Raw genomic sequence first — 226,366 nt, 5'->3', positions numbered from 1 at the left:
CTGCCGGCCGACCTGTCCAACACCCTGTCCTGGCTGGCCGAGGCCAAGTCCAAGCAGGGCTTGCTGAGCGAGGCCATGGCCCTGTACCAGCGCGAGGAAGAACTGCTGCGCCCATTGCACACCGCGGCGCCCAACGACGCCCTGTGGACCTACCGCATGGCCAACGCGCTGACTTACCAGAGCGAGCTGAAACTGGCGCTAGGCAGCCAGGCCGAAGCGCGCGCCAACTTGCTGAAGGCCGAAAGCCTGCTGCTCGAAGTGGTCAAACAGGACCCCAGCAACCGCCACTGGCAAACCGGCTTGTACACGGTGCAGCTGAAACTGTTCGACCTGGACAGCGAACTCGGCCAGCCAGCCGAGGCCCTGCCCCGCCAGCTGGCCCTGCTGGGCAAGCTGGCCGGCTTGCGCAGCGGCGACGGCAAACCGGCGCCAGCGGGCCTGCAGCAGCTGATCGCCGTGGCGCAGCAATCGCTGGCGACCAGCCAGCTCAAGCTGGGCCTGTGGGCCGATGCGCGGCGCCAATTGGCCGACAGCACGGCCGTGCTGGAGCAGCTGTACGCCGACAGCAAGAGCGCCACGCAGGCGGCGCCCCGGCTGGCCAACGGCCTGCTGCTCCAGGCCCAGCTTGAGCGCGCCACCGGCCATGCCGATGCCGCGCAGCGCGCCTGCGTGCAGGCCCAGCAGGTCCTGGCCGGGCGCGCCGAGCAAAGCGACGACTTTTCGCTGCTGGCGCCCCTTGTCCGCGCCCATCTGTGCACCGGCGACCAGGCCCGCGTGGCCCAGCAGCAGAGCCGGCTCGAACGCATGGCCTACAAGGAAACGTATTACCTGCTGGCGCTGGCGGCGGCCCCGCCCCGCCCCGGCCGCCCGTGACCGGCCCTGTTGACCTGTTTTTCACTGAAGTTGTAGCAAGCGGATGTGCGTCTGCGCATTCATTTACCGAGTAGTACTTATTGCAGTTACTTAAGGAGTTCACCATGCTGAAAAACATCATCGCTACCCTGACCCAAACCAACGCTGCTCCAGCCGCACCGGCTGTCCGCGTGCTGTCGGCAAGCGAAATCGCCGCTGTCGCCGGCGGTCCTGAAATGGGCCACGACGTCAAGCCTAACGCACTGATCGCCCCGCCAGCGCCAGCAGCATAAGTACCTGCCGGGCATACGCTACTGAAGTAAGCCGGTCCGGCCTTGAGCCGGACCGGCGTTTACCCGTTTCCCCTATGACATTCCCCGCATGAGCAGCCTGTTCCGCGAACAGGCCATCCACCACAAGTCGCACCGATTACATGGCGCCGTCGTCCTGGCACGCACCTGGAGCTATCCAGCGCTGACGCTGTTCTTTTGCGCGATCATCGCTGCCATCGCCGCGTTCGCCCTCAACTTCGGCTTCACCCGCAAGGAAACCGTGAGCGGCATGCTGGTGCCCGAGCGCGGCAGCGTGCGCCTGGCCACGCCGCAGGCCGGCGTCATCAGCCGCCTGTACGTCAGCGAAGGCCAGGCGGTGCGCGCCGGCGACCCGCTGTACCTGCTGTCCAGCGAACGCACCAGCGCCAGCGGCGCCACCCAGGCCGCCGTCAACCAGTCGCTGCAGGCGCGCATCGCCCATTTGCAGCAGGAACTGGAACAGCAGGGCCAGCAGCGCGGCAACAAGGGCGAGGAACTGACCCGGCGCCTGGCCAATCTGCACGCCAGCCTGCGCCAGATCGACAGCGAACTGGCGCTGCGCCGCAAAAAAGTACAGATCATGCGCGAAGTGAGCCGCAACGTCGCCGATCTCGCGCGGGACGGCGCCGTCCCGCGCAACGCGGCCAGCGACAAGGCCGCCGAACTGGTCGAGCAGGAAGCGCGCATTGCCGCGCTGGAAGTGACCCGCCTGGCCACTCAGCGCGATATCGGCGCGCTGGCCGCCAGCCGCGCCGACCTGCCGCTGCAAAGCGGGCGCGAAGCGTCGCAGCTGCAGCGCGACATCGAGGCGCTGAAGCAGGCCGCCAGCGAAAGCGAAGCGCGGCGCGAACTGCTGGTGCGCGCCGAACAGCCCGGCCGCGTGGCGGCCATCGTGCTCGACCAGGGCCAGGCCGTGACCGCCGACCAGCGCGTGGCCAGCCTGCTGCCGCAGGACAGCGTACTGGAAGCCGAGCTGTACGTACCGACCCGCGCCGCCGGCTTCATCCGGCCCGGCACCGAGGTGCTGCTGCGCTACGACGCCTTTCCCTATCAGAAATTCGGCCAGTTCAAGGGCCGCGTGCGCGAAATCTCGCAGGCCACGGCGCCGTTCGGCGAGCTGCAGCGCGCCGGCGCCGGCACCGCGGGCGCCTCGGGCGCGCCCGCGCTGGGCGCCGCCGAACCGGTCTACCGCATCCGCGTCCGGCTCGACGCGCAACAGATTGCCGCCGCCGGCCAGCGGCGCGCCCTGATGCCGGGCATGCAGCTGGGCGCCACGCTGGTACTGGAACAGCGCACGCTGGCCGAGTGGGCGCTGGAACCGCTGCTGGGCATCCGGGGCCGGCTATGACGGGCACCAAGCAAGAAGGAAGAAGGCTAGCTGAATGATCAACCTGGGATGGCGCCGCAAGGCGCCGGTCTTCCTGCAAACGGAAGCGACTGAATGCGGCCTGGCCAGCCTGGCCATGGTGGCCGACTACCACGGCTACCGCACCGGCCTGGCCGCGCTGCGGCTGCGGTTTCCAATTTCGCGCAAGGGCGCCACGCTGGAGAGCCTGATGCGCATCGCGCGCGCGCTCAAGCTGGAGAGCCGGCCGCTGCGGCTGGAGCCGGCCAACCTGCCGGAACTGGCCCTGCCCTGCATCCTGCACTGGGACCTGGACCACTTCGTGGTGCTGGTGTCGGTCTCGGCGCGCCGCGTGGTGATCCACGACCCGGCCGTGGGCCGGCGCAGCATGACCCTGGCCGAGTTCGGCAAGCATTTCTCCGGCGTGGCGCTGGAGCTGCGCCCCGCCACCGACTTCCGCCCGGCGCGCCAGGAACTGCAGTTCACGCTGCGCGGCCTGATGGGCCATATCACCGGGCTGCGGCGCGGCATGAGCCAGATCCTGCTGTTGGCGCTGGGGCTGGAGTGCATCGCCATCGGCCTGCCGTTTTTCCTGCAATGGGTGGTCGACCAGGCGCTGCTGTCGGCCGACCGCGACCTGCTGGCTACGCTGGCGCTCGGTTTCGGGCTGCTGGTGGTGATCCAGGCCGCCATCACCGCCGTGCGCGGCTGGTTCGTGGTGGCCCTCAGCGCCAGCATGAACTTCCAGTGGTTCGGCAATGTGTTCTCGCACATGATGCGGCTGCCGCTGGAATATTATGAAAAACGCCACGTCGGCCGCATCATCGCCAGCTTCGGCTCGATCGCCGCGATCCAGAAGACGCTCACCACCGGCTTCGTGCAGGCGCTGGTGGACGGCGTGATGGTGCTCGGCACGCTGACCATGATGATGCTGTACAGCCGCACCCTGGCCGCCGTGGCGGTGGGTGCCGTGGCGCTGTACGCGCTGCTGCGCTGGAGCCTGCTGCACGCCCTGCGCGACGCCACCGCCGAACAGATCATCCACGCCGCGCGCCAGACCACGCACTTTTTCGAAACCACCAACGGCATCCAGAGCGTGCGCCTGTTCGGCAAGGGCGAGCAGCGCCGCGCCGGCTGGCTCAATATCCTGGCCGAGCAGTTCAACGCCGAACTGCGCATGCAACGCCTGCACATCAGCCACGACACCGCGCGCACCCTGTTGTTCGGCGCCGAGCGCATCCTGGTGGTGTGGCTGGCCGCGCGCGCCGTGCTCGACCACGAGTTTACAGTCGGCATGCTGTTCGCGTTCATCGCCTACCAGGACCAGTTCTCGCAGCGCCTCGGCGCGCTGATCGACAAGCTGGTGGAGTTCCGCATGCTGCGCCTGCACGGCGAGCGCGTGGCCGATATCGTGCTGACGGAAACCGAAGCCGAAGGCCCGCACGACGCCGACGAACCGGACCTGCCGCCCGGCGCGCCCAGCCTGGAATTGCGCGGCGTGGGCTTCCGCTATTCGCCCACCGAACCGCTGGTGTTCGAACACGCCGATCTGAAAATCCAGGCCGGCGAATGCGTGGCCATTACCGGCGCGTCCGGCTGCGGCAAAACCACGCTGATCAAGATATTGCTGGGCTTATTAACGCCGGAACACGGCGAAGTATTGGTCGGCGGCGTGCCGATTAAAAGACTGGGATTAACCAATTACCGCCAGATGATAGGCACCGTCATGCAGGAGGACCGCATGTTTTCCGGCTCGGTGGCGGAGAATATCAGTTTCTTCGATCCGGAACCGGATTGGGCGCGCATCCGCGCCTGCGCGCAGCAGGCGGCGGTGCACCACGAAATCGAGAATATGCCGATGGCTTATAACACCATTACCGGCGATAACGGCGTGGGCATCAGCGGCGGCCAGAAACAGCGCATATTACTGGCGCGCGCTTTATACCGCCGCCCGAAAATCCTGGTGCTGGATGAAGCCACCAGCGAACTCGACATCGCAAACGAAAAAAGCGTCAACGCCACCATCCAGGCGCTGGGCCTGACCCGCATCATCGTGGCCCATCGCCCCGAGACCATCGCCATGGCCGAGCGCGTGATTGTCGTCAAGAACGGGCGCCTGGAAGCAGAAGCATGCCAGATTCTGGCAGCTTCGTGCTGACTTCAGGCACGCCGGGCGGCTTTGGCGGCGCCGTTGCGGCGGCGGCGCCCCATGCCCATCACGGCCAGGCCGACGCCGGCCAGCACCAGCTGGCCTGGTTCCGGGGCTGCATTACGGTCGTCCGCATTGCTGAATGAAATAAATTGGCCATTGCCGATTTTGAATTGCGCCTGCCGCACGCCATCGCAGCAGCTTTCAAGACCGTAAATGGGCAAGGTATGATTTCCCTTGGCCAGCTGATTAACTGTGAAATCCGGATGGCGCGCAGTATTCGAATAGCCTGGATCCCGGAAATCGCTGTTGAGATAATCGTTCTCCCACACCGTCCAGGAAAATAGCGCAGCGGCCGCCGAAATCCGGCCAGGCAAGGAACGTCCAGTTCGCGGTGCTTGCCACGTTAAAAGTAGTGGCGGCTTTCCCTGCATGGTTTTCCGTGCCGCCAAATAAAGCGGCATGCGTCAGCTGGTCGTTGGAAGTTGCATAAGCGCCGGCATAGCCGGCGCCCTTCAAGGGCGATGGCGGCCGCCAGGAGGTGCCGCTTGATAGTGGAATGATAGTGCCATGACTGCAATCGTGGTTACCATAAAGCAAATCCACCATTGCTCGATGCATGCGCATTTTGTGCCACGCAACAAACAACACGTTCCCTTGGTTTTGCAAAAAGAGTAAGATAAGGACTCACTGTTCAGGAGGACGGCCATGAAGCAATCGATCAAGGCGGCTTTGATTTCGGGCCTGCTGTTTCCAGGGCTGGGGCAGATACTGGTGCTCAAGCGCTTCGCGCGCGGCTGCATTTTCCTGCTGCCCACGCTGGCCGGCGCGCTGTACATATTGCGCGTGGTCATGGCGCAGGTGAACGTGCTGGCCGGGCAGCTGGCCAACGGCACCCTGCCCTTCGACGTCACGATGATCGCCCAGCAAATCGCCGCGTCGCGCACCGAGGGCCCGGCCATGACGGCCGCCACGCTGGCCTGCGTGCTGTGCTGGTCGGCCAGCATACTCGACGCGATTTTGTTCGGCAACGACCAGCACTACCACCATCCCCATCCACAGCAAGGACAGCCATGAGCCATTCCCGGTTGGCGGCGGCACTGGCCGCAGCGACGGCATTGGCCCTGCCCGCGCACAGCGTGCAGGCGCAGGGCGGCGGCATCCAGCGCACCGTGGTGCAGAAAGGCGACGTGTCAGTGCCGGGCCGCGAAGCGGTGGTGGCCACCGTGGAAGTGGCGCCGGGGGTGCTGGGCGGCCGCCATACCCATCCGGGCGACGAAATCAGCTATGTGATGGAAGGCGAAGGGGAGCTGCTGATCGACGGCCAGCCGCCGCGCAAGCTGAAGCCCGGCGACGCCTTTATCCTGCCGGCGGGCACCATCCATGACGCCCGCAACACCGGCAGCGTGCCGATGAAGCTGGTGGGCGTGTTCATGGTGGAAAAAGGGAAGCCGCTGGCTTCCCCCGCAAAATAGGCGGCCGGGCCGCCTGGCCCGGCTGGCCCGGGGTAGCTTAGGTCAGCTTGGCCGCGTGCTCGCGCGTGGCGTGGAACTGCAGCTTCGGCCAGCGTTCCTGCGTCAGGCGCAGGTTGACGCTGGACGTTGCCAGGTAAGCCATGTTGCCGGCCGCGTCGTAGGCCACGTTGTGGCCCAGCGCCGCTTCGAAGTCCACCAGGGCTTTCTTGTCGTCCGACGACACCCAGCGCGCGCTGCTGATGCTGGTGCCCTCGAACACGGCGTCCACGCCGTACTCGTTCATCAGGCGGCTGGCGACCACCTCGAACTGCAGCACGCCGACCGCGCCCAGCACCAGCTCGCCGCCCTGCACCGGCTTGAAGACCTGCACCGCGCCCTCTTCGCCCAGCTGCTGCAAGCCCTTGTGCAGCTGCTTGATCTTCAGCGGATTGCGGATGCGTACCTGGCGGAAGAAGTCCGGCGCGAAGTACGGAATGCCGGTAAAGGTCAGCAGCTCGCCTTCCGAGAAGGAATCGCCGATCTGCATATTGCCGTGGTTCGGCAGGCCGATGATGTCGCCCGCGTACGCCTCCTCCACCTGCTCGCGCGACGATGCCATGAAGGTCACCACCGACGACACTTTCACTTCGCGCCCCAGGCGCAGGTGCTTGACCTTCATGCCGCGCTCGAAACGGCCCGAGCACACGCGCAGGAAGGCGATGCGGTCGCGGTGCGCCGGGTCCATATTGGCCTGGATCTTGAACACGAAGCCGGTGAACGGCTGCTCGGTCGGCTCGACCACGCGCACGGTGGCGTCGCGGCCGCGCGGCGCCGGAGCCCAGTCCACCAGCGCCGAGAGGATCTCGCGCACGCCGAAGTTGTTGATGGCGGAACCGAAGAACACCGGGGTCTGCACACCGGCCAGGAACTCTTCCAGGTCGAACGGGTGCGAAGCGCCCTTGACCAGTTCCACTTCCATGCGCAGCTGATCCATTTCCAGCGGGAACATTTCCTGCAGGCGCGGATTGTCGATGCCCTTGATGATTTCCACCGCCTGGTCGGCGCTCTCCGAACCGGCGCGGAACAGCAGGATCTCGTCGTTCAGCAGGTGGTACACGCCGCGGAAGTTCTTGCCCATGCCGATCGGCCAGGTCACCGGCGCGCACTGGATCTTCAGCACCGACTCCAGCTCGTCGAGCAGTTCCAGCGGATCGCGACATTCGCGGTCCAGCTTGTTCATGAAGGTCACGATCGGCGTATTGCGCATGCGGCACACGTCCAGCAGCTTGATGGTCTGCGCCTCCACGCCCTTGGCCGCGTCGATCACCATCAGCGCCGAGTCCACCGCCGTCAGCACGCGGTAGGTGTCTTCCGAGAAGTCCTGGTGGCCGGGGGTGTCGAGCAGGTTGATGATGTGGTCGCGGAAGTCGAATTGCATCACCGAGGACGCCACGGAAATGCCGCGCTGCTTCTCGATCTCCATCCAGTCCGAGGTGGCGTGGCGGCCGCTCTTGCGCGCCTTGACCGTGCCGGCCATCTGGATCGCGCCCGAGAACAGCAGCAGTTTTTCGGTCAGCGTGGTCTTACCCGCATCCGGGTGGGAAATGATGCCGAAGGTGCGGCGGCGCTTGGTTTCGCGCGCGATCAGTGCAGGCGTCTTGCCGCCGGCGGCTGCCGGGGCGTCGTCTGGAGTGTCTGGAATGCTGTTGTCGATGTCGTTGGCCATGTTCGCGACCATAACAATGGCCCCGCATAAAAACCTGCTATTTTACACGGGGCCGCCCGCCGGGGCCATCCCTGCTTGGCCGATTGCTTATTCGATTGCCTAGTCGATCTTGATCCTGCGCCAGCCGGCGCGGTGCGCGGCGGTCGATTCCAGCTCCACCAGCGGCCGGGTCAGCGTTTCGCCCTTGGCGGTGGTGGTGATCATCTTCAGCTCGCCCTTCGGCAGGCGCACAATGATGAAACCCACCGCCGCCGAGGTGTTCGACAGCGTGCTGCCGGCGATGGTGCCGAGCGCCGCGTTGCCGTTGCACACGTTCACCGCATAGGCGTTGCTGGTGCCGCCCACCGAACACGACGAGGACGAGGTCGGCAGGTTGGTCACCACGTTGGCCACCCCGCTGACCACTTTCGGGTCCAGGTTCATGCGCTCGCCCTGGTTCAGCGACCAGTCGAAATACCAGCCGTCCTGGGTCACCAGGTTGACCGGGTTGCTGGTGATGGTATAGGTGTTGGTGTTGCTGCTCGAACCCTGCAGCGACAGGGTCTGCTTCACCATGCCGGTGCCGCGCGCCGTGATGCAGGGCGTGCTGGAGCAGGTGTCGGCGTCCTTCACCAGGTACAGGCTTTGCAGGTCGATATTGACGGTGTCGGGCACGTCCAGCAGGCGGCCGGTGCCGAACAGCACCACGCGCTGGGCGAAGGAGGTCACCTCGCCGCTGGCCTCGTCGGTGCTGCTGGCCGCGCACAGCGTGACCTCGGGCCGCGTGGTGATCGGCTGCAGCGCGCCGGCGTCCGACATCATGCGCTTGGTCAGCGCGTTGACGTCGAAGCGCCACAGCTGGCCCTGGTTGTCGCCGCCGTACACATAGGTCACGGCCGGGTCGGTGGCCGGATTGTTGGTGATGGCGGTGATCTTGGCCAGGCCGGACGGCGTGGTGGTGTCGCCCGAGCCGGTGTCGATCTTCTGCAGGATGGCGCCGGTGGCCACGTCGATGATGAACAGGATGCCCCTGCCGCTGCCGCCGGCCACGCCGTCGATGCCCGGCACATTGTTGTAGCCGGAGGTGACGAACACCACCCACTGGCCGCGCCAGGTGCCGAACTGCGGGTTGCCGAAACTCAGGCCCAGGTCGGGGTCGGCGTGCGCGCAGACGGTACTGTCGGCGCAGGTTTCCCACAGCGCGCGCGGCGCGGTCGGATCGGTCACGTCCAGCGCGTAGTAGCCGCGCCCGCCGCCGTTCAGGCCGGCCACCAGCACGGTCTTCCACGCGCCGCCGATTTCCACGTCCGCCACTTCGGGCGAGCCGTCGGTGGTGAACTGGTGGTTGGTGCCGTAGGTGGTGCTGGCCAGCGCGTGCAGCTTTTTCATCGTTATGCGCGGCACATAGGCCCACAACTCGTGGCCGTCCGAGGCGCGGAAGGCATGCAGCATGCCATCGTTGGCGGCGGTGAACACGGTCGGCACGCGCTCGGCGGTCCACTTGGCGCGGTAGGCTTCATAGCTGGCCGACGGGTAGCCCTTACGCGGCTCGCGCAGGTAGGCCGGCTTGGACGAGGCGATGTCGCCCAGCACGATGGGCACCGGGCCGGACTGGCCGGCCGGGGTGTGCGGGGTCAGGCTGTAGGCGCGGAAGATCTCGTCGTTGGCGTAGGTTTGCTCGCCGCGCAGCCAGTTGACCAGGTTGGCGCCGTTGTTGACGATCACGCGGTCGTCGGCCGACAGCAGGGTGCACTGCGCCAGCGCCAGGCACTTGTTGCTGAACCAGCTCTGCATCAGCGTCGAGGCGCCCATATTGGCGTAGCGGAACTCGGTCAGCGTGGTGGTGCCGGCCGGGTCCAGCATGTAGATGCTGCGCCCGCCCGCCGAGGCCGGCGTGCCGCCGGTGCCGGCGATGGCCTGCGGGCCGACGGTGTCCGAACTGATCCACACCGGGGTGGTGCCGACGATGCCGGTGGCCGGGTCGATTTTCTTGTCCGACAGTTCGCCGTACCATTTCACGGTGGTGAAGGTGTCCGAGAAGATGTCGTTGTCCTGCAGCGAAATATTCGGCGTCGAGGTCGCCGCAGCGGCAGCCGCGCCCACCGACACCTGCATATTGGCCAGCGCCGAGGCCAGGCCCTGCACCACTTCCTTCGGCTCGTTGGCGCTGAAATACTTGCCGTGGCCGGCGATCGCCGCATGCCACAGGTCGTCCACCCGTTCCTGCACGGTGCTGGCGGTGCTGCTGGTCTGCGGGTCCGGCCACACGTAGGGGCCGTTGTTGTTCCACGGGCAGCCCGAGGCGGCGGCGGTGATCAGGTTGTAGAAGTCGCCGCCCGGCCGGGGCGCGGTGTCGTAGTTCGGCTCGTAGGTCATCACGCCGTCCATGCCCAGGCCCAGCGTGTAGGTGTTCATGTGCAGGTGGGTGTTCTCGCCGCCGGCCGCCGGCACTTGGCCGGGCTTGCTCATGTCCGGTTCCAGCGACGGGCGCAGCGACACGGTGCCGGTGCTGGAGCCGCCGTTGTACCAGTGCAGCGCCACGTCCGAGATCGACGGCTGGCTCTGGGCGCGCGTATCGACGCAGCCGCGCGCCTGGGTGCAGAAGCGCGACGGGTTGTCCACGTTGTCGTTGTTGACCACGTTGGCGGTGGTGCTGCCGTTCCAGTAGCCGTCGGTGGTCAGTATCAGGAAATTGGGCTGGCAAGGGAACTGCACCACTTCCTGCCCGGCCGCGTATTCGTAGGGGCTGAGGTTGGCGTACATGCGGCCGACGTTGTCCATCGCCGCGCGGATCGGCGTCGAGCCGCTGGTGGTGGTGCCGTACAGCGTGCTGTACCAGGTGGTGCGCGCGCTGCCGGCGAAGTCGGCCGGTTTCATGTCGATGGCGCCGCCGGCGGCGGACTGCGACAGGCGCACGAAGCCGGCGCGGTAGTTGCTGTTGAGCGCGGCGAACGCGATGCCGACCGAGGTCTTCATCATTTGCAGGCGGCTCTTGTAGTAGCTGTACCAATTGGCGAAGTTGGTCATCTCTTCGGCGTAGGTGCAGGTGGCGCCGGCGCAGTCGACGCGGTCCGCCGACTTCGGATAGGTGGCGCCGCTGGTGAGGTTGACGCGCTCAAAGGTGCTGGGCGGCTCGGTGCCGGACGAGATGGCGGCGGTGGTGGTGGGAATGGCCTCGCTGACGGCGTTGACGGCGGCCACGTAGCCGCTGCCGGCGGCGAAGCTGAAGCTGACGCCGCCGCCGCTGACCGTGCCGGCCGACGGCGTGTTGGAGTTGCTGGTGGCGGCGGTGTCGACCAGGCAGATCCTGGTGTTGCCGCTTTGCGCCGCGCAGGTGGGCGTGACGCTGTTGCCGGCTGCGTAGGCGCGGATGGTGCCGCTGTTGCCGATGTCCGAAATGATGCTGGCTGCGACCTGCGCGGCGCTGCGGTTCCTGCCCAGCGACAGATCGCTCACCAGCGTGCTGCCGCCCCAGCTGAGGCTGGAGAGCCGGGGCGTGCCGGAATTGGCGGTGCTGCCGGACACGGTGACCATGGCGGTGGGCGACACGCGCGCCACGGCCGGCGTCACCGTCACGCTGGGCGCGTTGACGGTGATGCCCCAGCCGGCGCGGCTGTTGTCGGTGATCGGCAGGCAGCTCGCCTGCGACTTGGTGCCGCTGCAGACCACGGCGATCACCGCCACCACGTTCTCGGCCGTGAGGGTGATGCCATAGCTCGAGCAGGCCGGCACCGTGGTCTGGCCGATCGGCGTTTTCACGCAAGCGTAGTACTGGTTGGTCAAGCCGGTCCTGGCGATGATGCTGGCGGCCAGCGCGCTGGCCATGGTTTGCTGCTTGAGCGCGGTATTGGTGCCGTTGGGCGCCGTCACGGTGCCGTTGGTGATGGTGCGCGCGGTGCTCGGGTCCGGTATCGTGACGCTGGTGATGGTCATCGAGGCGCTGCTGGTGGAGGCGCCGATGGCGATGGTGCCGAAGGCGGCCACGCCGCCGCTCGCGGTCGAGTAGCGCGGATAGATGTAGCTGCCGACGCGCTTGGCTTGGCAGTTGATCAGCGCGGTCTCCCGGCACCAGCGCACCTTCACCGGCACCGGATAGCCGCTCGGCGCCGTGGCGCCGGCCGCCGTGGAGCGGCAGTTGGTCATGGTCTCGTCGGTGCAGAACTCCGCCACGCCGATGTTGTAGTAGTACGGGCTGGTCGAGATCGCCACCGCGCTGCGGTAAGTGTTGTTCGGATAGGTGTAGGTGGCGCTGTTGAGGCGGCAGTCGCTGCTGTCGTTCGGGTCGCACCACTTCAGGTCGGGGAATTCGGTCAGCAGGTTGATCTCGGTGTCGCTGCTGGCGTACAGGTTGCGGTTGTAGACGCCGAAACCGTCGCTCACCACCCGGGTCCAGCCGGTGGTGTTGGCCGAGTTCTGCTCATTGTAGTACGTGCCGTCGGCCTTGATCGGCGGCTGGTAGCGGATCTTGGGGTTGTAGTACTGGCGGTTGAACTCGGCCGCCATGAAGGGCGGGTGGCCGACATTGCAGGCCGTGGTGCCGCTCGACAGCTTGGCGCTGGAACGGCACAGGTTGTCGTTCACATAATCCGGCGTGTAGTGCTGCTCCATCGAACCGGAATTATCGAACAGCAGCATCAGGTTGGGCTTGACGGTGCCGGTGCCGGCGATGTTCAGCAGCGGCACCTGCGCGATCTGCGTGGTGCCGGCCCAGGCGGCCGGGGACAGCATGGCCAGCAGGCAGGCCAGCTTGAAGGTGAGCTTGTTCATATATCGGTCCAATCTATCGGTGCTAGCTAAGCGGGCCTCACGGGCCCATCATCACCACGGACTGCGTCACGACGTTGCCGCCGCGCGCGCCGTAGATGCGCGCAGTGATCACGTAATGCAGTTCGGGCATGGTGGCGTACTCGGAACGGTCGGTCGACAGGCTGTTGCCCAGGCCGGCGGGGCTGGCCACCTTCTGCTTGGCGGCCGACAGCGTGCAGTTATTGGCCGGGGCCGACGCGTTGTAGGCGCCCGGCAGCATGCACATGCGGTGGATGACGTACTGCACCGTGTTGTTGGCGCCGTCCTGCACGGTGGCCGAACCGGTCCAGAAGTCCGGGTGGTTGACGCCCCGGTTGGGCGCCATGCTGGCCACATAGCCGGCCGCAGGAATGTCGGCCACCAGGTTGGCCTTCGGCTGCGTGGCCAGGAACTGGAATGCCGTGTGCAGGCCCAGGTCGGCCGCCTTGGCCAGCGCCGAGTCATAGGCCAGGTTGCTGGTGGTCATGGTGGTGGAATTGGTCGAGCGCAGCAGGTATATGCTGCTGAGCATCATCACCGCCAGCATGATCAGCATCACCGGCAGCGCAATGCCGCGCTGCCGCGCCGGGCCCGCTTGCCGTTTCAGCGCTTTGGGTCTCAATTTTCCCACGTCGGCCTCCAGCCCGCATTGCGGATAGGGATGATGGTTTCGAACACCCGGTAGCGGTAGCACTTCCAGCTGATGCTGTCGCCCGCCTGCGCCACTTCCACCGTCACCGGCACGGCCGCCACGCTGGCCGGGCTGGCGGCGGCGAACACCACCGGCTTGTCGGTGGTGGCGCTGCACTGGCCGTCGGTGGTGGACGGCTTTTCCGGTATCTTGCTGCGCGCCACCACCGCCACCCGGATCGCGGCCACCCGCTGGTAGTCGCCGGGGCTGCCGGTGACGGCGTCGCCGTCGGCGTTGACCATGGTGTTCGACCACTGCGCCACCTGCAGGCCGGTGGCCGGGTTGAAGGCGCCGGCGGCGAAGCCGTACTGTGCCTTGAGCGCCACGATGCCCTCCACCACCGTCGAGCGCGCCGCCGCGGCGCCGGCCAGGTTGGAGGCGCGCAGCATCAGCACGCTGTTCTGCACCGACCAGGTGTGCAGCGCCAGGTTGCGCGCCGGCCCCAGGTTGTAGACCCGCGCCAGGTTGGCGCTGAACGCCGCGCCCAGGCCGTTGCGGTTGTAGCGCGCCTCGGGCACGGCGCTGAAGGTGAGCGTGGTGCCGAGCGGATCGGCGGTCAGCTGGGCCAGCGCGCAATTGCCGCCGCGCGGCTCGGGCACCACGATGATGGCGTCGCCGTTCAGGAAGCCGAACGGCGCGGCGGTCGAGATGCTGAGGGTGTCGGCGCCGCCGTAGGCGTCGCTGACCTTGACCGAGCCGACGCCGGACGGCGAGCTGCCGCTGTTCAGGCTGAGTTCGTCCGAACCGTTGGCGTTGTTGCGGATCACCACCGCCGCCAGCGGCGTGATAGCCACCCCGCCCCGGTCCGCCGCCGCCAGCGCGTAGCCGGCCGTGTCGGAAAACACGGTGTTGCAGCCGGCGATCAGATCGTCGTTCATGCCCCAGCCGGCCTGGGCGGCGTCCTCGCTGATGGAAAACAGCGCCAGCATGCCGTTCTGCATCTGGTCCGAACCGCCCAGCGACACCGACTTGTTCTGTTCGGAGCTGACGATCAGCCGGGTGGCGAACATGATGGCCAGCATGCCGACCGTGACGGCCACCATCAGTTCCACGATGGAGAAGCCGCGCGCGGCGCGCCGGCGGCCGGCGGGCGGGCGGAATGCGGTCGGGCGGCGCATCAGGTAGCCCTCGCGATGTAGGACGTGAGCACGTGGCGGTTCTCGGCGGCCCCGGTCTTGCGGGTCCAGCGGATGCTGATCTCGACCATGGTGGTGGTGGCGCTCTGCTGCACCAGCCGCACCGACACGATGGCGCCCGGGATCTGCGCCTTGGTTTCGGCCAGCCAGGGCGCCACGGCGGCGCCGGGGGTGCCGTTCTCGGCCAGCGCATAGCTGGCCAGGTTGGGCTGGTCGTTGCTCATGATGCCGAACAGCCGTTCGCCGGCGATGGTGGCTTCGGCGCGCATGCTGGCGTCCGACAGCGCAGAGTAGGACCGCGCCTGCAGGCCCACCGTGCCGAGCAGGCCGATGGCCAGGATGACGATGGCGATCAGCGCTTCCAGCATGGCCACGCCGCGCTGCCGGCGGGCCCGGATAGGGAGTCGATAAGTTCTCATGGCGCGCTCACGGTGGGCAGGCGCGCGAATCGGGCGCGCTCAGCACTGGGTTGCACTTGATGGCCAGGCCGGCCAGCGACACGGCCACCGCCACCGGCTGGAGTTCGCTGGCGTTCTGCCCGGCCGGGTCGAGCCGGATGCGGGTCAAACGGTCTTCATAGCCGGTGTCGACCCAGCCCAGGGACGTGAAATACACCGCCGAGGTGCCCTCCGGTTCCAGGCGCGGCACCAGCAGGTCGCTCTGCGGCAGCGCGTCGGCCGGGCGCAGCACCGACTTGTAGCCGTTCGCGCCTTCCGGGTCGAGCGGCGCCGCGTCGGTGGTGGTGGACCAGGTGCCGCTGCTGGCGTTGCACGGCACGCCAGGCGCCGGGAAGCACAAGTCGACCTGCCAGTCCATCTGGCCGTTGTTCACGTTCGGCGTCAGCACGATGCGGCTGGCGGCGTTGTGCAGCACGGCCTGGCGGCGCGCCATGGCGAAGCCCTCGGCATAGAACTCGCCGGCCGAGATCACCTTGTTGCCGCTGATCCAGTTCACCATGCTGGGGATGCCGATCGCCGCCAGCACGGCCAGGATCACCAGCCCCACCATCAGCTCGATCAGCGTGGTGCCGCGCTGGCGCGGCAGGATGCTCAGTTGCTGCATAAGCCACCCGCCCGGTCTATCCAGCAGCTGGTGCTGGTGCCCCAGGCCGGCGTGGCGGTGGTGGCGCGGCCGCCGTTCTGGTTCACCGTGTAGGAAAAGCCGGCCGCCTTGCCCTTGCCGGTGGCCGTGATGGTGTAGGCCGAGGCGGTGGCGTTGGACAGGGAGTAATCGAAATTGGCGGTGGAGGCCGGGAACGTGCTGACGTTCTGGAAACCGTCGTAGGTGCGGGCGTTGGCCCAGAACTGCTCGGCCGCCGGCTGCGCGCCGCCCAGCGAGGTGAACGCTTCGGTCAGCCGGGCACGGGTCACGTAGGTGGTGTACGCAGGCAGCGCCACCGCCGCCAGGATGCCCACCACCGCCACGGCTATCATCACCTCGATCAGCGTAAAGCCCTTGTGCGTGCGTTTCATCGTGGTGCGCTCCCGGTTATGTTGTCGTACGTCATGACAGCATGGTAGCGTCCCTAGCTTGCATTTCCCTGAAGAAATACTGACAAATTCCTGACAAGCGCACACTGGGCGGCAAACCAGCACGCAACCGGCACACTGCCAGCATGCTAACGCGCCGGAAACCTTACCGAAAACAGCGCGCCCCGCCCGCCTGCCGGGCTGTCGATGGTGATGCGGGCGCCGTGCGCGGCGGCGATGTCGCGCACGATGGCCAGGCCCAGGCCGCTGCCGGCGATCTTGTCGTCCAGCCGCACATAGCGCCGGAACACCGCCTCGCGCAGCGCCGGGGCGATGCCGGGGCCGGAATCCTCCACCTCCAGCACGGTGCCGCCGGTCAGCGCGCCGCCGCCCGGCTCGCCGGGCAGGCAGCGCACCGTCACCGTGCCGTGCGCGGGGGTGTAGCGGATGGCGTTGTCGACCAGGTTGTCGATCAGGTCGCGCAGCAGGAAGCGGTCGCCCTGCACGGCGGCGTGCTGCAGCTCGAAGCCCAGGTCGATCGCCTTGCGCGCGGCCTGCTCCACGAAGTGCTGCACCGTTTCCTCCACCAGCGCGTCCAGCGCCAGCGGCTCCAGCCGGGTCTTCTCGAAGTGGCTGGGTTCGGCGCGCGCCAGCGCCAGCAGCTGGTTGGTCTGCCGTATCATGCGCTCGGTGGACTGCAGCATCAGGCGGATCGAATGCGCGGTCTCCGGTTCGGCATGGCGGTGGCCCAGCCATTCAAGCTGGGTCTGCAAGCCGGCCAGCGGCGTGCGCAGCTGGTGTGCCACGTTGGCCAGGAAATCCTGCTGCGCCTGCGCGCCTTCGCTGACGCGGGCCAGCAGGCCGTTGAAGGCGTGCACCACCGGCGCCAGTTCGTAAGGCACGTCCTCCTGCTGGATCGGCGCCAGCTGGTCGCCCGCGCGCGCGTTCAGGCCGGCGCGCATGCGGTCCAGCGGGCGCAAGCCGTTGGTGACCGAAAACCAGATCAGGCCGACGCAGGCCAGCGTGAACAAGCCGTCCAGCAGCACCAGCGCGCGGAAAATCGCCTGCCGCACTTGGGTGCGCTGGCGCAGCGTGCGCGCCACGCCGACATAGGCCGGCCCGGCCTGGCCGTCGGCGGCCGCCACGCGCCGCGCGCCGATGCGCACCGCCTCGCCGCGCATGGCGCCGTCGTAGGCCAGCGCCGCGCCGCCACCGGGCTGGCGCAGCGCCGGGAAGTCCGCGTCTCCTGCCACCACCCGGCCCGCGCTGTCGCGCACCACGAAATAGACCGCGTCGGCGTCACCGTTGCGCAGCACCTGCTCGGCCTGCGGCGGCAGATCGATGCGCCAGGCGCCGCCGGCGGCGGACAGGCGCGCGCCTAGCGCGCCGGCGGCGTCGGACAGGCTTTGGTCGAAAGCGGTTTGCGCCGGCAGCCAGGCCAGCATATAGGTCAGCGCGCCGCCCGCCAGGTTGATCAGCAGGATGGGCGCGATCAGCCATTTGAGCAGGCGCAGCCGGATGCTAGGCATGCGGCGCCAGCTCCAGCATGTAGCCGAAGCCGCGGATGGTGCGGATGGTCACCCCGGCGTCGGCGATCTTCAGCCGCAGGCGGGAAATGTAGACTTCCACCGCGTTCTGCGTCATGTCTTCGCCCCAGGGCAGGATGGCGTCGATGATCTGCTGCTTCGAGACCACCCGCGCGCCGTGCTGCAGCAGGTATTCCAGCACCGCCCACTCGCGCGCCGACAGCTCGATGAAGCGGTCCTTGACGCGGGCGCGCTTGGTGTCGCTGTCCAGCGCCAGGTCGCCCATGGCCAGCGCGGCGGCCTTGGGCGCGTGGCGGCGCGCCAGCGCGCGCACCCGCGCCACCAGCTCCGGCGTGGCGAATGGTTTGACCAGGTAGTCGTCCGCGCCCAGTTCCAGGCCGCGCACACGGTCCTCGATGGCGTCGCGCGCCGTCAGCAGCAGCACCGGGATGGCGCTGCCGCGCGCGCGCAGGCGGCGCACCACTTCGAAGCCGTCGATGCCGGGCAGGCCGATGTCGAGCACCAGCACCGCCAGCTCGGGCTGGGCCGCCAGGGTGCCCGAACCGGCTCCCGTGCCCGCGCGCTGCAGCAGCGCGTCGGCCTCGGTGCCGCTGCGCAGCACGTCCACCACCATGCCGTGGCCGCTCAGCACGCGGTGCAGGCCGTCGGCCAGCACTGCGTCATCTTCCACCAGTAATACGTGCATAGCCTGCCTCATGATGTCGCGCGGTCAAGGCCGCGCCTGCAGGCACTATAAGGGCAAGCAGGGCCGATGTACAGCCGTGCCAGAGGGGGGAGCGCTCAGCCTATGGTGCGGCGGCGGGTGCGGACCCGGCTGCCGGTGCCGTCGGCCATGCTGTAGGGTTTGACGACGGACAAGCGGTACATCAGCACGTCGCCCGCCACGCACACCAGCAGCGGCACCATCAGCATCATGGCGTCGATGCGCTCCATGTTGGCGGCGAAGCACACTTCGAAGAACAGCAAGGCGATCACGGCGCAGGTACAGGCGGCCAGCGACAGGAAGCACAAGGCTTTCACCTGCTTCGACTTGCGCTTTCCCGAGGCCACGAAGTAGGCCGCGCTGACGCAATGCACCAGCAGCAGCAGGGTGCTCCCCAGGTAAAAATACAGCTTGGCGTCGATGGCGTCGATGACGGCTCTCCCTTCTTGTCACTTCTTCATCAAAGGCAATTCAAATTCCCACATGGAAAATTCTACCAAGAATGACACGTTTCGCGTCGGAAAATCTCTCAAATAGTCACAACCGGGCCGATTTAGTTCACGGCCTTGTCACATTTGGCAGGCATTATTGCGGGATGGCAATTTTACGGCTCGAAACATTGATGAATACCCTATTTCGCCCCGCCATCGCGCTGATGCAGCGCCTGCGCCTGTTTCCCAAGTTCGTGCTGGTGACGCTGATCTTCCTGCTGCCGCTGCTGCTGGTGACCACGCTGCTGATGCGCGAGCTGCACAAGTCGCTGGACGTGACGGAGCGCGAGCAGCTGGGCGTGGCCTACATCGGGCAATTGCAGCAGGTCAGCCAGCTGGCCCAGCAGCACCGCGCGCTGGAACGCCTGCGCCTGGCCGCGCGCCAGCCGCTGGACGGCGCCGCGCTGCGCGCCGACATCGACGGCCGCTTGAAGCGCCTGGACGGCTGGCAGCAGGAGCAGCCGAGTGCGTCCGGCCTGGCCGCGCTGCCGGAATGGGGCGCCGTGCGGCAAGCGTGGAAAGCGCTGGCCGAGCGCCAGGCCAGCGCCGACGCCAAGGACAGCATCGCCCTGCACGGCGCGCTGCTGGCCCGGCTGGCCAAGCTGAGCGCGCTGGTGGCGGACCGCTCCAGCCTGAGCCTGGACCCCGAAGTGCAAACCCACTACCTGATCGCCGCCTTCCAGAAGACCTTGCCGGAAGTGGCCGAAGACCTGTCGGTGATCGCCGCGCGCGGCGGCGCCTATATCGACACCGGCCTGTTCGAGGGCAATGAAGACCAGCTGCTGAATGCCACCGCCATGCTGGCCCGCCACCAGCTCGAGCGCCTGCCGGCGCAGGCCGACGCCATCCTGCTGCACAACCCGCAGCTGAAAGCGGCGCTGCAGCCGCACCTGGCGGCCATCCCCGCCGCGCTGGCCTTCCTGGAACGCAACAAGAACGAAGTGAGCAACTCCTATAACCAGACCAGCGGCAAGGAATTCAGCGCCGCCGGCAACGAGGCGATCGGCAAGCTGTACGGCTTTGCGGCCGCCTCCGCCAAGGCGCTGGACCAGCTGCTGGCCGAGCGCCTGGCGCGCGACCAGCTGCGCCGCAACCTGATGCTGGCCGCGGTCGGCGCCGCGCTGGCCGTGGCGGCCGTGCTGTTCGCCGGCTTCTACCTGTCCTTCGCGCGCGACGTGGGCAGCCTGAACCGTGCCGTTCAGGCCGCCGCCGCCGGCGACCTGGCGCTGGAAATCAGCTCCCCCGCGCGCGACGAAATCGGCAGCCTGGTCAATTCCTTCGGCGGCATGACGCAAGCGCTGGTGATACTGGTGGACGACATCCGCAGCGGCGCCGGCCGCATCGCCGACGGCGCCGACGAACTGGCCAGCGGCAACACGGCGCTGTCCGGCCACACCGAAGCGCAGGCCGACGACCTGTCCGCCACCGTGGCCTCGATGCGCGCGCTGACCGCCACCGTGCAGCGCAACGCCGCGCACGCGGAAAACGGCCGCAAGCTGGTGCAGACCGCCTCCGACATCGCCCTGCAGGGCGGGCGCAGCGTGGCCGCCGTGGTCGACACCATGGCCGGCATCCGCGCCAGTTCGGACAAGATCAGCGACATCATCGGCGTGATCGACGGCATCGCCTTTCAGACCAACATCCTGGCCCTGAACGCGGCGGTGGAAGCGGCCCGCGCCGGCGAGCAGGGGCGCGGCTTCGCGGTGGTGGCGGGCGAGGTGCGCAGCCTGGCGCAGCGCTCGGCCGCCGCCGCGCTGGAGATCAAGAAGCTGATCGTCGATTCGGTCAAGGAAGTGGAAGCCGGCAGCGCGCTGGTGAACTCGGCCGGCGCCACCATGACGCAAGTGGTGCAATCGGTGCAGCAGACCGCCGCCATCATCGAGCAGATCAGCGCCGCCGAGGCGGTGCAGCGCAGCGAGATCGAACAAGTCGATCACGCGCTGGCCCGCATCGACGACATGACGCGCCAGAACGGCGCGCTGGTGCTGCAAGCCTCTGTAGGAGCGGACCGCCTGCACGAAGAGGCGGCCCAGCTCGGCCAGGCCGTGAGCCGCTTCCGCCTGGACGGCCAGCCGGCCGCCGCCCGCCCGCCGGTGCTGGACACCGTGGCCCCGCCCCTCGCGTGGAGCGCCAATAAACCGACCATCGTGTCCCGCAAGCGCGAGCGCCTGCTCGGCTGACTGCCGCTAACCGCCGGCTAGCTGCCGGCGAACGGCGTGCCGATCAGGCCGACCGCCAGCTCCAGCCACACCAGCGCCATCAGCGCCGCCAGCGCCATGCCCAGCACCAGCCGGCGCTGCGCGGTGCGCAGCAGCCGCGCAGCCGCCACGTAGGCCAGGCCGGCGCCGGCCAGCAGCACGCCGGCGATGACGAAGTCCGCCCCCGTCCACACCACCTCGTCGGTGAACTGCATCGCCGCCAGCGGCACCAGCAATATCAGCGCGGTTCCCAGCGCCACCAGCAGCACCTGCCGCCCTGCCCCCTCCCTCAGCGTGCCCATCTGCGTCCTCCTTTTTGATTGAACCGGCACCATCTTAAGGCCGCTGCATGAAGGCAGCATGCGCTCCGTGTGAAGCCGCGCGGGGCATCCTGCAGCCTGCCGCTCATTATTGCAGTAGGACTAGGCTGACAAGGCGCCATGCATCGAGCCTACACGGGGGCGCTGCCCCGTCTTATGTTCGTAAAGTACATACAGACTTAAAGTACTAACAACGCGATGGATAAAGTGGAGCGAGAACAGAAGCCCACCCGGACTGAGCAGCACCGGCATCCAGCGCTACTTTGTACTTAGCCTGTGAGGAATAAAATGAACAACACTCAACTTAGCGATACCGTCACACAGTCGCTCTCCCAGACGATGCCCGTAGGCTCGCGGGAATTCAAAGTTGCGTCCCGGCCGGTTGTCAGCTATAGCGGTACACAGCAGAACGAACTGCTGGCCGCCTTGCCTCGTGAAGTCCTGGAATCCCTGTTTGAACACCTGGAACTGGTGACCTTGCCGTTCGGCAAGGAATTATTCGAATTCGGCAGCAAGCTGGAAAACGTGTATTTCCCGACCACTGCCATTGTTTCCCTGCTGTATGTAATGGAAGACGGCGCCACCACCGAGATCGCAGTGGTCGGCCATGAAGGCGTGGTGGGCGTGTCGATGTTCCCCGGCGAGCGCGCCATGTGCAGCGCCGTGGTACAAAGCGCCGGCTACGGCTACCGCCTGAAGGCGCAGCACCTGCGCGAAGCGTTCAACCAGGGCGGCGCCCTGCCCCAGCTGCTGATGCGCTACAACCACGCGCTGTTCGCGCAAATGGCGCAGAACGCCGTCGGCGGCCGCCACAGCTCGATCGAGCAGAAACTGTGCCGCTGGCTGCTGGACCGCCTGGACCGCTCGCTGAGCAATGAGCTGAAAGTGACCCAGGAAATGATCTCCATCATGCTGGGCGTGCGGCGCGAAAGCATCACCGCCGCCGCCGGCAAGCTGCAGGACGACGGCCTGATCACCTACCGCCGCGGCAACATCACCGTCATTGATCGTTCAGGCTTGGAACGCTACGCGGGCGAGTGCTATAAGGTGGCGAAGACAGAGTACGATCGCCTGCTGGTGGACGTGGCGGGCTGCTAGGCTCGCGCTGCTCCGTGACATCGACCTTGGCGCGCAGCGGAATATGCACTTCGATACAGGTTCCCTTGTCGCTGCGGCCGCGCCGTATCGTCAGCGTGCCGCCCAGCAGCAGTGCCCGCTCGCGCATGCCCAGCAAGCCGTGCGACATCGGCTTCACCAGCGTGTTCGATTCGATGCCCACGCCATCGTCGATCACGCGCAGCACCAGCAAGTCTTCACTGCACTGCAGCGTCACGGTCACCTTGGTGGCGCGCGCGTACTTGCGGATATTGGTCAGCGATTCCTGCACGATGCGGAACAGTGCAATGGCCAGGCTGGAATCGCGCCCCTTGGCCACGCCGTCGATGTGGCTGGCGATGTCGGTTTCGCACGGCAGCGCGGACATGCGGCTGAACTCTTCGCAATAACTCTCGATGGCCGCGCACAGGCCCAGGTTGTCCAGCAGGCTGGGGCGCAGATTCTCGATGATGCGGCGCTTCATTTCCACCGCGTCGAGCAAGGTGGCGCGCGCCCGCTTGAGCTGGGAAGCCAGTTCCGGATTGGTCTTTTGCAGCTGGTGCATGACGGCGCCCAGGTCCATGCTGATGGAGGTCAGGTGGGCGCCCATCTCGTCGTGCAGTTCGCGCGACAGCCGCACTTTTTCCTCCTCGCTGATGCTGATCAGGTGGCGCGACAGCACCGACAGCTGCTCGGTGCGCTGCGCCACCATGGATTCGAGGTTGTCGTTGGACACCTGCAAGGCGTGCTCGACCGCAGCCTGGTTGCGGAAACTGCGCCGCACCAGCTGGTAGAACATGATCAGCACAAAGATCGCCACCGCGTTGATGCCGGTGCCCAGCAGCACGGCCTTCTGGTACTCGTGGTAGAAGCTGGCGCTGCGCGCGGCCAGCGTTTCATTCTGTTCCTGCACCATGATCACCACCAGCAGGCGCAGCTCGTCCATCGAGGCGCGGTCGTCGGAGACCTTGGCGATGTTGACGATCTCTTCCAGCCCGCCGTGGCGGTAGACTTCGATCGATTCGCTCATCAGGGCCAGCTTGCGGCGCACGATGGTGTGCAGCTGGGCCAGGTTTTTCAGCTGCGACGGGCTGTCGGCCAGCAGCAGTTCCAGTTCCTTGAATTCGGTTTCCGTTTCCACCGTGACGGTGCGGGTCGGCCCCAGGTAGGATTCCTTGCCGGACACAAAGTAGCCCCGCATGCTGCTCTCGGCGTCGAGCACCAGCACGTTCAGGTATTGCAGCCGCTCGGCCACCCGCGAGGACTGGCTTAACAGGAAGTTGGCGCCCTTTAGCGACTGCAGGTTATGGAACAGGCTGAAGCCGTTCACGATCAGTATCAATGCGCATGTTACGCACAGTACGGTCTTGTACAGCGGCAGTCTGTGGTGGGGCGCCGCGTCGACGGTGAAATACATCCTGATAGGCATCCTTTGCTAGATGAGCAGCCGTTATGGCTGGGCCATTATAGACCCTGCCGTTTTTTGCTGCGCCGCATCAGTTTCCTAACGTGCGCGCCTGGGCGGCGCTCTGCGTTAATCCAGCAGGTTGTTCTTCATTGCATAATAGGTCAGATCGCTGTTCGATTGCAGGCCCATTTTTTCCATGATGCGGGTACGGTAGGTACTCACCGTCTTGATGCTCAGCGACAGGGCCACGCCGATGTCGCTCACGGTGGCGCCGCGCGCCAGGCGCAGGAACACCTGGAACTCGCGGTCCGACAGCTCGGTGTGCAGCGCCGTGTTGGGATCGCGGTCGAAGCTCTGCGCCAGCAGCTCGCCCACCTGCGAGCTGACATAGCGGCGCCCCTGATGCACGGTGCGCACCGCCGTGATCAGCTCGTCCGCCTCGCATTCCTTGTTCAGATAGCCGTTGGCGCCCATCTTGAACAGGTTCAGCGCGTACTGCTGCGCCGGATAGCCCGACAGGATCAGCACCGGCAAATCCGGCTGGCCCTGGCGGATGGTGCGCAAAGTATCAATGCCGGACTGGTCCGGCATGGCGATATCCAGCAGCAACACGTCGCAAATCTCGCGGCGGGCGATGTCCAGCGCTTCGCGCCCGGTGCTGCCTTCCGCCACCACACTGAAATCGTCCTCGGACGAGAAAATCTGCTTGAAGCCGGCCCTAACTATTTGATGATCGTCACATATGGCAACGCGTATCATGTGTTCCCTCGTGTCTTCCTTGCATGGGAAAGTCCCGCGCTTCCGCTAACAAAATAATAATCTTATTATTGTAGCACTACTATTGTATGCGAAAAAAAAGGCGCTAGCGGCGCGCCCCTGGTGCCACCCGCCACCGAGCCGCCCGGCCGACCAGCGAACTGATCAGCTAAGCAGGCCGAGGATGGCAAGCAGCTCGCTGCGTATCATGTCCCGGTCCAGCGGCGCCGGCGCCGGCACGGCCGGCGCTGCGCGCTCATATTCAGCATCATACCCTGCCTGCGCCGGATCGGCGCTGCGGCTATCGAGTTTGTTGCGCGCCCCGCTGATGGTGAAACCTTGTTCGTATAACAGTTCCCGTATACGGCGTATCAGCAGCACCTCATGATGCTGGTAATAGCGCCGGTTGCCGCGCCGCTTGACCGGCTTGAGCTGGGTGAATTCCTGTTCCCAGTAGCGCAGCACATGCGGCTTCACGCCGCACAGCTCGCTCACCTCGCCTATCGTGAAATAGCGCTTGGCTGGAATCGGCGGCAACACCACCAGTTCGGACTTGCCTGGCCTATCGTTCATACTGCGGCCTCACTCAGGCGGCACGCGCCATGGGACTGCTTTCCTCGACCATGCTCTTCAGTTTCTGGCTGGCGTGGAAGGTGACGACGCGGCGCGCCGTGATCGGGATTTCCTCGCCGGTCTTCGGGTTGCGCCCCGGGCGCTGCGGCTTGTCGCGCAGCTGGAAATTGCCGAAACCGGACAGCTTGACGGCCTCGCCGCGCTCGAGCGCATTGCGGATCTCGTCAAAGAAGGTTTCCACCATGTCCTTGGCTTCACGCTTGTTCAGTCCAACCTGCTCGAACAGCAACTCTGCCAGCTCCGCCTTGGTCAGCGTGGGCATGTCCTTTTCCGCTTCCTGGCGCACCTTGGCCACCAGCATCGCGCTGTGCAGCTCGGCATCCAGAGCGGACTCGAGTACGGCGGTATCAACGTCGTTGTTATTAATTTTGCTGCCCTGCCTATAAAAAGAACAGGAATCCGGCGAACGCCGGATTCCGGGGTGGCATATTGCCCGTTGTGACTTACGGCCCGCTTAAGAACGCAGTTTGGCGCCGTGCTTTTGCTGCGCCGACTCGGCCAGCGCACTCATCACAGCGTCCACCACATCGTCCTGCAGGGTATTTTGAGTATCTTGCAAGCTAAAGCGGAAAGCAAGCGATTTCTCGTCCGCTTCCAAGCCCTTGCCGCGATATTCATCAAACAAAACAATGGCTTGCACCAGCTTGCCGTGCGGGTGGGCAGCCTGCGCGGCGGCGAAAGCGTCGAGCAGATCCTGCGCCGGCACGGCCTGCTTGACCACCAGCGCCAGGTCGCGCGTGGCGCCCGGGAACTTGGAGATTTCGCTGTACTTCGGCACATTGCGTTGCTGCAATGCAACGGCATCAACCTCGAACAGCACCGGCGCCTGCGGCAGGTCGTATTTCTGCAGCCAGCGCGGGTGCAGTTCGCCGATAAAGCCGATCACTTTGCCGTCCAGCTCGATATTCGCCGAGCGGCCCGGGTGCAGCGCAGGGTGCGCGGCCTTGGTGAAGCGCAGCGTCTGCGGCGCGAACAGCTGCTCCAGGTCCGCCTTCACGTCGAAGTAGTCGACCAGGCGGCTGTCCTGGCCCCACTGCTCGTCGGCCACCGGGCCGTAGGCCAGCGCGGCCACGCGCTGCGGCTGGCTGTAGCCGGCCACGCTCAGCGGGCCGTCCTGCACCGACGCGTCGCGCTGGTAGATGGCGCCCAGCTCGAACACGCGCACGCGGCTGGCTTTGCGGTTCAGGTTGTAGCGCACATTGGCCACCAGGCTGCCGATCAGCGAGGAACGCATCACGCTCAGCTGGCTGGCGATCGGGTTTTGCAGCTTGATCGGGTTGTCGTTGGCGCTGAAGTCCAGTTCCCACTGGGCTTCCACGAAGCTCATGTTGACCACTTCCTGGTAGCCCAGGTCGGCCAGCTGGTGGCGCACGGCGAACAGCGAACGGGTGTTCTCGGGCGCGATGCGCATGGTGTTCGGCGCCACCGGCGCCACCGCCGGGATGTTCTCGAAGCCGTACACGCGGGCCACTTCCTCGATCAGGTCTTCCTCGATTTCGATGTCGAAACGGTAGGACGGCGCGGTCACACTGAACACGCCTGCCTCGAGCGTGAACGGCAGGCCCAGGCGCGTGAAGATGTCGGCCACCAGCGCGTCGGTCAGCGGCACGCCGATGACTTTCTGGGCGCGCGCGGTGCGCATCTGCACCGGTTTCGGCTGCGGCAGGTTGGCGATCTGGTCGTCCACCGGGCCCACTTGCGTGGCCGGGGTGCCGCAGATCTCCACCAGCAGCGAGGTGATGCGCTCGATGTGCTCGACGGTGGTGGCGTAGTCCACGCCGCGCTCGAAGCGGTGCGCCGCGTCGGTCGAGAAGTTGTACTTGCGGGCCCGGCCCTGGATGGCGTTCGGCCACCAGAACGCCGCTTCCAGGTAGATCGATTCGGTGTCCAGCGAGACGGCGGTGGCGTCGCCGCCCATGATGCCGGCCAGCGATTCGAGTTCCTTGTCGTCGGCGATCACGCCCACCCACTCATCGACGGCCACGGTGTTGCCGTTCAGCAGCTTGAGCGTTTCGCCGGCCTTGCCCCAGCGCACGTCCAGGCCGCCATGGATCTTGGCCAGGTCGAACACGTGCGACGGGCGGCCCAGCTCCAGCATCACGTAGTTGGAAATGTCCACCAGCGCCGACACCGGGCGCTGGCCGCTGCGCTCGAGGCGCTGCTTCATCCATTCCGGCGTGGCGGCCTTCGCGTTCAGGTTGCGGATCACGCGGCCGGAGAAGCGGCCGCACAGGTCCGGCGCCGAGATCTTCACCGGCAGCACTTCGTCCATCGTCACCGGCACGGTGCGGAAGGACGGCAGGGTCAGCGGCACGCCGGTCAGCGCCGACACTTCGCGCGCCACGCCCAGCACCGACAGGCAGTCCGCCTTGTTCGGGGTCAGCTTGATGGTGAATTTCAGGTCGTTCAGCGCATAGTAGTCGCGGAAGTTCTGGCCCACCGGCGCGTCGTCCGGCAGTTCCAGCAGGCCCGAGCCCTCTTCCGACAGCTTCAGTTCCTTGGCCGAGCACAGCATGCCCTGCGACTCCACGCCGCGCAGCTTGCCCACCTTGATTTCGAACGGCTTGCCGTCCGCGCCGGGCGGCAGCAGCGCGCCGGCCATGGCGCACACCACCTTCAGGCCCGGGCGCACGTTGGGCGCGCCGCAGACGATGTTGAGCAGGGTGCCGGTGCCGACGTCCACCTGGCACACGTTCAGGCGGTCCGCGTCCGGGTGCTTGGCCATTTCGCGCACGTGGCCCACCACCACGTTGGAGAACGGCGGCGCCACCGCTTCGACTTCTTCCACTTCCAGGCCGGACATGGTCAGCATGTGCGCCAGTTCATCCGACGTCATTTTCGGATCGACGAGAGTGCGCAGCCAATTTTCAGAGAATTGCATATTCGTGGTGCCTCAGTTGAACTGTTTCAGGAAACGCAGGTCGCCTTCGTAGAACAGGCGCAGGTCGTTGATGCCGTAACGCAGCATGGTCAGGCGCTCCAGGCCGGAGCCGAACGCGAAACCGATGTAGCGCTCGGGATCGAGGCCGAAGTTGCGCACCACCGACGGGTGCACCTGGCCGGAGCCGGACACTTCCAGCCAGCGGCCCTTCAATGGACCGCTGCCGAAGGCGATGTCGATCTCGGCCGACGGTTCGGTAAACGGGAAGTACGAGGGGCGGAAGCGCACCTGCAGGTCGTCGGTCTCGAAGAAGGCCTTGACGAAGTTCAGGTACACGCCCTTCAGGTCGGCGAAGCTGATGTCCTCGGCGATCCACAGGCCTTCGACCTGGTGGAACATCGGCGAGTGGGTGGCGTCGCTGTCGACGCGGTAGGTGCGGCCCGGCGCGATCACCTTGATCGGCGGCGTGTGGCTGCGCGCGTAGCGCACCTGCATCGGGCTGGTGTGGGTGCGCAGCAGCAGCGGCTTGCCGGTGCTGTCGTTGCCGTCCACGTAGAAGGTGTCCTGCATCGAACGGGCCGGATGGTTTTCCGGGCTGTTCAGGGCGGTGAAATTGGTCCAGTCGGTTTCGATCTCGGGGCCGCCGGCCACGTCGAAGCCGATCGAGCGGAAGATTTCCTCCACGCGCTCCCAGGTGCGCATGACAGGATGCAGGCCACCGCCGGCGCGGCCGCGGCCTGGCAAGGTGACGTCGATTTCTTCCGCGTTCAGGCGGGCTTGCAGCTGGGCTTCGGCCATGGCGTCGCGGCGCGCGGTCAGCGCGGCCTCGATCTGCACTTTGGCGGCATTGATCAGCGCGCCCTGCGCCTTCTTCGCGTCCGGGTCGAGCTTGCCCAGGCCCTTCATCATTTCGGTGATCTGGCCGGTCTTGCCCAGATACTTGGCTTTGGCGTTTTCAAGTGCGGCGGCGTCCGCGGCGGCGATAAAGTCAGCACGTGCCGAGACGACCAGTTCTTCCAGGGAGTTCATGCAATATTCCTGTCTTGGAAATTAAAAACGGGGCACAGGTTCACACCTTGCCCCGCTCTCATGCGCTGCCGGAAGCAGCGCTACGCATCAAACGCTGATATTAGGCAGCGATTTGTGCTTTGACGGTGTTGACAATCGCGGCGAATGCCGGCTTGTCCATCACAGCCATATCGGCCAGAACCTTACGGTCCAGCTCGATGTTCGCCTTCTTCAGGCCGTTCATGAACACGCTGTACGTCACGCCATGCTCACGGGAAGCGGCGTTGATACGGGCGATCCACAGGCGGCGGAAGACGCGCTTCTTGTTACGGCGGTCGCGGTATGCGTACTGGCCAGCGCGCATGACTGCTTGCTTGGCAATACGGTATACCTTGCTACGACGACCACGGTAACCCTTGGCCAGGTTCAGTACTTTTTTATGACGGGCACGCGCAGTAACCCCACGTTTTACTCGAGGCATATTAGCTCCTTAAATGAGTGTGAGATTAAGCGGTAGGCATCATACGCATGACGGACGTGACATCCGACGCGTTGATGTTACGGGTACCACGCAGCTGACGCTTGTTTTTGGTGGTTTTCTTGGTCAGGATGTGGCGCTTGAAAGCCATACCCGATTTAACAGTACCACCTGGACGCACGCGAAAACGCTTTTTCGCGGAGCTTTTGGTCTTCATTTTTGGCATAACACATCTGCCCTCTTACGGGCAGCTCCAAATTAACAGGATTGCAGGTGGCAGCACTACGCTGCGCTTAGAGGCCTGCTTTCACTTGTTGATGCAGCGGTCCGTCTTGCTGTTGGCCACTACATTTTGCGGAACGCGATTATACCCTAAGGTGTCCGCAATTCCGCAAATTCTTGTTTACTTCTTCTTTTTCGGCGCCAGGACCATGATCATCTGGCGGCCTTCCATCTTCGGGAACTGCTCGACCTGGCCGTACGGCTCCAGGTCAGCCTTCAGACGCTCGAGCATGCGGAAACCGATATCCTGGTGCGCCATCTCACGGCCGCGGAAACGCAGCGTGATCTTGGTTTTGTCGCCTTCATCGAGGAACTTGATGAGGTTGCGCAGCTTGATATTGTAATCGCCGTCATCGGTGCCCGGACGGAATTTGACTTCCTTCACGGAGATGACTTTTTGCTTGAGCTTCGCTTCGTGGGCTTTCTTCTGCTCCGAATACTTGAACTTGCCGTAGTCCATCAGACGGCAGACTGGCGGGACCGCCGTAGGGGCGATCTCCACCAGGTCGACGTTCGCCTCTTCCGCCAGGCGGAAGGCTTCGGCCAGGCTCACGATACCGAGCGGTTCGTTTTCAACCCCGCTCAGACGCATTTCGGGAGCGGTGATTTCGCCATTGATGCGATGCGACTTGTCAGTAGCTATTGTAGTTTCCTTTAAAAATCTGATGATCGGCCGGTATGCGAGTTTCCTCGGAGTCAGGCTTTGTCGGCGACGTCTTTAAGGAGTCGCTCAACCAGGGAGTCGAGGGACATTACGCCCAGATCGACATTCCCACGCGCCCGCACGGCCACAGTGTTGGCATCCCGCTCCTTGTCGCCGACGACCAGAATGTACGGCAGTTTTTGGACGGAATGTTCACGTATTTTATACGTAATCTTCTCGTTGCGCAAATCGGTCTGCACGCGGAAGCCCTGTTGGCGCAGCTTGGCGGCCACATCGTTCACATAATCGGCCTGCGCGTCGGAGATGTTAAGCACCGACACTTGCACCGGCGCCAGCCACATCGGCAGCGCGCCGGCGTAGTTTTCGATCAGGATGCCGATGAAGCGCTCCAGTGAGCCGACGATGGCACGGTGCAGCATCACCGGCACCTGGCGCGAGTTGTCGGCCGCCACGTATTCGGCGCCCAGGCGCTGCGGCATGAAGAAGTCGACCTGCATGGTGCCGACCTGCCACGGGCGGCCCAGCGAATCCTTCAGGTGGTACTCGATTTTCGGGCCGTAGAAGGCGCCCTCGCCCGGCAGCTCGGTCCACTCGACGCCGCAGGCGCGCAGGCCGGAGCGCAGCGCTTCCTCCGCCTCGTCCCACACCTCGTCGGTGCCGATGCGGCTGTCGGGGCGCAGCGCCAGCTTGACGTCGATGTTGGTGAAGTCGAAGTCGGCATACACCTCCATCGCCTGGGTGTGGAAAGCCACCACCTCCGGCTCGATCTGCTCCTGCATGCAGAAGATGTGGCCGTCGTCCTGGGTGAAGCCGCGCACGCGCATGATGCCGTGCAGCGCGCCGGACGGCTCGTTGCGGTGGCACTGGCCGAACTCGCCGTAGCGCAGCGGCAGGTCGCGGTAGGAGCGCATATTGCTGTTGAAGATCTGCACGTGGCCCGGGCAGTTCATCGGCTTCAGCGCGTAGGAACGGTTTTCCGATTCCGTCACGAACATGTTCTCGCGGTAGTTGTCCCAGTGGCCGGTCTTGCCCCACAGGCTGGCGTCCAGGATCTGCGGCGCCTTCACTTCCTGGTAGCCGTTGACCTGGTATTTGTTGCGCATGTACTGCTCAACCTGTTGCCAGATGGTCCAGCCTTTCGGATGCCAGAACACCAGGCCCGGCGCCTCGTCCTGGAAGTGGAAGAAGTCCAGCTGCTTGCCCAGTTTGCGGTGGTCGCGCTTTTCCGCCTCTTCCAGCTGGAACAGGTACTGCTCCTGGTCTTCCTTCTTGGTCCAGGCGGTGCCGTAGACGCGCTGCAGCATCTCGTTTTTCGAGTCGCCGCGCCAGTAGGCGCCGGCCAGCTTCATCAGCTTGAACACTTTCAGCTTGCCGGTCGACGGCACGTGCGGGCCGCGGCACAGGTCGGTGAACTTGCCTTCCGAGTACAGCGACACGTCCTGGTCGGCAGGAATCGAGGCGATGATCTCGGCCTTGTAGTGCTCGTTGATCGACTTGAAGTAAGCCACGGCCTCGTCGCGCGGCAGCACCTGGCGGGTGACCGGCTCGTCCTTCTTGGCCAGCTCGGCCATTTTCTTTTCGATCGCCACCAGGTCGTCCGGGGTGAACGGGCGCTTGTACGAGAAGTCGTAGTAGAAGCCGTTTTCAATCACCGGGCCGATGGTCACTTGCGCATCGGGGAACAGCTCCTTGACGGCGTAGGCCAGCAAGTGGGCGGTGGAGTGGCGGATCACGTCCAGGCCTTCGGGGTCGCGGTCGGTGACGATGGCGACGTCGGCGTCCTTCTCGATCAGGAAGGAGGTATCGACCACCTTGCCATCAACCTTGCCGGCCAGCGCGGCCTTGCCCAGGCTGGTGCTGATATTGGAGGCCACCTGGGCCACCGTGACGGGCGCATCGAACTGACGCACGGAACCATCGGGAAGTCGGACTGCAACCATCATGCTCTCCAGTCGGCACAAATGCCGGATAGTGGGTAAACGAAATAAACGAAATTGGGAAACTGCGTATTGGGAACTGCGGACGAAAAAAAACGCGGGCTAGCCGCGTTTTTCTTCAATGTGATAGCGTGAGAAAGCCGGTGACTAGCGTTACTTACTAACCTTGGTAGTAGTTCGCGGTGTCATAACCGGATTGCCTTTCTCGCTCTTACATAATGTTGGTGGTGGGCGGTGAGGAATTCGAATCCCCGACCCCTTGGATGTCGACCAAGTATTCTAACCAGCTGAACTAACCGCCCTTTGGTACTGCCTGCACTACTACTTTACTGCTGAAAACCATCTTACTACATGTTCTGGTGGGCGGTGAGGAATTCGAATCCCCGACCCCTTGGATGTCGACCAAGTATTCTAACCAGCTGAACTAACCGCCCGAAGACCAGCATTATAGAGAGTGGAAATCGACTCCGCAAGGGGCAAATGTGAAAACATTGCTCTACCCCACTATGCTATATTCAGTTGTTGCACAGAAAACCAAGAACATGAAACAGTTGTTAATTTTCCTGGCCGCGGCGCTGTTCAGCCTGGGCGCCGCCGCCAGCGGGCACGGCACGCCGGCCGACGCCCTCGCCCTCATCAACAAGACCGCCGCCTACCTGGTCGACCAGGGGCCGGCCAAGACTTTCTTCGAAGCCAGCAATCCCAGGGGCCGCTTCATCCACCGCGACCTCTACATCGTTATTTACGACAAGCATGGTAAGGTAATGGCGCACGGGGCCATTCCACGCCTGGTGGGCCTCAATGTATACGACTACCGCGACGAGGAAGACAAGTACTTCGTGCGCGAGATCCTGGACAAAGCCCGCAAAGGCCAGCAAGGTCCGGTCGACTATAAATGGGTACATCCGCTGACGCGGCAGATGCAGGCCAAGTCGGCCTGGTTCCGCCAGGTGGGCCAGTACGTCATCACTTGCGGCACCTACAAATAATCGCGCACCATGCATACCGACACCGATACCGCCCGCCTGCACGCCCACCGCGCCGGCGACGCCAAGCACAAACACTTCGTGGGGGACCGCAGCCTGAAGGTGCTGGGCTGGGCGGTGGCGCTGACCCTCGGCTTCGCCGGGGTGGAAGCGGCGTCCGGCTTCCTGGCCAATTCGCTGGCGCTGATTTCGGACGCCGGCCACATGGTGACCGACGCCGCCGCGCTGGGCCTGGCCCTGCTGGCGCAGCTGATCGCCAAGCGGCCGCCGTCGGCGCGCTACTCCTTCGGCTACGGCCGCGCCGAGGCGCTGGCCGCCTTCGTCAACGGCCTGCTGATGCTGGGCGTGGTGGGCTGGATCGTGGCCGAAGCCATCCAGCGCTTCAGCGCGCCGCAGCAGGTGCGGGGCGGCATGGTGTTCGTGGTGGCGGGCATCGGCCTGTGCGTCAACCTGGCCGTGGCCTGGGTGCTATCGCACGACAAGCAAAGCATGAACACGCGTGCCGCGCTGGTGCACGTGATGGGCGACTTGCTGGGCTCGATCGCCGCGCTGGTGGCCGGCGCGGTGATCTGGCACACCGGCTGGACGCAGATCGACCCGCTGCTGTCCATCCTGGTGTCGCTGCTGATACTGAAGTCGACCGCGGCGCTACTGCGCGAGTCCTATCACCACCTGATGGAAGGCGTGCCCCTGCAGGTCGATTATTTGCAGGTGGGCGCCGACCTGGAACAGGTGGCGGGCGTGCTGTCGGTGCATGACCTGCACGTGTGGTCCATGTCACCCGGCCAGCCGGCGCTGATCGGCCACATCGAAGTGGACGACCTGCAGCACTGGCCGGCCATCCTGGCCGCCATCAAGGCCATGCTGCTGGAACGGCACGGCATCGACCACGTGACGCTGCAGGCCGAGCTGGCGCAATGATGGCGGGTTACGGCTTCGCCTGACCCGCCACCGCGTCAGGAACGGCGCGCTTCCAGCACGCCGCTGACTTCGGCGATCGCCGACAGGGCTTTCTGCAGCTGCGCGGTGGAGCCGATTTCAGCGGTGAAGGTCATGCGCGCCTGCCCTTTCGCGCTCTGCGTGTTGACGCCGATCACGTTGAGCTTCTCGCGCGAGAAGATCTCGGAGATATCGCGCAGCAGGCCCTGGCGGTCGCCCGCCAGCACGAAGATGCCGACCGGGTACACCGTCTCGTTGACCGCGCGCCCCCATTCGGTGACGATGACGCGCTCCGGCGCCTTGGCGCGCATTTCGGCGAAGTTCTTGCAGGTGGCGCGGTGGATCGACACGCCCTTGCCGCGCGTGACGAAGCCGACGATGCTGTCCGGCGGCGCCGGCTTGCAGCACTTGGCCAGCTGCGTCATCAAGCCGTCCGTGCCCACCACCAGCACACCCGACTTGGCGCCCTGCTCCACGCTGGAGGCGCGGCTCTTGCCGAGCACCACCGCGTCCTCCACTTCAACCGGCTCGCCCGTGTCGTGCAGCGCCTGCTCCACGTGGCGCAGGCTGAACTCTTCCTTGCCCACCGAGATGAACAGGTCGTCCACCTTGGCGAAGCCCAGCTTGTTCGCCAGCGCCTCCAGGTTGACGGCGGTCTTGCCCTCCCGCTGCAGCGATTTCTCCACCATGGCGCGGCCATGCGACAGCGTTTCCTGCTGGTCGATGGCGTGGAACCAGGCCCGGATCTTGGAACGGGTGCGGGTGGCAACCGTGTATTCCGGGTTGAGCCAGTCGCGCGACGGTCCGGCCGTGCCGGGCGCGCCCTTGGCGGTGATGATTTCGCAGGTCTGGCCGTTCTTCAGCGGCGTGTTGAGCGGCACCATGATGCCGTCCACGCGCGCGCCGCGGCAGCGGTGGCCGACGTCGCTGTGCAAATGGTAGGCGAAGTCGATCGGCGTGGCGCCCACCGGCAGTTCCAGCACGCGCGCCTGCGGCGTGAGCACGAAAATGCGGTCGTCCAGCGAGGCCGACTTGAGTTTTTCCACCCACTCGCGCTGCACCTCCTCCTGGCCCACCACGGTGTCGGCCACGTCCGATTTCCAGGCCAGCAGCTGGCGCAGCCAGGCGATCTTCTCGTCGTACTTCTGGCCCTGGAAGTTGGAGCCGCCCTCCTCCTTGTAGCGCCAGTGCGCGGCCACGCCGTACTCGGCGAAGTTGTGCATTTCCTGGGTGCGGATCTGCACTTCCAGCGGGCGGCCGTCGTCGGCCGTCACCACCGTATGCAGCGAGCGGTAGCCGTTCGGCTTGGGCCGCGAAATATAGTCGTCGAATTCCTTCGGGATCGGGGTCCAGATATTGTGCACCACGCCCAGCACGGTGTAGCAGGTCTTGACGTCGTCGACGATGACGCGGAAGGCCCGCACGTCGTACAGTTCCGTGAAGTCCAGCTCCTTGCCGCGCATCTTGCTCCAGATCGAGTAGATGTGCTTGGGCCGGCCGAACACCTCGGCCTTGATGCCGGCGCTGTTCAGCTCATTCTGCAGGCGCGTGATGGAGGACGACACGAAGCCCTCGCGCATCATGCGCTTTTCTTCCAGCATCTTGGCGATGCGCTTGTACGCCTCCGGCTCGATGAAGCGGAACGACAAGTCTTCCAGCTCCCATTTCAGCTGCCAGATGCCGAGCCGGTTGGCCAGCGGCGCGTACAGGTCCAGCGTTTCGCGGCCATAGCTGTGGGTCACCTCGTCGAAACGCTTGATCTCGGCGAAGTAGCGCAAGGTCGTCACGCAGGAAGCCAGGCGCACCAGCACCACGCGCATGTCGCTGGCCATGGCCAGCAGCATCTTGCGCAGCGTTTCAACTTGCGCCACGGCCTGCTGGGCCGCGTTCTTGCCGCGCCCGGGCGCGCCGGCGGGCTGGGTCTGGGTCAGCTCGCGCAGCCGGATCAGCTGGCGCACGCCGCTGACCAGCTCGGCCACGGCGGGGCCGAAGCGGGGTTCGATATTCGGGGCCTGGGACGGGTCGAGCAGGGTTGCTTCGAACATCAGGCCGGCGATGCGGGTTTCCGCATCGATGCGCAGGAAGGCCAGCGTGCTCGCGACGCCGACGGCGAACTCGAACGCACTCTGGCCGCTGCTGCAGGTCTTGTCGCCATACGCTGCGCTGGCCAGGTCAAGCGCGGCCAGCACCCGCGCGCCGTCTTCGGCCGACAGGCCTTGGACCAGCTGGTCCGACGTTGCGCTGTTGAGCGCTGCGATAGAAACCATGTTACCTCTCAGTTACCGCTTACTTCAGTTAAAACCGGTGCCGCTGCCGCTGCGCGGCAGCGGCGCAATCTCACAATATCATTAACGCTGTGCCGCCACCACCACCACTTCGACCAGGCAGGCCGGGTTGGCCAGCGTGGCTTGCACGGTGGCGCGCGGCGGGGTGTGGCCCTGGGCGACCCAGCTGTCCCACACTTCGTTCATGCCCGGGAACAGGGCCATGTCCTTGATGTAGATGGCGGTGCTCAGGATGCAGGTCTTGTCGCTGCCGGCTTCGGCCAGCAGGCGGTCCACGGCGGCCAGCACTTCCTGGGTCTGGCCCACGATGTCCTTGCTGGTGTCTTCGGCGATCTGGCCGGCCAGGTAGACGGTGCCGTTGTGGATGGCAACTTCGGACAGGCGTTTGCCAACGTGCAGGCGGGTGATTTCCATACTATGTTCTTTCTAAAGGTTTATAGGTCAAGTAAAAACTTCCTGGCAATGGCGATCTGGTCGTCATGCAGGAAGGTGGGAGCGTGACCGACGTCCGGTATCTCCACCAGCGTGGCTTTTGGCCCGCGCTGCGTCATGCTCAATGCCGTCGCCGGCGACAGCAAATCGGATTGGGCGCCGCGCACCAGCAGGGTCGGGCAGCGGATCGCGTCATAGGCGGCCCACAGCATGGCCTCGTCGGCGCGCGCCGATTCCGGCGTGGCCGAGCGGAACGGCTGGGCCAGTCCCATATCATAGTGGCGCACCCACTGGCCGTCCTTGTCCTGGCGCAACACATCGGCGGCCAGCTTGTGCCATTCTTCCTCGGTGTGCGGGCCGAACGGCAGCGACACGTCGCGCACGAATTTGGCGCCCAGTTCAAAGGTGGGGAAGCGCAGGTCCTGGCCGATGTAGTCGCCGATGCGCTGCAGCGCTTCCGGGTCCAGCACCGGGCCGATGTCGTTGAGCACCAGCTTGCTGACCGGGCTGTCCGGCAGCGAGGCCAGGCCCATGCCGATCAGGCCGCCCATCGAGGTGCCGAACCAGTCCACGGTCTGGCGCGGGCCGCGCGCGGTCACGCGCGCCACCAGGGTCACCATGTCGGCCACGTATTGCGGCAGGCGGTACAGTTCGGGATTGCGCAGGCGGCCGGAGCGGCCGCGGCCCACCACGTCCGGCGCCACCACGCGGTAGTGGCCGGCCAGCGCGCGCGCCATGTTGTCGAAGTCGTCGGAAACGCGCGTCACGCCATGCACGCACACCAGCACGTCGGGATTGTCCTCGTCGCCCCACTCCTTGTAGGCCATCCGGTGCAGTCCGCTGGGCGAAATGCACTGTACAGACTTTATTTTTGCCTCGATCATGCTGATTCCTTTTTTTCAACGTACGACATTTTACCCGGCGTTGCGCTTAAAATCTTGAAGAAGTGTAGCGCACGCATTTCCCATCCGACAACCCGCAACTTCCGATTCACTCTATAAAGGAATTCCATGGCCAGCACCCTCCTCCGCGGCAAGACCGCACTCGTCACCGGTTCCACGTCCGGCATCGGCCTGGGCATGGCGCGTTCACTGGCGGCCGAAGGCGCCAACATCCTGTTCAACGGCTTCGGCGACGCGGCCGAAATCGCCCGGCTGCAGGCCGATACGGCGCGCGAGTTCGGCGTGCAGACCGCTTACCACAACGCCGACATGTCGAAAGCGGCCGAAATCGAGGCGCTGTTCGCGTTCGCGGCCGACAAGTTCGGCGGCCTGGACGTGGTGGTCAACAACGCCGGCATCCAGCACGTGGCCAACGTGGAAGACTTCCCGGTCGAAAAATGGGACTCCATCATCGCCATCAACCTCACTTCGGCCTTCCACACCTCGCGCCTGGCGCTGCCGTACATGCGCAAGCAGAACTGGGGCCGCATCATCAACCTGGCCTCGGCGCACGGGCTGGTGGGCTCGGCCGGCAAGTCGGCCTATGTGGCGGCCAAGCACGGCCTGGTGGGCCTGACCAAGGTGACCGCGCTGGAAACGGCGCAGACCGGCGTCACCGCCAACGCCATCTGCCCCGGCTTCGTGCTGACCCCGCTGGTGCAGAAACAGGTGGACGCGCGCGCGCTGAAGGACGGCCTGAGCAACGACGAGGCCAAGAAGGCGCTGCTGGCCGACAAGCAGCCGTCCGGCGAGTTCGTCACGCCCGAGGAACTGGGCGCGCTGGCCGTGTTCCTGTGCAGCGACGCGGCCAAGCAGGTGCGCGGCGTGGCCTGGAATATGGACGGCGGCTGGGTCGCGCAATAACAGCGCAGTAAAGCCGCGGCAAGGCTGCAATAAGGGGAAGGCGTAAGCCGCGCCATTGTGGATTGCCGCAATGTGGTTAACCGCAATAGTGATTGCCACAATAGTCCACACAGTTATTTTCCCTCATGATCGGCCCCATTCGATTCATCAATGGGGGAGACGATCATGAAAAAACCGTTCTACAAAGTCCTGTATGTGCAGGTCTTGTTCGCAATTCTGTGCGGCGTGCTGCTGGGCATTTACCTGCCCGGCGACGCCGTCGCCATGAAGCCGCTCGGCGACGGCTTCATCAAGCTGATCAAGATGATCATCGCCCCGGTGATCTTCTGCACCGTGGTGTCCGGCATTGCCGGCATGCAGGACGTCAAGAAAATCGGCCGCGTCGGCGGCAAGGCCCTGCTGTATTTCGAAGTAGTGTCGACCTTCGCGCTGGTGATCGGCCTGTTCGTGGCCAACCTGCTGCGCCCGGGCGACGGCTTCAACGTCGACCCCGCCACCCTGGACACCAAGGCCATCGCCCAGTACACGGAAAAAGCCAAGCACCAGTCCACCACCGACTTCGTGATGAACATCATCCCGAACACCGTGGTCGACGCCTTCGCCAAGGGCGACATCCTGCAGGTGCTGCTGATCTCCGTGCTGTTCGGTTTCGCGCTGTCGCTGATGGGTGAAAAAGGCCGTCCGCTGGCCAAGCTGATCGACGAACTGGCGCACGCCATCTTCGGCATCGTCAACATCGTCATGAAAGTCGCCCCGATCGGCGCGTTCGGCGCCATGGCCTTCACCATCGGCAAGTACGGCATCGACTCGCTGCTGCCGCTGGCCAAGCTGATGGGTTCGTTCTACCTGACCTGCATCCTGTTCATCTTCATCGTGCTGGGCTCGATCGCCAAGTTCACCGGTTTCTCGATCACCCGCTTCATCAACTACGTGAAGGAAGAACTGCTGATCGTGCTGGGCACCAGCTCGTCGGAAAGCGCGCTGCCTTCGCTGATGCGCAAGCTGGAAAAACTGGGCTGCGCCAAGCCCGTGGTGGGCCTGGTGGTTCCTACCGGCTACTCCTTCAACCTGGACGGCACCAACATCTACATGACCATGGCCGCCCTGTTCGTGGCGCAAGCCACCAACACCGACCTGACCCTGGGCCAGGAGCTGACCATCCTGGCGGTGGCGATGCTGACCTCGAAGGGCGCCTCCGGCATCACCGGCGCCGGCTTCATCACCCTGGCCGCCACCCTGGCCGTGGTGCCGACCATCCCGGTGGCGGGCATGGCGCTGATCCTGGGCATCGACCGCTTCATGAGCGAAGCCCGCGCGCTGACCAACTTCATCGGCAACGGCGTGGCCGCCGTGGTGGTGTCGAAGTGGGAAAACGAGCTGGACATGGAAACCATGCACCGCGAACTGGCCAACCCTTCGCCGATGGGCGAGGCGCACGCCGCCGAGCCTGCAGCTGCCCCGGCCGCAGCCAAGGCAGCGTAACAGCCGGCTAGTCCGCGCCAACGGCGGTGCGCTTCCTGCGCACCGCCGTCAGTCCAAACAAGCCCCCGGCCATCAGCAGTAGCGACGCCGGCTCCGGCACCCCCACCCTCACCTCATCGATCGCGCTGCCGCTGAAGCCGCTTTGCCTGTTGGCGGTGGAAAAGGCGTAATAGCGCACCTCGTCGAAGCCGGCCCCGTCGGCCAGCGCCAGCACCGCGCCATGCGGCTGGCTGAAATTGCCCGCCCCCGTCTGCACGCTGTCGTTGAAGGTCTTCCAGTAGCCGTTCAGGTTGAGGTAGCTGCTGTCGGCCGCGAACTCCACTTTGTAGAAGTCCAGGCCGCTCGCCAGGCGGATGCTGATATAGGCGTTGTTGCCGGACGAGGCCATATAGTTGCCGCTGAACGCCGGGCTCAAATCGGTCGGCGCGCCGTAGCAGTGCGCGCCCGCGTAGCCGCAGCCGTTGTTGTTGGCCGAGCCCGTATAGCTGAACAGCAGGCCGTCCTCCACGTAGCCGCTGGCCATGGCCGTGTTGCGTTCGAAATGGGCGGCGTTGGTGACCGTTTTCACGGCCGTGCCGCTGCCCAGCGTGGCGATCACGGCGGCCCCGGCGCTGCCGGGCAGCAGCATGGCGGCGGCCAATGCCAACGCCGGCGCCAATGCCGGCGCGCGTTGCAAGATGCTCTTCATCGTCGCCCCCGTCATTGCTTGATCATGTCCACCGCGTCCCAGGAATAGCCGGGACTGAGGTAGGTGACGCCGCTGGAGCCGCTGATGGCGGTCAGGGTCAGCACGTTCTGGCCCACCTGCAGCTCCGAAGCCGGCACCGTGAAGGTGTACATGGTGTTGTTGCCGCGATACGTGCCCACCGTCAGCGTGCGGGTGGACGGCTGCGTGGACGGCGACGGGTTGGCCGGGATCCAGCCGTTGACCTGCGGCTTGGGCCGGCCGCCGGCGAACGCGGCGGTGATGCCCAGGCGCAGCTGGTAGTCGGCGATCTGGCTCTGCGTCAGGTTGAACTTGATGGTCAGCGTGCCGTTCACGTTCTTCCACTGGTAGGCCGGGAAGCCGGTGGCGGCGCTGGAGGCGCCGACCTGGTAGTCGCCCGGCACCCAGGACGCCATGCGCACGTCGGACGGGTGCATGGTGGTGACCTTGTCGCCGTTGATGAACTCGGCCGGCGTGCCGTCCCAGTCGCCGATGCGCCACAGCGGCGCCGCCGCGCTCGGGTCGCCGGCAATGGCGATGGTGTTCAGCGCCACCGTGCCGCCTGCCGTCACCGTCACGCTGCGCGTGTCGACCGCGTATTCGTTCTTGTAGATCTTCATCGTGTAGGTGCCGGGCAGCATGCCGGTGCTGTCGAAGTGGCCTGTGGCCGGATCGGCCTTGGCCCAGTATTGCGCGGTGGCGTTGGCGAAACCCACCGTGTACTCGTAGCCCGCGTTGCGCCCCGTGATGCCGACGCCGGCCACCCGCCCGCGCCCCGCCGGGCCGACATAGCCGGCCAGGCCCAGGCCGCTGAAGAAGGACGTGTCGACCGCCGAGGGAGCGCTGCCGTTGTTGAACACCAGGGTGTAGCTGTTGAGGATATTGGTGCGCAGCGTTTCGGTCTGGGCTTCGCCGTAGTTGATGATATAGGTCAGCTCCTGGTTGGTGGCGGTGGCCTGGTTCAGCAGGCTGCGGTAGAACGGCCCGCCGGAATTGCCCTCGTTGTTGTCGCGCACCACCCACATGCCGGCGGTGGCGCTGGTGGCGCCGATGTACTGCCAGTCCTTCAGGCGCATATTGGAATAGTGCTTGGAGCGGGTCTGGCCGTTCGGCAGGCCGAACACGTCGCCCGACTCCACCGTGGTGGTGGTGCCGCGCAGGTCGGACGGCACCGGGCCGTTGGGCAGCGCCGCGACCGGCACGCGCAGGATGAAGCGCGCCAGCCCCAGCGTGCTCGGCTCGGTGGTGAAATAAGTGCCCATGTAGATGTTGTTGACGCCCTTCTTCACCATGTAATAGTGGGTCAGGTTGCCGGCCACCACGGTGACCTTGATGTAGTCGGCCCCGATCGCCTCGGCGTTGACGCTGACGGCCGACACGCCGGTGTACAGGAAGTCGAAGCCGGAATTGACCTGGCTGCCGCGCGACTGGTCCTGGTACTGCACGCCGTTGTAGACCATGGATGCGATATCGCCGGCCGACTGGGTGCTGACGCCGTTGTCCAGGCGGCGGATCTTGAACACCAGGCCGGCGCCGGTGTCGATGGTGTAGAAATTGGCGTCCGAGCTGAGGCCGAAGCTGCTCGCCTCCTCCGCGGCCAGCGCCAGGCGGACGGCGGAGCGGGTCTGGCTTTGCTCGGCCACGGGGTCGCTGCCGCCGCAGCCGGCGGCCAGCAGCAGCACGGCCAGGCTGGCCGCAGGGGTTTTCAGGATAGGCATGGTGTCTCCAATTGTTAATTTTTAGTAGGAGAGCCAAGTATCAATTTGTCCTTTAAGAAAGGTCAACCGCGCACGCCGGACTATGCCGAAAGAATCACCGGGTTGATTGGCGCGGCCCGTTCCAGCGCCGCAAACGCGGCTGGAACGCCACGTTTTGCGGGCCGCGCCGGGATGGGTTAGAGTATTGCCATGAACAACACCATGACCATCACCGTCGCCCGCGCCACGCTGGCCGAGCTCCAGCCCACCCAATCGCTGCTGTACGAATATTTCGACGCCATCGGCGTGGTCGTGCGCGACGCGCCGGAAGACATCGTCGCCTTCCTGTGCGAACCGCACTCGGCGCTGTGGCTGGCCTACGCGGACGGCCAGCCGGCCGGCTGCGTGGCCCTGCGCGCGCTGCCGCTGGACGGCGTGGCCGCCGCCACCGAGTGCAAGCGCCTGTACGTGCAGCCCGCCTTCCGGGGGCGCGGCATCGCCGAAGCGCTGCTGGACGCCATGGAAGCGCACGCCGCCGCCAGCGGCGCGGCCTGGATCTACCTCGACAGCAAGGACGACCTGGCCCACGCGCTGCGGCACTACCAGCGCCGCGCCTACCAGCCCTGCGCGCGCTACAACGACAACCCGCAAGCCACCATCTTCATGCGCAAGCGGATCGCGTAAAAAAAAAGCACGCCGCAGCGTGCTCTTCAGAGTGCGGGCCGGATTACAGCGCCGAGAAGTCCAGCTCGGTGCCGGTGGCGGCCGCGATCTGCTCCTTGGTGACGCCGGGCGCCAGTTCGGTCACTTTCAGGCCGGCAGGCGTCACTTCCATCACGCCCAGGTCGGTGATCACCAGGTCCACCACGCCCACGCCGGTCAGCGGCAGGTCGCATTTCTTCAGCAGCTTGTGCGAGGTGCTGCCGTCCTTGGCGGTGGCCACGTGCTCCATCAGCACCACCACTTTCTTCACGCCGGCCACCAGGTCCATGGCGCCGCCCATGCCCTTCACCATCTTGCCGGGGATCATCCAGTTGGCCAGGTCGCCCTGCTCGGACACTTGCATCGCGCCCAGGATGGCCAGGTTGATCTTGCCGCCGCGGATCATGCCGAAGGAGTCGGCCGAGCTGAAGTAGGCCGAGCCGGGCAGCGCCGTCACTGTCTGCTTGCCGGCGTTGATCAGGTCGGCGTCGATCTCTTCTTCGGTGGGGAACGGGCCGATGCCGAGCAGGCCGTTCTCGGACTGCAGATACACTTCGATGTCGTCCGGCACATAGTTCGCCACCAGCGTGGGCAGGCCGATGCCCAGGTTCACATAAAAGCCGTCCTGCAGCTCCTTCGCCGCGCGCGCGGCCATTTCATCACGAGTCCATGCCATGTCCGTCTCCTCAGTTGGCGCGCACGGTGCGCTGTTCGATACGTTTTTCCGGCGCCGCGTTGACCACGATGCGGTGCACGAAAATACCCGGGGTATGCACCGCGTCCGGATCGATCTCGCCCACTTCCACCAGCTGCTCGACTTCCACGATGGTGATCTTGCCGGCGGCGGCCACGTTCGGGTTGAAGTTGCGCGCCGTCTTGCGGAACACCAGGTTGCCGGCCTTGTCGGCCTTCCATGCTTTCACCAGCGACACGTCGGCCACCAGCGAGCGCTCCATCACGTACTGCTCGCCGTCGAATTCGCGGATTTCCTTGCCGTCGGCCACGATGGTGCCGACGCCGGTCTTGGTGAAGAAGGCCGGGATGCCGGCGCCGCCGGCGCGCAGCTTCTCGGCCAGCGTGCCCTGCGGCGTGAATTCCAGCTCCAGCTCGCCGGCCAGGTACTGCCGCGCGAACTCCTTGTTCTCGCCAACGTAGGAGGCGATCATCTTGCGGATCTGGCGGGTCTCCAGCAGCTGGCCCAGGCCGAAGCCGTCCACGCCGGCGTTGTTCGAGATCGCGGTCAGCTGCTTGACGCCGCTGTCGCGCAGCGCGCCGATCAGCGCTTCGGGGATGCCGCACAGGCCGAAGCCGCCGACGGCAATGGTTTGCCCATCCTGCACAATGCCGGCCAGGGCGGCGGCGGCATCGGGATACACTTTATTCATACATCTCCCTTATGTTTTAATAAGCTTGCACTGTTGTTCACATGGGGTATCAGCATAGAATACGCCTAGTGAAACCACAATACCGTAGAACTACCGGCCCGCAACGATGAACGCTCCGCTCGCAATCGACTACGAAACCATCTTCCTGCATGCGCCGGTGGGGATGTGCATCTCGGAGAACCGCACCATCCAGTCCTGCAACGAGGCGCTGGCCGGCATGTTCGGCTATGCGCGCGCAGCGCTGGTGGGCAAATCGTTCTGCCTGCTCTACCCGTCGCCGGACGAATTCATCCGCACCGGCGACCGCATCATCCCCATCATGAACGCCAAGGGCCGCTATTCGGACGAGCGCATCATGCGCCGCGCGAACGGCGAACTGTTCTGGTGCCACGTCACCGGCCACGCGCTGAAGGCGCGCGAGCCGCTGGGGCCGGGCATCTGGACCTTCGAGGACGTGAGCGAAAAGCGTCCCGTCACGGCCGAGCTGACCCCGCGCGAACGGGAGATCGCCGCCCTGCTGGTGGAAGGCAAGACCAGCAAGGTCATCGCGCGCCAGATCGACCTCAGCCCGCGCACGGTGGAAATGCACCGCGCCAAGCTGATGCGCAAGTTCGAAGCGGCCACCTCGTCCGAGCTGGTGCACAAGCTGGTCGGCGTTCAGCTGTAAGCCGCAAGCATGAAAAAAAAGCGGCCCGGGCCGCTTTTTTACATCGCCGTCATGCCGTCGTCGGCCGAGATCACCGCGCCGTTGATGAAATGCGAGTCCTCGCCGGCCAGCAGCAGCAGCAGGCCGTCCAGGTCTTCCGGCTTGCCGGGGCGGCGGCGCGGCAGCATGTCGATCAGCTTGCGGCCCTGCTCGCTGGCGAAATAATCCTCGTTGATCTCGGTCGAGATGTAGCCGGGGCAGATGGCGTTGGTGTTGATGCCGTATTTGCCCCATTCCACCGCCATGGCCTTGGTCATCTGCACCACGCCGGCCTTGCTCATGCAGTACACGCCGATCTGCGGCAGCACCCGCAAGCCGGCCACCGAGGCGATATTGATGATGCGGTGCTGCTTCTTCGGGTCGCCCTTGGCGCGCGCGATCATGCGCTTGGCCGTTTCCTGGGCCACGAAGAAGGCGCCGCGCAGGTTGGTGTCCATCACAAAGGCGTAATCCTCCGGCGTCACGTCCACCAGCCGTTGCGTGGTGGAGACACCGGAATTGTTGACCAGGATGTCGATCTGGCCCGCTTCGGTCTCGGCGTGCGCGATGGCCGACTTGATGCTGGCGTAATCGGTCACGTCCAGCGCCACCACGTGCGCCGCGCCGCCGTCCGCCTCGATCTCGGCGCGCAGCTCCTTCAGGCGCTCGATGCGGCGCGAGGCCAGCACCACCTGCGCCCCCGCTTGCGCCAGCACCTTGGCGAAGCGTGCGCCAAGGCCGCTGGAGGCGCCCGTCACCAGCGCAATTTTGCCTTCAAAGTTCACTTCTATGCCCACGGCGCGGCTCCTGTATCGGTTATTAGCATGTACGTAATCATTACACAAAATGCCAGTATTAGATTGCGGCGTCTAAGATTGTCCCGCAAAATGGCGCCCATCTTGCTAAACTGGCGAAAAAGAAGCACACTCGTGCTAATTTCTCGCCTCATTCTTATAAGAAGCTACAGACCATGACACAAGCAAACACCCTGCTCGAACAGTACGGCCCGCGCGACGCGATGGAATACGACGTCGTGATCGTCGGCGGCGGCCCTGCCGGCCTGTCGGCCGCCATCAAGATCAAGCAGCTGGCTGCGGAAAAAGGCCAGGAAGTGTCGGTCGTCGTGCTGGAAAAAGGCGGCGAACTGGGCGCCCACATCCTGTCCGGCGCCGTGATGGACCCGCAAGCGCTGACCGAACTGATCCCCAACTGGAAGGAACTGGGCGCGCCGCTGAACACGGAAGTGACCGAAGACCGCTTCCTGTTCCTGACCGAAAGCAAGGCCTTCCAGGCCCCCAACCTGCTGCTGCCGAACTGCTTCCAGAACCATGGCAATTATGTCATCTCGCTGGGCAACGTGGTGCGCTGGCTGGGCCAGCAGGCCGAGGCGCTGGGCGTGGAAATCTTCCCCGGCTTCGCCGCCGCCGAGGTGCTGTACAACGACGACGGCTCCGTCAAGGGCATCGCCACCGGCAATATGGGCGTCAAGCGCGACGGCGAAGCCGGTCCCGACTTCCAGCTGGGCATGGAACTGCACGGCAAGTACACGCTGTTCGCCGAAGGCGCGCGCGGCCACCTGGGCAAGCAGCTGATGGCCAAGTTCGACCTGAACAAGGGCAAGGACCCGCAGTCGTACGGCATCGGCATCAAGGAACTGTGGGAAATCGACCCGGCCAAGCACAAGCCGGGCCTGGTGATCCACACGGCCGGCTGGCCGCTGGACAGCAAGACCTATGGCGGCTCCTTCCTGTACCACCTGGAAAACAACCAGGTCATGGTCGGCTACGTGGTCGGCCTGAACTATGAAAACCCCTACCTGTCGCCGTACGAGGAATTCCAGCGCTACAAGACCCACCCGGCCATCCGCACCTTCTTCGAAGGCGGCAAGCGCATCTCCTACGGCGCGCGCGCCATCACCGCCGGCGGCCTGCAGTCCCTGCCCAAGCTGGTGTTCCCGGGCGGCGCGCTGATCGGCTGCGACGCCGGCTTCCTGAACATGAGCCGCATCAAGGGCTCGCACGCGGCCATCAAGACCGGCATGCAGGCCGCGCAAGCGGCCTTCGACGCGCTGGCCGCCGGCCGCCAGCACGACGAACTGGCAGCCTACCCCACCGCGTTCGAGCAGTCCTGGCTGCACGAGGAACTGCACGTGGCGCGCAACGTCAAGCCTTGGCTGAGCAAGGGCCTGTACCTGGGCGCCGTGATGACCGGCATCGACCAGCTGATCCTGCGCGGCAAGGCCCCGTGGACCCTGCGCCACAGCCACGGCGACCACGAATGCCTGAAGCCGGCCGCCAACTTCCAGCCCATCGTCTACCCCAAGCCGGACGGCAAGCTGACCTTTGACCGCCTGTCGTCGGTGTTCATCTCGAATACCAACCACGCCGAAGACCAGCCTATCCACCTGACGCTGAAAAACGCCAGCGTGCCGGTGGACGTGAACCTGGCCAAGTACGCCGGCCCGGAGGCGCGCTACTGTCCGGCCGGGGTGTATGAATTCATCAAGACCGACGACGGCAAGGACAAGCTGCAAATCAACGCCCAGAACTGCGTGCACTGCAAGACCTGCGATATCAAGGACCCGACCCAGAACATCGTCTGGATCACGCCGGAAGGCGGCGGCGGCCCGAACTATCCGAACATGTAACCCTAGCCAACTGGCAATAAAACAACAGCGCAGCCCCGCCGGGCCTGCGCTGTTGTGCTTTTAGGAACATAATCGGCAAGCCCGAAGCGAGCATTTCCGATAAAAGAAATTATTTTCACGAAATTTCTCTAAAGCATTTAATGCCCGCTTCCAAACGGTCGTCTTGTACTTGGGAGAGCGCAGAAAAGTACCGCTGCTCTGAATCGAACCCACCTACCAGGAGTTATTCATGCTGAGTCTTCACACCAACGCTGCGGCCCTTTCCGCACAAAACTCGATCACCCGCACGCAGGACAACCTGTCCACGTCGATGACCCGTCTGAGCACCGGCTACCGCATCAATTCGGCAATGGATGACGCAGCTGGCCTGCAGATCGCCACCCGCCTGAAAGCCCAGACCAGCGGTATGGCCGTGGCAATGCGCAACACCCAGAATTCCATCTCCATGATGCAGACCGCCGAAGGCGCGCTGGACGAAACCACCAACATCCTGGTCCGCATGAAAGACCTGGCCACCCAGTCCGCCGACGGTTCCTCGACCGACGACGACCGTACCGCGATGCAGTCGGAATTCGACGCGCTGACCATGGAACTGAGCAACATCCTGTCGAACACCTCGTTCGGCGGCACCACCCTGCTGAGCACCAAGGCCGATTCCAAGTTCAACGCCAAAGTGACCTTCCAGATCGGTTCGTCCAAAGGCGAAACCATGGACGTCGACCTGACCGCCACCGGCGACAGCTCGCTGACCGACATGCACGCCGCCATCGTGGCTGCAGCCGCCAACTACAAATCGGACGGCACCGCCACCGCCGCTGCCGGCACCGAGATCGCCACGTCGGCCGCCGCCAACACCAACATCGACACGCTGAAAGACGCGATCGACTCGGTCGCCAAGACCCGCTCGGCCCTGGGTGCTGCTTCGAACCGCCTGGACCACGTGTACAACAACTTGTCGAACATCTCGACCAACACCAAGAACGCAACCGGCCGCATCATGGACGTGGACTTCGCTTCCGAATCCGCTTCGATGACCTCGAGCCAGATGCTGCTGCAAGCCGGCACCGCGATGCTGAAGCAAAGCAACAGCCAGTCCTCGCTGGTTCTGTCCCTGCTGCAATAATAACCAGGGCATCCCGGGCGCCCGCGCGCCCGGGAGCACAAGAGCCAACCGGACACCCGGTTGGCTTTTTTCGTTTAAGGTCAGTGTAAAATCGCGTTATGGCAATAGACCGACTCAGTCCGATCAGCTCCTCGCTCAACATCCCCGACCGGGTGGCGCGCGAGCAGCCCGGCCAGCCCCAGCCCATCCCGCCGGTCGCCAACGTGCCGGGCGAGGAAGCCAGCTTCTCCCTGCCGCCGGGCCTGTCCCAGGCGCTGAACGGCGTGGCCGACGCGCAGGAAGCCCTGCTGGCCCAGCAAGGCCTGAAGTCGCTCGCCAACGCGGTGCACGCGCAGGCCGCCAATCTGGCCGACCCGGCCGCGCTGCGCCCCGATCAATTGCAGATGTCGCGCCAGCTGGTCTGGCAGCAGCCGGACGCCAACACCATGGCCATGTCGTGGGCGGTGATGGTGCGCACCTACGGCGAGCAGCGCGCCGCGCTGATGGAACAGGCCCATGGCCGGCACCTGCCGTCCGGCCTGTTCATGACCGAGCACGGCCAGTCGGCCATGCGCGAAGGCCGCGTCACGCCGCAGATGCTCAGCGAGCTCGAGTCGTGGCGCTTCGCGGTGTACGCGTGGGGGGCGGAAAAGCTGGTGCTGCGGGTGGTCTCGCGCGACCCCGGCCAGCCCGACGAGCCGCGCCGGCGCCGCGCGCGCGTGGCGATCCGGCTGGAACTGCACATCGACGGCATGGGCAAGGTGCTGGTGCAGATGGAGCCGGCCGGCGACGGCGTGGTGCTCGAGATCGGCGCCAACCAGAACGCCACCATGCAGTTCATGCGCGCCATGCTGCCGGAACTGGCCGCCATCGTCAGCCGCAACGGCCTGTCGTTGGTGCGCTGCCACCTGATGCGCGAACTGGCGCCGGTGCGCGACGAATACAACAATCCGACCCGGGTCCAGACCGCCATGCTGACCCAGGCCATCTTCAAGGCCATGGCCGAGACTGCCGTGCTGCTGTCGCAGCCGCAGCAGCCGGCCGACCTGTTCTCCGAGTCTGCTTGACCTCGCCTGGCCCGGAACCCATGCGCGGCCCGGGCGCCCTGGGCTAGCCCACCGTGCCGATGATGCTCACTTCGCGGTTTTCCGGCACTTCATTGTAGGACAGCACGTGCAGCCCCGGCGCGAACAGGCGCGCGTAGCGCGCCAGCAGCGGCCGGATCTGCGGCAGCACCAGCAGCAGCGGCGGCGTGGCCTGCTGCTTCATCTGCTCGCGCGCCACCGGCATGTTGACCTGCAGCTGCGCCAGCAGGTGCGGATCGATCGGGTAATTGTCCAGCACCACCTTGCCGCTTTGGCGGGCCTGGTTCAGCGAACCCAGCAGCATATTCTCCAGCTCGCCGCCCAGGTTGAAGGCAAGCATCTCGGCGCGCTGGCCGAACAGGCCGGTGACGATCTGGCGCCGCAGCGCGCAGCGCACCTCGGCCGCCAGCAGGATCGGGTCCTTGGTGGTTTCCGAGCTGTCGAGCAAGGTGGTGGCGATCGGCACGATGTCCTTCAGCGACACGTTCTCGGCCAGCAGCACGCGGAACACGCGCAGCAGCTGGGTGTGCGTGAGCGCCTTGTCCAGCGAGGCGGCCAGCTTGGGCGACAGCGCCCCCAGGCGCTCCAGGATGGCCGGCACGTCCTCGTGGCGGAACAGCTCCGGCAGGTATTCGCGGATCAGCTTGGAGACGTGGGTGGCGATGGCGCTGGGCGCCTCCACCACCTGGTAACCGAGCCCGAGCGCATTGGCCTTCTCGCCGCTCTCGATCCAGATCACCGGCATGCCGTAGGCCGGCTCCACGCCGGGAATGCCGTCCAGCTTGCCGTACACGGTGGGCGACGGGATCGCCATCAGGCGGTCGGCGAACACTTCGGCCTGCGCCACCACGCTGCCGCTGAGCACCACCGCGTACTGCGACGGCTTCAGGCCCAGGTCGTCGCGCACGGCCACCGGCGGCAGCACCATGCCCATCGACTCGGACAGGCTCTGGCGCACGCCGCGGATGCGCTTGGTCAGCGGCTCGCCGTGCGCCTTGTCGATCAGGCCCACCAGCTTGTAGCCCAGGGTCAGCTGCAGCGGCTGCACGGCCGGCAGGCTCTGCCATTCCAGCTCGGGCGCCTTCTCCTCGCGCAGCGCGGCCTCGATGGCCTGGATGGCGCTGGTGTCGGGCGCCTTGACCTTGCTGCTCAGGCGCCAGGCCACATAGCCCAGCACGGCGGCGAAGGTCATGAACATCAGCCACGGCATGCCCGGCACCACGGCCAGGATGGCCATCAGGCCGGCCGCGCCGCCGATCACGCTCGGCGAGGTCAGCAGCTGGTGCTTGACCGTGTCCTCGAAATCGCCCGAGTCGCTGATGCGGGTCACCAGGATGGCCGAGGCGGCCGACAGCAGCAGCGCCGGGATCTGCGCCACCAGGCCGTCGCCGATGGTCAGCAGCGCGTACTGACGGAACGCGTCGCCGAAGGACATGTCCTGCATCAGCGCGCCGATCGCCACGCCGCCCACCATGTTGATGATCAGGATCAGGATCGAGGCCACCGCGTCGCCGCGCACGAACTTGGAGGCGCCGTCCATGGCGCCGTAGAAGTCGGCCTCGTTGGCCACGTCCTTGCGGCGCAGCTGGGCCTGCTCCTGGTTGATCAGGCCGGCGTTCAGGTCGGCGTCGATCGCCATCTGCTTGCCCGGCAAGGCGTCCAGCGTGAAGCGCGCCGAGACCTCGGAAATCCGCTCGGCGCCCTTGGTCACCACGATGAAGTTGATGATCATCAGGATCACGAACACCACCAGGCCGACCACGAAATTGCCGCCGATCACCACATTGCCGAAAGCCTCGATCACGCGGCCGGCCGCATGGGTGCCCTCGTGGCCGTGCAGCAGCACCACCCGGGTCGAGGCCACGTTCAGGGTCAGCCGCATCAGGGTGGTGGCCAGGATCACAGTCGGGAACACCGAGAAGTCCAGCGGCCGCTTGGCCGACACGCTGACCAGGATCACGATCAGCGCCAGCACGATGTTGAAGGTGAACAGCACGTCCAGCAGGATCGGCGGCAGCGGCAGGATGATCATCCCGAGGATGGCCATCACGAACAGCGGCGTGGCGAACTTGTGGCGGCGCATCTCTGCGACGATACGGTTCAGGAGATTCATCAGGGTCTTACCTCACTCATGGAAGATGGCACGTCGACGTCAACCGGCAATCCGGGTTCGGCGCTGCGGCGGCCGGCGCGGAAGGCTTTGATCTGCAGCACGTAATTCAGCACCTGGGACACGGCCTGGTACAGCTGCACCGGGATCTGCTGGTTGACCTGGCTGGTATTGTAAATGGCCCGCGCCAGCGGCGGCAGGGGCAATACTTCGATTCGGTGTTCCTGCGCGATCTGGCGGATGAACAGCGCCATCTCGTCGACGCCCTTGGCCAGCACATAGGGCGCCTCGGCGCGCTGCTCGTCGTACTTGAGCGCCACCGCGTAGTGCTCCGGGTTGACGATCACCACGTCGGCGTTGGGCACGGTCTTGCGCGCGGCGCGCTGGGCCAGCGCGCGCTGCAGCTGGCGCACCCGCTGGCGCACTTCGGGCCGGCCCTCGCTGCTCTTGTATTCTTCCTTCAGGTCCTGCTTGCTCATGCGCTGGTTCTTGGCGAAAAAGAAGGCCTGCGCCGGCACGTCGACGATGGCGAACAGCACGAACACGGCCACCAGCGCCATCAGCCCGTCCAGCATCAGCGCCGAGCCGTTCAGCAGCGCCTCGTTGAGCGGCATGCCCTGCAGCCGCGTGTAGTCGCGCACGCTGGAGGTGGCCACGTGCACCAGCACCCAGATCAGCACGCCGGACTTGGCCAGCGACAGGCCGAACTCGAAGGCGTGCTTGCCGGAGAACAACCGGCCCAGGTTGGTCACCGGGGAAAAGCGCTCCAGCTTGGGTTCCCAGTGCTTGCCGGTAAACACCCAGCCGCCCGGCACCAGGCCGCCCAGCACGATGGCCAGCGGCACCGCGAACAGCGGCAGCACCATCTTGATAAGCAGCCACATCGACGACATGAAGATGGTCGACATGGTGTTCTCCAGCGCGCCCTGGCTGTCGTACTGGGCGAAGCTCTGGTGGAACAGCTCGCGGAAATCCATCAGGTAGGACGGCAGCAGCCAGACGAACAGCTTCAGCGTGACCAGGATGCCGAGCGCGGTGGCCAGGTCGCGCGACCGCACCACCTGCCCTTCCTCGCGCGACTTCTTCAGCTTCTGCTGTGAAGCCTTTTCCGACTTGTCGCCGGTGCTGCTCTCAGCCATGGGCCACCTGCATCTGCTGCCGTATCATTTCCAGCACCCGCCCGGTCATGCGGATGTAGTGCTCCGGGATGAAGCGCACCACCTGGCCCAGCATCAGCAGGCCGAAAATGGTGATCACCGAAAAGCCCAGCGCGAACAAATTGAGCGTGGGCGCCACGCGGTTCAGGAACCCGAAGCCGATCTGCACCACCATGGTGGCGAACACGATGGGCACCGCCAGCAGCATGGCGGCGGCGAAGATCCAGGCCACGTTCCAGGCCACCGTCTGCAGCAGCAGCGGGTGGTAGCCGCCGCCCAGCGGCCAGGCCTGGAAGCTGCCGCCGATCACGCCGGCGATCACCAGGTGGCCGTCGATGGCGAAAAACACGATGATCACCAGCATCGACAGCAGCGCCGACACCACGTCCGACGACTGGCCGTTGACCGGATCGTTCATGACCGCCATCGAAAAGCCGATCTGGCTCGACACCACGTAGCCCAGCACCATCATCACCGACACGCTGAAATAGAAGGCCAGCCCCAGCACGCCGCCGATCACGGCCTGCTCCAGCGTGGCCACCGCGCCCTGCAGCGAAATCGGGTCGATCGCCAGCGCGTTCTGGGTCAGCGGCAGCATCAGGATCGACAGCACCAGCGCGGTCAGGATGCGCACCGTCACCGGCACCATGGCCTCGCCCAGCACCGGCGCCGCGCTCAGCATGGCCAGCACGCGCACGAAGGGCCACCACCAGGCGTTGAGCAGCGGCAGCAGCTGGGCCAGTACGGATTCCATGGCCGCCGCCCTACCCTACCAGGGTGGCGGCGCGGGTGAAGATGGACACGCAATAGTCCATCAGGTAACCGGCCATCCAGCGCCCGGCCAGGATCAGCGCCAGCAGCGTGACGAGCAGGCGCGGCAGGAAGCTCAGCGTCTGCTCGTTGATCTGGGTGGCGGCCTGCACCAGCGCCACCAGCAGGCCCATGATCAGGCCGGGCACCACCAGCACCAGCACCAGCAGCATCACGATGTGCAGCGATTCGACGATCAGGTCGACCGCGATGTCGGGCGTCAGCATAGCTCTTCCCCGCCCTAATACGCCTGGATGCTCGTGACGAGCGTGTTGACGGTCAGCGTCCAGCCGTCGACCAGCACGAACAGCAGCAGCTTGAACGGCAGCGAAATGACCAGCGGCGAGAGCATCATCATGCCCATGGCCATCAGCACCGACGACACCACCAGGTCGATGATCAGGAAGGGGATGAACAGCAGGCAGCCGATCTGGAACGCGGTCTTCAGCTCGGACAGCACGAAGGCGGCCAGCTTGACGGTGAAGGCGTGGTCGGCCGGCTTGGCCACGTTGCTCTCGCCGGCCAGGTGGGCGATCTGCTTGAGCGCGGACTTGCTGGTCTGGGCCAGCATGAAGCGCGAAACCGGCTGCTCGGCGATCTTCAGCGCCTCCTGCAGGCCGATCTTGTCCTGGTCGTAGGGCACGAAGGCGTCCTTCCACACCTGGTCGCCGATCGGGCGCATCACCAGCAAAGTGAGGATCAGCGCCACCCCGGTGATCACGCGGTTGGGCAAGCCCTGCTGCAGGCCCAGGGCCTGGCGCAGCAGCGACAGCACGATGACGAAGCGGGTGAAACTGGTCATCATCATGACCATGATGGGCAGCAAGCCCAGCAAGGTCATGATGATGAGGATCTGCGTCTTGACCGTCAGTTCGGTCTTGGCGCCGGGCACCACGTTGGCCAGCAGGTCGACCGCGTGGGCCGGCGCGCTCGCCAGCAGCGACAGGGCCAGGGCCGCCGCGCCTGCGGCAGCGAGCGTCCTGCGGGCAAGCAGGGTCATGGCGTCATCATGTCGAGGTTCAGGCCGTCCAGGTCGATCACCTTCAAACCGTAGTTTTCGCCCGCCACCACCACTTCGGCGCGGCCGATGGGGGTGCCGTTGACCTTGATGATCAGTGGCTCGCCGGCCAGCACATCCAGCTCCACCACGCTGTCCGGGCCGATCGCCATCAGGTCCTGCAGCGAGATGCGGGCCGAGCCCACCTCCAGCGTCAGCGTGACGGGGATCTTGCGCATCATCTGCGGCAGGTCGCGCCGGCCACCGGCGCCGCGCGCCGGGGCCACGTCGGCCAGGTCGTTGCTGACCTGGTCGATGATCATTTCTTCCGACAGGTCCTCCAGCAGCGCGTCGCTGGTGCTGTTTGCGTTGATGTTCATCATGGATTTACTCGACATCTTCAAAAGAGGTTAAACAGAGCTTGCCCTTGTGCTCGCTCACGGCGGCCGTGAACAGGCGCGAATCGTCGAGCAGGACTTCGGCCCGGTGCATGCTGATGGGAATCACGTCGCCGATGCGCAAGTCGAACAGGTTGCCCAGTTCCATTTCCTTGCTCACCAGGCGGCCCTGCAGGCCCACCTGCAGGCGCGCGCCCAGCGGCGCCTGGTTGCGCCCGGCGCGCCGGGCCGGATCGCGCTCGGGCTGCAGGCCGCGCAGCACGCTGGCCATCAGGTTCTTGTCGAGGGCGAACAGGAAGCGGCCGCTGAGCGGCTGGCCGCCTTCGCTGTCGGGGTCGCTCACCGTCACGCTGATGACCCAGCCGCCCTTGTGCGGCAGGCCGCCGCCGGCCGGCTTGAAGCCGTCGTCGTCGCCCGGCTGGGCGGGGGCGGCCGGCGCCGGCAGGTTCGATTCGATGCGGCCGGCCAGGGTGCCGGCCAGCTGCTGGCCCAGCACCACGGCCAGGCGCTCCTCGGTGGCGGTGATGCGCACGGCCGACTCGTCGGCCGCGGCGTTGCTCTTGGCGCGGCCGTAGCGGTAGTTCAGCACCGCCAGCAGCACCTTGCGCTCGAGCGAAAAGGCGATCTGGCCGGCCGGCGCCGAGAAATTGGTCCAGCGCAGCGCGGTTTCCTCGCCGTCCAGGCGGGAAAAGGCCACGCTGTCGACCTGGAAGGTGCCCCAGTAGCGGCGGTTCACATTGAGCCGCATGGCCTGGCCCAGGTCTTCCTTCAGCTGGGCGGCAAAGGCAGGCAGCCTGTGCACCGGCCTGCCCAGCAGGCAGGGGTCCAGAACTTGATGTTGCGCAGTCTGTTTTATGATGGTCATGTCAGTGGTCTGGTCGGTACGCTGTGAGTGCGCTGGCGATACGCCGATTGTTGCACAACCGCATGCCATATCCTAGCTTAAAAAGCGCCTCCTTAGCTAGGGCGATCTGGCCGCGCAGCGGAGCCGAAGCTTACAACAATTCCCCTGTTATTGCTACGCGTCAATAAAGCAGCGATAAAACGTTTTCTCCCTCTGGGGGCTTTACAGGGAAGTTGCCAGCGGGTAAGCTTATTCGTAGCATGACGGCGTTGCAGCCGCGATGCAACAAAAAACCGCGAAAGTGATGCTTAGTGCATGATTAAAAAGGAAATTCTGTCGTTTTCCTGCGCCACTTGCTGGTCCATCCGCGGCTTTTTTGTTGTTTCGATGCACGTCGATACGCCGAACTAATTTCCAGCATGTATCATTCCCCTGAGTCCGCTTTGAGACGCGTCGCAACCGGCGAATTTCCGCCGGGCACTGTCCGAATATGGCCGACATGGGGCTATGGTAGCCATGTGTGAGCAACGTTGCAATTAAGTGGAGGTTTCATGGCTAATGAATTTGCCAGCCTGATCCAGGCGGATCTGGCTTCCCTGACGAACGCGGCGGCCGACCTGTCGGCCAGCGCGATCGCGCCAGCGGCCCAGTTCGGCGCCCTGGCGGGCCATGCCGGCCAGGCCGGCAATGCGTCCTTTTCCTTTGCCCAGTCGATGCGCGACGCGGTGACCCGCGTCAACAACGACGACGCGATGGCGGCCCAGAAAATGGCCGACGTCGACGCCGGCCGCAGCGACGACCTGGTGGGCGCCATGCTGTCCAGCCAGGAAGCGAGCCTGTCGTTCTCGATGCTGATGCAAGTGCGCAACAAGGTCATGGGCGCGGTCGATGAACTGATCAAACTGCCGCTTTGATCGTTACCGCAGTATTGAACGCTGACATGCAGCGTACCAACGCCGGCCCGCGCCGGCTGCAGTTCCCCGTTCCGGCTTCAACCTTTCCACGCGAAAGTTCACAGTGATCAACACCATCAAGTCCGCCTTCGGGCGCTGGCGCTCCGGCGACGGCGCGAGTCCCTCCCTCCCCCCCGCCTTGCTCAAAAACCTCACTCCCATCTTGCTACTGGCGGTCGGCCTGACGGCGCTGGTGCTGATGGTGCTGTGGAAAGACCAGTCGGCCTACAAGCCGGTCTTCGGCGCGCGCGAGAAAGTGGTGGCGGCCGACATGATGACCGTGCTGGACGGCGAACAGATCCCCTACCGCGTGCACCCGGACAGCGGCCAGGTGCTGGTGCCCGAGTCCATGCTGGGCAAGGTGCGCATGCTGCTGGCCTCGAAAGGCGTGACGGCCCAGCTGCCGGCCGGCCTGGAGCTGATGGACAAGAACGACCCGCTGGGCGTGTCCCAGTTCGTGCAGGACGTGCGCTTCCGGCGCGGCCTGGAGGGCGAGCTGGCGCAGTCGATCATGACCCTGGACGCGATCGCCTCGGCGCGCGTGCACCTGTCGATCGCCAAGTCGACCTCCTTCGTCACCAGCGACGGCGACAAGTCGTCGGCCTCGGTGGTGATCGCCACCAAGCCGGGCCAGAAACTGTCGCCGGAAACCATCGCCGCCGTGGTCAACATGGTGGCCGGCAGCGTGGCCAGCCTGAGCCCGGCCCGCGTCAGCCTGGTGGACCAGGCCGGCAACCTGCTGTCGTCCCACGTCGACCTGGCCGACGGCTTCGATTCCTCGGCCGCCACCAATGAAAACGGCAAGCGCCTGCAGGACGACATCCGCAACAACATCCGCGGCCTGCTGGGCCCCATCGTCGGCGAAGACAATTTCCGCCTCAGCGTGACGGCCGCCGTGAACAACAACAAGGTCGAGGAAACGGTCGAGAAGTACGGCGAGACGCCGAAAGTGACCAGCGAGGCCATGCGCGAGGAGCAGGACCGCAACCGCCTCGTGATGGGCGTGCCGGGCACCTTGTCGAACCGCCCGCCCGCCGCCGAGGCGCCCAAGACCAACCCGGCCGACCCCAACCAGCAGCCGGACGGCTCGGCGCGCAAGAACGCCACCACCCGCCAGTACGCCTACGACCGCAGCATCGTGCAGACCAAGCACGCGCGCGGCACGCTGGAAAAGCAGAGCATTGCCGTGGTGCTGGCGCACGCCGCCGCGCCGTTCCCGAAAACCGGCTGGACCGCGGCCGAACTGGCCAATATCGACAAGGTGCTGCGCAACGGCCTGGGCATCAACGAGGAGCGCGGCGACACGCTGATGGTGACCGCCATGAACTTCCCGGCCAAGGCGCCGGTGGTGCCGTGGTGGCAGGAACGCGACACCGTGGTCGACTTCAGCTCCTGGCTGAGCTACGCGGTGGGCGCCATCCTGGCCTACTTCCTGCTGCTGCGTCCGCTGCTGCGCCTGCTCACGGCGCGCTTCGCGCCGGCCGCGCCGGCCCCGGCGGCACTGCGCGGTGCGGCGGCCCGCGCCGGCAGCGCCGAGGCCAGCGTGGTCGGCGGCCATGCGCCGGGCGACAAGGCGGCCGCGGGCGCGCCGGCCCTCGGCTCGCCGGAGGCCGCGCAAGAAGGCAAGGCGGCGCAGCTGGAAGAACAGGCCGCCAAGCCGGGCATGCCGGTGGTGCCGCTGCTGGAGAACTACGACCTGCCGCCGACCGGTTCCTCGGTCGACGTGATGGTCGATCACCTGAAGATCCTGGCTGAAAAAGAGCCGGAACGCGTAGCCGAAGTCGTCAAACAATGGATGCAGAAAAATGGCCGAACTCAATAACGATATGCCCGACGGTTTGGGCCTGACCCCGGTCGAGCAGGCCGCCATCGTGCTGCTGAGCATAGGCGAAGAGCCGGCCGCGGCCGTGCTGCGCTGCCTGTCGCGCGAGGAATTGCTGGAAGTGACGCAAGTGATGTCGCGCATGAGCGGCATCAAGGTGGAAGCCGTGAAGACCGCCATGCAGTCCTTCTTCGACGACTACCGCGAGCAGTCCGGCGTGCACGGCGCCTCGCGCGCCTACCTGAAGCGCTCGCTGGACCTGGCGCTGGGCAACGACATCGCGAACACCGTGCTCAACAACATCTACGGCGACGAGCTGCGCCCGAAAATGGCGCGCCTGCAGTGGGCCTCGCCGAAATGGCTGGCCGAGTACATCGCCAACGAGCACGTGCAGATGCAGGCCGTGTTCCTGGCCTTCCTGCCGCCCGCGCTGGCCGGCCAGATCATCGACGCGCTGCCGGTCGACGGGCGCGACCTGGTGCTGCTGAACCTGGCGCGCCTGGACGAGATCGACCGCGACCTGCTGCAGGAGCTCGACGAACTGGTCGACCGCTGCCTGGGCAGCTTCGACTCGCAAAGCACCAGCGTGGAAGGGATACGCCAGACCGCCGAGATCCTCAACCGCCTGCCGGGCAACCGCGCCCAGATCGTCGAGCTGCTGCGCGCGCACGACCCGGAAGTGGTGAACCAGATCGAACTGTCGATGTACGACTTCCTGATCCTGTCGACCCAGACCGAGGCCACGCTGTCGCGCCTGATCGAGGAAGTGCCGCTGGAGCAGTGGGCCATCGCGCTCAAGGGCGCCGAGCTGGCGATCCGCGACGCGGTGCTCAAAACCATGCCGAAACGCCAGGCGCAAGCCTTCGAGGACATGATGCGGCGCGCCGGCCCGGTGCCGATGTCGCGCATCGAATCGACGCGCCAGGACATCATGGCCACCGTCAAGGCGCTGGCCGACGCCGGCGAAGTCGAAGTGCAGCTGTTTGCCGAAACGGTGGTGGAATGATGAAGCAGTTCCGTCCCTACCGCTTCCCGCCGCTGTCGCAGTTCGCCCCGCCGCCGACCCGCGGCGGCGGCGTCGGCATGACCACCGACAGCGCCCAGTGGCAAGCTTCCGTCAGCGAAGGCTTCGAACAGGGCCAGCGCGACGGCTACGAGATCGGCCTGCAGCGCGGCCAGGAGGACGGCTTCGAGGCCGGCCGCAACGCCGGCTTCGAGCAGGGCCGCGAGGAAGGCCGCAACGAAACCCTGGTCGGCTTCGACACCATGGCGCGCCCGGTCGAGAGCATGCTCAAAGGCCTCAAAAAACTGCGCGCCGACTACCGCGCGGCGCAGCGCAAGGAAGTGGTGGACCTGGTGGCCAAGGTGGCGCGCTCGGTGATCCGCGCCGAGCTGGCGCTGCAGCCGGTGCAGATCATGGCGCTGGTCGACGAGACGCTGGCCTCGATGCCGCCCACGCGCGAAGACATCGACGTCTACCTGAACCCGGAAGAACTGAAGCGCATCGCCGACCTCGATCCGAAGCGCACCAAGCGCTGGAACCTGATCCCCGACCCGCGCCTGGACATCGGCGAATGCCGCATCCGCGCCGGCGACAACGAAGTCGATGCCGGATGCCATCAGCGTCTTGCTGCTGTCATGGAACAGGTCGATAATCAACTGCAGGCCGCCGACAGCGGCGACGAGTCCGAGAGCGAAGAATGATAGCTGATGCCTTGCGCAAGCTGGAGCTGGACGCGGTCCCCATGGCCACCCCGACCGGGCGCCTGGTGGGCGCGTCCGGCCTGCTGCTGGAAGCCATGGGGTGCCCGCTGCACACCGGCCAGCGCTGCCAGATCGAAACCGTCAACGGCGAATGGCTGGACGCGCAGGTGGTCGGCTTCCGCGACAAGCTTTCATTCCTGATGCCGTTCAAGAAGGCCATCGGCCTGACCACCGGCGCGCGCGTCATGCCCTCGCCCGACAAGGTCAGCCTGAGCATCGGCCCCGGCTGGCTGGGGCGCATGGTCAACGGCCTGGGCGAGCCGATCGACGGGCTGGGCAAGCTGGGCGGCGATTTTCCGCTCGACTACACGCCGCCGCGCGTGCATCCGCTGCGCAAGAAGCCGGTCACCGAGCCGCTCGACGTGGGCGTGCGCGCCATTAACAGCATGCTGACCCTGGGCAAGGGCCAGCGCGTCGGCCTGATGGCCGGCTCCGGCGTCGGCAAGTCGGTGCTGCTGGGCATGCTCACGCGCCAGACCGTGGCCGACGTGGTGGTGGTCGGCCTGATCGGCGAGCGCTCGCGCGAGGTGCGCGAATTCGTCGACATGTCGCTCGGGCCCGAGGGCCTGCGCAAGGCGGTGCTGGTGATCGCGCCGGCCGACGAATCGCCGCTGATGCGCATCATGGCCACCGAGCTGTGCCATTCGATCGCGGCGCACTACCGCGACCAGGGCAAGAACGTGCTGCTGCTGGTCGACTCGCTGACGCGCTACGCGATGGCGCTGCGCGAACAGGCGCTGGCGCTGGGCGAGCCGCCGGCCACCAAGGGCTATCCGCCGTCGGTGTTCTCCAACCTGCCGCAGCTGGTGGAATCGGCCGGCAACGGCGAGAACCCGAACGGCAGCATGAGCGCCATCTACACCGTGCTGGCCGAAGGCGACGACCAGCAGGACCCGGTGGTCGACACCGCGCGCGCCATCCTGGACGGCCACATCGTGCTCACGCGCGAGCTGGCCGAGCGCGGCCATTATCCGGCCATCAACATCGGCGCCTCGATCAGCCGCTGCATGAACCAGGTGATCGGCAAGGAGCATGTGCTGGCCGCGCGCGCGCTGAAAGCGTCGATGGCGCGCCACGACCGGGTGCGCGACCTGATCCCGCTGGGCGCCTATGTGCCCGGCGCCGACCCGGTGACGGACAAGGCGGTCAACCTGCATCCCCATATCGAAGAATTCCTGTGCCAGGGCACCAAGGAAGCGGCGCCCTACACCGCGTGCGTGGAAACCCTAGAAAGGCTGATGGCATGAGCGATTCGAAACCCCAGTCCCACATGATACGCAACCTGTCCACCCTGGTGGACCTGCGCTCGAACGAAGTGACGCGGCTGCAGACCGAGATGGCGGCCAAGGAATCGGTGCGCGAGCGCTACCAGAAGAACCTGGACCGGCTGACCGGCTTGTACCAGAACAGCGGCGCCAGCGGCAAGCTGCCGATGGCGCTGGCCTCCAACTGCGGCGACTACAAGCAGGCCGTGATGCAGATGGCCGACAGCCACCGCCTCGACCTGTCCATGCACGAGGCCGACATGGCCGTGTCGCAGCGCGCCCTCACCGCCGCCTACGTCAAGCGCGAAGTGCTGGACCAGGTGCTGCAGAAGAAACAGTTGGCCGAAGTGCACCAGGAACGGGCCAAGGAACGCAAGCAGCATGACGAACTGGCAACGCAACTGTGGTTGCGCAGTCAAAAACCCGGATAAACCATAAAAATTTCATAGGGAAACATTTTCGGTCGCCTGTTAGCACTGTACACTTCCCTCTAATTTCTCTGGAGCACATCATGGCAACCTCAGTCCCCGGCAGCGGCAGCGCCGACTACCCAGCATATATGGCAACGCAGCTGGCGACCCGTTACACGGAAGCTTCGCAATCGCTGCTGGACGACAAGACCAAGCTGGCCTCCAGCGGCGCCAGCGGCATCAGCAAGCTGAGCTCGGCGATGAGCACCTTCAGCAGCGCCTTGCTGGCCATGACCACCAAGAAGAGCGTGCTGGCCAACACGGCCGGCTTCAGCACCGACGTCGGCAGCGCCACCGCCGGCCCGGCCGCGGCCGCCGGCACCTACAATTTCTACGTCGAACAGCTGGCCACGGCCGGCCAGATCGCCTATGGCGGCATCACCGACACGGCGGCCGCCGGCAGCGGCAGCCTGAACGTGGTGCTAGCCGACGGCACCAACTTCAACGTCAACCTGGTCAACGCCGACAAGAACCTGGACGGCAACCTGACGGCGCAGGAAGTGGCCACCGCCATCAACCTGGCGGCCGACAACAATTCCACCGTCACCGCCTCCACCATGACGGTCAACGGCTCGACTACGCTGGTGCTGACCTCGAACGCCACCGGCGAAGACAACGCCGCCACCATCGACGCCACCAACGTCACCAGCGCCAGCCTCAAGGCCGAGCTGGAAGACGTCAGCAAGCAAACCCAGCTGGTAACCGCGCAGGACGCCGTGGTCTGGGTCGGCGCGCCGGACGGCAACCCGGCCAGCCCCAACCGCATGCAGCAAGCGTCGAACACCTATGCCGTGGTGAACGACGTCAAGATGACCTTCACCAAGGCCCAGGGCGTGGGCGACGCGCCGGTGACCCTGACGGTCAAACCCGACAGCGCCGGCACCAAGGCCAATGTGCAAGCCTTCGTGGACGCCTACAACCAGCTCAACAAGGTGCTGGACGAGCTGACCTTTGTCGGCGACACCCCGAACAACAAGGCCCCCGGCCCGTTCGCCAACGACGCCGGCCTGAAGGCGCTGCGCGGACGCATGCAGGACATGCTGCGCGCGCAAACCGACGGCGTCAGCCTGCCGGTGTTCGGCATCACCGCCCAGCGCGACGGCACCCTGGCCGTCAACGCCGACCGCCTGGCCAAGAGCATCGCCGTCAACCCGGAAGCGCTCGACAAGATCTTCGGCACGAGCAGCCTGAGCAACACCTCCGCGCTGCTGGGCGGACTGGACAAACTGCTCGACACCTGGACCAACAGTGTGGACGGCTACATCGGCGTGCGCCGCGAGGCCAACGAGCGGCTGCAGAGCACGCTGACCGACCGCCAGAACGCGCTGGACAACCTGTTCAACAATTCCTACAAGCGCTATCTGCAGCAGTTCACCACGCTGCAGCAGCTGCAAAACCAGATGTCGCAGAACACCGGCCTGTTCGACGCCCTGTTCTCCAGCAGCAAAGACAGCTAAGCCCGCACGCAACCTTATCCGAGAATCATGATGAACCAGGAAGCCTATAGCAGTTATCACTCCGTCAATCTGGACGCGCAGACGGCGCGCGCCTCGCCGATCGAGCTGGTGCTGGTGCTGACCGACGGCCTGCTGGAAGAGCTGGCGCGCGCGCGCGGCCACGTGGTCGGCAAGCGCTACGAACTGAAGGCCCTCAGCCTGAACAAGTGCACCGAGATCATCAATGGCCTGTCCAGCTCGCTCGACTACGACCAGGGCGGCGAAGTGGTGGCCAACCTGGGCCGCCTGTACGACTACTGCGTGGCGCGGCTGTACCGCGCCGGCGTGGACATGGACCCGGCCATCCTGGACGAGGTGGTCGGCTTGCTGACCACCATCAAGCAAGGCTGGCTCGGCGTGCAGGCCAAAAATGGATAGGCAACAGCAACTGCTGCAACTGGCGCAGAAAATGAGCGCGGCCACAGCCGCCTCGGACTGGACGGCGCTGTCGGCGATCAACACGCTAATGGCCGCCGCGCTGCCGGCCATGGCCGCGCAAGGCCCGTGGAACCCGGCCGAGCGCGCCGCGCTGGCCGCGCTGCGCCAGCTGCACCGGCAAGCCGAGCACTGCGCCAAGCTGGCCAGCGACCAGCTGTCGGCCAAGCTGAGCGAGCTGCAGGCCCGCAAGGAAGGCTGGATGGCCTACGCCATGACCAACCCCGACCACGAAAACATCGACGAACTACGCAACCGCAGCGAAGCTGCCGACACCGGAACCACTGCATGACTATGATTTCCTCTTCCGCGCCCGGCGCGCCCGTCCCTGTCCCGTCCGCGCCCGACGGCGCGCCGCCCGCTGCCGCCGAGTCCGGCGCCGCGGCGGGCGCGCTGCCGCTGTTCGCGCAGATTTTCGGCCAGGCCGATCCGGCCGCGCCGCTGGACGGCGCCCCCGACGACGAGAGCGCCGGCCTGGACAACGACACCGGCGCTGGCACTGACGCGGCCGATGCGGCCGGCGCCGCCAACGCGCTGCTGGCCCTGCTGCTGCCGACCGCCGCGCCGGCCGCCGCCCCCACCGCCGCCCCCGCCGGCCAAGCGAGCGTGGCCGCGCTGAACGCCGCCGCCAGCTACGGCCCCTACACCAGCACCGCCGCGCCCACCGGCGCGCCCACCGGCGCGCCGGTCAACGCGGCTGCCAATGCCGCCGTCAGCGCCGCGCAGGCAGCCTACGCGCCGACCGGCGCCCCCGGCACCGCCGCCCCTGCCGCCATCGCTTCCGCCCAGGCAGCCGGCCAGTCCAGCTATGGCGCCGCAGTACAGATTTCAGCACAGCAAGCCGCGCGCGAGGAGCGTGCCGCTTACGCGGCCGCCACCGCCGCCCCGACCGGCGCTCCAAGCTCCGCGCCTGGCGCTCCCGCCGGCCTTGCGCAGCCAATCCCTGCCCCGGCTATTTCCAGCGCCCTGCAGCAAGCGGCCGACCAGCTGCTGCAAGGCCAGCGCCGCAGCGGCCAGCGCGCCGAGCTGGCCACCATCAGCGGCGCGGCCCTGGCCGCCGGCGCGGCGCCGGGCGCCGCCATGGCTGCGGCCGGCGACGGCGCCAGCTTCAGCGCCGTCCATCAACTGAACCTGAATCTGGCGGCCGCGCCTGCCACGGCAGGCGCCCAGCCGGCAGCGGCCGGCGGCGACGCGCTGCGCCTGGCCGGCACGCCGGAACAATGGCAGCAGCCGCTGCGCGACGCGCTGGGCGACCGCCTCCAGCTCAGCCTGCAGCGCAATAACGATCACGCGGTGATCCGCCTGGAGCCGCCGAATATGGGCACGGTCGAGATTTCGATCCGCCATAGCGCCGGCGCGCTGCAAGTGAACCTGTCGGCCAACAACGCCGAAGTGCTGCGCCAGCTCAACAGCATCGGCGACAGCGTGCGCCAGGACCTGTCCCAGCGCAGCTTCGGCGACGTGGCCGTCACCGTGTCGGCCGCGCCGCGCGGCGGCAACCAGTCCTCGCTGGCCGACGGCGGCGCCGGCCGCCAACAGGGCCAGGAACAGCAGCAGCGCGCCCCGGGCCGCGCCCTGGGCGACGACGAGCAGGCCGCCCCCACCTTTGCCATGACCACCGAGCGGGAGTAAGTAATAGATGAACAAGAAACTGGTAATAGCCATGGTGGGCGTGCTGCTGCTGGGCGGCGGCGTGGCCGGCGGCGCGGTGTGGTACATGGGCAAGCAGGCGGCCGCGGGCCCCGAGGGCAAGACCGTCAAGCACGAAGAACCGAAGGTGGATACCGAGCCGCCCAAGTACATCACGGTGGACAAGGTGATCGTCATGCTCAAGCGCAGCGAGGGCGAGGCGGTGACCCATTACCTGTCGGCCGACCTGGTGGTGGCCACCACGGCCAAGCAGGAAAAGGAATGCAAGGAACATCTGCCGCTGTTGCGCAGCGTGGCCGTCAAGGCGCTGTCGGCGCTGCCGATGTCGAAGGCGGCGACGATGTCGATCGACCAGTTCGCCGACGAACTGAACAAGGCTTTCGACGAGACCTACGCCAAGGACAAGCGCGAACGGCCATTCTCGGAAGTGATGATCGGGAAACTGATCCTGGAGTGATGCGGTGGATATGAGTGGGGCGGGCATGGCATACATAGAGCAATACGCAGACAGCTACGCCGAGAGTTACGGCGTCGCCGGCAGCGCGCCGGTGGTGCACAGCGTGGCCGAGGAGCAGAAGTACCTGCTGTCGTATGCGCCGCTGGTCAAGCGCATCGTGCGCCAGCTCAATTCGCAGATCGCCGGCGCCATCGACCGCGACGACATGGAGCAGATCGGCCTGATGGGCCTGCTCGAAGCGCTGCGCCGCTACGGCACCCCGGACGCCGCCTTCGGCAGCTACGCCAGCCTGCGCATCCGCGGCGCCATCCTCGACGAGCTGCGGCGCCAGGACTGGCGCCCGCGCGCGGTGCGCCAGCACAGCCACAAGCTGCGCGACGCGGTGCGCGAGCTGACCCGCAAGCTGGGGCGCGAGCCGGACGAGCGCGAAATCATCGCCGGCCTGGGCATCACCGCCGAGGCCTACCAGGCTTACCAGCTCGACGAGAGCGCCGAGCTGATGGCCAGCTTTGACGAAGTGCTGCAGGATACCGTCAGCCCCGGCAGCGACGTCGCGCCCAGCCCGGAGGAACAGCTGATGGTGCGCCGTTCGCTGGCCCAGGCGCTGGGCGGGCTGGACGAGCGCGAACAGCGCGTGGTGCAGATGTACTACGAGTTCGAGCTCAGCTACAAGGAAATCGCCGCGGTGCTGGACCTGACCGACGCCCGCGTCTGCCAACTCAACAAGGCGGCGCTCAACAAAATGAAAGCGGTGCTGCAAAGCGCCTGATAAGTAAATGACGCAGAAAGGCGTATCATGCAGCAACTAATCGGCATCATCATTGTCCTGGGCAGTGTGTTCGGCGGCTTCTTCATGATGGGTGGCGTATTCCACCAGATCTGGCAGCCGATCGAACTGTTCGTCATTGCCGGCGCCGGCCTGGGCGCCATCGTCATCGGCAATCCGGCCCACGTGCTGAAGGAAATGGGCACCCAGCTCAAGAAGATCATTACCCGCAAGAAGTACGACTCGGAATTCCAGCGCCAGTTGCTGCTGCTGATGTACGAGCTGCTGCAGCTGGCCGCCGGCGGCCTGAAGGCGCTCGACGCCCACGTCGAGGCGCCCAAGGACAGCCCGCTGTTCCAGCGCTACCCGCTGGTGCTGGAAGAGCCCAAGCTGCTCGCCTTTATCGTCGACAACTTCCGCCTGATGGCCATGGGCAAGATCAACGCGCACGAGCTGGAAGGCGTGCTGGAGCAGGAACTGGAAGCCATCCACGAGGAACTGAACCAGCCTGCCAAGTCCATCGCCAAGATCGGCGAGGCGATGCCGGGCTTCGGCATCCTGGCCGCAGTGCTGGGCATCGTGATCACCATGAACACCGTGTCCGAAGGCGCCACCTCGGGCGAAATCGCGGAACACGTGGGCGCGGCCATGGTCGGCACCTTCATCGGCATTTTCCTGTGCTACGGCGTGCTGGACCCGATCGCCAACGTGATGAAGCAGCTGGTCAACCAGGAAGCGTCCAACAAGGAATGCGTGAAGGTGGTGCTGGTGACCCACGTGGCCGGCAAGCCGCCGCTGCTGGCGATCGACGCCGGGCGCCGCCTGGTGCCGCTGAACATCAAGCCGAGCTTCGCCCAGCTGGAGCGCTGGATCAACGAGCTGGAAGGCCGCGACAGCGAGCCCGAGTCCGGATCGCGCCGTGGAGGTGGCCGTGCTAAAGCCGCATGAGAAGCATGAGGAAACCATCATCAAGCGCGGCGGCGGCAAGCACGCGCACGATGACCACGGCGGCGCCTGGAAAGTAGCCTTCGCCGACTTCTGCCTGGCGCTGATGTGCTTGTTCCTGGTGCTGTGGCTGATGGCGGCGCGCAACACCGAATCGCTGCAGCACATCATGACCGAGCAGGACGGCAACAAGACCGACCAGGGCAAGGGCGTGATGCCGGAGCAGGTGGGCGGCCCGCGCGGCAGCCTGATCGAACGCTTCCCGATGCCGCGCACCGGCAAGAACGATTCGCCCGGCCAGGCCCTGGCCAGCGGCGAGAGCGCCTCGGAAGTGCAGGACAAGGTCAGCTATGAAACCCCGGGCGAGCTGCACAAGCTGGCCAAGGCGCTGGCCAAGCTGAGCGCGGAAACCGGCCTGGCGGCCAACCTGGAATCGGTGATCACCCCGTACGGCTTGCGCGTGATGCTGCACGACACCGACAAGCAAGGCATGTTCGTGCGCGGCTCGGCCGTGCCGACCGACCGCTTCCGCGCCCTGCTGCGCAGCATGGGCCCGCTGTTCGAGCGCATGCAGAACCAGATGCTGGTGGTCGGCCACACCGATTCCACCCAGTACGCCGACACCGGCTATTTCGCCTATTCGAACTGGACCCTGTCGTCCAACCGCGCCATGGCGGCGCGCTCCATGCTGCTGTCGGGCGGCATGCGCAAGGACAGCGTGCTGCAGGTGGTGGGCATGGCCGACCGCGCGCCGATCGACACCCAGAAGGCGGACGCCGGCGTCAACCGCCGCATCGAGCTGCTGATCCTGACCGCCGGCCAGGCCCAGGCGGTGTCGGCCATGTTCGGCATGCCGGGCAGCAAGAACATGCTGGGCGGCGAAGTCGACACTGCCCTGCCGGACGCCGAGTCCTTGCAGAAGCTGCGCAACAAGCTGGGGCCGGAGGGCAAATACGGGACCGGGCGCAATGGGAACTGAACATTTACTTCGCGCGCGGGCGTAAGGCGGGTTACTATGCAAACTTCCAAGACCAGAGGTCAACGTATGAGAATTTCGACTGGCAGCGTGGACGGCGCGGCCGTCCAGCGGGTAGCCGACAGCGCGCCGGCCGAGGCCGCGCACGCGCCTGCGGCGGCGCCGGCCGCGCCGGCATTGCAGTCGGCGGTGCTGCAGCCGGCACTGGCCGCGCTGAAGGACATGCCCGAAGTGGACCACGAGCGGGTGGCCATGCTGCGCGACGCGCTGGCCAAGGGCGAGCTGCCGTTCGACGCGGACAAGCTGGCCGGCCTGATCCAGCGCTTCCACGGGAGCGACAAGTGACATCTGCAGCATCCGCAGCGGCCCATACTGTTGCGACGCAGCAACAGCCGCCGCAGCCCAATCGCCAGCAATCGATGCAGGTACTGCTGGACGGCATCGGCGCCGACATGGCGGCCTACGCCGAGCTGCAGGCTTTGCTGGAACAGCAATTCGACGCGGCCGTGCGCCACCAGCGCGCCGCCCTGGAGCAGATCGCCGCAGCCGTGTCGGCGCTGGTCGAGGCCATGGAGGCGCGCCGCGTGCAGCGCGTGGCCTGCGCCGTGCACCTGCTGGGTCCGGCGCCCTCGATGGCGCAGATGTTTACCCTGCTGAAACCCGAACCGCGCACCCGCCTGGAGCAGCAATGGCAGGAACTGGAGCTGCGCGTGCTGGAATGCAAACGGCTGGGCAAGCGCAATAGCGACTTGCTGGTTGACCAATACACCATCATGCAGCGCGTGCTGCACGGCGAGGACCAGATTTATGAGCCGGCCTGACCTGCTGCGCCCCCTGCAGGCAACCGCTGCCACGGCGGCCACCGCCAGCAATATGCGCCCCACCGCCAGCCTGTCGCCGATGGCCGGCGGATCGTCTGCTGGCGGCTTCGGCGCGGCCTTCCGCCAGGTGCAGGGCGACGTCGCCGCCCTGATCAGCGGCGGCTGGACCAATAGCGGCGGCAGCGGAAACAGCGGCGACGCCCTGCCCTCGCAGGCGCTGAGCACGGCCGCGGCGGCGCTGCGCGCGCGCGCCGCCGGCGTCATCGACGGCCCGGCCGGGGACGGCAATGGCGCCACCACCGCCGAGCAGCAGGAATTCCTGGCCACCATCCAGCCGTGGGCGGCCGACGCCGCCAAGCGCCTGGGCGTGGCGCCCGAACTGGTGGCCGCGCACGCGGCGCTGGAATCGGGCTGGGGCCAGCGCCCGGTGGGCAGCAGCAACAACCTGTTCGGCATCAAGGCCGGCGGCCAGTGGCAAGGCGCGGTCGCGGCCGCCACCACCACCGAGTACGAACAGGGCCTGGCCTTGAAAAAAGTGGAACGCTTCCGCAGCTACCCGGACCAGGCGGCCGCCTTCCACGACTACGCCAATTTACTGATCGACAATCCGCGCTACCAGCAGGCGCTCAATACCGGCAACGACGCGCGCGCCTTCGCCAGCGGGCTGGCCCGGGGCGGCTACGCCACCGACCCGGCCTATGCCGACAAGCTCAGCAAGCTGGCCGGCAAAGTCCAACAGATGAAAAATCACCTGGGCGACTGAATGGACACGGGCAAATCGGCCGGTTCCACCGTTCCAGCGCCCGTCACCCGCGCCTTGATGATGTTGCCGTTGTTGTTGCGCACCCGTATCAGCGCGCCGCGCGCCCCCGGGTCCATCGCCTCGCCCGCCATGCTCACCTCGATCTGCTCGTTGCGCGCCACGATGCGCACCGCCTCGCCGCGCTTGACCAGCAGCTGGGCCGTGAGCATGTTCTGGCGCAGCAGCTCGCCGCTGCGCAGCGCGCGCCGCGCCGCCATGCCTTCGAGCAGCGCCAGGTCGGACACGGTGTCGCTCACCAGGCTGATGTCGCGCCGCTCGAGCGCCACGTCGGCCGCGTCCACAGGCCTGCCGCTGGCCACGTCGGCCGCCATCACCGCCACCCGCGCCGTCAGCTTGGCGCGCACCACAAACTCGTATTTCCAGCCCGCCTCGCCGGGGCAGCTCGCCACCAGGCGCATACGGGTGAGCTGGCGCGCGTCCAGCACGCCCACCGCCACCGGCGCCGGGCACACCGGCAGCACGCGGCTGGTGCGCACTGCGGCCACCTCCAATTCAGGCTCCACCAGGCCGTTGCCGTCGGCCTGGCGCAGCAGTGCGTCGCGCGCGGTTTGTTCCACCAGCGCCACAGTCTGCTCCGCAGTCGTGGCCGCTTCGCCAACAATTGGCACGATGATCGCCAACGCGGCAAAAATCGGATGTAAAATGGGATTGTTGAACATGGGCAATACCTTTACTATGATGGCTGCGGCGCGCGCAGTGCGCCCGGTCGCCATTTTACATGGGCAACGTACTTACGACAGGAGGGAATCAATGGGCATCAACTTCAAAGACGCACTCGGCTTGCATGGCGACGCGCTCCATTTGCGTGCCGAGCGCACGCGCATCCTGGCGTCCAATATCGCCAACGAGAACACACCCGGCTACCAGGCCCAGGACATGGACTTCGCGGCCACCCTGGCGCAGAGCCAGGCGCTGCAAACGGGCGAGCCGGAACTCGATTCGGACGGCAATGCGCTGTACCGCGTGCCCTACCACCCTACCCGCGACGGCAACACCGTCGAGATCGGCGTCGAGCAGGCCGCCTTCTCGCAGAACGCCAGCGACTTCCAGACCAGCTTGACCTTCATCAATATGAAGCTCAAGGGCCTGGCCAAAGCGATTAATGGCCAATAACCCGGTCAATAAGGTTTTCCCATGAGCTTCAAAGACATATCCCAGATCGCCGGCTCGGCGATGGCGGCGCAGACCGTGCGCCTGAACACGGTGGCCAGCAACCTGGCCAACGCCGATTCGGTGGCCGGCAACGAGAACGAAACCTACCGCGCCCGCAAACCGGTGTTCGCGGCCGTGATGAACGAAGGCGCCAACGCCGACAACGGCGGCCGGGTGCAGGTGCTGGACGTGGTCGAGAGCAGCGAGCCGCTGCGCAAGGTGTACGAGCCGGGCAACCCGCTGGCCAACGCCGACGGCATGGTGTACTACCCCAACGTCAACCAGGTGGCCGAGATGACCGACATGATGTCGGCCTCGCGCGCCTTTGAAACCAATGTGGAAGTGCTGGGTCGCATCCGCTCCATGCAGCAGTCGCTGCTCAAACTCGGTGAAGGTTAAGCCATGCAAACCAATTTCTTCGCAAATACCCCCGCCGGCTCGACGCCTGGCAGCAATCCACTGGCCAACGGCAGCGAAACCAGCCAGATGTTCACCAAGCTGCTGGTGGCCCAGATCCAGAACCAGGACCCGCTGTCGCCCACCGACCCCAGCCAGTTCATCAACCAGCTGACGCAGCTGTCGCAGACCGAGGCGCTGCAAAACGTCGGCAATCTGACCAGTGCCAACGCTAGCATCCTGCAAAGCATGCAAGTGCTGGCGCTCGGCGCGCAGGTCGGTTCAGACGTGCAAGTTACCGCTACCGAAGTGCAACTCGACGGCGCCAAGGTGAAAGGCGAAGTCACGCTGGAGGCCAGCAGCAGCAAGACCACGCTGGTGCTCACCGGCCTGGACGGCCGCGAACACAAGGTGGAACTGGGCTCCCAGTCGGGCGGCGCGGTGCCGTTCGCGCTGGATCCGCAAGCCATGGGCCTGCCGGCTGGCACCTACAAGATGCGCGTCGAAACCAGCACCAAGGAAGATCCAGCCATTGACGTGATCGGCCGCCTGAACAGCGTGCGCCTGGGCTCCGGCGGCGCCGTGGTGCTGAATGTGGCCAACGTGGGCGAAACCTCGCCGGCCAAGATTACCGCATTCAACGGCGCCTCCGGCACCAAAACCGCAAGCAACTAATTTACGCAGCACACCTTAGAAAGGTATCCGCCATGAGTTTCGATATCGCACTGTCCGGCATCCAGGCCATCAACGAGCAACTGGGCACCATCTCCAACAACATCGCCAACGCGGGTACCTATGGCTTCAAGTCGAGCCGGGCCAACTTCGCCTCGCAGTACGCCGGCACCCAGGCCGCCGGCGTGCAGATCGGTTCCGTGACCCAGAGTATCGGCCTGAACGGCGGTGTGGTGGCCACCGGGCGCGGTTTGGACGCGGCCATCAACGGCCGCGGCTTCTTCGTTGCGAAAGACGCGCAGGGTCAGATGAATTTCACCCGCGTAGGCATTTTCGACGCCAACACCGACGGCTTCCTGGTGGACTCCTCGGGCCGCAAAGTGCAAGGTTTCAGCATGAAGCCGCCATCGACCGCCCTGGGCCCGATGGGCGACCTGAGCGTGCCAACCGGCCAGATCCCTGCCGTCCCGAGCAGCAAGCTGACCTACGTCAGCAATATGTCCGACGACTGGAAAGTTCCGACAGGCACCTTTGCCGCCCCCGACCTGACCGCCAGTCCGCAGACCTTCCCACCAGTGGACTCGTACAACATGTCGCGCGTGTCGGTGCTGTATGACAGCAAGGGCAACCAGCACACGCTGACCCAGTACTTCATCAAAGCGTCGCCGAACACGGTCTCCATTCGCTACATGCTGAACGACCTGGAAGTGGGTACCGGCAATACACTAACCTTCGATGCAAAAGGCCAGCTCGATACGACCGACCCGGCGACCATCAAGTTCGAACTCCCGGACGCCGGGCCGCAAATCTACGATCCGGTAACGAACGCCTATGTCAGCACCGGCGCGGCCGACATCGGCATCGACATCGATTACACCGGCACCACCCTGCTGGCCGGCGAGGCTACCAATTCCACCAACAAGGCCGACGGCTATGCTTCGGGCACCTACATCGGCGTCGAGCTGGCCAAGGATGGTTCGCTGATCGCCAAATACAGCAACGACCAGCGCCAAGCCGTCGGCAAGGTGGCGCTCGCCACTTTCCCGGCCGAAGGTGAATTGACGGCGATCAGCGACACCAGCTGGATGGCGTCCAACACCTCCGGCACGCCGCTGTACAGCACCCCCGGCACCGGCATGACCGGTGCCCTCAGTACTACCTCACTGGAGCAGTCCAACGTCGACATCACTTCCGAGCTGGTGGGCCTGATGACTTCGCAGCGCAATTACCAGGCGAACTCCAAGGTCATCCAGACCGAGAACGCCATGATGCAAGCGCTGATGCAAGCGCTGTAACCGGGCCGCCTGACACATGGACGCACTGATCTATACCGCCATGAGCGGCGCCGAACGGGCGCTGCGCGGGCAACAGGTCCACGCCAACAACCTGGCGAACATGGACACCACCGGCTTCCGGGCCAACCTGGAAATATCCACCGCCCGTCCGCTGAGCGGCTACGGCTACGACGACCGCCACATGGCCGACATGCAGGCCAACGCGGTGACTACCCGCGGCGGCACGCTGAAGTCGACCGGCCGCGAGCTGGACGTGGCCATTTCCGGCGACGGCTTCTTCGCCGTGCAGGGCCCCACCGGCGAAGCCTACACGCGCGCCGGCGCCATCACGCTGGACGCCGACGGCGCCATGACGGTGGGCGGCATGCCCATCCTCGGCGACGGCGGCCCGATCACGCTGCCGCCGCACACCAAGGTACAAATCGGCCAGGACGGCACCGTCTCGGTGCAGACGCCCGGCACCGCGCAGATGCAGGTGGTCGACAAGCTCAAGCTGGTGAAGGCCGAGGCGTCCGAACTGACCAAGAACGAAGCGGGCCTGCTGGTGGCGCGCGACGGCCAGCTGCTGGCCACCGACGCCACCGTCAAGGTCAGCGCCGGCCACCTGGAAGGCAGCAATGTGTCGGCGGTCGAGGAAATGGTCGCCACCATGAGCTTGAACCGTACCTTTGAAATCCAGATGAAGCTGTTCAAAGCCAGCGACAGCATGGCCGAAGCCGGCAACCGCCTGATCGGCGGCTGACCCCAACACACCAGGAGCAATCATGAATCCAGCAATGTGGATCGCCAAGACCGGCGTGCAGGCGCAAGACGCGAAACTGCAAACCATCGCCAACAACCTGGCCAACGCCAACACGGTGGGCTTCAAGCGCGACCGCGTGGCCTTCCAGGACCTGTTCTATTCGATCGAACAGCAGCCGGGCGCGCAGCGCGCCGACAACAACACGCTGGCCCCGTCCGGCGTGCAGCTGGGTAACGGCACGCAACTGGTGGGCACGCAGAAGATCTTCACCAACGGCACCCTGCAGAACACCGGCAGCGCCTACGACGTGGCGATCCAGGGCAACGGCTTCCTGGCCGTGCGCCGCCCGGACGGCGAAACCGCCTACACCCGCGCCGGCCAGCTGCAGCCGAATGAAAACGGCATCCTGGTCAACAGCAGCGGCCTGCCGGTGATCCCGCAGATCACGCTGCCGGCCAACGCCACCGCCATGACGATTTCGGAAAACGGCGTGGTCTCGGTGGTGGTGCCCGGTTCGGCCACCGCCAACGTGATCGGCCAGCTGACGCTGACCTCCTTCATCAACCCCACCGGCCTGCAGGCGCTGGGCGAGAACCTGTTCGCCGAAACGGCCGCCAGCGGCGCGCCGACCGAGGGCAATCCTGGCACCGACCAGTTCGGCAAGCTGAAACAGGGCTCGCTGGAAGGCTCCAACGTGCAGGTGGTGGAGGAAATGGTGGACATGATCGCCGCGCAGCGCACCTACGAGATGAACACCAAGGTGCTGACCGCCGCCGACAACATGCTGCAGTACCTGTCGCAGGCGGCACGCTGATGAAAACCGCCCTGCCCGCCGCCCTGGCGCTGCTGCTCGGCGGCTGCGCCGCCGTGCAGCCGCCCGTGGTCCGGCCGGGCCCCTTCGACGACGCGCCCACCATGGCGCGCGCCGCCACGCCGCGCGGCACCTCGGGCGGTGTCTACGCCGTCGACGCCGGCCTGTCTCTGACCTCGGACAGCCGCGCCTTCCGCGTCGGCGACGTGGTCACCGTGCTGCTGGAAGAAACCACCCAGGCCTCGAAGAGCGCCGGCACGTCCTTCAAGAAGGATTCCGGCATCAACGTGGCAGCGCCCAGCCTGCTGGGCAAGATCCGCCCGAAAGCGGGCATCGACCTGAGCGCCGGCCGTTCCTTCGAGGGCGACGCCACCAGCACCCAGCAGAACGCGCTGTCCGGCGCCATCACCGTGATCGTGCAGGAAGTGATGCCGAACGGGCTGCTGCGCCTGGCCGGCGAAAAAATGCTGACCCTGAACCAGGGTGAGGAATTCGTGCGCCTGCGCGGCTACGTGCGCGCGGCCGACATCGACGCCGACAACCGCGTCTCCTCGCTGCGCATCGCCAACGCCCGCATCGCCTATTCGGGCCAGGGCACCCTGGCCGACGCCAATTCCCCCGGCTGGCTGACACGCTTCTTCGCCAGCCCCTACATGCCTTTCTAAGGTGGCACCATGCGCCGTACTTCATTCCTTTCCACCGGCACCGCTGCCGCCCTGGCCTGCGCCGCGCTGCTGAGCGCGCTCCCCATGCAGGCGGCCCAGGCCGCGCAAACCCTGCGCAACCTGGTCAGCATCGAGGGCGTGCGTGAAAACCCGCTGGTGGGCTACGGCCTGGTGGTGGGCCTGAACGGCAGCGGCGACTCGACCCAGGTCAAGTTCTCCAGCCAGTCCGTGATCAATATGCTCAAGCAGTTCGGCGTCAAGGTGCCGGACGGCACCGACGCGAAAAGCAAGAACGTGGCCACCGTCATGGTCAGCGCCGTGTTCCCGCCCGGCTACCGCCGCGGCCAGGCGATCGACATCACGGTTTCCTCGCTGGGCGACGCCAAGAGCCTGCGCGGCGGCGCCCTGCTGCTGACGCCGCTGCGCGCGGCCGACAATGAAGTGTACGCGCTGGCCCAGGGCAACGTGGTGGTGGGCGGCCTGTCGGCCGCCGGCAAGAGCGGCTCGTCGGTGACGGTCAACACGCCGACCTCCGGCCGGGTGCCGAACGGCGCCACCATCGAGCGCGAAATCCTCACCGACTTCGCCACCAGGCCCACCGTGCGCCTGTCGCTGCGCCATCCGCATTTCCAGACCGCCACCAATATCGTGGAGTCCATCAACAAGAAGTTCGGCGACGTCGCCAGCACCACCGACGCCACCAGCGTCGACGTGGTGGCGCCGGAAAATCCGACCCAGCGCGTGGCCTTCATGGCCAAGCTGGAAAGCCTGCCGATCGAGGTGGGCGACGACAACCCGAAAGTGGTGTTCAACTCGCGCACCGGCACCGTGGTGATCGCCGACGGCCTGCGCGTGCGCGCCGCCGCCGTCACCCACGGCTCGCTCAAGGTGGTGATTTCGGAAAGCAGCAAGGTCAGCCAGCCGAACGCCTTCGCCCAGGGCACCACCCAGGTCACGCCGCAATCGAACGTCAGCGTGGACCAGGGTTCGGGCCAGATGTTCAAGTGGCCGGCCGGCGCCAAGCTGCAAACCATCATCGACACTGTCAATTCGCTGGGCGCCTCGCCGGACGACATCATGGCCATCCTGCAGGCGCTGGACCAGGCCGGCGCCATCGAAGGCGAACTGGTCGTCATTTAAGGAAAGCATACCGCCATGCAACGTCTCGACCCCATTTTGCCGCGCCAGCTCGACCTCGGCCCCTCGGCCAAGCAGGAACTGGCCCCGGTGGCCAGTGCGGCAACCGAGCCGGCCGACCCGGCCGACGCGCATTACCGCGCCAAGGCCACCGAGGCGGCCGTCAAGTTCGAATCGTTCTTCATCGGCGACATGCTGCACCGCATGCGCACCTCGACCGAGGCGCTGAAGGACGAGGAGCGCAAGGACAGCATCAACCGCGACATGCTGGACATGGCCGACAACCTGGTGGCCGACCAGATGGCTGGCCAGCGCGCCTTCGGCGTGGCCGACGCCATCCTGCGCCAGCTGCTGCCGTCCGCCGCACCGGTGGCGCCGCACGTGCCCGGCGCGCCGATGCCGCTGGCTCCAGCCACAAATAACGCCAAAACCATTTAATGCGGCGCAGAAAGTGGTCGCCTTTATCAGTTAACGGACCAGTGAAGATGCTTTAAAGCAACTGGTCCACGCCTACACCAGGAAAGACCAGCACCAATGAGCATACTCAGCAACGCGCTATCCGGTTCGATCGCCGCCCAAACAGCGCTCAATACCACCAGCCAGAACATTGCCAATCTGCAAACGAAAGGCTATACCCGCCAGGGGGTGCTGCTCAATGCCATGGCGCCGGGCTTGGGCTCCAAACTGGCCGGCAACGGCGTGGAAGTGGGCGGCCTGCTGCGCTTTTCGGATTCCTACAAGAACCAGCAGATGTGGCGCGCGGCGTCCGACCTCGGCTCCCACAGCCAAACCCAGCCGTACCTGTCGCAGATGGAACGCGTAATGGGCGACGACAAGTCCGGCCTGAGCAACGGCGTGGACGAATTCTTCAAGGCCCTCAACGCGGCCGGCGTTGACCCGACCTCGACCCCGCTGCGCCAGCAGGTGGTGACGGCGGCCAACTCCATGTCGCAGCATTTCAACAGCATCTACAACGTGACGGCCAACCAGCGCCTGTCCGTGCGCCAGCAGCGCGACGCGCTGATGCCCTCGATGAACCAGAGCATGGCCGGCATTGCCGCCTTGAACGCGCGCATCACCGGCGCGTCCGCCGTGGGCACCAACGTTTCGGCCCTGATCGACGAGCGCGACATGGCCATCGACCAACTGGCCTCGATGGTGGCGATCGAAGTGATCGACCAGCCTGACGGCTCGCGCAGCGTCTCGCTGCGCACCGGGCAGCCGCTGGTGGTGGGCAACCTGTCGAGCAGCGTCTCGATCGACGGCACCAGCGGCGAGCCGGTGCTCACGCTGACCTTCGGCCACTCCAAATTTTCGCTGGACGACACCAAGGTGGGCGGCCAGATGGGCGGCCTGGCCGATTACGACAAGAATATATTGGTGCCGCTGCAGAAATCGATTCAAGACATGGCCGAGCAACTGGCCGACAAGATGAACAGCCAGCTGGCCCTCGGCTTCGATTCGGCCGGCAACCCGGGCAAGCCGCTGTTTTCCTTCGACTCGGCCAGCACCACCGGCATGCTGCAGATCGACCCGGCCTTCCTGGCCGGCGACCTGGCCTTCTCGGCCGACGGCACCCCGGGCGACAGCGCCAACCTGCAGCTGCTGATCGACATCAAAAACCAGCCGGTGACCCTGACCTCGATCGGTTCGGTGCTGCTGGGCGACGCCGACACCCAGCTGGTGGGCAAGCTGGGCATCGACAGCCAGCAGAACCAGGCGCTGCTGAAAACCGCCACCACCATCCGCCAGCAATCCGAGGATGACTGGAAGTCGACCAGCGGCGTGAACCAGGACGAGGAAGCGATCAACCTGGTGGAATTCCAGAATATGTACCAGGCGAACATGAAGGTGATCGCCGTGGCCAACAGCCTGTTCGACGCCACGCTGGCGATGTTCAACTAAGAGGATCGCCATGCGCATCGCCACTTCCCAATCGCAAGCCACGATGAACCGCTCGCTGACGATGAACCAGGACGCCCTGACGCGCCTGTCCCAGCAGATGGCCTCCGGCTCCCGCATCCAGGTGCCGTCCGACGACCCGGTGTCGAACGTGCGCATCTCGCGCCTGAACCGCGAGGAAGCCATTGTCGGCCAGTACCGCGAGAACATCGACGCGGTCCAGATCCGCCTGCAGAAAAACGAAACCTACCTGAGCAGCGTGGTGCGCGACATCAATGAAGCGCGCGACCTGTTCGTGTGGGCGCTGGACGGCGGCAGCACCACGCCGGACGACTTGCAGTCCATGGTGACGTCGCTGCAATCGCTGCGCGAAAGCATGCTCTACAGCGCCAACGTGAAGGACCAGGAAGGCAAATACATCTTCTCCGGCACACTCACCAGCACCCCGGCGATCACCTTCGACGCCGGCGCCGCCGCCGGCGCGCGCTATACCTACACCGGCAACAACGGCAAGCAGCAGGTAGTGGTCGGCAACGGCATCGCGCAGACCGCGAATGTGGACGCGCAAGGCCTGGAAACCTATCTGAACCAGATCGACGCCGTGCTCGACGGCCTGACCGTGCCGGGCGTGTCGCCCAACGACCCGACCTTCCGCACCCTGCTAACGGACGCGCTGACCGGCTCGGACGACACCTTGACGCTGATTTCGAGCAAGATCGCCGCTTTCGGCGGCGCGCAGAACATCCTCGCCACCCTGCACGACAATCACACCAATGTCAGCCTGTCGAATCAGATGGCGCTGACCGATATCGGCAAGCTGGACTACGGTCTGGCCGCCACCGAGCTGAACGGTTACACTATTGCATTACAATCCACTTACAAGGCCTACGCTAAAGTAAGCAATCTGTCGCTGTTTAACGTCCTCTAACTAACGCCGTCCAACTCGCATGCAAATCGCTCCGCGCCCCAGTTCCAGCGGTCTTGCCGCAGGCAATACCAGCTCCACCAGCAAGGTCGACGAGACCAAGCTGGCGGCGCCGGTAGGCACGCCTGAGCCTGCCGCTAGCGGCGCCGCCGCGCCGGCGCCGCGGCGCGGCGTCAGCAACTGGGACCAGCCGCTGCAGAGCGATATCTCGGGCGCCCAGCAGGCGGTCGATTTCCTGGAGCAGAGCGCGGCCCAGCTGCGCATGCTGAAGGCCGAACTGAGCGCCAAGCTGGCCAGCCGCGCCGGCCGCGACGGCCAGGTGGAGGCGCGCGTGCGCCAGTTCAACGACACCTGGCGCAACCGCCAGGACGCGTCCGGCGGCACGCTGGACAGCCAGCTCGGCTACAACTCCAGCCAGTCCCTGCAGCGCTTCAAGGTGCGCGGCATGAACATGGCCAACCTGCGCAGCGGCGCGCGCGAAACGCTGGCCATCGCGGTCGGCGGCGGCGCGGCCGGACTGCGTTCGGTGGCGCTGGAACCGGGCCTGTCGGACCAGGAGATCGTGCAGCGCTTCAACCAGGCGCTGGTGCCGGCCAATATCAGCGTCGGCCTGGGCGACAATGGCGACCTGGAGTTCGCGGTGCCCGAATCGGCCTGGGCCAGCGTGCGCGACACCATGGCCATCCAGGGCGGCGGCATCCGCTTCCCCACCGGCCAGCTGCACCGCGTGCGCACCGAGCCGGAAGCGCCAGCCATCGCGCCGGAAACTTGGAGCACCAGCGACGCCGAAGCCATCCGCCAGACGCTGGCGCAAGTGATCCAGGCGCTGAGCCACGTGGAAGCGGCGCTGGCCAAGGTCAACCTGGCCCTGAGCGACGCCAGCGCGCGCGCCGCGTCGGCCATGCCGCAGGTGAGCGCGGCCGGCATGGACCAGGCGGCCCAGAACTTCGTGACGGCGGCCAACGAGCCCAGCTACGCTTCCCTGCTGAGCCTGACCTCGGCGCTGACCGGCATCAACCGCGAACGCGTGATGGCGCTGCTGGGCCTGCGCTAAGCTTACCAAGCCCGGCCTCCAGCCCGGCCCTCCGCAGCAACCGCTTCCCCTACCGTTCCAGCAGCGGCATGCCGCGCCGCGCCAGCGCGACGAACTCGTCCGGCGCCAGCGCGTGCGCGAACACATAGCCCTGCGCATAGTCGCAGCCGGCCTGCACCAGCAGCGCGTGCTGGGCCGCCGTTTCCACCCCCTCTGCCACCACCTTCAGCCCCAGCTTGTGCGCCATCACGATGATGGCCTCGCACAGCGCCAGGTCGCCCGAATCGCCCGCCATGTCCTGCACGAAGACCCGGTCCAGCTTGAGGAAGTCGATGTCGAACTTCTTCAGGTGCGTCAGCGAGGCGTAGCCGGTGCCGAAATCGTCCAGCGCCACCTGCAGGCCCATGGCGCGGTAGCTGCGCAGGCGCTGCAGCACTTCGGCCGCGCCGTCCAGCAGGATGCCCTCGGTGACGTCGATGACGATGCTGCGCGGCGCCAGCTGCAGCCCGGCCACGTAGGCCGGCCAGCCCTGGCACCAGGCCGGATCGCCGCGGAACTGTCCCGGCGACTGGTTCACGCTGATCTGGAACGGCCGGCCCAGCTCGCTCTGCCACTGCCGGGCCTGGTCGGCGGCGCGGCGGAACACCCAGTCGCCGATTTCGCTGATCAGGCCGCTGTGCTCGGCGTGCGCGATGAACTCGCGCGGCTGCAGCAGGCCGCGCTCCGGGTGGCGCCAGCGCAGCAGCGCCTCGGCGCGCTCGATGGCGCCGCTGGCCAGGTTGACGATGGGCTGGTACACCAGCTCGAACTGCCCGGCCGCCAGCGCGCCGCGCAGGTCCGCCGCCAGCCGTTGGCGCTGTTGCGCGGCCAGCTGCAAGTCCTGCGTGAAATAGTGGTAGCGGTTGCGCCCGGCCTGCTTGGCCGCGTACATGGCCTGGTCGGCGTGCTTGAGCAGCTCTTCCGGCGCCTGCGCGTCGGCCGGGTAGAAGGCGATGCCGATGCTGGCCGACACCAGGCCGCTGTCGCCGTCCAGCTCGAACGGCCGGGCCAGCGCGCCGACGATGTCCTGCGCCACCCGCTCGACGCTGGCCAGCTGCTCCAGCCCGGCCAGGATCACGGTGAACTCGTCGCCGCCCAGGCGCGCCAGCGTGTCCGAGGCGCGCACGCAGCCGGCGATGCGGCCGGCCGCCTGGACCAGCAGCGCGTCGCCCTTGTCGTGGCCCAGGCTGTCGTTCACCTGCTTGAACTGGTCCAGGTCGATGAACAGCAGCGCCAGTAGCATGCCTTCGCGCTTGGCCTTCTTGATTTCCTGGCCCAGACGGTCCTGGAACATGTGGCGGTTGGGCAGCGCCGTGAGGGCGTCGAAATTGGCCTGCTGCCAGATCAGGTCGGACGATTCCTTGCGCTCGGAAATGTCGGTCACCAGCGCCAGCGCGCCCAGGTAGCCGCCTTCGGCGTCGAAGATCGGGTTGGTGGCCAGCGTGGTCCACAGCGCGCTGCCGTCGCTGCGGATGAATTTGAATTCGTGGCGCTCGCGGATGCCCTGCTGGCGCCGCGCGATGTTGCGCTCGAGGATGGCGCGGCCCTCGTCGTCCATGAACGCCACCAGCGGCTGGTCGACCATGTCCTCGATCGCGTAGCCCAGCATGCTGGCCATCTTGGGATTGACGAAGGAGGTGCGCGACTGCGCGTCGATCTCCCAGATGCCCTCGTCGGCGCTGTGCACGATGCGGCGGAAGCGTTCCTCGCTGCGCTCGAGCGCGGCCAGCTTGCCTTCGGCCAGCTCCAGCACCACGCGGAAAGCCTGGCCGCTGCCGTCGGCGCTGGCGCGCAGCGTGACCGGGTAGCCCTGCTCGCCTGGCCGGCCGCGCGTCATCTGCAGGTCGCAGCGCTGCGCCGTGCTGGTGTTGAGCGCGCTTTGCACGAAGGCGTCGAAATCGGCCGCGAAGCGCGGCGCCACGTAGTCCCGGAACTTGGCGCGCGCCGGATTGCTGCGCGGCAGACCCAGCAGGTCGGCGCCGACCAGGTTCATCTGCAGCACCGTGGTGTCGAAGGCGAGCACGAAATAGCCCACCGGGGCCAGCAGGTAGATGTCGTTGAAATAGCCCTGTTCCTGCTCGTAGCGCAGGCGTTCCGGGCTGAGCGCCACCTCGTCCGCGCCGGGCGGCGGCGCCGCCAGTGGCGCGAGGGCCGGCAGCGGGGCTTGTACCGACGCGTGCAAGCCGGCCAGGCCCCCCAGCAGGGGGCCGCTCACCGGTGCGGCCTCGGCGGCCCCGGCGGCGGAAGCTTGCATATCCTTATCCATGTCACCCTTGGTCACTATGGCCAGGCAGTGGCCGAACGCGATTCTAGACTAACATGTCTCTATTGCAATGTCGAGCGCCTGGCTGGCAACTAGCGCGCGTGGGCCCGGTTCAGGTGGCGCTCGGCGCGCCGCTGCAGCGTTTCAAAGCCCAGGCTGAGCAGCCAGTAGATGGCGGCGGCCGCCAGGTACAGCGGCAGCGGCTGGAAGGTGGTGGCGATCAGTTCCTTGGTGGTGAGCATCAGCTCGGTCATGGTGATGACCGACACCAGCGAGGTGTCCTTGATCAGGCTGATCAGGGTATTGCTCATGGACGGCACCGCCACCCGCAGCGCCTGCGGCAGCACCACGTGGTACAGCGTGCTCCAGTAACCCAGGCCCAGGCTGTAGCTGGCCCACCACTGGCCGCGCGCCACGCTCTGGATGGCGCCGCGCAGGCTCTCGGACAGGTAGGCGCCCGCGTTCAGGCTCAACGCCAGGATGCCGGCCGTCACCGGCGTGAATTCGATGCCCACGCTGGGCAGGCCGTAATAGATGACGAACATCTGCACCAGCAGCGGCGTGCCGCGCATCACGCTCACGTACAGCCCGGCCGGCCAGGCCAGCAGCTTCCACGGCAGGATGCGCGCCACGGCGGTGGGAAAACCCAGCAGCAGTCCGCCCAGCATGGACGCCACCGCGTACACCAGGGTGTAGCCGGCGCCGGTCAGCATCACCGGCGCCGCTTCCCGGAACAGCTCCTGCAACTCCTGCAGCCCCATCGCTTACGGCGCCTTGCTGACGTCCACGCCGAACCATTTCACGGAAATGGCTTTCAGGCTACCGTCGGCGGCGGCCTCGGCCAGCGCCTTGTCGATCGCGGCCTTGAACTGCGGATTGCCCTTCTTGAAGGCGGCCGCCACTTTCTCCACCTTGCCCACCTTGGCGCCGGCCTTGATCGGCAGGTCCGAGGTTTTCAGCAGGTAAGCCGTCATCAGGCTGTCGTTCAGCGCGGCGTCGACGCGGCCCACGGCCAGGTCGCGCAGGTTTTCCGGCGCGGCCGGGTAGCTGCGCACCTCGATGCCGGGCACGGCCTTGGCCTGCTGCTCGTACACGCTGCCCTGCCCCACGCCCAGGCGCTTGCCCTTCAGGTCGGCCAGGGTGTTGTACTGCGCCTTCTCGTCCTTGCGCACCACCAGCTGCGGCATCGAGTATTCATACGGCACCGAGAAATCGAAGGCTTGCTCGCGCTTCGGGTTCACCGTCACCTGCGACACGATGACGTCGTACTTGCCGGCCTGCAGGCCGGCCAGGATGCTGGCCCATTCCGAGGTGACGAACTCCGTCTTCACGCCCAGCTTGGCGGCCAGCAGCTTGGCCACGTCCACGTCGAAACCGGCCAGTTCGCCGCTTTTCTGGTCCTTGTAGTTAAACGGCGGATACGTGCCTTCCAGCGCCACCTTGATGGCGCCGCGCGCCTTGACGGTCTCCAGCAGGTCGGCCGCATGGGCCCCCACATGAGCGCCTGCGGCGGCGGCCGCCAGCAACAGGGAGGACACCGCCAGTTTCAAAGGGGATCGGGAAGTGCGCATGGTTATCCTTGTTATCAAGTTTAGTAGCGGCGGCGCTGGCCGCGTCCGAAATTGTGGCCCACCACCAGGATGGAAGTGGCGATCAGGCTGCTCAAGCCCATGACCAGCTGGATCAGCTTGTCGTCCGGCAGCACCCACATCGAGCCTTGCGGCGGTTCGGCCTGGGCGATGGCCGCGATCAGCGGCGACACCCATTCGGCCTCGGCATCGACGTCGAGGATGATGGCGCCGTCGGCGCTGGTCTGCATGTGGATGGTACCGCCCGCGGCCAGCGTGAAGCACACGCCATAGCCGGTCTCGCTGGGGCCGATGTGTTCCTTCAGCGCGAGGTTGTGCTCCTCGATCCACAGTTCGACATCGCCCGGGCTCTCGAGCGCCGTCCACGGCACCGGGCGGAAGCGCGGCTTGGCTTCGATATGGTCTGCTGCGTCCTGCATGGATTTCCTGTCGGTAAAACTAAAATAATCCGGCAGTGTAACCCGGCCCAGCGAAAACGTCAGCCTTTCCAGGTGCGCTTCAGGCCGGTGTCCGCGTGGATCCAGCCGCCCTGCGGGGTGTTGCGGTAGTAATAGCCGACCCCGCCCTGGCGGAAGCTGCGCACCAGTCCGCCCAGCACTTCGGCGTTCAGGTTGCGGATGCGGATATCGGCCGCGCGGCCCAGGATGTGCAGCGACTGGCGCGCGGCCGGCACGCCCTGCTCGATCAGTTTGTTGTTCGAATTCGGCGTGCGGTAGCCGGACAGGATCTCGACCGGGCTTTCAATGCCGTAGCGCGCCACGAACGCTTGCGTGCCCCACAGCGTTTCCAGCAGCTTGGGATCGATCGGCGCGGTTTCCTTGCCGTTCACGTCGCGCAGCAAATGGCACAGCTCCTGGTAGGCGGCGTCGATCATCTCGCCGTCCTTCCAGTACAGCAGGCTGGCTTTCTCGCCGCTGGCCGGACGGATCACGCTGATGGTGCGCGGCTTGAGCCAGAATTCCATGTCCAGCAGCTGGGCGTCGAAAATGTCCGGCGGCGGTTCCAGGTTCGGGTCGGCCTGCGGCGCCGCCGAAGCCAGCTGGATGGCCGGCTGCGCAGCGGGCTGCACCGCCGGCTTGGCCTTGGCCACCGCCTTGGCCGGCGGCGACGCGCAGCCGAGCAGCGGCGCGCCGATGAAACTTGCGGCTGTCAGGCCGAATCCTGTCTGTAAAAAATTCCTGCGGGTAGCCATAGCGATTCCAGTGTAACGATATTGATTACTATAGCGTATAGCAGGGGGAGTTGAGAAACCTCTTTAAGTATACGACGCAGGTTTAAGAAAAATTTAAGCCGCGCCATGGCTTTCTACGCACCCGCCCCGGTTCCGCAGGGCGGGCTGGCGGGGGCCGCCGGGTCCGAAGCGTCGTAACCCGCCAACGCGGTACGCGGCGCATCCAGCAGCAAGCCCTGGGCCAGCAAAGCCTGCCCGGCCCCCTCGCCGATGCGCTGCAGCGCCAGCAGCGCTTGCGCCGTCTCCACCCGCTTGAACACCACGCGCGCGCCGGCCTGGCGGGCCTGCTCCAGCAACTCCAGCACGTTGCCCTCGTCGGCGCGGCTGCCTGCATCGAGCCGGACCACGTCCGGCCGCACCCGCTCCAGCAGATGCAGCCCCTCGCGCGCGCTGGCGGCGTTGACGGCGAAGCGGAAGCCGTTGCGGCGGTAATTGTCGGCCACGTAATTGAGCAGCCAGCCCTGCTGCGCGGTCACCGGCGGCAACAGCAGCACGATGCGGCCTATCGGCAAGTCCAGCGCGTCCAGGATGCGCTGGAAAGCGTAGCCGTGATTGCTGCTGACGGCGCTCAGCAGCCGGTCATGCACGTTCAGGTGGAGGTCGGCGCCGCCGCTGTCGTCCTGGCGGAAGAAGTTAATCGCGTGCAGCATGCGGCACAGCCGGTCCAGTTCGATGGACTCGTCGTCGCTGGCCGCGTGGTCCAGCAGCTTCCACAGCGACAGGCCCTGGTCCGCCGCCGACACGCTGCGCGCCAGCCCCTCGTACGCCACCGGCCGGCCCTGGCCCAGCTCGCGCACCGGCTGGAAGGCGCTGGTCATGGTGCAGTTGAAGAAGCGGCCCTGGGCGCGGCCGTCCGCGTCCAGCCAGATGCTGGTGCTGTCGTTCGGACCTGCGCTGCCCTGCCCGGACAGGCGGGCCAGGTATTGCTTCAGTACGGGATAGGTCATTCGGTGCTCCAGGCTGCAAGGTTAGGCTGCAAGAGTTGGGTTGCAAAACCCGCAGACTAACCGAGCCCGGGCAGCGCCAGAACGAATCGTTTCACCGTTCCATATGCGGATTCCGCATGAAAGCGCAGGCACAAGTTGCGTATATGCATATGCCGAAAGATTCGTTCCCGTCCCGGCGGCGCGCCCGTATCGTAAGCTCATCCGCCACCACCCGCTCAACGCGCCGCCGCCATGTGCCAGTTACTAGGAATGAACAGCAGCAAACCAGCCGACCTGCGCTTCTCCTTCGCCGGCTTTGCCGAGCGCGGCGGCCGCACCGGCGAGCACAAGGACGGCTGGGGCATCGCCTTCCATACCAAGCGCGGCTGCCGCCTGTTCACCGAGCACCGTTCCACCATCGAGTCGCCGCTGGCCGAGCAGATCAAGCGCCGCCGCATCAAGGCCAGCAATGTGGTGGCCCATATCCGCAAGGCCACGCAGGGCCGCGTGGCGCTGGAGAACAGCCATCCGTTCACGCGCGAGCTGTGGGGCAAAACCTGGTCCTTCGCCCACAACGGCGACCTGAAAGGCTTCCATCCGGACACCGGCGCCTACACGCCGGGCGGCGACACCGACAGCGAGCGCGCCTTCTGCCACCTGCTGTCCGGCCTGGCGGACCGCTTCAGCGCCGCGCCCAGCCGGCGCGCGCTGTACGTCGCGGTGTCCGAGCTGAGCGCGGAGATCGCCGTGCACGGCAGCTTCAACTTCCTGCTGTCGAATGGCGAAACCCTGTTCGCGCACTGCTCCACGCAGCTGCACTATGTGGCGCGCGCCTGGCCGTTCTCGGTGGCCAGCCTGGTCGATTGCGAGCGCAGCATCGATTTCCGCAACCATAACGGCGTGGACGACCGCATGGCCGTCATCGCCACCGAGCCGCTCACGTCCAACGAGCGCTGGCTGGCCTTCGTGCCGGGCGAACTGAAGATGTTCGTGGATGGGAAGGTGCAGGACGGCGCCGCGCTCACCGCGCACGGCAGCCGCGCCGCCGGCCAGGGCCAGGCCTGCGCCATGTGCTGAGGCAAGGGCATGCCGCGCCGCCAGCGGCGCAGCCAGGGCGAACCACAGCGTGGCCGGGAAAATATCCTGGCGGGCGACTGTCGGGCATGGGAAGGCGGCTCAGGCCGAGTTGCAGTTGCAGAATCGCTTGCGCTGGCTGGTGTCCGGCTCGGCGCTGCGGTCGAGTTGTTTCCAGAAAAAGATGGTGTCCACGCCGTAGGGCGAACGGACGTGGCCGGAGCGGATATAGCCCTGGCTGGCGAAAAATTCCTCGCCGGTGGCCGTGCTGTGCAGCTGCACCGCCTTCACGCCCCAGTTGCAGGCGGTTTCCTCCACCTTGGCCAGCATGGCCTTGCCGGCGCCCTGGCCGCGCGCCTCCGGCAGCAGATAGCACAGCGCCAGCTTGCCGGCGCCGGTCAGCAGCGACACGCCGATCACATCGCCGTCCTTCAGCGCCACCACGCAATAATTCGTCGGGGATTCGAACCAGCTCGCCACGGTCTGCGGCGTCTTGTTGCCCAGCCATGCGCCCAGGATGCCGGGGTCGTTCTTATGGTCGAGCACGCAGCACTCGGTAATGGAGCGGCGCAGCACATTGCACGCTGCAAAAGCGTCATCCGGTGCAGCAATACGAATTTCAAGACTCATGTGTGTTCAAAAAAATTACCCGCCGCACGGCGTCACAGGCCGACTATACACCAGCACCGGAAAAACCGTCGGAGCCCAGGCATCCGCCCCGGCGGACGCCTGTCCGGTCTAAGCATATTACAAAAAATTCGTATCTTTTCCGGGCCGAATTATAGACCATGCATATATGTTTTTTACGAGAGCCCATAATGTCTAAGAAAATTTCCGTATTAGGTGCAGGCAAGTTGCCACGCCGTTTCTTCCTCGCCGCCGTGGCCGCAGCCGCGCTGCCGCTGGCCGGCAACGCCTGGGCCGCCGACCCCGTGCTGCTCAACGTTTCCTACGACGTGATGCGCGAAGTGTTCAAGGATATCAACCCGGCCTTCATCGCCGACTACAAGAAGAAGACCGGCGTCACCCTGACCGTGAACCAGTCGCACGGCGGCTCGTCCAAGCAGGCGCGCTCGGTGGCCGACGGCCTGGAAGCGTCCGTGGTGACGATGAACCAGGCCAACGACGTGGACCTGCTGGCGGACCGAGGCCTGGTGGCGGCGGACTGGAAAACCAAGTTCCCGCACGGCGCCGCGCCGTTCTACTCCACCGTGGTCTACTTGGTGCGCAAGGGCAACCCGAAGCAGATCAAGGACTGGACCGACCTGGCCAAGCCGGACGTGAAGGTGGTGATCCCGAATCCTAAAACCTCCGGCAACGGCCGCTACACCTACCTGGCCGCGTGGGGCTCGGTGCTGAAAAAAGGCGGCACCGAAGCGCAGGCGCGCGAGCTGGTGGGCAAGATCTTCAAGAACGTGCCGGTGATGGACACCGGCGGCCGCGCCGCCACCACCACCTTCACCCAGCGCCAGATCGGCGACGTGCTGGTGACGTTCGAGAACGAGGTGAAGCTGGTGGCCAGCGAGTTCGGCGACAACTTCGAAGTGGTCTACCCGGCCGTCTCCATCCTGGCAGAATCGCCGGTGGCGGTGGTGGACAAGGTGGTCGACAAACGCGGCTTGCGCAAGGAGGCGACCGCCTACCTGAACTTCCTGTACTCGGACGCCGGCCAGGAAATCCTGGCCAAGCACCACCTGCGCCCGACCTCGGAAGCGGTGAGCAAAAAGTACGCGGCTACCTTCAAGCCGATCACGCTGCTGAGCGTGGACACGGTGTTCGGCGGCTGGCGCGCAGCCCAGAAGAAGCACTTCGACGACGGTGGCGAATTCGACAAGATCTACGCCACGAAATAATGTTTAGCTAAGCGTTTTCGCCCCATCCCGGCCCCGCAGTTGCACTGCGGGGCTTTTTTTTCGTCCTGCAGAGCCGTGCGCCTCACATTCAATAGACGAGTTACCCGATTTCCTGTATTGTCGATTCTGGGGAAACGTTGCCGCATAGATAGTAAACTTCTATCCCGCCGTTCCCGCCCGAATCCTCTCATTCCGAAGACAAAAATGATCAAGAAAACAGTAGCAGCCCTGCTGATGTCCTTGAGCGCCGCCGCTATGGCGTTGCCGCTCGGCTCGCAGTCGGTGCTGGTGGTCGAAGACGACACCGGCAAAATCCTGGTGGAAAAGAACGCCAACGCGGTGGTGCCGATCGCCTCGCTGACCAAGCTGATGACCGCCATGGTGGTGCTGGACGCCAAGCAGGACATGAATGAGGAAATCGAAATCGACAAGGTGGACGTCGACACCCTCAAGCACAGCACCTCACGCGTGCCGGTGGGCGCCACCATCCCGCGCGGCGAAGTGCTGCAGCTGGCGCTGATGTCCTCCGACAACCGCGCCGCCGCCTCGCTGGGCCGCACTTATCCGGGCGGCACGCCGGCCTTCAAGGCCGCCGTCAACGCCAAGATCCGCGCGCTGGGCCTGACCCAGACCGTGATCGAAGAGCCCACCGGCCTGTCGCCGAACAACAAGTCGACCGCCGCCGAGCTGGTGAAGATGGCCGCCGCCGCGTCCAAGTACGACGCCATCCGCCGCATGACCACCGACAAGAACGAGATCATCAACATCAAGGGCCGCAAGGTGGAGTACCACAACACCAACCGCCTGGTGGGCGCCAAGGGCTGGGACATCGGCATGTCCAAGACTGGCTACACCGAAGAAGCGGGCCGCTGCCTGATCATGCGCATCACCTCGGCCGGCAAGAACGCCACCGTGGTGCTGCTCAACGCCAAGGCCAACTCGGCGCGCCTGATGGACGCCTTCAACATCCGCCGCTTCATCTCCGGCGCGGAAGAAGTGACCAAGCCGCGCGTGATGCGCGCCTCCAGCCGCAAAAAGGCGCCGGCCACCAAGAACCCGCGCCGCCGCCGCGCTTCCTGATGCCGCTTATGCGCTGATCAAGAGCTGATCAGCGCGCGCAGGCCGCTGGCGCGCTGGGTGCGCTGGGCGATGGCGGTGTCCAGCACCGCCGCCGACGGCGTGCAGAGCGTGAAGTATTCCTTGGCGCGCGTGATGCCGGTGTAGACCAGTTCGCGCGCCAGCACCGCGCCGCCTTCGCGCGGCAGCACCACCACCGTGTGGGCGAACTCCGATCCCTGCGATTTGTGCACCGTCATGGCGAACGCCGTTTCGACCTGGCGCAGCCGCGTGGCCAGCACGCTGCGGATGCTGGCGCCTTCGCTGAAGTACACCCGCAGCGAACCGGGCCGCGCCGGGTCGGGCAGGGTCAGGCCGATGTCGCCGTTGAAGACGCCGGTGCCGTAGTCGTTGCGGGTCACCATCACCGGCCGCCCCACATACCATTCGCTGCGCTTGCGCAGCAGCCCGGCCGCTTCCAGCCGCTGCTCGATGGCTTCGTTCAGCCCCGTCACGCCCCACTCCCCTTCGCGCACCGCGCACAGGATGCGGAACGCTTCGAAGCTGCGCAGCACCTCCAGCACCCAGGCATCGTGCCCCGGCCCCGCCGCGCCAAGCAGGCTGGCATCGGCGGCCTTGATCATGCGCAGGTAGCCCTGATAACCGCCGCCCGCGCCGGCACGGCCGGACAGGGCCAGCTGCAGCACGTCCTGCTGCTGCGCCGGGTCGATCCACGCCAGCTTGCCGCCGCTGTCGGCGCCCAGCACGGCCCGAGCGGCGGCCGCGTCTCCCGCGTTGACGGCCAGCGCCAGCTGCCCGATCGGACCGCCGAAGCGGCGGCTCTCGCGCAGCATCACGGTCTGCTGCGCCAGCGCACCGGCCTGGCCCTGGAAGCCGGGCGGGATGTCCTGGCCGGTGGCGGTGCGGATGTAGTCCACCGTGGCGGCGTTGTAGCCGCCGGCCTGCGCGTCGTGGCACAAGTCGCCCAGCACGGCGCCCGCCTCCACCGACGCCAGCTGGTCCTTGTCGCCCAGCAGGATCAGGCGGGCGTTGGACGGCAGCGCGTCCAGCAGCACGGCCATCATTTCCAGGTGCACCATCGACGCTTCATCGACGATCAGCACGTCCACGTCCAGCGGGTTGCCGCGGTGGTGGATGAAGCTGCGCGTGTCGGGCCGCGCGCCGAGCAGGCTATGCAGGGTGCGCGCGGCGCCCATGCGGGCTGCCAGTTCGGGCAGGTGCAGTTCGGGAACGCGCTTGGCCAGGTCTTCCAGCGCGTGGTCGATGGACTGCTTGAGGCGCGCGGCGGCCTTGCCGGTCGGCGCGGCCAGCGCAATGCGCAGGCCGTCCGCCGTGGCAAACAGCAGCGCCAGCAGGCGCGCGACGGTGTAGGTTTTGCCGGTGCCGGGGCCGCCGGTAATGATGCCGAGATTGCTGCGCAAGGCGGCCGCGCAGGCGATCTTCTGCCAGTCCGGCCCGCCCTCGCGCGGCACGTGGTCGAACAGGATGTCGAGCCAGTGGCGCACCCGGCCCACGTCCACCAGGCGCGGCGTGGCGGCGCGCTCGCGCACCGCGTGCGCCACCGTGGTTTCGTCGCGCCAGTAGCGGCGCAGGTAGAGGCGTTCGCCGTCCAGCACCAGCGGCTGCTGGAAGTCCAGGTCGTGCACCGGCCACACCTGTTCGCACTGGTACAGCATGGCGCGCCAGGCGGCGGCGGATTTGGGCAGCGGGCCGGCGGCGCTGCGCAAGGCGCTCCAGTCCTCCTCGTTCCAGCCCAGCAGCGCGCGCGGATCGCCGGCCAGCTCGGACAGCAGCAAACAGCTGTGGCCGCGCCCTTCCAGTTCGGACAGCAGCACGCAGGCCAGCATCAGCGGCGGCGAACTGTGGCCCAGCGAGCCGACGAAGCGCGCGAAGGCGCCGCTCAGGCGGCGCAGCTGGCCCGCTTCGGTCAGCGCGTCGATCTGCTCCAGCAGCGCAGCGGCTTGCAGTGCTGCTGCCTGCGGAGTCGCCGCATGGGGGTCAGGTTTCATGGATTTGTTCAAGCTGTGGTGCCTCGTTCAGTAGTTCGTCCAGCCCGTCCAGCAGCGCCGCCTCCGGCTCCAGCAGGTAGCAGCCGCGCGTGTGCGCGTTGCCCACGCCGCGCAGGAAGAAGAAGATGGCGCCGCCCAGGTGCTGCGCCGGGTCGTAGGCCTCGCCCATGCGGTTGCGCAGCAGGCGGTGCAGCGCCTGCATGTAGATGGCGCCCTGGATGTCGTAGCGGTGCTCGGCCATGCCGGCCGCCAGCGACGGCGTCTGGTACGCCGCGTCGCCCGCGCCCAGCGCGTTCGATTTGTAGTCCAGCACCCAGTAGCGCCCTTGGTGTTCGAACACCAGGTCGGTGAAGCCTTTCAGCATGCCGTGCAGCTGGCGTTCCGGCAGCGTGGGTCGCGGCACGCCGCGCAGCAGGTGGCGCCGGCACAGGCGGTCCAGCGCGCCGGTGCTCAGGCGCTCGCTGGGGAACCAGAATTCCATCTCGGGCAGCACGGCGTCCAGCTCGGACAGCGAAGCACCCAGCTGCGGCAGCGGCGTGGTAGCGATGGCGCGCAGCCAGGCCAGCGTGTCCTCCTGCCGGTTGGACCAGCCGGCGCGCTCGATGCGGCGCAGCAAACGGGTCTCGAAGTGCGGGTCGTGCACCTCGCCGAAGCCTTCCTGGCCCATCCACTCGAGCTGCTCGTGCAGGAAGTTGCCGGGTACCGAGCCGCGCGGGAAGCGGTGCCAGGGTGCGTCCTCGGGGCGCAGGATGGGCGGCGCGTCCAGGCCTTCCAGCAGTTTCTCCTCGCCCGAGCTGCGCGGCACGTGGCGGCTGCCCGCCAGCCTGTCGAATGGCCCCGCCGGCCCGGTATCGGCGCCGGCATGGGCTCCGGCGGCCGCCGCGCGCGCAGCTTCGCCCGTTGGCGCCGTGTGGACGGACGCCAGAGCGCCGCTGTAGACGCCGGGCGCATTGCCGCGCCGCGCCAGCGAGGTGAAACTGCCGACCGACCAGTCGCGTTCGAAGTCGCCTTCGAAGCGCTGGGCGTCGATCAGCTCCGGGCGCTGCTCGACGCGGTTCAACACGGTGAGCGCGCCGGCCTGCTCCAGCGCGCGCACCGAGATCGCCTCGCAGCCGCCTTTCACCTGCTCCCAGCGCGCCAGCAGTTCGGCCCCCGGCAAGGGTTCGCCGCCGGTCAGCAGATAGCCCAGCGCCGAATCATGCAGCAGGCTGGCGCCGCGCGCGGCCACGCCCAGCCACAGGAAGTGGCGCGGCCGCGTGAGCGCCACGTACAGCAGCCGCAAGTCCTCTTCCAGCCGCGCAGCTTCGGCCGCCGCCAGCGCCTCGTCCGACAGCGACATGTCTATCCTGCGCTTGCCGTCTTCCCCGGTGTATTCGAAGAAGCTGCGGTTGCGCCGGTCCACCTTGCGCGCCGTGGTGGCGAACGGCAGGTACACCAGCGGATACTCCAGGCCCTTGGACTTGTGCACCGTCACCACCTGCACCAGTTCCGCGTCGCTTTCCAGCCGCAGCACCCGTTCGTCGCCGCCCTCGCCTCCGCCTTCCACCTGCTCGGCCAGCCAGCGTATCAGCGCCTGCTCGCCGTCCAACTGGCGGCTGGCCGACTGCAGCAGCTCGGCCAGGTGCAGCAGATTGGTTAGCCTGCGCTCGCCGCCGGCCTGCGCCAGCAAGGTGGCGGGCAGGTTCAGTTCGTGGATGAAGCGGCGCAACATGGCCAGCACGCCCTGCCGCTGCCACACCACGTGCAGCGCCTTGAGCTGCTCCACGCGCCCTTCCCAGGCCAGTTCGTCGGCCGACAGGCGCGCCAGTTCGGCCAGCGGCAGGCCCGCCGTGCGGGTGGCGAATGCAGCCCGCGCCAGGCCGCCGTCCAGCGGATTGGCCAATGCCGACAGCCAGCGCAGCACGTCGCCCGCTTCCTCGCTCTCCAGCACCGAATCCTTGTCCGACAGGTAGACGCTGATCACCTTGCGCCGCTGCAGCGCGCGCCGGACCGCCGCCGCCTCTTTGCCGTCCCGCACCAGCACCGCGATGTCGGCCGGCTGCAGGCGCTTGAAGCCGTCCGGGCCTTCGAAGCCGGCGCGCGGGTCGTTCAGCATGGAGGTGATGTGCTCCGCGCAGTGCCAGGCGAAGAACTCGCGGTAGGCGTCCGCCTTCATGTCGTCGGCCACGCTGCAGGACACCGTCAGCGCCTCCACCTGGCCCATGGCGCCGACCAGCCGCTCCTTGCGCCCGTTCGCGCCCACCGCGTCGAACGGCAGCGGGTTGCTGCCGTCGGCCTTGCGGAAGCGGAAGGCGCCGCGCGCCAGGCCTTCGCCGGGGGCCGCCCCTTCGGCGTGCAGGAACACCTGGTTGACCGCCGCCACCAGCGCCGCCGTGGAGCGGAAGTTGGTCCCCAGCTGGTAGTGCCGCCCTTCGGTGGCCAGCCGCGCCGACAGGTAGCTGTGGATGTCCGCGCCGCGGAAGCCGTAGATCGACTGCTTGGGATCGCCGATCAGGAACAGGCCCGTTTCGAGCTCGTTGGCCGCCACGCGGTACAGCAGGTCGAAGATCTGGTACTGGATCGGCGCGGTATCCTGGAATTCGTCCACCATGGCCACCGGGTACTGCTCGGCGATGCGCTTGCGCAGCGCGGCGCCGTTCTCGCCCAGCAGCGCGGCGCGCAGGCGTTCCAGCATGTCGGCAAAGCCGAACTGGCGCGTGCGGCGCTTCAGCTCCGCCATGCGGCGGGCGATGGCCGCTGCCGCGTGGCGGTACAGCGGGTGCGCCAGCGGCTCGATCTCTTTCAGGCCTGCCGCCAGCAGCGCGGTGGCTTCGAAGTCGTCCGGCACCGCCGGGCTGTAACCCTTGGAGCAGGCGTCGGCGATGCCGTCCGGGGTCAGGCGGCGCCAGGCCGTGTCGCTGATGTCGGGGAAGACCTGGTAGTCGTCCTGGGCCCAGGCGCGCAGGCCGTCGAACCATTTGACCAGCGTTTCCGGCTTCATCTTCACGCCGTTGAAGCACTTGGGCGCGGCTTCGCGCTGCTGCGCGATCCACTGTTCCATGCGGTTGGCGCGCTCGCTCCAGCCGTGCTTCAGCTCCAGCAACTGGGAGCGCTGGAAGCGCAGCACGCGCGCGATCAGGGCGTCCAGCGGCTCCAGCTGGTCCCCATCCGCCTGGGCGATGAATTCGCTGCGGCGCGACAGCTCTCGCACGCTGCGCTTGAGCGCTTCCACATCCGCCCAGCAGCCCAGCAACTGTTCCAGCGCGGCTTCCTTCAGCGGGTAGACATGCTGGCGCCAGTAGTCGTGCGCGGCGTCCTCGAACAGCGCGCCTTCGTCGCTCACCAGTTCCTCGTCGAACAGGCTGCCGCTGTCGAAGGCGTGCTCGCGCAGCATGCGCTGGCACCAGGCGTCGATGGTGAAGATGGCCGCTTCGTCCATGGTCTCGGCGGCCAGCATCAGCCGGTGCGCGGCCTGCTGGCGCTCTTCATGCGAGGGATACGATTCGAGCAGCGCGTCCAGGTAGCCGTCCTGCTTATCGGACTGGCCACGGAAATAGGCCGCCGCCTCGAGCAGCCGCTCGCGCACGCGGTTGGACAGCTCGCGCGTGGCGGCGCGGGTGAAGGTCATCACCAGTATGTCGGCCGGCAGCAGCGGCCGGCGGTAGGCGTGTTCGCCGCCGTGGCCCAGCACCAGCCGCACATACAGCGCGGCGATGGTCCAGGTTTTGCCGGTGCCGGCGCTGGCCTCGATCAGGCGCGAACCGTGCAGCGGGAAGGTCAGTGGTGCGAGCAAGCTCATTATTCGTCCTCGCCTGCGATGGGCATGATGGTGATCTGCTGCGCCATCCATTCGGCCAGCGGGCCGTAGAGCTCCTGCGCGACGTCGCCCCATTCGGCTTCGGCGGCCAGCGCGGCGAAGTCCGGCCAAAGGCGCGCCAGGCACAAGTCCTCGTTCTCGCCGCTCACTTCGAAGCCGCCGTCGTAGGTGGCGCGCGGGTCGCCGCCCTGCACCAGCGCCAAACCGGTCTTGCAGGCGGTGGGCAGCGGGCGGTTCATGCCGTCCCGCCAGATGGCGACCACGCGGGCCAGCGCTTCGCGCGCGGGCTCAAGGCCGAGCGGGTCCATCTTGACGATCACGTCGCGCGCGGCCAGGTAGCCGGTGACGGATTCGCCTTGCGCGGCGGCTGCCAACTGGCGCAGCCACATGAGGATGAGCTTGTCGCCACGGCCCTTGTATTCGTCCTTGGACTTGGTGGCGGCCTTGGACGAGATTTGCGCCAGCCAGACCTTGTCGGTGCCGTTGCTGCGCAACTGGTCGACCCAGTCTTCCAACACTACGCCGCAGAATTCCAGGCTGACCGGGAGCTTTGGCGCGGGCAGCGGGTAGCGCGCGCACAGCTGCAGCCAGGCGGTGCGCACCGGCACCAGGGCTTCGACCAGCTTGGCCTGCTCCTGCTTGCCGATCAACCCTATCGGCAGGCGGCCTTCGCGGCCCAGCTGTTCGGCGCGTTCGACCAGGTTGGCGCGCACGTCGGCCATCGGTTCGGGTTCGCCGCTGTCGTCCAGCATCATGTCTTCCAGCTGGTAGCGCTGCAGCGCGTTCAGGGCGAACGGCTCTTCATCCTCACCCACCACGGCCGCTTCGGCGAACATCACACCCAGGCGCTGGCGGAAGAAGTAGCGCACCGGCTGGCGCATGAAGCTGGCCAGGTTGTTCAGGCGCAAGCGGAAATTGGGTTCCAGCTCATAGGGCGGGATGCCGGCGGCCGCGGAAGGCGCGGCGGCATCGGCGGCATCAGGCGCGGCGACGCCGGCGACGGGCTCGGAGGCGGCGCTGTGCGCGGTGCGCCATTCGCCGGCGTAGGTCAGCAGGCCGCCGGCTTCGAAGTAGCGGCGGCTGAAGGGCTGCAGGGCGTGCTCGGTGGTGCGCTTCGCCAGGTCCACGTTCCAGCCGGCTCTCAGGTAGTCGCACAGCTGCGCCACCAGCACCGACGGCGGCTGTTCGCTGTTGTCGCGCACGTGGCGGCCCACCCAGCTGATGTACAGCTTGTCGCGCGCGGCCAGCACGGCTTCCAGCATCAGGTAGCGGTCGTCGTCGCGGCGCGAGCGGTCGCCGGGGCGGGCCATGCCGGGCAGCGCCAGCAGGTCGAAGTCGGCCTTGCGGGCGCGGCGCGGGAAGTCGCCGTCGTTCATGCCCAGCAGGCAGACCACGCGGAACGGCACCGCGCGCATCGGCATCAAGGTGCAGAAGGTGACGCCGCCGGACACGAACTGGTGGTCCAGCGTAGGCTCGTCCAGCGCGCCCAGCCACGACTCGCGCAGCACGGCCAGCGGCACGGCTTCGTCGAAGCCCGCGCCTTCGCAGGTTTCCAGCCAGCGGTTCAGAGTGTCGTCCAGCAGCGCCAGCGTCAGGCGGTCGCCCTCCTCGCGGGCGTTGAAGAAGGCGGCCAGCAGCGCGCGCGCCTGCACGCCCCATTCGGCCGGGGAGCGCGGCTGCGCCAGCAGGGCGCGCCAGTGCAGCAGCGCTTCCACCAGTTGCGCCAGCGAGCCGGCCAGCGCGGCATCCAGCCCGCCCACTTCGCCATAGGATTCGATGCCGCTGAAGGCCGTGTCCCTGCCGCTGGCGTAGCCGAGCAGCATGCGCCGCACGCCGAAGATCCAGGCGTTCTGCTCGCCGGCCGGCGCCAGGCCAAGGCCGGAACGGTGCTGCTGGTCCAGGCCCCAGCGCACGCCGGCGCCCTCGATCCACAGGCCCAGCGTGGGCAGGTCGTCTTCCTCCAGGCCGAAACGGGCCGCCAGCGCCGGCACGTCCAGCAGGTCGCGCACCTCGCTCTGGCGGCAGCGCTGCTGCGGCAGGCGCAGCAGCCACTCCAGCGCCACCAGCAGCGGGTTCACGCTGCGGTCGTTCACGTCGCCGATTTCAAACGGGATGTAGCGCGGGTCGCTGCGCTTGTGCTGCGCGAACACGGCGTGGATGGCGGCGCTGAAGACGTCGATGTCCGGCACCATCACCACCACGTCGCGCGGACGCAGCGGACGGTCCGTGTGCTGGGCGGCGGCGAACATGGCCAGCAGCTGGTCGTGCAGCACTTCCACTTCGCGCTGCACGCTGTGCGCCACGTGCAGCTCGATGGAGCGGTCCTCGTCCGGCGGCTGCGGGTAGTGGTGGTCGGACAGCGGCAGCAAGTCGCGCACGGCGGCCTGCATCTGCGCCAGCATGGTGTCGCCGTCACCGTCGCTGAACAGGTCTACGCGCAAGGGCGCCACGGCGCCATGGCCATCACCTTCGCCCTGCTCCTGCGCCAGCTGCGCGGCCTCGTTGGCCGCCACATCGAATTCATCCAGCATGCGCACGAAGTCGCGCCCCTGGCGGCCCCAGCTCGCCAGCAGCGGGTGGCTGTGCGCGTGCAGTTCCTCCAGCGGGATCAGGCCCAGGTCCACGCCGTTGCGCAGCTGCTGGCGGCGGTGCGCGGAGCGCAGCAGGTCGCGTCCTTCGATGATGTCGCCCCAGTAGAACCGGCAGGGATTGGGCACGGCCAGCACCACCTGGGTGTAGCGCGCCAGCGAGGCCAGCGCCTGCAAGGTCTGGTACGGCAGCGCGGACACGCCGAACAGCACGATGCGGCGCGGCAGCCTGCCCTGCGGCTGTTCGCCGCGCGCGGCGGCCTGCACGAATTCGGTATGCACGGTGGCGCGGCCCAGCCCGCGTTCCTGTTCCGGCACGCTGGCGATCACCGCGCGCCACAAGGCGCCCTGCCACTTCTGGTCCGGCGCCAGCGCCATGCTCTCGCCGCGCGCGGTGCGCAGCGCGTCGCGCCCTTCGGCCCAGTCGGTGAGCCAGTCGGCGCGGTAGACCTGGTACTGGTCGAACAAGTCGGCCAGGCGTTCGGCCAGCTGCAGGCGGCGCTCCGGGTCGCCGTCGCCGAGGAAGTGGCGCAGCGGCGCGAACACTTCGTCGGCCAGCAGTGTGGGCAGCAAGCGCATCAGGCGCCAGGTCAGCGGCCCCTTGTCGAAGGCGGAAATGCGCGGCACGCGGTCGCGCCCCAGCATGCCGCGATAGGTCTCCCACAGGAAGCGCGCCGGCAGCGCCACGCGGTTGGCGGCGCACACGCCCATTTCTTCGGCCAGCGCGATCTTCAGCCACTCGGCCACGCCGTTCGACTGCACCAGGAAGATGTCCGATTCCAGCGGCGCCAGCGGATGGTTGCGCAGCCACTGGAATACGGCCGCGCGCAGCAATTCCATCTGGTTGCCATGCAGGATCAACAGGCCTGGGGTGATGCTTGATTCCATAGGTGAAGTGTAAAGGCGGCGCCGGAACCGCCATTATCACCCCAGACCGGCTTTAAGTGTAGGCCGGCATTCGGGCCAGCAGCTTGTCCAGCGTGACGGGGTAGTCCCGCACCCGCACCCCGGTGGCGTTGTAGATGGCGTTGGCCACCGCCGCGCCCACGCCGCAGATGCCCAGCTCGCCCACGCCCTTGGCCTTCATGGGCGAGGAAACGGGGTCGGTTTCGTCCAGGAAGATCACCTCCTGGTGCGGGATGTCGGCGTGCACCGGCACCTCGTAGCCGGCCAGGTCGTGGTTGACGAAGAAGCCGTGGCGCTTGTCCAGCACCAGGTGCTCCATCAGCGCGGCGCCCACACCCATGGTCATGGCGCCGATCACCTGGCTGCGCGCCGACTTGGGGTTGAGGATGCGCCCGGCCGCGCACACGGCCAGCATGCGCCGCACCCGCGTTTCGCCGGTGGCCGCGTCCACGCCCACTTCGACGAAATGCGCGCCGAAGGTCGATTGCTGGAATTCCTTGTCCAGTTTGCCGAACTCGATGGCGTCTTCGGCCACGATTTCGCCGCTTTCCGCCACCTTGGCCAGCGGCGTGGATTGGCCGCCCGCGCTCACCTGGCCGTCCGCGAAAACCGCGTCGGCCGGCGGGTAGCCCGCCCGGCGCGCCACCTCCTCGCGCAGCTTGACGCAGGCTGCGTAGACGCCGGAGGTGGCGCTGTTGGCGCCCCATTGCCCGCCGGAGCCGGCCGAAACGGGGAAGTCCGAGTCGCCCAGGCGCACCGCCACGCTGGCCAGCGGCACGCCCAGCATCTCGGCGGCGGTCTGCGCGATGACGGTGTAGGTGCCGGTGCCGATATCGGTCATGTCGGTTTCCACGGTGACGCTGCCGTCCCGCTCCAGCCGCACCCGCGCGGCCGACTTCATCACCAGGTTGTTGCGGAACGCCGCCGCCACCCCCATGCCCACCAGCCAGCGGCCGTCGCGCACGCTGGCCGGCACCGGGTTGCGCGCGTTCCAGCCGAAGCGCTCGGCGCCGCTGCGCAGGCAGTCGATCAGGCGCCGCTGCGAGAACGGGCGGCTGGGCTTTTCGGGATCGACCTTGGTGTCGTTCAGGATGCGGAAACGCACCGGGTCCATCTGCAGCTTTTCCGCCATCTCGTCCATCGCGATTTCCAGCGCCATCAGGCCGGGCGCTTCGCCTGGCGCGCGCATGGCGTTCCCCTCCGGCAGGTCCAGCACGGCCAGGCGGGTCCTGGTCATGCGGTTGGCGCCCGCGTACAGCAAACGGGTCTGCTGCACAGCCACTTCCGGTTGGCCGCCGGGCAGGTCGCCGGACCAGGATTCATGGCCGATGGCGGTGATCTTGCCGTCGCGCGTGGCGCCGATGCGGATGCGCTGTATGGTGGCGGGACGGTGCGTGGTGTTGTTCATCATGAGGGGCCGCTGCAGCGCCACCTTAACCGGCCGCTTGGCCGCACGCGCGCCCAGCGCCGCCAGCAGCGCCTCGGCGCGCACGAACAGCTTGCCGCCGAAGCCGCCGCCGATATAAGGCGACACCAGCCGCACCTTGTCCTTCGGGATGCCCAGCGTTTTGGCCATGTCGCCCTTGCCCCAGTCGATCATCTGGTTCGAGGTCCAGACCGTGAGCCGGTCGCCCTGCCAGGCCGCCACCGAGGCGTGCGGCTCCATCATGGCGTGCGACTGGTCGGGCGTGGTGTAGTGCAGGTCCAGCTTCACCGGCGCCGCCGCGAAGCCGGCATCGAAGTTGCCCGCTTTGGAATCGGCCGGCGAGTTCGGGTCCGGCTTGGGCGGCTTGGCCTTGTCCTTGGCTTTCGCCAGGTCGTAGGCGCCCTTCTCGCGCACGTATTTCACCTTGATCAGCTGCGCCGCGGCGCGCGCCTGCTCGAAGGTTTCCGCCACCACCAGCGCCACGGCCTGGTGGTAGTGCTCGATTTCCGGGCCGCCCAGCAGCCTGGCGGTATTGAACTTGCCCTTGCCCAGCTTGCCCGCGTTGGCGGCGGTGACCACCGCCAGCACACCCGGCGCGCGTTGCGCAGTGCCGGTGTCCATGGCGGCGATGCGGCCTTTGGCGATGGCCGCGCCCAGCACGTAGCCGTAGGCCGCATCGGGCGCGGCGCCGTGCTGCTCGTAGGCGTAGGGCGCGGTGCCACAGGTTTTCATGGGGCCGTCGATGCGGTCCGTGGCGCGGCCGACCACCTTGAGCTGGTCGATGGGATTGGTGCCTGCGGGTGTGGTGAATTTCATCGCTTACCCTTTCTTCGCTTCGGCCAGCACGGAAGCCAGGGTGCGCTGCACCAGCTGGATCTTGAAGGCGTTGTCCGGCGTGGTCCTGGCGCCGGCCAGCAGTTGCTCGGCCACCGGACCGGCGCCGCGCGCCAGATTCTGCTCGGCCGCTTCGATGCGCCAGGGCTTGTGCGCCACCCCGCCCAGCGCCACCCGCCCGCTGCCGTCGGGCTGGATGACGGCGGCCACCGACACCAGCGCGAACGCGTACGACGAGCGGTCGCGCACCTTGCGGTAGACATGCTTGCCGCCGATGGGTTTGGGCAGCTTCACGGACGTGATCAGTTCACCCGGCTCCAGCGCCGTTTCGATATGCGGCGTGTTGCCCGGCAGGCGGTGCAGCGAAACGATGGGGATGGTGCGCGCCGTGCCGTCCGGCTTCACGGTTTCCACCTCCGCGTCCAGCAGCCGCATGGCGACGGCCATGTCGCTCGGATGGGTGGCGATGCAGGCGTCGCTGCCGCCGACCACCGCGTGATGGCGCGTAAAGCCGCCGATGGCCGAGCAGCCGCTGCCTGGCTGGCGCTTGTTGCAGGGCAGATTGGTGTCGTAGAAATAGGGGCAGCGGGTGCGCTGCAGCAGGTTGCCGGCCGTGGTGGCGCGGTTACGCAGCTGCATCGAGGCCCCGGCCAGCAGCGCGCGCGCCAGCACGCCGTAGTCGCGCCGCACGCGTTCGTCGGACGCCAGGTCGGTGTTGCGCACCAGCGCGCCCACCCGCAGGCCGCCGTCCGGCAGCGCTTCGATCTGCTCCAGCGCCAGGCCATTCACGTCGATCAGGTGGCCGGGCGTTTCGATTTCCAGCTTCATCAGGTCCAGCAGGTTGGTGCCGCCGGCGATGAAGCGGCTGCCCGGTGCGCGCTGCGCGGCGGCCGCCGCTTCGGCCGGGGATTGCACGCGCTGATAGGTAAAGGCTCTCATGCCGCCCTCCCCGCCGCGCCGTTGCCTACTTCGGTGATCGCGTCCACGATGTTGGAATAGGCGCCGCAGCGGCAGATGTTGCCGCTCATGCGCTCGCGGATTTCCTCCACACTCAGCATGGGCCTGGCGGTCAGGTCCGCCGTCACGTGGCTGGGCTTGCCCTGGCTGATCTCCTCCAGCACCGCCACGGCCGAACAGATCTGCCCGGGGGTACAGTAGCCGCACTGGTAGCCGTCGTGCCGGATGAAGGCCGCCTGCATGGGGTGCAGCTTGTCCGGATTGCCCAGGCCTTCGATGGTGGTGATCTGCGCGCCCTCGTGCATCACGGCCAGCGTCAGGCAGGAATTGATGCGGCGGCCGTCCAGCAGCACGGTGCAGGCGCCGCACTGGCCGTGGTCGCATCCCTTCTTGGTGCCGGTGAGGTGCAGGTGTTCGCGCAGGGCGTCCAGCAGCGAGGTGCGCACGTCCAGGTCGAGTTCATGCCTGGCGCCGTTCACCGTGAACGCGCATTTGACGGGCGGCAGGCTGGCCGGCGGCGCCGCGCCGTCCTGCGCCTTGGCCAGCGCCACTGGCGGAATGGCGGCCGCCGTGGCGGACAGCGCGCCCGCGATCAGCAGGTCGCGGCGGGAGATCTTAGTGCCAGGCAATTCATCCATGGTTCGCTTCCTCCGGGCTGGTGACGCGAACCATTCTAGGACAACTATCGAACACGACCTGCACTGTTGCCTGCCGGATTCGGGACGGGCGGCGTGCTATTCCAGCGGCTGTGTCAGTTGCGTGCGCCAGTCCTGCTGCGGCGCGCCGTCTCGGGCCCGCGCAGATAAGTTTCCAGCAGGTCAGTGCAGCGTCTGGTGGGTGGGCTTGCCATCAGAGCAAAACATGATCGGGAATAGTGGCGCTCTTCAGAGCTGGCGCGGTTCCAGCCATGAGCCTTGAGGAAGACGAGGCGGCGGCTCGCACAGCAGTACCGCCCGTCCTCCGCCGGATCAAGCCGTAACGTTGGTGACGTTCAGCCGAATCGTCGCATAGTCGCCGCCTTCGTCGTCATTATTGACACGGACAAAGTGGTTGAGTGTGGCGCCCGCTGGAATATAGAGCTGGAACTGGCGCACGCCATCCAGGTCTCCTGTACTTTCGGACGTCCCCTCGTACAGCTTGACTTCACCGTCGACGATCGCGTTGCCGACGCCGTCGAACAGAGATGCTGTGACAGTAAATTCCACCCGGATCTCGCCGCCCATCCGGACCTCAAAGTCCATGACAGACTGCGCCAGGCCCTGGACGCTCAATATTGCAGAGTTGGTTTTCTGCCGGCGCACCGTTTCGTTGGAGCCAAAGTTTTCATCGTCCTCAACGTACATGTCGGCAGAAACCGTGATTCTGCGGTTTGAATTGGTCAGCGCGATCCGCTCCTTCAGCAGAGGCTGCAATAGCTGAAGTAATTTCGCGTCAAGCGCGATGCCCTTGAGTTCCCGCAACGATTGGCCTTTTATTTCGTGAAGCGCGTTCCTGGATTTCCCTTTTATTGTGAGCATGGACGTAGTGCGGCGCGCAGATTCTTGCATGATGAATCTCCATTTTATGGGGCCTCATAGAAATGTTCAGCAGCGGCGACCCCGTCCCACTGCTAAACTCAGAATTTATTCACCACGGTAGATAATATTAACTTGCCAGCATTCAGCAATTGTCCAGCACAATGCCGAACCATCGAGATATTCTTGCCGAGCAGTGAAACTGAGTATATTCAGCGTGCGCGGCGAGAAATACGCGGAATGTCACGGGGGCGAGATATTTTCTTCTTGACATGCAAACCAAATTAACCCGGATCCGTTTTTACCCTAACTCGCCCGTATTGATACCGCAGTGAATGGCAAGACAACAGGAAGCTATGCGCGGGGCGAGTAAGCCCAGGAGGCATGGGGAGGCGCACGGCGGTCAATGTCCATTGAAGAGTGACGACATGATTTAATTTTCTGGAAACCGGATTGCCGTCCGGGGTTGCTTTAATAAGAACGTGCCCCGCACCAACCCCGGTTCAGGATGGTGGGCAATATCGATCTCCTGCGTGCTGGCGGCGCGTATCAGCATGCTCCTGATCCTGCCGGCCACGGAACCGCGTTTGGCAGATCGTCGCAGTGATATACATTGACCTCGATAATTTCAAACCCATTAACGATACTGCCGGCCATGCCGTTGGCGGCGAAGTATTCAAGACTGTGGCCACCCGCCTGATGGGCTGCACTCGCAGTACCGACGTATGCGCACGCGTGGGCGGCGACGAATTCGTCGTCATTTGCACCCAATTGGACACCCCAGAGCAGGCCGCCGGGGTCGCCCGGAAGGTTCTCTCCCAGCTGGAAAAAATACCCGCCAGCGGAAAGACCTATGCGCTGGGCGCGAGCATTGGGGTTTCCGTGTATCCGCAACATGGGACTAACCTCAACGAACTTCTACTCAGTGCGGACCAAGCCATGTATCGAGTCAAACGCAACGGCAAGGGCGGCGTTGCGGTATTCCACGCCGTCAGCGTGCGAGGAGAAAATGCCGGATCCCTCGCCGGCCGGGACTGTCGCGTCATAGCAAAGCCATGGTTCACGCCGGCTAGCATGTGGCATATGGCTAGCCCGCCGCATGGGCGGTCAGCTCTTGGGCTATGTGGTCTTTCAGCACATCCAACAGGGGCTGCATCTGGGCGACGATTTGCTGGGCCTGGGCAGGGGCGGCGTCGGGCGGGAGGTGTTCGAGGGCCAGGCACAGCTCGGCAAAGCTCATGGCGCCGACGGCGCGCGCAGAGGATTTGATGCGGTGCCCCAGCTCGGCCAGGCGCGCCATGTCGCCTTCGGACATGGCCTGGTTCACTTCCACCATGCCGTCGCGCGCGGCGTCCAGGAACATCAGCGCGTACTTGCGCATCTTGTCGTGCTTGTTGCCGAAGGTCTGCGCCAGCGCGCCGATGTCGAACAGGTCGGCGTCCGCAACGGGCACCGGACGGGACTCGGCCGGCACGGTATCGGCAACAGCGGCGGCGGCCGGCGCGGCGGACAAAGTGTCGTCCAGCGCCGCCGGGCTGTCCGGCAGCGGGGTTTCGATGCCGGCGGCGGCCGAGACGGCAAGCCTGCCGTCCAGGCGCGGCGGCCGCGTGCCCTCCCCGGCGCGCTGTATCATCCAGCGCGACAGCACCGTGAACAGCAGGTTCGGCGCGATCGGCTTGGTGATGAACTCGTCCATGCCGGCCGCGATGCAGCGCGCCTGGTCGTCGCGCCCGGCGTTGGCGGTCATGGCGATCACCAGGGTGCCGGTGAGCTTGGGGTGCGAGCGGATCAGGCGCGTGGCTTCATAGCCGTCCATCACCGGCATCTGCACGTCCATCAGCACGCAGTCGAAGCGCTCCTTGAGCAGCAGGTCGATGGCTTCCTTGCCGTTGTTGGCGATGCACACCGTGGCGCCGGCGTCCTCCAGCAGCTCCTGGCCCACCTGCTGGCTGAAGATGTTGTCTTCCACCAGCAGGATGTTGGCGCCCTGGATGGTGGCCATCACGTCGGGCTGCAGCACGTCGCTGTGGCTCTGCTCCAGGAAGTTGGTGCCCTTGGCCAGGCGCGCGGTGAACCAGAAGGTGCTGCCGTGGCCGCGCACGCTGTCGACGCCGACCGTGCCGCCCATCAGCTCGGCGAGCTGCTTGCTGATGACCAGCCCCAGCCCGGTGCCGCCGTACTTGCGCGTGGTGGAGGTGTCGGCCTGGTGGAAGGACTGGAACAGCTTGTCCATCTGCTCCTTGGTCATGCCGATGCCCTGGTCCTGCACTTCGAAGCGCACCAAGGTGTGGGTGTCGCGGTCTTCCTCCGGGCGGGCGCGGATGTAGATCTTGCCGTTCTCGGAGAACTTGATGGCGTTGCTGGTGAAGTTGAGCAGCACCTGCTCCAGCCGCAGCGGGTCCCCGCGCAACTGGTGCGACAGGCCGGGCCATATTTCGAACAGCAGCTCCAGGTCCTTGCGCGCGGCGCTCTCGCCCAGCTGGCTGGACACATTGCCCAGCAGGGTTTCCAGCGCGAAGTCCAGCACCTCCAGCTCCAGCTTGCCGGCCTCGATCTTGGAGAAGTCCAGGATGTCGTTGATGATGCCCAGCAGGTGCTGGCCGGAGTGGTAGATTTTCTGCAGGTAGTCGCGCTGCTTGGGATGGGTGACCGACTTCAGCGCCAGGTGCGCCATGCCGATGATGCTGTTCATCGGCGTGCGGATTTCGTGGCTCATATTGGACAGGAAGTCGCTCTTGGCCTGGTTGGCGGCCTGCGCCTGCTCCTTCAGGTTGTGCAGCTCGGTGATGTCGGTGGCCAGGCCGATCACGGCCGCCACGTCGCCGTCGATGCGCACCGGCGCCTTCACGGTCCACAGGTGCTGCACCGCGCCGTCGCGCCCCACGTAGCGCTCCTCGCCGGCGCGCTTCACGCCGTCCAGGAACACTTCGCGCTCCTCGGCCCAGGCAGCGTCGGCCTGCGCGGCCGGCATCAGCTCGCGGTCGCTCTTGCCGATGATGTCCTCCACCGGCAAGCCCATGGCCTCGGCGGTCTTGGCGTTGGCGTAGATGTAGCGGCGCTGCTGGTCCTTCATGAAGACGCGCGCGTCCACGTTGTTGAGCACGCTGTCCAGCAGCAGGCGCTGCTCGACGGCGCTGCGGCGCGAGAAATACAGCGTCAGCAGGTAGCCGTAGATCAGCATGGTGAGGGTGAAGCCGGTGGCCATCGCGATCCATGGGAAGTAGGCGTCCAGCCCGGTGTGCATGTCGGAGCGCTTGACGCGGAACAGCGCCTTCCACAGGGTGCCGTTGAAGTCGATCGGCAGCACCGTTTCCATGTACTCCTCGGGATTGGAAGGAGCGATCGGCACCGCTTCGATCGAGCCGTTGTCGTTGTACAGCAGGCGGTCGGTCTTTTCGATGGCGAGGCGGCGCTTTTCCACGTCGGTGGAGCTGTCGGCGTACAGCAGCATGTGCACTTGCCGGATTGCCATCTCGTCGATGGCGCCCTGCACCAGCTTGGCCACCGAGAACCCGATGCCGACCGAGCCGACATAGGCGGCGCGGCGGCTGGCCACGTCGTGGATCGGCATGCCGCGCTTGTACACCGGCAGGCGCATGCCGAGGCCGATGTGCGGCACCGGCTTCTTCACGATCACCGGCTGGCCGGAGGCGCTGATCTGGCCGGTATCGCGCGACAAATCCATGGCGCGCGCGATGGCGGGGTTGACGCCGATGTCCACGCCGAAGCGCTCCATCACTTTTTCCATCGGCTCCAGGTAGAGCAGGACGGTGTACTGGTCGCGCCGGCCGGGCGGCTTGATGTCGAAATTCGGGTAGCCGAGCGGATTCAGGCTACGGTCGTTGCGCACGGCGGCCACGAAGGCGTCGCGCTCGGCGTCCGTCACCGGCACCGCGTAGTTGAGCGCTTCGATGGCCGGGAAATGCTGCGGCAGGTTGAGGCTGGACACGTACTGGTGGAACTGCTGGCGGCTGAGCGAGTCGCTGGTCTGGAACAGCGCCACCAGGCCGCGCACCACGTCCGAGTAGGATTTCACGCGCTGCGAGATGCTGTATTGGGTGCTGCGGGCCAGGTTGTCGAAGCGCTGGCGGTCGTCGTCCTCCACGGCGCGCGCCGCGTTCGAGTACAGCACCATGCCGACCGACAATGCCAGCGACAAGCCTATGCCCCAGAGCACAGTCCTTATATTGATCAGACCTTTGAACAGGGAACCCAGATTACGCATTCACGGTCACTTCATGCCAGGTTGTTTTGCATTGGAGCAGCATACTATCAAACACCATTTATCAACCAGAATTAACTGGCCGCATCCGCTGCTAGCAACACGCTAGTGATGCGCGGATTGGTTTTATGGCAAGCACGGAACTAACTTCCCATTTTGCGCTCTAACCGACGAGCAGGAGGGAATCATGTCCGTCATTCCACGAGCATCCGCCATGGTAATCGCTGCCGGCCTCGCATGGGGCGGGAATTGCGCGGCCGCAGAGCGGGAACACAATGAATTCGAGGCGCTGCTGGAGGCGCCGGGCAGGCTGGCCAGCGGCGGCGCGGCCAGCGCCGAAGCGGCGCTGCGGATGCACTTCACGCTGCCCCGCGCGCTGGGGCGCAAGGTGAGCTGGCGCCTGGCGCTGGTGGACCCGGCCGGCAAAACCGTGCGGCAATGGCGTGGCGCGGCAACCACGCAACGCGGCGCGGCAGGGGAGCGCGTGGGCGGCGATGACGCGGCCGGCGGCATGGCTGGCGGCGGGCCCGCTGCCGGTGCCGCCACGGTGACGGTGAAGTGCTGCGCACCACCTCGTCCGAAACGGGCACAACTGACGCAACGGCCCCGCGCAACGAGCGCGGCCAGCGCCCTGCCCGACGGCGTCTACCAGCTGCGCCTGCGCGCCGAGGCCGGCAGCGGCCGGGCGCACGAAGTGATCCGGCAACGCTGGGATATCGCCTTAGGTAGCCCCGCCCCGCTGGCCCTGCCGCAATTCAGCCCCCTGCCTACCCTGCGCGCGCCGCGCGGCCCGAACCGCGCCGCCACAGCTGCGGCGGCCGCCGAACTGCCCTACACGGTCTACTACGGCAACCTGCACAGCCAGACCAGTCACAGCGACGGAGGCGGCGCGCTCAACCACTGCACCGGTTCGCAGGAGCCGCAAAGCGCGCCCTTCGGCCCGGAGGATGCCTACGACTACGCGCGCCGCCACGGCCTGGACTTCCTGATGACATCCGAGCACAACCACATGTACGACGGCTCCGAAGGCACCAACTCATCCGCCGATCCGGCCCAAGCCACCGGCCTGTACCGCAGCGGCATCTCGGCGGCCGCCGCCTACACCGCCGCGCACCCGGACTTCCTGGCCATCTACGGCATGGAATGGGGCGTCATCAGCGGCGGCGGCCATCTGAACATCCTGAACAGCCCCGAGCTGCTGGGCTGGGAGCGCAACGCCGGCGGCGCCCTGCTGGCCGACACCGCCACCGCCAAGGGCGACTACGGCGCGCTGTACGCCCTGATGCGCGAGCGCGGCTGGGTGGGGCAGTTCAACCATCCCAAGGAAAACCAGTTCCGCGCCGGCGGCAAAAACCTGGGCTACACGGAAGACGGCGACGCCGCCATGGCGCTGTGCGAAGTGATGAACACCAATGCCTTCTCCGTCAACACCACGGAAACGGAGACCCGCCGCAGCACCTACGAGGAAGCCTGCCAGCGCATCCTGGAAGCGGGCTACCACGTGGCTTTTGCCACCAACCAGGACAACCACTGCGCCAACTGGGGCATGTCGGCGCCCAACCGCACGGCGGTGCTGATACCGGAAGCCAGCGCGCTGTCGTCCACCACCTTGCTGGACGCCATCCGTGCCCGGCGCGTGTTCGCCACCATGGACAAGCAGGCCCAGGTCATCCTCACCGCCAACGGGCGCCTGATGGGCGAACGTTTCAGCAACAGCGGCCCGCTGACGCTGGAAGTGCGGCACGCCAGCGCCGCCGGCAAGCAGGTGGCCGCGCTGGCCATCATCGAAGGCCAGCCCGGCCGCCGCAACTCGGCAGCCCCGCTGCCCGGCGCCGGCGCCAGCACCACCATCACGCCCCCGCCCGGCGATCACTTCTACTACGCCCGCATCACCCAGGACGACGGCACCGTGCTGTGGTCGGCCCCGGTCTGGGTCAGCCAGCAGCCCGCGCCGCCCTAGCCCACGGCCCGCAGCCAGGCATGTCACAATACGCGGATGAGCCCACTCGCTGCCTTGGAGACTTGCATGCCCGCAGAACCGAATACCGCCCCGCCCGACAACAGCGCCGATCCCCACCTGTGGCTGGAGGACGTGGCCGGCGAGGCGCCGCTGGAATGGGTGCGGCGGCAGAACGCCGTGGCCACCGGCGAACTGGAAAGCACGCCGCCGTTCGCGGCGCTGCACACGCGGCTCAAGACCATCCTCAATTCGCAGGACCGCATCCCCTACGTCAGCCTGCACGAGGGCTACTATTACAACTTCTGGCGCGACGCCACCCATGTGCGCGGCATCTGGCGCCGCACCACGCCGGAACAGTTCCTGCTGGCCGAACCGGCCTGGGACACCGTCCTCGACATCGACGCCCTGGCCGCCGACGAGGGCGAAAACTGGGTCTGGGCCGGCGCCGACTTCCTGCACCGCGCCACGCGCTGCCTGCTGTCGCTGTCGCGCGGCGGCGGCGACGCCTGCGTGCTGCGCGAGTTCGACGCGGCCACCCGCTCCTTCGTGGCGGACGGCTTCAACCTGCCCGAAGCGAAGACCCGCTCGGCCTGGATCGACCGCGATACGCTGTTCGTCGCCACCGATTTCGGCCCAGGCTCCATGACCAGCTCCGGCTACCCGCGCATCGTCAAGGAATGGCGGCGCGGCACGCCGCTGGAACAGGCAGTCACCGTGTTCGAAGGCGCGCCGGACGACCTGGCCGTGGGCGCGGCCAAGGATTTCACGCCCGGCCACGAGTTCCAGCTGATCTGGCGCTCCATGAGCTTCTACACCAACGAGCTCTACCTGCGCGACGGCGCCACGCTGACCAGGGTGGACAAGCCGGACGACGCCACCGCCTACACCGTGCGCGACCAGCTCGTCATCGAGCTGCGCTCCGAGTGGACGGTCAACGGCGCCACCTATCCGCAGGGCGCGCTGCTGGCGGCCGACTTCCGCCGTTACCTGCAGGGCGAGCGCGAGCTGGCCGTGCTGTTCGCGCCCACGCCCACCAGCTCGCTGGACGGCGTCAGCGCCACCCGTTCGGCGCTGCTGCTCAACGAGCTCGACAACGTGAAGAACCGCATCGTCGAGCTGCGCCACGTGGACGGGCAATGGACGCGCCGCGTGGTCGATGCGCCTGCCTTCGGCACGCTGGACGCAAGCGCCCTGGACAGTATCGACAGCGACCAGTACTTCCTGTCCGTCACCGACTTCCTCACGCCGACCACGCTCTACCTGGCCCAGGCCGGCAGCGACGAGCGCGTGCAGCTGAAAGCCCTGCCCGCCTATTTCGACGCCGCGCCCTGCCAGGTGCAGCAGTTCCAGGCCACCTCGCGCGACGGCACCGCCGTGCCCTATTTCGTGGTCAGCGGCAAGCACATGGCGCCCGGCGCCGAACGCCCGGCGCTGCTGTACGGCTACGGCGGCTTCGAAGTGTCGCTGAAGCCCTTCTACAGCGCGGTGACCGGCTCGGCCTGGCTGGAGCAAGGCGGCATGTACGTGCTGGCCAATATCCGGGGCGGCGGCGAGTTCGGCCCGCGCTGGCACCAGGCGGCGCTGAAGGAACACCGCCAGCGCGCCTTCGACGACTTCATCGCCGTGGCCGAAGACCTGATCGCGCGCGGCCTGAGCAGCCCGCGCCGCCTCGGCATCATGGGCGGCAGCAACGGCGGCCTGCTGGTGGGCGCCGTCATGGCGCAGCGCCCCGAGCTGTTCAACGCCGTGGTGTGCCAGGTGCCGCTGCTGGACATGAAGCGCTACCACCAGCTGCTGGCCGGCGCCTCGTGGATGGGCGAGTACGGCGACCCGGACGATCCCGCGCAATGGGCCGCCATCGCGCGCTACTCGCCCTACCACAACGTGCACGCCGGCCGGCGCTATCCGCGCGTGCTGTTCACCACCTCCACCCGCGACGACCGGGTCCACCCCGGCCACGCGCGCAAGATGGCGGCCCTGATGCAGGACCAGGGGCACGACGTGCTGTACTGGGAAAACACCGAAGGCGGCCACGCCGGCGCCGCCAACAACGACCAGCAAGCCATGATGTGGGCGCTGACCTACGCTTTCCTGCTCAAGCAACTAGGATAGGAGTTTGATCGGCCTCAACCCAGTCTTCCGCTACGAAGTGCATTGTGACGCTGACACGTATCACAATGTCCAATCGCATCGGCGGGGGTACAATTGTTTTCCTGGAGTGAAGAGAAAAACAAGCTAAACCAACACAAACACCGCATCAGTTTTGCGACTGCCCAGTCGGTGTTTGACGATCCGTTGCATATCTCCAGACTGGAGCGGATTGAATGCGGGGAACAGCGCTGGCAAACAACAGGTATGGCTGCCAACGGCGTGATTTTAATCGTCGCGCACACTGGAGGAGCGGCAATGACGAACACATCAGAATTATTTCCGCGCGCCGAGCCAACCGCGCCGAGCGCCGATCCTACGAGCGCGGAGCGGCTCGATGACGAAGATGGCGAGATAGACTATTCCGATATTCCAGCGACCACAGAAGCGGATTGGGACCATGCTGTCCAAGGCAAGTTCTACCGTCCCAAGCATCCGCCCCGCCAGCAACCTCCCACTGCATTTCCTTAGCTAGCCTTTAAGCTGCGCGGCCAACGCTTATCGCCTTCATTCAACATCCTGGGGAAGGCCCAATAACGTGATTGCGCTACCCCGCCTATTGTGCGCGGCGGAAAGGCAAAAAGTTTTATCTTAGGAAATAGTTCCCAGCACTATTGCCTTATTGTTAAACTGGCTATTGTTGCAGCGTGTTGCTTCGGGCAACATCTGCTTGACTCCGCTATTTAGCGGAGTATCTTTTACGTCCATATCCGCCACCCCTGCCGAGGATTTTCGCCGATGAACAACATGACCGACTTTGCCGAGGAACTGGACATCAAGCTGCTGCTGCAGACCTTGATGGCGCTGAAGAAAGGCGACTTCTCGGTGCGCATGCCCTCCGACTGGACCGGCATGCCGGGCAAGATCGCCGACACGCTGAACGAGATCATCGAGACCAAGGAAAAAATGGTCAAAGTGGTCACCGAAGTGAGCCGCGTAGTGGGCCGCGAAGGCCGTTTGACGCAGCGCGCGCTGGTGCCAAACGTGACCGGCGGCTGGCAGACCATCCTCAGTTCCGTCAACACGCTGATCGACGACCTGGTGCGCCCCACCACCGAAATGGCGCGCGTGATCGGCGCCGTGGCGAAAGGCGACCTGTCGCAGACCATGGCGCTGGAGGTGGACGGCCACCCGCTGAAGGGCCAGTACCTGCGCGCGGCCACCACCGCCAACACCATGGTGGAGCAGCTGTCCTCCTTCTCCTCCGAAGTCACGCGCGTGGCGCGCGAAGTGGGCACCGAGGGCAAGCTGGGCGGCCAGGCGCAGGTGAAAGGCGTGGCCGGCACGTGGAAGGACTTGACCGACTCGGTGAACTCCATGGCGGGTAACCTGACCTCCCAGGTGCGCAACATCGCCGAGGTGACCACCGCCGTGGCCAACGGCGACTTGTCGAAAAAGATCACGGTGGACGTGCGCGGCGAGATCCTGCAGCTGAAGGACACCATCAACGTGATGGTGGACCAGCTGCGTTCCTTCGCCTCGGAAGTGACGCGCGTGGCGCGCGAGGTGGGCACCGAGGGCAAGCTGGGCGGCCAGGCCTACGTGCCCGGCGTGGGCGGCACCTGGAAGGACTTGACCGACAACGTGAACTTCATGGCGTCCAACCTCACCGGCCAGGTGAGGAACATCGCGGCGGTGACCACCGCCGTGGCGAACGGCGACTTGTCCAAGAAGATCACGGTGGACGTGAAGGGCGAGATCCTGGAACTGAAAAACACCATCAACGTGATGGTGGACCAATTGTCCTCCTTCGCCTCCGAGGTGACGCGGGTGGCGCGCGAGGTGGGCACCGAGGGCAAGCTGGGCGGCCAGGCGCAGGTGAATGGCGTGGCCGGCACCTGGAAGGACTTGACCGACTCGGTCAACTCCATGGCGGGCAACCTGACCGGCCAGGTGCGCAACATCGCGGACGTCACCACCGCCGTGGCGAACGGCGACTTGTCCAAGAAGATCACGGTGGACGTGAAGGGCGAGATCCTGGAACTGAAAAACACCATCAACGTGATGGTGGACCAGTTGAACTCCTTCGCCTCCGAAGTGACGCGGGTGGCGCGCGAGGTGGGCACCGAGGGCAAGCTGGGCGGCCAGGCCAACGTGCCCGGCGTGGCCGGCACCTGGAAGGACTTGACCGACGGCGTGAACTCCATGGCGGGTAACCTGACCGGCCAGGTGAGGAACATCGCGGAGGTGACCACCGCCGTGGCCAACGGCGACCTGTCCAAGAAGATCACGGTGGACGTGAAGGGCGAGATCCTGGAACTGAAAAACACCATCAACGTGATGGTGGACCAGTTGTCCTCCTTCGCGTCGGAGGTGACGCGGGTGGCGCGCGAGGTGGGCACCGAGGGCAAGCTGGGCGGCCAGGCTTACGTGCCCGGCGTGGGCGGCACCTGGAAGGATTTGACCGACAACGTGAACTTCATGGCGTCCAACCTGACCGGCCAGGTGAGGAACATCGCGGCCGTGACCACCGCCGTGGCGCGCGGCGACTTGTCGAAGAAGATCACGGTGGACGTGAAGGGCGAGATCCTGGAACTGAAAGACACCATCAACGTGATGGTGGACCAATTGTCGTCCTTCGCATCGGAAGTGACGCGGGTGGCGCGCGAGGTGGGTACCGAGGGCAAGCTGGGCGGCCAGGCCAACGTGTCCGGCGTGGCCGGCACGTGGAAAGACTTGACCGAGAACGTGAACCAGCTGGCGGCCAACCTGACCAACCAGGTGCGCGCGATTGCCGAGGTGGCGACCGCCGTGACGCGCGGCGACTTGTCCCGCTCCATCCAGGTGGAAGCGCGCGGCGAGGTGTCCTACCTGAAGGACAACATCAACGAGATGATCCGCAACCTGAAGGAAACCACGCAGAAGAATGCGCAGCAGGACTGGCTGAAGACCAATCTGGCGCGCTTCACCCGGTTGCTGCAGGGCCAGCGCGACTTGCAGGCCGTGACCAAGCTGATCCTGTCCGAACTGGCGCCGCTGGTGTCGGCCCACCACGGCGTGTTCTATATGATGGACTCGCAGGAAACCGACGCCCGCCTGCGCATGATCGCCAGCTACGGCTACCGTTCCAGCCGCAAGCTGCCGACCTCCTTCCTGCCTGGCGAAGGCCTGGTGGGCCAGTGCGCGCTGGAGAAGGTCCGCATCTGGCTGACCGACGTGCCGCGCGATTACATCGTGGTCTCGTCCGGCCTGGGCGCGGCGCCGCCGACCAATATCGTGGTGCTGCCCATCCTGTTCGAGCAGCAGGTGAAGGCGGTGATCGAGATCGCCTCGCTGGACCGCTTCACCGAAACCCACCTGTCCTTCCTGGACCAGCTGATGGAATCGATCGGCGTGGTGCTGAACACCATCGAAGCGAACAGCCGCACCGAGTCGCTGCTGACGCAGTCGCAGTCGCTGGCGCAGGAACTGCAGCAGACCAACCAGGAACTGGCCGAAAAAGCCCGCCTGCTGTCCGAGCAGAACATCGAGGTGGAACGCAAAAACCGCGAGGTGGAGCAAGCCAAGCTGGCGCTGGAAGAGAAAGCCACCCAGCTGGCGCTGTCGTCCAAGTACAAGTCCGAATTCCTGGCCAATATGTCGCACGAGCTGCGCACGCCGCTGAATTCGCTGCTGATCCTGGCGCAGCAGCTGGGCGACAACCCGGAGGGCAACCTGTCGGGCAAGCAGGTGGAGTTCGCCAAGACCATCCACGGTTCCGGCTCGGACTTGCTGACGCTGATTAACGACATCCTGGACTTGTCGAAGATCGAGTCCGGCACCGTCACGCTGGACGTGTCCGAATACCGCTTCGCCAACCTGCGCAACTACGTCGACCGCACCTTCCGCCACATGGCCGAAGCCAAGCACCTGGGCTTCTCGGTGGAACTGTCGGACAACCTGCCGACCGCCGTGATGACCGACACCACGCGCCTGCAGCAGGTGCTGAAAAACCTGTTGTCGAACGCCTTCAAGTTCACCAACCACGGCCAGGTGTCGCTGGCCATCGGCCTGGTCACCAGCGGCTTCAGCAGCGACCACCCCAACCTGCTGCACGCGGACGCGGTGCTGGCCTTCGCCGTGACCGACACCGGCGTCGGCATCGCCTCCGACAAGCTGCAGCTGATCTTCGAGGCGTTCCAGCAGGCCGACGGCTCCACCGCCCGCAAGTACGGCGGCACCGGCCTTGGCCTGTCGATCTCGCGCGAACTGGCGCGCCTGCTGGGCGGCGAGATCCGCGTCGAATCGGTGGTCGGCAGCGGCTCCACCTTCACGCTGTTCCTGCCTTACAACCGCGCCGGCTTCGTCAACTACGACCTGTCGCGCCAGCCGCCCACCCGCGCGCCGGTGCAGCCGCCCAAGGTGGTGTACGTGCCGCCGGTGCAGGACGTGCAGCCGCAGATCGAGCCGGAAAACGACGTCACGGTGTACTACTCCACCATCGACGACCGCGGCCTGGTGGCGCCGGGCGATCCGTCCGTGCTCATCATCGAGGACGACGAGCGCTTCGCCAAGGTGGTGCTGGAATATGCGCGCGAGAAGAACTTCAAGGGCATCGTCACCCACCAGGGCGACTCCGCGCTGTCGCTGGCGCGCGACTACCTGCCGTCCGCCATCCTGCTCGACATCGACCTGCCCGACATCGACGGCTTCACGGTACTGGACCGCCTGAAGCGCGACCCGAGCACGCGCCACATTCCGGTGCACGTGATGTCCAGCCTGCGCGAGCGCGAACGCGCGCTGCGCCAGGGCGCGATCTCCTACCTGAACAAGCCGGTCAGCAAGAATGCGCTGCACGAGGAATTCAGCCGCATCCAGAAGTTCCTACTGGGCGGCAAACGCAGCCTGCTGGTGGTGGACGACGAGCAGCACCAGCGCGACGCCATCGTCAGCCTGATCGGCGATTCCGACCTGCGCATCGTGGCGGTCGACACCGGCGAGCGCGCGCTGCAGGCGCTGCGCGACAACCATTTCGACTGCATGGTGCTGGACCTGACGCTGCCCGACATCAGCGGCTTCGACCTGCTCGACATCATCGGCAAGGACTCCTCGCTGCGCGACCTGCCCATCGTCATCAACACGGCGAAAGAGCTGGACCGCAAGGAAGTGGCCAAGCTGAAGCGCTACGCCAAGACCATCGTCATCAAGGACGCCCGTTCGCCCGAGCGCCTGCTGGACGAGACGGCGCTGTTCCTGCACCGCTCGCAGGCCAGCCTGCCGGAGCTGCAGCGCCGCATGCTGGAGGAGATCCACGCGGCCGACAGCGGCCTGGCCGGGCGCAAAGTACTGATCGTCGACGACGACCTGCGCAACATCTTCGCCCTGTCCTCGCTGCTGGAGCGCCAGCAGATGCAGGTGTCGTTCGCCGAGAACGGGCGCGACGGCATCGAGGTGCTGGAGCGCGATCCGACCATCGAGATCGTCCTGATGGACATCATGATGCCGGAGATGGACGGCTACGACACCATGCGCGCCATCCGCCGCATACCGAAGTTCAAGTCGCTGCCCATCATCACGCTGACCGCCAAGGCCATGAAGGGCGACCGCGACAAATGCATCGCCGCCGGCGCGTCCGACTATATCACCAAGCCGGTGGACGTGGCGCAGCTGCTGTCGCTGATGCGCGTTTGGCTGCACTGATGGGCAATCAAGGCAACGTCGCGCCGCTGCTGCGCGACGCCCCTCCCGAGGTGGAAGAGCTGGAGCTGGACCTGCTGGCCGAGGCCCTGTTCCAGCGCTACGGCTACGACTTCCGCGGCCACGAACGCGCCGCGCTGCGGCGCAAGCTGCGCGGCGTGATGCAGCAGCGCAGCCTGCGCACCTTGTCCGCCCTGCAGGGCCAGGTGCTGCACGAACCAGGCGCCGCCGGCGCCGTGCTGCGCGCGCTGCACGTGCCGCCGGCCGCCATGTTCGACGACCCGGAAGAAGCGCGCCTGCTGCGCCAGGCCTGCGCCGCCTGCCTGCACGGCGCGGCGCTGCCCAAGGTGTGGCTGGCCGACTGCGCCGGCGCCGAGCAGGCCTGGACGCTGGCCGTGCTGCTGGCCGAACAGGACCTGCTGGCGCGCACCGAGCTGCACTGCACGGTCGCCAGCGACGAACTGCTGACCGGGGCGCAGGACGCCTTCATCGCCACCGCGCGGCTGGCGGAATGCCAGGCCGCGTATGAACGCAGCGGCGGCGCCGGGCGGCTGGCCGACTACTTCCAGGTCGACGGCCAGCGCGCCGTGCCGCTGCCGCAGCTGCGCAACCGCATCACCTGGGCCCAATACAACCTGGTGACGGACGCCTCCTTCAACGAATTCAACCTCATCGTGTGCCGCCGCGCCCTGCCCGACTTCGGCCCGCTGCTGCGCCAGCGCGTGCTGCAGCTGTTCCATGCCAGCCTGGCGCCCTTCGGCGTGCTGGCCCTGGACCGCCAGTTCGACCAAAGCGAGGCCCTGGCCGCCTTCTACCGGCCCTTGCTGCCACTGCAGCCCTGGTACAAGCGCATCGCATAAGGCGCTGCGCTCCGCCACGCATTGACCGCGCCCGCCAATGCGGCTACATTGCTCACTTGACAAAATCATCATTGGAGCACCGCATGCAGCGCAGCCTGATTTCCGCAGCCATCCTGTCACTGACCGCGCTCGCCGCAGCCGCTCCGGCGCAGGCCGGGCAAGCCGCCCAAGCTGGCGCCAAGGCGGCCAAAGCCAAACCGGCCAAACCCGGCAAAGGCGCCGCTGCAGCCGGCGCGGAAAGCCTGGCCACCACCCAGCTGCCGCGCAACGTGCGCCCCAGCCACTACGCCATCTCCCTCAAGCCGGACGCGCAGGCGGCCACCTTCAGCGCGCGCGTGGTGATCGCCATCGACGTGCTGGAGCCCACCGCAGCCATCACCCTGCACGCGCTGGACCTGGCGCTGGCCAGCGCCGGCATCGCGGCCGGCCCCGGCCAGCCGGTGCAGCAAGCGGCCGGCATTGCGCTCGACGCCGGCAAGCAGACCGCCACGCTGACCTTCGCCCAGCCGCTGGCCAAGGGCAGCTACCAGCTGGCCATCGACTACAGCGGCAAGATCGGCAACCAGGCGGCGGGCCTGTTCTCGCTCGACTACGACACCCCGGCCGGCAAAAAGCGCGCGCTGTACACCCAGTTCGAAGCGGCCGACGCGCGCCGCATGGTGCCGTCGTGGGACGAGCCCGCCTTCCGCGCGACCTTCGCGCTGGAGGCGAACGTGCCGGCCGAGCAGATGGCGGTGTCCAACATGCCGGTGGCCAGCAGCAGCGCCATCGACGGCGGCCGCAAGCTGGTGCGCTTTGCCACCACGCCGCGCATGTCCACCTATCTGCTGTTCTTCGGCCTGGGCGACTTCGAGCGCACCACGGCCACCGAGAACGGCACCGAACTGGGCGTGATCACCGTCAAGGGCCGCCTGCCGCAGGCGCAGTTCGTGCTCGATTCGTCGAAAGCCGTGCTGCGCGAGTACAACGAATACTTCGCCCATCCCTACCCGCTGCCCAAGCTGGACAACGTGGCCGCGCCCGGCCGCAGCCAGTTCTTCGGCGCGATGGAAAACTGGGGCGCCATCATGAGCTTTGAAGCCGCGATGCTGCTCGATCCGGCCATCGCCACCCAGGCCGACAAGCAGACCGCCTTCAGCATCGCCGCGCACGAAACCGCGCACCAGTGGTTCGGCAACCTGGTGACCATGCGCTGGTGGGACGACCTGTGGCTCAACGAAGGCTTCGCCACCTGGATGGCGGGCCGCAGCACCGCGCTGCAGCACCCGGAATGGGAAACCTCGCTGAACCGCGTGGCCGGCCGCAACTCCGCCATCGAACGCGACGCGCTGGCCACCACCCACCCGGTGGTGCAGCGCGTTGCCACGGTGGAGGAAGCGCATGCGGCCTTCGACGAGATCACCTATGCCAAGGGCGGCGCGGTCATCAACATGCTGGAAAACTACGTCGGCGAGGACGCCTGGCGCGCGGGCGTGCGCAGCTACATCAAGGCCCATGCCTACGGCAACGCCGTGTCGGACCAGTTGTGGCAGCACATCGAGCGCGCCGCCGGCAAGCCGGTCAAGGCCATCGCGCACGACTTCACGCTGCAGCCGGGCGTGCCGCTGATACGCGTGTCCGACTACAGCTGCCGCAACGGCAGCACCAGCGTGACGCTGACCCAGGGCGAATACAGCAAGGACCAGCCGAACAAGAAGGCGCTGTCCTGGCGCGTGCCGGTGCTGGCCAAGACGGTGGGCGCGGCCGAGACCAGCCGCACCATCGTTGCCGGCGGCAAGGCCAGCGTCACGCTGCCCGGCTGCGGCCCGGTGCTGGTGAACGCGGGCCAGGCTGGCTACTACCGCACGGTGTACGCGCCCAAGGCTTATGCCGCGCTGGCGGCCAGCTTCGACAAGCTGGCGCCGCTGGACCAGCTCGGGCTGATGACGGAAAGCTGGGCCCTGGGCCTGGCCGGCAAGCAGCCCGCCTCCGACGCGCTGAGCCTGGCGCGCGCCACGCCGGTGGACGCGGCGCCGCAGGTGTGGGGCCGCATCGCCCGCATGTTCGACGAGGTGCGCATCTACGCGCGCGACAACGAGGCCACCCGCGCCAAGCTGTCGGCCTTCGCCATTTCGCGCCTGGCGCCGGTGCTGGCGCGTGTGGGCTGGGAAGCCCGCAGCGGCGAAACCGCGCCCACCGCCATCCTGCGCGAACAACTGATCTACACGCTGGGCGCGCTGGGCGACGACGACGTGATGGTGGAAGCGCGCCGCCGCTACGACGCCTCGCTGGCCGGCGACAAGACGGCGCTGCCGCCGGCGCTGCGCCGCGTGGTGCTGGCCGTGGTGGCGCGCAATGCGGACACCCGCGTGTGGGAACAGCTGCACGCGGCGGCCAAGGCCGAGCAGTCCTCCATCGTCAAGGCTGAGCTGTACGGCCTGCTGGGCCACGCGGTGGACCCGGCGCTGGCGCAGCGCGCGCTGGAGCTGGCTGTCAGCGGCGAGCCGGACGCCACCATCGGCTCCGGCATCATCGCCGCCGTGGCGCAGGAGCACAGCGAGCGGGCCTTCGATTTCGCCATCGCCAACCTGCCCAAGGTGAACGGCCTGGTGGAAAGCAGCTCGCGCGCAGGCTACTTCCCTGGCCTGGCCGGCGGCTCGGCCAATCCAGCCATGGTGGACAAGCTGAAGGCCTATGCCGACGCCAACCTGCCGGCCAGCGCGCGCAGCCATACCAACACGGCGGTGTCGCGCATGCAGTACCGCGCCGCCGTGATCCGCGACCGCATGCCGGAGATCGACGCCTGGCTGGACCGCCAGGCGCTGTAAGCGCTTTCTGCTAGCCCGCCGCCGCGCTGGGACGCTCGGCGATGCGGTCGCGCCAGGCTTGCAGGTGCTCCATGCCTTCCGCGCCCGGGCGGAATTTCATCAGCCCGCGCGCGAACTCCATGGCGCAGAAGGCCGTGATGTCGGCGATGGTGAAGCGCTGCCCCGCCACGTAAGGCTGCGCGGCCAGGGTCCGGTCCAGCCAGCGCGCCCACTCGCGCATCTTCTCGCCCTGCGCCGCGCCGTATTCCGGGAACTGCGGCTGCTCCAGCGCCGCCAGGCCCGGATGCGTGTGGCGCACGCAGTTGGCAATGCCGGCGAACACGTGCAGCTCCACGCGGCGGTCGGCCATCTCGATAAAGGCGTGCTCCTCGAAGCCCTCGCCCATCAGGTTGGGCTGCGGGTAGACGCCCTCCAGGTAGGAGCAGATGGAACGCGTTTCGCACACCACGCGGCCGTCGTCCAGCTCCAGCACCGGCACGCGGCCGAAGGGATTCCTGGCCAGGAAAGCCTCGCTGCGGTTCTCCAGCTTGCCCAAGTCGATCAGCTCCGTTTCCATGCTGATGCCCTTCTCGGCCATGAACATCGCCACCCGGCGGGGATTGGGCGCGCGCGCGCTCGTGTACAGTTTCATGCCTAGACGCCTTTCTCGCGTGATTGACCAGTCTCCAGCATTTTGCGCGCTTCGGCCGCAAATTGCTCGGCTTTTTCCGGGCTGGCGGTGCGGTCCAGCCTGGACGGAGGCAGCAGGATGCCGCGCCGCACCGCGGGCCGCTCGCCCACCAGCGCCAGCCAGCGCTGCAGGTGCGGCAGGCCGTCCACGTCCACGCCGGACCAGCTGTGGGTGCGCACCCAGGCCCAGTTGGCGATGTCGGCGATCGAATAGTCGCCCGCCAGGTACTCGTGCTGCGCCAGGCGGCCGTCCAGCACGCGGAACAGGCGCTTGCTCTCGCCCTGGTAGCGGTCGATGGCGGCCTGGATCTTTTCCGGGAAATAGCGGTGGAACACATTGGCCTGCCCCATCATCGGGCCGACGCCGCCCATCTGGAACATCAGCCATTGCAGCACCTGCGAGCGGCCCTTGGGATCGGACGGCATCAGGCGGCCGGTCTTCTCGGCCAGATAAATCAGGATCGCGCCGGACTCGAACACGGCGAAATTATCGGCCGCGCGGTCGATGATGGCGGGGATGCGGCCGTTCGGATTGATGGCCAGGAACCACGGCTCCTTCTGCACATTGGCCGCCAGCTCCAGCTCGTGCATTTCATAGGGCAGCGCCAGCTCTTCCAGTGCGATGGAAATCTTGTGGCCGTTCGGTGTTGCGGCGGTGTACAGGTCTATCATCGGAAAGCCCCTTTTTCAGTTGCAGTGCACGCCAGTGTAGGCGAAACTGCTTTGTCCGGTACAAACAGACAAAAAAAGACCGGCGATCTTTGGAGGGAGCCGGTCAAAACGCTTTTTAGAGCGCGGGGATATCGTGCCGCATCTAAGGGATACGGCAACCTGGCGCGCGGAGGAGGCCGCGCGCTACAGGTGACACTTTGCCAGCAATCCGCCCGGCAAGGCTTAGGACTTCATTAAATTTACATAAGTATAAAAGTTGCGATCCTAGAGGGGGCCATTATGCGAAAAACCACGTTCGATCCCCGCCAATGGGGCGTAGGCGCCAAGATCACCGCCTTCACGTTCGCCCTGGTGAGCGCCATCATCGGCGTCCTGATCCTCATGATCAGCAACGCCACCACCAGCCTGCTGGAAGAGGACAGCATCCACGCGCTGGGCCAGGAACTGCAAGGCGTGACCGACATGGTGGACATCTTCAACGCCACCGTGAAGGGCCAGGCGGCGGGCTATGCCGGCATGCTGGCGGCCTCCTTCGACGACAAGTTCACGCTGGACGAAGCCACCAGCACCCCGGTCGACGGCAAGCCCGCGCCCACGCTGAAGAACGGCGAGCGCGTGGTCAATATGGACTTCAGCGTGCCCGACAAATTCCTGCGCAACAGCGGCAGCGTGGCCACCATCTTCGCCGCCAGCGGCGAGGACTTCATCCGCGTATCGACCTCGCTGAAGAAGGAAAACGGCGAGCGCGCCATCGGCACCATGCTGGACCGCGCCCACCCCGGCTACGCCAGGCTGCGCGCCGGCGACAACTACACCGGGCTGGCCAACCTGTTCGGCAAAACCTATATGACGCGCTACGATCCGATCCGCGACGCGGGCGGCAAGCTGATCGGCATCCTGTTCGTCGGCGTCGACATCAGCGCCGCGCTGCAGGCGCTGAAGGACAAGATCAAGGCCATCAAAGTAGGCCAGACCGGCTACTTCTACGTGCTCAATTCCACCCCCGGCAAAAACTACGGCACCCTGCTGGTGCACCCGGCCAAGGAGGGCTCCAACATCCTCGAGAGCAAGGACGCCGGCGGCCGCGAGTTCATCAAGGAGATCCTGGAGAAGAAGCAAGGCATCATCCGCTACCCCTGGCTGAACCCGGGCGAGAGCAGCGCGCGCGAGAAGGTGGTGGCCTACACCTCCTTCCCGGACTGGAACTGGGTCATCGCGGGCGGCGCCTACACCGAGGAAATCACCATGGACGCGGTGCGCCTGCGCAACCGCTACGTGCTGTTCGGCTTCATCGCGCTGGGCGCCTTCGCTTTCGCGCTGATGATCGTGGTGCGCAACTACGTGACGCGGCCGCTGGCCGAGGCCGAGGGCGCGGCCGGCCGCATCGCCGAGGGCGACCTGACGGTCAAGCTGAACGCCGACAACAAGGACGAGATCGGCAAACTGTGCGGCGCCATGAACGGCATCAGCGGCAACCTGTCGCGCGTGGTGGGCCAGGTGCGCGAAGGGGCCGAGCACATCGCCACCGCCACCACCCAGATCGCCACCGGCAACCAGGACCTGTGCCAGCGCACCGAACAGCAGGCCTCCAACCTGGAAGAGACCGCCGCCGCCATGGAGCAGCTGACCTCCACCGTGCGCCAGAACGCCGACAACGCGCAGGAAGCCAACCGCCTGGCGCTGGCTGCCTCCGACACGGCCGCGCGCGGCGGCCAGGTGGTGTCGCAGGTGGTGGACACCATGGGCAGCATCAACCAGTCCTCGCACAAGATTGTCGACATCATCAGCGTGATCGACGGCATCGCCTTCCAGACCAACATCCTGGCGCTGAACGCGGCGGTGGAAGCGGCGCGCGCCGGCGAACAGGGGCGCGGCTTCGCGGTGGTGGCGTCCGAAGTGCGCAACCTGGCCCAGCGCAGCGCGGCGGCGGCCAAGGAAATCAAGGAGCTGATCAACGCCTCGGTCGAGCAGGTCGAGGCGGGCAGCAAGCTGGTGCAGCAGGCCGGCTCCACCATGGACGAAGTGGTGTCCAGCGTGGCCCACGTGACCGGCATCATGACCGAGATCTCGGCCGCCAGCCAGGAGCAGAACGCCGGCATCGCCCAGGTCAGCACGGCCATCACGCGCATGGACGAGGTGACGCAGCAGAACGCCGCGCTGGTGGAACAGGCCGCTGCGGCAGCGGCCTCGCTGCAGGAAGAGGCGGCCGCGCTGGCGCAGGTGGTGCGCGTGTTCCAGCTCCGGTAAGGGGCGCGGGCAAAAAAAAACCCGCAATGTTCGCCATTGCGGGCCAAGGGATCCAAATCGGGAGAGATTTGAGCGGAACCATCATCGCACAGCGGTATGACGGGAGGATGACAGCGCGCTTAGTTGCGCATCCTTGCTTGTCCTCTTGCTCGTGCTCACAGGCATAGATTAGTACAAAGAAACACCAAAAAAACTCTCCAAAAGTCACAATGCCGCTTAACTAGTTTCTTTGCAGCTAATTCACAACAATTGCGTCCAGCTGGACTACAATCGAACAACTGCGGGCTCCGCTGCGCATGAGCCGCAGTCCCGCCATGACGGCAAGCCAGCCATCCGTTACCTGACCCACTCGGCTCATCCGGCCTATCCGACCCCATTGCCCTCTTCCATGCCGCACAAAACTACTCAAAAGAACAAAGATACAGCAAGGGGATTGCCGAAACTCCATTCATATATCGCTGCGCCGGCCTGGGCCGCCATGGCGCTCGCGCTTGCCGCCTGCGCCCCCTTCTCCAGCACGCCGCCTGCTGAAAAGGGCGCGGCACAAGCCGCTCCCTCCGCTGCGTCCCGTCCTGCGGCGCCGGCCCGTCCCGCCCCGGCAGTTGCGCCCGCCCCGCCCGCCAAGGCGGACGCGGCACAACTCCAGATCGACACCCGCAACTCCCGCATCCTGGTGGTGGTGCGGCGCGGCGGCCTGCTCGCCAGGCTGGGGCACGACCACGTGGTGGCCAGCCGCCACATCGAAGGCCAGGCCGTGGCGCCCGCCAACGGCCAGCCGGGCAGCACCAGCTTCCGCTTCCGCCTGGATCAATTGACGGTGGATGAAAGCGCGCTGCGCGCCGAGACCGGGCTGCCCAGCGTGACGACGGCGGACGCCATCGCCGGCACCCGCAGCAATATGCTGACCAAGGTGCTGGACGCGGAAAAATATCCCTACGTGGAAGTGGCGGCCGTGACCACGCCGCAAGGCCCATTGCAGGCCGACATCACGCTGCACGGCGTGACGCGCCGCTACGCCATCCCCGCCGCGCTGAGCGCGCGCGCGGACGGCATCAGCGCCAGCGGCGCCTTCACGCTCAAGCAAAGCGACTTCGGCATCAAGCCGTTCTCGGTGATGGGCGGCGCGCTGGCCGTGCAGGACGAACTGGAACTGCGCTTCAACATCAGCGCAGTCAAAGTTAACGGGAAGCGATAAGCCGGATGCCCAGGCCGACGAAAATGGTGCCGGCCACGCGGTCCATCCACAGCCCGGCGCGCGGGCTGCGGTTGAGCCACTTGCCGATGGTCCCGGAGAAATAGCCCAGCAAGCCGAACAGCACGCAAGCCTGCAGAGTGAACAGCAGGCCCAGCTGCGCGGTCTGCCAGCTCACCGGGCCGTTGCCGGCCACCACGAACTGCGGCAGGAAGGACAGGAAGAACAGCACCACCTTGGGGTTGATGCTGTTGGCAAACAGCCCCTTGCCGAACAGGCGCAGCAGCGATTCGTCCGGCAAGCCGCCGCCTTCCACGCGCGCGCCGCCAGGGCTGCGCAGCGCGCCCCAGCCCAGCCAGATCAGATACACGCCGCCCAGCACTTTCAGCGCCGTAAACGCCAGCGGCGAGGCGGCGATCAGCGCGCTCACGCCCAGCGTGGCCAGCAGCGTGTGGGTCAGGCAGCCGAGCGCGCAGCCCAGGCCGAACACCACGCCCTTGGCACGTCCGCGCGACATGCCGACACCCAGCACCATCAGGTTGTCCGGGCCGGGCGACACAGTTATCACGATGGCGGCGGCGAGAAAGGCAACTATTTGTTCGGGAGCGATCATCAAAATAGGGATTCCATGAATAGTCGATTAGAATAAGGCAAGATTTCCGCCATTTTACTATCCTCACGCGATGCCTTTGGCAAACAACATGAGTACAGCCAGCAAGATATCCGGACGCTACACTGCACTGTTCGCCTGCGTTTCGCTGTTCGCTTCGCTGCTCGTTTTGCTGATCGCCGCCATGCTGGCCGCGCCTTCCCCGGCGCACGCGCAAGCCGCCCATGGGGTCCAGGCCATCGAAGCCGACAGCCGCCTCGGCCAGGCCGTGCTGACCGGCTCGCGCTCGCTGGACCTGATGCGCAGCGCCCGCCTGTACCATGCCGGCGCTGCTAACGCCCCCTTCCCGGCCGGCGCGGCCGATCTGCCCGCCTTCCTGGCCGCACTCAAGCCCGCCAAGGAAGTGGACCTGCTGGGCGGCAGCTACTGGCTGCATGCCCGCCTGCGCAACGACACGCGCCAGACCGCCTGGGTGATCGACCCCAACGACACCCTGATCGACACCGTGGAGAGCCGCATCTACGGCCCGGACGGCGCGCTGCAGCAGCGCGTGTCCGGCTACCGCGCCCAGCGCGAATACCTGCTGCATTACGGCAAAGATATCGAACTGCACCCGGGTGAAAGCTACGAAGTGCTGATACGCTTCAGCAGCCCGTTCTACGCGCGCACCCCGGTGTTCGCCGTGACCCAGCGCGACGCCTACCGCCAGCTGGTGGCGCGCGAGAATTTCCTCATCATCGGCTCCATCGGCGCCCTGCTCGCGCTGGCCGTGTTCAACTTCTTCATCTACAGCTACACCCGCGAGCGCTCGCCGCTGTATTACTCGCTGTACGTGCTGTGCTACGCGGCCGGCTGGGGCCTGACCTTCCACCTGCCGGCCGACCTGTTCGACTGGCACAACCTGCACGTGCACTACATCCCCTTCTTCCTGCTGCCGGTGCTGAGCACGCTGTTCTACCGCACCTTCCTGCAGCTGCGCGAGACCTCGCCCATCCTGTACAAGCTGAGCACCATCAACATCGTGCTGCCGCTGGTGCTGCTGCCGAGCTGCTTCATCGCGCTCAACTGGGCGCACACCCTGGCCACCGTCGCCATCATGATCTGGATGACCATGGCCCTGGTGAGCGGCATCATCGTGTGGAAGAACGGCTACCAGCCGGCGCGCTTCTTCGTGCTCGGCTTCGTCGCGCTGATGCTGCCCGGCCTGCTGATCCTGCCGGCCAACGTGGGCCTGATCCCGGCCGCCGTCGAGAACGCGCAACTGTTCACGCTGCTGGGCGGCACGCTGGACGGCATACTGCTGGCCTTCGCGCTGGCCGACCAGATCCGCCTGCTGCGCAACCACCTGGAACAGCGCGTGAACGAGCGCACCGCCGAGCTGACCGAAGCGAAGGAACACGCCGAGATCGTCAGCCGCCACCGCATCGACTTCCTGTCCGCCATGAGCCACGACATCCGCACCCCGCTGGCGGGCGTGATCGGCATGCTCAAGTTCGCGCTGCGCGACCAGACCGTGCAGGGCCGCACCGAAGAATACCTGCGCATCGGCCTGCAGAACAGCGAAGCCCTGCTGGCCATCCTCAACGACATCCTCGACTTCTCCAAGATCGACGCCGGCAAGCTGTCGATCGAAACCATCAACGTCGACCTGCGCACGCTGATCGACGAAGCGATCGGCATCCTGCAGGCGCAGGCCGACGCCAAGAGCCTGCTGCTGCGGCGCGAGCTGGCGCTGGACCTGCCGCGCTACGTGCTGGGCGACCCCACCCGCATCCGCCAGATCCTGCTCAACCTGCTGGGCAACGCCATCAAGTTCACCGACCGCGGCGAAGTGCGGCTGGAAGCGGCTGCCGGCAAGGACCAGCGCGGCGTCACCATGCTGCACTTCAGCATCAGCGACACCGGGCCCGGCATCAACGAGACCACGCTGGGCCGCCTGTTCCAGAAGTTCGAACAGGCCGACATGTCCACCACGCGCCGCTACGGCGGCACCGGGCTGGGCCTGGCCATCTGCAAGGAGCTGGTGGAACTGATGGGCGGCGACATCGGCGCGGCCAGCCAGCCCGGCGTCGGCTCCACCTTCTTCTTCACCTTGCCGCTGACGCTGGGCGTACCGCCCGAAACGGACGTGCTGGCCGCGCCGCGCGAACAGCGCCACGCCTACCGGCTGCGCATCCTGTGCGCCGAGGACGTGCGCACCAACCAGATCATCATCAGCACCCTGTTGGAAACCATGGGCCACGAAGTGGTGCTGGTGGAAAACGGCATCGAAGCGCTGGAAGCGCTCAGCGCCGGCGACTACGACCTGGTGCTGATGGACGGCCGCATGCCGGCCATGGACGGCGAGCAGGCCGCGCGCCTGGTGCGGCGCGGCGGCAGCGAAGACTACCGGGTGCGCGACACCTGCGTGCCCATCATCGCGCTGACCGCCAACGCCAGCGACCACGACCGCGCGCGCTACCTGGCGGTCGGCATGGACGGCTTCCTCAGCAAGCCGGTGGACGAGCGGCTGCTGTACGACCAGATTGAAAAAACCATCGCCCAATTGCTCAGCCGGGGCCGCACGCTGCCGCCGCTCGGGCCCGCTCCGGAACGGGATGCCGATGCCGATAAGGCTGCCGCAGCGTCCGCGCAGGAAGCCAGCAGCTGGAATTCCGGCTACACGCTGGCCGCGCCCGGCCCGGCGCCGTCGGAAGCCGACCTGGCCGCCCAGTTCGGCGTCGAACCGCTGTGCAGCGCCGACGATGGCGGCGCGGCCGCGCAGGGCAAGATCAGCATCATGCCGCTGGCCGGGCTGTCGCCCAAGCACATGCAGCGCATCACGCAAGCCTTCCTGGACGAAGCGCCGCGCCGGCTGGAAGTGGCCCGGAACGCCGCCCTCAGCGGCAAGAGCCACGCCGCCTCCGCCGCCTTCCACGCGCTCAAAGGCAGCGCCGGCTACCTCAGCGACACCGGCCTGCACAGCCTGTGCCACGACCTGGAAAAGCTGTCCGCCGCCGGCGAGCTGCAACTGGTGATCGATTCCCTGCCCGAAGTGGCCGCCGCGCTCGAGCAAGCCTGCGCCGACCTGCGCGCCTGCAACCGCAGCGCCGCCGAAGCCAGCCTGGCCACGGAGTAAGCTGCGGCCGCAGGACTATGTGCGGCAAGCAACGGAGCCACTGACGGAAAAGTCCTACCATCGCCTCATCCACCCTAAAGACTGCGATGAAACGCGACGCCCCCTCCGCCAACAGCCCCCTGCCGCCCGCCGCCGCCAAGGCGGCCGGGCTGCGCTACGTGGGCGACCACCAGCCCGGCATCGGGCGCAAGCGCAGCGCCAAGGGCTTCCGCTACGTCGACGCGGACGGCAAGCCGGTGCGCGATGCAGCCACGCTGGCCCGCATCCGCGCGCTGGCCATCCCGCCGGCCTGGGAACAGGTCTGGATCTGCGCGCACGCCAACGGCCACCTGCAAGCCACCGGGCGCGACGCGCGCGGGCGCAAGCAGTACCGCTACCACGCGCGCTGGCGCAGCGTGCGCGACGACGTCAAATACGAACGCATGCTGGCCTTCGGGCGCGCCCTGCCCGGCATCCGCGCCGCGGTTGACGCCGCCCTCGGCCTGCCCGGGCTGCCGCGCGAAAAAGTGCTGGCCACCGTGGTGCACCTGCTGCAAGTGACGATGATGCGGGTCGGAAACGAAGAATACGCGCGCGAAAACAAATCCTTCGGCCTGACGACCCTGCGCAACCGCCACGTGCGGATCGACGGCAGCGCGGTCGAATTCCATTTCCGGGGCAAGAGCGGCGTGGAGCACCGCGTCACGATCAGCGACCGGCGGCTGGCCCGCATCATCCGGCGCACGCGCGAGCTGCCCGGGCAGGACCTGTTCCAATACATCGGCGACGACGGCGCCACGCACAGCATCGGCTCGGCCGACGTCAACGACTACCTGCGCAGCATCAGCGGCGAGGACTACACCGCCAAGGACTTCCGCACCTGGTACGGCACGGTGCTGGCCGCGCTCGCGCTGCAGGAATTCGAGCGTTTCGACAGCGAAACCCAGGCCAGGAAAAACATCGTGCGCGCCATCGAAGCGGTTGCGCAAAAGCTCGGCAACACGCCCACGGTATGCCGCAAATGCTACGTCCACCCCGCCGTCATCGAAGCCTACCTCGACGGCAGCGACCTGGCCGCGCTGCGCGCCAGCACCGAGCGCGAATTCAGCGCCGAGCTGCACGCCCTCAGCCCCGAAGAAGCCGCCGTCCTCGCCCTCCTCCAGCGCCGCCTGCACCCCTGATTACGAATTGCCGCACCGACAAATGGGGTCAGGGTTAATTATTCGAGAAATATTTCCCAAATAATTAACCCTGACCCCATTTGTCTTGGCGGCATTTTTAGAAGTCGGTTTCGCCGTGGATGACGGCGGGGTGGCCGGTCATGGCGCGGGAGGTTTGCATGCCGGCCATGACGGCGGCTTCGACGCAGCCGGCGTTGAGGCCGGTCTTGATCCAGTCGCCTGTCAGGTAGAGGTTGCTAAAGCCGGATTCGTCCGTCGCGAGCCGGTATTGCGTGCTGCCGACTACCGACATGACGTAGCGCTCGGAGGGGTCGACGTTGGCGCGCCAGTATTGGCTGTCGAAACGCGCCGGCCCCGTGCCGCCGGCCGGGTCGGTCAGCCATTGCCACGGGAAGGCGCCGGACGGGCCAGCCGCCGACCACAGCGCGCAGATTTCCTTGCCGACCTGGTTCAGCGCGCCCTCCCTGGCCACCTCCGCCATGCGCGCCGGGAAGCCGTGGTCGCTGATCGGGGGGTATTCCGATACCGGCAGGGCGCTGCAGAAGTAGGAGACGTTTTTCGGGTCGCTGCCGGCCGGCCATTGTTCGCGGCACAGCAGCTGGTCCATCGGCGCCCAGGTGTCGTACGGTTCGGTGAAGCCGCTCAGCACGGGCTGCTGGCCACCGGGCTGGTGGGTCCAGCCCATCTGCGCCAGGTCTTTGTCGAGCCAGACCTGGTAGGCCTGGGTGGCGACGGTTTGCACTTTTTCGGCGGCCAGGCGCAGCTTGGGGCTGCGCGCCAGCAGTTGCGGACACACCACCGGCAGGGAGCCGACCGAGATGCCGAACACGATCTTGTCGAAGTCCACGCCGCGCCGGAGCACGCGCTGCGGCAGCGCGCGGCCGAAGGCTTCCTGGTACACCGCCGGCCAGTCGCTCCAGTGCGATTCGAGGTTGATGTCCCGCACTTGCAGCAGCTCGGCCTGCTCGGGGTCGAGCTGCCGGTAGTTGGGCACCGAGGGCCAGCAGCCGAGGTTTTTCACGGTCACCAATGGATCGTATGCCGCGCCGGCCAGCTTGACTTGCTGCGTCATGCGGATGCTGCCGACCGTGTCGCCTTCCGGCACCAGCTCTTCCACTTTGTGGAAGAACTCGAACTTCACGCCGCGCGCCTTGAGCACTTCGTACAGCGGCGTGAAGATGGTGTCGCCCATGCCGGCCTGCATCTTGAACATGATGCCGCCCTTGTAGGCCAGGCCGATGCGCGCCATCGAGCGCAGGATGGTGCCGGCTTCCACGTTGGGCTTGCCGAAGTCGCCGCCTTCGTAGGCGAACACCAGGTCGTAGAAGCCGCGCACCGGGGCCGAGTTGACGCTGTATTCTTCGTCGCCGCCGTGCTTGCGCAGCCAGTCGCGGAAGTCGATGTCGTTGATGACGTCGAAGCCTTCGGAGAAGACGTCGTCTTCGAACATGCCTTTCATCACCGTGATGCCGAGGTCCAGGCAGATGAAGATGCGGCGCAGGTCGTCGTTGTTGTCGATCAGCCCCCGGTAGCGCGCGTGCAGCCAGGCGCGGATGCCGCCCAGCGAATTGGACAGCAGGCGGTGCTGGCCGCGCTCGTGCCGGCTGGCGTCCGGCGACAGATTGCTCACCAGCGCCAGCAGCGCGCCGGCCGACACCACCACGTCGTCCGCCAGGTCGAGCGCTTCGGCGCGCACCGCGTCGGCCATGCGGTAGAGCCAGTCGGGCAGGCTGTCGCTGCCGGCACGGGGCAGTTCGCGCTGGTGCTCCAGCTCGGCGGTCACGGAGCGCACATTGCGCAGCCACTGCTCGATCCAGCCCACCATGGCCACCGCCATCTGCCACAGCGTGACGTCGCCGCCGCCCTCGCCCGGTTCGCCCGGCAAGGTGGGGAACACGATGGACCAGTTGCGCCATTCCTTGCCGACCTGCTCGGACAGGGCCACGTAGTCGTGCTGCTTGAAGGCGTCCTGCCAGGTGGCGAGCGCCTGGCCCGGGGTGCGGCCGGGGTCGGCGTAGGCGGCCTTGATCATCTGGAAGGCGTTGGCGTAGAAGCCGAACCAGATGTGCAGGCCGTGCTCTTCGATGCGCTCGCCCATGGCGGGGTTGCGCCCGCTGGCGCCCTTGCCGCCCAGGCGCCAGCCCTGCTGGTAGACGGTGATGTCGTAGTTGTTCTGCCAGCCGGGCTGGTCGGTCAGGTAGTAGGCGGCCGTCATCGAGCCGACGCCGCCGCCCAGCACGGCGATCTTTTCCGGCGCGATGCGGGAGTTGTCCACCAGTTCCTCGCCCGGCATGGCGGTGAAGTCGAAGTTCACATTGAAGGGCAGGATGGCTTGCTGCGGGCCCAACTGCAGGCCCAGCGTGTCATGCAGCGGGAAGCTGTCGAAGGCGTGCAGCACGCATTCGTATTCGTAGCCGAGCAAGCGCGCGCTGTGCAGCCGCTCAATCTCGGCCGGCGCGGCCACGATGGCCTGGTACACGGCCTTGACGCCGGCGCTGTCGGGGAACTGCTTGAGGAAAATCTGGTCGATGCGCGGGTTGCGCAGCAGCGACAGCACGTCGTCCCAGCCGTCCCGGTCCATATTGAAGAAGTCGGGCATGGCCAGGAACAGCGTGATGGCTTCTTCCAGCAGGTCGGCGATGCTGCCGACCGGCTTGTCGAGCCCGGTCTTTTCGGTGGCGTTTACTTCCAGCAGCGGGTGCATGGCGATCCGCGTTTCGGGCGAGAACGGGTGGAAGCCCTTGGCCGACACCGAGCAGCGCAGCGGCGCCGTGCCCGCCTCGGGGATCTCGTATTCGCACAGGTATTTGGGGTAGCCGAACAGCTCGCGCCCGTTGATCAGCGCCATGGCGTCGTCGACGAAGATGTGGCAGGGATACCAGTAGATATGGTCGAGCTTGCCTTCCGCGTCCATCGCGCCCGTCATCACCCAGGTGACGATGTCGACCTCCGTGATCCAGCCCTTGGCCTGGTCCACGCCCACGGCCGAATCGGCGTGGTTGACGCGGGTGAACGTCAGCATCACATAAGGCGACAGCGCCTTGAAGCGCATGCGGCCGTTGGCCACCGCGTTCAGGCTGGTATCGAGCGTGCGCTGCAGCTTGGCCAGGTCGCCCTTGACGAAGTAGCCGTACATCTCGGCCTGCTTGAGCTGCAGCGGGGAATGCATCATCACCGAGCCGCCGGGATAGAGGTAGGAAGGACGTGCCGCCATGGTGTCTCCAGAAAGTTTTATGGACAGCCCCCAGTGTATTGCAAAAAAGCACAGTATTGCTCTAAAGCATACGAATTTCCCTAATAGGCGTGGCCAGATTACAATGCGGGATGAGCCGCGCTATTCATCAACACAACGGCGGTCACGCCCGCGCCTGGGTGCGCATGCCATCGGGAAAGAGACTGGATTTACTCGATCCCACGCCGTTCGACTGGGACGACGGCGACCTGGCGCTGGGCCTGGCGCGCACTTACCGCTGGGGGGGGCATTCCGCGTGGCCGCTGCCGCTGTCGGTGGCGCAGCATTCGCTGTCGGTGCTGCAGCTGCGGCGCGGCTGGGCGGCCCGGCCGATGGACCCGGTGCTGGAGCTGCGCGAACTGCTGCACGACGCCGAGGAAGGCTTGCTCGGCTTCGATTGCATCTCGGTGCTGAAACCCTTCCTGGGCGACAGCTTCCGCGCGCTGAGCCAGCGCCTGGAGAGCGCGGTGTTCCTGCGCTACGGCGTGCCGGCCTGGTCACCCGCCGAGCACCGCATCCACAAGAAGGCCGACCGCCTGGCGGCGGCCAGCGAGGCGGTGCACGTGGTGGGCTGGTCGCGCGATGAGGTGCGGCGCACGCTGAAGATACGCGCCGCCGTGCTCGATACCGACCCGCTGCACGCCTTGTATGGCGGCGCGCCGTGGGAACCGTGGCCGCCGGCGCTGGCGTGCGAGCGCTTCATGGCGGAATTGGAGAACTTGAAGAAACGGCTGTAAAGAGCCGTTTTTAAAGCGCTTTTTCAGCTTATCCACATCAACTGTGGATAACGATGTGGAAAAGTGCCACTTGACAGCCCGCAAAGCCAGTATTGGCGCGGGTTTCAATAAAATGCCAATTTGGCAGGCAGTTTTTAAACCCAATAAAATCAACCACTTAGAAAGACATCTGGACGCATCGCCGACTGGTTTTTTGCCAGTTGAAAAAATATTTCAGCCTGCCGGGGGATGCCCAATAGAATCCTTTGACAAAAATGCAGGCAAGGAATAGTGTTGACGGAAGCAGATGCACTCACAGATTTACTAGCCCACGGGATTGTGCATGGACGTGAAAGAAGATACCAGCGCCGACTGGATGATAGAAGAAGATATGCCTGCCAATGCGGGCCAGCCCGGCCCCGCGCCCATCCTCGCGCCCTGGCGCGTCCTGATAGTCGACGACGACGTGGACGTCCATGTGGTCACCAAGTTTTCCCTCAGCAACGCCTGTTTCCAGGGACGCCGCCTGAGTTTCCTGCACGCCTATAGCGGCGACGAGGCCTTGCACATCCTGCGCACCACGCCGGACGTGGCGCTGGTACTGCTGGACGTGATCATGGAAACCAGCGAGGCGGGCCTGAAGGTGGCGCGCCAGATCCGCGACGAACTGCACAACAAGCTGGTGCGCATCGTGCTGCGCACCGGCCAACCCGGCCAGGCGCTGGAGCACAGCATCATCCTCGATTACGACATCAACGACTTCTGGTGCAAGAGCGACCTGACCACGCGCAAGCTGTTCACCACGGTGATTTCCTCGCTGCGCGGCTACGCCAACCTGGTGGAGGCGGAGCGCCACCTGGCCGAGGTGCAAGCCCAGCTCGACAACAGCGTGCGCTTCGTGCTGGACGAGCAGCGCCGCATCCTGGAGCTGAACCAGATGGCCGCCGCACTGCTCGGCGCGCCGGATGCGGAACTGCTGGGCCGCAAGCTGGTGCTGAGCACCGAGCCGGACGGCGGCGCGGACTGAGCGCAGCAAGCCCGGCAAACCACTGTACACCCGTACAGTAGTTATCTTTCCCCGAACTCCCTGCATCTTGCCCCGTAAACGCCGGCATCTCGCTACTCCCATGCGCTAAGTGGCGGATTCTGAAGCGCTTTTTCCGATATCCACAGCGAATGTGGATATCTTTGTGGATAAGGCCCACTTGACAGCCCATACAGCCCGTATCTATGGGCTTTTCTACAAACTGCCCGTTCAAAAGGCAGATTTTATACCCTTATAAATCAACCACTTAGCGCAACATGCAAAGCCGCCGGAAAATATTTTTACGCATTTTCTTATTATCAATTTTTGTGCATAAGTAGGCCCGGTGCGGCAGCGTTGCGGCACCGGGCAAAAAATTGCGGAAGTTAGGGCTTAATGGGGGAATTTTCGGCGCAAATCGGGGTGCAGCAACACGCGCTCGATGACGTCCGGCCGGACATTGTTGGACTTGAGATACTCTATCGCGCACAAGGTGCTGAAGCAGTTCTGCACTGCGATGCCCTTGTTCACGATCTCGCTGCAGCGCTCATCCGAGCGCTGTTGAGGTGGCGCCAGCCTTACGGTCTGGGCGGGAAGTGTCATTGCATCCATCATCATCCTTCACAGGTCGGGCGGGTCGGTGAAGCCCGGTGAAAGGAGTATCGAACAATAAATCCCAAAGTCAAGGATAATGCCAGCATGATATCCAGCAATGAATTCCATCTTGAAACGGACGCGCCGCGCCCCCGTCCCAAGTCGCTCGGCGACCTCTTCTTCTCCTTCACATTGCTCGCACTGCAAGGCTTCGGCGGCGTGCTGGCCGTGGTCCAGCGCGAGATGGTCGAGCGCAAGCGCTGGCTGACGCAGGAGGAATTCCTGGAGGAATGGGCGGTCGCGCAAATCATGCCCGGGCCCAACGTGGTCAACCTGTCGCTGGTGATCGGGGCGCGTTATTTCGGCCTGCGCGGCGCGATGGCGGCGCTGGCCGGCATGCTGGCCGTGCCGCTGCTGGTGGTGCTGATGCTGGCGGTGCTGCACGCGCACTACGCCAGCCACCCCGGCGTGCAGGGCGCGCTGCGCGGCATGGCGGCGGTGTCAGCCGGCATGATAGGGGCAACCGGGCTCAAGCTTGCCACGGCGCTGCGCAAGCATCCGCTGCCGCTGGCCTGGAGCTTACCGGCCGCCGTGCTCGGCGTGGCCCTGGTGGCCTTTCTGCGCGTGCCGCTGGCCTATGTGCTGCTGGGCCTTGGCGGCCTGTGCTGCGCCCTCACCTACCGCAGGATCAAGACATGACGCCACCCATCCACATCGTGCTCAGCGTGAGCGACTGGATCAGCCTGTTCGGCCATTACATGCTGCTGTCGCTGATGTCGATCGGCGGCGCCATTTCCACCACCGCCGAGATGCACCGCTACCTGGTCGAGCAGCACCAGTGGCTCACGCCGGCGCAGTTCAACGACGCCATCGCCATTGCCCAGGCCGCGCCCGGACCGAACGTGCTGTTCGTGGCGCTGATGGGCTGGAATGTGGGGCTGAACGCGGGCAGCTGGCTGGCCGCCGTGCTGGGCGTGCTGGTGACGATGACCGGCATCATGCTGCCGAGCACCACGCTGACTTACCTGGCGGCGCAATGGCTGCACCGCAACCGCGAACGGCGCGGCGTGCGCGCTTTCAAGCAAGGCATGGCGCCGGTGGTGGTGGGCTTGCTGGTGTCGACCGGCATCATCCTGGCCACCGCCAACGCCGGCACCGCCGAGCACTGGCCGCTGTGGGCGCTGTCCGCCGCCGCCGGCCTGGTGATCTGGCGCACCCGCCTCCATTTGCTGTGGCTGCTGGCTGCGGGCGCGGCGCTGGGCTGGTTCGGGCTGGTCTAAGTCGGCTTAACTCAGCGCGGGATGGTGTAGTTCACCGGCACGAACTGGTAACCCTTGCCCTGGCTGCGGATGTGGCCCAGGCCTGGGAACTGCAGGTGGGAGGCGCCGATCAGGTAGCCCTGCTTGGCCGCCTCGGCAAACACCAGCTTGCGCTGCGCCAGCGCCGCTTTGCTGTCGCTGTCGAAGTCGATGGTCACGGAAGGATCGTCGAACTGCACCGCCTGCACGTGCAGCAGGTCGCCCAGCAGCACCAGTTTCTGGCCCTTGCTTTCCACCACATAGGTGGTGTGGCCCGGCGTGTGGCCGTAGCGGGTCACGGCCTTGATGCCGGGCACCAGCTCGGTGTTGCCTTCAAACGGGTTCAGCTTGCCTGCGTCGCTGTACGGCGACACCGATGCGATCGCGCCCTGGAAGAAGCCCTTCTTGTCGGCCGGCGCTTTCTCCAGATTCACTTTGCTCAGCCAGAAATCGGTGTCGTGCTTGTCTGCGCGCAGCACGGCGTTCGGGAACGCAGCCTTGCCTGCCGCAGCCGCGCCGCCCACGTGGTCCGGATGCAAGTGGGTGATGTAGATTTCGTCCACCTGTTCCGGCTGGTAACCGGACGCTTTCAGGTTGGCCACCAGCTTGCCCAGCGTGGGACCGAACAGGCCGGCGGCGCCGGTGTCGATCAGCACCAGCTTGCTGCCGGTGTTGACCAGGTAGCCGTTGACCGAGGTTTCCAGCGGCGTTTTCAGGAAGGACTTGCCCAGGGCCTGCTGCGTCTTGGCCGGCTTGTCGTGCAGCAGCTTGTCGACCGGCAGGTCCACCGTGCCGTCGTTCAGCGCGGTCACTTCGAAGTCGCCCAGCATGATGCGGAAGTAGCCGGGCGCCTGGGTCTTGGCCAGCGGCGCGGCGGCGTATGCGGGCGCCTGGCCCAGGATGGCGGCGATGGCGAAAGCCAGGCTGGCGGCTGGAATGCGGCGAGAGATCATGTTTTCCCTTGTTGAGTGATTGTCTAAATGGTCAGAATAACCAGGAACATGAGCATATCGTAAAAATACGATTTATGTGCGGATACCCTTAAAAGTTGATCGGCATGCGCACCGACAGCGTCACGTCCGGGGTGTCGCGCGTCAGCCCGGCGCCGACCGAGACATTGAGCGAGCGCTTGTCGTTGAAGCGGTAGGAAAAGCCCATCAGCAAGGTGCCCAGCTGGGTGCGCACGGAGCCGGGCACGGCCACGCCGTTCTGCTTGGTGCGCGCCACGGTGTCGTGGTTGTAGCCCAGGCTGAGCGAGGCCTTCTCGTTGAGCGCCAGGCCCATGCCGAAATTGAAGCCGATCACGTCGCCCGGCTTGATGGTGCCCAGGTCTTCCCATTCGCCGTTCAGGATCATGCGTCGCACATTGCTGCGCTTGACGTTGCGCAGGTAGCTGAAGCTGCCGAAGAAGATGGCCGGGTCGGACGGGAACAGCCACGTCACGCTGGGCTGCACCGCGTAGAAGCCCGACCCCGTCGGCAGGTCCAGCGGCAAGCCGGTGCCGGACGCGTTCGGGCCCACGCAGCGCACGGCGCAGTCCGTCACCACCTCGAACGGATCCTTGCCGGTGCGGCTTTTCAGCTTCAGGCCGGCCACGTAATATGGCTTGTCCACGCCGCCGTCGTTGAGCTGGTGGCGCAGCGCCAGTTCCACGTCGCCGATGCCGCGCCCGCTGGTGGAAAACACGTTTTCCACCGCCGTGCCGGTGAAGATCTCGCGGCTGACGGTGGAGTCGCTGCGGTAGACATAGGGCACCCGCACTTCGACCTCCGTGCGCGAAGTGAGGCCGTAGCGGCCGGCCAGCGCGGCGGTCATGGTGTTGCGCTTGAGTTCGCGCACATCGATCAGGCCGATCAGCAGCGCGGGGATGATGGTGTAGCCGACCAGCGCCACGCGGTTGCTCGACGAGTAGCCGAACTGGTAGGACGGCTCGAGCACATAGCGGCCCTTGGGGGTCAGCACGCCGGGCTGCTCGAACAGCGGCGCCACTTCGGGCGGGCGGCCGTCGCGCTGCGGCGCCTGGCCCACCGCGGCCTGCCGGTTCTCGGCCGGGCGCTGCGGTCCCGCCTGGGCCGGCGCGGCGGGCGCCTCGGCCGGCGCCTGGCCGCCGCCGGCCGGCCCGGCGCCGCGCTGGCTGGCCAGGCGTTCGGCCGGCACGGCCGCCGGCGCGGGCTGTACTGCGGCTGCCGGCGCCGGCAGCGCGGCGACGCCGCGCTGCTGCTCGGCGATTTGCTGCTTGAGGGTGTCGAGTAATGCGCGCTGCTCCGCCAGCTGGCGCTTGACCGCAGCCAGTTCGGCGGCCAGTTCGGCCATTCCGGGCGTCTCCGGCTGGCCCTGGGCCAGCGCACTGCAAACTATCATGGACATGCCAGCCGAGCCGGCGCGCAACACTCGTACTAGGTGCATACATCCCCCATTATCGACAGTGAAAGAAACTGTTGCGAACGGCGTCCCGGCGGCGCGGGAGCGCTCAGCGGGGAGCCAGCGCGCCGGCCAGCGCGGCGCGCATGCTGCCTTCGAAATTCATCGCCGTCAGCAGCGCCTGGCTGCTGACCGACGCATTGATGGTGGTCTGGCTGCGGATGGCCTGGTCGTTCATGGTGTTCTGGATCAGCAGCGCCGACATGGCCTGCACGCCTGCGGCCGGCAGCAAGGCGCTGTTGCCGGCGCCGTTCTGCACCACGGCGAACTGCGGCACCGCCTCGCGCGCCAGCTGCGCCTCGCCGGCGGTGATGCGCGACAGGTCGGCAATACTGAACTGGCTGCTGGCCACGGTGCTGCCGTTGATGGACACCAGGCGCTCGACGCCCAGCGAGACCACCATGCCGCCGCCCAGGTCGAAACCGCCGCGCACGTCCTCGAGCGCGCTGTCGGGAACCGGCGTCCAGTCCAAGCCAGGGCCGGAGCCGGGGCCGCCGTCGGCGGCGCCGGCCGTGAATATCGGGCCGCACATCAGGCCGCACGCGGCGGCCGCGATCCAGCGCAAGCGTCTCATGCCAGCCTCCTTAAAAATTGCCGTCGCCCAGCTTGGGCAGGGTCACGCGCAACAGGCTGTCGCGCTCCAGCACCTGGTCCGGCGCGGCGCGCGGCGCCACCTGCCAGTCCGCCGCCTCGTTGAAGCGCGGCTTGCCGGGGCGCCCGTGCACCACGAACAGCAGCCGGTTTTGCCACATGGCGTCAAACGCGCCGCGTCCCACGGCGCGCGTGCCGCCGGACGGATCGCCCAGCAGCACCCGGTCGGGACGCACGCCCTTGATGACCACGAAATGATGGTAGCCCTTCTCCGCCACCAGCACAATGGCGGGCAGGCCCGCCTCGGCCAGTTTTTCCAGCGGCAGTTCGAAACCGTCCGCCGCGAAACCCCGGCTGGCCAGGAAGCGCTTGATGTCCAGCAGGGAGAAGCCCTCGCGCCGGATGCGTTCCTGGTCGCCGGTGCGGTACATTTGATCAAACGCAAGCTGCTCGGAAACCGGATGATCGAAGTGGTAACTTAACAACGTCGCCACCGCAGCCGAGCCGCAACTGTAGTCGTACTGCTGGCGCACGGTCGAGCGGTAGCGCGCTTCCTTCAGGCTGGCGACCCGGACGTGATAAGTGGCGCCGCCGATGCTGGGCAACTCGGCGGCGGGACAAGCCGCCACCGCCGCCGCCAACAGTGCGGCGCCATAAACACAGCGGGCATGCTGCGCGTTCATTTGAATTGAACATTAACGATGGTTGCGTTCTGGATCAGCACATTGGCACCGGAGTTCTGTATCACCATCGGCAAGCCGGACGCATTGCTGAACGCCCCCTCGGTGATCACGTTCGCCCCGGTGGTAACAGCCATGGCGCTGTTACCGCTGACCGCCCCGTTCAGCTTCATATCGCTCCACGGCGTAGCACTCCCGCCGCGCAGGTGTTCCAGGCGCGCCTCCAATAGCGCCACGCCCAGTATGCCGTCATCGCGCTGCGCCGTTCCGCCGATGCTGCGCGCGGGTGCGGCCGCCTGGTCAACCGCCACAATCGCGGCAGGCACCGGCGGTGCAGGTGCGGATTCCGGCAACGGCGCCTGCTGGGCCGCTGCGTGCAGGCACAGGGTCAGGAGCGACGCCGTCCATCCCGGTCTGGATACATATAACATGTCTACCTCCCGTTCAAACCATGGCCGGCGGCCCCGCGCTGGAGGCCGCCGGCCCCGCCGCTGCGGCGCGCCCGAGGCGCGGCCCGCAGCGGCAGCCCCGCTCACCGGCCCACGGACAGGTTGGCCTGCACGTTGACGCTTTGCTGTATCAGCGAAGAGAAGCCGTTGTTCTGGCTGACCGTCATGATGCCTGCCGCCGACTGGCCGACACTGGACATGGTGTTGGACATGTTGAACTCGCCGGCGCTGACGGAGATGGCCCCGCCCGCACCGCCCGTGCCGCCGGCCCCGGCGCCGCCGGTCGCGTTGCCTGCGGTCTGCGTGCCGCCGCTGCCGCCGTTGCCGCCAGTGGCATTGCCGCCGGCCGCGCCGCCGCCGCCGGTGGCATCGCCGCCGGCCGCGCCGTTGCCGGCCGTGGCGTTGCCGCTGGACGCACCCGCGCCGCCCGTGGCGCTGCCGCCGGCAGCCCCTGCGCCGCCGGTGTTGCCGCCGCCGCCCGCGCCGCCGGCGCCGCCGTTACCCGCCGTGGCGGCGCCGCTGCTGGCCGCGCCGCTGCCCGCGTTGCCGCCGGTGGCGCTGCCGCCTGCCGCCCCTGCGCCGGCGTTGTTCTGCGCCATGCCGCTGTTGCCGCCCGCCGCGCCGCCGGCGCCGTTGCCGCCGGCGCCGCCGGTGCTGCTGCCGTTGCCGCCGCTTGCGCCGCCGCCGCCGGCGCCGCCGGTTGCCGCCGCGCCGGCGCCGCCGGTGTTCGACGCCATGGCGCCGGCACCGCCCGCGCCCGTGCTATTGCCGCCGCCCGCCGCGCCCGCGCCGCTGGTGTTGGACGCTGCCGCGCCGTTGCCGGCGGTATTCGACGCCGCCGCGCCGGCGCCGCTGGTGTTGGACGCCGCCGCCCCGCCGCCGCCCGCGCCGCTGGTGTTGCCGCCGCCTGTGGCGCCGGCGCCGCCGGTGTTGCTGGCCATGGCGCCGCTGCCGCCCGCGCCGGTGCTGCCGCCTGCCGCGCCGGCCCCGCCTGCGCCGCCCGTGCCGGCACCCGATGTCGAGCTGTTGCCGCCGCCGCCGCCGGCGCCGCCGGTGCCGTTGCCGGCGGTCGCGCCGGAGGTCTGGTTGCCGCTGATGGCAGGCGTGCTGCCGCCCAGGCCGCCGCCGCCGGTAGCGCCGTTGCTGCTGGTTGCCCCGCCAGCCGCTCCAGAGCCGCCATTGGCAGCCGCGCTGGTGCTGGCCGAACCGCCGGCAGCGGAGCCGCCGGCAGCGCCGTTGCCGCCCGACGCGCCCGCGCCGCTGCCGGCGCCGGAGCCGCCGTTCGCATCGCCGGTGCCGCCGCCGGCGCCGCCGATGCCCGAGGCCATGCCGCTGCCGCCGCCGGCGCCGCCGTTCGCGTTGCCGTTGGTGCCGCCGGCGCCGCCGTTGGCGTTGCCGGTGAAGCCGCCCGCGCCGCCGCTGGCGCTGCCATTGCTGCCGCCGGCGCCGCCGTCGGCGCCCGACGCCATGCCGCTGCTGCCGCCGGCGCCGCCCGCGGCGTTGCCGGTGAAGCCGCCCGCGCCGCCGCTGGCGGCACCGCCCGCGCCGCCGCTGCCGCCGCCGCCGCCGACGCTGGCGCCGGCCAGGCCGCCGCTGGCGCCGCTGCCGCCGCTACCGCCCGCGCCGCCTGCGCCGCTGGTGGCGCCCGTGGCGACGCCGCCCGCGCCGCCATCGGCGCCCTGCGCCGAACCGCCGCTGGCGCTGCCCGACGTCACGCTGCCGGTCGTGGCCACGCCGCCTGCGGCGCCGGCACCGCCCGCGCCGCCGTTCGCACTGGCCCCGTTGCCGCCGTTGCCGCCGGTGGCGCCGGCGCCGTTGCCGCCGCTGCCGGTGCTGGCCGATGCGCCCGCCCCGCCTGCGCCGCCCTGGGCCGCCGCGCCGGCGCCGCCGGCGCCGCCCGTGGCGCTGGCGCCGTTGCCGCCGTTGGCGCCGTTGTTGCCGCCGCCGCTGGCGTTGCCGCCCACGCCGCCATAGCCGACGCCGCCGCTGGTGCCGCCGTCATTGCGGGCCTGGTTGCCGATATTGGAAATCTGGTTGCCGCTGACCGTGCCGTTCAGGCGGCTGATCGCGGTCGCCGACGAGGTATTGAAGGAGTTGCTCAGGTTGGCAGTGGCGGTACCGCCGTTGTTGGCTGCCGCCGAGCCTTGGGCCAGCGCGCGCGCCGTGCCGTCGGTGTTGTTGTTGTTGTTGCGGTTGCTGCTACTGTCTTGCTGCGCAGAAGCTTGGTCGGTCGCGAAGGCGCCGGCACCGCTTTGGTTGAGATTGTTACGGGCATCTGTCGTTTGGGCGTAAGCGTGTACGCTGAACAGCATCGCGATGGCACTCGCCAGTATCGTTCTTTTCATTTTCCTTGCCTCACCAGGTTAGGTTCTAGAAAGATGGTTAACCGAAACATTATCGATCCGGCCATCTACCTATGCATAAGTGATGCCAGTGGCTCGGTGTTTTGTAACTCTTTGAAAAACAAGGGAATTATCCGAACGCGGATGTGTTTGGAAGGTCCGCGCCTGCGCCTGGGAAAAATGTGGCACGCGTGCGTCACACGGCTGTGACAAATTCAGCCGCGCCCTTTACGGTTGAGTTAGCTCAAGTGCTTGATTTCTTGGGTGGCCAGGGCGGCCCGTGAACAGGGGGAAATGTCACAAATCTGTGCCAGGCCGGCGCGGCCGTTGGGCCGCGCCGCCTACTTGGCGCGGCTGCGGGAAGGGACGTCGATGCCGTGCTTGGCCATCAGGCGGTACAAGGTCATGCGCGACACGCCCAGTTCCTGGGCCACCCGTGTCACACTCTTCCCATTGCGCAAACGCACTTCGATCGCCTGCCGCTCCGCGCGCACGCGCACGCCGCCCAGCGGCACGCAGTCGACCGGCCCGTCGCCGGCGTCGGCCAGACCGAGGTCGGCCGGCTGCACCAGGCGCCCCTCGGCCATCACCAGTGCGCGCCGGACCCGGTTGATCAACTCGCGCACATTGCCCGGCCAGTCGTGCCGGCGCATGGCTGCGTGGGCGGCGCTGGAGTAGCCCTGCAGGCGCGGCGAACGCTCGGCCGCATAGCGCTCGAAGAAGTGGGCCGCCAGCAATTCCAAGTCTTCCTTGCGCTCGCGCAGCGGCGGCACCGCGATGGTCAGCACGTTCAGGCGGTAGAACAGATCCTGCCGGAACGCGCCGCAGGACACGGCCGCCTCCAGATCCACGTGGGAAGCGGCGATCACGCGCGCATCGACCGGCACGGCGCGCGTGGCGCCCACCCGCAGCACCGATTTCTCCTGCAGGAAGCGCAGCAGGTTGGCCTGGATGCCGAGCGGCAGGTCACCGATTTCGTCGAGGAAGATGGTGCCGCCGTTGGCCGATTCGAGCAGGCCCGGGCGGCATTGGTTGGCGCCGGTGAAGGCGCCGCGTTCATAGCCGAACAGTTCGGACTGCACCAGGCCGGGAGCGATGGCGCCGCAATTGATGGGGACAAATGGGCCGTCCGCATAGGGCGACTGCTCATGCACCGCTTGCGCCACCAGTTCCTTGCCGGTGCCGCTCTCGCCCCAGATCAGCACCGGGGCGCGCACCGGCGCCACGCGGGCGGTCTGGACCAGCAGGCGCTGGGTGGCCGGCGCGCGCCCCACCAGGCGCTTGCCGACGGCCACAGGGGCGCGCGGCGCGCGGTGCAATGCCGCCAGCCCGTGCGCATGCCCCAGCGTGTGCTGCAGGCGCTGGCCGTCCACCGGCCACGTGTGGAAATCGCAGCAGTGTTCGCTGACCAGCTGGCGGTAGCGCTCCTCTTCCAGCACCGCCGGATGGCACACGGCCACCCATTGCACATGGCCGTGCTCGCGCAGGAAAGCATCGATTTCCGGTACTGCCCGGGCCTCGCAATTCAGCATCAGCAAAGCCACGCTGACGTGGCGCGCTCGCAACAGCTTGGCCGCTCCCGTCAAACTGCTGGTTTTGCAAATGTCCCAGCCGTGAATGGCACCTTCCACCGTATCGAAGGGCGACAAATCCCCCATCGCTACGCATAGCAACGTTTTCGTGGTCATGTTTACCTACCCTGCACTTCAGTGCCGCAGCGCGCAGTCACCGATGCCGCTGCCAGGGCGCGCGCAAGCACGCGGGGGCAGAGACCCGCTCATTATGGGCCGCGCCGAGACGACAACCAGGCGGCGGCGCAGCATGTGATCTTCGGCTTGCATTGTTGATCCGATTGTCATCAATATAACGTATTCGGTAGCGATTTCAACGTCTCAATCATGTTGCAAGTCCGCTGGGTCCGCCAAGTGTTGCGTGGTTGCCGCGCTTGCGGCGCGCCCCCGCCCCCGGCTAAAATGTCGGCGCGTTTTTCCCACAGGCAAGCACTCGTCACCATGAACAATGATCAACTGAAACCGGCAGACCTGCCCAAGCTGGGGCAGCGCGTCGCGCTGCGCGTGTTGACGCTGTTCGGCTGGCGCGTGCTGTACCGGCCGCTGCCCGGGCCGCGCGGCATTTGCGTGGTGTATCCGCACACGTCGAACTGGGATTTCATGGTTGGCATCTTCGCCAAATGGGCGCTGGACCTGCCGTTCCGCTGGCTGGCCAAGGACTCGCTGTTCAAGATCCCGCTGCTGGGCAAGTGGTTCCACGCCATGGGCGGCGAGCCGGTGGACCGCAGCGCCAAGACCGGCATGATACAGCGCCAGGCCGAGCGCATGAACGCGGCGGACTGGTACTGGGTCGGCATCACGCCGGAGGCCACGCGCGGCTACCGCGACAGCTGGAAGAGCGGTTTTTACCACTTGGCGCTGGCGGCCAGGGTGCCGCTGTGCCTGGTGTACATCGATTATCCGAACAAGACGCTGGGCGTGAAGGACCATCTGTTCCTGAGCGGCGAGCCGGAAACCGACATGGCCGCCATCCGCGCGGTGTATGCGGGCCACCAGGGCCTGCATCCGGAAAACGCAGCGCCCATCGTGCTGTCCGACCGGAAACCTAACTAAGCGGCCATCATCAGCACGCCGGTGGCGGCAATGCCGGCGCCGGTGATGCGCACCATGCCGAGTTCGGCCGCCCGGCCGAACCAGCGCCCCCCCAGCATCAGCAAGCCGCTCGCGGCCAGGAAGCCGAAGGCGCTGCCCGCCTGCGGCAGTTCGTGGCCGTGCGCGTTGCCGTGCAGCACAGCGAAGGCGGCGATCAGCGCGGCGCCGGCCCACAGCGGCAAGCGCGCGGCCATGGCGATCAGCACGCCGGCCAGCACCACGGTGGCGGCGATGCCGGCTTCCAGGCCGGGAATGGTGGCGCCCGCCACGCCGCTCAGCGCGCCCAGCAGCATGGCGCCGAGGAACACCAGCGGCAGCGCCTTGCCCTGCGGCTGGCGCGCGCTCCAGATGCCGACCGACAGCATGGCCAGCAAATGGTCGAAGCCGGTGAAGGGGTGCAGGAAGCCGGACTGGAAAGCCGCCATCCAGCCGGCCTGGGCGGCAGCCAGCAGCGGCGCGGCGTCGGCGGCATGGACGTGCGCGGCGCCGGCGGCGTGGGCCCCATCCGGATGGGCCAGCGCCGGCAGGCACAGGCCGGCGGCGAGCAGCATCGATACAGCGTTGCGGGTGTTCAGTTTCAGGCCTGCTTTCATGCTTGCTCCTTGTGCGCCTGTTCCAGCAGGCCTTGTTCGCGAATGAAGTCGATCACGGCGGCCACCCCTTCGCCGCTGCGCAGATTGGTAAACAGGAACGGCCGCGCGCCGCGCTGCTGCTTGGCGTCGCGCGCCATCACGGCCAGGTCGGCGCCGACGTGGGGCGCGAGGTCGGTCTTGTTGATGATGAGCAGGTCCGAGCGCGTGATGCCGGGGCCGCCCTTGCGCGGAATCTTCTCGCCGCCGGCCACGTCGATCACGTAGATGGTGAGGTCGGACAGCTCGGGGCTGAAGGTGGCGGCCAGGTTGTCGCCGCCCGACTCCACCAGGATCAGGTCCAGGTCAGGGAAGTCGGCCTGCATGCGGGCGATGGCTTCCAGGTTGATGGAGGCGTCCTCGCGGATGGCGGTGTGCGGGCAGCCGCCGGTCTCCACGCCCATCAGGCGCTCGGCCGGCAAGGCGTCCGCACGCAGCAGGATCTCCATGTCCTCCTTGGTGTAGATGTCGTTGGTGATGACGGCCATGTCGTAGTGGTCGCGCATGCCTTTGCACAGCATTTCGCACAGCGCGGTCTTGCCGGAGCCGACCGGGCCGCCGATGCCGACGCGCAGCGGATTGGATGGGTTCATGTGTGAGTCCTCTTTATGATCGGTATTTATGACCGGTACAGCCGGCTGTACTGCACTTCGTGCCGCATCGACAGCAGCGACAGGCCGGGCGCCCAGTTGCTCAGGTCCTCGTCGGCCAGCCGCTGCGCGTGCAGCGCGGCCGCTTCCAGCTCGGGGCGCAGCGCCAGCAGCATGCGCTGGCCGGCCACCTGGCCGAGCGGCACGGATTTGACGCACACCAGCACCTGGTTCTCGGCCCAGGCGAACAGCATGGCCAGCAAGGCTTCCCGGTGCGGGATGTCGAGCGCGGCCACGGCGCAGGCGTAAGCCACCGGCAACGCCAGCTCGGTTTCCGGCGGCAGCATGGCGGTGATGGCGGCGTCGGCGATGCCCAGTTCGGCGGTCAGGCGCGCCAGCGAGTAGCCCATCTGCAGGGTCTCGGCGCGGAATTCGGCGCTGTCGCGCGAGGCCAGGAAGCGCTCGCTCCATTGCGCCACGGCGCCCGCGTCGCGCTGCTGGAAGGCGCGCATCAGGCGCCAGCAGACCGGCGCTTCCCATTGCGCCATCACTTCGTGCAGCTGGCGCGCGATCCAGGCGCGGGCGGTGTCCGCGTTGTGCACCGCGCCGGATTCCAGCGCGGCCTCCAGCCCCTGCGAGTAGCTGTAAGCGCCGATCGGCAGGGCCGGACTGGCGAACTGCAGCAGGTGCAGCAAGGCGGAGGCCTGCATCATGGCGAGCCGTCGCCGGGGCGGTGGATCTTCTGGCGCAGCGGGATCGGCGCCAAGGGGTGGCCGCCGTGACCGCCGTGGCCGCCGTGGCTGTCATGGCTGTGGCCATGGCCGCCGCCGTAGGCGCCGGATTCCGGTTCGAAGGCGGCGTCTTCGGCCGTCACGGTGGCGCCCAGGCCGGCCAGCATCTCCTTCAGCACGGCGTCCGCGCGGATGCGCAGGAAGCCGTCGCCCACCTGCGCCTGCGTGTGGCGGTTGCCGAGGTGGAAAGCGCAGCGCAACAGCGTGTGGGCGTCGGCGCAGGTGACCTTGTAGGTCGGTTCGCGCGCGGCCACCACTTGCACCACTTTGCTGCGGTCTTCGCCGACCAGCAGGTCGCCGTCGCGCAGCACGGTGCCGCGTACGGTGAACACGCCCACTTCTTCGCCGTTGCTGAGCACCGCGCGCAGGCGGCATTTTTCGCGCAGTTCGTAAGGCAGCACCAGGCGCGCGGCCGGCTGCACCGCGCCGGGGCCGGCGCTGGCGGGCAGTTTGGTATGGAGGGTGAGCATGCGGGCCTCGTCAGAACAGGAAATAGCGCTGCGCCATCGGCAGCACGGCGGCCGCTTCGCAGACCAGCAACTGGCCGTCGGCGCGCACTTCATAGGTTTCGGGATCGACTTCCATGCGCGGCGTGGCGCCGTTGTGGATCATGTCGCTCTTGCGCAGCGCGCGCATGTTTTTCACGGCGATGGTCTGCTTCTGCAGCCGCAGCTGGCCGGCGATGTCTGCGTCGAACGCGGCCTGCGATACAAAGGTGAAGGACTTGCGCAGCCCGCCGCCATAGGCGCCGAACATCATGCGGTAGTGCACCGGCTGCGGCGTGGGAATCGACGCGTTCGGGTCGCCCATCTGCGCGGCGGCGATCATGCCGCCCTTTAAAATCATCGACGGCTTGACGCCGAAGAAGGCCGGCTTCCACAGTACGATGTCGGCGATCTTGCCCACCTCCAGCGAACCCACCACGTGCGAAATGCCGTGCGTGATGGCGGGGTTGATGGTGTACTTGGCGATGTAGCGCTTGGCGCGGAAGTTGTCGTGGCGCGCGCTGTCCGGCGCCAGCGCGCCGCGCTGCACCTTCATCTTGTGCGCGGTCTGCCAGGTGTGCATGATGACTTCCCCCACCCGGCCCATGGCCTGCGAGTCGGACGACATCATGGAAATGGCGCCGATGTCGTGCAGGATGTCCTCGGCCGCGATGGTCTCGCGCCGGATGCGCGATTCGGCGAAAGCCACGTCCTCGGCGATGGCCGGATCGAGGTGGTGGCACACCATCAGCATGTCGAGGTGCTCGTCGAGCGTGTTGACGGTGTAGGGCCGGGTCGGATTGGTGGACGAGGGCAGCACATTGCCCTGCCCCACCGCCGCGATGATGTCCGGCGCATGCCCGCCGCCCGCGCCTTCGGTGTGGAAGGTGTGGATGGTGCGGTCCTTGAAGGCGGCCAGCGTGTGCTCGAGGAAACCGCCCTCGTTCAGCGTGTCGCTATGGATGGCCACCTGCACGTCGAGGCGGTCGGCCACCGACAGGCAGTTGTCGATGGCGGCCGGGGTGGTGCCCCAGTCCTCGTGCAGCTTCAGGCCGATGGCGCCGGCCCGGATCTGCTCCTCCAGCGGCAGCGGCTGGCTCGCATTGCCCTTGCCGAGGAAGCCCAAGTTCATGGGGAAGGCGTCGGCCGCGCTCAGCATGGCGTGCAGATGCCAGGGGCCGGGCGTGCAGGTGGTGGCGGCGGTGCCCACCGCCGGGCCGGTGCCGCCGCCCAGCATGGTGGTCACGCCGCTCATCAGCGCTTCCTCGATCTGCTGCGGACAGATGAAGTGGATGTGCGAGTCGATGCCGCCGGCGGTGACGATCAGCCCTTCGCCGGCGATGATCTCGGTGGCCGCGCCGATGGCCATGGTGACGCCCGGCTGGATGTCGGGATTGCCGGCCTTGCCGATGGCGGCGATCAGGCCGTTCTTCAGGCCGATGTCGGCCTTGACGATGCCCCAGTGGTCCAGGATCACCGCGTTGGTGATGACGGTGTCCATTACCTCGGCGTGCGGGCGCTGCGACTGGCCCATGCCGTCGCGGATCACTTTGCCGCCGCCGAATTTCACTTCCTCGCCGTGGATGGCGTAATCGTGCTCGATCTCGATGAACAGTTCAGTATCCGCCAGGCGGATGCGGTCCCCGGTGGTGGGGCCGTACATTTCGGCATAGGCGGCGCGCGGGATAGTGGCCATGTTTTACGCTTTCGGCGGCGTGTCGGCCAGCTTGCCGTTCACGGCGCCGTTAAAGCCGTGCACCACGCGGTCGCCGGCCAGCTTCACCAGTTCGATGGTGCGGGTCTGGCCCGGTTCGAAGCGCACGGCGGTGCCGGCGGCGATGTTCAGGCGCATGCCGTAGGCTTTCCAGCGCTCGAACGAGAGCGCGGGGTTGACCTCGAAAAAGTGGAAATGCGAGCCGACCTGGATCGGCCGGTCGCCCCGGTTGGCGACGACGACGGTGACGGTTTCACGGCCCTGATTGAGGCCGATCTCTCCTTCTTCGAGCATGAATTCACCAGGGATCATGATGTGCTCCTTAAGGTATGGGGTGGTGTACGGTGACGAGCTTGGAGCCGTCGGGGAAAGTGGCCTCGACCTGGATGTCGGGAATCATCTCGGGCACGCCCTCCATGACGTCGGCGCGCGTGAGGATCTGCGCGCCGTCGGACATGAGTTCGGCCACGCTGCGGCCGTCGCGCGCGCCCTCCATGATGGCGGCGCTGATCAGGGCCACCGCTTCCGGGTAGTTCAGCTTCAGGCCGCGCGCGCGGCGGCGCTCGGCCAGCAGGGCGGCGGTGAAGATCAGCAGCTTGTCTTTTTCGCGTGGGGTCAGGTCCATGTCTTGTCCTAGGTGCGCCAGCTGCGCGGGTCGAAGGGTGCGCGGCCGAGCAGTTGCGGCCGCAGGGTGCGCCAGGCGGCCAGCATGATTTCACGGGCGGCCTCGCTGTCGTCGCCCAGATAGCGCACGGCCAGCAGGCCTTTCATTTGCGTGGCGCCGAATACGGCGGAGGCGGAAGCGGCAGCGATGGCGTCGGCGCCGCCGCTGCGGATGGCGGCCAGCACCGCCGCCGGCAACGGCGCGCCCACCGCCAGCAAGGTGGCGCACACGCTATGCCCGTCCATGCCCAGCGGGCTGGCGATGCCGTTCGGGGTCAGTGCGCCCTGCTCCCACCACAGCAGCCGCGCGCCCTGGCGGATACGGGTGCGCTGCGCCACGCGGCCGCTGCGGAACGTTTCGCCGGAGGCGCGCCGGCCCATGCACAGGATTTCGCAGCCGATGTAGCTGGCGCCCGCGTCCAGCGTGATGTCCTGCTCCAGCTCCACGTGGGCGTCGTCGAAGAAGATGGTTTCCTGCGGCAGCCATTCGATGGCGGCGCCGGCGCCGGCGTGCAGCCGCACCGTCTGGCGCGACACCTTGCCGTTGGCCTTGTACCACTTGGCCGCGCCCGGCGTGGTGAGGAAGGCGCGCGCGCCCTCGCCCACCGTGGCGCCCAGTTCCAGCTGGTCGCCGCCGACCACGCCGCCCGGCGGGTGCACGATGATGGCGTGGCACACCGCGCCGCCCTCCGGGTACAGCGGCTTCTGCACGCGCAGCGGACCGCTGTGGCGGCGCTCCACCAGGCGCGTGGTGCCGCCGTCGTCGGCGAAACGCAGCGACAGGCTGGCTTGCCACGGCGGATGTGCCGCGCCCTCCCCGGCCGAAGGAGCGGCAGGGGCGGTGCTGGTGGCGCTGATAACGCTGGTAGCGCTATAAAGCGGGCTGGCGCTGGCGGCGGTGTCGGGCATGCGGCGGATTTGCGTCTCGTAATGTATGGACATGCATTACGCAAGTAGCGTGCCAGCACTGGTGCGCCATTCCCCCGCCGCCGGCGACAGGCAGCGCACCAATTCGGCCCGCACGCACCAACTTGGCGCATGGACCGCCCGGCGCCACGATTGAAACAAGGTCAAAGCAATGCCGCGCCATTGCAGCAAGGCACAGCGTATATTGTTTAAGCATGAGTACCACTCTCTGGTTCATCCTGATCGGCTGCCTGATGCTCGCGCGCGGGCTGGCCGCCACCACGCTGGCGCGCCTGCCGGTGACGTCGGCTATCGTCTATCTCGGCGTGGGGCTGGCGCTGGGGCCGGCCTTCTTCGGCGTGTTCGCAGTCGATCCCTACGCCCAGGCGGGCGTGCTGGAAGTGATGACGGAACTGGCGGTGCTGATTTCGCTGTTCTCCGCCGGCGTCAAGATGCCGGTGCCGTTCTCGCTGGCGCGCTGGGCGCCGTCGCTGCGGCTGGCGTGGCTGTCGATGAGCATTTCGGTGGGGCTGATGGCGGCCTTCGGCACGCTGGTGCTGGGCCTGCCGCTCGGCGCGGCCGTGCTGCTGGGCGCCATCCTGGCGCCCACCGATCCGGTGCTGGCCACCGACGTGCAGGTGCGCCACGCGGGCGACCGCGACAAACTGCGCTTCGCCCTCACCAGCGAGGCCGGCATGAACGACGGCAGCGCCTTCCCCTTCGTGATGCTGGGATTGGGCTTGCTGGGCCTGCACGAACTGGGCGACTTCGGCTGGCGCTGGCTGGCGCTGGACGTGCTGTGGGGCACGGTGGGTGCGGTGTTGATCGGCATCGCGGGCGGCGCGGCGCTGGCGCAACTGGGCTGGGCGCTGCGCAACACCGATCCGAAGCACGAGGTGCTGGACGACCTGGTGGGGCTGGGGCTGATCGCGGTGGTGTACGGCGCCTGCCTGTGGCTGCACGCGTGGGGCTTCCTGGCGGTGTTCTTCGCCGGCGTGGCGCTGCGCCAGCGCGAGCTGGTGCTGGCGGGGGCGGGCAAGGACCGCCACGGCTTGCTGAAGGCGCCCTGCGCAGGCCAGGCGGCTGCGCCGGGCGCTACGGGCGCGGCGGCAACCGGCGCGGCGGGCGCGGGAGCGGCTGCCGCAACCGCCGGCCAGGGCGATGCCCGGCCCGCCGCTTCCGGCGCGCCGGCACCGTCCGCTGCCGCTGCCGATGCAACGGCGGAAACGCCGGCCGAAGCACCGCTCACCGTCAGCGGCGAATCGCTGATCTTCAAGGAGCACCTGGAGCGGCTGTCGGAGCTGACGCTGGTGCTGCTGCTGGGCGGCGCGGTCACGGCGCAGGCGTGGGACTGGCGCGCCTGGAGCACGGCGCTGTTCCTGTTCGCGGTGGCGCGGCCGCTGAGCGTCTACCTCGGGCTGGCGCGCTCCACCGTGCGCGGCCGGGTGCGCGGCATCAGCGCGTGGTTCGGCGTGCGCGGCATCGGCTCCGTGTACTACCTGATGTACGCCATCAACCACGGCCTGCCCCAGCCGCTGGCGCGGGACCTGATCGACATCACGCTGGTGGTCATCATGCTGTCCATCGCGGTGCACGGCATCAGCGTCAAGCCGCTGTTCGACCGATTCTGGAGCGACTAGCCGCAGGTTCTCAAATTACCTGTACTATACTTCCAATTGGTTCACTGGTCAGGCCCGCGCCGGCATCGCCGAAGTGCCGGCCCTGCCGCAGTGCATTCAAGCGCAGCCACCGCAATCTGCCGCACTGTTGACGCATTCGTAGTCCGGCTACCGGGCGGCATGGAATATTGGTCACTCCCCCACCACCGAGAGTTCCGATGATTTCGACCCTGAATCAAGCTTGGCAGAAAGCCGCCTGGTCCAGCTGGCTGTCGCTGCTGCTGCACTGTACCTTCTTCTGGATGGTGGCGGCGGCCAGCTTTTCCGGCTATATCGGCAAATGGGGCTTGCGCGACAACACCGCGCGCTTTTCGCTCGAAGCCATGCTGGACGCCACCGCCGACCGGCCCTATGTCTACCGCCAGCTGCTGCCCTTGATCGCCAACGCCGCCGACCGGGTGGTGCCGGAGCACATCAAGGCCCGGGTGGCCGAGAAGCTCAACCCCAGCAAGGTCTACGTCAAAACCTACGGCGCCGCCAAGCCGGCCTTCAGCTTCCGCTACGTGGTGGTGTATTACCTGTCCTTTTTATCGCTGCTGGGCAGCCTGTTCCTGCTGCACCGGATCGCGCTGGACGCCGGCATGGGGCGCATGGCCGCCATTTTCGCGCCCACCGTGCTGTCGCTGGCCTTTCCCTATATACAAACCATAGGCGGCTATTTCTACGACACCGCCGAACTGATGTTCTTCTGCCTGGCCTACCTGCTGGTGTCGCGCAAGCGCATCGGATGGTTCTTCGCCATGCTGGTGCCGGCCACGCTGAACAAGGAATCGTTCTTTTTCTTTATCGTCACGCTGCTGCCGCTGTTGCTGGCCGGCTACCCCAGGCAAAAAGCCATCGCCATCGTGGCGGCGGCGGTGCTGGTGTCCGGGCTGGTGAACGTGGCCGTCAAGCTGCAGCTCGCCGATGCCGGCGGCAGCCCGGTGGAAATCCACTTCGCCGACAACCTGGCGGCCTACCTGTCGGCGCAGACTTATGGGCAGATGGAGCTGACCTACGGCATCATGGGGCCGCGCCAGGCGTTCGTGCTGACGCTGATCCTGATCGCCGCCGTGTTTGCCCGCGGCTGGCGCGCCAGTCCGAAAGAAGTGCGCCAGCACATCCTGCTGGCGGCCGCCATCAATGTGCCGCTGTTTGCAGTCTTTGCCGCCGTGGGGGAATTGCGCAACCTGAGCCTGATGTTTGTCGGCTTCGCCATCCTGATCGGCAAGGCGCTGGAAGCCGAGCCGGCGCCCCCGCAGGGCGCGCAAAGCGGCTAGATGCCGTACTCGGCCGCCGCCTTGGCGGCCCAGACCGCCTGGTCGCGGCTGGGGAATGGCTGGTCGTAATCGTCCACTTGGCCGTCCGGGCCGACAAAGCAGGTCCACCAGCCCGCATCATCATGCCGGATTGCAATGCAATTCGGTTTGCAATGTTCCTGCACGGCCTCGCCGTCGTCCAGCGTGACGATGGCAACGCCGCGGTGCGTGATCTTGCTCGCCATGGGGAGTCCTTTAAACAGTCCCTACAGTGTAGTCCGCCCCGCGCGCGGCCGCAAAACAAACCGCACCGTGCTCATTCCTCCTTGGGGTACGGGCTCTTGCCGCCTTCCGCGATGAAAGCGTCGATGCGCGCGTGCAGCACCGGCAGCGGCACCGAACCGAGATTGAGCACCGTGTCGTGGAAGGCGCGGAGGTCGAATGTCGGTCCCAGCGCGGTTTCCGCCTTCTTGCGCGCCTCCAGGATGGCCATCTGCCCCAGGTAATAGGACAGCGCCTGGCCCGGCCAGGAAATGTAGCGGTCCACCTCGGTGGCGATCTCGTGCCCGGACAGCGCGGTGTTGTCGCGCAGGTAGGCCTGCGCCTGCTCGCGGCTCCAGCCCTTGGCGTGCACGCCGGTGTCCACCACCAGGCGCGAGGCGCGCCAGGCCTGGTAGCTCAGCATGCCGAAGATTTCATACGGCGTCTCGTAGATGCCCATCTCCACGCCCAGGCGTTCGGTGTACAGCGCCCAGCCCTCGCCGTAGGCCGAGATATAGGCGTTGCGGAAGGCGGGACGGCCCTTCTGCTCGAGCGCGATCGGCATCTGGAAGGCGTGGCCGGGCGCCGATTCGTGCAGGGTCAGCGCGGGCAGGCTGTACAGCGGGCGCGCCGGCAGGTTGTAGGTGTTGACCATGTAGACGCCGGGACCGCCGCGCCCGGACGTGTAGTATGGCGCGATGTCCGGCGCCACCGGCGTGATGGCGAAGCGGCTGCGCGGCAGGTAGCCGAAGTAGTTGGCCACCTTGCCGTCGAAGCGCTTGGCCACGTAGGCCGCGCGCATCAGCAGCTCCTCCGGGGTGCGCGCGTAGAAGCGCGGGTCGGTGCGCAGGAACTGCAGGAATTCCGGCAAGCCGCCCTGGAAGCCGACCTGCTTGATCACCTCCAGCATCTCGGCGCGGATCTTGGCCATTTCGGCCAGGCCGGTCTGGTGAATCTGTTCGGCGCTCAGCGCGGTGGTGGTGTACTCGGCGATCTTGGACTGGTAATAGGCTTTGCCGTCCGGCAGGCGTTCGGCCGCCAGCGCCTCGGCGGCGCCCGGCAGGTATTCGGTGCGCAGGAAGGCCAGCAGGCGCTGGTGCGCCGGCACCACGGACTCGCGCAGCGCCTTCAGCGCGGCCGCGCGCAGTTCGGCCTGGCGCGCCGCCGGGATGGCGGCCGGCATGTCCTTGAAGGGGCGGTAGAAGGCCAGCTTCTCCAGCGCGGTTTCCTCGGCCACGGCGGCCACCGACTTGTCGCGCCCCTGCAGCGTCACGCGCGGCGGCGTGAAGCCGCGCTTCAGGCCCGCGCGCATATTGGCGGTGGCCTCGGCGAAGTAGCGCGGCATGTCGTTCAGCTGCTGCACGTAGGCGGCGTATTCGGCCTCGCTGCGGAAGCTCTTGTCGGCCTCGCCGGCGATGTTGGACCAGAAGGCTGAATCGGAATTGAGCGGCTTTTCGTATTCGCGGAAGCGCTGGTTCTCGACCAGCGCGGCGATCTGCGCGCGGTACACCGCGTAGTCGATGCGCTGGGCCGGTTCCAGCGCGGCCACCGGGATCGCGTCCAGTTTGGCCAGCACGCGCTGCCAGTAGGCCAGGCGCGCCTGCTGCGTGGCGGCGTCGATGCGCGGCAGGTCGGGCCGGATGCCGTTGACGTCGTCCTCCTCGTCCTCGAGGCGCTGGCTCATGCGCCACTGCCATTCCTCGGTGTACAGCGCCTTGAAGGCGGCGCCGGCGTCGGCCGCGTAGGCGGGCAGCGCGGCGGGCAGCGTCATCAGCAAGCCTGCGAACAGGCCCGCGGCGAGGGAGACAGCGGTTTTTTTCATGAACGTCCTTCTTCAGGTAACAGATTGAGCAAGCGCTTTTCGCGCAGCAGCGCGGTATAGGCGCTGGCCGGCAGCGGCCGGCTGAAGTAATAGCCCTGCATTTCGTCGCAGCCGTGCGCCGCCAGGAACTCGACCTGCTCGCGCGTTTCCACCCCTTCGGCGATCACGCGCATGTTCAGGTTGTGCGCCAGCGAGATCACCGACAGCGCGATGGCCGCGTCGCTGGCCTTGGTGGTGACGTCGTCGACAAAGGACTTATCGATCTTCAGCACGTCGATCGGGAAGCGCTTCAGATAGGCCAGCGAAGAGTAGCCGGTGCCGAAGTCGTCCAGCGAAATGGCCACGCCGATGTCCTTCAGGCGGCCCAGCGCGGCCACCGCCTTGTCCGGGTCGCCCATCACCGTGCCCTCGGTGATCTCCAGCCCCAGCGAGGCCGGCGGCACGCCGTGGCGGCGCAGCGCCTGCTCCACGCTGGCCACCGTGCTGTCGTGCGCGAACTGGCTGCCGGCCAGGTTGACGGCCACCTTCAGCGTGCCCAGGCCCTGGTCCTGCCAGGCGGCGATCTGCGCGCACACGGTGTCCACCACCCACACGCCGATGGCCGCGATCAGGCCGTATTCCTCGGCCAGCGGGATGAAACGGTTGGGCGGCACGTGGCCCAGCACCGGGTTGTGCCAGCGCAGCAGCGCCTCGGCGCCCAGCATGGCGCCGGTGCGCAAGCACATCTGCGGCTGGTAGTGCACCTCGAACTCGTTGCGCGCGATGGCCCCGCGCAGCTGCGCCTGGATGGCCAGCTTGGCGCGGATGTCGGCGTCCATGCGCTCGGTGAAGAAGGCATAGTTGTCGCGCCCCACCTCCTTGGCGCGGCACAGCGCGGTGTCGGCGTTGCGCAGCAGTTCGTCGAGCGTGCCGCCGTCGGCCGGGCACACGGCAATGCCGATGCTGGTGGTTAGCCCCAGCTGCTGCGTGGACAGCGGCGCGGACGGCGGCTGCGCCGCGCCCTCGGCCGGCACGCCCACCGGCAGCCCGTCGCGCAGTCCGGCCAGGATGGCCTGCGCGGCCGCCACGGTGGCGTTCAGCTGGGCGTCGTCGGGCACGATGATCTGGAACTCGTCGCCGCCCTGGCGCGACACGGTGGCGCCGTCCGGCACGCAGCGGCGCAGGAAGCGCGCCACCGCCTGCAAGGCCTGGTCGCCCACCGGTGCGCCGTAGGAGTCGTTCACGCTCTTGAAGCGGTCCAGGTCCAGGCACATGACAGCCACGCACTGGCCGCCGCGCTGCGCGGCGGCTTGCGCCTCGTCGAAGCACTGGCGCGCCAGCAGCCGGTTCGGCAGGCCGGTCAGCGCGTCGTGGTAGGACAGGAAGTCGATCATGTGCTGCTCGGCCTTGCGCTCGGTGATGTCCATGAACACCACGATGTAGTTCTCCACCGCGCCGTCGGCGCCGGCCACGGTGGACACGCTGAGCAGGCCGGGAAAGGTGGCGCCGTTCTTGCGCCGCGCCAGCATCTCGCCCGACCAGTGGCCATGGCCGGCCAGCGCCGCCATCATGGCCTGGTAGGCGCTGGTGTTGTGCTGCACGGTCTGCAGGGTGCTCACGTGGCGCCCCACCATCTCGCTGCTGTCGTAGCCGGAAATGTCGGTGAAGGCCGGATTGGTGGCGACGATGGTGCCGCCGGCGTCGGCGATGACGATGGCGTCCTGGGTGGCGGCGAACACGCGCGCGGCCAGGCGCAGCGTGTCCTCGTTGGCGCGGCGGCGCTCCACCTCGCGCTCCAGCGAGGCGGCCAGTTCGGCCAGTTCGGCGGTACGCTCGCGCACGCGCTGCTCCAGGTAGGCGCGCTCGGCGGCCAGCGCCAGCTGGGCGCGGCCCAGGCGCACCTGGGCGTCGGTGCGGGCCAGGATTTCCTCGGCCTGGAACGGCTTGGCGATGAAATCGGCGCCGCCCAGCGCGAAGCCGCGCACCTTGTCGTCGGTGTCGTGCTGGGCCGACAGGAAGATCACCGGCACATGGGCCGTGGCCGGCGCCGCCTTCAGGCGGCGGCACACCTCGAAGCCGTCGATGCCGGGCATGCGCACGTCGAGCAGGATCAGCTCGGGCGGGCGCGACTGCACCGTCCACAGCGCCAGCTCCCCGTTGGGGGCCTGGCGCACATAGTAGCCGGCCTCCGTCAGCAGGTCGCTGAGCAGCTTGAGCGAAGCCGGCGTATCCTCCACGATCAGCACTTCGCCCTTGCTGCCTTGTTCCGACAAATCCCGATGCATCGCCTTGCGTCCTCTCCTGGTCCTGGTTCCCTCGCCACCCTACCATAGAATGGGCGGCCGCCCAAGGGCTGAGGCTGGGGCTGGCAACGCCGGCGCCTGCAGCGGCAGGCGCATGGCGAAGCAGGTGCGCCCAGGCGCGCTGGCCACCTCGATGGCGCCGCCCAGCACATTGACCACCAGGTTGTGCACGATGTGCAGCCCCAGGCCGCTGCTGCGCCCCATGCTGGCGGTGTTGAACGGCTCGAACGCGCGCGCCAGCCCCTCGGCCGGCATGCCGGCGCCATTGTCCTCGAACTCCAGCTGCACCGCCGCGCCTTGCACAGCACCCTCGGCCGCCCCGTCGCCCGACATCCGTATCGTGATGGCGCCGCCGTCCGCGCCGAACGCGTGCAGCAGCGCGTTGCGGGTGAGCTGGGTCAGGATCTGGCACAGCGCGCCGGGATAGCTGTCCATGGCCAGCCCGCCGGCCGCCTCCACCCGCAGCGTGGCCCCGGCCGCGCGCAGCGACGGCGCCAGCGTCTTGGCCATGCCGTCCACCAGCCTGGCCAGCTCGAAGCTGCGGCGCTGGGAGCTGGTCTGGTCCACCGCCACCTGCTTGAAGCACTCGATCAGGTCGGCCGCCTTGTGCAGGTTGCGCAGCAGCAGGGACGTGGCGTGGGCGGTGTCGGCGCCGTACTGCTCCAGCTCCGAGCGGCGCACGCTGCCGCCTTGCGCCAGCGCGCCGAAAAAGGCGCGGCTGCGCTCTTCCAGGGCGCTGGCGGCCAGCACGCCGTTGCCGATCGGGGTGTTCAGCTCGTGCGCCACGCCGGCCACCAGCGCGCCCAGCGCCGCCAGCCGTTCCGAGCGCACGATCTCGGCGCGCGCCGTGCCCAGCTCCTCCAGCGTGCGCGTGAGCTGCGCATTGCTGGCGGCCAGCGCCTGCTGCGCCCGCGCCAGGTGGATGTGGGCGCGGGTGCGCGCCAGCACCTCCTCCGACTGGTAGGGCTTGGCGATGAAGTCGACCGCGCCGGCGCCGAAGCCGCGCACCTTGTCGTCGGTGTCGTACTGGGCCGACAGGAAAATCACCGGGATGTCCTTCAGGCCGGGATCGGCCTTCAGGCGGCGGCACACTTCGAAGCCGTCGATGCCGGGCATGCGGATGTCGAGCAGAATCAGCTCGGGCGGACGGGCTTGCGCGCTCCACAGCGCCAGTTCGCCGTCCGGCGCCTGGCGCACCAGGTAGCCGGCATTGCCCAGCAATTCGCTGAGCAGCTTGAGCGAGGCCGGGGTGTCCTCCACCACCAGGATTTCGCCGCTTGAGTTCTGATCCGCGCGCTGCATCATGCCGCTCTCCTCACCCGTTCTGGTGTACTTGTACTTTTTCCTGCTCCCCCGGGGCCGGCGCCAGCATGGCGCACAGCTGCGGATACTGGTGCAGCGCCAGCATACGCCCCATGGCGGCGGCAACCCCGGCGCACGCCGGCGGCAGCGCCTCCAGCAGCCGCGCCGCGCGGCCCAGGTTCAGCTGCTGCACCGCCTCGCGCAGCGCTTCGGCGGCGCCCGCAGGCAGCGCCGCCAGCGCCGCCGCCGTCAACGGCGCGGCGCCGCCGCCGTCGTCCTCGGCCCCGGCCGCGCCGCGCCCGGCCGCATCGGCCGTGCCCTCCAGCGTTGCAGGCGCCTCGCTGGCCACCGCGCCGGCCGGCACCGCAAAGCGGAACACCGCCCCCTGCCCCAGCGCCGACTGCACCGTCAGCGCCCCGCCCATCAGCTGCACGAACTCGCGCGAGATGGCCAGCCCCAGGCCGGTGCCTTCGGCCGCGCCGTCCTGGTCGGCCTGCACGAAGGGTTCGAAAATGCGCTCGTGGTCGGCCGCCGCGATGCCCGGCCCGCTGTCGCTGACGGCGAATTCGAGCTGCCAGCGGCCTGTCCCTTCCGCGTCCATGCCATCCACCCAACAGGCCTGCGCCTGCAGCGTGATGCGCCCTGCGCGGGTGAACTTGACCGCGTTCGACATCAGGTTCAGCAGCACCTGGCGCAGCTTGGTGCCGTCCAGTTGCGCCCGCAGCGGCAGTTGGCCGCTGTCCAGCCGCAGCGCCACGCCGGGCGCTGCGCGCATGCTCACCATGTCCATCACTTCCTGCAGCATCTCGGCCAGCAGCACCGCTTCGGTTTGCAGCGCGATACGCCCGGCCTCGATCTTGGACAGCTCCAGGATATCGTTAATCAGGGTCAGCAAGTGCTGGCCGGAGCGGTGGATGATGCCCAGGTTGCGCTTCTCCTCGGCCTGCATGCCGGGCGAATCGGCCATCAGGCGCGAAAAGCCGATCACCGCGTTGAGCGGGGTGCGCAGCTCGTGGCTCATATTGGCCAGGAACACGCTCTTGGCCTGGCTGGCCGCCTGCGCCTGCGCCACCGCCACCGACAGCGCGCGCGTGCGGTGGTCCACCAGCTCTTCCAGGTGGTGGCGGTGCTGGCGCAGCTCCTGCTGCGCCGCCTTGTGCGCGCTGATGTCGTAATTGACACCGACCATGCGCAACGGCCGCCCGGCGCCGTCGCGGAACAGCATCGAGTCGGCCTGGATGTGGCGCACCGAGCCGTCCGGCCAGACGATGCGGAAGACCTGGTCGAACTGGCCGCAGCCGTCCAGCGTGCGCTGCAGCGCAGCCTCGGCCTGCTCCTTGTCGTCCGGATGCAGCGCGGCGCGCCACAGTTTCAACGGCTCGGGCACGGCGGCGCGCTGCACGCCGAACAGGCGGTACATCTGCTCGTCCCATTCGACCACGCCGCTGCCGATGTCCCAGTCCCAGATGCCGATGGCGGCCGCCCGGGTGGCGATCTGCAGGCGCTGCTCGCTGGCGTGCATGGCGCGGTAGCGGCTCTCGAGCAGCGCGATCATCTCGCGCAGGGACGCCTGCAGGCTTTTCAGTTCGCCGAACAGCCAGGCGCGCGGCGCCGCCGCGGCCGGGTTCAGGCCGGCCTTGACGTCGGCCGCATAGCGCCCGATGGCCTGCACCGGCTTGAGCATCATGTGCCACAGCACCAGGTACAGGCCCGCCACCAGCGCCAGGTCCAGCACCAGTATCATGCCGGCGATGGCGTAGCTGCGGCTGCGCAGTTCGGCCAGCAGCCGGGCCGGCGAGGCGTACAGCGTGATGCTGCCGATGTCCTGGCTCGCCGAGCGCATCACGCGCCGCTCCTGCAGCAGTTCGGCGCCGCGCGGGGCCGCGTCCACGCTGTGCAGCCGGCCATCGTCGCCGCGCACCAGGATGTAGGGCCGCACGCCGGCCGGCGCCACCATGCTGGCGTGCAGGCCCCGGTTGCTCAAGCCGCTTTTCATGATGGTGACGATTTGCGCTTCGTCGTAATTCCACACCGGCAGCGCGGCGGCCGCCGCCAGTTCGTCCGCGCTGGCGGCCAGGTCGGCCCGCAGCTGGGCCCAGCGCTGGGCCTTTTCACTCTGGTAGAAATAGGCGGCGAAGGCCGTCAGCACCAGGGTCACCACCGCCGTCACCGCCACGCTGACCAGCAGCGCGATCGAAATCTCGCCCGTGGCGCGCAGCCCGGCAATGCGGCGCGCCGGCGCGTGCATCAGAATTCTTCCCAGTCGCCTTCGGCCGCCGCCGGCACCGCCTTCAGGTGGCGCGGCGCGGGCTGCGCCGCAGGCCTGGCCGCCGGCCTGGCCACGGCGCGCGGCGCCGGCCGCGCCAGCGCAGCGCGCACCGGCTGCGGAGCCGGCCTGGCCGCCGGCCGCGCCGATGCCGCCGCCGGCGCCGTGCGCACGGCGCCGGCGTCCAGCCGGAACACGCTGACCGCCTGCTCCAGCGCGCGCGCCTGGTCCTGCAGCGACTCGGCGGCGGCCGCAGCCTGCTCCACCAGCGCCGCGTTCTGCTGCGTGACGGTGTCCATCTCGGCCACCGCCTGGTTGATCTGTTCGATGCCCGAGCTTTGCTCCACGCTGGCCGTCAGGATGGCCGACATCATGCCCGTCACGCGTTCCACGCTGGTCACCACTTCCTCCATGGTGGCGCCGGCCTGGTCGACCAGCTTGCTGCCCGCGCCCACCTGGGCCACCGAATCGCCGATCAGTTCCTTGATCTCCTTGGCCGCCGCCGCCGAGCGCTGCGCCAGGTTGCGCACCTCGGACGCCACCACGGCGAAGCCGCGCCCCTGCTCGCCCGCCCGCGCCGCCTCCACCGCCGCGTTCAGCGCCAGGATATTGGTCTGGAAGGCGATGCCGTCGATGGTGCCGATGATGTCGGCGATCTTGCTGGACGACTGGTTGATGGCGCCCATGGTGGCCACCACCTGCGCCACCACCGCGCCGCCGCGCTGCGCCACCGCCGCCGCCTCGTGGGCCAGGGTGTCGGCCGAGCGCGCGCTTTCGGTGTTGTGCTGCACGGTGGAGGTCAGTTCCTCCATCGAGCTGGCCGTCTCCTCCAGGCTGGAGGCCTGGGTTTCGGTGCGCGAGGACAGGTCGGCATTGCCGCTGGCGATCTCGCCGGAGGCCACAGTGATGGTCTCCGCGCCCTGCCGCACCTGCGCCACAATGGTCACCAGGCTGTCGTTCATGCGTTTCAGCGCGGCCGTCAGCTGGCCCATTTCATCGTTCGAGGTCACGTCGATGCGCTGCGTCAGGTCGCCCGCCGCCACCGCCTCGGCCACCTCGATGGCGCCGCGCAGCGGCGTCAGGATGGCGCGCAGCAGCCAGTAGCCCATCACGGCGCCCACCACCACGCCCAGCACGATGGAGGCGACCGAGATCGCGCGGAAGGTGTCGTAGCGCGCCTGCGAGTCCTGGTATTCCTGCTTGCCCACCGCCAGCTGCAGCGCCACCAGCGCTTCGAGCGCATGGTCGGCTGCCTCCATGGCCGGGTCCAGCTTCTTGTGCTGCAGGGCCGCCGCCTGCTCGCGCTCGCCGGCCGCCAGCGCCGCCGCCATCGGCTGCATGGCTTGCTCGCGCATGGCCGCATGCGTGGCCGCGAAGGTCTTGGCCAGCACCTCCTCTTCCGGCGTCAGGTAGGTGGCCATGTAGGCCGCCCACACCTTGTCGATCTCGGCGCCGCGCCGCTGCGCCTGGGCCACCAGCGCGCTGTGGGCGCCGTCCTGCGCGTCGACCGCGTTGCCCAGCGCGATCTGCTGGGCCAGCAGGCCGGTGCCGATCTGGTTCAGCATGCCCATCGCCACCAGGCGGTCGTCATAGACGGTCTGCAGCGACGCGTTGGTGCGGCTCAGGCTGTTCAGGCCGGCGAAGCCGATGGCCGCCAGCAGCAGCGTCAGAAAAGCGATCGCGGCGATCAGCCGGGCTTTGATCGTGAGGTTTTTCATGATGGTATCCCTGGTCGTATTTTTTTGGACTGCGTACTATTGGACTGGCTGCGGATCGGTGTTACCGGTGGCGGCGGCCTGCTGCAGGGCGGCCAGCAGGTCCTGCGAAGCGAAGGGCTTGCGCAGATAGGCCAGGCAGCCCAGCCGCAGCGCCGCCGCCTCCATGCCGCCGTCGATCTGGCTGGTGACAAACACGATGGGCGGCGCCTTGCCGGCGCCGACCAGCATTTGCTGCAGCTCGATGCCGGACAGGCCGCCCAGGTCGATGTCCAGGATGAGGCAGGCGATGTCGCTGTGGTCGTCGCGCTGCAGATACTGCTCGGCCGAGGCGTACAGCTGGGCCATGTAGCCGGCCGCGCGCAGCAGCCGTCCCAGCGCCTTGAGCATGCCGGAATCGTTTTCCACCACCGCTACGACGAGTTTTCCTGTTTCCATGACGCCATCCCTCAGGGTGCAAGCACCGATAGCTATGACTGTAGGGAGATTTCACGCGGCTGTAACGTGTCCTTTGGTACAGGTAGGTGCGGCCGGGGCGGGCGCCACCGGCCCCGCCGGGCCCCGCCCCTAGCCCCTATGCGGCGGCCAGTCCCAGGCGGTTGGCCATCTGCACCAGCTCGGCCAGCGAGCCGGCGCCCAGCTTTTCCATCAGGCTGTGGCGGTGCGCCTTGACCGTGCGTTCGGTGTTGCCCAGCTCGAAGGCGATCTGCTTGTTCAGCATGCCCTGCACCACCAGCACGAACACTTCGCGCTCGCGCGCGGTGAGCGTGGCGGCGCGCTTGCGCAGTTCGGCCAGCTGGCTGTTGTGCAGCGCCGCCGCCTCGTAGCGCACCATGGCGCGGCCGATGGCGTCCAGCAGCTGCTCTTTGCCGATGGGCTTGGACAGGAAATCCTCCGCCCCGGCCTTGATGGCGCGCACGCTCATGGCAATGTCGCCATTTCCAGTGAGAAACACAATCGGCAGGATGCTGTTGCGCGCGCGCAAATGGTCCTGCAGCTGCAGGCCGGTCAGGCCGGGCATGTCCACGTCCAGCAGGATGCAGCCGGCCTCGTCGCCGGTTTCAGCCCGCACGAAGGCGTCGCCGGACTCATAGGCGCAGACCCGGTAGCCGCAGGCGCCCAGCAGGCGCGACAGCGCGGTGCGCAGCGGCTCGTCGTCGTCGATGATGTGGATCTTCATGCCGCCTCCCCCGCCTTGACGGCCAGCGGCAAGGCGAAGCCGACCGTGGCGCCGCCGCCGGGGTTGTTGTCGGCCCAGATCTGGCCGCCGTGCGCCTGCACGATGGCCGCCGCGATCGACAGGCCCAGCCCCATGCCGTGCGCCTTGGTGGTGAAGAAGGATTCGAACAGCCGTTCGCGGTTGGCGCCGAAGCCGCAGCCGTGGTCGCTCACCTGGACCTCGGCCATGGCCGCGTCGCGGCGGCGCGCGCACAGCGTGATCGCGCGCGGCCCGGCGGGCGCGGCGGCCTGCGCGCCGATGGCCTGCGGCGGCGCGCCCATCGCGTCCATGCCGTTCAAGACCAGGTTGATCAGGATTTGCTGCAGCTGCACCGGGTCGGCCGACACCATCAGCGGCAGCGGCGCAGGCTGGGTGCGCAGCTGCACGCGCCGCATGCGGGCCTCGCTGCCCAGCAGGGCCGCCACCTGCGCCATGGCCTCGTTCAGGTCCAGCCGCTGCGCCACCGGGTCGGACTTTTTCAGCAGCTCGCGCATGCGCTGTATCAGCTCGCTGGCGCGGCGGTCGTCGCGCCGGATGTCGCCCAGGATTTCCTCCACGTCGGCCAGCGCCGGCGGGTCCATCTTCAGGAACAGCTCGGCCGCCTCGGCATTGCTCATGATGGCCGCCAGCGGCTGGTTCAGCTCGTGCACCAGCGCCGCGCAGTACACCGAGGCGCTGGCGTTGCGGTTCATGTGCGCGATTTCGGCCAGGCGCTGGCGCGATTCGCGCTGCAGCTGGTCGTTGTGGGCCGCCAGCTGCTGCTGCAGGCGGCGGATCTTCAGGTGCGCCATCACGCGCGCGTTCACTTCCTCGAACTGGAAGGGCTTGGAGATGAAATCGACCCCGCCCACCTGGAAGCCGCGCAGCTTGTCGTCGGTGTCGCTGTGGGCCGACAGGAAGATCACCGGCACCTCGTCCAGGCCTGGCATTTTCTTCAGGCGGCTGCACACTTCATAGCCGTCGATGCCCGGCATGCGGATGTCGAGCAGCACCAGCTCGGGCGCCTGCGCCTGCGCGCTCCACAGCGCCAGCTCGCCGTTGGGCGCCTCGCGCACGCGGTAGCCGGCGTCCGTCAGCAGCTTGGACAGCAGTTGCAGCGAAGCCGGCGTGTCCTCCACCACCAGGATGTCGCCGCGCACCTGCTCCGGCTGCGCGGGCGCCTGTTCGTCCTGCGCATGCGCAGGACCCTGCTGCGCCTCGTCCCTGGCCTGTTCCCGCCGCCCTGCTGCTCCCATTCCCGCTCCCGTATACGACATCGCCCGCACGCGCGGTGCCCAGACGATATCGGCCACGCCAGTATATTGCAAGTAAGTGTGGCCGTTGCGCTACAGTAGCCCTACAACGGGCTCATGATCAGCGAGGCATGCGCCGACACCCCCGCCAGCACCCCGGCCGCGCTGGCCAGCGTGCCGCTGTGGCGCGCGGTGGCCGCATCGCCTGCAGCGAACACGCCGGGCACGCTGGTCTGCTGCCCGGCGTCGACCTGGATGTGCGGGCCGGTCGGCCCCGCGTCAAAGGCGCAGCCCAGCTGCGCGGCCAGCGGCGAGGCCATGCTGGTGACCGGCGCGGTGAACACGGCGCGCAGCGGCAGCACGCGGCCGTCGGCCAGGCGCACCGCCTCCAGCTGCGGCGCGCTGCCCAGCAGCGCCACCACCGGCACCCGCTCGACGCGCGCGCCGCGCGCCTGCAGCTGCGCGGCCTCCCCGGCGGTCGGCTCGTGCAAGCCCTGCGTGAAATAAGTGGTGTCGCCCCAGTCCGGCAGCAGCAAGCCCTGGTGGACCGACTGCGGGAACGCCGCCAGCACGCCCAGCGCGCCGCCGCTCACCTCGAAGCCGTGGCAGTATGGGCAGTGCAGCACCGTCCGCCCCCAGCGTTCGGCCAGGCCGTCGATGGGCGGCAGCGTGTCCTTGACGCCGGTCGCCAGCACCAGCCGTGCCGCCTGGGCCGCCTGGGCCGCATCCGCGCCCTCCGCGCCGGCGCTCCACTCGACAACAAACCCGGCCCCTTCCCAGCGCGCCGCGTGCGCGATGCCCCGCGCATACGCGAACGTCGGATAAGCCTGCAGCTGGCGCAGCGCCTGCGCGTTGATGTCCGCAGGCGCCATGCCGTCCAGCGCCAGGAAACCGTGCACCGCCGCCGACCAGCGGTTGCGCGGCTGGCCGCCGTCGATCAGCAACACCCTGCGCCGCGCCCGCGCCAGCTGCATCGCCGCCGACAAGCCCGCAAAACTGCCTCCCACCACGATGACGTCGTACTGATGCATACAGCCTCCTCCCGTTTACGTATCATTGAAAGTTACATGATAGCAGCAAACCAGACCAACGTAACTTTTCTTGTTACGGAAACCGGAAACCGTTAAGATGGCCGCATGAGACAAGACAGCCGCCTATCCCGCATGCTCCACGTGCTGATCCACATGGAGCGCCGTGGCGGACCCGCCACCTCGGAAGACATCGCCCACATGCTGGGCACCAACCCCGTGGTCGTGCGCCGCACCATGTCGGGGCTTCGCAACGACGGCTACGTCACGTCGGGCAAAGGGCACGGCGGCGGCTGGACGCTGGCGCGCCCGCTCAAGGAGATCACGCTGCTGGACGTGCACCGCGCCCTCGGCAACCCGTCCGTGTTCGCCATGGGCGTGGAGCAGGAAAATCCCAGCTGCCTGGTGGAACAGGCGGTGAACGCCGCGCTGGCGGACGCCATGCGGCAGGCGGAGCAGATTTTATTGGACCGGCTGGGCAGTGTGACCCTGGCCGACCTGGCCACCGACGTGGACCGCCGCTTCTGCGCTTAGCGCAGGTGAAGCGGCGCGAGGGGAGCGGCTCAGCCCAGCCGCCCCAGTTCCGCCTCGGTGAAGCCCGCCAGGCGGCGCGCCTCCAGGTTGAACGGGCCTTTCAGCACCGGCGCGCGGTAGCGCAGCGCCAGCTCGTCATAGGCGGCGCGCGGCTCCAGGCCGCGCTGGCCGCACATGTAGCGGTACCAGCGGTTGCCGATCTCCACGTGGCCGATCTCGTCGCGCAGGATGATGTCCAGGATGGCGGCCGCCGCCATGTCGCCGGCCTGCGCAATCTTGGCGCGCAGCGGCGGAATGGCGTCCAGCCCGCGCGCCTCCAGCGTGCGCGGCACCAGCGCCATGCGCGCCGTGATGTCTTCGCGGGTGCGCTCCACCATTTCCCACAGGCTGTCGTGGGCCGTGAAATCGCCGTAACCGTAGCCCAGCGTTTGCAAATGCGCCGACAGCATCGAGAAGTGGTAAGCCTCTTCCTTCGCCACGCGCAGCCAGTCGGTGTAGTACTCGGCCGGCATGCCGGAGAAACGCCACAGCGCGTCCAGCGCCAGGTTGACCGCGTTGAATTCGATATGCGACAGCGCGTGCACCAGCATCGCCCTGCCCTCCAGCGTGGCCATCGAGCGGCGCCCGACCAGGCGCGGCGGCACCAGCTCGGGCCGCACCGGACGGCCCGGGATGGCGCCGTCCGGCTGCGGGGCGGCGGCCGGGTCCAGCGTCAGGGCGCCGCCGGCCCAGGCTTGCGCCATGGCGGCGACAGCCAGCGCTTTGGCGGCGGGATCGGTTTCAAGCAAGCATTGCAGCGCGTGCGCGCGCAGCTCAGTGGGGTACGGCATGAGGCTAACCTACGGCGGCAAAAGGACGCAGTGTACCAAACCGCCGCCTCTGCCGGGGTCAGGCGGCCGCGATGGCGCCGGCCGGAGCCATGCGCAGCGCAAGTTTGTCCCACAGCCGGTCATGGTAAGGCAAGGCGATCACGTTCAGGATGGGCTCCAGCAGGGCCGCCAGGCCGCCCACAGCCATCGAACCGGTGGCCCACCACAGCATCAGGAACGCCACCGTGGCGTGCATGAAGGTCTGGCTGATTTTCTCGCCTGCCAGCGCGGCATAGCGGGCGCGGGCCTCGACGGCGCGGGCGCGCAGCTTGTGCCATGCCCGTTCATGGAACGGCAGCAGCAGCACATTGACCACCGGCTCCAGCACCGCAGCCAGTCCGCCGAAGACGACCGAGCCGGTCATCACATACATCAAGCTGAACGCAATGCCCGTGTGGGCGGCAACCTGGCTGACTTTTTTCGCTGCGGTGATCATGGGAACCTCGTTATTGACTGACCGGTGACGATCGGGTCAGTAAATAATAACGATTCTCATTTAACTTTCAAAGACAATTGTCTTAAACGCGCTGATAGATTTTTCCTATGCAATCTCCCGCACCACGCGGCACGGGTTGCCGACCGCCAGGCTGTTGGCGGGAATCGACTTGCTCACCACGCTGCCTGCGCCGATGGTGCAGTTGTCGCCGATGGTGACGCCGTGCAGGATCGTGACATTGGCGCCTATCCACACGTGGTTGCCGATGGTGATGGGCAGCGCCTCGAACACGCCCGCCGCGCGCGCCACCGGGTCAACCGGGTGGCTGGCCGCCGAAATCACCGCGTTGGGGCCGATCAGCACATGGCTGCCCAAGGTCACCGGCGCGCAGTCCAGGATCACCAGGTTGTGGTTGGCGAAGCAGTGGTCGCCCACGGTGATGTTGTAGCCGTAGTCGCAAAAAAACGGCGCTTCGAAGTGCGCGTTGTTCGGCTTGCGCAGCAATTGCTCCAGGATTTCGGCGCGCCTGGCCACGTCGTCTTCACGGTTGAAGGCGGCGCACAGCAGCTTGGCAGCGCGGCGCTCCACGCTGCCCGGCGATTCGCCCGGGCGGTAAGGTTTGTCCTGCATGTCTGCTCCTAGATGTGTTCGGCTATGCCGCCTTCGCGGCTTTCCTGCAGTTTGTTGCACGCCATGGCCGTGCTGAGGAAAATCGGCCCGCTCAACTGCTGCAGCAGGTCGCTCTCGCGCAGGCGGTCCATCACCGGCCCCTTCACCTCGGCCAGGTGCATGGTCACGCCGCGCCGGCGCATGCTGGCATTCCAGTCGGACAGCGCGAACAAGGCCGTGGTGTCGATCGAGCTGACCGCCGTCATCACCAGCACCAGGTGGCGCGCCGACGGATGCGCGCGCAGTTCTTCCTCGATGCGCTCGCCCACCGCCTCCACGTTGCCGAAGAACAGATTGGCGTCGATGCGCAGCACCAGCAGCTCGGCCTGGGTCTCGGCCGGGTAGCGTTCGATATTGCGGAAATGCTCGCTGCCCGCAATGCGGCCCAGCACCGCGATGTGCGGCCGGCTGGCGCGCCAGATCAGCGTGCCCATCGATAATAATACCCCGACCACCACGCCCGCCTCCACACCCAGCGCCAGCACGCCGGCGGCGGTGGCGGCCCAGGCGGCGGCGTCGCCCCGGTCATAGCGCCAGGCCAGGCGCAGCGTATCGAATTCCAGCATGCCCAGCACGGCCACGATGATGGTGGCGGCCAGGGTCGGCAGCGGCAGCAGCGCCAGCCAGCCGGTGGGCGCCACCAGCGCCGCCGCCAGCAGGCAGGCGGTGATCACGCTGGCCAGCGGCGTGTTGGCGCCGGCCGAGAAATTGACCGCCGAGCGGGAAATGCTGCCCGTCACCGGAAAGCCGCCGGACACCATGCTGGCCACATTGGCCGCGCCCAGGCCGAACAGCTCCTGGTTGCTCACCAGCTTCTCGTTGCGCTTCAAGGCCAGGGTCTGCGCAGCGGACATGCTCATCAGGAAAACAATGAAGCCGATCAGCAGGCCCGGCTGCAGCAGCGCGCGCCAGTGGCTGCTGGAGGTGGCCAGGTTCAGGCCCGGCAAGCCGGCCGGCACCGCGCCCGTGGTGTGGATGCCCAGCGCCTGCAGGCCGAGCAGCGGCACGGCGGCGGTGGCGGCCAGCACCACCAGCATGGGCGCCAGGCGGCCGCCCAGGTCGGCATGCGCGGGGGACAGGCCGCAGCGGCGCAGCAGTGCCGCCAGGTAGTGCTTGCCCAGCATCAGCAGCAACAGCGACACGCCGCCCAGCACCGCGCTCGGCAGATGGAATGCGGGGAAGGAAGCGCCCAGCAGCGGCTTGAGCTGGCCGCTGGCGATGACAATGGCCGAGCCGACGGTGAAACCGCTCATCACGGGGCGCGAGAAGAAATTGGCCAGGAAGCCCATGCGCAGCGCGCCGCACACCAGCAGCACCACGCCGGCCACCAGCGCCAGCTGCGCCGCCAGCACGCCGTACAGCGCGGAGCCGGCCGGCGCCAGCGGCGCAATCACGGCCGCCGTCATCAGCGACACGATGGCCATCGGGCCGACCGACTGCGTCATGCTGCTGCCGAACAGCGCGTAGACCAGAGGGGGCAAGATGCTGGCGTAGATCCCTGCCACCGGCGGCAAGCCCGCCACCAGCGCGTACGCCATGCCCTGCGGGATCATCATCATCGCCACCACGATACCGGCGCTGATGTCGCCCGGCAGCATGGCACGCCGGTATTGCCTCAACCAATGCAGCATGCTCTATCCATCCAGCCTTGAAAATAAGCGAAGCCTACCATACGGACAACGCATATGGATATAAGGAAAACAGATATGAGCAACCATTGATGCGCCTCACAGCCCGCGCGCCGGATCGGTTCAAAGTGGGAACTGCCGCCCATATCGGAGGTCCAAATGAACTCGATTGACAATATCACGGAAGATGATGGGCGCATGAACGAACGGATCGCCAACCTGGAGAAGATCGCGGAAGACACCGCAATCCGCTTGGGCTCGCTGGAGCGCAAGGTGGATGGGCTTGCGCGAGACGTGGCGGCCCTGACGCAAACGGTGGCCGAGCTGTCGCAAACCGCCAATGGCTTGCGACAAACCGTCAGCGGCTTGGCACAGGAAGTCAGCGGCTTGGGACAAACCGTCAGCGGCTTGGTACAGAACGCCGCATTGCTCACCCAAACGGTCTCCGCCCAAACTCAAAACATGGCTGCGCTTACGCAAACGGTAGCGGCGCTGGCGGAGCAAGTCAATAAAATTGAGCTGCGGCTTGGAATTATCGAGAACACTTTCGTCACGAGGGAATATCTGGAGAAAGCACTTCATGGTATGACGTGGCGCATTATTGGGGCGATTACGCTGCTGACGGGTGCTGTCTGGTTTGCCTCCCGCTACAACCCGCCGTACGCCCCGCCCGCGCCAACGGTTGCGACCGCGCCAGCCGCGCCTGCGCAGGCGTCGCCGCAGCGCCTGCCTTGACAGCCGCCGGCCGCACTTAGCCGGCAGAGGCAGTATCGGCTCACGGAATAGACGAAGGACTCAGCCGCGCCGCGCGATATGTCGCCAGCGCCGCATGACATCTGCGGCCTGCCTGCGCGTCAGGCCGCCGGCGCCTCGCGGCCCTGCTCCAGCGCGGCCACCACTGCCGCCAGCACCTCTTCCGACTGCGCCGGGTCCGCCATCACGCGGGACAGCACCAGGCCGCCCACCATGCTGGCGTAGTCGGCGATGGCCTGCCGCCGCTTGGCGGCGGCGTCCACGCCAGGCTCCAGCTCGGCCAGCAGCTTCAGCTGGGCCTGCACGCCGTCGGACATCGCCTTGCGCACTTCCGGGCCGGCGCGCGCCACGTCCGTGCCCAGCGTGCTGACCGCGCAGCCCTTGCCCGGCGCGTCGCGGTGCGCAACAGACAGGTACGATTCGGCAATCGCCGCCACCGGCCGCTCCGGCGCCCGCTCGGCCAGCTTGCGCCACTTCGTCACCGACTTTTCCAGCGCCTTGGCTGCCGCTTCCGCCAGCAGCAGCTCCTTGGAGCCGAAATGCCCGTAGAAGCCGCCATGGGTCAGGCCGGCGCCCTTCATCAGATCGGCCACGCCGATGCCGTCAAAGCCCTTTTCGCGGAACAGCCTGGCCGCCGTCTCCACGATCCGCTCGCGGTTCAATGCCGCCTGCTCCCTGCTCACCTTCATGTCGCTCTCCTTCCGCAAAGTTCTACTTGACATTATACATTATGGACGTAATATATTCAATATTGATGACAGTCGTCATTTAAAACTCTCAAGGAGCTCCACCATGCAATACAAAACTTTCGGCCGCCGCACCGGGCTGCGCGTTTCCGAAGTGGCCCTGGGCACCGGCAATTTCGGCACCGGCTGGGGCCACGGCGCCGAACGCAGCGAAGCCAAAAGCATGTTCGACGGCTACGTGGAAGCCGGCGGCAACTTCATCGACACCGCCAACGGCTACCAGGGCGGGCAGGCCGAGGACATGGCGGGCGACTTCATCGCCGCCGACCGCGACCATTTCGTGCTGGCCACCAAGTACACGCTGGGCGTGGCCGGCAACGACGGCCTCTCGCGCACCGGCAACAGCCGCAAAGCCATGATCCAGTCGGTGGAAGCCAGCCTGAAGCGCCTGAAGACCGACCGCATCGACCTGCTGTGGACCCACTTCTCCGACGAGCAAACGCCAATGGAAGAGATCCTGCGCGCCTTCGACGACCTGGTGCGCTCCGGCAAAATCCTGTACGCCGGCCTGTCCAACTTCCCGGCCTGGCGCATCGCCCGCGCCGACCTGATGGCCGAGCTGCGCGGCTGGGCGCCCATCATCGGCGTGCAGATGGAATACAGCCTGGCCGAGCGCAGCGGCGACCGCGAACTGCTGCCGATGGCCGAGGCGCTGGGCCTGGGCGGCGCGCTGTGGTCCCCGCTGGGCGGCGGCGTGCTCACCGGAAAGTACCGCAACAACGAAGGCGGCCGCCTGCAAGCCTTCGGCGGCATGCTGTTCCGCGACGAGAAGGACCAGCGTACCAGCGCCACCGTGGACGCCGTGCTGGCGGTGGCCGGCGAACTGGACGCCACGCCGACCCACGTGGCCATCGCCTGGCTGCTGGAACGCGGCCGCCGCTCGGCCACCAGCCTGGTGCCCATCCTCGGCCCGCGCTCGCGCGCGCACCTGCACGGCACCTTGGGCGCGCTGACGCTGAAGCTGAGCGACGAACAATACGCCCGCCTGTCGGCCGTCAGCGCCGTGCCGCTGGGTGCGCCCCATGAATCGGCCGCCGCCTCGGCCAGCGGGATCGCCGGCGGCCAGCCGGAGCTGCTGCTGCCCGCCAAATTCCCTGTTGCCTGAACCGTCCGCCTGAAAGGAAACACCATGAAAGCCGTCATCAGCGCCTATGCGCGCTCCCCGTTCCACTTTGCCAAGAAAGGCAAACTGGCTGAAACCCGTCCCGACGACCTCGCCGCCCAGGTGGTGCAAGGTCTGATGCAGCGCACCGGCCTCGATCCGGCGCTGCTGGACGACGTCATCCTCGGCTGCGCCTATCCCGAGTCATCGCAGGGCAACAACCTGGCCCGCATCGTCTCGCTGCTGGCCGGCTTCCCGTTCGAGGTGCCGGGCATGACGGTCAACCGCTTCTGCGGCTCGTCCATGTCCGCCATCCACATCGCCGCCGCGCAGATCGAAGCCGGGCTGGGCGAAGCCTACCTGTGCGTGGGCGTGGAATCGATGACCATGGTGCCGCAGGGCGGTTACAACTTCTCGCCCAACCCCACCTTGTACGAGCACAGCGACACCTACATCAGCATGGGCAACACGGCCGAAAACGTGGCCAGCCGCTATGAGGTGGCGCGCGCGGACCAGGAGCGCATGGCCTGGGAATCGCACCGCAAGGCCGCCACGGCGCGCGAGACGGGCCTGCTGGCCGATGAAATCGTGCCGGTGCGCACCTCCGCAGGCGAGCTGGTGAACGAGGACGGCTGCATCCGCCCGGGCACGTCGCTGGAAGCGCTGGCGGGGCTGAAACCGGTGTTCCGCGACGACGGCGTGGTCACGGCGGGCACCTCCTCGCCGCTGACGGACGGCGCCTCGGCGGTGCTGGTGACCAGCGAAGCGTTCGCCCGCAAGCACGGCCTGAAGCCGAGCGCGCGCATCATCGGCATGGCCTCGGCGGGCGTGGACCCGGCGGTGATGGGCATCGGCCCGGTGCCGGCCACGCGCAAGGCGCTGGCGCAGGCGGGCATCACGGCGCAGCAGCTGGACGTGGCCGAGATCAACGAAGCGTTCGCCTCGCAGGCGCTGGCCAGCGTGCGCGAGCTGGGCATCGATCCGGCCATCGTGAATATCGACGGCGGCGGCATGGCCATCGGCCACCCGCTGGGCGCCACCGGCGCGCGCATCACCGGCAAGGCGGCCGTGCTGCTGGCGCGCACACAAGGCCGCTACGCGCTGGCCACCCAGTGCGTGGGCGGCGGCCAGGGCGTCGCCACCGTGCTTGAGGCGCTGTAGCCTCAGGAGGCCATGGCCAGTTCGACGCAGTTGCGGCCGGCGCGCTTGGCGCGGTGCAGGGCGGCGTCCAGGCGTTCCAGCAGGGTCGCTGCGTTCTCTTCCGGGCCGGCCTGCGCCACGCCCAGGCTGATGGTCACCGTTTCGCAGCCCGGCAGCTCGGTGCCGGCGATGGTCTCGCGCAGCTTTTCGGCCAGCTTGAGGGCGTCGATGGCGGCGGTGTGGGTGGCGATGATGAGGAACTCTTCGCCCCGCATGCGCACCAGCATGTCCGACGTGCGCAGCCGGGCCAGCACGGTCTGCGCCACCGTCCGCAAGGCCTGGTCGCCGCAGGGGTAGCCGTAGATGTCGTTGACCGAACGGAAATTGTCGATGTCGAAGGCGATCACGCCCAGCGGCATGCCGTAGCGCCGCGCGCGCCGCATCTCGTTGTCCAGCTCGCCCTCGCCGTGGCGCCGGTTGAACGCCCCGGTCAGCGCATCCACCGTGGTGATCTGGGTCAGCTTGCCGGCCAGCGCGTCGTTCTGATGCTTGAGCTCGCTCATCGCCAGGCCGAAGCTGATGAACTGCGCCAGGCTGCCCAGGCCGGAAAACTGTTCGCGCGAGAACGCCAGGTGGCGGTCGAACATCAGGCTGACGGCGCCCTGCACCGGCCCGCCCGCCTCGCTGCGCAGCGGCAGCGCCAGCACCATGCGCACGCCCTTGTCATGCAGGCTCATGGCCAGCTCCGGCTCGCCCGCCTTCTCCGGCGCGTCCAGCAGCACCATGTCGCCGCTGCCCACCGCCATCAGCGGCGGGAAGCTGTCGAACAGCGGCGACTGCAGCAGCCGGTCGCCGCGCTGCAGCAGGCGCGCCATGTCCAGCTGGTTGCGCGACTCCTGCGCCGCCAGCACCAGGTTGCCGCGCTCCTGCATGTGGAACAGCGCCGCGTGCCGCACGCCGGGGAAGCTGCACAGCGCGCTGCAGATGCGCGCCGCCATCACATCCAGCTCTTCCATGCCGCTCAGCGCCCGCTGCACGCTGCGCTGGATGGCCAGCAGGTCGCGCAATTCCTTTTCCTTTTCCAGCAGGGCTTGCTGCGCGCTGGCCGCCGCGTCCAGCGGCGCGGTCAGCGCCTGGCTGACGGATTGCTGCAAGTCTTCGCTGAGGAGCGGGCTGATGCGGTAGGCCAGCGGGCCGGCCGCCATCAGCTCCGGCAGCCACGACGTGTTACCGTAGGGGCACAGCACCAGCACCGGCGCGCCGTGCCGGGCGCGTATCAGCGCGCCGGCGGCGGCCAGGTCGCCGTGGCCGGCAAAGCCGTCCAGGTCCAGCACCAGCAGGTCGACAGGCTGGCGCGCCAGCATGGCGGTGGCGCCGTCAAAGGTTTCCGTCAGCAACAAGCGGTTGAACAGTTCGCCGCAGCTAGCCTGGAACTCTCCCCGCCTCTCGCCGGCCAGGTTGAGAAAAAGCCCTACCCGCCGGGCGTGGCTGTCTATGTCTGCGGTCATGAGATATCCCCAAGTATTCTTGTAAGTTCCCTATACAGTTTGCCATAAAGTTCATAATTAGCAACGTATGTGGGCAAAAAATACAGATTTATGTGTGAAACCGCACCGTCAACGGCGCACGCCGTCTGAATACTGGCTGCTTGAGATGAAGGAGAGCGTCATGCCAAATTCGGAAAACAAGTCGGCGGAGTCGGCCGGCAGCATGCAGCGTGCTGTCCAGCAAGAGCAGGACAGGCGCGACCAGGCCCAGGGACAACATGGCCAGCAGCAGGAAAACCGGGACGCGGTGCAGACCGGCCGCCACGACCAGCCCAGCCCGCCCCTGCCCAAGCAGCACCTGGAAAAGCCGGGCAGCGAGGCGGACATGGAATTGAAGCCGCGCTTCCTGGCGCCGGACTATTGCGGCAGCGGCAAGCTGAGTGGCATGGCCGCCATCATCACCGGCGGCGACTCCGGCATCGGCCGCTCGGTGGCGGTGCTGTACGCGCGCGAGGGGGCGGACGTGGCCATCGTCTACCTGGACGAGCACGAGGACGCGGCCGAAACCAAGCGCTACGTGGAAGCCGAGGGCCAGAGCTGCCTGCTGCTGCCGGGCGACGTGTGCGACGCCGAATTTTGCCGCCGCGCCGTGGCGCAGACCATTGCTGAATTCGGCCACATCGACATCCTGGTCAACAACGCGGCCTTCCAGGAGCACGCCGGCTCGCTGGCCGAGCTGAGCGAGGAGCGCTTCGACCTCACCATGAAAACCAATATCTACGGCTACTTCCACATGGCCAAGGCGGTGGAACCGCACCTGCAGCGCGGCGCGTCCATCATCAACACCGGCTCGGTGACCGGGCTGGAGGGTTCGGCGCACCTGCTGGACTATTCCACCACCAAGGGCGCGATCCACGCTTTCACGATGTCGCTGGCGTCCAACCTGCTGGACAAGGGCATCCGCGTGAACGCGGTGGCGCCGGGACCGGTGTGGACGCCGCTCAATCCGGCCGATCAGCCTCCCGAGAAGATCGCCCAGTTCGGCGCCAAGACGGACATGAAGCGCCCCGCCCAGCCCGAAGAACTGTCGCCGGCCTACGTGTTCCTGGCGGCGCCCAGCTGCTCCAGCTATATCACGGGCATCGTGCTGCCGATTACCGGCAGCGTGGGCGGATAACACAGGACAACCCGGAGGTAACGCGCCATGGCTCGCTCATTATGGAAAGGCGCCATCAGCTTCGGCCTGGTGCACATCCCGGTCGAGATGCACACGGCCGTGCAGTCGCACGACCTGGACCTCACCATGCTGGACAAGCGCGACTTCTCGCCGATCGGCTTCAAGCGCTACAACAAGAGCACGGGCAAGGAAGTCACCTGGGACAACATCATCAAGGGTTACGAATACAAGGACGGCGAGTACGTGGTGCTGTCGGACGAGGACCTGCGCCAGGCCAACGTGGAAGCGACGCAAACCATCGACATCCTGGCCTTCGTGGACGCCGCCGACGTGCCGCTGACTTATTTCGAGACCCCGTACTACCTGGCGCCGGGGCGCGGCGGCGACAAGGTGTACGCGCTGCTGCGCGAGACCTTGCGCAAGTCCGGCCGCATCGCCATCGCCACGGTGGTGATACGCGTGCGCCAGCACCTGTGCGCGCTGGTATGCGTGGAGGACGCGATTATCCTCAACACCTTGCGCTTCGCGGAGGAAATCCGCAGCAAGGAGGAGCTGAAGCTGCCGCCCAAGACGGTCAAGTCGGCCGGCATCACGGACAAGGAAATGCAGATGGCCCTGTCGCTGGTGGAGGGCATGACGGAGGAATGGGATCCCGAGCAGTACCACGACACCTACAAGAACGACGTGCTGGCTCTGGTGGAGAAAAAGGTGAAAGCCAGGCAGACCAAGTCGATCACCGTGCCTGCGCCGGAGAAGAAGCAGGCGGCCAGCAGCAACGTGGTGGACCTGGTGGCGCTGCTCAAGCAGAGCCTGGGCGGCAAAGGGAAAGGCAAGGCCGCCGCTGCGGAAGAGCCGGAGGATGCGGATGAGGCGGAGGAGGCGGACGACGAAGTGGACGCCGCCCCGCGCGCGCGCAAGCCGGCTGCAGCCAAGGCCGGCGCCAGCAAGACGCGGCCCGCGAGGAGCGCCAGCCCTGCCGCCAAAGCAGCGGCCAAGCCCGCCGCCAAGACCGCCGCGAAAGCGAAACCGCGCACCGCCGCCACGGCCGCGCGCCGCAAGGCGGCCTGACGACGCTTTCGCCGTCCAGGCTGCCGGATTATTCCGGCAAGGCCGACTGCGACACGCAGCCCCAGCCGTCGTTGCGGCCGCCGAACAGTTTGGCGGCCCTGGCCAGCTCGGTTTCGTAGCCCGTGATGCTCTCGTGGGTGGGCACCATGAAGGGATGCGCCTGCACTTGCCATGGCAAGTCGGCGTTGCCCTCGTACGGCGCGAAGGAGACTTTCTGCCCTTCCCGCAAGAGCTGGGTGGCAAATTTCAGCGCGCCGTCTTCGGTGGGGAAGATGACGGAGAAATCCATTTCCCTCGGGATTTCAAGGTCGTCCCCGTCCTGGTCCATGCCCCACAGCACGCCGCCGTTTTCATCGTCCGGAAATTGGGAATAGTCGCGTAACACAATTACCTCCGCAGAATACGTTGCAGGTCATGGCAGCGCGCTACTCTGCCACAAAACCCAGTTCTTTCATGGCCCCGCCGATGCTCTTGGCGGCGCTGTCATAACTCTCCCATGGCGTGTTGCCTTCGTCAAGCCGGGAGTGTATCGTGGCCACGCTCCAATGGTCGCCGCCTTTCAGATGGGACAGCTCTTCCCAGCGCACCGGCACCGAGATGCCGAGGCCGGGCCGGGTGCGCGCGGACCAGGCGCAGACGGTGGTGGCGCCCCGCCCATTGCGCAGGTAGTCGATGAAGATCTTGCCCACCCGGTTCTTTGGCCCGCTCTTGAGCGCGAACCGGTCCGGCAGGGTGGCGGCCATGTGCTCGACGATGGCCTTGGAAAAGGACTTCACCGTGTCCCAGCCGTAGCCCGGCTTGACCGGCACCACCACGTGCAGGCCCTTGCCGCCGCTGGTCTTCAGGAAGGCCGGCAGGCCCAGCTGGTCCAGGAAGGCGCGCATCAGTTCCGCCGCTTCCTGGATGGCCGGCCAGTCCACGCCCTTGCCGGGGTCGAGGTCGAAGATCATGCGGTTGGGTTTTTCGTAGGTGCGGGCCACGGCGTTCTGCGTGTGGATCTCCACCACATTCCACTGCGCGGCCGACAGCAGGCCTTCCACGCTCTTCACCGCCAGCATGGGCGGATGGTCGGGGTCCAGCTCCTGGCCGAGGTGCATCAAGCCGGGCATCTTGGTCACGTCGGCGTGCTTCTGGAAGAACAGTTCCCCGCCCACGCCGGCCGGCGCGCGCACCAGCGATACCGGCCGCCCCTTGAGGTGCTCCATCATCAGGCCGCCCACCAGCGCGTAGTAACGCACCAGCGCGATCTTGGTGGTGCCGCTTTCGGCGTCGATGATGCGGTCCGGGTTGGTGACTTTCAGCGTCTCGGGCAGCGTGCCGTGCAGCCCCTTCGGGGCGGCTGCGGCTGCGGCTGCGGCGTCCGGCTTGCCGGCGCCGCTCCGGGCGCTCTTGCGCGCGGACTTCTCAGGCTCCGCATAGGCCAGGTCTTCCACGTGCGCGGGCTGTTCGCGCGTAATCATCTTGGGCGCCTTGTCGTTGCGCAGCCCCTGGAACACCGCGTGCCGCACCGAGCCGCTACGCGTCCATTCGCCGAAACTGACCTCCGCCACCAGCGTGGGCTTGACCCAGTGCGCCTTCTTGGCGATCGCCCGCGTGGGCGCGAACGGGCTTTCGTCGGCCGCCAGCTTGTCCAGCCTGGCCTTCAGTGTTTTCAGGCTGGCCTCGTTGAAGCCGCTGCCCACGTTGCCCGCGTAATGCAGCTTGCCCTCCTTGCCGCCCTTGTCGTAAGTACCCAGCAGCAGCGAGCCGATGCCGGTGCGCGAGCCTTGCGGGTCGGTATAGCCGCCGATGACGAACTCCTGCCGCTGCCCGCATTTGAGCTTGATCCAGTCGCCCGAGCGGCGCGAGGTGTAGCCCGAATCGCGCCGCTTGCCGATGATGCCCTCCAGTCCCATCTTGCAGGCCGCCGCCACCATCTCTTCCGGCAGCGCCTCCAGCTGCGCGCTCAGGCGCACCATGGCCGCGTCGTGCTTGGCCACGACGGCGGCCAGCAGCTCGCGCCGCTGCACCAGCGGCACGCTGCGCAAGTCATAGCCGTCCAGGTATGGCGCATCGAAAACAAAGTAAACGATATCGCTGGTTTTCTCATTGTCGAACGATTGCTGCAGCAGCCCGAAGTCCGGCCGCCCATTCTCGTCATGCACGACGATCTCGCCGTCGTACCAGCCGCGCGGCAGCTTCATTTTCACCAGCGCGGCGTGCAGCGGCTTGAGCTTGTGGGTCCAGTCGTTGCCGTTGCGCGTGAACAGCTGCACGTCCTTGCCGTCCACCCGCGCCAGGATGCGGTAGCCGTCGAACTTGATCTCGAACAGCCAGTCCTCGGGATTGGCGGGAGGCTTGTCCACCAGCGTCGCCAGTTCGGGCGCCAGCGTGGCGGGAAGCGCGCTCCTTTCCGCGGCGGCTTCGGCCGGGGCGGCGGCGAGGGTGGGCTCAGCGGCGGGCCTGGACGCGGCGGCGCTGCGTTTCTGCGCCTTCGGCATGCCCAGCTTCTTCACGCTGTCCGGCATTTCGTCCACCACGCTGAACTCGGCGGCGGGCCGCGCGTGCTCGTCCTTTTCCTTGATGAGCAGCCACGGCTCCTGCTTCTCGCCGCGCCCCTTCATCCGCACCAGCGCCCAGCGCCCGTGCATCTTGTGGCCGCGCAGCTCGAACTTCAGGTTGCCCGCCTTGTAGCCCTTGCGCGGGTCGTCCAGCGGATGCCAGGTTCCCTTGTCCCAGATGATGACCTTGCCAGCGCCGTACTGCTTCTCCGGTATGGTGCCCTCGAAAGTGTTGTAGGAAATGGGATGGTCTTCCACATGCACGGCCATGCGCTTGTCGCGCGTGTCGTAGCTGGGGCCTTTCGGCACCGCCCAGCTTTTCATGGCGCCGTCCAGCTCCAGCCGGAAGTCGTAATGCAGGCGCGAGGCCCAGTGCTTCTGGATGACGAACGACAGGTTCTCGCCGCCCTCCTCGCCGCCTTCGGCCGGTTCGGGCGTGACGTCGAAGTTGCGCTTGGCCTTGTAGGTTTTCAGTGAGTCGCTCATAGCGCCGACTCTACGCCCGCAGCCCTTGCGCTACGGTTAGCCAGCTAACTTAGCCGGCCAACTTAGCGCGGCGGCCGGCTTCATTTGGCTTTGTAAATGCCGCAGGCAATATACACATCGTCCACCCGCTCGACATACGTGCTCTTCGCTTCCAGCGCGCCGGTCTTGGCGTTCGGCCACTTGTAGTCCACCCAGCCCTTGCCTTCCTTGCTGGCCGCCAGTTCGCGGAACTTCTGCACGAAGTTTACGCCATCCACGTCGCGCAGGTCGCCCAGCGCCTTGCCCACCAGTTTGGCGTTCGCTCCGTGCGCGATGACGGTCCCGCCGCCGTACGGCGACATGAACAGGTACAGGTCCTTTTCGCGGAATTGCGGCGTGCGGCCGTTGATTTCCTCGGCCAGCTTGTCGCGTCCGTTCGCCTTGTAGAAGGCAATGGCCTTCTTCACCAGCGCCACCGCCTCGTCGGCCGTGCCGCGTTCGCCCGCCGCGCCCGCCACGGAACTGGCGCCGATCAGCAGCGCCATCACGATGGATTGCAGGAATTTCATCATTGCCGTCTCCAGGGGATTATGGTGGTGGAACCATGCTATGCCCGGCCCGGAGCGGCATCAAGCGGATTTTCAGCCGCGCACTACCGCTGTTTCACAAGCGCAACAGCCCGGCGTGCTGCTGCGAATTGCGGTCGCCGCGCCGGTAGCTGCGGAAAGTGAGCGCGCCGTCCGCGCCGCGCGCGCAGCAGGTGCAGCCGCCCACGTGCTCGAACCCGCCCAGCCCTGCCCGCTCAAGCTCGTACTGCGCAACGGCGCGCAAATCCAGGTGGCGGCGGGTGGGGACCACGGCGGCGGCGGGCAGCGCCGCGTAGTGGCGCACGAAGTCCTGCGCCAGCTCTTCGCTCACTTCGTAGCACGGCGCGCAGATGGTGGGGCCGATGGCGGCCACCCAGTCGGCCGGCCGCTCGCCGCGCTCGCGCAGCTCGTGCCAGAACTGGCCGATGATGCCGGCGTACAGGCCGCGCCAGCCAGCGTGCAGCGCCGCCGCCATGCCGCCGTCGCGGCGCGCCATCAGCAGCGGCACGCAGTCGGCGGTGATCACGCTGACGGGAACGCCGCGCGCGGCGGTGTAGAACGCGTCGGCCTCGCCTGCGGCCTGCCGCGTTCCAGTGATGTGCACCGAACGCGCGCCGTGCACCTGGCGCTTGTCCGGGCGCAGCTCCCATACCGGTTGCAGCACTTCCGGCACCAGGCAGGACGCCGTGCCAAAACCATGTTCGATACCCGGCACCGCCGCCAGCAACGCGCTCGTGATCAAGCTACCCTCATCGTCAAATCAACCAGCCAGCATGATAAACGAATGGCCGGCTGCCGGGGCGCAGTTGATTGCCGCTCGAAATGCGCCTATAGTCTGAAGCCATCCCCCACCAAAAGGAAGAGCCATGTCCAGCACAAGCTTGCGGCCGGTTTTGCTGCCCTTGCTGGCGGCATTGTCGTGCGCGCTGCCGCCGGCGGCGGCGCACGCGGCACCACCGCCGCTGACCTTCGTCATGCAGGTTTTTCCGCCCTTCAACCAAATGAAGGACGGCCAGCCCAGCGGCGCCTTCCCCGAGATTCTGCGCGAGGTCTGCGCAGCCATGCAGGCGCAGTGCAAACTGGAGGTCTACCCCTGGCGGCGCGCCTACGCGCTGGCCCAGGCCGGCATGGCCGACGGCATCCTGCTGCTGCTCAAGACGCCGGAACGCGACGGGATCTTCCACATGGGCGCACCCGTGCTGCTGTCGTCCTACGTGCTGTACGCCCAGCAGCAAAACCCGGTGCGCTACGCCGGCCCGGCCGACCTGGCCGGCTACACGATCAGCGCCTACGGGCCGTCCGGCACCTCCTACGCCGCAGCCGACCTGGTTCAGCACATTCCCGACGCGCGGCTGGAGATTGAAATGGACAACCCGACCGCGCTGCGCAAGCTGCGCCTGGGCCGCTACGGCGCGAAAAGCGTGGTGTTCATCAACCACGACCTGGCGCTGCACCTGATGAAGCAGGAAGGCGGCGCGGGCCTGAAGCAGGTCGGCGAGGTGCAGAAGATCGAGTACTACATCGGCCTGTCGCGCAAAAAAATGTCCGGGCAACAGGCCGAGCTGTTCCACGCCACGCTGCGCCAGCTGCAGCGCGACGGCACCGTGGCCGCCATCGCCCACAAGTACGGGCTGAAGGCGGCGCCGCACAATTGAGCACGCAACTGAGCACGCAATTGCGCACGCATTGTCCGCTCAATGGCCCTCGCCGCCGGCGTGCGGCGCCGCCGCCGGCGATGCCGGTGGCGCCGCTTGCGGCTTGCGCTCGAACTTGTGCGCAAAGGTACGCAGGATGACGTAGAACACCGGCGTGAGGAACAGGCCGAAGAAGGTCACCCCCAGCATGCCGGCGAACACCGCCACGCCCATCGCGTGCCGCATTTCCGACCCGGCGCCGCTGGAGAACACCAGCGGCAGCACGCCCATGATGAAGGCGATGGACGTCATCAGGATGGGCCGCAGCCGCAGGCGGCAAGCCTCCAGCGCCGCCTGCAGGATGGTGCGTCCGTGGTCCTCCAGCTCGCGCGCGAATTCCACGATCAGGATGGCGTTCTTCGACGCCAGCCCCACCAGCACGAACAGCGCAATCTGCGTGAACACATTGTTGTCGCCGCCCGTGAGCTTCACGCCGGCCAGCGCGCACAGGATCGACATGGGCACGATCAGGATCACCGCCAGCGGCAGGGTCCAGCTCTCGTACTGCGCCGCCAGCACCAGGAACACCAGCAGCACGCACAGCGGGAACACGTAGATCATGGTGTTCCCGGACAGGATGTCCTGGTAGGTCAGCTCGGTCCATTCGTAGCTGATGCCCTTGGGCAGCACTTCGCGCGCCAGCTTCTCCAGCGCCTCCTGCGCCTGCCCGGACGACACGCCCGGCGCCGGGCCGCCGTTCAGGTCCGCCGCCACGTAGGCGTTATAGCGCTGCACCATGTCCGGCCCGTAGGCGTCGCTGACGCGCATCAGCGACGACAGCGGTATCATCTCGCCCCGCTCGCTGCGCACCTTGAGCTGGGCGATCTGCTCCACCCGCGAACGGAACTGCGCGTCCGCCTGCACCCGCACTTGGTAGGTGCGGCCGAACTGGTTGAAGTCGTTCACGTACAGCGAGCCGAGGTTGATCTGCAAGGTCTGATAGATGGTGGGCAGCGCCACGCCGAGCTGCTTGGCGCGGGTGCGGTCGATGTCGGCGAACAGTTGCGGCACGTTGATCTGGTAGCTGGAGAACACGCCGGCCAGCTTCGGATCCTGCCAGGCCTTCATCTGCAGGGCCTGCACCGCCTTATACAACTCGTCGTAGCCCAGGTTGCCCCGGTCTTCTATCATCATCTTGAAGCCGCCGATGGTGCCCAGGCCGTTTACCGGCGGCGGCGGGAACACCATGATGAAGGCGTCCTGGATGGCGCCCATGCGCTTGTTCACTTCGGCCGCGATGCCCAGGCCGGATTCGGCGTCGCCGTGCCGTTCATGGAATGGCTTCAGGCCGATGAAGACGATGCCAGCGTTGGGCGCGTTGGTGAAGCCGTTGATCGACAGGCCGGGGAAAGCGATCGAGTCCTGCACGCCGGGCACGCCGGTGGCCACGTCGGACATGCGGCGGATCACGGCGTCGGTGCGGTCCAGCGAGGCGGCGTCCGGCAGCTGCGCGAAGCCGACCAGGTACTGCTTGTCCTGCCCCGGCACGAAGCCTTCCGGCACCGCGCGGAACATCAGGCCGGCGCCCACCACCAGCAGCAGGTAGACGCCGACCGCGCCCGCTTTGCGTTTCAGCACCCCTCCCACGCCGTCCTCGTAGCGCGCCGAGGCGCGGCCGAAGACCTTGTTAAACCAGTGGAAGAAGCGCCCGAACAGCTTGTCCATCAGCCGCGTCAGCGGATCTTTCGGCGCGTCGTGCGGCTGCAGCAGGGACGCGGCCAGCGCGGGCGCCAGCGTGAGCGAGCTGAAGGCCGAGATCACCGTCGAGATGGCGATGGTGAGCGCGAACTGGCGGTAGAACTGGCCGGACAGGCCGGACACGAAAGCGATCGGCACGAACACCGCGCACAGCACCAGCGCAATGGCGATAATCGGCCCGCTCACCTCCTTCATGGCCTGGATGGTGGCGTCGTGCGGCGTGAGGCCGTTGGCGATGTTGCGCTCCACGTTTTCCACCACCACGATGGCGTCGTCCACCACGATGCCGATCGCGAGCACCAGGCCGAACAGCGACAGCGTGTTGATGGAAAAGCCGAACATCAGCATCACCGCGAAGGTGCCGACGATGGACACCGGCACCGCCAGCAGCGGAATGATGGAGGCGCGCCAGGTTTGCAGGAACACGATCACCACCAGCACCACCAGCGCCACCGCTTCCAGCAGCGTGTGGATCACGGCCTTGATGGATTCGCGCACGAACTGGGTCGGGTCGTAGACCACGTCGAAGTCCACGCCTTCGGGGAAGTCCTTCTTCAGTTCCGCCAGCGTCTTGCGCACGTCGGTGGACAGCTGCAGCGCGTTGGCGCCGGGCGCCTCGAAGATGCCGATGGCGGCCGCCGACTTGTTGTTCAGCAGCGAGCGCAGCGAATAGGAGTTCGAACCCAGCTCCACCCGCGCCACGTCGCGCAGCAAGGTGGTGGCGCCGTCGCCGCTGGTCTTGACCACGATGGCGCCGAAGTCTTCCAGCGTTTTCAAGCGCCCCTGCGTGTTCACCGTGAGCTGGAATTCGGACCCGCGCGACGGCGCCGCGCCGATCACGCCGGCCGCCACCTGCACGTTCTGCTCGCGGATGGCCTGCACCACGTCGTTGGCGGTGAGGTTGCGCGCGGCCACCTTTTGCGGGTCCAGCCACACGCGCATGGCGTAGTCGCCGGCGCCGAACAGCTGCACCTCGCCCATGCCCTGGATGCGCGCCAGCTGGTCCTTCACGTTCAGCACCGCGTAGTTGCGCAGGTAGACATCGTCGTAGCGGCCGTTGGGCGAAACCAGGTGGGCCACCATGGTCAGGTTGGGCGAAGACTTCACCGTGGTCACGCCGATCTGGCGCACTTCCTCGGGCAGGCGCGGCAAGGCGCGCTGCACGCGGTTCTGCACCTGGGTTTCGGCCTGCTCGACGTTGGTGCCGATCTTGAATGTCACCGTCAGCGCCAGCGAGCCGTCCGAGGTGCTCTTGGAGTCCATGTACAGCATGTTCTCGACGCCGTTGATCTGCTCCTCCAGCGGCGCGGCCACGGTTTCGGCGATGATCTTGGGATTGGCGCCGGGGTACTGCGCGCGCACCACCACCGAGGGCGGCACCACGTCCGGGTATTCCGAGATGGGCAGTTCGATGATGGCGATCAGTCCCGCCACGAAAATGATGATGGACAGGACCGCTGCGAAGATGGGTTTGTCGACGAAGAAGCGGGAGAAGTTCATTTCGCCTCCTCAACCTTGGCCACCTTGGCCACCTTGCCGTCATTGGCCGGCTTGGGCGCCGCCGGGTCGTAATCCATGCCGACGGTCTGCGGCGTGAGCGGCGCGCCGGGCCGCACGCGCTGCAGGCCGCCGACCACGATCTTCTCGCCGCGCTCCAGCCCCGAGCGCACCACGCGCAAGCCGTCGATGGACGGTCCCAGCACCACCGGCCGGTATTCGGCCTTGCTGTCCTTGCTCACCACGAAGACGAACTTGCGGTTCTGGTCCGTGCCCACCGCGCGCTCGTTGATCAGCAGCGCCTGCGATGCCTTGCCGTCCTTGCCGCCGCTGACCTGCACGCGCGCAAACAGGCCGGGCACCAGCGTGTGCTCGGCGTTGGCGAAGGTGGCGCGCATGCGCACGCTGCCGGACTGCGGATCGAGCCGGTTGTCGACGAATTCCAGCTTGCCTTCATGCGGGAAGCCCTGCTCGTTGGCCAGGCCCACTTTCACCGCCACCGGCGTGCCCTTGTGCGCCATCGGCCCCACCCGCAGATAGGTTTCCTCGTCGCCGTCGAAACTGGCGTAGATCCGGTCCACCGAGACCACCGAGGTCAGCACCGCCGTGGTATCGACCAGGTTGCCGATGGTGATTTCAGCCTTGCTGACGCGGCCCGCGATGGGCGACTGCACCCGAGTGTAGGCCATGTTCAGGCGCGCCGTCTCCAGCGCCGCCTGGGCGCCGCGCAGGTCCGCGTCCAGCTCCTTCAGGGCGGCCGCGCGCTCGTCCAGTTCGCGCTGGGCGATGGCGCGGTCGGCGTACAGCCGTTCGGCGCGGGTCAGCTCCAGCTTGGCCAGTTCGGCCTTGGCGCGGTTGGAGGCCACCGCCGCCTCGGCCCCGCTCAGCGCGGCCTGGTAGGGGCGCGGGTCGATCACGAACAGCACGTCGCCCTTGCGCACGATGCTGCCCGGCGTGAAGTTGACGGCGGTGATGTAGCCGCCCACGCGCGGCCGCACGTCGACCCGTTCGATGGCTTCCAGCCGGCCCGAAAATTCCTGGGTCTCGGTGATTTCCTTTTCCACCACCACGGCGGCGGACACCGGCGCCCCGCCCTGCGGTGGCGCCTCCTTCGGTTTCCCGCCGCAGGCGCTCATCAAAACAAACGGCAAGACAAACGGCAATACGGCCAGCACCTTCCGGATGCTGGCCAGCAATGACTGTTTCATGGTCTTCCTTCGCTGTCGATTCTGCACAGAGTCTAGCGAGGAACACCGCCGAAGGCGAGTTAAACGATGTTAAAAAAAAACGGCGCCATCACTGGCGCCGTCAAGGGCAAAACGAGAACTACCGGTATAGGATTAACTCAAAATTACTTGGAGGCAACCGCCAGCTGCGCGCCGGCATCCCAGCCGCCGCCCAGCGAGCGGATCAGCGCCACGGTGGTGACGGCACGGCTGCCGCGCAGCTGCACCGCCGCGCGTTCCACGCTGGCCAGGTTGCGCTGCGCGTCCAGCAGGTCCAGGTAGCTGGAACGGCCGGCGGCGTACAGCTTCTGCGCCAGGTCGGCCGAGCGGCGCGCCGAGACCAGCGCGTCGTCGATTTCCTGGGTCTGGCCGGACAGGATGCGCAGGCCGGCCAGGTTGTCTTCCACCTCGGCGAACGCGGTGAGCACGCTCTGGCGGTAGCTGGCCACGGATTCTTCCAGCGCCGCTTCGCTGCGCACCACGTTGTTCTTGTTGCGGCCGCCGTCGATCAGCGGCATGGACATCAGCGCGCCCAGCACCCACGAGCGGCTGCTCCACTTGAACACTTCCGAGAACGTGCCGGCGGCGCCGCCGCCGTTGGCGTTGATGTTCAGCGCCGGGAACATGGCCGCGCGGGCCACGCCGATGCGGGCGTTGGACGCCTCCATGGCGCGCTGCGCGGAGGCGATGTCCGGACGGCGTTCCAGCAGCGCCGACGGCAGGCCGGCCGGGATGGCGGGCAGCAGCGACGAATCCAGCAGCGGGCTGACGCCGGCCGTGAAGTCGGCTGCCGGTTTACCCAGCAGTACGGCCAGCGCGTGCTCGGTGGTCACCCGGGTGCGCTGCAGGCCGATGGCTTCGGCGCGCGAGGTGGCCAGTTCGGTCTTGGCGCGCGACAGGTCGAATTCGCCGATGTCGCCCAGGTCGAAGCGGCGCTGGTTGACCTTTACGTTTTCTTCCCGCAGGCGGACGGTCTGCTCCAGCGTGGCCAGTTCGGCGTCGGTGGCGCGCAGACGGAAGTAAGTCTGCGCCACGTCGGCCTGCACCGCCAGCAGCACCGAGCGGTAGGTCGCTTCCACCGAGGCGGCGTCGCTGCGGGCCGCGTCCACGCCGGAGGACACGCGGCCGAACAGGTCGACCTCGTAGCTGGCGGTCAGGCTGGCGGTGTAGCTGGTCTGCGGCGCCACCGGCGAGCCGGCCGGCAGGCCGAGCGACTGCGCCGAGTTGCGGGCGCGCTGGGCGCCCACGCCCACGCCGACCTGCGGAATGCGGTCCGCTTCGGCGATGCCGGCAATGGCGCGCGCCTGCTTGACGCGGGCGGCCGCCACGGCCAGGTTGGCGTTGGCCTTGGTGGCTTCGCCGATCAGCTGGTTCAGGGCCGGATCGTTGAAGGCCAGCCACCACTCGCCGCGCGGCTGCTGTTCGGCAGGCTGCGCCTGCTTCCAGCGGCTGCCGTCGGCGGCGGTTTGCACCGCGTTGGCCGGCAGCTGGCCTTCCTTGAAGGCCGTCGGCACCGCGATCTCGGGCTGTTTGAAAGTTGGCGCGGCGCAGGCGGTCAGCAGCAGCGCTGCGACCAGTGGCGCCACACCCTTGCCGATCATATTCGCGATCATATTCATATTAGTGAGTCCCTTCCAGTTTGGCAGGCGCCGCAGCGGCGTCGGCCGGGGATTTCTTCTCCATGCGCTGGGCCAGGGTGCGCAGCAGGACGTAGAACACAGGCGTGAGGAACAGGCCGAAGAAGGTCACGCCCAGCATGCCGGCAAACACCGCCACACCCATGGCATGGCGCATTTCCGAACCGGCGCCGCTCGAGAACACCAGGGGCACGACACCCATGATGAAAGCGATCGACGTCATCAGGATCGGACGCAGACGCAGGCGGCAGGCTTCCAGGGCGGCTTGCAGCACGGTGCGGCCATGGTCTTCCAGTTCGCGGGCGAATTCCACAATCAGAATAGCATTCTTCGACGCCAACCCCACCAGCACAAACAGCGCAATCTGGGTGAAGATGTTGTTGTCGCCGCCGGTCACCTTCACGCCGATCAGGGCGCACAGGATGGACATCGGCACGATCAGGATCACCGCCAGCGGCAGGGTCCAGCTCTCGTACTGGGCAGCCAGCACCAGGAACACCAGCAGCACGCACAGCGGGAACACATAGATCATGGTGTTACCAGACAGGATCTCCTGGAAAGTCAAATCAGTCCACTCGTAGGCTATCCCTTTTGGCAGAGTCTCTTTGGCGATCTGCTCGAAGATGGCTTGCGCGGTGCCCGACGAAACGCCCGGCGCAGGGCCGCCGTTCATGTCGGCCGACACGTAGGCGTTGTAGCGCTGCACGCGGTCCGGGCCGTAGCTGTCCTTCACACGCATCAGCGACGACAGCGGGATCATCTCGCCCTTGTCGTTGCGCACTTTCAGCTGGGCGATCTGCTCGGCCTGCGAACGGAACGGCGCGTCAGCCTGTACGCGCACCTGATAAGTGCGGCCGAACTGGTTGAAGTCGTTCACGTACAGCGAACCCAGGTTGATCTGCAAGGTCTGGTAGATGGTCGCCAGCGGCACGCCCAGCTGTTTGGCCTTGGTGCGGTCCACGTCCGCGAACAGCTGCGGCACGTTGATCTGGAAGCTGGAGAACACGCCTTGCAGCTGCGGATTGCCCCATGCTTTCATCTGCATCGCCTGGCTGGCTTTGTACAGCTCGTCGTAGCCGACGTTGCCGCGGTCTTCCAGCATCATCTTGAAACCGCCGATGGTGCCCAGGCCATTGACCGGCGGCGGCGGGAACACCATCACGAACGCGTCCTGCACGGCGCCCATGCGCTTGTTGATCTCGGCGGCGATGGCCTCGGCCGACTGGCTCTTGTCCTTGCGCTCGTGGAACGGCTTGAGCGTGGTGAACACGATGCCGGAGTTCGGCGCATTGGTGAAGCCGTTGATCGACAGGCCGGGGAAAGCCACGCTGGCTTCCACGCCCGGGATTTCCTGGGCGATGGCGGACATCTTCTTGATCACGGCGTCGGTGCGGTCCAGCGAAGCGGCGTCCGGCAGCTGGGCGAAGCCCACCAGGTACTGCTTGTCCTGCGCGGGAACGAAGCCCGAAGGCACGGCCTTGAACATGAACACGGCGGCGACGGCCAGCAGCGCGTACACGCCCAGCGCGGCCGATTTGCGGCGCAGCACGCCCTGCACGCCCACTTCGTACTTGTCCGACGCGCGGCCGAAGAAGCGGTTGAACCAAGCGAAGAAGCGGCCGAAGATCTTGTCCATGCCGCGCGTCAGCGCGTCTTTCGGCGCGTCATGCGGTTTCAGCAGGGCTGCCGACAGGGCCGGGGCCAGGGTCAGCGAGCTGAATGCCGAGATCACGGTCGAGATGGCGATGGTCAGCGCGAACTGGCGGTAGAACTGGCCGGTCAGGCCGGACACGAAGGCGATCGGCACGAACACGGCGCACAGCACCAGGGCGATGGCGATAATCGGGCCGCTCACCTCTTTCATGGCCTGGATGGTCGCGTCGCGCGGCGTCAGGCCGTTGGCGATATTGCGCTCGACGTTCTCCACCACCACGATGGCGTCATCGACCACGATACCGATGGCCAGCACCAGGCCGAACAGCGACAGCGTGTTGATCGAGAAGCCGAACGCGATCATCACCGCGAAGGTGCCCACCACCGACACCGGCACGGCCAGCAGCGGAATCACCGATGCGCGCCAGGTTTGCAGGAAGATGATCACCACCAGCGCCACCAGCACGATCGCTTCGATCAGGGTGTGGATCACGGAGTCGATCGACTCGCGCACGAATTGGGTTGGGTCGTACACAATGCTGTATTCGACGCCTTCCGGAAAATCTTTCGACAGCTCGGCCATCTTGGCGCGCACGTCCGAGGACAGCTGCAGCGCGTTGGCGTTGGGGGCTTCGAAAATAGGGATAGCCACGGCGGACTTGTTGTTCAGCAGCGAGCGCAGGGCGTAGGAGTTCGAGCCCATTTCCAGGCGCGCCACATCCTTCAGCAAGGTGACAGCGCCGTCGGCGTTGGTCTTGACGATGATGTTGCCGAATTCCTCGACGGTCTGCAGGCGGCCTTGCGTGTTCACGGTCAGCTGGAAGTCGGCGTCCTTGGCCGGCCCCTGGCCGATCACGCCGGCCGCCACTTGCACGTTCTGCTCGCGGATGGAGGCCACCACGTCGCCGGCGGTCAGGTTGCGGGCCGCCACTTTCTGCGGATCGAGCCAGACGCGCATGGCGTAGTCGCCGGAACCGAACAGCTGGACTTCGCCCATGCCGTTGATGCGGGCCAGCTGGTCCTTCACGTTCAGCACCGCGTAGTTGCGCAGGTACAGATCGTCATAGCGGCCGTCGGGCGACTGCAAGTGGACCACCATGGTCAGGTTGGGCGACGACTTGACGGTCGTCACGCCGATCTGGCGCACCTCTTCCGGCAGGCGCGGCAGCGCGCGCTGCACGCGGTTCTGCACCTGGGTTTCGGCCTGCTCGACGTTGGTGCCGATCTTGAACGTCACGGTCAGCGCCAGCGCGCCGTCCGACGTGTTCTGCGACGACATGTAGAGCATGTTCTCGACGCCGTTGATCTGCTCTTCCAGCGGCGCGGCCACGGTTTCGGCAATGATCTTCGGATTCGCGCCGGGATACTGCGCGCGCACCACCACGGAGGGCGGCACCACGTCCGGATACTCGGAGATGGGCAGCTTGAAGATGGAGATCAATCCACCGACGAAAATGATGATCGATAGAACCGCCGCGAAGATCGGTTTATCGACAAAGAAGCGTGAAAAGTTCATAGGTTATCCTTCGTTATTGCTTCGAAGTTATTGCTTCGAAGTGCTGCCGGCCTTGGCGGCTGCGGCAGCGACTTTCTCTTCTTTTTTTGCTTCAGGCTTGGCGGGGGCCGGGGCCAACGGATCGAAATCCATCTTCACGATCTCCGCCGTCACCGGGGCGCCCGGACGCACGCGCTGCAGGCCGTTGACCACGATCTTCTCGCCCGGCTTCAGGCCGTCGCGCACCACGCGCAGGCCGTCGATTTGCGGGCCCAGCGTGACGGGACGGTATTCGGCCTTGCTGTCGGCGCCGACCACGAACACGAACTTGCGGTTCTGGTCCGTGCCCACGGCGCGGTCGTTGATCAGCAGCGCGGGCTTGCCGGCGCCGGCGCCTTCCAGCTGCACGCGGGCGAACAGGCCTGGCACCAGCGCGTTGTCGGCGTTGGCGAAGGTGGCGCGCATGCGCACCGAGCCGCTGCGCGGATCGAGCTGGTTGTCCACGAATTCCAGCTTGCCTTCGTGCGGGAAGCCGGTTTCATTGGCCAGGCCCACTTTCACGGTGACCGGCTGGCCCTTGGTGGCGGCGGTGCCCACGCGCAGGAAGGTGTCTTCGTCGCCGTCGAAGCTGGCGTAGATTTTCTCCAGCGAGACCACGGAGGTCAGCACGGCCGACGCGTCGACCAGGTTGCCCAGCGTGATTTCGGCTTTCGACACGCGGCCGTTGATCGGCGAGACCACTTGCGTGTACGCCACGTTCAGGCGCGCCGCCTCGGCTTGCGCGGTGGCCGCGCGGGCGTTGGCGTCCAGCTCTTTCAGGCTGGAGGACTTCTCGTCGTATTCGCGCTGCGCGATGGCCTTGTCGGCCAGCAGCTTCTCGGCCCGGGCCAGTTCCAGCTTGGCCAGGTCGGCCTTGGCGCGCGCGGAGTTGGCGGCCGCCTCGGCACGGCTCAGTTCAGCCTGGTATGGGCGGGCGTCGATCTGGAACAGCACGTCGCCCTTCTTGACTTCGCTGCCCGGCTTGAAGTTCACGGCGGTGATGAAGCCGCTGACGCGGGAGCGGATCTCCACGCGTTCGATCGCTTCCAGGCGGCCCGAGAACTCCTGGGTCTCGGTGACGTTCTTTTCCACCACGGCGGCGGCGGAGATCGGCGGGCCGCCGGCGGCCGGCGCTTCGGCGGTCTTGCCGTTGGCGGTATCGCATCCTGCAAGGCTGATGGCTGCCAACCCTGCTACAACCATTGCGGCAGCCAGTGGGCGCAGCAAGGTGCTGAAGTTTTTCTCGGTTTTCATATTAATCCCTTTTTGTATGAAAATTTTTAATAGATGTGGCGATACCGCTCGTCACTGCAAAACGTCGGGACAAGACGGCCCTACCGCGCACGAGGCACGGAAATTTTGTTACTGCTTGGAATGTCTCTCGTCTACAAATATACTGGCAGCCAGATAATATGTAAACGTTTTTGTTTAGTTATTCATGATGGCGGGATCTCCGTCCCATCCAGCCCGGCGATAAAACAGGCGATCTCGCTCAGTGCAAACACCTTGCACGCGCATTCGTTGCGCGCTTCAACGTCGGAAACGGGGGCGGCAGGCAGGCGCCGCACCGTGGTCTTGATCCCGCAGGAGATCAGCTTGGTACCGTATTGTTCAGCTTCGTCCCGTAATGGGTCGTCCTCGCCCGACAGGATCAGCGCCGGCGGCAGATTCTTCAACCGGCTCGACTGCAGCGGCGAGGCGTAAGGATGGGTACGGTCCGCCGCATTGGGCAGGTAGCCGCGGTAGCCGGCGGCGCACACGTCGGCCGCCTTGGCCTTGTCGGTGCATGTCGGCAGCTCCCGCATGGAGCTGCTCGACAGGCCCGGGTCCAGCATGGGCATGATGAGGATCTGGCCCGACAGCGCAGGGCCGCCGCGGTCGCGCGACATCAGCGAACTGACGGCGGCCAGGTTGGCGCCGGCTTCAATGCCGGCCACCATCAGGCGCTTGCCATTCCAGCCCAGCTTGGTTTTGTTCTTCTTCGCCCACAGCAGCACGGCGTGGGCGTCCTCCACCGCCGCCGGGAAGGGGCTGGTGGTGGCAAGGGTGTAACTGCTGGCCAGCACCAGGTAGCCGCTGTTGCAGCTGACCAGGCCGCGCAGGAACTCGTCCGCCTCGTCCAGGTCGCCGCTGACGAAACCGCCGCCGGGGAAGAAAACGATCAGCGTATCGCGCTTGCCGGCAGGGGCGCCTGCGGGGTTGCCAGACCAGGCGCCGCTGTACAGGCGGGCGGCCAGCGGGCCATGGGCCCCGGCCACTTCGATATCGCGCGTCTTCAACTGCGCCGGCACCGGATCCATCATTGCTGCACCGCCGCAGAATTGGTCTTGGCCAGGCTGTCCGCGCTGGCCACCATACCGCCCCCGATGACCTCGTGGGTCAGCGCGTTGACGCCACGGACTTCGGTACCGGCTGCCGCCGAGTACAAGTCGGTGCACATCATTCCGGCCAAGGCGAACGAACTCAGCGCTAACGCGATCGTTGCAAAGATTCCATCCCGATGTTTCATGGTTAAACTCCTAGTGGCACTGCGTTACATTTCTGCATGCATGAACTATAGTCTTGATCTACAATCCGATAAATAGCTCGAAGTCGAATTGATTGTTCAGAATCCCGAACAATAAGGAAATAGATGAACAAACTGCTAGCAATGGAAGTGTTCGTGCAGGTGGTCGACGCCGGCGGCTTCACGCGCGCGGCCGAGAACATGCAGCTGCCCAAGGCCAGCGTGTCGACGCTGGTGCAAGCACTGGAAACCGCCCTCGCGGTCAAGCTGCTGCACCGCACCACGCGCCAGATCAGCGTGACCGCCGACGGCGCCGCCTATTACGAGCGCTGCCTGCGCATCCTGTCGGACGTGCGCGAGGCCGAGGAGTCGCTGTCGCGCACCAAGCTCAGCCCCAGCGGACGGCTGCGGGTCGACGCGCCCACCGGCCTGGCCAGCGAAGTGCTGATCCCCGCCCTGCCCGACTTTTTCGAGCGCTACCCTGACATCACGCTGGAACTGGGCTGCAGCGACCGCCCGGTGGACCTGATCGAGGAAGGCGTCGACTGCGCGGTGCGCGGCGGCATCCTGGGCGATTCGGCGCTGATCGCGCGCCGCATCGGCGTGCTCAGCTTCGTCACCTGCGCCGCGCCTTCTTATCTGCAGCGCTACGGCGTGCCGCAGCACCCGCGCGACCTCGAGCGCCACCGCTGCGTGAATTACTTTTCGTCCAAGACCGGCAAGATCTACGACTGGGACTTCACCCTGAACGGCGAACGCATCCAGACGCCGCTGCCGGGCTTCATCGCGCTGAACGACAGCAACGCCTACGTGGCGGCCGGGCTGGCCGGGCTGGGCATCGTGCAGATGACCGACTTCGCGCTGGAAGAATACCTGCGCGACGGCCGCCTGGTGCAGGTGCTGGCCGAATGGATTACCGATCCGATCCCGATTCATGTAGTCTATCCGCAGAACCGACACCTGTCGGCCAAGGTGCGCGTGTTCGTGGAATGGGTGGCCGAGCATTTCGCCGCCCATCCCGGCATGCGCATCCGGACCACGCCCAACCTCGCCCCCACTCAACAGGCCGCCTGATGAATGACCACCATATCGTATTCCTCGACCGTGAAAGCCTGATCGCCAACGTGCGCCGCCCGGCGTTCAGCCACAGCTGGGCCGAGTACGCGGCCACCGCGGCGGGCGAGGCAGCCAGCCGCCTGGCCGGCGCCACCATCGCCATCACCAACAAGGTGCCGCTGCGCGCGGACACGCTGGCGCAGCTGCCGGAGCTGAAAATGATCGCCGTGGCCGCCACCGGCACCGACATCATCGACCTGGCCGCCTGCCGCGAGCGCGGCATCGTGGTCTCCAACATCCGCAACTACGCCTACGCCACCTTGCCCGAGCACGTGTTCGCCATGATCCTGGCGCTGCGCCGCAACCTGCTGGCCTACCGGGCCGACGTGCAGGCCGGAAAATGGCAAAAGTCCGACAAGTTCTGCATGTTCGACCACCCCATCACCGACCTGGCCGGCAGCAAGCTGGGCCTGCTGGGCTATGGCGCGCTGGGGCAGGCGGTGGCCAGGCTGGGGCGCGCCTTCGGCATGGAAATCCTGGTGCACAAGCGCACGCCGGTGCAGGAGGATGGCGTCAAGAATGTGTCGTGGGACGAGCTGCTGGAAACTTCGGACGTGCTCAGCCTGCATGCGCCGCTGAACGACCAGACCCGCAACAGCATCGGCGCCGCCGAGCTGGAACGGATGAAGCGCTCGGCCCTGCTGATCAACACCGCGCGCGGCGGCCTGGTGGACGAAGCCGCGCTGGCCAAGGCGCTGACCACCGGCGTGATAGCCGGCGCGGGCTTCGACGTGCTGGTCAAGGAGCCGCCGCCGGAAGACAACGTGCTGCTCAACCTGCACCTGCCCAACTTCATCCTGACCCCGCACATCGCCTGGGCCAGCATGCAAGCCATGCAGATCCTGGCCGACCAGCTGATCGACAACGTCGAGGCGTTTGTGGCGGGCAAGCCAGTCAATATGGTGGGATAGCGTCAGGCCAGCGACTGCTTCAGTAAGAAAAACAGCGTGATGCTCATGCCGGCCTGCGAGAAGAACAGGCCGATCGCGACGCCCATCATCCAGGTGCGCAGCTTGTCGACCTCGTATTTCAGGTCGGCTTTGGTGGCCAGATAGGGTAGCTGCACTTCAATCGCCGTCAGGCGCGCGTTCAACTCGGCAACGTCCCGCTTGGTCGGCAGGTTTGAGCCGCGTCAAACTGCGTCCACTAACCGCGCCCCCGGATCATTTCTTGGATATCTTCTTGTGGATCTCGCCAACGGCCATCAAGCCGGCGGACGAGTAGAAGGCGTGGTATTCGGCGACCATTTCGCCATTGATGATGACGGGGTCGGTGGCCACCAGTTTCTTCGCCTCTTCGATGTCCGCCGTCGCCATCACGAACAAGCCGCGCCAGCCGTCGACGCCGTCCAGCGGACCGGCCAGCGCCAGTTTTTTCTCGTCCGACAGACGCTGCATATTGGCGAAGTGGCCTTTGAACATTTCATTGCGCTCCGCGCCGGCGGGCATCTTCTTGGGGCCGGTTTTGAGAATGACCAGCACGTATTTCTTCATGCCCATTTCGTCGCCGCCCAGCGATTTGGCCAGCTCAGGGTCGCTTTGCGCTACGGCCGGCAGCGCGGACAGGGCCAGCACGCCGCACAGGATTGCCAAGGATTGTTTCCACATGGTTTTGCTCCCTTCTTATAAGAATATTTCAGCACACTAACACACCGCAGGCGGGCGCCGGCACCGCGCAAGCGCGCACCGCTGCCGGTGCAGATCCGCTAGTATCTTTGATCGATACAAGATTGTCAGGCCTAGTGAATGAAAGCTCAGCTGTTGGAAGACATAGGCGATAGCCACCCGCTGCCACCTTTGCCACCGAGGCAGCGGCATGCGGCGCGGACACCGCCGCCGCCATCACCACCGCAACCAACGCCGCCCTCTCCGCCAGAGGCGCCGCGCGCGGCCGCCGCGCCGGACGGCGTATGGAGACGTGCGCCGGAAGCCGCGCCGGAGGGTCAAGCATGGGCGCCGCCACCTCCACTGCCGGATACCCCATGGACATCCGATCCGCCGCCCGTCTGGAACATACCAAACGAGCCTGCATATTCGCCCGCGCCCGACGAGCCGGACTGGTTCGATCGCTGGGGCCGCCGTGCCGCGACGGCAACGGCAGTATTGCTGGCCACGCTCGCCGTGGGCGGCGGAGGCCTGTGGCTGTACAACGAGAGCAAAGTGGACAAATCGCTTTCCGTGCTGGCCAGGGCGCCTATCCCTGCGCGGCATGCCCAGCCCGCACCTAGCGTTTCGCCGCAGCCCGGCGGCCCGCAGGCAACCCTCGCAGAACAGGCCGGAACGCCGGCAGCCGAGCCGGCGCCGCGCGTTGCAGACACATCCCCGCCGCAGACCGCCAGCCAGGAGCCTGCAGCTGCCGCCGCCGGCGCCGCGCCGCCCGAACGGCCCCGCAAGCGCGCCGTGGCCAGCAAGTCCAAGGCGTCGCGCCCCGCGCCAGTGCAAGCCAGGTACGCCAGCGACAAATCGGAACGCAGCGACCCATTGAAGGAGACGCTCAGGCAATGCCGCGCCGCCGGCTACCATGCGGCGAAATGCATCCAGCTCGGCTGCACCGCCACCCAGTACGGTTTGGCGTGCAAGGGAGCGAACACCGCGCGGCGCTAAACCGGCATTAATTCACTTTATCGACCACCAAACGGTGCGCATCGTCGAACACCCATACCGCTTCATAGTCCACTTCGAACAGGTGCCCATCCGGGTCCTTGAAGTAGCCGGCTATCCCCCAGGCGGTGCGGGTAGCCGGCTTGACGATGCTGCCACCCGCCTCCACCGCCTTGGCCAATATGCGCGGCACGTCTTCGGCGCTTCGCGCCAGGTGGATCAGCGCGATGCCCGAAAAGCCGGTTTTCTCAGGCACCGGCTCCAGCGCATCGTTGGCCAGGTCCGCCCGGTTGATCAGGCACAGCGCGTAGCCGCCCATATCGAACTTCACGAAACCATCGTTGCCGGTGGCGGACTTCTTCCAGCCCAGCGCCTCATAAAAGCGCGCCGCCTTCGGCACGTTCGCAACGCCCAGCAAAATCAAATGCATGCGCTGGCTGGGCGCCAGTGCGGCAACACCTTCGGATGAAAATACATGGCCTGCAGCTTGGTCGAGCATGGAATCCTCAGTTAGGTGGCACGGACAGAATGTCGGCGAAATCAACCACGGCTTCATCGGTGCCGTTCATATAGAGACGCTTCTGTTTGCGCGGATACTCGCAAACGTCCTGCTCCAGGTTGGTGCGCGCGCACAGCATTACCAGCGGCTCGCTGCCGGTATTCAGTATGGTGTGCGCGGCGCCATTCTTGGGAAACCCGAGAAAATCCCCCGCGCCGATGGCGCAGCGCTGTTCTTCAATCACCGCCTCGCCGCAGCCGGACAGGATATAGAAGCACTGCTCTTCATACAGATGGCGGTGGTATTCGGAGTATTCGCGGCCGGGCGGCACCGCCATCAGATGCAAGCCCAGGTCGGTCAGCCCCGTGGCGGCGCCCAGCGACTTGGATGTCCGCGTCGCTTCGGGATTGAGCAGGTGCACCTTGGATTTGCCCGGCATGGCCGCGATCGCCGCGGCGGTCAGGAGTTCGGCGGGAGTCGTCATGGCCGTCACCGTATTGAATTACTGCCCGGATAGCTGCCCGGCAGCAGGATGTTCTTGTCCACCAGCGCCACGTCGCGCAGGCCGCAGAAGGCCATGGTCAGGTCCAGCTCGTTGCGGATGATGTCCAGGCAGCGCGTCACGCCCTGCTCGCCCATCGCTCCCAGCCCGTACAGGAAAGGCCGCCCGATATAGACGCCCTTCGCGCCCAGCGCCAGCGCCTTGATCACGTCCTGCCCGGAGCGGATGCCGCCGTCCATGTGCACCTCGATTTCCTTGCCGACCGCGTCGACGATGGCGGGCAGCGCGCCGATCGACGACTGCGCGCCGTCCAGCTGGCGCCCGCCGTGGTTGGACACGATGAGCGCATCCGCGCCGGCCGCCACGCAATGGCGCGCATCTTCCGCGTCCATGATGCCTTTGATGATGAGTTTGCCGCCCCAGCGCTGCTTGATCCACTCCACGTCCTTCCATGACAGGCTCAGGTCGAACTGCTGGCTGGTCCACGACGACAGCGACGACATGTCCGACACCGACGTGGCGTGCCCGACGATGTTGCCGAAGCCGCGCCGCCTGGTGCCCAGCATGCCCAGGCAACAGCGCGGCTTGGTGGCCAGGTTGAGCAGGTTGGCCAGCGTGGGCTTGGGCGGCGCCGACAGGCCGTTGCGGATATCCTTGTGGCGCTGCCCCAGCACCTGCAAGTCCAGCGTCAGCACCAGCGCCGAGCAGCGCGCGGCCTTGGCGCGGTCGATCAGGCGGTTGATGAATTCGCGGTCCTTCATCACGTACAGCTGGAACCAGAACGGTTTCGTGGTATGCGCGGCCACGTCCTCGATCGAGCAAATGCTCATGGTGGACAGGGTGAACGGCACGCCGAACGCCTCGGCGGCGCGCGCGGCGAGGATTTCGCCGTCGGCATGCTGCATGCCGGTCAGCCCGGTCGGCGCCAGCGCCACCGGCATCGACACCGCCTGCCCCGCCATGCTGCTGGCCAGGCTGCGGTTTTCCAGGTTGACCGCCACCCGCTGGCGGAATTTGATGGGTTCGAAGTCGCTGCAGTTGGCGCGGTAGGTGGATTCGGTCCAGGAACCGGCGTCGGCGTAATCGTAAAACATGCGCGGCACGCGCTTTTGCGCCAGAACGCGCAAGTCTTCGATACAGGTGATGATGGTCATGCACTCCCCCGGGTTGCCATTTCAGCAAATCATAACAGGAAGCGCAAAATGAAAAGGACAAAACGAAAAGGGCCAGATCTTCCGATCTGGCCCTCGTATTCTGGTGCGGCTGGCAGGAATCGAACCCACGACCCCTTGGTTCGTAGCCAAGTACTCTATCCAGCTGAGCTACAGCCGCTTTTTACTGCTGGTACATCTACAACGGTACTACTGAAAAACTGGTGCGGCTGGCAGGAATCGAACCCACGACCCCTTGGTTCGTAGCCAAGTACTCTATCCAGCTGAGCTACAGCCGCAAAAAAACTTCTCATCAATACAACACAGCAAGACTGGTGCGGCTGGCAGGAATCGAACCCACGACCCCTTGGTTCGTAGCCAAGTACTCTATCCAGCTGAGCTACAGCCGCCTGTCATTACTGTTACTGCAATACGCTGTACGATCAGCGCATTTTACTACAACAAACTGGTGCGGCTGGCAGGAATCGAACCCACGACCCCTTGGTTCGTAGCCAAGTACTCTATCCAGCTGAGCTACAGCCGCATCGGAAACCACGGATATTCTGCAGTTTTCGCTTTCTTTCTCTGGTTCCCCGTCGAAAGAAGCAAGATTATAGGCATATCCATTCTGCTTGTCCAGAGGGAAATCGATTCCGCGTGGGCGCCGCAATTCATTCACCAAACTGATACTGCTCATCACGAAAGGCAATTGGATTTTCCGTAGGGCATGCTGCATAGTTACACCTGTCTCCTCTATTCTCCTAACGGGAAATAGATTCAGCCCGCTCTCGCAGCGGGCTTTTTTTTCGCCCTGCGCTGGTGTAGCATCAGGCCAATGGTCAAATTCGCAACGACGGGCGCCCCGGATGACACAACAAGACAGCATTAGCCTGCATACCCTGCCGCCCCTGGACTGGTCGCGCACCGCGCTCGGCCTGCCCGCTTCCTGGCCGCCCTGCCTGCGGCTGCCGGTCGACATCCTGCTCAATTGCCCACTAGCAATGGCCATCGCCTGGGGGCCGGAGAAAATCCTGCTATATAACCGCGCCTACGCCGCGCTGATGGGCATGCGCCCGGAATCGGTGCCCGGCGGCAGCGTGCCCATCATGCAGCCGCCCGTGTTCGGCTGGAACCACGCCGCCATGGAAGCGGCCTGGGGCGGCGCGGCGCTGGCCTACCCCGGCCAGTCCATGCCCTTGTGGCGCGACGGCGCCCCCAGCGAACTGCTGCTGGACCTGCACTACACCCCGCTGCGCGACGAGTCCGGCGCGGTGCGCGGCGTGCTGTGCGCCATGCAGCTGGCGGCGGCGCCCGCCCCGGCGGCGCAGGAGCAGGCGCCGCCCGCCCACGCCCGCGTCCTGGTGGTGGAGGACAATCCGGACGCGCGCTACCTGGTGTGCGAAATGCTGCGCGCGCTGGGCTACGAGGTGCACGCCGCCGGCGACGGCGAGCAGGCCGTGGCCATGCTGGCGGACCACCGCTACGGCATCCTGTTCAGCGACGTCAGCCTGCCCGGCATGTCCGGCGTGGAGCTGGCGCGCAGCGCGCTGCGCAGCCAGCCGCAGCTGCAGGTGGTGTTCGCGTCCGGCTACGGCGGCGGTTTCACCAGCCAGCTCGATTTCCCCGCCGTATCGATGCAAAAACCCTATGAGATCGACCAGCTGCGGCAGGTGCTGGCCAGCGCGGCGGCGCGCGTACCAACGGTGCGGTTGTAAAGCGCACAAGACGGCTACAATGAAGCCACGGTCCGGTTCGGCCGTCCCCCAGATGCAGACACCCATGATTTACTGTGACCCCCACCCTTGCGCGGCACAGGCGCCTACCTCCAGGAGAGCCTGAGTGGCCAAACTCGACAAAGAAGAGGAAGCGCGCATGCACTCGGCTGCCATGCGCAGCGCCAACAGCGTGCTGCTGGCCCGCCAGCGCGCCGAGCACGCGATGCAGCAAGCGCGCGAGGAGCTGCGCCGCTCCAACGAGCGCCTGAAAACCGTCCTGGAGAGCATCACCGACGGCTTCATCGTGCTCGACCACGACTGGACTGTCACTTATATCAATCCGCAGGCGGCCAACATCATCCACCCGCTGGAAAACGGCGGCCGGCACGCGCTGGGCGCCAACCTGTGGGACGCCTTCCCCGGCCTGCGCGGCACCGTGCTGGAAGCGCAGTTCCGGCGCGCCATGGAAATGCAGCAGAGCGTGGGCTTCGAGCTGTACTACCTGCCGCGCAAGATCTGGCTGGACGTGCGCGCCTATCCGTCGGCCGAAGGCCTGACCTGCTCGATCCAGAACATCACCAAGCGCAAGCTGGACGAACGCGCGCTGCGCGAAAGCGCCAACCGGCTGCAGGTGGCGCTGGCGGCGGGCAAGCTGGGCGACTGGCTGTGGGATGCCGGCAGCAACCTGGTGACGCTGGGCCGGCGCGCCGCCGAACTGCTGGACCTGGGCGGCGAGACCAGCCTGACCTGGGACGCGCTGAGCGAGCACATTTTCGAGGACGACCGCGCCCCGGCCCGCGCCGCCTTCCTGGACGCCTTTGAACACCGCACCGATTTCGACATCGAATGCCGCGTCGAGCGCGCCGGCGGCGAACGGCGCTGGCTGTCCGTGGTCGGCCATGGCAACTACGCCGAGGACGGCGCGGTGCTGGGCATGACCGGCATGGTGCAGGACATTTCCGACCGCAAGGCGGCCGAAAGCACGCTGCGCCAGAGCCAGGAGGAACTGCAGGCGATGGCCAACGCCATCCCGCAACTGGCCTGGATCGCCCGCTTCGACGGCGCCGTGGTGTGGTACAACGAGCGCTGGTACGAATACACCGGCCTGGCGCGCGAGGCCGCGCCGCCCACCGGCTGGGACGACGTGTACGACCCGGAAACCCTGCCGGCGATCCGCCAGCACTGGCAGGAAGCGCTGCGCACCGGCACCCCCTTCGAGATGGAATTTCCGATCCGCGGCGCGGACGGCCACTACCGCTGGTTCCTGTCGCGCGCCAACCCGGTGCGCGACAGCACCGGCCGCCTGGTGCGCTGGTTCGGCACCAGCACCGACGTCGACCAGGTCAAGCGGGTGCAGGAAGCGCTGCGCGACGAAAGCGCCATCCTGGAACTGCTGAACGCCACCGGCAACGCGCTGGCCTCCAAGCGCAACCTGCGCTCGCTGCTGCAGGAAGTGACGGACGCGGCCACCCGCATCAGCGGCGCGCGCTTCGGCGCCTTCTTCTACAACAGCACCAGCGCCGACGGCGGCGTGCTCACCTTGTATACGCTGTCGGGCATGCCGCCGGAGGCGTTCGTCCATTTCCCGCATCCGCGCGCCACCGCCCTGTTCGGCCCCAGCATGCGCGGCGAAGGCACCTTGCGCAGCGACGACCTGCTGCGCGACCCGCGCTACGGCCAGAACGCGCCGCACCGGGGCGTGCCCAACGGCCACCCGTCGGTGCGCAGCTACCTGGCCGTGCCGGTGGTGTCGCGTTCGGGCGAGGTGATCGGCTCGCTGTTCTTCGGCCACCCCGAACCGCGCATGTTCAACGAGCGCACCGAGCGCATCATCGGCGGCATTGCGGCCCAGGCCGCCGTGGCGATCGACAACGCGCGCCTGTACGAGGCCGCCCAGCAGGCCGCCGAGGAGCGCAAGGTGCTGCTGGACAGCGAACGCAGCGCGCGCGCCGAAGCCGAGCGCACCAGCCAGATGAAGGACGAATTCCTGGCCACGCTGTCGCACGAGCTGCGCACGCCGCTGACGGCCATCCTCGGATGGGCGCAGGTGCTGCGGCGCGGCAGCCGCGACGAGGCCGACCTGCACCGCGGCCTGCAAACCATCGAGCGCAACGCGCGCGCCCAGGCCCAGCTGATCGAGGACTTGCTGGACATGAGCCGCATCACGTCAGGCAAAGTGTTGCTGGATATGCAAACCCTGTCGCCGCTGACGGTGGTCGATGCCGCCATCGAGACGGTGCGCCCGGGGGCCGATGCCAAGAGCATACAAATCGAGCGCGACTTCCATAGCACCGGCCTGGTGGCCGCCGACCCCAGCCGGCTGCAGCAGGTGATCTGGAACCTGCTGACCAACGCCATCAAGTTCACGCCCAAGGGCGGCGCGCTGCGGGTGAGCGTGACCGAGGCCGAAGGCCACATGGCCATCACCGTGGCCGACACCGGCATCGGCATCCGGCCCGAATTCCTGGCCCACGTGTTCGAGCGCTTCCGCCAGGCCGACTCCACCACCACGCGCCGCCACGGCGGCCTGGGGCTGGGCTTGTCCATCGTCAAGCACCTGGTCGAGCAGCACGGCGGCACCGTGTCGGTGGCCAGCAAGGGCGAGGGACGCGGCGCCAGCTTCACGGTCAGCCTGCCGCTGGCCACCGCCCCCAGCGGCGCCGCGCGCCAGGCCCGCTTCCAGGCGGCCCAGCCGCCGGCGCTGCCGGCCGTGCCGGCCGAGGGCGGCCAGCACGACCTGGCCGGCATGCGCGTGCTGGTGGTGGACGACGAAATCGACGCAAGAGACCTGATCAAGCGCATACTAAGCGACTGTAACGCTACCGTTCTGACTGCCGCCAATGCGGCCGAGGCGCTGCGCCTGGTCGAGCGCGAACGCCCCAGCCTGCTGGTCAGCGACATCGGCATGCCGGACGTGGACGGTTTCGAGCTGCTGGCCCAGGTGCGCGCGCTGGGGCCGGAGCGCGGCGGCGCCGTGCCGGCCATTGCGCTGACCGCCTTCGCCCGCTCGGAAGACCGGCTGCGCGCGCTGGAGTGCGGCTTCCGCGACCACGTGTCCAAACCGGTCGAACCGGCCGAACTGGTGCGTGCTGTTGCATTGGCGGCACAAACACGATAATTTTTACCAATGGAAATATTTCTTTCCATAGAGAATAACTTGCGCTCCTACCTGAAGACGCGGCGCTGTCCTACAAGCAACGTCGCGATCCTTTGCTACACTCGGAGCTTGAGAAATATCACCGCCCCAACCTGTATTGACGAGACATTACTATGCCTAGCCCGGACGAGATTCTGAACGCCAAGATACTGGTGGTGGACGATTGCGCCGACAATATCGACCTGATGCTCGAAATCCTGCGCGATGCCGGCTATAGCAATGTCTCGTCCACCATGCTGCCCGAACAGGTGTGCGGACTGCACCGCCAGCACTGCTACGACCTGATCCTGCTGGACCTGCAAATGCCGGAGCTGAACGGCTTCCAGGTGATGAAGGGGCTCAAGGAAATCGAACAGGACGGCTATCTGCCGGTGCTGGCGCTGACCGCCCAGCCCAGCTTCAAGATCGCGGCGCTGGAAGCGGGCGCGCGCGACTTCATCAGCAAGCCCTTCGACCTGCTGGAAGTGCACAAGCGCATCCACAACATGCTGGAAGTGCGCCTGCTGTACAAGGAGCTGGCGCAGTACAGCAAGCAGCAGCAGGAACTGGCGCTGCACGATCCGCTCACCGGGCTGCCCAACCGCCGCCTGCTGGAGGACCGCATCGCCACCAATCTGCAGCACGCCGCGCGCCACCAGCACAAGGCCGCCGTCATGTATCTGGACCTGGACGGCTTCAAGGCCATCAACGACACCCACGGCCACGCCTGCGGCGACGAGATCCTGAAGCTGGTGGCCGGCCGCCTGGTCGGCTCCTCGCGCAAGGAAGACACCGTGGCGCGCGTCGGCGGCGACGAGTTCGTCATCGTGCTGGGTGAAGTGGGCAGCCTGGGCGACGCCCAGGAACCGGCGTCCAAGCTGATCGAAGTGGTGTCCGAACCCTACCAGGTGGGCGCGCTGACCTTGAAGCTGTCCACCAGCATCGGCATCGCGCTCTATCCCGACCATGCCGACAATGTCCAGGCGCTGATCGAGAAAGCCGACCAGGCCCTGTACGACGCCAAGCGCGGCGGCAAGAACCGCCATTGCGCGGCCCAGCCCGAAGCGGCGGCCGCCGAAGCCTACGTCCCCAGCCATCCCGCCATGCACAGCGCGTCGGTCGCGTGAACGCGGCCCGCAATGCAACGGGGCCGCGCAGCATGCCGCGCGGCCCCGTCCCGCCACGCGCCGTTTCAGTGCGCCGCAGCCGTTTCCTTGGCCGTGCCCTCTTCGGTGGACTGCTCCACCTTGCCCGCGTGCTGGTGGTCGCCCTGCGCATCCACCATGTCCGGCGCCACTTCAATCCGGGTGATGCCGGCGTCGACCGAAATCGGGTCGCTGGCCGGGAAGGTCATTTCCACCGCTTCGTCGAGCAGCGTTTCCTTGGCGATCTGGGCCGGCGTTTCCTGCTCGCGGTCGGCCAGGATGGTGATCGCCTGCGCCCACTTGACGAAGTCCAGCTCGGCCAGCTCGCGCACCGTGCCGACGTTGAACGCCTTGGCCAGCGCCTTGGCGTCGGCGGCGCTGACGCCCTTCAGTGCGCTTACCGGCGCAGCCGCCAATTCGCGGAAGCACTTGCCCACGTATTCCTTATCCACAACAGTATCGATATTCATGATGCATCCTTTTCAAGGGTTGGTCGGCACGGGACGACTATGGCATGCGCGGCCGGTGCTGTATGTGCGCAGCCGAACACTGGCCGCGGCCGTGGCCGCGCGCGATAGCCGTGCGCGCTTTTGACTTTCACTTATCAGGTTGTTATGATCGATCAATAGTTTGTCAGGCGAAATTTTTCCTTTCCGTGGCTCCAACAACAACGTGCCTAAAGTAGACAAACCCAAAGTGCTGGTCGTCAACGACGACGCCAACAGCCTGTTCGCGTTGACCAGTTTGCTGGCGCAATGGTCGGACCAGGAAGGCTATGACGTCCTGGCTGCCCGCTCGGGCGAGGAAGGCCTGCGCCAGGTGCTGATGCACGATTTCGCCGTGATCCTGTTGGACGTCAACATGCCCGGCATGGACGGCTTCGAAACCGCCGAGGCGATCCACCAGCGCGCCCGCTCGGCCGACATCCCCATCATCTTCGTCACCGCCTTCGTGGCCGACGAGCTGGACCGCCTGAAGGCTTACCAGCGCGGCGCGGCGGACTTCCTGTTCACCCCCATCATTCCGCAAATTCTGCACGCCAAGATTTCCGTGTTCGTGGCGCTGGCCGTCAAGAACGAGGAGCTGAAGCGGCAGGCGCGCCAGCTCAGCCTGCGCACCACGGAACTGACGGCCACCAACAAAAAGCTCACGCGCGAGATCGAAGAGCGCAAAGTGGCCGAGCAGCAAAACCATGCCAAGGACGAATTCCTGGCCATGCTGGGCCACGAGCTGCGCAACCCGCTGAGCGCCATCAGCAGCGCCGCCTCGCTGATCGCGCTGCCGGGCGTGGCGGCCGACGCGGTGGCGCGCGCCAAGCACATCATCCAGCGCCAGAGCCGCCACCTGGGCCGCATCGTCGACGACCTGCTGGACCTGAGCCGCGCCATGTCGGGCAAGATCCTGCTCAACCGCGCGCCGCTGGAACTGTCCGTCCTGCTGAGCACCTGCATGGAAACCTACCGCACCACCGGGCGCACCGCCGGCTACGCGGTCACGCTGGAAGCGGGGCCGGGCTGGGTGCATGGCGACGCCACGCGGCTGGAACAGCTATTCTGCAACTTGATGGACAACGCGCTGAAATACACGCCGCCCGGCGGCAGCATCACAGTCTGCTGCGACACCGACGGCGAGGAGGTGCTGTTGTCGGTCGAGGACAGCGGGGTCGGCATACCGGCCACGCTGCTGCCCCATGTTTTCGATGTCTTCGTCCAGGGTTCTAGCACGCTGGACCGCGCACAAGGGGGGCTGGGCATCGGCCTGGCGCTGGTGCGTCGCCTGGCCGAGCTGCACGGCGGCAACGTTGCCGCCTTCAGCGGCGGCAATGGCGAAGGCAGCATCTTCACTATTCGGCTGCCGCGCTGCGAGCGGCCATCCGAACCGAGGCAAGAGATTATGGATACCACTGAAACCGGCAAGCCCACCGTGCTGCTGATCGAAGACAACGACGACGGCCGCGAGATGATGTCGATGATGCTGAGTTGCTACGGCTATGAAGTGCGCAACGCGGCCGACGGCCTGCAGGGGCTGGAACTGGCGGCCGCCTACCGCCCGGACCTGGCGCTGGTCGATATCGGCCTGCCGGGCATCGACGGCTACGAAGTGGCGCGCCGCCTGCGCGCCAGCGAAGAAACGCGCGGCATGAAGCTGATCGCGCTGACCGGCTACGGCCTGGCCGAGGACCAGCGCCGCGTGCTGGAAGCGGGCTTCGACATGCATCTGGTGAAGCCGGTCGATATCGACAACCTGATGAAGGCGATCGGCAGCTGCGCCGCTTCGGCGGGCGCGGCCCCGGCGGCCCCGGCCACCGCCCGCACCTGACGGCGGGCGCACCCCATGTCGCAGTGCGACAAAGAAAATCAACCTCAGGTATGATCGCCGCATAAAAACAGATCATTCTTACTCTGAGACTCTCCTTATGTCCGCACAGGCACATCCCGTTCCCTACGACAGCCAGCGCGCCGCCGAGCTGAGCGAACTGCTCGGCCACGTCAACGCGTGCTGGGACAACGAGCGCCGCTCGTTGTCGCGCCAGCTGCACGACAGCATGGGCTCCTCGCTGACCGCGCTGACCATGCACCTCGGCCTGCTGACGCAAAAGCTGCCGCCCGACCCGGCCCTGCTCGAGCGCGCCACGCAGATGAAAAATCTGCTGCACACCATCATAGAAACCAACCGCCAGATGCAGCACCGGCTGTGGAACGACAAGCTGGAATTTCTCGGCGTGCGCGTGGCGCTGAGCGAGCTGGTGACGCAGTTCGGCGAGCAGCACGGCCTGGCGGCCAGCTGCAGCCTGCCGGAAGAGGAACCGCACAGCCCGCGCAGCCACAATGTGGTGCTGCTGCGCGCGCTGGAAGAAGCCTTGCGCAACATCGTCAGCCACGCCCAGGCCAGCATGGTGGACGTGATCGTGGACGACAACGACGACGAGATCATGCTGACGGTGAAGGACAACGGCGTGGGTCCGGCGCTGCAGGCCGACGTGATCGGCGCCGACAGCGCCAAGCACGGCCTGCGCGTGCTGCGCGAACGCGCCGCCTACCTGGGCGGCACGCTGACCCTGGCGGCCGGCAGCGGCGGGGGCGCCATCCTGACCGTGGTGCTGCCCAAGCCCGTCGCCAAGCCGGCGCCGTAGCAGCCGGCCGGGCGCGCCCGCCCCCCCCTTCAGTGCAGCTTCACCAGCGGCGTGGTGCGCTTGATCAGGAAGCGCGCCAGCGCCAGCACGCCGGTGCGCACCGTGCCCAGCACGGCCTGGTGGTGCATCAGGTGCAAACTGGTGTACATCAGGCGCGCCACGAAGCCGTCGACAAACCAGTTCAGCCCTTTTAGCGAGCCCATCAGGCTACCGACCGATGAGGTCTGGCCGAACGACACCAGCGAACCGTAATCCTTGTAGACATAAGGCGCGCTCTGCGGCGCCTTGCCCTGCGCCTGGCGCAGGAAAGTCTGCACCAGGTAGTCGGCCTGCTGGTGCGCGGCCTGCGCGCGCGGCGGCACCGGCTTGCCGTCCGCGCCCAGGCACAGGGCGCAGTCGCCCAGCGCGTATATGCCTGGGTGGCCCTTGACGGCCAAACTGCCGTCCACTTCCAGCTGGCCGCCCTTGGCGGTGGGCAAGCCCAGCGTGCCCAGCAACGCCGGCGCCCTGATGCCGGCGGCCCACACCACGATGTCGGCGGGGTATCGTTTGCTGTCCTGCTTGCCTTCCTGCCCGCCGTCGCCGGTAGTCACGTAGTCGGCGTCGATGGCCGTCACGCGGGTCGATGTCACCACCGTGATGGCGCGCTCTTCCAGCAGCTTGAGGGCGGCCGCCGACACCCGCTCCGGCAGCGGCGCCAGGATGCGCGGCGCCCCTTCCAGCAGCGTGATGCGGACGTCCTTTTTCGGGTCCAGGTGGCCGAAGCCGTAGGCGGCGTACACGCCGCTCGCTTCGCGCAGTTCCGCCGCCAGCTCGACGCCGGTGGCGCCGCCGCCGATGATGACGATGTCCACGCCAGCCCCGGCCGGCGCGGCGGCGGCCGGTTCGACCACCTCGGTGGCGCCCGGCGCGCCCTTCTTCAGCGCGGCCTTGGTCAGCAGCTTGAGCAGGGTCAGCCGGAAGCGCTCGGCGTCCTCGGTGGCGTTCAGGGAAATGGTGTGCTGCTCGGCGCCGGGCACGCCGAAGTAGTTGGAGGTGCTGCCGATGGCCAGCACCAGCGAATCGAAACCGATGCGGCGCTCGGGCAGCACTTCCTCGTGCTCGGTGGTGGCGATGGCCGCCACCGTCAGCCGTTTGGCAGGCGCGTCGAGCGCCGTCAGGGCGCCATAGACATAGGTAAAACCGTTGTCGTGGGCCAGCATCTGGTAGGACAGGCCTTCCTGGTGGATATCCAGGGTGCCCGCCGCCACCTCGTGCAGCGAAGGTTTCCAGATGTGATACAGCCGGCTATCGACCAGCATCACCTGTCGCGGCCCCAGCTTGCGGCCCAGCTTGCAGGCCAGCTCCAGTCCGCCGGCCCCGCCTCCCACGATCACGATTTTGCTATGCATGTCGCTCCTGAAGCCGGTAAAACTCAGTCTTTGCCGTGGCCCTTGCCGTGACCGTTGCCGTGGCCCTTGTCATGCTTGTCATGCTTGTCATGCTTGTCGTGCTTGTCGCGGTGGTCGTCACGGTGATCGTCGCGGCGGCCGTCATGATGGCCGCCACGGGCGTGCTCCGTGCGGTAGCGCGGCGCATAGTCGTTCACATACCAGTCGTCGCGCACGAAATAGACGCGGCGGCCGCAGGCGTTGTAGGCGCCGCAGTGCTTCGACCACTTCTTGGCATGGCCGGGAGGCACGCGCAGGTACAGCGGCTGCTCGATCACGCGCACCGGGCGGTGCACGATGATGGGTTCCGCATAGATGACCGGCGGCGGCGCCATGTTGCCCAGATCGATACGGCCGTAAAAGCCGGGCTGGCCCACGCTGATGGACACATTTTGCGCAGCGGAGGTCAGGGAGATTGCCAGCAGACTGGCGGCGATGAGGAGTTTTTTCATGGTGTCATCTTATGGTTATGGGTTTACTGCAGCTTCATTCTAAGCTGCGAGCAACTATCTGTATGTACGCTTTCGCACATAACCCTACCAAATTTTAGCCAAAGGCAACACTATTCCACTGAAGAACTGCCAGTCCGGCGAGGCCCGCGCGAGGCCGCGCGCCACCCCGAAATCGATGGTCAGGCGCGGGTGCGGGCTGTAGGCCGCCGCCAGCAGCAGCTGCGCCGTGCTTCCCGCCCCGCTGCGGCGCGTGCCGGCCAGCTCCGCCGTGGCGCCCCATTGATCGTCCAGCGGCAGCGAGAAGGACGCCGAGGCGCCGGTTTGCACGCGGCCCTGCCCCGCTTCGGCACCGCCCAGCCTGGTCAGGTTCAGGTTGGCATCCATGTGCACGCTGCCGAAGTCGCGGCTGGCGATGCCGTTCACGCTGTAGTCCGCGCGGCCGCTGCCGATGCCGTCCCGGGCCGTGGGCGCCTTGGCGCCCAGCTCCAGGCCCAGGCCGCCGGCCTCGCCCAGTTGCCAGGCGCGCTTGAGGACGAACTGCGTGTCGCCCACGCCGCGCAGCCGGGGCGTATCCTGTTCACGGTCGGAAACCCAGGCCTCGCCGCCCAGCAGCACGCCCCATTCCGGGCTGAACGCCAGCTTCAGGGTATACGGGAGGCTGGCGCGGCGCGCGGCGCCGTCGCGGCTGGCCAGTCCGCCCAGCTCCAGTTCCAGCTGGCCGGGCGCCGGCAGCTGCGCCGGACTGGACACCGAGGGCCGGTATGGCGACACCGGCGGGGCCACGGCTGCGCCACCCTGTGCGCTGTCCTGCAGGCGCTCCTGCGCCATGGCCGGCGCGGCCAGGAACAGGCCCGCAGCCAGCCCAAAGGCGGCGCGCAGCAGGCCCGGCCGCATGATCATCAGCACTCCCATGAGTCCTCCGTATCGAGACCGCCAGCCTACCACGGCGCGCCGGGCGCCGATCAGTCCTGCTGCAGCTGATTCTCGAGCTGCGCGATGGCCGCCTGCGACTGCGCAATCACCTTGCCGGCGATGCGCTCGCGCATGCCTTGCACACGTCCGGCCGCCTCCGCCTCCAGCAGCAGCGGCGTGAGCATCTGCCGCGCCGATTCGTGGAAGCCCTGCGCCACCTCATCCAGTTGCGCCAGATAAGACTGCTCCGCCACCTTGAACCGCGCGCGCAGCTCTTCCTCGAAGGCGCGGCGCTTGTCGCGGATTTCCGAGCGCTTGCGCTTGCCGCCGTCCGCAAACCATTTGAACGCGCCCGCCAGCAGCACCGCGCCGCCGACAAACGGCGCGGCCGGCGCCAGCACCGGCATCACCACCGCCACGCCGAACAGATACGCCACCGTGCCGGTGCCCGCCGCCGCCACCGCGCCGCCCATCAGGGTCAGGCTGGCGGCCGTATCGACCGTGTTCACCAGCCGCGTGCCGATGCGCAGGCTGGGCATCAGCCTGGCCAGCGCGGCGTGGTGCTCGCGCTGGAACACATTGGTCTGCCCCAGCCGCATGCCGGACTGGAACAGGCGCAAATCGTGCTGCATCAGGCTCAGCGCCTCTTCCTTGCGCCGCACCACGCGGTCCAGGCGGCGCTCCATTTCCTGGCCGAACTGGTTGCGGCCTATGCTTTCCCACACGTCGCCGTCCTTCCACTGGTCGGTGGCCAGCCGGTCGGCAATCGCCAGTTCGATGGCGTTGCCGGCGTCGTGCACGGCGTCGTCGATATCCTGGAACAGCGTGCTGCGCTCGTAGGCCACGCGCGCGTCCACCAGCGCCAGCCGCTGCTGCACCTGGGCGCGCAACTCGAGCGCGGCGGTCATCATGCGCTCGGCGTTCGACGCCGAGGCGGCCAGCGAGGCGGACAGCTCCTGGTAGGCGCTGATGCCCTGGCCGATGCTCGCGGTGGCCTCGCGCACCATGGCGCGCAGCTGTTCCTGGTCCAGCTTGCCGCCCTGGAAGCGGCGCGCGCCGTCCAGCAGTTCGCTGTGGCCGGTGCTGCGGCCGAAATCCGCCACCACGTCGCCCAGGCTGCGGCCTTTCACCAGCTTGCGCGCCTGCTGGCCGATGCTGCCAAGCAGGCCGCGCTCGTCATCGGGCGGCAGCGTGGCCAGCTCGTCGGTGCGCAGGCGCAGGTCCAGCGCCTTGGCCACCCGCTGCGCCAGCGCGCGCGCCTTGGTCCCCTGCAGCGCCACCAGCGGGCGCAGCATGTCGTAGGCCTGCTCGCGGGTCTGCAAGTCCACCGGCGGCGCGCAGCGCGCCAAGGCATTCAGCGCCCAGTCGACGCTGACCCCGGATTCAATGGCGTTCAATACCAGTGCGGTGAAAACAGCGGAAGCCTTGCCTTCGCCGGCCAGGTCGGTGACGGCGGCGAACTGGCCCAGGGTGACGGTGCCATCGGCAGCAGCCAGCGCGCCCACGGTACGCGCCAGCGCGGAGGCGAAACTTTGATCGGAGGACAGATGTTCGTCCAGCGTGCGGATTACTAAGGGTTTTTCGGCATCCATCCAGTACTCAAGCTAATAATTTCAAACAGGCGAGTATGAAACCGCCTTGCACGAAGACCGCGATAAAGAGCCAGCGGAACAAATCAGTTTGCAACTTTGCGAGACGCGTCTCCATACGTGCTTCGAATGCAGCAAACCGGGCCTCCGTGCGCGCTTCAAACGCGATAAACCGGGCGTCAATTCGCGCCTCGAATACCTCAAAGCGGCTGTCCATGCGCGCCTCCATGCGCGCTTCCTGCGCAACCAACTCACTGTGCAAATAGTCTTTCGTGACCAGTTGCTGCAGCGTTTCAGCGGTCAGTTCAGCATGCACCAAGGCTTGCTCCCGTGGCACGCCAGCCATTTCCAGGCGCTCGGCGTAGCGGCTCAGGTTGAATTCGTAGGCTGACATGGCGCCCCCAGTCGAAATCATTATAGTGATCCCTCAGGATGTGGCAACCTTGATAACGCTCAATCGTGTGCTAGAGGGCCTCGGTGGAGAGGAACAGCGTCTCCTTGATCTCTTCCATCACCACGTAGCTCTTGCTTTGCGCCGCGCCCGGCAGCTGCAGCAGCATCTCGCCCAGCAGCTTGCGGTACTCGGCCATCTCGTGGATGCGCGCCTTGATCAGGTAGTCGAAGTCGCCCGACACCAGGTGGCACTCCTGCACTTCCGGGATGCGCAGCACTTCGCGCCGGAACTGCTCGAACATCGAGGCCGACTTGGTGTTGAGCGTGATCTCCACGAACACCAGCAGCTTGGCCCCCAGCGACGGCGGATCGATGCGGGCGTGGTAGCCGGTGATGACGCCGTCCCGCTCCATGCGCTTGACGCGTTCGATGGCCGGCGTGATCGACAAGCCCACCTGCTCGCTCAAATCCTTCATTGAAATCCGCCCATCCTCCTGCAGGATGCGCAGGATCTTGCGGTCCATCTTGTCCAGGATACGGACCGAATCCTTCTGTGTACGCATGATTTTTTACTAAATCTCCGCTATTTTATAGTAACAAACACTAGTGAAACAAACTTATCATAGCGTTATATCTGGCGCAAGCCATAAAAACCATGAGGGAGCGTTATGCGTATCGTGATTCTTGGCAGCGGCGTCATCGGCGTCACCACTGCGTACTACCTGGCCCAGGCCGGCCACGAGGTCACGGTGCTGGACCGCCAATCCGCTTCCGCCCAGGAAACCAGCTTCGCCAACGCCGGCCAGATCTCGCCCGGCTACGCTTCCCCGTGGGCCGCGCCCGGCATTCCGCTGAAAGCCATGAAATGGATGCTGCAGCGCCACGCGCCGCTGTCCATCACGCCCGACGGCACGCTGTTCCAGCTGCAATGGATGTGGCAGATGCTGCAGAACTGCAATGCCGAGCGCTACGCGGTCAACAAGGAGCGCATGGTGCGCCTGGCCGAATACAGCCGCGACTGCTTCAAGGCGCTGCGCGCCGCCACCGGCATCGAATACCAGGGCCGCCAGCAGGGCACCACCCAGCTGTTCCGCACCCAGCAGCAGCTGGACGGCGCCGCCAAGGATATCGAAGTGCTGAAAGAAACCGGCGTGCCCTACGAGCTGCTGAGCCGCGAGCAGCTGGTGGGCGCCGAGCCCGGCCTGGACCAGAACAAGCTGGTGGGCGGCCTGCGCCTGCCGAACGATGAGACCGGCGACTGCCAGCTGTTCACCACCCGCCTGACCGCCATGGCGGAAGAGCTGGGCGTCAAGTTCCGCTACAACACCGGCATCCGCAGCCTGGTGATGGACGGCGGCGAGATCAGGGGCGTGGTCACGGACACCGGCCTGGTGCACGCCGATACCTACGTGGTGGCCATGGGTTCCTATTCGACCCAGCTGCTGAAGGACATCGTCAAGATCCCGGTCTACCCGCTGAAGGGCTATTCGATCACCGTGCCGATCGTGGACGCGGCCCGCGCGCCCACCTCGACCATCCTGGACGAAACCTACAAGATCGCCGTGACCCGCTTCGACGACCGCATCCGCGTCGGCGGCATGGCCGAGATCGCCGGCTTCAACACGCAGCTGAACCCGCGCCGCCGCGAAACGCTGGAAATGGTGGTCAACGACCTGTTCCCCGGCGCCGGCGACACCGCCAGCGCCAGCTTCTGGACCGGCCTGCGCCCGATGACGCCGGACGGCACGCCCGTGGTCGGCCGCACCGCCGTGCGCAACCTGTTCGTCAACACCGGCCACGGTACTTTGGGCTGGACCATGTCCTGCGGCTCGGCGCAGCTGCTGGCCGACATCATTTCGGCCAAGCGCCCCGCCATCCGGGCCGACGACCTGTCCGTCAGCCGCTACAGCAAGGAAGCGGGCCGGCGCGCGCCGCAGCTGGTCAACGCATAATCATCCTGCAGCGCGGCCCATGGCCGCGCCCGCCGTTGCGCCCGCACCACCGCCGTGCGGCGCCGGCGATTGGCCGTTGTGCGGCCATCGCGCACTGCGTATAATTTTTGCATGAATAAACTTGAAGCTTATGGCCATATCGCCGCCCTGGCGATACGCGGCGACCTGGTTTTCCCCACCAGCGTCAACGCGGCGCTGCGCGTGCAACTCGCGCTGGACGACCCCGAATGCCCCATCGATGAAGCGATCCGCCTGGTGCTGGCCGAGCCCCAGCTGGCCGCGCGCACGGTAGCGCTGGCCAACTCGGCCATGTTCAACCGCACCGGCGGCCCGCAAGTGACCAATGTGCGCGCCGCCATCATGCGCATCGGCTACCACAACCTGTTCGCGCTGGCCGCCGCCATGGTGGTGCGCCAGTTCGGCAGCAAGATCGCCGACCCGGCGCTGCGCGCCAAGGCCGAGCAGCTGTGGCAGCACACGGTGCACGTGGCCTGCCTGGCCCGCATCATCGCGCGCGACGTCACCTACACCAACCCGGACACCGCCCTGTTCGCCGCCATCGTGCACGAGGTGGGCAATTTCTACCTGCTGTCGCGCGCCGACGAGTTCCCCGGCCTGCTGGAGGACGACCCGGAAAACTGGCAGCCCGCCAGCGAGGAAATCATCACGCGCGAGGTGCTGAACAAGCTGAATATCCCGGAACCGGTGAGCACCGCCATCCAGGGCATGCGCGACAGCTTCCTGCAGATTCCGCCGGAGTCGCTGCTCGACACGCTACTGCTGGCCAACCACCTGTCGCCGGTGGCTTCGCCTTTGCAAGCCGCGCCGCGCGAGCTGCCGCCGCATTCCGAATCCGTGATCGACCTGTTCATCGACGAGGAAATGATGGAAGAATTGCTGGCCCAGGCCGGCAAGGACGCCGAAGCCATGAACGCGGCGCTACTGGTTTAAAGGATTAACCCAGGCGTCAGCCCCGGGCGTTTTGCATCAGCAGCTGCACCGGGTGCAGCTGCTGCTCCATCGGCGCGCCCCGCTTGGGCAGCAAGTCCGCCAGCGTCACCCCGTCCAGCACCGTCAGGTAGGCGGCGGTCGCCTCCTCCAGCTTGGTCTTCAGGAAGCAGGCGCCGTTGAACACGCACGTGTTGTGCGCGCCGTCGAAGCACTCGGCCATGAAGAAATCGCTCTCGCTCTCGCGCACCACGGCGCCGATATTGATGTCGGCCGGCTCGCGCTTGAGGCGCAGCCCGCCATTGCGCCCGCGCACCGTTTCCACCAGGCCGTTCACGCCCAGCTGGTGGATCACCTTGGTCAGGTGGTTCTTCGAGATGTTGTGCAAGTCCGCGATGTCCTGAATCGTGACCAGCTTGTCGCGGTTCATGCCCAGGTACATCAGCGAGCGCAGCGTGTAATCGGTAAACGAAGTCAGTCTCATAGGGTGGCTAAGGTCGGGTTGCGGTCCGGATTTTAAACATGCATCCGATATATTGCTTTTAATCAGCCTCTACTGTAGCATGCCTGAAGTGGCATTCATTATATAGCTTATTGCCGCCTCCCCCATTTTCCAGAAAGACACATGGCTCGCTTTCTGTGACACTCGTTGTAGTTTAAACCAGCAAAGGTCAAGGCTCGCCATGGACACCGTCACCATCCTGCTGTCCTCCTTTATCTTGTCGGTCACCGGCCTGCTGGTGTTCATCTGGTCGCTGCGCAAGCGCATGTTCGACAACGACGCGGCGGCCGCGCACGTGATCTTTTCCACCGGCGAACTGGGCCACGGCGAGGAACCGGCCGCCAACGCCGCCCAGCGCGCCGGGCTGGCCCTGCCGGTGCCCGGCGAGGTCAAGCCGGTGCTGAGCGCGGAGCAGCACGCCGAGCAGCAGCGGGAACTGGCCGAGCGCATCGAGGCCGACCGCTCCAGCGCCTTCGTCACCTTCGTGTTCCTGGCCTGCGCCATGGCGTGGCTGATCGTCGCCTCGCTGGCCGGGCTCACCAGCTCCATCAAGCTGCACGAGCCGGACTGGCTGGTGCAGCAGGCCTGGCTGACCTTCGGCCGCATCCGCACCATCCACCTGAACGCGGTGGCCTACGGCTGGGCGCCGATGGCCGCTTTCGGCACCGCCATCTGGCTGCTGCCGCGCCTGCTCAAGACGCCGCTGGTGGGCGCCCGCTACGCCATCCTCGGCTGCATGCTGTGGAACGCCGGCCTGATCGCCGGCCTGGGCTGCATCGCGGTCGGCCTGACGGACGGCCTGGAGTGGCTGGAGATCCCCTGGCAGGTGGACGTGCTGCTGGTGGCCGGCGGCGCGCTGGTCGGCATGCCGCTGGTGTACACGCTGCAAAACCGCAGGGTGCACCACCTGTACGTGTCGGTCTGGTACATGGGCGCGGCGCTGTTCTGGTTCCCGATCCTGTTCTTGATCGGCAACCTGCCGGCGGTGCACTTCGGCGTGCAGCAGGCCGCCATGAACTGGTGGTTCGGGCACAACGTGCTGGGCCTGTTCTACACGCCGATGGCGCTGGCTTCCGTGTACTACTTCCTGCCCAAGATCATCGGCCGCCCGGTGCAGTCCTACAACCTGTCGCTGCTCGGCTTCTGGACCCTGGCCTTCTTCTACGGCCAGGTGGGCGGCCACCACCTGATCGGCGGCCCGGTGCCGGGCTGGCTGATCACCCTGTCCATCGTGCAAAGCGTGATGATGGTGGTGCCGGTGATCTCGTTCTCCATCAACCAGCACCTCACCATGCGCGGCTACTTCTCCAAGCTGATCTACTCGCCCACGCTGCGCTTCATCGTCCTGGGCGGCATGATGTACACGGTCAGCTCCATCCAGGGCTCGATCGAAGCACTGCGCGCGGTGAACACGGTGGCCCACTTCACGCACTTCACGGTGGCGCACGCCCATCTCGGCCTGTACGGCTTCTTCACCATGGTGATGTTCGGCGCCATCTACTTCGTCATGCCGCGCATCATGGCCTGGGAATGGCCCTACCCCAGCCTGATCGCCGCGCACTTCTGGCTGGTGGTGCTGGGCTTCTCGATCTACTTCATCGGCCTGAGCACGGGCGGCTGGCTGCAGGGCCTGGCCATGCTGGACGCGTCCAAGCCCTTCATGGACTCGGTGGCCGTCACCATCCCCTACCTGCAAAGCCGGTCGCTGGGCGGCGCCATCATGACCTTCGGGCACATCGTGTTCGCCGGCCACTTCGCCGCCATGGCGCTGCGCTACGGCCCGCGCCGCATCGGCGCCGCGCTGCTGCACAGCCGCAGCGCCGCCGCGCCATCGTCCAACCTGGCGGGAGCGTAAGCATGCAAGACGAACTGAAACTGCTGGGCGGCGCCATGGTGACGCTGGCCCTGGCCACCTCGGCGCTGGTGGTGGTGCCGCACATCCAGCTGAGCAAGGCGGAGCCGCCGGCCGGGCTGAAGCCCTACACCATGGCGCAGCAGCGCGGGCGCGACTCCTACATCAGCAACGGCTGCGTGTACTGCCATTCGCAGCAGCCGCGCGACAGGGCCCAGGCGCCGGACGACAAGCGCGGCTGGGGCCGCGCCTCGGTGGCCGCCGACTACCATTACGACAAGCCGCACCTGCTGGGCACCATGCGCACCGGGCCGGACCTGTTCAACATCGGCGCGCGCCAGCCCAGCGCGGACTGGCACCTGGGCCACCTGTACCAGCCGCGCGCCTACACGCCGGGCTCCATCATGCCGGCCTACCCCTACCTGTTCGACATCAAGGACGCGGCCGAGCCGGGCGACCGGGTGGTGACCCTGCCGCCGGGCTACAACCCGGCCGGCAAGATCGTCGTCGCCAAGCCGGAGGTACTGGACATGGTGACTTATCTGCAGGGACTGGACCATACCTATCCGGTGATCCTCAAATGAAAACCGACCTGCCCCGCCACGACGCGCAACAGCGCGAAAATCCAGACCCGCATGAACAGGGCCGCCCGGTGCCCAAGCTGGTGCTGCTGACCGTGACGGCGGTATTCGCCTGGGCCATCGGCTACATCCTCACCACCCAGGGCGACGACGACCCGGCGCTGGGCGACCGCCGCACCATGTCCACCCTGACGGCCAAGCCTGCCGGAGCGGCCGGCGCCGTGGACGGCGCGCAGATCTACGGCGCGCAGTGCGTGGCCTGCCACCAGGCCAGCGGCGCCGGCCTGCCCGGCGTGTTCCCGCCGCTGGCCGGCTCCGAATGGGTGACCGGCAAGGAGGCGCTGGCCGCCGCCATCCTGCTGCACGGCGTCACCGGCAAGCTGACAGTGAAGGGCGCGGCTTATAATGGCCAGATGCCTGCCTTCAAGGACAAGCTGAACGACGCCGAACTGGCAGCGGTGCTGACCCACATCCGTAGCCAGTTCGGCAACAGCGCGGCCAAGGTGAGCGCGGACGCGGTGAAAGCCGTGCGCGAGGAAGGCAAGGAGCGCAAAGATCCATGGAATGGCGATGAAGAGCTGGAAAAAATCAAGTAGTCCGTACCGCACTGCCGCAGCCCTGCTGCTGCTTGCCGCCCTCGGCACGGCGGCCCTGTATACCGGCACCTCCGGCTTCCGCGTCATCTCGACCGAAGCCGGGCGGCGGCTGGACATCGCGGAAAATCCGCGCGCGCTGCCGGTGGCGCGGGTGGTCGCCGCCTCCGGCCAGCCGCAGCCGGCCACGCTGGAACAGGCCCTGCGCGACGACCCGCGGGTGGCCATCGTCACCTTCATCTACACGCAGTGCAACGCCATGTGTTCGATCCTCGGCTCCGAAGTGCAGCAGATGCAGGATGCGCTGCGCCAGCGCGGCCTGCAGGACAAGGTGCGCCTGATCAGCATCAGCTTCGACCCGCGCGACACGCCGCAGCTGCTGGCCAGCTACGCCGGCAA

The 226,366-nt window shown here is 66.7% G+C and carries 202 protein-coding genes, 6 tRNA genes and 1 pseudogene (2 of these 209 cut by a window edge); 89 read left to right on the top strand and 120 right to left on the bottom strand.

Annotated elements, in window-relative coordinates; genetic code table 11:
- From AC56DV_RS28230 to AC56DV_RS28215, 4 genes are all read left to right on the top strand, one after another.
- A protein-coding gene (locus AC56DV_RS28230; protein WP_496317527.1) for an nSTAND1 domain-containing NTPase crosses the window boundary here: on the top strand, positions 1-873 show its 3' end. The gene continues 2,415 nt to the left of window position 1, outside the view; 873 of the gene's 3,288 nt are visible here — the last part of the coding sequence; the start codon falls outside the window, past its left edge; its stop codon occupies positions 871-873.
- 104 nt (positions 874-977) lie between these two features.
- Positions 978-1,145 (top strand): hypothetical protein, encoded by a 168-nt coding sequence (locus tag AC56DV_RS28225; protein WP_496317526.1) that lies wholly within the window; start codon positions 978-980, stop codon positions 1,143-1,145.
- Positions 1,146-1,233: 88 nt separating this feature from the next.
- Positions 1,234-2,511, top strand: coding sequence for an HlyD family secretion protein (locus tag AC56DV_RS28220; RefSeq protein ID WP_496317525.1), 1,278 nt, complete (start codon positions 1,234-1,236; stop codon positions 2,509-2,511).
- Positions 2,512-2,545: 34 nt separating this feature from the next.
- Complete coding sequence (locus AC56DV_RS28215) at positions 2,546-4,666, top strand: peptidase domain-containing ABC transporter (RefSeq protein WP_496317524.1); 2,121 nt, start codon at positions 2,546-2,548, stop codon at positions 4,664-4,666.
- Positions 4,667-4,668: 2 nt separating this feature from the next.
- Here the strand turns inward: AC56DV_RS28215 and AC56DV_RS28210 are convergent, their stop codons facing one another.
- Positions 4,669-5,121 carry a PEP-CTERM sorting domain-containing protein gene (locus AC56DV_RS28210; protein ID WP_496317523.1) on the bottom strand — a complete coding sequence of 151 codons (453 nt, stop codon included), beginning with the start codon at positions 5,119-5,121 and terminating at the stop codon, positions 4,669-4,671.
- A gap of 244 nt (positions 5,122-5,365) precedes the next feature.
- Between AC56DV_RS28210 and AC56DV_RS28205 the strand changes: the two genes are divergently transcribed.
- Positions 5,366-5,734, top strand: a complete 369-nt coding sequence (locus AC56DV_RS28205) for a hypothetical protein (RefSeq protein ID WP_496317522.1) — start codon at positions 5,366-5,368, stop codon at positions 5,732-5,734.
- Complete coding sequence (locus tag AC56DV_RS28200) at positions 5,731-6,132, top strand: cupin domain-containing protein (RefSeq protein ID WP_496317521.1); 402 nt, start codon at positions 5,731-5,733, stop codon at positions 6,130-6,132. The genes AC56DV_RS28205 and AC56DV_RS28200 overlap by 4 nt, the downstream gene beginning before the upstream one ends.
- 37 nt (positions 6,133-6,169) lie before the next feature.
- Here the strand turns inward: AC56DV_RS28200 and AC56DV_RS28195 are convergent, their stop codons facing one another.
- The 10 genes from AC56DV_RS28195 to AC56DV_RS28150 form a co-directional block, all read right to left on the bottom strand.
- A complete protein-coding gene (locus AC56DV_RS28195; protein WP_496318495.1) occupies positions 6,170-7,837 on the bottom strand; it encodes a peptide chain release factor 3 in 1,668 nt (555 codons plus the stop codon).
- A 99-nt stretch (positions 7,838-7,936) separates the two neighbouring features.
- A complete protein-coding gene (locus AC56DV_RS28190; RefSeq protein ID WP_496317520.1) occupies positions 7,937-12,583 on the bottom strand; it encodes a pilus assembly protein in 4,647 nt (1,548 codons plus the stop codon).
- Positions 12,584-12,620: 37 nt separating this feature from the next.
- Complete coding sequence (locus tag AC56DV_RS28185) at positions 12,621-13,232, bottom strand: pilus assembly PilX family protein (protein WP_496317519.1); 612 nt, start codon at positions 13,230-13,232, stop codon at positions 12,621-12,623.
- Positions 13,220-14,410: a PilW family protein gene (locus AC56DV_RS28180; RefSeq protein ID WP_496317518.1), complete on the bottom strand. Its 1,191-nt coding sequence runs from the start codon at positions 14,408-14,410 to the stop codon at positions 13,220-13,222. The genes AC56DV_RS28185 and AC56DV_RS28180 overlap by 13 nt, the downstream gene beginning before the upstream one ends.
- Complete coding sequence (locus tag AC56DV_RS28175; protein WP_496317517.1) at positions 14,410-14,847, bottom strand: type IV pilus modification PilV family protein; 438 nt, start codon at positions 14,845-14,847, stop codon at positions 14,410-14,412. Before AC56DV_RS28175 ends, AC56DV_RS28180 begins: the two co-directional genes overlap by 1 nt.
- A 7-nt stretch (positions 14,848-14,854) precedes the next feature.
- Complete coding sequence (locus AC56DV_RS28170; RefSeq protein ID WP_496317516.1) at positions 14,855-15,490, bottom strand: pilus assembly FimT family protein; 636 nt, start codon at positions 15,488-15,490, stop codon at positions 14,855-14,857.
- Positions 15,478-15,900: a type IV pilin protein gene (locus AC56DV_RS28165; RefSeq protein ID WP_496317515.1), complete on the bottom strand. Its 423-nt coding sequence runs from the start codon at positions 15,898-15,900 to the stop codon at positions 15,478-15,480. The genes AC56DV_RS28170 and AC56DV_RS28165 overlap by 13 nt, the downstream gene beginning before the upstream one ends.
- Before the next feature lie 146 nt (positions 15,901-16,046).
- The gene (locus tag AC56DV_RS28160) at positions 16,047-17,426 is read right to left on the bottom strand and encodes a sensor histidine kinase (RefSeq protein ID WP_496317514.1); all 1,380 of its coding nucleotides are present in this window, start codon (positions 17,424-17,426) and stop codon (positions 16,047-16,049) included.
- Complete coding sequence (locus AC56DV_RS28155; protein WP_496317513.1) at positions 17,419-18,129, bottom strand: response regulator transcription factor; 711 nt, start codon at positions 18,127-18,129, stop codon at positions 17,419-17,421. Before AC56DV_RS28155 ends, AC56DV_RS28160 begins: the two co-directional genes overlap by 8 nt.
- Before the next feature lie 95 nt (positions 18,130-18,224).
- Positions 18,225-18,494, bottom strand: a complete 270-nt coding sequence (locus AC56DV_RS28150) for a hypothetical protein (RefSeq protein WP_496317512.1) — start codon at positions 18,492-18,494, stop codon at positions 18,225-18,227.
- A gap of 275 nt (positions 18,495-18,769) precedes the next feature.
- Here AC56DV_RS28150 and AC56DV_RS28145 point away from each other — a divergent pair, with 275 nt between their 5' ends.
- Positions 18,770-20,818: a methyl-accepting chemotaxis protein gene (locus tag AC56DV_RS28145; protein ID WP_496317511.1), complete on the top strand. Its 2,049-nt coding sequence runs from the start codon at positions 18,770-18,772 to the stop codon at positions 20,816-20,818.
- Between the two features lie 17 nt (positions 20,819-20,835).
- Here the strand turns inward: AC56DV_RS28145 and AC56DV_RS28140 are convergent, their stop codons facing one another.
- On the bottom strand, positions 20,836-21,138 hold the full coding sequence (locus tag AC56DV_RS28140) for a hypothetical protein (RefSeq protein WP_496317510.1): 303 nt from the start codon (positions 21,136-21,138) through the stop codon (positions 20,836-20,838).
- A gap of 306 nt (positions 21,139-21,444) precedes the next feature.
- Here AC56DV_RS28140 and AC56DV_RS28135 point away from each other — a divergent pair, with 306 nt between their 5' ends.
- Positions 21,445-22,254, top strand: a complete 810-nt coding sequence (locus tag AC56DV_RS28135) for a Crp/Fnr family transcriptional regulator (protein WP_496317509.1) — start codon at positions 21,445-21,447, stop codon at positions 22,252-22,254.
- On the opposite strand, the gene AC56DV_RS28130 is transcribed toward AC56DV_RS28135, so the two are convergent.
- The 12 genes from AC56DV_RS28130 to AC56DV_RS28075 form a co-directional block, all read right to left on the bottom strand.
- On the bottom strand, positions 22,157-23,668 hold the full coding sequence (locus AC56DV_RS28130; RefSeq protein WP_496317508.1) for a sensor histidine kinase: 1,512 nt from the start codon (positions 23,666-23,668) through the stop codon (positions 22,157-22,159). The two genes, AC56DV_RS28135 and AC56DV_RS28130, sit on opposite strands and share 98 nt — an antisense overlap.
- 117 nt (positions 23,669-23,785) lie before the next feature.
- A complete protein-coding gene (locus AC56DV_RS28125; protein WP_496317507.1) occupies positions 23,786-24,418 on the bottom strand; it encodes a response regulator in 633 nt (210 codons plus the stop codon).
- A gap of 162 nt (positions 24,419-24,580) precedes the next feature.
- On the bottom strand, positions 24,581-24,988 hold the full coding sequence (locus AC56DV_RS28120; RefSeq protein WP_496317506.1) for a MerR family transcriptional regulator: 408 nt from the start codon (positions 24,986-24,988) through the stop codon (positions 24,581-24,583).
- Between the two features lie 13 nt (positions 24,989-25,001).
- The gene (locus AC56DV_RS28115) at positions 25,002-25,349 is read right to left on the bottom strand and encodes an integration host factor subunit alpha (protein WP_056391332.1); all 348 of its coding nucleotides are present in this window, start codon (positions 25,347-25,349) and stop codon (positions 25,002-25,004) included.
- Positions 25,350-25,502: 153 nt separating this feature from the next.
- The gene (pheT, locus tag AC56DV_RS28110) at positions 25,503-27,929 is read right to left on the bottom strand and encodes a phenylalanine--tRNA ligase subunit beta (protein WP_496317505.1); all 2,427 of its coding nucleotides are present in this window, start codon (positions 27,927-27,929) and stop codon (positions 25,503-25,505) included.
- A gap of 12 nt (positions 27,930-27,941) precedes the next feature.
- Positions 27,942-28,958 carry a phenylalanine--tRNA ligase subunit alpha gene (gene pheS, locus AC56DV_RS28105; RefSeq protein WP_496317504.1) on the bottom strand — a complete coding sequence of 339 codons (1,017 nt, stop codon included), beginning with the start codon at positions 28,956-28,958 and terminating at the stop codon, positions 27,942-27,944.
- 100 nt (positions 28,959-29,058) lie between these two features.
- Positions 29,059-29,418 carry a 50S ribosomal protein L20 gene (gene rplT / locus AC56DV_RS28100; protein WP_028833836.1) on the bottom strand — a complete coding sequence of 120 codons (360 nt, stop codon included), beginning with the start codon at positions 29,416-29,418 and terminating at the stop codon, positions 29,059-29,061.
- 25 nt (positions 29,419-29,443) lie between these two features.
- Positions 29,444-29,641 carry a 50S ribosomal protein L35 gene (gene rpmI / locus AC56DV_RS28095; protein WP_008449407.1) on the bottom strand — a complete coding sequence of 66 codons (198 nt, stop codon included), beginning with the start codon at positions 29,639-29,641 and terminating at the stop codon, positions 29,444-29,446.
- A gap of 177 nt (positions 29,642-29,818) precedes the next feature.
- Positions 29,819-30,364, bottom strand: coding sequence for a translation initiation factor IF-3 (infC, locus tag AC56DV_RS28090; protein WP_496318494.1), 546 nt, complete (start codon positions 30,362-30,364; stop codon positions 29,819-29,821).
- Between the two features lie 29 nt (positions 30,365-30,393).
- Positions 30,394-32,301, bottom strand: coding sequence for a threonine--tRNA ligase (gene thrS / locus AC56DV_RS28085; RefSeq protein ID WP_496318493.1), 1,908 nt, complete (start codon positions 32,299-32,301; stop codon positions 30,394-30,396).
- Between the two features lie 222 nt (positions 32,302-32,523).
- A tRNA-Val gene (locus AC56DV_RS28080) sits at positions 32,524-32,600 on the bottom strand.
- A 55-nt stretch (positions 32,601-32,655) separates the two neighbouring features.
- Positions 32,656-32,732, bottom strand: a tRNA-Val gene (locus AC56DV_RS28075).
- Between the two features lie 108 nt (positions 32,733-32,840).
- Between AC56DV_RS28075 and AC56DV_RS28070 the strand changes: the two genes are divergently transcribed.
- Positions 32,841-33,287 carry a cache domain-containing protein gene (locus AC56DV_RS28070; protein ID WP_496317503.1) on the top strand — a complete coding sequence of 149 codons (447 nt, stop codon included), beginning with the start codon at positions 32,841-32,843 and terminating at the stop codon, positions 33,285-33,287.
- Positions 33,288-33,296: 9 nt separating this feature from the next.
- A complete protein-coding gene (locus AC56DV_RS28065; protein WP_496317502.1) occupies positions 33,297-34,205 on the top strand; it encodes a cation diffusion facilitator family transporter in 909 nt (302 codons plus the stop codon).
- A 35-nt stretch (positions 34,206-34,240) separates the two neighbouring features.
- Here AC56DV_RS28065 and AC56DV_RS28060 read toward each other — a convergent pair whose 3' ends face one another.
- The 3 genes from AC56DV_RS28060 to AC56DV_RS28050 form a co-directional block, all read right to left on the bottom strand.
- Positions 34,241-36,490, bottom strand: coding sequence for a RelA/SpoT family protein (locus AC56DV_RS28060; protein WP_496317501.1), 2,250 nt, complete (start codon positions 36,488-36,490; stop codon positions 34,241-34,243).
- Positions 36,491-36,571: 81 nt separating this feature from the next.
- Positions 36,572-36,922: a RidA family protein gene (locus AC56DV_RS28055; protein ID WP_496317500.1), complete on the bottom strand. Its 351-nt coding sequence runs from the start codon at positions 36,920-36,922 to the stop codon at positions 36,572-36,574.
- A gap of 20 nt (positions 36,923-36,942) precedes the next feature.
- On the bottom strand, positions 36,943-37,824 hold the full coding sequence (locus tag AC56DV_RS28050; RefSeq protein ID WP_496317499.1) for an alpha/beta fold hydrolase: 882 nt from the start codon (positions 37,822-37,824) through the stop codon (positions 36,943-36,945).
- 126 nt (positions 37,825-37,950) lie between these two features.
- Here AC56DV_RS28050 and AC56DV_RS28045 point away from each other — a divergent pair, with 126 nt between their 5' ends.
- On the top strand, positions 37,951-38,745 hold the full coding sequence (locus tag AC56DV_RS28045) for a 3-hydroxybutyrate dehydrogenase (RefSeq protein WP_496317498.1): 795 nt from the start codon (positions 37,951-37,953) through the stop codon (positions 38,743-38,745).
- A gap of 162 nt (positions 38,746-38,907) precedes the next feature.
- On the top strand, positions 38,908-40,227 hold the full coding sequence (locus tag AC56DV_RS28040) for a dicarboxylate/amino acid:cation symporter (protein ID WP_496318492.1): 1,320 nt from the start codon (positions 38,908-38,910) through the stop codon (positions 40,225-40,227).
- A gap of 7 nt (positions 40,228-40,234) precedes the next feature.
- On the opposite strand, the gene AC56DV_RS28035 is transcribed toward AC56DV_RS28040, so the two are convergent.
- Both AC56DV_RS28035 and AC56DV_RS28030 read right to left on the bottom strand, forming a co-directional pair.
- Entirely contained in the window at positions 40,235-40,915 is a 681-nt protein-coding gene (locus AC56DV_RS28035) for a PEP-CTERM sorting domain-containing protein (RefSeq protein ID WP_496317497.1), read from the bottom strand.
- A gap of 11 nt (positions 40,916-40,926) precedes the next feature.
- A complete protein-coding gene (locus tag AC56DV_RS28030; protein ID WP_496317496.1) occupies positions 40,927-42,651 on the bottom strand; it encodes a rhamnogalacturonan lyase B N-terminal domain-containing protein in 1,725 nt (574 codons plus the stop codon).
- A 189-nt stretch (positions 42,652-42,840) separates the two neighbouring features.
- Here AC56DV_RS28030 and AC56DV_RS28025 point away from each other — a divergent pair, with 189 nt between their 5' ends.
- On the top strand, positions 42,841-43,314 hold the full coding sequence (locus AC56DV_RS28025; RefSeq protein ID WP_496317495.1) for a GNAT family N-acetyltransferase: 474 nt from the start codon (positions 42,841-42,843) through the stop codon (positions 43,312-43,314).
- 43 nt (positions 43,315-43,357) lie between these two features.
- Here the strand turns inward: AC56DV_RS28025 and AC56DV_RS28020 are convergent, their stop codons facing one another.
- Positions 43,358-44,008 carry a CoA transferase subunit B gene (locus AC56DV_RS28020; RefSeq protein ID WP_496317494.1) on the bottom strand — a complete coding sequence of 217 codons (651 nt, stop codon included), beginning with the start codon at positions 44,006-44,008 and terminating at the stop codon, positions 43,358-43,360.
- Positions 44,009-44,018: 10 nt separating this feature from the next.
- On the bottom strand, positions 44,019-44,717 hold the full coding sequence (locus tag AC56DV_RS28015; protein ID WP_496317493.1) for a CoA transferase subunit A: 699 nt from the start codon (positions 44,715-44,717) through the stop codon (positions 44,019-44,021).
- Positions 44,718-44,823: 106 nt separating this feature from the next.
- Here AC56DV_RS28015 and AC56DV_RS28010 point away from each other — a divergent pair, with 106 nt between their 5' ends.
- A complete protein-coding gene (locus tag AC56DV_RS28010; protein WP_496317492.1) occupies positions 44,824-45,384 on the top strand; it encodes a LuxR C-terminal-related transcriptional regulator in 561 nt (186 codons plus the stop codon).
- A gap of 38 nt (positions 45,385-45,422) precedes the next feature.
- On the opposite strand, the gene AC56DV_RS28005 is transcribed toward AC56DV_RS28010, so the two are convergent.
- On the bottom strand, positions 45,423-46,199 hold the full coding sequence (locus AC56DV_RS28005; RefSeq protein ID WP_057156993.1) for an SDR family oxidoreductase: 777 nt from the start codon (positions 46,197-46,199) through the stop codon (positions 45,423-45,425).
- Positions 46,200-46,372: 173 nt separating this feature from the next.
- On the opposite strand from AC56DV_RS28005, the gene AC56DV_RS28000 reads away from it, so the two are divergent.
- From AC56DV_RS28000 to AC56DV_RS27990, 3 genes are all read left to right on the top strand, one after another.
- Entirely contained in the window at positions 46,373-48,049 is a 1,677-nt protein-coding gene (locus AC56DV_RS28000) for an electron transfer flavoprotein-ubiquinone oxidoreductase (RefSeq protein ID WP_496317491.1), read from the top strand.
- A 229-nt stretch (positions 48,050-48,278) separates the two neighbouring features.
- Positions 48,279-49,172 (top strand): flagellin N-terminal helical domain-containing protein, encoded by an 894-nt coding sequence (locus tag AC56DV_RS27995; protein WP_496317490.1) that lies wholly within the window; start codon positions 48,279-48,281, stop codon positions 49,170-49,172.
- Between the two features lie 98 nt (positions 49,173-49,270).
- Complete coding sequence (locus AC56DV_RS27990; RefSeq protein ID WP_496317489.1) at positions 49,271-50,218, top strand: hypothetical protein; 948 nt, start codon at positions 49,271-49,273, stop codon at positions 50,216-50,218.
- A gap of 43 nt (positions 50,219-50,261) precedes the next feature.
- Here AC56DV_RS27990 and AC56DV_RS27985 read toward each other — a convergent pair whose 3' ends face one another.
- From AC56DV_RS27985 to AC56DV_RS27955, 7 genes are read right to left on the bottom strand one after another with little or no spacing between them, the layout of a single operon-like run.
- Positions 50,262-52,349, bottom strand: a complete 2,088-nt coding sequence (locus AC56DV_RS27985) for a flagellar biosynthesis protein FlhA (protein ID WP_496317488.1) — start codon at positions 52,347-52,349, stop codon at positions 50,262-50,264.
- The gene (locus AC56DV_RS27980; protein WP_496317487.1) at positions 52,349-53,485 is read right to left on the bottom strand and encodes an EscU/YscU/HrcU family type III secretion system export apparatus switch protein; all 1,137 of its coding nucleotides are present in this window, start codon (positions 53,483-53,485) and stop codon (positions 52,349-52,351) included. The genes AC56DV_RS27985 and AC56DV_RS27980 overlap by 1 nt, the downstream gene beginning before the upstream one ends.
- Complete coding sequence (locus tag AC56DV_RS27975) at positions 53,478-54,257, bottom strand: flagellar biosynthetic protein FliR (RefSeq protein ID WP_496317486.1); 780 nt, start codon at positions 54,255-54,257, stop codon at positions 53,478-53,480. The genes AC56DV_RS27980 and AC56DV_RS27975 overlap by 8 nt, the downstream gene beginning before the upstream one ends.
- Positions 54,258-54,267: 10 nt before the next feature.
- Positions 54,268-54,540 carry a flagellar biosynthetic protein FliQ gene (locus tag AC56DV_RS27970; protein ID WP_107868540.1) on the bottom strand — a complete coding sequence of 91 codons (273 nt, stop codon included), beginning with the start codon at positions 54,538-54,540 and terminating at the stop codon, positions 54,268-54,270.
- A gap of 14 nt (positions 54,541-54,554) precedes the next feature.
- Entirely contained in the window at positions 54,555-55,313 is a 759-nt protein-coding gene (gene fliP, locus AC56DV_RS27965; protein WP_496317485.1) for a flagellar type III secretion system pore protein FliP, read from the bottom strand.
- Positions 55,310-55,690, bottom strand: coding sequence for a FliM/FliN family flagellar motor switch protein (locus AC56DV_RS27960; protein ID WP_496318491.1), 381 nt, complete (start codon positions 55,688-55,690; stop codon positions 55,310-55,312). Before AC56DV_RS27960 ends, fliP begins: the two co-directional genes overlap by 4 nt.
- Before the next feature lie 7 nt (positions 55,691-55,697).
- Complete coding sequence (locus AC56DV_RS27955) at positions 55,698-56,573, bottom strand: FliM/FliN family flagellar motor switch protein (RefSeq protein WP_496317484.1); 876 nt, start codon at positions 56,571-56,573, stop codon at positions 55,698-55,700.
- 530 nt (positions 56,574-57,103) lie between these two features.
- Here AC56DV_RS27955 and fliE point away from each other — a divergent pair.
- The 17 genes from fliE to AC56DV_RS27870 all read left to right on the top strand — a co-directional run bounded on the left by fliE (position 57,104) and on the right by AC56DV_RS27870 (position 71,135).
- Positions 57,104-57,466, top strand: a complete 363-nt coding sequence (fliE, locus tag AC56DV_RS27950; RefSeq protein ID WP_496317483.1) for a flagellar hook-basal body complex protein FliE — start codon at positions 57,104-57,106, stop codon at positions 57,464-57,466.
- Between the two features lie 103 nt (positions 57,467-57,569).
- Positions 57,570-59,327, top strand: a complete 1,758-nt coding sequence (gene fliF / locus AC56DV_RS27945; protein ID WP_496317482.1) for a flagellar basal-body MS-ring/collar protein FliF — start codon at positions 57,570-57,572, stop codon at positions 59,325-59,327.
- Entirely contained in the window at positions 59,311-60,333 is a 1,023-nt protein-coding gene (locus AC56DV_RS27940) for a flagellar motor switch protein FliG (protein WP_496317481.1), read from the top strand. Before fliF ends, AC56DV_RS27940 begins: the two co-directional genes overlap by 17 nt.
- Entirely contained in the window at positions 60,333-61,031 is a 699-nt protein-coding gene (gene fliH / locus AC56DV_RS27935) for a flagellar assembly protein FliH (RefSeq protein ID WP_496318490.1), read from the top strand. The genes AC56DV_RS27940 and fliH overlap by 1 nt, the downstream gene beginning before the upstream one ends.
- Entirely contained in the window at positions 61,028-62,338 is a 1,311-nt protein-coding gene (gene fliI / locus AC56DV_RS27930) for a flagellar protein export ATPase FliI (protein WP_496317480.1), read from the top strand. The genes fliH and fliI overlap by 4 nt, the downstream gene beginning before the upstream one ends.
- Positions 62,335-62,787, top strand: a complete 453-nt coding sequence (gene fliJ, locus AC56DV_RS27925) for a flagellar export protein FliJ (RefSeq protein ID WP_496317479.1) — start codon at positions 62,335-62,337, stop codon at positions 62,785-62,787. The genes fliI and fliJ overlap by 4 nt, the downstream gene beginning before the upstream one ends.
- A gap of 80 nt (positions 62,788-62,867) precedes the next feature.
- Entirely contained in the window at positions 62,868-64,283 is a 1,416-nt protein-coding gene (fliD, locus tag AC56DV_RS27920) for a flagellar filament capping protein FliD (RefSeq protein ID WP_496317478.1), read from the top strand.
- 27 nt (positions 64,284-64,310) lie between these two features.
- Positions 64,311-64,700, top strand: coding sequence for a flagellar export chaperone FliS (gene fliS / locus AC56DV_RS27915; protein WP_496317477.1), 390 nt, complete (start codon positions 64,311-64,313; stop codon positions 64,698-64,700).
- Positions 64,701-64,731: 31 nt separating this feature from the next.
- The gene (locus AC56DV_RS27910) at positions 64,732-65,049 is read left to right on the top strand and encodes a hypothetical protein (RefSeq protein ID WP_496317476.1); all 318 of its coding nucleotides are present in this window, start codon (positions 64,732-64,734) and stop codon (positions 65,047-65,049) included.
- On the top strand, positions 65,046-66,389 hold the full coding sequence (locus tag AC56DV_RS27905; protein ID WP_496317475.1) for a flagellar hook-length control protein FliK: 1,344 nt from the start codon (positions 65,046-65,048) through the stop codon (positions 66,387-66,389). Before AC56DV_RS27910 ends, AC56DV_RS27905 begins: the two co-directional genes overlap by 4 nt.
- 7 nt (positions 66,390-66,396) lie before the next feature.
- The gene (locus tag AC56DV_RS27900) at positions 66,397-66,864 is read left to right on the top strand and encodes a flagellar basal body-associated FliL family protein (RefSeq protein ID WP_496317474.1); all 468 of its coding nucleotides are present in this window, start codon (positions 66,397-66,399) and stop codon (positions 66,862-66,864) included.
- Between the two features lie 25 nt (positions 66,865-66,889).
- Positions 66,890-67,633, top strand: coding sequence for a FliA/WhiG family RNA polymerase sigma factor (locus tag AC56DV_RS27895; RefSeq protein WP_496317473.1), 744 nt, complete (start codon positions 66,890-66,892; stop codon positions 67,631-67,633).
- A gap of 27 nt (positions 67,634-67,660) precedes the next feature.
- Entirely contained in the window at positions 67,661-68,578 is a 918-nt protein-coding gene (gene motA, locus AC56DV_RS27890) for a flagellar motor stator protein MotA (RefSeq protein WP_496317472.1), read from the top strand.
- Positions 68,562-69,554, top strand: coding sequence for a flagellar motor protein MotB (locus AC56DV_RS27885; RefSeq protein ID WP_496317471.1), 993 nt, complete (start codon positions 68,562-68,564; stop codon positions 69,552-69,554). The genes motA and AC56DV_RS27885 overlap by 17 nt, the downstream gene beginning before the upstream one ends.
- A 66-nt stretch (positions 69,555-69,620) precedes the next feature.
- The gene (gene flgM / locus AC56DV_RS27880) at positions 69,621-69,896 is read left to right on the top strand and encodes a flagellar biosynthesis anti-sigma factor FlgM (RefSeq protein ID WP_496317470.1); all 276 of its coding nucleotides are present in this window, start codon (positions 69,621-69,623) and stop codon (positions 69,894-69,896) included.
- A complete protein-coding gene (locus AC56DV_RS27875) occupies positions 69,893-70,372 on the top strand; it encodes a flagellar protein FlgN (RefSeq protein ID WP_496317469.1) in 480 nt (159 codons plus the stop codon). The genes flgM and AC56DV_RS27875 overlap by 4 nt, the downstream gene beginning before the upstream one ends.
- Positions 70,359-71,135, top strand: coding sequence for a glycoside hydrolase family 73 protein (locus AC56DV_RS27870; RefSeq protein ID WP_496317468.1), 777 nt, complete (start codon positions 70,359-70,361; stop codon positions 71,133-71,135). The genes AC56DV_RS27875 and AC56DV_RS27870 overlap by 14 nt, the downstream gene beginning before the upstream one ends.
- Here AC56DV_RS27870 and flgA read toward each other — a convergent pair.
- Complete coding sequence (flgA, locus tag AC56DV_RS27865) at positions 71,120-71,803, bottom strand: flagellar basal body P-ring formation chaperone FlgA (protein WP_496317467.1); 684 nt, start codon at positions 71,801-71,803, stop codon at positions 71,120-71,122. The genes AC56DV_RS27870 and flgA overlap by 16 nt on opposite strands.
- A 142-nt stretch (positions 71,804-71,945) precedes the next feature.
- On the opposite strand from flgA, the gene flgB reads away from it, so the two are divergent.
- The 12 genes from flgB (at position 71,946) to AC56DV_RS27805 (ending at position 81,946) form a co-directional block, all read left to right on the top strand.
- The gene (flgB, locus tag AC56DV_RS27860; protein WP_057156968.1) at positions 71,946-72,308 is read left to right on the top strand and encodes a flagellar basal body rod protein FlgB; all 363 of its coding nucleotides are present in this window, start codon (positions 71,946-71,948) and stop codon (positions 72,306-72,308) included.
- A 21-nt stretch (positions 72,309-72,329) separates the two neighbouring features.
- A complete protein-coding gene (gene flgC, locus AC56DV_RS27855; protein WP_496317466.1) occupies positions 72,330-72,746 on the top strand; it encodes a flagellar basal body rod protein FlgC in 417 nt (138 codons plus the stop codon).
- 3 nt (positions 72,747-72,749) lie between these two features.
- The gene (locus AC56DV_RS27850; protein WP_496317465.1) at positions 72,750-73,418 is read left to right on the top strand and encodes a flagellar hook capping FlgD N-terminal domain-containing protein; all 669 of its coding nucleotides are present in this window, start codon (positions 72,750-72,752) and stop codon (positions 73,416-73,418) included.
- 32 nt (positions 73,419-73,450) lie between these two features.
- Positions 73,451-74,710, top strand: coding sequence for a flagellar hook protein FlgE (locus AC56DV_RS27845; RefSeq protein ID WP_496317464.1), 1,260 nt, complete (start codon positions 73,451-73,453; stop codon positions 74,708-74,710).
- Between the two features lie 16 nt (positions 74,711-74,726).
- Positions 74,727-75,452 carry a flagellar basal-body rod protein FlgF gene (flgF, locus tag AC56DV_RS27840; protein WP_496317463.1) on the top strand — a complete coding sequence of 242 codons (726 nt, stop codon included), beginning with the start codon at positions 74,727-74,729 and terminating at the stop codon, positions 75,450-75,452.
- Between the two features lie 22 nt (positions 75,453-75,474).
- Positions 75,475-76,266 (top strand): flagellar basal-body rod protein FlgG, encoded by a 792-nt coding sequence (gene flgG, locus AC56DV_RS27835; protein ID WP_496317462.1) that lies wholly within the window; start codon positions 75,475-75,477, stop codon positions 76,264-76,266.
- Positions 76,266-76,928, top strand: a complete 663-nt coding sequence (flgH, locus tag AC56DV_RS27830; protein ID WP_496317461.1) for a flagellar basal body L-ring protein FlgH — start codon at positions 76,266-76,268, stop codon at positions 76,926-76,928. The genes flgG and flgH overlap by 1 nt, the downstream gene beginning before the upstream one ends.
- Before the next feature lie 9 nt (positions 76,929-76,937).
- A complete protein-coding gene (locus tag AC56DV_RS27825) occupies positions 76,938-78,068 on the top strand; it encodes a flagellar basal body P-ring protein FlgI (protein WP_496317460.1) in 1,131 nt (376 codons plus the stop codon).
- A 15-nt stretch (positions 78,069-78,083) separates the two neighbouring features.
- Entirely contained in the window at positions 78,084-78,503 is a 420-nt protein-coding gene (locus tag AC56DV_RS27820) for a rod-binding protein (RefSeq protein ID WP_496317459.1), read from the top strand.
- A gap of 96 nt (positions 78,504-78,599) precedes the next feature.
- Positions 78,600-79,970, top strand: a complete 1,371-nt coding sequence (gene flgK, locus AC56DV_RS27815) for a flagellar hook-associated protein FlgK (protein ID WP_496317458.1) — start codon at positions 78,600-78,602, stop codon at positions 79,968-79,970.
- 10 nt (positions 79,971-79,980) lie between these two features.
- Positions 79,981-80,895, top strand: a complete 915-nt coding sequence (flgL, locus tag AC56DV_RS27810) for a flagellar hook-associated protein FlgL (protein ID WP_496317457.1) — start codon at positions 79,981-79,983, stop codon at positions 80,893-80,895.
- Between the two features lie 19 nt (positions 80,896-80,914).
- Positions 80,915-81,946, top strand: a complete 1,032-nt coding sequence (locus AC56DV_RS27805; RefSeq protein ID WP_496317456.1) for a hypothetical protein — start codon at positions 80,915-80,917, stop codon at positions 81,944-81,946.
- A gap of 49 nt (positions 81,947-81,995) precedes the next feature.
- Here AC56DV_RS27805 and AC56DV_RS27800 read toward each other — a convergent pair whose 3' ends face one another.
- The 6 genes from AC56DV_RS27800 to AC56DV_RS27775 form a co-directional block, all read right to left on the bottom strand.
- Positions 81,996-84,218, bottom strand: coding sequence for a putative bifunctional diguanylate cyclase/phosphodiesterase (locus tag AC56DV_RS27800; RefSeq protein WP_496317455.1), 2,223 nt, complete (start codon positions 84,216-84,218; stop codon positions 81,996-81,998).
- 101 nt (positions 84,219-84,319) lie between these two features.
- Positions 84,320-84,988 carry an amino acid ABC transporter permease gene (locus AC56DV_RS27795; RefSeq protein ID WP_496317454.1) on the bottom strand — a complete coding sequence of 223 codons (669 nt, stop codon included), beginning with the start codon at positions 84,986-84,988 and terminating at the stop codon, positions 84,320-84,322.
- Between the two features lie 3 nt (positions 84,989-84,991).
- Positions 84,992-85,798: a transporter substrate-binding domain-containing protein gene (locus tag AC56DV_RS27790; RefSeq protein ID WP_496317453.1), complete on the bottom strand. Its 807-nt coding sequence runs from the start codon at positions 85,796-85,798 to the stop codon at positions 84,992-84,994.
- A 20-nt stretch (positions 85,799-85,818) separates the two neighbouring features.
- Positions 85,819-86,235: a hypothetical protein gene (locus tag AC56DV_RS27785; protein ID WP_496317452.1), complete on the bottom strand. Its 417-nt coding sequence runs from the start codon at positions 86,233-86,235 to the stop codon at positions 85,819-85,821.
- A gap of 59 nt (positions 86,236-86,294) precedes the next feature.
- A complete protein-coding gene (locus AC56DV_RS27780) occupies positions 86,295-87,008 on the bottom strand; it encodes a YcbK family protein (RefSeq protein WP_496317451.1) in 714 nt (237 codons plus the stop codon).
- 113 nt (positions 87,009-87,121) lie between these two features.
- Positions 87,122-87,994 carry an EAL domain-containing protein gene (locus AC56DV_RS27775; protein ID WP_496317450.1) on the bottom strand — a complete coding sequence of 291 codons (873 nt, stop codon included), beginning with the start codon at positions 87,992-87,994 and terminating at the stop codon, positions 87,122-87,124.
- Positions 87,995-88,225: 231 nt separating this feature from the next.
- Here AC56DV_RS27775 and AC56DV_RS27770 point away from each other — a divergent pair, with 231 nt between their 5' ends.
- The gene (locus AC56DV_RS27770; RefSeq protein ID WP_496317449.1) at positions 88,226-89,050 is read left to right on the top strand and encodes a class II glutamine amidotransferase; all 825 of its coding nucleotides are present in this window, start codon (positions 88,226-88,228) and stop codon (positions 89,048-89,050) included.
- 99 nt (positions 89,051-89,149) lie between these two features.
- Here AC56DV_RS27770 and AC56DV_RS27765 read toward each other — a convergent pair whose 3' ends face one another.
- Positions 89,150-89,677, bottom strand: coding sequence for a GNAT family N-acetyltransferase (locus tag AC56DV_RS27765; RefSeq protein WP_496317448.1), 528 nt, complete (start codon positions 89,675-89,677; stop codon positions 89,150-89,152).
- Positions 89,678-89,865: 188 nt separating this feature from the next.
- Between AC56DV_RS27765 and AC56DV_RS27760 the strand changes: the two genes are divergently transcribed.
- On the top strand, positions 89,866-90,900 hold the full coding sequence (locus AC56DV_RS27760) for a sulfate ABC transporter substrate-binding protein (protein WP_496317447.1): 1,035 nt from the start codon (positions 89,866-89,868) through the stop codon (positions 90,898-90,900).
- Between the two features lie 204 nt (positions 90,901-91,104).
- Positions 91,105-91,980, top strand: a complete 876-nt coding sequence (locus AC56DV_RS27755; protein ID WP_496317446.1) for a serine hydrolase — start codon at positions 91,105-91,107, stop codon at positions 91,978-91,980.
- A 17-nt stretch (positions 91,981-91,997) separates the two neighbouring features.
- On the opposite strand, the gene recD is transcribed toward AC56DV_RS27755, so the two are convergent.
- The 8 genes from recD to AC56DV_RS27715 all read right to left on the bottom strand — a co-directional run bounded on the left by recD (position 91,998) and on the right by AC56DV_RS27715 (position 106,563).
- Complete coding sequence (recD, locus tag AC56DV_RS27750) at positions 91,998-93,986, bottom strand: exodeoxyribonuclease V subunit alpha (protein ID WP_496317445.1); 1,989 nt, start codon at positions 93,984-93,986, stop codon at positions 91,998-92,000.
- Positions 93,976-97,764: an exodeoxyribonuclease V subunit beta gene (recB, locus tag AC56DV_RS27745; RefSeq protein WP_496317444.1), complete on the bottom strand. Its 3,789-nt coding sequence runs from the start codon at positions 97,762-97,764 to the stop codon at positions 93,976-93,978. Before recB ends, recD begins: the two co-directional genes overlap by 11 nt.
- Positions 97,764-101,258, bottom strand: coding sequence for an exodeoxyribonuclease V subunit gamma (gene recC / locus AC56DV_RS27740; RefSeq protein ID WP_496317443.1), 3,495 nt, complete (start codon positions 101,256-101,258; stop codon positions 97,764-97,766). The genes recB and recC overlap by 1 nt, the downstream gene beginning before the upstream one ends.
- Before the next feature lie 52 nt (positions 101,259-101,310).
- A complete protein-coding gene (gene paoC / locus AC56DV_RS27735) occupies positions 101,311-103,518 on the bottom strand; it encodes an aldehyde oxidoreductase molybdenum-binding subunit PaoC (RefSeq protein ID WP_496317442.1) in 2,208 nt (735 codons plus the stop codon).
- 3 nt (positions 103,519-103,521) lie between these two features.
- The gene (locus tag AC56DV_RS27730) at positions 103,522-104,475 is read right to left on the bottom strand and encodes an FAD binding domain-containing protein (protein ID WP_496317441.1); all 954 of its coding nucleotides are present in this window, start codon (positions 104,473-104,475) and stop codon (positions 103,522-103,524) included.
- Complete coding sequence (gene paoA, locus AC56DV_RS27725) at positions 104,472-105,131, bottom strand: aldehyde dehydrogenase iron-sulfur subunit PaoA (RefSeq protein ID WP_496317440.1); 660 nt, start codon at positions 105,129-105,131, stop codon at positions 104,472-104,474. The genes AC56DV_RS27730 and paoA overlap by 4 nt, the downstream gene beginning before the upstream one ends.
- 330 nt (positions 105,132-105,461) lie before the next feature.
- Positions 105,462-106,040, bottom strand: a complete 579-nt coding sequence (locus tag AC56DV_RS27720) for a hypothetical protein (protein ID WP_496317439.1) — start codon at positions 106,038-106,040, stop codon at positions 105,462-105,464.
- A gap of 400 nt (positions 106,041-106,440) precedes the next feature.
- On the bottom strand, positions 106,441-106,563 hold the full coding sequence (locus AC56DV_RS27715; protein ID WP_496317438.1) for a hypothetical protein: 123 nt from the start codon (positions 106,561-106,563) through the stop codon (positions 106,441-106,443).
- Between the two features lie 47 nt (positions 106,564-106,610).
- Between AC56DV_RS27715 and AC56DV_RS27710 the strand changes: the two are divergent.
- A pseudogene (locus tag AC56DV_RS27710) lies at positions 106,611-106,928 on the top strand (diguanylate cyclase domain-containing protein); the annotation flags it as partial.
- Positions 106,929-107,094: 166 nt separating this feature from the next.
- Here the strand turns inward: AC56DV_RS27710 and AC56DV_RS27705 are convergent.
- Positions 107,095-110,166: a CHASE domain-containing protein gene (locus AC56DV_RS27705; protein WP_496317437.1), complete on the bottom strand. Its 3,072-nt coding sequence runs from the start codon at positions 110,164-110,166 to the stop codon at positions 107,095-107,097.
- A 250-nt stretch (positions 110,167-110,416) separates the two neighbouring features.
- Between AC56DV_RS27705 and AC56DV_RS27700 the strand changes: the two genes are divergently transcribed.
- From AC56DV_RS27700 to AC56DV_RS27675, 6 genes are all read left to right on the top strand, one after another.
- A complete protein-coding gene (locus AC56DV_RS27700; RefSeq protein WP_496317436.1) occupies positions 110,417-112,189 on the top strand; it encodes a CehA/McbA family metallohydrolase in 1,773 nt (590 codons plus the stop codon).
- A 66-nt stretch (positions 112,190-112,255) separates the two neighbouring features.
- A complete protein-coding gene (locus AC56DV_RS27695) occupies positions 112,256-114,301 on the top strand; it encodes a prolyl oligopeptidase family serine peptidase (RefSeq protein ID WP_496317435.1) in 2,046 nt (681 codons plus the stop codon).
- Positions 114,302-114,394: 93 nt separating this feature from the next.
- Positions 114,395-114,808, top strand: a complete 414-nt coding sequence (locus tag AC56DV_RS27690) for a BrnT family toxin (protein ID WP_496317434.1) — start codon at positions 114,395-114,397, stop codon at positions 114,806-114,808.
- A gap of 267 nt (positions 114,809-115,075) precedes the next feature.
- Positions 115,076-119,956, top strand: a complete 4,881-nt coding sequence (locus AC56DV_RS27685) for a HAMP domain-containing protein (RefSeq protein WP_496317433.1) — start codon at positions 115,076-115,078, stop codon at positions 119,954-119,956.
- Complete coding sequence (locus AC56DV_RS27680) at positions 119,956-120,813, top strand: CheR family methyltransferase (protein ID WP_496317432.1); 858 nt, start codon at positions 119,956-119,958, stop codon at positions 120,811-120,813. The genes AC56DV_RS27685 and AC56DV_RS27680 overlap by 1 nt, the downstream gene beginning before the upstream one ends.
- 83 nt (positions 120,814-120,896) lie before the next feature.
- A complete protein-coding gene (locus AC56DV_RS27675; protein WP_496317431.1) occupies positions 120,897-123,620 on the top strand; it encodes a M1 family metallopeptidase in 2,724 nt (907 codons plus the stop codon).
- Between the two features lie 10 nt (positions 123,621-123,630).
- On the opposite strand, the gene AC56DV_RS27670 is transcribed toward AC56DV_RS27675, so the two are convergent.
- Positions 123,631-124,251: a glutathione S-transferase family protein gene (locus AC56DV_RS27670; protein WP_496317430.1), complete on the bottom strand. Its 621-nt coding sequence runs from the start codon at positions 124,249-124,251 to the stop codon at positions 123,631-123,633.
- 2 nt (positions 124,252-124,253) lie between these two features.
- Positions 124,254-124,961, bottom strand: a complete 708-nt coding sequence (locus AC56DV_RS27665; RefSeq protein ID WP_496317429.1) for a glutathione S-transferase family protein — start codon at positions 124,959-124,961, stop codon at positions 124,254-124,256.
- A 279-nt stretch (positions 124,962-125,240) separates the two neighbouring features.
- Here AC56DV_RS27665 and AC56DV_RS27660 point away from each other — a divergent pair, with 279 nt between their 5' ends.
- Both AC56DV_RS27660 and AC56DV_RS27655 read left to right on the top strand, forming a co-directional pair.
- Positions 125,241-127,208: a methyl-accepting chemotaxis protein gene (locus AC56DV_RS27660; protein WP_496317428.1), complete on the top strand. Its 1,968-nt coding sequence runs from the start codon at positions 125,241-125,243 to the stop codon at positions 127,206-127,208.
- Between the two features lie 433 nt (positions 127,209-127,641).
- Positions 127,642-128,403, top strand: a complete 762-nt coding sequence (locus tag AC56DV_RS27655; protein WP_496317427.1) for a YceI family protein — start codon at positions 127,642-127,644, stop codon at positions 128,401-128,403.
- On the opposite strand, the gene AC56DV_RS27650 is transcribed toward AC56DV_RS27655, so the two are convergent.
- Positions 128,387-129,013, bottom strand: a complete 627-nt coding sequence (locus AC56DV_RS27650; RefSeq protein WP_496317426.1) for a LysE family translocator — start codon at positions 129,011-129,013, stop codon at positions 128,387-128,389. The two genes, AC56DV_RS27655 and AC56DV_RS27650, sit on opposite strands and share 17 nt — an antisense overlap.
- An 88-nt stretch (positions 129,014-129,101) precedes the next feature.
- Between AC56DV_RS27650 and AC56DV_RS27645 the strand changes: the two genes are divergently transcribed.
- Together AC56DV_RS27645 and AC56DV_RS27640 are read left to right on the top strand one after the other, a co-directional pair.
- Positions 129,102-132,128: a 7TM diverse intracellular signaling domain-containing protein gene (locus tag AC56DV_RS27645; protein WP_496317425.1), complete on the top strand. Its 3,027-nt coding sequence runs from the start codon at positions 129,102-129,104 to the stop codon at positions 132,126-132,128.
- 86 nt (positions 132,129-132,214) lie between these two features.
- Entirely contained in the window at positions 132,215-133,288 is a 1,074-nt protein-coding gene (locus AC56DV_RS27640; RefSeq protein WP_496317424.1) for a DNA topoisomerase IB, read from the top strand.
- A 97-nt stretch (positions 133,289-133,385) separates the two neighbouring features.
- Here the strand turns inward: AC56DV_RS27640 and AC56DV_RS27635 are convergent, their stop codons facing one another.
- Positions 133,386-136,502 carry an NAD(P)-binding protein gene (locus AC56DV_RS27635; RefSeq protein WP_496317423.1) on the bottom strand — a complete coding sequence of 1,039 codons (3,117 nt, stop codon included), beginning with the start codon at positions 136,500-136,502 and terminating at the stop codon, positions 133,386-133,388.
- Between the two features lie 164 nt (positions 136,503-136,666).
- On the opposite strand from AC56DV_RS27635, the gene AC56DV_RS27630 reads away from it, so the two are divergent.
- The 3 genes from AC56DV_RS27630 (at position 136,667) to AC56DV_RS27620 (ending at position 138,263) form a co-directional block, all read left to right on the top strand.
- The gene (locus AC56DV_RS27630; protein WP_496317422.1) at positions 136,667-137,257 is read left to right on the top strand and encodes a phosphohydrolase; all 591 of its coding nucleotides are present in this window, start codon (positions 136,667-136,669) and stop codon (positions 137,255-137,257) included.
- A 70-nt stretch (positions 137,258-137,327) separates the two neighbouring features.
- Positions 137,328-137,528, top strand: a complete 201-nt coding sequence (locus AC56DV_RS27625; RefSeq protein WP_496317421.1) for a hypothetical protein — start codon at positions 137,328-137,330, stop codon at positions 137,526-137,528.
- 51 nt (positions 137,529-137,579) lie between these two features.
- Complete coding sequence (locus AC56DV_RS27620; protein WP_496317420.1) at positions 137,580-138,263, top strand: PAS domain-containing protein; 684 nt, start codon at positions 137,580-137,582, stop codon at positions 138,261-138,263.
- Between the two features lie 390 nt (positions 138,264-138,653).
- On the opposite strand, the gene AC56DV_RS27615 is transcribed toward AC56DV_RS27620, so the two are convergent.
- On the bottom strand, positions 138,654-138,863 hold the full coding sequence (locus tag AC56DV_RS27615; protein ID WP_496317419.1) for a hypothetical protein: 210 nt from the start codon (positions 138,861-138,863) through the stop codon (positions 138,654-138,656).
- A 96-nt stretch (positions 138,864-138,959) separates the two neighbouring features.
- On the opposite strand from AC56DV_RS27615, the gene AC56DV_RS27610 reads away from it, so the two are divergent.
- A complete protein-coding gene (locus AC56DV_RS27610) occupies positions 138,960-139,553 on the top strand; it encodes a chromate transporter (RefSeq protein ID WP_496317418.1) in 594 nt (197 codons plus the stop codon).
- On the top strand, positions 139,550-140,134 hold the full coding sequence (locus AC56DV_RS27605; protein ID WP_496317417.1) for a chromate transporter: 585 nt from the start codon (positions 139,550-139,552) through the stop codon (positions 140,132-140,134). The genes AC56DV_RS27610 and AC56DV_RS27605 overlap by 4 nt, the downstream gene beginning before the upstream one ends.
- An 11-nt stretch (positions 140,135-140,145) precedes the next feature.
- Here AC56DV_RS27605 and AC56DV_RS27600 read toward each other — a convergent pair whose 3' ends face one another.
- The 7 genes from AC56DV_RS27600 to AC56DV_RS27570 form a co-directional block, all read right to left on the bottom strand.
- Positions 140,146-141,105: an MBL fold metallo-hydrolase gene (locus AC56DV_RS27600; protein WP_496317416.1), complete on the bottom strand. Its 960-nt coding sequence runs from the start codon at positions 141,103-141,105 to the stop codon at positions 140,146-140,148.
- 88 nt (positions 141,106-141,193) lie between these two features.
- Positions 141,194-142,558 carry an acetate kinase gene (locus tag AC56DV_RS27595; protein WP_496317415.1) on the bottom strand — a complete coding sequence of 455 codons (1,365 nt, stop codon included), beginning with the start codon at positions 142,556-142,558 and terminating at the stop codon, positions 141,194-141,196.
- 64 nt (positions 142,559-142,622) lie between these two features.
- Positions 142,623-143,147 carry a hypothetical protein gene (locus tag AC56DV_RS27590; protein ID WP_496317414.1) on the bottom strand — a complete coding sequence of 175 codons (525 nt, stop codon included), beginning with the start codon at positions 143,145-143,147 and terminating at the stop codon, positions 142,623-142,625.
- A 10-nt stretch (positions 143,148-143,157) separates the two neighbouring features.
- Positions 143,158-143,847: a C39 family peptidase gene (locus AC56DV_RS27585; protein WP_496317413.1), complete on the bottom strand. Its 690-nt coding sequence runs from the start codon at positions 143,845-143,847 to the stop codon at positions 143,158-143,160.
- Positions 143,844-144,275, bottom strand: a complete 432-nt coding sequence (locus AC56DV_RS27580) for a hypothetical protein (RefSeq protein ID WP_496317412.1) — start codon at positions 144,273-144,275, stop codon at positions 143,844-143,846. The genes AC56DV_RS27585 and AC56DV_RS27580 overlap by 4 nt, the downstream gene beginning before the upstream one ends.
- 101 nt (positions 144,276-144,376) lie before the next feature.
- Entirely contained in the window at positions 144,377-146,638 is a 2,262-nt protein-coding gene (locus tag AC56DV_RS27575; protein WP_496317411.1) for a hypothetical protein, read from the bottom strand.
- Between the two features lie 338 nt (positions 146,639-146,976).
- Positions 146,977-148,323 carry a sigma-54 dependent transcriptional regulator gene (locus tag AC56DV_RS27570; protein ID WP_496317410.1) on the bottom strand — a complete coding sequence of 449 codons (1,347 nt, stop codon included), beginning with the start codon at positions 148,321-148,323 and terminating at the stop codon, positions 146,977-146,979.
- A gap of 324 nt (positions 148,324-148,647) precedes the next feature.
- Here AC56DV_RS27570 and AC56DV_RS27565 point away from each other — a divergent pair, with 324 nt between their 5' ends.
- On the top strand, positions 148,648-149,259 hold the full coding sequence (locus AC56DV_RS27565) for a 1-acyl-sn-glycerol-3-phosphate acyltransferase (RefSeq protein ID WP_496317409.1): 612 nt from the start codon (positions 148,648-148,650) through the stop codon (positions 149,257-149,259).
- Here AC56DV_RS27565 and AC56DV_RS27560 read toward each other — a convergent pair.
- Genes AC56DV_RS27560 through AC56DV_RS27525 form a run of 8 tightly spaced genes read right to left on the bottom strand, consistent with a single transcriptional unit; the run spans position 149,256 to position 155,112 of the window.
- Positions 149,256-149,891 (bottom strand): HupE/UreJ family protein, encoded by a 636-nt coding sequence (locus AC56DV_RS27560; protein ID WP_496317408.1) that lies wholly within the window; start codon positions 149,889-149,891, stop codon positions 149,256-149,258. The two genes, AC56DV_RS27565 and AC56DV_RS27560, sit on opposite strands and share 4 nt — an antisense overlap.
- On the bottom strand, positions 149,888-150,520 hold the full coding sequence (gene ureG / locus AC56DV_RS27555) for an urease accessory protein UreG (protein WP_057156917.1): 633 nt from the start codon (positions 150,518-150,520) through the stop codon (positions 149,888-149,890). Before ureG ends, AC56DV_RS27560 begins: the two co-directional genes overlap by 4 nt.
- A 26-nt stretch (positions 150,521-150,546) precedes the next feature.
- A complete protein-coding gene (locus AC56DV_RS27550) occupies positions 150,547-151,227 on the bottom strand; it encodes an urease accessory protein UreF (RefSeq protein WP_496318489.1) in 681 nt (226 codons plus the stop codon).
- Positions 151,227-151,778, bottom strand: a complete 552-nt coding sequence (gene ureE / locus AC56DV_RS27545; RefSeq protein WP_496317407.1) for an urease accessory protein UreE — start codon at positions 151,776-151,778, stop codon at positions 151,227-151,229. Before ureE ends, AC56DV_RS27550 begins: the two co-directional genes overlap by 1 nt.
- Before the next feature lie 10 nt (positions 151,779-151,788).
- Positions 151,789-153,489 (bottom strand): urease subunit alpha, encoded by a 1,701-nt coding sequence (gene ureC, locus AC56DV_RS27540; RefSeq protein ID WP_496317406.1) that lies wholly within the window; start codon positions 153,487-153,489, stop codon positions 151,789-151,791.
- A gap of 3 nt (positions 153,490-153,492) precedes the next feature.
- Entirely contained in the window at positions 153,493-153,819 is a 327-nt protein-coding gene (locus AC56DV_RS27535; protein WP_496317405.1) for an urease subunit beta, read from the bottom strand.
- Between the two features lie 10 nt (positions 153,820-153,829).
- A complete protein-coding gene (locus AC56DV_RS27530) occupies positions 153,830-154,132 on the bottom strand; it encodes an urease subunit gamma (protein ID WP_057156913.1) in 303 nt (100 codons plus the stop codon).
- 8 nt (positions 154,133-154,140) lie between these two features.
- Entirely contained in the window at positions 154,141-155,112 is a 972-nt protein-coding gene (locus AC56DV_RS27525) for an urease accessory protein UreD (RefSeq protein ID WP_496317404.1), read from the bottom strand.
- Between the two features lie 179 nt (positions 155,113-155,291).
- On the opposite strand from AC56DV_RS27525, the gene AC56DV_RS27520 reads away from it, so the two are divergent.
- Together AC56DV_RS27520 and AC56DV_RS27515 are read left to right on the top strand one after the other, a co-directional pair.
- Entirely contained in the window at positions 155,292-156,716 is a 1,425-nt protein-coding gene (locus AC56DV_RS27520; RefSeq protein ID WP_496317403.1) for a cation:proton antiporter, read from the top strand.
- Positions 156,717-156,913: 197 nt separating this feature from the next.
- A complete protein-coding gene (locus AC56DV_RS27515; protein ID WP_496317402.1) occupies positions 156,914-158,014 on the top strand; it encodes a hypothetical protein in 1,101 nt (366 codons plus the stop codon).
- On the opposite strand, the gene AC56DV_RS27510 is transcribed toward AC56DV_RS27515, so the two are convergent.
- From AC56DV_RS27510 to AC56DV_RS27465, 10 genes are all read right to left on the bottom strand, one after another.
- Positions 158,011-158,238: a hypothetical protein gene (locus tag AC56DV_RS27510; RefSeq protein WP_496317401.1), complete on the bottom strand. Its 228-nt coding sequence runs from the start codon at positions 158,236-158,238 to the stop codon at positions 158,011-158,013. The two genes, AC56DV_RS27515 and AC56DV_RS27510, sit on opposite strands and share 4 nt — an antisense overlap.
- A 71-nt stretch (positions 158,239-158,309) precedes the next feature.
- Entirely contained in the window at positions 158,310-160,076 is a 1,767-nt protein-coding gene (locus tag AC56DV_RS27505) for a DUF885 domain-containing protein (RefSeq protein ID WP_496317400.1), read from the bottom strand.
- Positions 160,073-162,340 carry a GGDEF/EAL domain-containing response regulator gene (locus tag AC56DV_RS27500; protein ID WP_496317399.1) on the bottom strand — a complete coding sequence of 756 codons (2,268 nt, stop codon included), beginning with the start codon at positions 162,338-162,340 and terminating at the stop codon, positions 160,073-160,075. Before AC56DV_RS27500 ends, AC56DV_RS27505 begins: the two co-directional genes overlap by 4 nt.
- A gap of 39 nt (positions 162,341-162,379) precedes the next feature.
- Positions 162,380-163,663, bottom strand: coding sequence for a hybrid sensor histidine kinase/response regulator (locus tag AC56DV_RS27495; protein ID WP_496317398.1), 1,284 nt, complete (start codon positions 163,661-163,663; stop codon positions 162,380-162,382).
- 10 nt (positions 163,664-163,673) lie between these two features.
- Positions 163,674-165,908, bottom strand: coding sequence for a sensor histidine kinase (locus tag AC56DV_RS27490; protein ID WP_496317397.1), 2,235 nt, complete (start codon positions 165,906-165,908; stop codon positions 163,674-163,676).
- Positions 165,908-167,644 (bottom strand): methyl-accepting chemotaxis protein, encoded by a 1,737-nt coding sequence (locus AC56DV_RS27485; RefSeq protein WP_496317396.1) that lies wholly within the window; start codon positions 167,642-167,644, stop codon positions 165,908-165,910. The genes AC56DV_RS27490 and AC56DV_RS27485 overlap by 1 nt, the downstream gene beginning before the upstream one ends.
- 36 nt (positions 167,645-167,680) lie before the next feature.
- On the bottom strand, positions 167,681-168,079 hold the full coding sequence (locus AC56DV_RS27480; RefSeq protein WP_496317395.1) for a response regulator transcription factor: 399 nt from the start codon (positions 168,077-168,079) through the stop codon (positions 167,681-167,683).
- Positions 168,080-168,215: 136 nt separating this feature from the next.
- A complete protein-coding gene (locus AC56DV_RS27475; RefSeq protein ID WP_496317394.1) occupies positions 168,216-168,821 on the bottom strand; it encodes a response regulator transcription factor in 606 nt (201 codons plus the stop codon).
- Positions 168,818-170,095, bottom strand: a complete 1,278-nt coding sequence (locus AC56DV_RS27470) for a sensor histidine kinase (protein WP_496317393.1) — start codon at positions 170,093-170,095, stop codon at positions 168,818-168,820. The genes AC56DV_RS27475 and AC56DV_RS27470 overlap by 4 nt, the downstream gene beginning before the upstream one ends.
- A 101-nt stretch (positions 170,096-170,196) precedes the next feature.
- The gene (locus AC56DV_RS27465) at positions 170,197-171,123 is read right to left on the bottom strand and encodes an NAD(P)/FAD-dependent oxidoreductase (protein ID WP_496317392.1); all 927 of its coding nucleotides are present in this window, start codon (positions 171,121-171,123) and stop codon (positions 170,197-170,199) included.
- 105 nt (positions 171,124-171,228) lie between these two features.
- On the opposite strand from AC56DV_RS27465, the gene AC56DV_RS27460 reads away from it, so the two are divergent.
- Complete coding sequence (locus AC56DV_RS27460) at positions 171,229-171,654, top strand: Rrf2 family transcriptional regulator (RefSeq protein WP_496317391.1); 426 nt, start codon at positions 171,229-171,231, stop codon at positions 171,652-171,654.
- 29 nt (positions 171,655-171,683) lie between these two features.
- Here AC56DV_RS27460 and AC56DV_RS27455 read toward each other — a convergent pair whose 3' ends face one another.
- From AC56DV_RS27455 to AC56DV_RS27440, 4 genes are all read right to left on the bottom strand, one after another.
- Positions 171,684-172,484 (bottom strand): ferritin-like domain-containing protein, encoded by an 801-nt coding sequence (locus tag AC56DV_RS27455; RefSeq protein WP_496317390.1) that lies wholly within the window; start codon positions 172,482-172,484, stop codon positions 171,684-171,686.
- Positions 172,485-172,542: 58 nt separating this feature from the next.
- Complete coding sequence (locus AC56DV_RS27450) at positions 172,543-172,959, bottom strand: DUF2061 domain-containing protein (protein ID WP_496317389.1); 417 nt, start codon at positions 172,957-172,959, stop codon at positions 172,543-172,545.
- A gap of 105 nt (positions 172,960-173,064) precedes the next feature.
- Positions 173,065-173,589 carry a sugar O-acetyltransferase gene (locus AC56DV_RS27445; RefSeq protein WP_496317388.1) on the bottom strand — a complete coding sequence of 175 codons (525 nt, stop codon included), beginning with the start codon at positions 173,587-173,589 and terminating at the stop codon, positions 173,065-173,067.
- An 8-nt stretch (positions 173,590-173,597) separates the two neighbouring features.
- Positions 173,598-175,259, bottom strand: coding sequence for a SulP family inorganic anion transporter (locus tag AC56DV_RS27440; protein WP_496317387.1), 1,662 nt, complete (start codon positions 175,257-175,259; stop codon positions 173,598-173,600).
- Between the two features lie 156 nt (positions 175,260-175,415).
- Here AC56DV_RS27440 and AC56DV_RS27435 point away from each other — a divergent pair, with 156 nt between their 5' ends.
- Positions 175,416-175,991, top strand: coding sequence for a hypothetical protein (locus tag AC56DV_RS27435; RefSeq protein ID WP_496317386.1), 576 nt, complete (start codon positions 175,416-175,418; stop codon positions 175,989-175,991).
- Positions 175,992-176,110: 119 nt separating this feature from the next.
- On the opposite strand, the gene AC56DV_RS27430 is transcribed toward AC56DV_RS27435, so the two are convergent.
- A complete protein-coding gene (locus AC56DV_RS27430) occupies positions 176,111-176,698 on the bottom strand; it encodes a TetR/AcrR family transcriptional regulator (protein WP_496317385.1) in 588 nt (195 codons plus the stop codon).
- Between the two features lie 103 nt (positions 176,699-176,801).
- Between AC56DV_RS27430 and AC56DV_RS27425 the strand changes: the two genes are divergently transcribed.
- Positions 176,802-177,860: an aldo/keto reductase gene (locus AC56DV_RS27425; protein WP_496317384.1), complete on the top strand. Its 1,059-nt coding sequence runs from the start codon at positions 176,802-176,804 to the stop codon at positions 177,858-177,860.
- 24 nt (positions 177,861-177,884) lie between these two features.
- Positions 177,885-179,018, top strand: coding sequence for a thiolase family protein (locus AC56DV_RS27420; protein ID WP_496317383.1), 1,134 nt, complete (start codon positions 177,885-177,887; stop codon positions 179,016-179,018).
- Between the two features lie 2 nt (positions 179,019-179,020).
- On the opposite strand, the gene AC56DV_RS27415 is transcribed toward AC56DV_RS27420, so the two are convergent.
- Positions 179,021-180,505: a GGDEF domain-containing protein gene (locus tag AC56DV_RS27415; RefSeq protein WP_496317382.1), complete on the bottom strand. Its 1,485-nt coding sequence runs from the start codon at positions 180,503-180,505 to the stop codon at positions 179,021-179,023.
- A gap of 160 nt (positions 180,506-180,665) precedes the next feature.
- Here AC56DV_RS27415 and AC56DV_RS27410 point away from each other — a divergent pair, with 160 nt between their 5' ends.
- Together AC56DV_RS27410 and ku are read left to right on the top strand one after the other, a co-directional pair.
- A complete protein-coding gene (locus tag AC56DV_RS27410; RefSeq protein ID WP_496317381.1) occupies positions 180,666-181,661 on the top strand; it encodes an SDR family oxidoreductase in 996 nt (331 codons plus the stop codon).
- Positions 181,662-181,688: 27 nt separating this feature from the next.
- Positions 181,689-182,729: a non-homologous end joining protein Ku gene (gene ku / locus AC56DV_RS27405; protein WP_496317380.1), complete on the top strand. Its 1,041-nt coding sequence runs from the start codon at positions 181,689-181,691 to the stop codon at positions 182,727-182,729.
- A gap of 28 nt (positions 182,730-182,757) precedes the next feature.
- Here the strand turns inward: ku and AC56DV_RS27400 are convergent, their stop codons facing one another.
- The 4 genes from AC56DV_RS27400 to AC56DV_RS27385 all read right to left on the bottom strand — a co-directional run bounded on the left by AC56DV_RS27400 (position 182,758) and on the right by AC56DV_RS27385 (position 187,063).
- A complete protein-coding gene (locus AC56DV_RS27400) occupies positions 182,758-183,114 on the bottom strand; it encodes a ribonuclease E inhibitor RraB (protein WP_496317379.1) in 357 nt (118 codons plus the stop codon).
- A 40-nt stretch (positions 183,115-183,154) separates the two neighbouring features.
- Positions 183,155-185,755, bottom strand: coding sequence for a DNA ligase D (gene ligD / locus AC56DV_RS27395; protein WP_496317378.1), 2,601 nt, complete (start codon positions 185,753-185,755; stop codon positions 183,155-183,157).
- Positions 185,756-185,835: 80 nt separating this feature from the next.
- Positions 185,836-186,306 carry a cache domain-containing protein gene (locus tag AC56DV_RS27390; RefSeq protein ID WP_496317377.1) on the bottom strand — a complete coding sequence of 157 codons (471 nt, stop codon included), beginning with the start codon at positions 186,304-186,306 and terminating at the stop codon, positions 185,836-185,838.
- 91 nt (positions 186,307-186,397) lie between these two features.
- Positions 186,398-187,063 (bottom strand): purine nucleoside phosphorylase YfiH/LACC1 family protein, encoded by a 666-nt coding sequence (locus AC56DV_RS27385; protein ID WP_496317376.1) that lies wholly within the window; start codon positions 187,061-187,063, stop codon positions 186,398-186,400.
- Between the two features lie 124 nt (positions 187,064-187,187).
- On the opposite strand from AC56DV_RS27385, the gene AC56DV_RS27380 reads away from it, so the two are divergent.
- Positions 187,188-187,976, top strand: a complete 789-nt coding sequence (locus AC56DV_RS27380) for a substrate-binding periplasmic protein (protein ID WP_496317375.1) — start codon at positions 187,188-187,190, stop codon at positions 187,974-187,976.
- 39 nt (positions 187,977-188,015) lie between these two features.
- On the opposite strand, the gene AC56DV_RS27375 is transcribed toward AC56DV_RS27380, so the two are convergent.
- The 7 genes from AC56DV_RS27375 to AC56DV_RS27345 all read right to left on the bottom strand — a co-directional run bounded on the left by AC56DV_RS27375 (position 188,016) and on the right by AC56DV_RS27345 (position 199,769).
- Positions 188,016-191,213 carry an efflux RND transporter permease subunit gene (locus AC56DV_RS27375; protein ID WP_496317374.1) on the bottom strand — a complete coding sequence of 1,066 codons (3,198 nt, stop codon included), beginning with the start codon at positions 191,211-191,213 and terminating at the stop codon, positions 188,016-188,018.
- Positions 191,210-192,418 (bottom strand): efflux RND transporter periplasmic adaptor subunit, encoded by a 1,209-nt coding sequence (locus tag AC56DV_RS27370; RefSeq protein ID WP_496317373.1) that lies wholly within the window; start codon positions 192,416-192,418, stop codon positions 191,210-191,212. The genes AC56DV_RS27375 and AC56DV_RS27370 overlap by 4 nt, the downstream gene beginning before the upstream one ends.
- A 143-nt stretch (positions 192,419-192,561) precedes the next feature.
- Positions 192,562-194,055 (bottom strand): efflux transporter outer membrane subunit, encoded by a 1,494-nt coding sequence (locus AC56DV_RS27365; protein WP_496317372.1) that lies wholly within the window; start codon positions 194,053-194,055, stop codon positions 192,562-192,564.
- Position 194,056: 1 nt separating this feature from the next.
- Positions 194,057-197,242: an efflux RND transporter permease subunit gene (locus AC56DV_RS27360; RefSeq protein ID WP_496317371.1), complete on the bottom strand. Its 3,186-nt coding sequence runs from the start codon at positions 197,240-197,242 to the stop codon at positions 194,057-194,059.
- A 27-nt stretch (positions 197,243-197,269) separates the two neighbouring features.
- A complete protein-coding gene (locus tag AC56DV_RS27355) occupies positions 197,270-198,514 on the bottom strand; it encodes an efflux RND transporter periplasmic adaptor subunit (RefSeq protein ID WP_496317370.1) in 1,245 nt (414 codons plus the stop codon).
- Between the two features lie 182 nt (positions 198,515-198,696).
- Positions 198,697-199,563, bottom strand: a complete 867-nt coding sequence (locus tag AC56DV_RS27350) for an alpha/beta hydrolase (RefSeq protein ID WP_496317369.1) — start codon at positions 199,561-199,563, stop codon at positions 198,697-198,699.
- Positions 199,560-199,769 carry a hypothetical protein gene (locus AC56DV_RS27345; protein ID WP_496317368.1) on the bottom strand — a complete coding sequence of 70 codons (210 nt, stop codon included), beginning with the start codon at positions 199,767-199,769 and terminating at the stop codon, positions 199,560-199,562. Before AC56DV_RS27345 ends, AC56DV_RS27350 begins: the two co-directional genes overlap by 4 nt.
- Before the next feature lie 123 nt (positions 199,770-199,892).
- Here AC56DV_RS27345 and AC56DV_RS27340 point away from each other — a divergent pair, with 123 nt between their 5' ends.
- Together AC56DV_RS27340 and AC56DV_RS27335 are read left to right on the top strand one after the other, a co-directional pair.
- A complete protein-coding gene (locus AC56DV_RS27340) occupies positions 199,893-200,840 on the top strand; it encodes a LysR family transcriptional regulator (RefSeq protein ID WP_496317367.1) in 948 nt (315 codons plus the stop codon).
- Positions 200,840-201,793 (top strand): D-2-hydroxyacid dehydrogenase, encoded by a 954-nt coding sequence (locus AC56DV_RS27335; RefSeq protein WP_496317366.1) that lies wholly within the window; start codon positions 200,840-200,842, stop codon positions 201,791-201,793. The genes AC56DV_RS27340 and AC56DV_RS27335 overlap by 1 nt, the downstream gene beginning before the upstream one ends.
- Before the next feature lie 2 nt (positions 201,794-201,795).
- Here AC56DV_RS27335 and AC56DV_RS27330 read toward each other — a convergent pair whose 3' ends face one another.
- Positions 201,796-201,948, bottom strand: a complete 153-nt coding sequence (locus tag AC56DV_RS27330; protein WP_496317365.1) for a hypothetical protein — start codon at positions 201,946-201,948, stop codon at positions 201,796-201,798.
- Between the two features lie 97 nt (positions 201,949-202,045).
- Entirely contained in the window at positions 202,046-202,489 is a 444-nt protein-coding gene (locus AC56DV_RS27325) for a YciI family protein (protein ID WP_496317364.1), read from the bottom strand.
- 495 nt (positions 202,490-202,984) lie between these two features.
- Here AC56DV_RS27325 and AC56DV_RS27320 point away from each other — a divergent pair, with 495 nt between their 5' ends.
- Positions 202,985-203,485, top strand: coding sequence for a hypothetical protein (locus tag AC56DV_RS27320; protein WP_496317363.1), 501 nt, complete (start codon positions 202,985-202,987; stop codon positions 203,483-203,485).
- 7 nt (positions 203,486-203,492) lie between these two features.
- Here AC56DV_RS27320 and AC56DV_RS27315 read toward each other — a convergent pair whose 3' ends face one another.
- The 7 genes from AC56DV_RS27315 to AC56DV_RS27285 all read right to left on the bottom strand — a co-directional run bounded on the left by AC56DV_RS27315 (position 203,493) and on the right by AC56DV_RS27285 (position 206,178).
- Positions 203,493-203,981 (bottom strand): VOC family protein, encoded by a 489-nt coding sequence (locus tag AC56DV_RS27315; protein ID WP_496317362.1) that lies wholly within the window; start codon positions 203,979-203,981, stop codon positions 203,493-203,495.
- A 7-nt stretch (positions 203,982-203,988) separates the two neighbouring features.
- The gene (locus AC56DV_RS27310; RefSeq protein WP_496317361.1) at positions 203,989-204,465 is read right to left on the bottom strand and encodes a cupin domain-containing protein; all 477 of its coding nucleotides are present in this window, start codon (positions 204,463-204,465) and stop codon (positions 203,989-203,991) included.
- 5 nt (positions 204,466-204,470) lie between these two features.
- Positions 204,471-205,637, bottom strand: a complete 1,167-nt coding sequence (locus tag AC56DV_RS27305) for an alpha-hydroxy acid oxidase (protein WP_496317360.1) — start codon at positions 205,635-205,637, stop codon at positions 204,471-204,473.
- A gap of 101 nt (positions 205,638-205,738) precedes the next feature.
- Positions 205,739-205,815 (bottom strand) — tRNA-Arg (locus tag AC56DV_RS27300).
- Between the two features lie 41 nt (positions 205,816-205,856).
- Positions 205,857-205,933: transfer RNA gene (locus tag AC56DV_RS27295), tRNA-Arg, on the bottom strand.
- Between the two features lie 34 nt (positions 205,934-205,967).
- Positions 205,968-206,044: transfer RNA gene (locus tag AC56DV_RS27290), tRNA-Arg, on the bottom strand.
- 57 nt (positions 206,045-206,101) lie between these two features.
- Positions 206,102-206,178: transfer RNA gene (locus AC56DV_RS27285), tRNA-Arg, on the bottom strand.
- Positions 206,179-206,500: 322 nt separating this feature from the next.
- On the opposite strand from AC56DV_RS27285, the gene AC56DV_RS27280 reads away from it, so the two are divergent.
- From AC56DV_RS27280 to AC56DV_RS27270, 3 genes are all read left to right on the top strand, one after another.
- Positions 206,501-207,349, top strand: a complete 849-nt coding sequence (locus AC56DV_RS27280) for a response regulator (RefSeq protein WP_496317359.1) — start codon at positions 206,501-206,503, stop codon at positions 207,347-207,349.
- Positions 207,350-207,473: 124 nt separating this feature from the next.
- Positions 207,474-210,467: a PAS domain-containing hybrid sensor histidine kinase/response regulator gene (locus tag AC56DV_RS27275; protein ID WP_496317358.1), complete on the top strand. Its 2,994-nt coding sequence runs from the start codon at positions 207,474-207,476 to the stop codon at positions 210,465-210,467.
- Between the two features lie 152 nt (positions 210,468-210,619).
- Complete coding sequence (locus AC56DV_RS27270) at positions 210,620-211,612, top strand: diguanylate cyclase domain-containing protein (RefSeq protein WP_496317357.1); 993 nt, start codon at positions 210,620-210,622, stop codon at positions 211,610-211,612.
- 65 nt (positions 211,613-211,677) lie between these two features.
- Here AC56DV_RS27270 and AC56DV_RS27265 read toward each other — a convergent pair whose 3' ends face one another.
- Entirely contained in the window at positions 211,678-212,100 is a 423-nt protein-coding gene (locus AC56DV_RS27265) for a hypothetical protein (protein ID WP_496317356.1), read from the bottom strand.
- Positions 212,101-212,302: 202 nt separating this feature from the next.
- On the opposite strand from AC56DV_RS27265, the gene AC56DV_RS27260 reads away from it, so the two are divergent.
- Positions 212,303-213,949 (top strand): response regulator, encoded by a 1,647-nt coding sequence (locus tag AC56DV_RS27260; RefSeq protein ID WP_496317355.1) that lies wholly within the window; start codon positions 212,303-212,305, stop codon positions 213,947-213,949.
- A 97-nt stretch (positions 213,950-214,046) separates the two neighbouring features.
- Positions 214,047-214,763 carry a sensor histidine kinase gene (locus AC56DV_RS27255; RefSeq protein ID WP_496317354.1) on the top strand — a complete coding sequence of 239 codons (717 nt, stop codon included), beginning with the start codon at positions 214,047-214,049 and terminating at the stop codon, positions 214,761-214,763.
- 29 nt (positions 214,764-214,792) lie between these two features.
- Here the strand turns inward: AC56DV_RS27255 and AC56DV_RS27250 are convergent, their stop codons facing one another.
- The 6 genes from AC56DV_RS27250 to AC56DV_RS27225 form a co-directional block, all read right to left on the bottom strand.
- Positions 214,793-216,154 (bottom strand): NAD(P)/FAD-dependent oxidoreductase, encoded by a 1,362-nt coding sequence (locus AC56DV_RS27250; RefSeq protein ID WP_496317353.1) that lies wholly within the window; start codon positions 216,152-216,154, stop codon positions 214,793-214,795.
- 23 nt (positions 216,155-216,177) lie between these two features.
- A complete protein-coding gene (locus AC56DV_RS27245) occupies positions 216,178-216,645 on the bottom strand; it encodes a hypothetical protein (protein WP_496317352.1) in 468 nt (155 codons plus the stop codon).
- Between the two features lie 84 nt (positions 216,646-216,729).
- Positions 216,730-217,557, bottom strand: coding sequence for a transporter (locus AC56DV_RS27240; RefSeq protein ID WP_496317351.1), 828 nt, complete (start codon positions 217,555-217,557; stop codon positions 216,730-216,732).
- A gap of 50 nt (positions 217,558-217,607) precedes the next feature.
- Complete coding sequence (locus AC56DV_RS27235) at positions 217,608-219,149, bottom strand: hypothetical protein (protein WP_496317350.1); 1,542 nt, start codon at positions 219,147-219,149, stop codon at positions 217,608-217,610.
- A gap of 7 nt (positions 219,150-219,156) precedes the next feature.
- The gene (locus tag AC56DV_RS27230) at positions 219,157-219,540 is read right to left on the bottom strand and encodes a hypothetical protein (protein WP_496317349.1); all 384 of its coding nucleotides are present in this window, start codon (positions 219,538-219,540) and stop codon (positions 219,157-219,159) included.
- A gap of 70 nt (positions 219,541-219,610) precedes the next feature.
- On the bottom strand, positions 219,611-220,102 hold the full coding sequence (locus AC56DV_RS27225) for an Lrp/AsnC ligand binding domain-containing protein (RefSeq protein ID WP_496317348.1): 492 nt from the start codon (positions 220,100-220,102) through the stop codon (positions 219,611-219,613).
- 105 nt (positions 220,103-220,207) lie between these two features.
- Between AC56DV_RS27225 and AC56DV_RS27220 the strand changes: the two genes are divergently transcribed.
- The gene (locus AC56DV_RS27220; protein WP_496317347.1) at positions 220,208-221,491 is read left to right on the top strand and encodes a D-amino acid dehydrogenase; all 1,284 of its coding nucleotides are present in this window, start codon (positions 220,208-220,210) and stop codon (positions 221,489-221,491) included.
- 111 nt (positions 221,492-221,602) lie between these two features.
- Complete coding sequence (locus AC56DV_RS27215) at positions 221,603-222,442, top strand: HDOD domain-containing protein (protein WP_496317346.1); 840 nt, start codon at positions 221,603-221,605, stop codon at positions 222,440-222,442.
- A 16-nt stretch (positions 222,443-222,458) separates the two neighbouring features.
- Here AC56DV_RS27215 and AC56DV_RS27210 read toward each other — a convergent pair whose 3' ends face one another.
- The gene (locus tag AC56DV_RS27210) at positions 222,459-222,923 is read right to left on the bottom strand and encodes an RrF2 family transcriptional regulator (protein WP_496317345.1); all 465 of its coding nucleotides are present in this window, start codon (positions 222,921-222,923) and stop codon (positions 222,459-222,461) included.
- 199 nt (positions 222,924-223,122) lie between these two features.
- Here AC56DV_RS27210 and AC56DV_RS27205 point away from each other — a divergent pair, with 199 nt between their 5' ends.
- The 4 genes in view from AC56DV_RS27205 to AC56DV_RS27190 are tightly spaced (at most 2 nt apart) and all read left to right on the top strand, a layout consistent with a single transcriptional unit that may run on beyond the window.
- Complete coding sequence (locus AC56DV_RS27205) at positions 223,123-224,796, top strand: cbb3-type cytochrome c oxidase subunit I (protein ID WP_496317344.1); 1,674 nt, start codon at positions 223,123-223,125, stop codon at positions 224,794-224,796.
- Positions 224,797-224,798: 2 nt separating this feature from the next.
- Positions 224,799-225,377 (top strand): cbb3-type cytochrome c oxidase subunit II, encoded by a 579-nt coding sequence (locus tag AC56DV_RS27200; protein WP_496317343.1) that lies wholly within the window; start codon positions 224,799-224,801, stop codon positions 225,375-225,377.
- A complete protein-coding gene (locus AC56DV_RS27195) occupies positions 225,374-225,970 on the top strand; it encodes a c-type cytochrome (RefSeq protein WP_496317342.1) in 597 nt (198 codons plus the stop codon). The genes AC56DV_RS27200 and AC56DV_RS27195 overlap by 4 nt, the downstream gene beginning before the upstream one ends.
- On the top strand, positions 225,945-226,366 hold the 5' portion of the coding sequence (locus AC56DV_RS27190) for an SCO family protein (protein WP_496317341.1). Its footprint extends 283 nt past the window's final position; the window shows 422 of its 705 coding nt (coding positions 1-422); its start codon is at positions 225,945-225,947; the stop codon falls past the right edge of the window. Before AC56DV_RS27195 ends, AC56DV_RS27190 begins: the two co-directional genes overlap by 26 nt.

The sequence above is a fragment of the Massilia sp. BGA-UO-ETr-WB1 genome, from assembly GCF_059567845.1.
The sequence above is the reverse complement of the archived record's forward strand: the minus strand, read 5'-3'. Positions and strand labels throughout refer to the sequence as shown.

What these genes read in the sequence shown, in the direction of transcription:
- AC56DV_RS28225 (WP_496317526.1), top strand. Translation starts at nt 978, where the DNA reads ATGCTGAAAAACATCATCGCTACCCTGACCCAAACCAACGCTGCTCCA.
- AC56DV_RS28220 (WP_496317525.1), top strand. Translation starts at nt 1,234, where the DNA reads ATGAGCAGCCTGTTCCGCGAACAGGCCATCCACCACAAGTCGCACCGA.
- AC56DV_RS28215 (WP_496317524.1), top strand. Translation starts at nt 2,546, where the DNA reads ATGATCAACCTGGGATGGCGCCGCAAGGCGCCGGTCTTCCTGCAAACG.
- AC56DV_RS28210 (WP_496317523.1), bottom strand. Translation starts at nt 5,121, where the DNA reads ATGCCGCTTTATTTGGCGGCACGGAAAACCATGCAGGGAAAGCCGCCA.
- AC56DV_RS28205 (WP_496317522.1), top strand. Translation starts at nt 5,366, where the DNA reads ATGAAGCAATCGATCAAGGCGGCTTTGATTTCGGGCCTGCTGTTTCCA.
- AC56DV_RS28200 (WP_496317521.1), top strand. Translation starts at nt 5,731, where the DNA reads ATGAGCCATTCCCGGTTGGCGGCGGCACTGGCCGCAGCGACGGCATTG.
- AC56DV_RS28195 (WP_496318495.1), bottom strand. Translation starts at nt 7,837, where the DNA reads ATGGCCAACGACATCGACAACAGCATTCCAGACACTCCAGACGACGCC.
- AC56DV_RS28190 (WP_496317520.1), bottom strand. Translation starts at nt 12,583, where the DNA reads ATGAACAAGCTCACCTTCAAGCTGGCCTGCCTGCTGGCCATGCTGTCC.
- AC56DV_RS28180 (WP_496317518.1), bottom strand. Translation starts at nt 14,410, where the DNA reads ATGCGCCGCCCGACCGCATTCCGCCCGCCCGCCGGCCGCCGGCGCGCC.
- AC56DV_RS28175 (WP_496317517.1), bottom strand. Translation starts at nt 14,847, where the DNA reads ATGAGAACTTATCGACTCCCTATCCGGGCCCGCCGGCAGCGCGGCGTG.
- AC56DV_RS28170 (WP_496317516.1), bottom strand. Translation starts at nt 15,490, where the DNA reads ATGCAGCAACTGAGCATCCTGCCGCGCCAGCGCGGCACCACGCTGATC.
- AC56DV_RS28165 (WP_496317515.1), bottom strand. Translation starts at nt 15,900, where the DNA reads ATGAAACGCACGCACAAGGGCTTTACGCTGATCGAGGTGATGATAGCC.
- AC56DV_RS28160 (WP_496317514.1), bottom strand. Translation starts at nt 17,426, where the DNA reads ATGCCTAGCATCCGGCTGCGCCTGCTCAAATGGCTGATCGCGCCCATC.
- AC56DV_RS28155 (WP_496317513.1), bottom strand. Translation starts at nt 18,129, where the DNA reads ATGCACGTATTACTGGTGGAAGATGACGCAGTGCTGGCCGACGGCCTG.
- AC56DV_RS28145 (WP_496317511.1), top strand. Translation starts at nt 18,770, where the DNA reads ATGAATACCCTATTTCGCCCCGCCATCGCGCTGATGCAGCGCCTGCGC.
- AC56DV_RS28140 (WP_496317510.1), bottom strand. Translation starts at nt 21,138, where the DNA reads ATGGGCACGCTGAGGGAGGGGGCAGGGCGGCAGGTGCTGCTGGTGGCG.
- AC56DV_RS28135 (WP_496317509.1), top strand. Translation starts at nt 21,445, where the DNA reads ATGAACAACACTCAACTTAGCGATACCGTCACACAGTCGCTCTCCCAG.
- AC56DV_RS28130 (WP_496317508.1), bottom strand. Translation starts at nt 23,668, where the DNA reads ATGTATTTCACCGTCGACGCGGCGCCCCACCACAGACTGCCGCTGTAC.
- AC56DV_RS28125 (WP_496317507.1), bottom strand. Translation starts at nt 24,418, where the DNA reads ATGATACGCGTTGCCATATGTGACGATCATCAAATAGTTAGGGCCGGC.
- AC56DV_RS28120 (WP_496317506.1), bottom strand. Translation starts at nt 24,988, where the DNA reads ATGAACGATAGGCCAGGCAAGTCCGAACTGGTGGTGTTGCCGCCGATT.
- AC56DV_RS28115 (WP_056391332.1), bottom strand. Translation starts at nt 25,349, where the DNA reads ATGCTGGTGGCCAAGGTGCGCCAGGAAGCGGAAAAGGACATGCCCACG.
- pheT (WP_496317505.1), bottom strand. Translation starts at nt 27,929, where the DNA reads ATGCAATTCTCTGAAAATTGGCTGCGCACTCTCGTCGATCCGAAAATG.
- pheS (WP_496317504.1), bottom strand. Translation starts at nt 28,958, where the DNA reads ATGAACTCCCTGGAAGAACTGGTCGTCTCGGCACGTGCTGACTTTATC.
- rplT (WP_028833836.1), bottom strand. Translation starts at nt 29,418, where the DNA reads ATGCCTCGAGTAAAACGTGGGGTTACTGCGCGTGCCCGTCATAAAAAA.
- rpmI (WP_008449407.1), bottom strand. Translation starts at nt 29,641, where the DNA reads ATGCCAAAAATGAAGACCAAAAGCTCCGCGAAAAAGCGTTTTCGCGTG.
- thrS (WP_496318493.1), bottom strand. Translation starts at nt 32,301, where the DNA reads ATGGTTGCAGTCCGACTTCCCGATGGTTCCGTGCGTCAGTTCGATGCG.
- AC56DV_RS28070 (WP_496317503.1), top strand. Translation starts at nt 32,841, where the DNA reads ATGAAACAGTTGTTAATTTTCCTGGCCGCGGCGCTGTTCAGCCTGGGC.
- AC56DV_RS28065 (WP_496317502.1), top strand. Translation starts at nt 33,297, where the DNA reads ATGCATACCGACACCGATACCGCCCGCCTGCACGCCCACCGCGCCGGC.
- AC56DV_RS28060 (WP_496317501.1), bottom strand. Translation starts at nt 36,490, where the DNA reads ATGGTTTCTATCGCAGCGCTCAACAGCGCAACGTCGGACCAGCTGGTC.
- AC56DV_RS28055 (WP_496317500.1), bottom strand. Translation starts at nt 36,922, where the DNA reads ATGGAAATCACCCGCCTGCACGTTGGCAAACGCCTGTCCGAAGTTGCC.
- AC56DV_RS28050 (WP_496317499.1), bottom strand. Translation starts at nt 37,824, where the DNA reads ATGATCGAGGCAAAAATAAAGTCTGTACAGTGCATTTCGCCCAGCGGA.
- AC56DV_RS28045 (WP_496317498.1), top strand. Translation starts at nt 37,951, where the DNA reads ATGGCCAGCACCCTCCTCCGCGGCAAGACCGCACTCGTCACCGGTTCC.
- AC56DV_RS28035 (WP_496317497.1), bottom strand. Translation starts at nt 40,915, where the DNA reads ATGAAGAGCATCTTGCAACGCGCGCCGGCATTGGCGCCGGCGTTGGCA.
- AC56DV_RS28030 (WP_496317496.1), bottom strand. Translation starts at nt 42,651, where the DNA reads ATGCCTATCCTGAAAACCCCTGCGGCCAGCCTGGCCGTGCTGCTGCTG.
- AC56DV_RS28025 (WP_496317495.1), top strand. Translation starts at nt 42,841, where the DNA reads ATGAACAACACCATGACCATCACCGTCGCCCGCGCCACGCTGGCCGAG.
- AC56DV_RS28020 (WP_496317494.1), bottom strand. Translation starts at nt 44,008, where the DNA reads ATGGCATGGACTCGTGATGAAATGGCCGCGCGCGCGGCGAAGGAGCTG.
- AC56DV_RS28015 (WP_496317493.1), bottom strand. Translation starts at nt 44,717, where the DNA reads ATGAATAAAGTGTATCCCGATGCCGCCGCCGCCCTGGCCGGCATTGTG.
- AC56DV_RS28010 (WP_496317492.1), top strand. Translation starts at nt 44,824, where the DNA reads ATGAACGCTCCGCTCGCAATCGACTACGAAACCATCTTCCTGCATGCG.
- AC56DV_RS28000 (WP_496317491.1), top strand. Translation starts at nt 46,373, where the DNA reads ATGACACAAGCAAACACCCTGCTCGAACAGTACGGCCCGCGCGACGCG.
- AC56DV_RS27995 (WP_496317490.1), top strand. Translation starts at nt 48,279, where the DNA reads ATGCTGAGTCTTCACACCAACGCTGCGGCCCTTTCCGCACAAAACTCG.
- AC56DV_RS27990 (WP_496317489.1), top strand. Translation starts at nt 49,271, where the DNA reads ATGGCAATAGACCGACTCAGTCCGATCAGCTCCTCGCTCAACATCCCC.
- AC56DV_RS27985 (WP_496317488.1), bottom strand. Translation starts at nt 52,349, where the DNA reads ATGAATCTCCTGAACCGTATCGTCGCAGAGATGCGCCGCCACAAGTTC.
- AC56DV_RS27980 (WP_496317487.1), bottom strand. Translation starts at nt 53,485, where the DNA reads ATGGCTGAGAGCAGCACCGGCGACAAGTCGGAAAAGGCTTCACAGCAG.
- AC56DV_RS27975 (WP_496317486.1), bottom strand. Translation starts at nt 54,257, where the DNA reads ATGGAATCCGTACTGGCCCAGCTGCTGCCGCTGCTCAACGCCTGGTGG.
- AC56DV_RS27970 (WP_107868540.1), bottom strand. Translation starts at nt 54,540, where the DNA reads ATGCTGACGCCCGACATCGCGGTCGACCTGATCGTCGAATCGCTGCAC.
- fliP (WP_496317485.1), bottom strand. Translation starts at nt 55,313, where the DNA reads ATGACCCTGCTTGCCCGCAGGACGCTCGCTGCCGCAGGCGCGGCGGCC.
- AC56DV_RS27960 (WP_496318491.1), bottom strand. Translation starts at nt 55,690, where the DNA reads ATGAACATCAACGCAAACAGCACCAGCGACGCGCTGCTGGAGGACCTG.
- AC56DV_RS27955 (WP_496317484.1), bottom strand. Translation starts at nt 56,573, where the DNA reads ATGACCATCATAAAACAGACTGCGCAACATCAAGTTCTGGACCCCTGC.
- fliE (WP_496317483.1), top strand. Translation starts at nt 57,104, where the DNA reads ATGGCTAATGAATTTGCCAGCCTGATCCAGGCGGATCTGGCTTCCCTG.
- AC56DV_RS27940 (WP_496317481.1), top strand. Translation starts at nt 59,311, where the DNA reads ATGGCCGAACTCAATAACGATATGCCCGACGGTTTGGGCCTGACCCCG.
- fliH (WP_496318490.1), top strand. Translation starts at nt 60,333, where the DNA reads ATGAAGCAGTTCCGTCCCTACCGCTTCCCGCCGCTGTCGCAGTTCGCC.
- fliI (WP_496317480.1), top strand. Translation starts at nt 61,028, where the DNA reads ATGATAGCTGATGCCTTGCGCAAGCTGGAGCTGGACGCGGTCCCCATG.
- fliJ (WP_496317479.1), top strand. Translation starts at nt 62,335, where the DNA reads ATGAGCGATTCGAAACCCCAGTCCCACATGATACGCAACCTGTCCACC.
- fliD (WP_496317478.1), top strand. Translation starts at nt 62,868, where the DNA reads ATGGCAACCTCAGTCCCCGGCAGCGGCAGCGCCGACTACCCAGCATAT.
- fliS (WP_496317477.1), top strand. Translation starts at nt 64,311, where the DNA reads ATGATGAACCAGGAAGCCTATAGCAGTTATCACTCCGTCAATCTGGAC.
- AC56DV_RS27910 (WP_496317476.1), top strand. Translation starts at nt 64,732, where the DNA reads ATGAGCGCGGCCACAGCCGCCTCGGACTGGACGGCGCTGTCGGCGATC.
- AC56DV_RS27905 (WP_496317475.1), top strand. Translation starts at nt 65,046, where the DNA reads ATGACTATGATTTCCTCTTCCGCGCCCGGCGCGCCCGTCCCTGTCCCG.
- AC56DV_RS27900 (WP_496317474.1), top strand. Translation starts at nt 66,397, where the DNA reads ATGAACAAGAAACTGGTAATAGCCATGGTGGGCGTGCTGCTGCTGGGC.
- AC56DV_RS27895 (WP_496317473.1), top strand. Translation starts at nt 66,890, where the DNA reads ATGGCATACATAGAGCAATACGCAGACAGCTACGCCGAGAGTTACGGC.
- motA (WP_496317472.1), top strand. Translation starts at nt 67,661, where the DNA reads ATGCAGCAACTAATCGGCATCATCATTGTCCTGGGCAGTGTGTTCGGC.
- flgM (WP_496317470.1), top strand. Translation starts at nt 69,621, where the DNA reads ATGAGAATTTCGACTGGCAGCGTGGACGGCGCGGCCGTCCAGCGGGTA.
- AC56DV_RS27870 (WP_496317468.1), top strand. Translation starts at nt 70,359, where the DNA reads ATGAGCCGGCCTGACCTGCTGCGCCCCCTGCAGGCAACCGCTGCCACG.
- flgB (WP_057156968.1), top strand. Translation starts at nt 71,946, where the DNA reads ATGGGCATCAACTTCAAAGACGCACTCGGCTTGCATGGCGACGCGCTC.
- flgC (WP_496317466.1), top strand. Translation starts at nt 72,330, where the DNA reads ATGAGCTTCAAAGACATATCCCAGATCGCCGGCTCGGCGATGGCGGCG.
- AC56DV_RS27850 (WP_496317465.1), top strand. Translation starts at nt 72,750, where the DNA reads ATGCAAACCAATTTCTTCGCAAATACCCCCGCCGGCTCGACGCCTGGC.
- AC56DV_RS27845 (WP_496317464.1), top strand. Translation starts at nt 73,451, where the DNA reads ATGAGTTTCGATATCGCACTGTCCGGCATCCAGGCCATCAACGAGCAA.
- flgF (WP_496317463.1), top strand. Translation starts at nt 74,727, where the DNA reads ATGGACGCACTGATCTATACCGCCATGAGCGGCGCCGAACGGGCGCTG.
- flgG (WP_496317462.1), top strand. Translation starts at nt 75,475, where the DNA reads ATGAATCCAGCAATGTGGATCGCCAAGACCGGCGTGCAGGCGCAAGAC.
- flgH (WP_496317461.1), top strand. Translation starts at nt 76,266, where the DNA reads ATGAAAACCGCCCTGCCCGCCGCCCTGGCGCTGCTGCTCGGCGGCTGC.
- AC56DV_RS27825 (WP_496317460.1), top strand. Translation starts at nt 76,938, where the DNA reads ATGCGCCGTACTTCATTCCTTTCCACCGGCACCGCTGCCGCCCTGGCC.
- AC56DV_RS27820 (WP_496317459.1), top strand. Translation starts at nt 78,084, where the DNA reads ATGCAACGTCTCGACCCCATTTTGCCGCGCCAGCTCGACCTCGGCCCC.
- flgK (WP_496317458.1), top strand. Translation starts at nt 78,600, where the DNA reads ATGAGCATACTCAGCAACGCGCTATCCGGTTCGATCGCCGCCCAAACA.
- flgL (WP_496317457.1), top strand. Translation starts at nt 79,981, where the DNA reads ATGCGCATCGCCACTTCCCAATCGCAAGCCACGATGAACCGCTCGCTG.
- AC56DV_RS27805 (WP_496317456.1), top strand. Translation starts at nt 80,915, where the DNA reads ATGCAAATCGCTCCGCGCCCCAGTTCCAGCGGTCTTGCCGCAGGCAAT.
- AC56DV_RS27800 (WP_496317455.1), bottom strand. Translation starts at nt 84,218, where the DNA reads ATGCAAGCTTCCGCCGCCGGGGCCGCCGAGGCCGCACCGGTGAGCGGC.
- AC56DV_RS27795 (WP_496317454.1), bottom strand. Translation starts at nt 84,988, where the DNA reads ATGGGGCTGCAGGAGTTGCAGGAGCTGTTCCGGGAAGCGGCGCCGGTG.
- AC56DV_RS27790 (WP_496317453.1), bottom strand. Translation starts at nt 85,798, where the DNA reads ATGCGCACTTCCCGATCCCCTTTGAAACTGGCGGTGTCCTCCCTGTTG.
- AC56DV_RS27785 (WP_496317452.1), bottom strand. Translation starts at nt 86,235, where the DNA reads ATGCAGGACGCAGCAGACCATATCGAAGCCAAGCCGCGCTTCCGCCCG.
- AC56DV_RS27780 (WP_496317451.1), bottom strand. Translation starts at nt 87,008, where the DNA reads ATGGCTACCCGCAGGAATTTTTTACAGACAGGATTCGGCCTGACAGCC.
- AC56DV_RS27775 (WP_496317450.1), bottom strand. Translation starts at nt 87,994, where the DNA reads ATGACCTATCCCGTACTGAAGCAATACCTGGCCCGCCTGTCCGGGCAG.
- AC56DV_RS27770 (WP_496317449.1), top strand. Translation starts at nt 88,226, where the DNA reads ATGTGCCAGTTACTAGGAATGAACAGCAGCAAACCAGCCGACCTGCGC.
- AC56DV_RS27765 (WP_496317448.1), bottom strand. Translation starts at nt 89,677, where the DNA reads ATGAGTCTTGAAATTCGTATTGCTGCACCGGATGACGCTTTTGCAGCG.
- AC56DV_RS27760 (WP_496317447.1), top strand. Translation starts at nt 89,866, where the DNA reads ATGTCTAAGAAAATTTCCGTATTAGGTGCAGGCAAGTTGCCACGCCGT.
- AC56DV_RS27755 (WP_496317446.1), top strand. Translation starts at nt 91,105, where the DNA reads ATGATCAAGAAAACAGTAGCAGCCCTGCTGATGTCCTTGAGCGCCGCC.
- recD (WP_496317445.1), bottom strand. Translation starts at nt 93,986, where the DNA reads ATGAAACCTGACCCCCATGCGGCGACTCCGCAGGCAGCAGCACTGCAA.
- recB (WP_496317444.1), bottom strand. Translation starts at nt 97,764, where the DNA reads ATGAGCTTGCTCGCACCACTGACCTTCCCGCTGCACGGTTCGCGCCTG.
- recC (WP_496317443.1), bottom strand. Translation starts at nt 101,258, where the DNA reads ATGGAATCAAGCATCACCCCAGGCCTGTTGATCCTGCATGGCAACCAG.
- paoC (WP_496317442.1), bottom strand. Translation starts at nt 103,518, where the DNA reads ATGAAATTCACCACACCCGCAGGCACCAATCCCATCGACCAGCTCAAG.
- AC56DV_RS27730 (WP_496317441.1), bottom strand. Translation starts at nt 104,475, where the DNA reads ATGAGAGCCTTTACCTATCAGCGCGTGCAATCCCCGGCCGAAGCGGCG.
- paoA (WP_496317440.1), bottom strand. Translation starts at nt 105,131, where the DNA reads ATGGATGAATTGCCTGGCACTAAGATCTCCCGCCGCGACCTGCTGATC.
- AC56DV_RS27720 (WP_496317439.1), bottom strand. Translation starts at nt 106,040, where the DNA reads ATGCAAGAATCTGCGCGCCGCACTACGTCCATGCTCACAATAAAAGGG.
- AC56DV_RS27715 (WP_496317438.1), bottom strand. Translation starts at nt 106,563, where the DNA reads ATGCTGATACGCGCCGCCAGCACGCAGGAGATCGATATTGCCCACCAT.
- AC56DV_RS27700 (WP_496317436.1), top strand. Translation starts at nt 110,417, where the DNA reads ATGTCCGTCATTCCACGAGCATCCGCCATGGTAATCGCTGCCGGCCTC.
- AC56DV_RS27695 (WP_496317435.1), top strand. Translation starts at nt 112,256, where the DNA reads ATGCCCGCAGAACCGAATACCGCCCCGCCCGACAACAGCGCCGATCCC.
- AC56DV_RS27685 (WP_496317433.1), top strand. Translation starts at nt 115,076, where the DNA reads ATGAACAACATGACCGACTTTGCCGAGGAACTGGACATCAAGCTGCTG.
- AC56DV_RS27680 (WP_496317432.1), top strand. Translation starts at nt 119,956, where the DNA reads ATGGGCAATCAAGGCAACGTCGCGCCGCTGCTGCGCGACGCCCCTCCC.
- AC56DV_RS27675 (WP_496317431.1), top strand. Translation starts at nt 120,897, where the DNA reads ATGCAGCGCAGCCTGATTTCCGCAGCCATCCTGTCACTGACCGCGCTC.
- AC56DV_RS27670 (WP_496317430.1), bottom strand. Translation starts at nt 124,251, where the DNA reads ATGAAACTGTACACGAGCGCGCGCGCGCCCAATCCCCGCCGGGTGGCG.
- AC56DV_RS27665 (WP_496317429.1), bottom strand. Translation starts at nt 124,961, where the DNA reads ATGATAGACCTGTACACCGCCGCAACACCGAACGGCCACAAGATTTCC.
- AC56DV_RS27660 (WP_496317428.1), top strand. Translation starts at nt 125,241, where the DNA reads ATGCGAAAAACCACGTTCGATCCCCGCCAATGGGGCGTAGGCGCCAAG.
- AC56DV_RS27650 (WP_496317426.1), bottom strand. Translation starts at nt 129,013, where the DNA reads ATGATCGCTCCCGAACAAATAGTTGCCTTTCTCGCCGCCGCCATCGTG.
- AC56DV_RS27645 (WP_496317425.1), top strand. Translation starts at nt 129,102, where the DNA reads ATGAGTACAGCCAGCAAGATATCCGGACGCTACACTGCACTGTTCGCC.
- AC56DV_RS27640 (WP_496317424.1), top strand. Translation starts at nt 132,215, where the DNA reads ATGAAACGCGACGCCCCCTCCGCCAACAGCCCCCTGCCGCCCGCCGCC.
- AC56DV_RS27635 (WP_496317423.1), bottom strand. Translation starts at nt 136,502, where the DNA reads ATGGCGGCACGTCCTTCCTACCTCTATCCCGGCGGCTCGGTGATGATG.
- AC56DV_RS27630 (WP_496317422.1), top strand. Translation starts at nt 136,667, where the DNA reads ATGCCATCGGGAAAGAGACTGGATTTACTCGATCCCACGCCGTTCGAC.
- AC56DV_RS27620 (WP_496317420.1), top strand. Translation starts at nt 137,580, where the DNA reads ATGGACGTGAAAGAAGATACCAGCGCCGACTGGATGATAGAAGAAGAT.
- AC56DV_RS27615 (WP_496317419.1), bottom strand. Translation starts at nt 138,863, where the DNA reads ATGACACTTCCCGCCCAGACCGTAAGGCTGGCGCCACCTCAACAGCGC.
- AC56DV_RS27610 (WP_496317418.1), top strand. Translation starts at nt 138,960, where the DNA reads ATGATATCCAGCAATGAATTCCATCTTGAAACGGACGCGCCGCGCCCC.
- AC56DV_RS27605 (WP_496317417.1), top strand. Translation starts at nt 139,550, where the DNA reads ATGACGCCACCCATCCACATCGTGCTCAGCGTGAGCGACTGGATCAGC.
- AC56DV_RS27600 (WP_496317416.1), bottom strand. Translation starts at nt 141,105, where the DNA reads ATGATCTCTCGCCGCATTCCAGCCGCCAGCCTGGCTTTCGCCATCGCC.
- AC56DV_RS27595 (WP_496317415.1), bottom strand. Translation starts at nt 142,558, where the DNA reads ATGCACCTAGTACGAGTGTTGCGCGCCGGCTCGGCTGGCATGTCCATG.
- AC56DV_RS27590 (WP_496317414.1), bottom strand. Translation starts at nt 143,147, where the DNA reads ATGAGACGCTTGCGCTGGATCGCGGCCGCCGCGTGCGGCCTGATGTGC.
- AC56DV_RS27585 (WP_496317413.1), bottom strand. Translation starts at nt 143,847, where the DNA reads ATGAACGCGCAGCATGCCCGCTGTGTTTATGGCGCCGCACTGTTGGCG.
- AC56DV_RS27580 (WP_496317412.1), bottom strand. Translation starts at nt 144,275, where the DNA reads ATGTTATATGTATCCAGACCGGGATGGACGGCGTCGCTCCTGACCCTG.
- AC56DV_RS27575 (WP_496317411.1), bottom strand. Translation starts at nt 146,638, where the DNA reads ATGAAAAGAACGATACTGGCGAGTGCCATCGCGATGCTGTTCAGCGTA.
- AC56DV_RS27570 (WP_496317410.1), bottom strand. Translation starts at nt 148,323, where the DNA reads ATGACCACGAAAACGTTGCTATGCGTAGCGATGGGGGATTTGTCGCCC.
- AC56DV_RS27565 (WP_496317409.1), top strand. Translation starts at nt 148,648, where the DNA reads ATGAACAATGATCAACTGAAACCGGCAGACCTGCCCAAGCTGGGGCAG.
- AC56DV_RS27560 (WP_496317408.1), bottom strand. Translation starts at nt 149,891, where the DNA reads ATGAAAGCAGGCCTGAAACTGAACACCCGCAACGCTGTATCGATGCTG.
- ureG (WP_057156917.1), bottom strand. Translation starts at nt 150,520, where the DNA reads ATGAACCCATCCAATCCGCTGCGCGTCGGCATCGGCGGCCCGGTCGGC.
- AC56DV_RS27550 (WP_496318489.1), bottom strand. Translation starts at nt 151,227, where the DNA reads ATGCAGGCCTCCGCCTTGCTGCACCTGCTGCAGTTCGCCAGTCCGGCC.
- ureE (WP_496317407.1), bottom strand. Translation starts at nt 151,778, where the DNA reads ATGCTCACCCTCCATACCAAACTGCCCGCCAGCGCCGGCCCCGGCGCG.
- ureC (WP_496317406.1), bottom strand. Translation starts at nt 153,489, where the DNA reads ATGGCCACTATCCCGCGCGCCGCCTATGCCGAAATGTACGGCCCCACC.
- AC56DV_RS27535 (WP_496317405.1), bottom strand. Translation starts at nt 153,819, where the DNA reads ATGATCCCTGGTGAATTCATGCTCGAAGAAGGAGAGATCGGCCTCAAT.
- AC56DV_RS27530 (WP_057156913.1), bottom strand. Translation starts at nt 154,132, where the DNA reads ATGGACCTGACCCCACGCGAAAAAGACAAGCTGCTGATCTTCACCGCC.
- AC56DV_RS27525 (WP_496317404.1), bottom strand. Translation starts at nt 155,112, where the DNA reads ATGTCCATACATTACGAGACGCAAATCCGCCGCATGCCCGACACCGCC.
- AC56DV_RS27520 (WP_496317403.1), top strand. Translation starts at nt 155,292, where the DNA reads ATGAGTACCACTCTCTGGTTCATCCTGATCGGCTGCCTGATGCTCGCG.
- AC56DV_RS27515 (WP_496317402.1), top strand. Translation starts at nt 156,914, where the DNA reads ATGATTTCGACCCTGAATCAAGCTTGGCAGAAAGCCGCCTGGTCCAGC.
- AC56DV_RS27510 (WP_496317401.1), bottom strand. Translation starts at nt 158,238, where the DNA reads ATGGCGAGCAAGATCACGCACCGCGGCGTTGCCATCGTCACGCTGGAC.
- AC56DV_RS27505 (WP_496317400.1), bottom strand. Translation starts at nt 160,076, where the DNA reads ATGAAAAAAACCGCTGTCTCCCTCGCCGCGGGCCTGTTCGCAGGCTTG.
- AC56DV_RS27500 (WP_496317399.1), bottom strand. Translation starts at nt 162,340, where the DNA reads ATGCATCGGGATTTGTCGGAACAAGGCAGCAAGGGCGAAGTGCTGATC.
- AC56DV_RS27495 (WP_496317398.1), bottom strand. Translation starts at nt 163,663, where the DNA reads ATGATGCAGCGCGCGGATCAGAACTCAAGCGGCGAAATCCTGGTGGTG.
- AC56DV_RS27490 (WP_496317397.1), bottom strand. Translation starts at nt 165,908, where the DNA reads ATGCACGCGCCGGCGCGCCGCATTGCCGGGCTGCGCGCCACGGGCGAG.
- AC56DV_RS27485 (WP_496317396.1), bottom strand. Translation starts at nt 167,644, where the DNA reads ATGAAAAACCTCACGATCAAAGCCCGGCTGATCGCCGCGATCGCTTTT.
- AC56DV_RS27480 (WP_496317395.1), bottom strand. Translation starts at nt 168,079, where the DNA reads ATGGAAACAGGAAAACTCGTCGTAGCGGTGGTGGAAAACGATTCCGGC.
- AC56DV_RS27475 (WP_496317394.1), bottom strand. Translation starts at nt 168,821, where the DNA reads ATGAAGATCCACATCATCGACGACGACGAGCCGCTGCGCACCGCGCTG.
- AC56DV_RS27470 (WP_496317393.1), bottom strand. Translation starts at nt 170,095, where the DNA reads ATGGGAGCAGCAGGGCGGCGGGAACAGGCCAGGGACGAGGCGCAGCAG.
- AC56DV_RS27465 (WP_496317392.1), bottom strand. Translation starts at nt 171,123, where the DNA reads ATGCATCAGTACGACGTCATCGTGGTGGGAGGCAGTTTTGCGGGCTTG.
- AC56DV_RS27460 (WP_496317391.1), top strand. Translation starts at nt 171,229, where the DNA reads ATGAGACAAGACAGCCGCCTATCCCGCATGCTCCACGTGCTGATCCAC.
- AC56DV_RS27455 (WP_496317390.1), bottom strand. Translation starts at nt 172,484, where the DNA reads ATGCCGTACCCCACTGAGCTGCGCGCGCACGCGCTGCAATGCTTGCTT.
- AC56DV_RS27450 (WP_496317389.1), bottom strand. Translation starts at nt 172,959, where the DNA reads ATGATCACCGCAGCGAAAAAAGTCAGCCAGGTTGCCGCCCACACGGGC.
- AC56DV_RS27445 (WP_496317388.1), bottom strand. Translation starts at nt 173,589, where the DNA reads ATGCAGGACAAACCTTACCGCCCGGGCGAATCGCCGGGCAGCGTGGAG.
- AC56DV_RS27440 (WP_496317387.1), bottom strand. Translation starts at nt 175,259, where the DNA reads ATGCTGCATTGGTTGAGGCAATACCGGCGTGCCATGCTGCCGGGCGAC.
- AC56DV_RS27435 (WP_496317386.1), top strand. Translation starts at nt 175,416, where the DNA reads ATGAACTCGATTGACAATATCACGGAAGATGATGGGCGCATGAACGAA.
- AC56DV_RS27430 (WP_496317385.1), bottom strand. Translation starts at nt 176,698, where the DNA reads ATGAAGGTGAGCAGGGAGCAGGCGGCATTGAACCGCGAGCGGATCGTG.
- AC56DV_RS27425 (WP_496317384.1), top strand. Translation starts at nt 176,802, where the DNA reads ATGCAATACAAAACTTTCGGCCGCCGCACCGGGCTGCGCGTTTCCGAA.
- AC56DV_RS27420 (WP_496317383.1), top strand. Translation starts at nt 177,885, where the DNA reads ATGAAAGCCGTCATCAGCGCCTATGCGCGCTCCCCGTTCCACTTTGCC.
- AC56DV_RS27415 (WP_496317382.1), bottom strand. Translation starts at nt 180,505, where the DNA reads ATGACCGCAGACATAGACAGCCACGCCCGGCGGGTAGGGCTTTTTCTC.
- AC56DV_RS27410 (WP_496317381.1), top strand. Translation starts at nt 180,666, where the DNA reads ATGCCAAATTCGGAAAACAAGTCGGCGGAGTCGGCCGGCAGCATGCAG.
- ku (WP_496317380.1), top strand. Translation starts at nt 181,689, where the DNA reads ATGGCTCGCTCATTATGGAAAGGCGCCATCAGCTTCGGCCTGGTGCAC.
- ligD (WP_496317378.1), bottom strand. Translation starts at nt 185,755, where the DNA reads ATGAGCGACTCACTGAAAACCTACAAGGCCAAGCGCAACTTCGACGTC.
- AC56DV_RS27390 (WP_496317377.1), bottom strand. Translation starts at nt 186,306, where the DNA reads ATGATGAAATTCCTGCAATCCATCGTGATGGCGCTGCTGATCGGCGCC.
- AC56DV_RS27380 (WP_496317375.1), top strand. Translation starts at nt 187,188, where the DNA reads ATGTCCAGCACAAGCTTGCGGCCGGTTTTGCTGCCCTTGCTGGCGGCA.
- AC56DV_RS27375 (WP_496317374.1), bottom strand. Translation starts at nt 191,213, where the DNA reads ATGAACTTCTCCCGCTTCTTCGTCGACAAACCCATCTTCGCAGCGGTC.
- AC56DV_RS27370 (WP_496317373.1), bottom strand. Translation starts at nt 192,418, where the DNA reads ATGAAACAGTCATTGCTGGCCAGCATCCGGAAGGTGCTGGCCGTATTG.
- AC56DV_RS27365 (WP_496317372.1), bottom strand. Translation starts at nt 194,055, where the DNA reads ATGAATATGATCGCGAATATGATCGGCAAGGGTGTGGCGCCACTGGTC.
- AC56DV_RS27360 (WP_496317371.1), bottom strand. Translation starts at nt 197,242, where the DNA reads ATGAACTTTTCACGCTTCTTTGTCGATAAACCGATCTTCGCGGCGGTT.
- AC56DV_RS27355 (WP_496317370.1), bottom strand. Translation starts at nt 198,514, where the DNA reads ATGAAAACCGAGAAAAACTTCAGCACCTTGCTGCGCCCACTGGCTGCC.
- AC56DV_RS27350 (WP_496317369.1), bottom strand. Translation starts at nt 199,563, where the DNA reads ATGATGGATCCGGTGCCGGCGCAGTTGAAGACGCGCGATATCGAAGTG.
- AC56DV_RS27345 (WP_496317368.1), bottom strand. Translation starts at nt 199,769, where the DNA reads ATGAAACATCGGGATGGAATCTTTGCAACGATCGCGTTAGCGCTGAGT.
- AC56DV_RS27340 (WP_496317367.1), top strand. Translation starts at nt 199,893, where the DNA reads ATGAACAAACTGCTAGCAATGGAAGTGTTCGTGCAGGTGGTCGACGCC.
- AC56DV_RS27335 (WP_496317366.1), top strand. Translation starts at nt 200,840, where the DNA reads ATGAATGACCACCATATCGTATTCCTCGACCGTGAAAGCCTGATCGCC.
- AC56DV_RS27325 (WP_496317364.1), bottom strand. Translation starts at nt 202,489, where the DNA reads ATGTGGAAACAATCCTTGGCAATCCTGTGCGGCGTGCTGGCCCTGTCC.
- AC56DV_RS27315 (WP_496317362.1), bottom strand. Translation starts at nt 203,981, where the DNA reads ATGCTCGACCAAGCTGCAGGCCATGTATTTTCATCCGAAGGTGTTGCC.
- AC56DV_RS27310 (WP_496317361.1), bottom strand. Translation starts at nt 204,465, where the DNA reads ATGACGACTCCCGCCGAACTCCTGACCGCCGCGGCGATCGCGGCCATG.
- AC56DV_RS27305 (WP_496317360.1), bottom strand. Translation starts at nt 205,637, where the DNA reads ATGACCATCATCACCTGTATCGAAGACTTGCGCGTTCTGGCGCAAAAG.
- AC56DV_RS27280 (WP_496317359.1), top strand. Translation starts at nt 206,501, where the DNA reads ATGACACAACAAGACAGCATTAGCCTGCATACCCTGCCGCCCCTGGAC.
- AC56DV_RS27270 (WP_496317357.1), top strand. Translation starts at nt 210,620, where the DNA reads ATGCCTAGCCCGGACGAGATTCTGAACGCCAAGATACTGGTGGTGGAC.
- AC56DV_RS27265 (WP_496317356.1), bottom strand. Translation starts at nt 212,100, where the DNA reads ATGAATATCGATACTGTTGTGGATAAGGAATACGTGGGCAAGTGCTTC.
- AC56DV_RS27255 (WP_496317354.1), top strand. Translation starts at nt 214,047, where the DNA reads ATGTCCGCACAGGCACATCCCGTTCCCTACGACAGCCAGCGCGCCGCC.
- AC56DV_RS27250 (WP_496317353.1), bottom strand. Translation starts at nt 216,154, where the DNA reads ATGCATAGCAAAATCGTGATCGTGGGAGGCGGGGCCGGCGGACTGGAG.
- AC56DV_RS27245 (WP_496317352.1), bottom strand. Translation starts at nt 216,645, where the DNA reads ATGAAAAAACTCCTCATCGCCGCCAGTCTGCTGGCAATCTCCCTGACC.
- AC56DV_RS27240 (WP_496317351.1), bottom strand. Translation starts at nt 217,557, where the DNA reads ATGGGAGTGCTGATGATCATGCGGCCGGGCCTGCTGCGCGCCGCCTTT.
- AC56DV_RS27235 (WP_496317350.1), bottom strand. Translation starts at nt 219,149, where the DNA reads ATGGATGCCGAAAAACCCTTAGTAATCCGCACGCTGGACGAACATCTG.
- AC56DV_RS27230 (WP_496317349.1), bottom strand. Translation starts at nt 219,540, where the DNA reads ATGTCAGCCTACGAATTCAACCTGAGCCGCTACGCCGAGCGCCTGGAA.
- AC56DV_RS27225 (WP_496317348.1), bottom strand. Translation starts at nt 220,102, where the DNA reads ATGCGTACACAGAAGGATTCGGTCCGTATCCTGGACAAGATGGACCGC.
- AC56DV_RS27220 (WP_496317347.1), top strand. Translation starts at nt 220,208, where the DNA reads ATGCGTATCGTGATTCTTGGCAGCGGCGTCATCGGCGTCACCACTGCG.
- AC56DV_RS27215 (WP_496317346.1), top strand. Translation starts at nt 221,603, where the DNA reads ATGAATAAACTTGAAGCTTATGGCCATATCGCCGCCCTGGCGATACGC.
- AC56DV_RS27210 (WP_496317345.1), bottom strand. Translation starts at nt 222,923, where the DNA reads ATGAGACTGACTTCGTTTACCGATTACACGCTGCGCTCGCTGATGTAC.
- AC56DV_RS27205 (WP_496317344.1), top strand. Translation starts at nt 223,123, where the DNA reads ATGGACACCGTCACCATCCTGCTGTCCTCCTTTATCTTGTCGGTCACC.
- AC56DV_RS27200 (WP_496317343.1), top strand. Translation starts at nt 224,799, where the DNA reads ATGCAAGACGAACTGAAACTGCTGGGCGGCGCCATGGTGACGCTGGCC.
- AC56DV_RS27195 (WP_496317342.1), top strand. Translation starts at nt 225,374, where the DNA reads ATGAAAACCGACCTGCCCCGCCACGACGCGCAACAGCGCGAAAATCCA.